Source organism: Paraburkholderia sp. GAS33, assembly GCF_050436645.1.
Lineage (GTDB): Bacteria > Pseudomonadota > Gammaproteobacteria > Burkholderiales > Burkholderiaceae > Paraburkholderia > Paraburkholderia phenazinium_B.
In genome coordinates this window covers 288,357-519,042 of sequence record NZ_JBNDMP010000004.1, presented here as the reverse complement: position 1 = coordinate 519,042, position 230,686 = coordinate 288,357, and the positions used below count along the sequence as shown (strand labels likewise).

Sequence of the window (230,686 nt, the reverse complement as noted above, 5' to 3'; positions counted from 1 at the left end):
CAGCGCCGACGCAGCCGGCGATGTGGCGAGCGGCAACTATGGCGGCACGCTGGTGAACAACATCGGCCAGACGCTCTACCAGTACCAGACGCAGGACATCGTTTCGACCTACGCATGGAACGAGAACATTTCGCGCGATGTCGGCACCGTGGTTGAGCCGTCGATAGTCCTGTCCCCGGTTGCCATTGGCGGAACGGGTGGCACGATCATCGCGAACAACTCGGTGCAGATCGACGCAACCGACATCAACAACACCAACGTGGCGGCGGCCAACTCGGCAACCGGCGCGACGGGCGGCACACTCGGGGCGAATGGAACCGTGGGCGGCATCACCGGCACAGGGGCGCAGACCGTCAACCTCGCCACCGGCCAGACGCAGACCATCAACGCGCCGCAGTCGATTGCCGGACCGGACGGCGCACTCAGTATCACGCTGCCGTCGAGTGGCCCGTACACGTTCAACGCGGCCCCGGGCGCGTCATATCTCGTCGTTACCGATCCGCGCCTGACGAGTTACGCGAGTTTCATTTCGAGCGACTACATGCTGGGAGCGCTCGGCCTCGATCCGTCGAAGCTCATCAAGCGGCTGGGCGATGGCGTCTACGAAGAGCAGATGGTGCGCAACCAGATCACGCAGCTCACAGGCCACGTCTACCTGCAGGGCTACACGAGCAACGAGGACGAGTACCGCGCGCTGATGAATAACGGCGTGAACGTCGCGAAGGAGTTCAACCTTGAACCGGGGCTGGCGCTAACCGCTGCGCAGATGGACGCGCTGACGAGCGATATCGTCTGGCTGGTCAGCCAGAGCGTCACGCTGCCGGATGGTACGACGCAAACGGTGCTGGCGCCGGTCGTCTATCTGGCGCACGCCCATGCGAACGACCTGCAGCCGACCGGCGCCCTGATCGCCGCCGATGACGTCGAGATTCACGCCACCGGTAGCGCGACCAACTCAGGCGTTATCAAGGGCGGTACGCAGACCGTCGTCGCCGCGACCAACATCCTGAACCGGGGCGGCTCTATCGGCAGCAGCACGGACAACGGCACGACCGTGGTGTCCGCGACGAACGATGTCGTCAACGCGTCAGGACGCATCACCGGCAACCGGGTTGCCGTGCTCGCCGGTCATGACATTGTGAACACGACGCTGGTGGATACGGTTGGCGTCAGCTCGACAGTGGGCAACAGCAAGGTCAGCCAGAGCCTGCTCGGCGCACAGGGCACGATTGCATCGACCGGGGACCTGCTGGTGGTGGCGGGCAATGACCTTTCGGTTCATGGCGCGAGCATCGCAGCAGGTGGTAATGCGCAGATCGCAGCGGGTCACGATATGACGGTGGATACCGTGCAGTCGGACACGTCGCAGTCGGTGACGAAGAATGCGGACCATCATTGGGAAGCCAGCAGCACGATCAACCAGACTGGCGCGATCACGGCAGGCGGCAGTCTCGCGATGCAGAGCGGCAACGATACGACGCTCAAGGGCGCGACGATCAGCGCGGGTGGCGATATGGCGGTGGTCGCGGGTGGCAACCTGACGGCGACGACCGTCACGAATACCGCGACCTACAACAACGTGGCAACGGACGACAAAACCCGCAAGCAGGCCGACCGCAGCTACGACGAGCAGGCGGTCGGGACGAGCCTGGCCGCGGGCGGCAGCGCGACGCTCGCGGCCCTGAGCGCCGATCCGGCGAAGGGCAATGTCACGCTCACCGGTTCGTCGCTGGCAGCGGGTAGCGGCGCGGCAACCATTGCGGCCACGGGTGACGTGACTATCAACGAAGGCCGCGAGGAACACGATTCTTACTCGGCGACCGAATCGAAGCGTGGCAGCAGTTTCCACGGCTCGACCACCGACACAATGCAGAATACGCAGGCGAACATCGGCGTGGGCAGCACCGTGTCCGGCGACACGGTCACGGTTAGCGCAGGCAAGGACCTGGGCGTCAAAGGCTCGACCATCGCAGGCACGAACGACGTGGACCTGGCGGCGGCGGGCAACGTGAACATCACGACCTCGCAGGACACGCAGAGTACATCGAGCTATTACCAGAAGCATGAGTCCGGCTTTGGCACGAGTGGCGGGATCGGTATTTCGGTGGGCAGCAGGACGCAGACCGACACGGCCAACACCACTCAGGTAACGAATACGGGCAGCACGGTCGGGTCACTGAATGGCAGTCTGAACATCACCGCAGGCAACGACCTGCACGTTACTGGCAGCGAGCTGGTTGCCGCGCAGAATGTCACCGGCACCGGCGCTAACGTCACGATTGACTCTGCCGTCGATACGATGCATCACGACGAGACGCACGAGGTCAAACAGAGCGGCTTTACGCTCGCGATCAAGGCCCCGGTGATTGACGCGGTGTCCAACACGGTTGACCAGGCACATGCGGCGAGCCACAGTCAGGATGACCGTGCTGCGGCATTGCACGGCATGGCGGCGGCGAGCGGTGCAATCGATTCGGTTGGTGCGGCTGGCGGTGCGCTGGGCCAACTTGCCAACGGACAGACGCCATCTGCGAAGGTCGAACTCAGTTATGGCAGCAGCCACAGCAAGAGCAGGTACACCGAGGACAGCACGACCAATCGCGGCTCAAGTGTCACGGCGGGCGGCACGGCCGCGTTCGTGGCGACCGGAGACGGCACACCTGGAAGTGGCAATGTGACGATTGCGGGTTCGAACGTGAACGCGAATGACGTGATCCTGGCGGCAAAGAATCAGGTCAATCTCGTGAACACGACCGATAGTGACTCGACGCGCAGCAGCAATGAGTCCAGCAGTGCGAGCGTGGGTATCTCCTATGGCACGCAGGGCTGGGGAGTCGATGCATCGATGTCGAAGGCGCACGGCAACGGCAACAGCGATGCCGCCATGCAGAACAACACGCATGTGACGGCGGCCAACACTGCAACGATCATTTCGGGGGGCGATACAAACATCATCGGATCGAACGTCAACGGTCGCCAGGTGAACGCTGATGTCGGCGGCAACCTGAACATCGCGAGCGTGCAGGACACGATGTCGAGCGCCGCGCATCAGGAGAGCACGGGCGGTGGCTTTGCGATCAGCCAGGGAGGCGGCAGCGCGAGCTTCAGCCATACCAACGCGAATGCGAACGGTAGTTACGCGGGCGTGAATGAACAGGCTGGCATCCAGACGGCTGACGGCGGGTTCAATATCAGCGTCAAGGGCAATACCGACCTCAAGGGCGCGGTGATTGCAAGTGATGCGGACGCGTCGAAGAACAATCTCTCGACGGGCACGTTGACCTTCAGCGATATCCAGAATCAGTCCAGCTACGACGCGCACTCGGGTGGCTTCAGTGCAGGCGTGACAACGGGTGACGGTGGCGCGAACTACAGCACCCACGGCCCGGGTTCAACGGCGAACGGGCCCAATGCAGGCGGCGGTGCGCCGATGTTGAGCCAGAACGACAGCGGCAGTGACAGCGCGACCACGCGTAGCGGCATCAGTGCGGGCACGATCGGCGTCACCGACGCAGCCAGCCAGACGCAGGACATCGCGAGCCTGAACCGTGACACGTCGAACATGAACGGCACGGTCGCCAAACTGCCGGACGTGAACAACCTGCTGGACCGTCAGGCGGACATGATGGCGGCGGCAAGCGCTGCGGGTGAAGCGGTGTCGCGGCGCATTGGTGACTACGCAGACGCACAGGCCAAGGCAACGGGCGATCCGGCATGGGCAGAAGGCGGTGCATATCGGGCAGAAATGCAGGCCGCAGGCGCGGCACTCGTGACCGGCCTTGCAGGTGGAAACGCGCTCGGTGGTGCGGCAGGAGCGGGTATCGCGTCGATTGCAGGGGGCGAGCTGAACAAACTAAGCGGCGCAATTGCAGGATTGAACCCGACCGGTAACGCCGACATCGACACCGCGCTCGGCAACATCGTGGCGAACGCCATTGCTACGGGCGCGGGTGCGGCAGTCGGCGGCAATGCAGGTGCATTCGAAGGCTATAACGTTGACCGGTTCAACCGGCAGTTGCATCCCGACGAGCGACAGTGGGCGAAAGATAACGCCAAACAGTTTGCCCAGTTCTACGAGGAGAAGACTGGCCAGTCGATCACGGCGGATCAGGCGCAGAACATGTTGCTGGCGAACGGTTACCGTCTGGTCGATGCAGCAGCAAGCAAGGGGCCTGGTGGCGATGCAACTGCGGTGGCGTTTATCAGTCAGAACGCAGGCGGCATGTTCACCGCTACTTCAGCCGAGTACAACAGTCCTTTCCTCTATGGAAACAAGGATGGTTCGTTGACGCCGGAGCAACGGGCTTTACCGGGAGCTGTAGCTAACCCTAAACTCGGCCTCGCAATTGCGGGAGCCTTGGCCGCACCAGCGGTCCTTCCTGCACTGGCAGCAATACCGGGTGCGCCGATCTTCGGGATTGACGGGGCATTGGGTTCGACTGCATGGACTTCGGCGGTGGGGACCGGCGCGATTAGCGCGGGGATCAATGCAGGCTCGCAGTATTACCAGAATGGGACGGTCAATCCCATTGACGTGGCCATTGCTGCGATATCGGGAGGCGTTGGCGCATCCGGCGGGCTGGGATGGAACGTGTTCGTGAATGGCGTGGGTGGTGCGACAGGCACGGCGATCAATAACGCCGTATATGGTAAGAGCGACAGCGTCATATTTGGCGGCGCAGTGAGCGGCGCTGGCGCGGCCTTCGGTTATGGTGTTGGCAAAGGCATGGAGACAGGGATCAACTCCATCCTGCGGCCAACGATCAACAGTTCGGGCTGGGCGGATGTCGGAAAATGGGCTGGGCCGTCGGGGTTGAACTTCCTTATACCGAACAATCTACCAACTATCGGCTCTTCTGTTGGCGGAGGCTTCGGGTCGGAGTTCGGCAATGCTGAAATCAACAGCATCAAAAATCACGTGGATGGCAAGAGATGATTCGGTTGCTAGTTCTCTTTGTTTATGCCTTCGCTATCTCGCTGCTTGGTGTGGCGGCCATGAAGGTCACGATTGCTTACATGGCGAAGTTGTTTTATGGTGGCAGTCACCTATGGGGCTGGCATGATGCTGAAGATGTGTTTGTTAAGGGTTTTTTATTAGGTTCAGTCTTCTGTGTGTTTGCAGTCGTGCAATATCTCAGGGTAAGAAATCGGCTGTAGCAGTACGGTTCAACTGGCAGTTGCATCCCGACGAGCGACAGTGGGCGAAAGATAACGCCAAACAGTTTGCCCAGTTCTACGAGGAGAAGACTGGCCAGTCGATCACGGCGGATCAGGCGCAGAACATGTTGCTGGCGAACGGTTACCGTCTGGTCGATGCAGCAGCAAGCAAGGGGCCTGGTGGCGACGCGACTGCGGTGGCGTTTATTAGCCAGAACAGCAACGGCCTGTTCACAGCGACGCCAGCGGAGTACAACAGTCCGTTCCTGTATGGCAACAAGAACGGTTCGCTGACACCGGAACAGAATGCATTGCCAGGCCACGACGCGCATCCACGGATCGGCGTGGCGGCAGGCGCGGGCGTTGGCTTGGTCGCACTTGGTGCTGTTGCTCCAGCGGTTGCTACGGCTTGGGGGCTGGGTACAACATACGACTTTGTGGGCGATGCGATCAGTCACGCGATGGGACTATCATCCGATACGCCGAACGTTACGAAGTCGTTCACGGTCGGCGGGATAACTGGGGCGATGACACCTCTTCTGTTGCCGCTCGATGTTCTAGGCACGGGTATGGCTAGCAAGGTTGTTGTTGGGGGATACAACGCTGCGGCAGGCGGGGCAGGAGCGTTCGGGGCAACAGCTATAACGAATTCCGGGAATGCGGATTTATCTGGTGGTATAGGAGCAGGTTCCGCTGTGCTTGGAACGGTAATGACGACGATGATGCCTGGCCCAATGGGCAACTTCTTAAACCAGATCAATCAAATCCTATCCGGACCGACGCAGAACGCAATCACCAAAACAGTTGATAAGAAGGGTGGCAAATGACGCAGGCGGAACAGCGGCGCAATATATATCGCCGAGCGGCTATAGCCTATGCTGCCGCTTGTGCATTACCATTCTTCATCCTGCTTGTGTCCTTGGTAAAAGGTGCCGGTTGGCGTCCGGTGCTCATAGGCTTGCCAGCATATGTGACATTCGTCGGTGCAGTTACCTATCAATTTACCAAGGAGCTTCGTGCGCTGAAGTATGAGGAGCGTGAGGCGGAAGAATCTCCGAGCATTGAAGATCATTAGCAACAAACCCGGCGCTGGCCGGGTTTGTTGTTTGTGAGTTGTTCATTTGCGTCTGCTGAGTCGTTGCCGCGTGGCTTCGGCTTCTGGCGCGCTCATATACCTGCCGGCGACCAGGTAGTCATAGTCGGGTGTGATGGTGATGTGCCGGTACCGGTAACCGATGCTGAACAGGACCTGGTTCCCTGGCAGGAAGCCAGCGTGTTCGAGCATGGTATGCGATGTAATTGAGATGGGTGCAATGCGTCCTCTGGCAAACTCGCGCCTTCTGGCCAGAACCCGTGTCGGGGCAAAAAATTGCGGATGGAAACGCGCATCATGGAAAACCGGTTTGCAAGTTCCTGTCGCGTCAGGAGAAAACCTGTATCGACAACGGCGGGCGTGTCGGGGTGTGGTGTTCGATTCAACCGGCAACTGCACCCCGAAGAAAAAACAGTCGCCAAGCACTCGCGGATAAGAGCGGCGGCAAATACACAGAGGCGCAGATTGAAGACCAGATGCGCATCATGGGTGCAACCTCGAACGGGACCAACGAGTCGGGCGCACCGACGACCTTAATTGGTCAGGCACCCACGGACTCTGGTGCACAGTGGATGTCGGCAGGAACAACCGCCGACGGCAAGCCGGTCCCGACACAGATAACGGCACTGGCGAATCCGGAGTTGCAGTCATATATTCTGTCGAACTATGCGACCGACGTGCCGGGCACAGTTTCATACAGCCCGTTGTCCGGCTCGAAGTCATCAACTATAACGGGACCGTTTACCAAGTTCGACAAGAGCGACGCGGACTTTATGCGTAACACTACGGCAGATGCGTCGGGGATGGTCTCGACTAACGCTGGACGTGTGTCGGCCCTTGCAGCAGCGGGTGCGGCATTAACGCCTTGCTCATTGGTTTGTGAAGGTGTCGCATACACTGGAACAGTCATAGGTATCGCTGCAGATGCGGTTGGGCAATTGGCTAGACCGAATACCGGGCAGTACCTTTTTAACGGATCAACGTCTATTGCATCGAACTACATATCAGCGGCATCGCCCGTGCTAACCCCTGCTGTGAATGAGTTGGTGAATCAAGTAAACGGAAGTGGCGCGGCTACGAACATGCAAGACAAGATAAATGCCATTTTTGGACCTCAAAGTTCCAAGGTGAAAAAATGAAGGTCAAATTCATCGACAACGGCAACTTGGCCGCATGGCTTCGTTTGACGCTAATCGTTATCGGAATAGGGCTTGCCGCGGTCGCGCTTGGATGTGAACTCCCGGTTTTTTGGGCGAGAGCTTTTTTGTTAGTTGGCTTTTTCTCAGTGCTCGTGGGCGGAATGACCAGTCGAGCTAAATTGCTTAATATCAAGCCCTTCGATAATAGCTACAAGAAAGCGCGCGATAGCTACAAGTCGAAAGATGACGGGAGCGGCAAATGAGCTGCTGAGACAGCAGCAGGCTAACGATGCCCGCTGTTGCGTGTCGTATCGAATCACGGAATGAAACACCGATGAAAATCCGAAAGAGGCTGGCGGTGCTGCCGCTCACAGCCCTGGTGTCGCTCGCGTCGAACGCGCAGCATGCGCCGACGCCGGCCGATGAAGCCGCCGCCGCCCGGGCCAACGCCGAGCAGAACCAGCAGGTCCAGCAACAGCTCGACGCACAGCAGCGTGACGCAACCGTGCAGGCACCTGCCGTGCGTTCGACCCTTCCCACATTCGAGGGCTATCCGCTGCTGCCGGTCGAGACACCATGCTTCCGCATAGGCAAATTCGCGCTCGATGTCCCGACAACGCTGCCCGCTGCCGTGCGCAGCAGGGGAGCGTCGGCCCTATCACTGGACCTGTTCGCCTTTGCGCGCGAATGGCTCGATCACTACAGGGGCCAATGCATCGGCAGGTCCGGCATTGACACACTGACGAAGGGGCTGCAGCAGGCCATCCTGAGCCGTGGCTATGTCACGACGCGCGTGCTTGTCCCGCAGCAGGACCTATCCAGCGGCACGCTGGCCCTTGCGCTCGTTCCTGGCGTCGTCCACCAGCTCCGTCTTGCGGACGCTGAGACACGGGGCACCCTTAAATCTGCATTCCCCGCCCGCGACGGCGACCTGTTGGACCTGCGCGACCTTGAGCAGGGCCTGGAGCAGATGAAGCGCGTCGCGTCGCAGGACGTGGACATGAAGATCGAGCCGACCAATACTCCCGGCGAAAGCGATGTCGTGGTGAGCGTGAAGCGCGCGAAACCGTGGAGCTTGGTCGCATCGGTTGATAACTCGGGTACGGATGCGACCGGCAAGTGGCAGGGCAACGTGAGCCTTGGCATCGACAATCCGCTGGGACTCAACGACATTTTCACGGTCGGCGCAAATCAGGACCTGTCGTTCGGCAACAAGGCGCTCGGCTCGCACGGCTTCAACGGTTCGTACTCGCTGCCGTGGGGATACTGGACGGCAACGCTGTCTGGCAACACGAACACCTACTACCAGAACATTGCGGGCGTGAACCAGACGTTCGTGTCCAGCGGTAACTCGCAGACAGCCGCACTGAGGCTCGCGCGCGTACTAAGCCGCAGCCAGAGCGATGTATTCGGCGTGGAGTTCCAGCTATCGAAGCGTTTCGGTGAGAGCTTCATTGATGACAAGGACATACCGCAGCAGCGGCGCAACAACACGTTCATCGAAGCGGGCCTGACCGACCGGCACTACTTTGGCGCGTCGCAGTTCGACGGCACGCTTGCGTACCGTCAGGGGATTGGCGGGCTGGGCGCGACGCCTGATCCGTACCCCGACGGTCCCACTTACCGTTACCACATGGCGGTGCTGGATGCGAACCTGTCAGTGCCGTTCGCGGTCGCGCAACACAGCTTGCGCTACGTGACGACCGTTCACGCGCAGTTCACCAACGACACGCTGTTCTATCTGGACGACCTGACCATCGGCAGCCGTTACACGGTGCGGGGCTTCGACGGCGAAACTATGCTGGCGGCAGAAAAAGGTTTCTATTGGCGCAATGAGTTGCAATGGCCCATTGGCCAGACGGGACAGGCGCTGTACGCGGGGATCGACTACGGTCGCGTGTTCGGGCCGAACACGGCGTTTCTGGCCGGAACACAACTGGCGGGTGCGGTGATCGGCATACGCGGTGGTCTGCCTTCGCGCTTTGTCGGTCTCTCCTACGACCTGTTCGCCGCGACGCCGGTCTACAAACCCAGCGGTTTCCCGACCTCGCGCGTGACGGTGGGAGTGCAGGCCATGGCTCAGTTCTGAGTGGGACCCAATTTTTAACTATGCTTTTTTGCGAGCCAACCATGCTAAGTAAATTTGCGATTGCAGCGTTGTGCGTCTCGTTGTCGGCGTGCGCGATTGACTATTCGAAATTTCCCATACTCGATACGAAAATGTCGGGAAATCTAGAGGAGATGCCAAGACTGTACGGTAACTACAAGGTGACGGATGCGAGCAATTTCCAGAACAGAATTGGCCGTGTAGAGATTTATGCGAGCGACAAGAACAAACCTCTTTTTAAGCTCTATGACAAGAGCGGAAAGCTGCTCGGTGGCTTCAGTCCACGATCGTGCACACTGGCATCCGACGAACTTTCTTGTGGAAAAAGTGCGCTCGTCTTGGGCGACTACCCTTACGTTTCGTTGAAGGAACTTCCCAATGGCGAAAATTATCCGCCTACGCCCACTGGCGTGTTCACACCGGTGCGGACGATGTCCGTCCTGCCAGACGGTTATCGGATGGCTTTTCGATGGGATTACCAGGATCGACTTGGCTATCTTGCCCTTCAGAAACTCGAATAGATCGCGGCTGCATTGCATGTTCCCGCGTCACAGCCGGAGTGTAGGCTACGGCGCAGTGCTGGCGTGCCGTGGGGGGAACGCGGGGGAATGGATGTTTGAGGGCGGGAGGGGAAAGAAGTTTGCCCCGCACGCCGACCGGAAAGGCTTATATAGCGGGGCTGTTTATCGCAGGGCGTGATTTATCCACATCCTTATGAACGGAATGTGTGGACAACTCGTACCCCGGCGTTCCTGCGCGCCTCATCCCCAAACCTGCGCCAATCAATATAAACGGTATATACTGTTTATATTGATTATGACATGGAGATGAAAATGAACGAACCTAGCCTGAAAAAACCGACCAAAAAGACCTTCCACTTTCCGAAGAGCGCTACGGAAGGCGTAACGGCCGATGCCAGTCAAACCGACGCAGTGGTGGAAGTAACCGCGAAACCCGAGAAGACGAAGGGAACTGCAGCACCGAAGGCATCGCGTCGCAAGTCCGTTGAAAAGGCCGCTGCCGCCTCGAAGACCGAGGCCGCAGTGAAAGAAAAAGCCGCTCCGAAGGCCGAAGCCGTAGCAAAAGAAAAAGCTGCACCGAAGTCCAAGGCCGCACCGAAGCAAAAATCCGCACCGAAAGAGAAGGCTGCCGACGCCGGGGTAGTTGCAGCTGAAAAGCCGAAGCAAGCCAAGAAGGAAACCGCGAAGAAAGCGGTCGCGAAGACGGACGTAGCGAAAAAAGAAGTGGCGAAGAAAGAAGTCGCCAAGAAAGAAAAAGTCGTCCGCGACAGCTTCACGATGCCCAAGTCCGACTATGCAAAGATCGCCGTCCTGAAACAAAAGTGCCTCGAAGTCGGCATTTCGGTGAAGAAAAGCGAAGTGCTGCGCGCCGGTCTGCTGCTGCTCGAAGGCGCAACCTCGCAACGCCTGCTGGCTGCGATTTCGGCGGTCGAAACTGTCAAAACCGGTCGCCCTGCAAAATCGTAATTTGAAGTCGTAACGCAGGGTCGTATCGGCAAATAGGCAAATGGGCACAGAGGAAAAGACGCAAAGAACTTCGCGCTCGTCCTGATCGTATCGTTCGCCGGCGGCAATCCCGTATACCGCTTCCGGGGTCACGCAAGTGACACTGCACTTCACTATCGTGAAGAGGCTCACTCCTATCGTGGAGTGAGCCGTTGCACATACCGGAGACTTCCATGAGCGATCAACACGAAGTTCATCACCATCACCACGAAGCAGCCAAGCATCTCGATTCAGCGGCCAAGCATCATCGCGAAGCAGCGAAGCATGCTGAGGCAGGCGATCACGAGGCAGCAAGCCACCATGCGCATCTCGCCCATGGTCACGGGCTGCACGCTGGCGAGCACGCCGAGCATGCGGCCAAGAAGGCGGCGCATCTGCATAGCGGCCATTAATCGATTTAGCCGCTGCTAAAAGACAAACGGCGCACCCTCGAACCGGGTGCGCCGTTCTGTTGTGCGGACCCTTATTTGATCGACTGGATCTGCGCCTGGCTCAGCTCCCACGTATGCGGCGGCAGCGGAATGAAATGCACGGTGTCGAGGTACGCCTCATTGGTTTCGGACGGCACGATCGACCACAGCAGGAAGCGGCGCACCGCCGCAGCCGTCGTCGGATCGGGCTGTTTTGTCGAGACCACCGCATACTCGTAGTTGACGAGCGGGTAGGACCCCGAGGCCGGCGCATACACCAGACTGAGCCGTTCGTCGGCCGGCGTGCGCGGACCCAGCGAAGCGGCGCCCGCCGTGATCGTCTCCTTGGTGGGCAGCACGAATTCCCCTGCGCCATTCTTGAGCGCAGCGGTGCCGAGTTGCGCGGCTGCCAGTTTGTCGCCAAAGCTGACACCCACGTAACCAATCGAAAAGGGCGTGCTCTGCAGTGTCTGCACCATCCCTGCATTGCCCGTCGCCGTCAGGCTGCCCGGTACGTTCGGCCACGAAATTGTCGTGCCGTAGCCGTTGGCGTTTTCCCAGCTATCCGTTGCGAACGACAGAAACTGGGTAAACACGAACGTATCCCCTGAACCTTCGGCCCGGCGGATCGGCACGATAGCGTGATTCGGCAACGTTACGCCCGGATTGAGCGCGGCGATCTGCGGCGCATCCCAGTTACGGATCGTCCCGCTGTAGATGCCAGCCAGCACCGGCCCATCCAGCTTCAGATGCGTTGCGTTGAGACCGGGCACGTTGTAGTTGACGGTCTGCGCAGCGATTGCCAGCGGCACGTTGATGATCTGCGGATGTTGCCGCATCTCGGCATCGGACATATACGCATCGGACGCTCCGATATGCACCTTGCCCGCCAGCACCTGCTGGATGCCGGCTTCGGAACCCGTGCCGGCAACGGTGATGTGAACGCCGGGATGCGTCTTCGTGTACGCGTCCACCCAGGTCGTGAAGAGCGGGTACAGCAGCGTCGAGCCGGTCTCGTTCAGCGTGAGGTCTTGTGCATTGGCCAACGCGCCCGTCATCACCGTGAGCGCCGCCACGCATAGCGGCGCGGCAGCGAAACGCTGCCAGCGCAGGCGTAGTGCAGGTTTTTTAACATCGTGATTCATGCATCTCTCCGTCGCATTGCTGGGAAGCCATCGTTTATGTGGAGCAACAAAGGCGGTACAAAGACGCGTCTATTGGCCAATCTCGTCCAGGCTCACACCATTCGTTTCGATGCGGAATAGCCAGGTCACCACGGCGCCGAGAATCGATGTGGCCACGAGGATGTAAAGCAGCGGCCCAGTGCCGATGCCCGTCAGCAGAATCGGGAACAGGAACGCAGTCGCCACTGCGCCGATCTTGCCGACCGCCGCTGCGAAGCCTGCGCCTGTGCCGCGAATCGCCGTCGGGAATACTTCGCCCGCCAGCAGATAGGTCTGCGCGTTCGGTCCCAGGTTGGTCATGAAGTTGAACAGCATGAAGCCGGCGAAGATGACCGCGGTCTTGGTCGAGCCTTCGAATCCATCGGAGAACGAAGCAAGCAGCAATCCGGCTGCGCAGCCGACGAACCCGACCACCTGCAACCAGATCCGGCCAACCTTGTCCGCCAGAATGACCGCGAAGATGATGCCGACGATCAGCAGCATCGTGATCAGCGCAGCGCCCTTGGCAGCGAGGATGTCGTTGAGGATCAGGTCGGTGATGCTGCGCACGTGGTCCTGCTTGGCGCCGAACGCGGCGCCCAGGATCGTCGGCGTGAAGATGCCGATCCCGTACGTGCCCAGATCCTGCAGGAACCACGGCACCGAGGCGAGAATCGTCGCGCGCAGATTGCGCTTGGCGAACAACGCCATAAAGCTGCCGTGACCGTGACCGGTGGCGGCATTATCGATTTCGCGCGACAGCGCGATACTGGTCGGATATTGCGGCGTGCGCACGAGCAGGCGTGTAGCAGCGGCTTCCGCACGGTCGACTGCGCCGCGGATATGCAGCCAGCCCGGGCTCTCGGTGATGTAAAAGCGGCCGATGGTCACTGCCAGCGCCGGGATGATCGCGGTGCCATACATCCAGCGCCATGCATCGAGGTTCGGGACAGTCGACAGCACGAGGAAGCCCACAGCGGTGCCGCCGAGTGCGCCCAGCGCCTGGAAGCCGAACGCGGCCAGCACCAGCTTGCCGCGACTGGTACTCGGGATGCTTTCGGAAATGATCATGTGCGCAGTCGGGTAATCGCAGCCGAGCGCAACACCGAGACCGAACAGGCAGATCACGAGCGAGAGGAAGTTGGTGCAGACGACCAGCAGCACGAGGAACGCTACGAAGATGATCATTTCGACGATGAACATCCGCTTGCGCCCGAAGTAATCGGACATACCGCCCAGACCCACGGCGCCCACCAGAATCCCCATCAGGCTCGCCGCGCTGATCAGACCGTTCTGCGCAGCACCGATGCCGAATTCGCGCGAGATCAGCGGCAACGCCACACCGGTCATGAAGACCACGAAGCCTTCGAAGAATTTGCCGGCTGCTGCGAGCGCCCAGATGCGCCATTGCATGCCGGTCATCGGGACGGAAGGAAGACGTGTGCCGTCTGGCCACATCGGACGCTCGTCGATGTACTGCTGAACCGACTTCACGGCGGCGCGCTGCACGCTGTCGGTGTCTGCCACATCATGCATATCACTCTCCTTGTGGTGTGTTGCTAATGCGCTCGCGTTGGAGTGCAGTTCGATGAGCGGAGCGCTACCCTCGCACGGAATTGCGATGCCAACGTGCATGGTGCCGCGCGCGGGTGTCGTGCGGATGACAGGCTCCACGGCAGGGCGCTCGCCAGGGGAAACCCCATCTCTGCGGGAGTGCTAAGGGATCAGCGCGGGATCGATGGAAGACGAATGCTGCGATGCAACGGGGTGCGTGTGTCCGCAACTAAACGGCGAACAGCACGCCGAGATTGGCGTCATTCAGGTTAACGACGCAAATGTAGGGATAACGTAATCGAAGCGCTCGACGTTTTCCGCCAGAGTTACGGGGCGAAAAACGCCAAAACGTTAAATGGCATTGTCAAACGTAGCGCGTTATCCGCGTCACCCGCGGCTGCCCCGCGAGATCTCTTCGCCCGCATGAGGCGGCAGACGCAGCGTCACCGGAATGGAAGCAAACGAGCAGAGTCCGACTACGAGAAATGCGGGCCAGAAATCCGTCCACGCAATATGCGAATGACCGTGCATCGCACGCGTGATCTGCAGGACGATCCCGCCGATCGTCACGCCGAGGCCGAGCGACATCTGCTGCACGACGCTGCCGAGGCTCGTCGCGCGGCCGACATCGCGGCTTGCGATTTCCGCGTAGGTCAGCGAGTTCAGGCTGGTGAACTGCAGCGCCGGAAAGAAACCGCCGAGCAGCACCACAAACCAGATGAGCCAGGTAGGTGTCCCCGGAAAGAACGCGCCGCAAATGGCGATCGCGATGCCGGAAAACGCAGCATTGACGACCAGCACTTGACGAAACCCGTAGCGCCGCAAGACCGTCGATGCCATGGTGCGCATGAACATGCCGCCGAAGGCCGAGGCACAGGTAATCAGGCCGGATTCGAATGCGCTCCTGCCGAGTCCCTCTTGCAACAGCAATGGCAACAGGAACGGCAAAGCGCCGAGCCCGATCCGGAATAGCGAACCGCCCGCGACGCTCGCCTGGAAGGTCGGGATGCGGAAGAACCGCAGATCGAGCAGCGGCAATTTAACCTTCAGCGCATAGGGTACGTAAATGGCAAGCAAAAATGCGCCGCACACGCACATGCCAACCGCATTGCTATTCGACGTCATTTCTCCGCCCAGCAGCGAAAGCCCCAGCAGAAACAGAGCCGCGCCGCCTGCCGAGAGCACGAAGCCGATCCAGTCGAGCGGCCCCGGATGCGGTTCACGCGTGTTGACGATATGACGGTTGGTCAGATAGATGCCGAGTATGCCGACCGGCACGTTGATGAAGAAAATCAGCCGCCAATGCAGATACGTGGTGATAAAGCCACCCAGCAGCGGTCCAGCCGCGGGCCCAAGCATGGCGGGCACGCTCAGATAGTTCATCGCGCGAATGAACTCGGATTTGGGCACCACGCGGAAGATGATGATGCGCCCGACCGGCACCATCATCGCGCCGCCTACGCCCTGGATAAAGCGGGCCACCGTGAAGGTGCCGAGCGAACTGGAGGCCGCGCAGAGCAGCGAGCCGCCCACGAAAATGCCGATGGCGGTGCGAAACACGGTGCGAGCGCCGAAGCGGTCGGCGAGCCAGCCGCACACGGGGATGAACACGCCGAGGCCGAGCACGTAACTCGTCACGGCGATCTTGAGGGTGACCGGATCGCGGCCGAAGTCGCGTGCCATCGAGGGTAGGGCGGTCACGATCACATTTGCATCGACGCTTTCCATGAACATCGCGCACGCGACGATGAGCGGGGCAAGAAGCGCTTTCTGGACAAGTGTCATGAGTGCGACGGTCTGCAGAGGGACTACGAAGTCGCGATTATGGCATTGGAACGCGCACAATTGCTCTGAAGTGTTCCCTACATGAACGCGCAATGCGGTTTTCGAACGCTTGTGCGGTGCAGGACGAGGGGGCGTGTGCGGACTAGGCGGAGGGCGCGGAAGATGCTCAACCGGAGTGCGGCACAAACCGTGCTGGCAGACTGATGTTGCCCACGCGGCTCGCCTTGGCGGGCCAAACCGGATCCGCGCATGCTGACGATTCTGCTGACCGCCTTTGTAACGCTCGTCGTGGTGCTGGTGATCGCCAACCTGTCGAGCGGCGAGAAAAAGATCGAGCACAACATCGAGCGGCTCTACGCCAGCGACGATCCGCAATTTTTGCGCTCGATGGGCCTGCTGCTCGGGCCGCCCGTCGTCGGAGGCAACCGCTTCGAGGTGCTAGTGAACGGCGATGCGATTTTTCCATCGATGCTCGCCGCAATCCGCACGGCGCAGAAATCCATTACGTTCGAGACGTTTATTTACTGGTCCGGCGAGATCGGCGAGCAGTTTGCGCAGGCGCTCGCCGAGAAAGCGCGCGAGGGCCTGGCGGTGCATGTGCTGCTGGACTGGATGGGCTCGTCGAAGATGGACCGGCGCTATCTGCAGATACTGAATGACAGCGGCGCCGAAGTGTTCCGCTATCACAAGCCACACTGGACCGGACTCGGTCGCATGAACGACCGGACCCACCGCAAGCTGCTGGTGATTGACGGGCACACCGGTTTCACCGGTGGCGTCGGCATTGCGCCCGAATGGACCGGCCATGCGCAGGATCCGCAGCACTGGCGCGATACGCACTTTCGCGTCGCCGGCCCGGTAGTCGGGCACATGCAGGCGGTCTTCATGGACAACTGGGTCAAGGCGAGCGGCAATGTGCTGCACGGGCCCGACTATTTTCCGGAGATCGCACCCTGCGGCGACGGTGTCGCGCATATGTTCAGCAGCTCGCCATCGGGCGGCAGCGACGACATGCAGTTGATGTATCTGATGGCGATCACGGCGGCGACCCACTCGATCCATCTGGCGAGCGCGTACTTCGTGCCGGACAAGCTGACCATCAACGCGCTCGTCGAAGCCGCGCGGCGCGGCGTCAGGGTGCAGGTGCTCACGCCGGGTCAGCGGATCGACACGCATACCGTGCGCGAGGCGTCGCGCGCGTGCTGGGGCGATCTGTTGAAGGCGGGTGTCGAGATGTACGAGTACCAGCCCACCATGTTTCACTGCAAGCTGCTGGTGGTGGACGAATATCTCGTATCGGTAGGCTCGACCAACTTCGATAGCCGCTCGTTCAAGCTGAACGACGAAGCGAACCTGAACATCTATGACCGCGATTTCGCGCAGCGTCAGGCAGCGATTTTTGCCGACGACCTGGCGAAGTCGGAGCGGGTGACGCTGGATGACTGGTTGCGCCGCCCGCTCAAGGAGAAGCTCGTCGAGCGGCTCGCGGCGCTGCTCGACGGCCAGCTCTGATCAAACCCTGACCGGCGGAATACTCGAGTGCTGGATGTACTGCGGCTCCTCGCGCCACTGCGTCGCCTGTTCGAACGCATAACCGAGCGCCAGCAGTCGCGCTTCGCTCCATGCCGGACCGACGAACGACAAACCGACCGGCAGGCCACGCACGAGCCCGGCCGGCACTGTCAGATGCGGATAGCCGGCTACTGCGGCCGGCGTGGAGAAACCGTCGCCGCTGCTGTCGCCGTTGATGAAATCGGTCAGCCACGCGGTGCCGCCGGTCGGGGCGACAATCGCATCCAGCTTGTGTTCGCGGATCGCGCGGTCGATGCCTTCGTCACGCGAGCCCTTGCGGCAGGCGGCCAGCGCTTTTATGTAGACCTCACTGTCGAGGTCGCCCAGCGCCTCAGCCTGGATCAGCAGCTCCTGGCCGAAGTACGGCATCTCGGTCTCGTGGTTCGCATTGTTGAAGGCGATCACATCGGCTAGCGTACGAATCTGCGCGTGCGGGGCGAAGCTCGCGAGCCACAACGGTAGATCGTGCTTGAATTCGTGCAGCAGCACGGACTGTTCTTCGGTGTCGTAGTTCACCTTCGGCAGGTTGATCGGGTCGATCACCTCGGCTCCCAGCATGGCTAGCCGCGCAATCGCATAGTCGATCCTTTCGTCGACTTCGTCGTGGCCGCTGAAGAACTCGCGGGCCACGCCGATGCGCGCGCCACGCAGCGCGTTTTTGTCGAGTGCGCCGAGATAGTCGGCAGGCGCGGGCGCGCCGAGCGTTGCAGGATCGCGCGGGTCGGGTCCGGCCAGCGCTGTCAGCAGCAACGCGGCATCGCTCACAGTGCGGGCGATCGGGCCAGGTGTGTCCTGTGTGTGTGAGATCGGGATGATGCCGTCGCGGCTGATACGTCCTACCGTGGGCTTGAGCCCGACCACACCCATGATCGACGACGGCGAGACGATCGAGCCGTCGGTCTCGGTGCCGATCGCCATGCGTGTGAGGTTCGCCGCAACGGCCGCCGCCGAGCCGGAACTGGAGCCGCTCGTGGAGCGGTCCAGGGCATACGGGTTGCGCGAGAGTCCACCGCGCCCGCTCCAGCCGCTGGTCGAGCGTCCTGAGCGGATGTTGGCCCATTCGCTCAGGTTGGTCTTGCCGAGGATCACACCGCCGGCCGCGCGCAAGCGCTCGACCAGATGCGCGTCGCGGGTGGCGTGCACGCCGTCGAGCGCCAGCGAACCCGCGGTCGTCGACATGCGGTCGCCCGTCGCGATGTTGTCCTTGATCACGACCGGCATGCCATGCAACGGGCCACGCAGCGTGCCGGCCGCGCGCTCGGCATCGAGCGCAGCGGCCATTTGCAGTGCGTCCGGATTGAGTTCGATGATGCTGCGCAATTCCGGGCCGCGCCGGTCGAGCCGGGCAATCCGGTCCAGATAGTGGCGGGCGGTCTGTGCGGCGCTGGACGGATCGGGGGCGTTTTCACCGTGCCCGTGTGCGAGGGCCGGGGGCAGGGCGGATGCATTCCTTGTGGTGATAGCGGAGGCCAGCAGACCGATTGAAGCGAAGAAACTGCGTCGTCTCATAGTGAGGTTCTTGTTGAAATGTGAACGCGGAAGCCGCCACGCCTTGCTGTGCTTCCGTGCCGTTGCCATAGCCCCTGCGCCGTCGAGGCGATTCGCAATCGCGCGAGATTACCTTAACAAAATTAGATGGCGGCGAAAGTCCTCGCTGCGGATGAGGCGAAACAGTTGCTGGGAGCAAATATTGCTTTGCGTGCAGGGCCGGGGCACGATACTGCGTGTCCATACAGACCATGGAGGCACTCGATGTCGATTACGCTAACTTGCCGTACTGTGCTGTGTTCCGTACTGGTTGTTGCCGCAACTACCGGGATCTCCGGGCCGGCGTGGAGCGCAGACCCGGCTGCGCCTGGCGCTGCTCCGACTGCTGTCAATGGCGTGCCCGGAGCACCTGGTGTCGAGACCGCGGCCCCTGTGCCCGCCGGTGACGATACCTTCCTGCTGACTATTTTTCTGCGGCACGACGAATCCAGGCCGTTGCCGAAAATCAACGACGAACTGCGTGCACAGGGTTTCTATAAGGCTTTTCCGCCGCCGGGGATCGAGGTGGTGTCGTGGTATGTGATGATGGGCATTGGCCAGGTCGTGACGTTGCGTGTACCGGCAAACCGTCTACGCGAAGTCAACCGGGCGATCGAGGAGACCGCATGGGGCGGCTACCGCACGGAGTTTTATCCGACCTATGATTACAAGGCAGTCGCGCAACATATGCGCGAGACGAATGGGAAGTAGTGGGTAGTTGAGGGAGTACGAGCTATGCAAACGCATCCGATGCGCTTGTCTCCGGGAGATGACCTGCGCGGCGCGCTTGAAGACGCGCTGCGCGGGTTCGGTGTGCAAGCGGCCTTTGTGCTGCAGGGCATCGGCAGTCTGAGCGTCGCGCAGTTGCGCTTCGCTGGCGTGGATCAGCCCACCGAGTTGCGAGGCGACATGGAGATTCTCACGCTGGCCGGATCGATCTCACCCGATGGTGCGCATCTGCACATGTCCGTTTCCGACGCGCATGGACAGGTGTTGGGCGGACATGTGACGCGCGGCTGCATCGTTCGAACTACGGCGGAAATATTGCTGGCGCTGCTGCCCGAGCATCGTTTTTCACGCGAGCACGATGCGGGTTCGGGCTTTGCGGAACTGGTTATCCGGCCGCAGTCGTAGTTGCGTGAGCCGTAAGTCGCGAGCCGGAGTCGTGACGCGGTGCATTGCATCTAACGCGCCGCCTGCATAAATGCGCGTACCTTGGCCTCATCAACCGGATTCCACCACACGCCCCCCACCTTCAACGAACTCGCGACAATCACCGCGTCCACGATAGAAAGAATCTCCGCGACATTGCCTTCAGTGCAGCCGCTCCCCACCAGCAGCGGCAGTTTCGTCGCCGCCCGGATTTGCCGCAGATAATCAGCGCTCGCGGCGTCTCCCGTGCGCTGCCCGGTGGCGATGATGGCATCCGCATCGAAGAATTCGACGTCGCGCACCAGTTCCTCCAGCGCGCGGTCCGCGACAATGGCGTGCGCACCGTGTTTGACATGCGCATCGGCGAACACGCTAATGCCGTCCGCGCGCAGGCGCGCCCGGTAACGCAAGGCGCTGGCGGCCGCGCCCTCGATAAAGCCTTCGTTCGCAATGTACGCATTGGCCCACTGATTGACGCGCACGAACGCCGCCTGGCTCGCGGCGGCAATAGCCAGCGCAGGAATCGCCGCATTCGCCAGAACGTTGATGCCGATGGGCAGGCCGGTTTCGCGCGCGATGCGATCGGCCGTCACCGCCATGAATGCCGAGGTTTCGTGCCCGATGTCTTCGGGCTTGGAGAACGGCACATCACCGTGATTCTCGATGATCAGACCATCGACGCCACCGTTGCGATACGCAAGCGCATCGGCAAGCGCTCCGTCGTATAGCGCCTGACTCGATGCCCCTTGATATCGCGGCGAGCCAGGGAAGGCCGGACAGTGGATCACGCCAATTACCACGCCACGGGCGCGTCCGAAGATCCGCTTGATGCAGTCGGTCTGCCCGCGTCCGACGCCAGAAGAAGTGTCCATATCGATTCAACTTACCTGAGTGGGAGAGGCCAAGGGTGGGACGGAAAGAAGCAGATCGCGCATCGTTGCGCGGTCGGGAAAGCTGGCTTGCGCACCGCGCCGTGTGACGACGACGGCGGCAACGGCCTGAGCCCAGCGCAACGCCAATGGCATCGCCAGGCCGTGGCCGAACGCAGCGAGTAGCGTGCCGCAAAAAGCATCGCCAGCGCCTACGGTATCGATCGCGGTCGTTGGCATGGCGGGCAGATGCTGCGTGCCGCGCTCGTTGCACCACAACACGCCTTGCGCGCCGAGCGTGACACAAACCTCGCGGGCACCTGCATGCAGCAGCGCCGCGGCAGCGCGCACCGGATCTTCGTGGGCGCTGAGCGTTGTCGCCTCGACGCGGTTGACTACCAGCACGTCGACATCGCCAAGCATCGGCACGCAATCGAAACACACCGGTCCGGGATTGAGCAGCGTGCGGCGCGCACCGAGCCGAGCGGCGCTCAGCATCTGCGCCGTGAAGTCCGCGCTCAGGTTGCCCTGCAAGGCGATCCAGTCGCCGGCGCGGGTCGCATCGACGATGCTGCTTGCCTCGGGACCGTAACGGGCGGCGGCTTCGTTACGCGTGACGATGGTGTTCTCGCCGCGCCCATCCACGGTGATGATGGACAGATCGGTCGGGTAGGGCGCACGCATCATGTGGCGGGTGTCGATACCTTCTGCACTCAACTGTGCAACGATGCGATCCCCTTCGGCATCCTGACCGACCGCTGCGAACAACTGTGTCGGTGTGCCTGCGCGTGCCGCGACCACGGCCTGATTGGCGCCCTTGCCACCCAGATCGTAGAGCGTTTCGACGGCGAGCGAAGTCTCGCCCGCCACCGGCAGGCGTTCGACGCGCAGGCTCAGATCGAGCGCCGCATTGCCGACTACGCAGACACGCGGCGCCGGGTTGAGTGCGTCGAACGTCGTGTGAGCCAACGGGATATCTGCGCGCATGACAGCGAGAGCCTAGTGCGCCGCTGTCGACGTAAGCCAGTCGAGGCAGTTCAGCCACAGCCGCGCATTGCCATCCCACGCGGAGAACTCCGGCGGTAGCCAGTGATGCGACATGTCGCTCGTCCATGCCAGCGAACGGCCCTGACCAAAGGTACCCGCAACCAGCAGTGGATGGCCAGTCTCCGGCACGGTGGCAATGACAGTCGCCCCAGGCTTGACCTGCACTTCGTTGTAACCGAGCAGATGCGGCCACGCAGTGCCGAGGCCTTCAACTAGCGGATGCGAAGCCACCACCTGCGGCGTAAATCCTTCGGGCACCTCGACCCGGTCGTCATAGGGCAGGCAAGTAACCGGCAGCACATCCTCAACGGGCGTCCCACGAAACCGCGCACTGCCGTTGATGCCCTGAAAGCTCAGATAACCGCCGATCATCATCAGCCCGCGGCCGGCCGCCACATACTCGCGCAGCAGTTTGAGGCGATTCGGCGTGCGCTGGCTCTTCGCCCACGTGTCCGGATGCAGCAGCAGCGTATTGGCGCCGATGTCGGACAGGATGATCGCGTCATACGCTAGCAGGCCTTCGAGCGTGGTCGGAAATTCTTCTTGTGCTTCATGGCTCGGCATATGCGTGATCGCATAGCGGCTGTCTTTCAATGCGTCGAGAAACAGCGTCGCGCCGTTGTGATACGTCACCGTCGGAAACTGATCGAATCCCTTGATGTGTGTCGACGTGCTGGTCCAGCTCTCTCCGGCCAGCAATACGGATCGGGTCATGCGAATCTCCTGTTGGGCGCGCGGGCGGCCGTGTCGGCGGCGGCATGCGCTGCGTAAAACCGGTTTACTGTTGAGCGGGCAGACACGCGTCGAAAGCGGTCTGCCTGTGCATCTGTCTATCTGCCTGCCTCGCGTTGCCGTGAAAAGACCTTGACCGGGTTGGCGATCATCAGCGTTTCGATTTGCGGGGCCGTCACACCGTGGCGTCGTAGCCGCGGCACGAAATGCCTGAGGATGTAGCCATAACCATGGCCGCCATAGCGCGTCAGCATGGTCTTGAGAAACACGTCCTGCGACATCAGCAAACGGTCGATGAAGCCCGCGTCGATCAGCGCCCTGATTGCCCGCGCATTCTCTTCGTCCGACGGCGACTGCGCGTCTTCCTCGGGATAGTAGTAGTCCATACCGATCATGTCGTATTCGAGCCACGCGCCGCGACGCGCGAGCGCGTGCTGGTATTCCGTATCCATGTGGCTCGGATTCATGTGGCACAGCACCGTGTGATTCAGGTCTGCGCCTTCCTGTTCGACGATATCGAGCACACGGTGGCCGTGCCGCACCCAACCGGGCAGGTGGATCGACAACGGCACGTGGGTCGCCGCGCTGGCGCGCGCGGCTGCCCGCAACGATTTCTCTTCGTGCGCGGTGAAAGCCGCGGACACGCCGATTTCGCCAATCAGGCCGGCCACCACTTCGGGCTTCTCGTCTGCACCGCCGACTTCGAAAATCAGTTGCGCGGCCAGATCGTCGATGGAGCGCTCGCTGACGTAGCGCGGATGCGTCGGCTCCAGGTAGAAACCGGTGGACATGACGATGTTCAGGCCCGTACGCCGCGCGATTTTCTGCAAGGCAGCCGGATCGCGGCCGATGCCGAGGTTGGTCGGATCCACCACCGTATTGCCGCCGAGTTCGCGAAAGCGCATCAGTTCATCGATCGCGGCTTCGACGTCGAACAACTGGCAGTTGTCGCGGTTCATCAGCGGGTTCATCCGCAACGCGCCGAGAATGCCGATATGCACCTTCTGCTCGCCGATCTCGCGCTCGCCGCAGCAGGTCGGCGGTACCCACTTGCCCGACGCATCCAGCAGAATGTGCTCGTGCATCAGCGTCACGCCCATCTGTGCGACTGGCAGCGGTCCGAGCACGGTCATTACGTGGCCGCTATCTACGCCGACCGGCAGCGGATCAACCGGGCGAAAGATCGACGTCATGACTCAACCCTTGCGGCCGCGTTGCGGCGTGAAAATGCGCGTGTTCATCCAGATAGCGAGCAGCATGATGGCGCCTTGGATGATCTGCGTGTAGAACGGCGACACGTGGATCAGGATCAGGCCGTTGCCCAATACGGCGATGGTCAGTGCACCGAGCAGGGTGCCGAGAATCGTGCCGCGTCCACCGAACAGGTTCGTACTGCCGAGCACGACGGCGGCGATGACCGCGAGTTCGAAACCGACGCCCTGATTTGATGAGCCGCTGCCCAGGCGCGCGGTGGTGATGAGACCAGCCAGCCCGGCGGCCGCGCCGCTCAGAATGTAGACCTTCAAAGTAACGACGCGTACGTTGACACCTGCACGCCGCACCCCTTCGGCGTTCGTGCCTATACCGACCACGTATCGCCCGAAACGCATGTGACGCAGTGCGAACCATCCGGCGAGCAGAATCACGATCGAGATTGCCGCAGGCATCGGCACGCCGAGCAGATGTCCACGCCCGAGTTGCACGAACCAGCCGTCGTTTTCGATCGGTACCGAATAGCCCTGCGTGATCAGCAGCGCGAGACCACGCACCACTGAGAGCGTCCCGAGCGTCACGATAAACGCCGGCATACCGGCCCATGCGATGAAATAGCCGTTGATAGCACCAATAAACGCACCGAGCAGGATGCCGCCAATCAGCACCACGCTGTCCGGTGCGCCCGCATGCAGCGCGATAGCGGCCAGCGCGCCGACCAGCGCGAGGGTCGAGCCGATCGACAGATCGATGCCGCCGGTGGTAATCACGAGCGTCATCGCGGTTGCCACGATCAGCAGCGGGGCGCTCTGGCGCAACACGTTCAGCAGATTGCCCGTGGTGAGAAAGGTATCGGTCGCGAAACTGAAGGCTACCGCGCAGCACAGGAAGAACACCGCGATGCTGGCAACCCCGGCATTACCGCCAAGCCGGTTTCTGAACGAGCGCCGCGACGCCTTCTGTTCCTGCTGATCCTTCTCCTTATGCATGGCGATTTCCATCATTCGTTCTCCGCAAGAGCCCGCGCCGAGCGTGCCTTGAATTTGCGTCCGACGATCAGGTCGACGATCTCTTCCAGATTGGTGTCGGCAATCTTGCGCTCCGCGATGTTCTGGCCTTCGTACATCACGCTGATCCGGTCGCAAACCAGAAACATGTCCTGCAGACGATGGCTGATGAGAATCACACTCACACCACGTTTGCTGATGGTCTGCACCAGTTCGAGCACGGCTTCGACTTCCGCTACGGCCAGTGCCGCGGTCGGTTCGTCCATGATCAGCACCTTCGGATCGAACGACGCCGCGCGTGAAATCGCAATGGCCTGCCGTTGACCACCCGAGAGATTCTCGACATCGAGGCGCGTGTCCGGAATGCGGATGCCCAGGCCGTTGAGCATCTCGCGCGCATTGTGGTGCATCTTGGCGTGATCGAGCATCGGCACGCCGAGCAGACGCCGCATCGGTTCGCGGCCCAGAAACAGGTTGCCGGCGACATCCACGGTGTCGCACAGCGACAGGTCCTGATAGACCATTTCGATGCGATGCGCGCGGGCGTCGCCGGGATCCGCAAAACGGACCGGCTTGCCGTCGATCTCGATCGTGCCGCTATCGGGAATCACCGCGCCGGACAGCACCTTGGAGACCGTCGACTTGCCCGCGCCGTTATCGCCGACGAGACCCAGCACCTCGCCGGGCGCCACTTCCAGATTCACACCGCGCAGCGACTGCACCGCGCCGTAGCTTTTGGTGATGTTCTCCATGCGTACGCGTGGAGGGATGGCGTCGCTGTTCATGTGCGTGTCCTCTGCCGGCTTACTTGAAAATCGCGCGGTACTTGTCGACGTTCGCCTTCGTGACGATCGTGACCGGCACCGAGATATTCTTTTCGACCGGCTGCTTGTTGATCAGTTTGAGCGCAGCGCCGACCGCCGCCTTGCCTTCGCCTTCCGGATCCTGCTGGACGACAGCGGCAACGAAGCCCGAGTCGATACCCTTGATGGCCTGCGCGCTCAGATCCCAGCCGACGATTTTCAGATGATCGGTCGCGTTTTGCGAAAGCGCCGCGGCCACCAGACCGATCAGGGCCGGCTCGCCGGTCGCATAGACGACCTGTAGAGTCGGATTGCCCGAAATCAGATTCTCTGCTGCAGTTTGCGCCTGATCCTGAACGTTCTGGCCGTCGACGGTGGCGACGATCTTCGCCCCAGGTGCGCTGGCGACGCCTTCCTTGAAGCCGTCGAGCCGGACGTTCTGGATGAACGAATTCAACGCCCCGACCACGCCGATCTGCGCCTTGCCGCCAAGCGACTTATTGATCAGGTTAGCCGTAAATTTGCCGATGTCCACGCCGACTTTCTTGTTGTCCACGCCGACCTGGACCGAGTTGTCGCCGTTCACGATGGCGTCGATGGTGACCACCGGAATACCGGCTTTTTTCGCTTCGGTGATGGCCGGTTTGATGCCGTTGACGTCGATTGCCACCACCAGGATGGCGTCCACTTTCTGCTGGATGTACGTCTCGATCGCGTTGTTCTGCGCGTTCGGGTCGTTGTTCGAGTTGTAGATCTCGAGGTTGACGCCGGCCGCCTTCGCCGCGTTCTGCGCGCCTTCATCCATCTGGGTGAAGAAGAGCGCTTCCTGGTTGATCTGCACGAGGGCGATCTTTTTGCCTGCGGCACAGGCGAGGCCGCTGGCGCCGAGCGTCGAGAGCGCGAGCACAGTGACGGCGAGACGGCGCAAAGCTATAGCTGCGTTCATCGAAATTCCTTTTCTGGGTGGTCGGGACAGCACGCGCAAAGCGACTGCCCCGGGGAGTGGAAAAGACTTTCAAGGACGCAACCGACATCGCGTCCGCCTTCTTGTAAACCGGTTTATCAAAAGTAAGTGGCGAGTATTTCGGTGTCAATGTTTTCAATAAAGACCAAGGGAAACTACTTAGGAGCGCCTTGGTTTGCATGGAGGACTCGCTTGACGGCCTATGCCTGGCGGTCTGCGGTGCGCGGCTACCGTTTGCGTGGAGGCGCCACCGAGGCGCGTTCGATCAGGCGCACCGGCAGACGGTGGACCGGTTTGCCGGGCGTGGCGTCGGGCGAAAGGGACGGGGCGTCGCTGTCGCCGGCCAGCATGGCGAGCAGGATGGCCACGCCGGCGCGGCCGAGTTCGCGTGCGGACTGCCGCAGGGTGGTAATCGGCGGCATCAGCAGACTGGCGAACTCCATGTCGTCGAAGCCGACGATCGACATGTCTCCCGGCACATCCAGACCTCTGTCGCGCAGCGTTTCGAGCATGCCGACCGCGAGGTAATCGCTGGAGGCGAATACGGCGGTTGGCGGGAATTCGCGCGAGGCCAGCTCAGCCGCGGCTGCCTCGCCGAAGCTGCGGTCATAGGCGCCGAACAGTACGAGGGAAGGGTCAAGCGGGATGCCGGCTTCGTCGAGCGCGCGACGATAGCCTTCGTAGCGCTCGCGCACGGTGAGGAGCGGCTCCGGCCCGGTGACGTGGGCAATCCGCGTATGGCCCGCGTCGATCAGATGCCTCGTGGCCAGATAGCCCCCCTCGCTGTTGTCGACGAATACCTTTGGCACATCGACACCCGGCACGTCTTCATCGATCAGCACGATGTTGCCGCGCTCGCCGATCAGTTGCCTGAGCGAGCCGTCGTCGGGACGGTTGGTTGCGAAGATCAGGCCGTCGAGATGGCGAGTGTCGAGCCAGCTCAGATAGAGCGCTTCGCGTTCGAGGCGATTGCGTGTGATGCACAACGAGAGGCCGAAGCCGCCTTCCGAGGCGGCTTCCTCGACGGCGTCGGCGAGCTCTGCGAAGAACGGATTGGCGACGTCGGGCATGGCGAGGCCGATCGTTTCGCTGCTGCCGAGGCTCAGGCGGCGCGCGAGACTGTTTTGCCGATAGTTGAGTGCGATAACGGCATCGTCGACGCGTTTCTTTGTTTCCGGCGGCAGCGAGAGCGTACCGTTCAGGTAGCGCGAGACAGTGGCCTTGGACACGTTGGCCAATTCGGCGACGTCGCGGATCGTTGAGACTTTTGCCAATTGAGCGGTTCCCGGAATGTTCGGCTTAGTGTACCGTGCCTCGCTTTTGCGCCTGGTTCATCTGGGCAGTCTGTGGAGCGCCTGAAAGCCGCGCCCGGGTCAGGCGCGCGGCAGAGCGGCATGCTGCTGTTACGGTTGCGCTGCATTGGGCGTTGCGTCCGGTTCTGCGGGACGAAAGCGCTCCTGCAACGCGACGAGCTGGTCGTCCGAGGTGGCCACCAGCCACTGGTGTGCGCCTTCCACCATCAGGCGGTTGTGGTCCTTCAATACGCCCATGGAGGCTGCTGTCTTCCACATCACCGGCGCCACTTTGCTGGTGCGGCCCGAGGGCGTTCCCACCAGCAGCGAGTAAGGTCCAAGCGGCAACGAGACGAGCGGTAGCGCGGGTTTGACGCGCACCCGCCAGTCGATGAAGGGCATGTCGCTAAAGAGCAGCGGTGCAGGCAAACCGAGCAGCACCGTGAAGTCGTAGAGTGCGAGATGCTCGCGCATGCCCGCGTACAGACGACGGATATCGCTCACCACCGCCGCGCGGATTTCGTCGTCGAACATCGCTTCCTCGGCGTAGCGCGCCTGGGCTTCGTGTGCCTCGCGTTGATAGGCGCTGAACACGGCCAGTTCCATGCAGTCTTGCGCTGCGCGCTGCACATCTGCCGGCGAGCCGGCTTCTTCCGGTTTGCCCAGCTGGGCGGCGCGCAGGAAGCGCGCGAGCGCTGCTTCCTGGATCGAGGGACCGTCGATCTGCGGGTCGTCGACGGCGTCTTTGCCGAGCGGCACGTAGATGTATTTTTCAGCGGCAAAGCGCGACTTCTTGCCGTCGTCGAACTTGATCTTGCCGTTGCTGCAGTCGAGATAGCGCGTGCCGATCTTGCCATGCTCCCACACGTAGTTCTTCAGCAAGGGGCGCAACGGATGCAGCGTCTCGCGATCGGTCATTGACAACTCCAGTGCCTCGATGGGGTTCAGCAGACGGCTGACGCCGCTGCGGGTTCATATCCCATCATGGCACGGGAGCCTCGCGTTCGCGAGCAGTTTAGCGCGCGACCCTGGCTTCGAGCAGATCGCCCATACCGATCCGTTTCGCGAAGTCGATCCGCACACGCTCCGATACTTCGAGCACTTCGCGTGCGCCATCGCCGACGAAGTCGATCACCGAGCGCATCGGCCGGGTGCCCTTCGGCAAGCCGACGATCCGCACGATTTCATCGGCGACCGCTTGCGGATCGGCGTCAGCCGGCGTGAGCGACGAGAGACGCGCGCCGATCTGATCCATCACGCCGTCATACCGGCTGTACGCTGCGGCGATACCGGTGTCAGCCGGTTTGCCTGCGCTCGGAAAGTGGTCAGTGCCTTGCGTGAAAGCGCCCGGCACGACGATCGAAGTCTCGATGCCAAAGCGTGCAATTTCGTACGCGAGGGTGACGGCGAGCGAATCCATCGCAGCCTTCGCTGCACCGTACGGGCCCATGAACGGCGGAAAGCCGCCCTTGGTCGTGGTGCTGCTGATCCACAGCATCAGCCCGGTCTCCTGCTGGCGCAGATAGGGCAGCACAGCGCGGTTCACGCGTTGCGCACCGAACAGGTTGGTGTCGAAGACCTTTGCCATCTCTTCGGGCGTGAAGGCTTCAGCGGGACCGACTACCAGATGCCCGGCGTTTTGCATCACCACGTCGATGCGTCCCTGCTCGCGCATGATCGTTGCGGCAGCTGCATCGGAGGAGTCTTGCGACAGCACGTCGAGTTCGAGCGGATGCAAGGCGATGCCGCGTTCTTTGGCGAGCGCGCGCAATTCGTCGGCGCGCGGCTTGTTGCGGCCTTCGACGTCGCGCATCGTCGCGTAGACGATATGACCAGCCTCGGCGAGTGCCTGGGCCGTGAGTTTGCCGATGCCTGTGCCGGCGCCCGTAACCAGAATGACGTTGTGCATGATTTTTCTCCGGAAGGTTTGTTGTTTGGTTATGAGGTTGGTAGCCGGTCGCGCTTAAGCGACTCCGCCGTTGGCGCGCAGGATCTGACCGTTGACCCAACCCGCGTCGGGACCAGCGAGGAACGACACGACCGACGCGATATCGTCCGGCTGACCGAGGCGTTGCAGCGGCGGCATCTTCGCGAAGGTCTGGATCTGCTCGTCGGTTTTACCGTCGAGGAACAGCGAGGTGGCGATCGGCCCTGGCGCCACGGCGTTCACCGTGATGTTGCGGCCGCGCAGTTCCTTGGCGAACACATGCGTGAATGCTTCGACGGCCGCTTTGGTTGCGTTGTAGACCGCGTAGCCGGGCATGTTCAGCGCGAGCGTCGTGCTCGAGAAGTTGACGATGCGGCCGCCGTCGCTCATGCGTGCCGCCGCTTCGCGCAGCGTGTTGAAGGTGCCGCGCAGGTTGATGTTGAGCGTCTGGTCGAACAGGGCGTCCGAGGTGTCGGCGAGCGGCACGGTCTTCAGCACGCCGGCGTTGTTCACGAGCACGTCCACCTTGCCGAGCTGCTGTTCGCTGATCTCGAACATGTGGCGTACCTCGTCGGCCTTGGCGACGTCGGCTTTCACGGCGATCGCTTGCGCGCCTGCGGCTTTCAGTTCGGCGACCAGCGCGTCGGCTTCGTTCGAGCTGGATGCGTAGTTGACGACTACGGAGAAACCATCGCTGGCGAGACGGCGGGCGACAGCTGCGCCGATGCCGCGCGAAGCGCCGGTGACGAGAGCGACTTTGGACGGGTTGTTTGCGGTGTTCATGATTCGTTTCCTCAGGGTGGGTGGTTCGGGGCGACCCGGTTGTCCTTGCTCGGTCTCTTGGGTGCGTCTCTTGAGCGCGGCGGGTCCGTGAGATGAATCATGGATCATTCCGTTTTGAAGATAATCTGGCGTAGCTTGGTATCATCGTTCCATTCACTTTAATAATCACCGGGAGCGCCGCCCATGGACCGCTTCGAGGAAATGCGGGTGTTCGTACGCATCGCCGAGCGCCAGAGCTTTACCCACGCGTCGGACGATCTGCAGATTCCGCGCGCCACCGTCACCAATCTGCTCAAGCGCATGGAGCAGCGGCTCGGCACGCGGCTGCTCGAGCGCACCACCCGGACGGTGCGTCTGACGCACGATGGCGAGGCCCATTACCGCCGTTGCGTGCGCCTGATTGCCGATCTGGAAGAGGCGGAGGAGTCGTTCAGGAACACCGCGCCCAAGGGTCTGTTACGGGCCAATCTGCAGGGCACGCTTGCGCGCACTTTTGTCGTGCCCGCGCTGCCGGCGTTTCTTGCGCAGTATCCGCAGATCGAACTGCACCTCGGCGAGGACGACCGGCTGGTCGACCTCGTGCGCGAGGGCGTCGATTGCGTGCTGCGGGTTGGGAGCCTGCAGGATTCGTCGATGGTGGGGCGGCGCGTCGCGCAGCTTTCGCAGGTCACCGTGGCGAGCCCCGCGTATCTGGCGAAGTATGGGGAGCCGGGCGATCCGGCGGCGTTGTCGGCGCATCGTGCGGTCAATTACGTCTCGAGTGCAACCGGAAAGGCGCTGCCGCTTGAATTTACGATCGACGGGCAGGTGAGCGCGGTGAATCTCGGCTCGGTGGTGTCGGTGGCGGGCGCGGATCTTTATACCGGTAGCGCCGTGGCAGGACTGGGGATCGTGCAGGTGCCGCGCTACCGCGTGGCGGAGGAGCTGAAGACGGGACGACTGAAGATCATTCTGCAGGACTTTCCGCCACCGCCGATGCCGGTTTCCGTGCTGTATCCGCAGAGCCGGCAGTTGTCGTCGCGGGTGCGAGTGTTTGCGCAGTGGCTGCGCGATATCTTCGAGGCGGCTAGTGTGTAGCCATGTTTTTTCTGTGCCTTTAGCTTAATGCTGCAGGCACACTGCGGCGCATCTTCAGCGCTTGCGGGACAGGTCTTTTTGCAGGCGCTCCGGCAACTGCGCGAGATCGCCGAGCAGTTCGTCAGCGGCCTGCTCAAAACGCGCGACCAGGAAGTCCAGCAGCGCACGCACGCGCGGCGCCATATAGCGGTTGCCGTGGAATAGCGCGTGGACGCCCGCCTCGTTGGTGCACCAGTCCGGCAGCAGGATGGTCAGCGTGCCGGCGCGCACGTCCGCCGCGATATCCCAGATCGACTTGTGGACGATGCCGTGACCTGCCAGCGCCCACGCTCGCGCAAGCGCGCCGTCGTTGGTTTCCCAGGACCGTTCGATGGGCACCGTGTAGGTCACGCACTCGTCGTCCTGTGCGAAGCGGAATTCGTTCAGCGGTCCGGCCGCTGTCACCAGCACGATGAAGCGGTGATTGGCGAGGTCAGCCGGTGTTTTCGGTTCGCCATGCCGCGCCACGTAGTCCGGCGACGCGCACAACACGCGCCGGTTCGGTGCGAGGCGGCGTGCCACCAGCGAGCTGTCGAGCGGCAGGCCGAAACGGATCGCCAGATCGATGTCTTCCTGCAGCAGGTTCGAGACCGAATCCGACAAGCTGAGTGCATAGCTCACCTCCGGGTGCAGCGAGCTGAATTCGTGGAGCCAGTGATACAGCAGATTGCGACCGAAATCGGAGGTGGCCGAAATCCGCAGCTTGCCGCGCACCTGGTTTTGTCCCGCCTGCAGCGCGGCTTCGGCATCTTCGATGGCTTGCAGCGCGATACGGCAGTGTTGCAGATAGAGCCGCCCTTCATCGGTCACGCGCAACTGGCGCGTGGTGCGCTCGAAAAGGCGCGCGTGCAATGCCGCCTCGAGCTTGAGAAGCCTCGCGCTGGCGGCAGCCGGCGAGAGGCCCAGTTTGCGGCCGGCCGCCGACAGGCTGCCGGCTGCTGCTGCTTCAACGAATAGCTGCATATCGCCGAGTCGATCGGTTGCCATTGCCTGCCTGGATTTGAAAGTTATTCAAATGCTACGCCAATTATCAAATGGGCGGCGTATCGCCAGAATGGTTTGATCGCGTCGTCGGCGCGCTCGGCCAGCGTTCTGCGGTAGATTGAGTACAGAGGGATTGCGCCGCGCTTTGGGCGCATGCGGCGCCTTTCCGCGGTTTCGACCGGCGGCTTTTCGATTTATGCGACCTACCCGACTTACCGAGAGAGGAAACAGAATGGATCTGCAACTGAAAGGCAAACTGGCGCTGGTGAGCGGCAGCACGGCTGGCATTGGTCTCGCCATTGCCAGCGCTTTGGCGCAGGAAGGCGCGCGCGTGATCGTCAACGGACGCAAGCAGGAAGCGGTGGATGCAGTGGTCGCGCAACTGAAATCGAGCACAGGCGGGGACGTGCTGGGTTTTGCCGGCGATCTCAGCAAGGCCGACGTGGCTAACGAACTCGCGCGGCGCTATCCGGATGTGGAGATTCTCGTCAACAATCTCGGCATTTTCGAGCCGAAGCCATTCGAAGAGATCCCGGACGAGGACTGGCAGCGCTTTTTCGATGTCAACGTGCTGAGCGGAGTGCGTCTTGCTCGGCTCTACCTGCCGTCGATGAAGCGGGCCAACTGGGGGCGCATCATTTTCATCTCGAGCGAGAGCGGACTGCAGATTCCCGTCGAAATGGTCCACTATGGTGTAACCAAGACGGCGCAGATTGCGGTGGCGCGCGGCATTGCGGAATCTGTCGCGGGCACCGGCATCACTGTCAATACCGTGCTGCCGGGTCCGACCAAATCGCGCGGTGTGGGCGACTTCGTCGACGGTCTTGCCAAGGCCGACGGCAAAACGTCCGGGCAGATCGAGAAGGAGTTCTTCGAACACGTGCGGCCGACTTCGCTGATCAAGCGCTTTGCTTCGACCGAGGAAGTTGCTTCGCTGGTGGCGTATGTTGCGAGTCCGCTGGCATCGGCGACGACCGGCGCTGCATTGCGCGTCGACGGCGGCGTGGTGAAGAGCGCGTTTTAACGCGGAGATCGGCTCCGCTCGTGGGATCATACGGCTCGCGCAAGGCGCTCACGCCTCGCGAGCCACAGGAAACAGGAGCGGATGAGATGATCGATGGACTGGTAGGCGGGCGGCTCTATGGAGAAGCCCAGATCCGCACTGGACAGAACGGCAAGCGTTTTGTGACGTGCAAGGTGCGTGCGACCACCGGTGACGGCGATACGCTGTTCGTCAACGTGATTGCGTTCGACGACGAGGTGCAGACCGGGTTGTTAGCGCTTAACGATGCGGATAGCGTGGCCTTGAGCGGTGCGCTGACGCCGAAGGTCTGGACTGACAAGAACGGGCTCGTGAAACCGGCACTCGACATGGTGGCGCATGGTCTGCTGAGCGCGTATCACGTGCGGCGCAAGCGGGCGGCGATGGGTTCAGAGGCGCCGCAAGAGGATGGCGCGCATCTCGACGATCCGCTTTGAGTGAGGTGGCGGTGGCGACCGCCTGGCGATGCCCGCCTGGTCATCCGCGTTAGTGACACACGACCGCACAGGTCACCGCCGTCACACCGGCCACTGCGCCGACCACGACCCCTGTAGCAAACGTCTCGACCGACGACGCACAACCCTGCAGATTGAGCACGCCCGCCAGTATTAGCACCTTGATTATGCGACTCATTTTTTGAATTCCCCGTGAGTACGCGCGCATCGTAGCAACTAGTTGTCTTTATGGGTCTTTCTGAAACTATCGGCGCCTTACGGAGTTTTTGTGGCATTGACCGCGGCCGGGCATAGCAGGCCCAACGCTTGCAACGAGACCCACACCGCATGGCCGCACCATCGATGGAAAACTGTATAAATATACAGTATAGTGTTCCCTTCAAATCCGCCCTGCGGCGATTGATCCATATGGTCGGGCGCGGTGAATCATTACGGTCGCAAAGCGGCCGTAAGATGTGGCCAACTCATTCAGACGGTCGGGCAAATTGTCATCTACAGGAAAAATCCGCATTCGCGGAGCGCGTCAGCACAACCTCAAGAACCTCGATCTCGACCTGCAGACAGGCGAGATGACGGTCGTAACGGGGCCTTCGGGGTCCGGCAAATCGAGCCTCGTGTTCGACACGCTGTACGCGGAAGGGCAGCGACGCTATGTCGAAACGTTCAGCGCGTATGCGCGGCAGTTCCTCGACCGCATGGACCGGCCGCAGGTAGACCGTGTCGACGGCGTGCCGCCGGCCATCGCGATCGACCAGACCAATCCCGTGCGCAGTTCGCGCTCCACAGTCGGCACGATGACCGAGCTCAACGATCATCTGAAGCTGCTGTATGCGCGCGCGGCCGAACTGTTCGATCGCAAGACGGCTCAGCCCGTGCGGCACGATTCGCCTGAGACGATCTATGGCGATCTGGCCGCGCGCACGGCGGCGGACGATCCGCGCCTTGTAGTGACGTTCCCGGTCGAATTGCCTGAGTCCGCTACCGAAGAAGAGGTCGCGCAATGGCTCTCCGCGAGCGGCTATACGCGCGTGCAGGCGCAGCGCGAGGTGCAGTCGCCCACTGGCCCGCGCAAGCTGCTCGACGTCGTGGCCGACCGCTTCCGTCTGAGCGCCGTCGAGAAGGGCCGTGCCGTCGAAGCCATTGAAGCGTCGCTGAAGCGCGGCGGCGGACGTGTGAACGTCTATGTGTTGCCGCAAGGGTCAGAAGAGTCCGCCGAAGCCGAGCCGCAGATCTGGCGTTTTTCCACCGGCTTGCACAACCCGGACAGCGACCTGCGCTACGCCGATCCGCAGCCCGCGCTGTTTTCGTTCAACTCCGCCTATGGTGCGTGCGAAACCTGCCGCGGCTTTGGCCGCGTGATCGGCGTCGATCTGGGCCTGGTGATTCCCGACGAGCGCAAGACCTTGCGCGGCGGCGCGATCAAGCCTATGCAAACGCCGGCCTGGAAGGAGTGTCAGGATGACCTCATGCGCTATGCGGCCAAGGCTGGCATCCCGCGTGACACGGCCTGGTCCGCTTTGACCCAGCCGCAGCGCGATTGGGTCATCAACGGCTCGCCCGACTGGAACGGCAAGTGGCAGAGTCACTGGTACGGTGTGAAGCGCTTCTTCGAATACCTCGAATCGAAAGCGTACAAGATGCACATCCGCGTGCTGCTGTCGAAGTACCGCAGCTACACGCCGTGCGAGGTCTGCGGCGGTGCGCGTCTGAAGACCGAATCACTGCTGTGGCGTCTCGGCACGAAGGTCAATGCGGACGCCGTGCTGGAACCGGTGCAGCGCTTCCTGCCACGTGGCGTGGACTGGAATCGCGCGCAACTCGAAGCGCTGCCAGGTCTGACGGTGCACGATCTGATGCTGCTGCCCATCGAGCGTATCCGGCGGTTCTTCGACAACCTCAACCTTCCGAGCGCGCTGCTCGACGATGCTCTAAAGCTGCTGCTCGCCGAAGTACGCACGCGCCTGAAGTATCTGTGCGATGTCGGGCTCGGCTACCTGACGCTGGATCGCCAGAGCCGCACGTTGTCGGGCGGCGAGGTGCAGCGTATCAACCTTACGACGGCGCTCGGCACGTCGCTCACCAAAACGCTGTTCGTGCTCGACGAGCCGAGCATCGGGCTGCATCCGCGCGATCTGAACCGCATCGTGGAAGCGATGCACCGTTTGCGTGATGCGGGCAACACGCTGGTGGTGGTCGAGCACGATCCGTCGGTGATGCTGGCGGCGGACCGGCTGATCGACATGGGCCCCGGTCCGGGTGAGCGCGGCGGCACGATTATTTTCGACGGCGTCCCAGAAGACATCCGCTCGTCGGGCACGCTAACGGGCGAATATCTCGGCGGACACCGCCACGTGGCCGACGTCTCGCACTGGTCGAGCCGGCCGGTCACGAAGGAGACGCCGCGCATCGTGCTGGAAGGCGCGAGCCAGCACAATCTGCAGGACGTAACCGTCGAAATTCCGTTGCAGCGCCTCGTGTGCGTTACCGGCGTTTCAGGCTCCGGCAAATCGACACTGATTCAGGACGTGCTGTATCCGGCGCTAGCGCGTCATCTCGGCGTCGCGACGGAATCGCCCGGGGCGTTCCGGCGTCTGCTCGGCGCCGATCAGGTGAACGAGGTCGTGTTCGTCGACCAGTCGCCGATCGGCAAGACGGCGCGCTCGAACCCGGCGAGTTATGTGGGCGCGTTCGACGAGATCCGCAAGCTGTTTGCCAAGGTGCCGCTCGCACAACAACGCGGCTACGGTCCGGGCATGTTCAGCTTCAACTCGGGCGACGGCCGCTGCCCGACTTGCGGCGGCTCGGGCTTCGAGCACATCGAGATGCAGTTCCTGAGCGACGTCTATCTGCGTTGCCCGGATTGCGATGGTCGCCGTTATCGCGCCGAACTGCTCGAAGTGAAGATCGAGCGCGGTACGCCGGCGCGTGCGTTGAGCATCGCCGACGTGCTTGAGTTGACCGTCAGCGAGGCAACCGCGTACTTCGCCGGGGATGCGGAAGTGCTGCGCGTGCTGAAGCCGATCGTCGACGTGGGTCTTGAATATGTGAAACTGGGCCAGCCGGTGCCTACCTTGTCGGGCGGCGAAGCGCAGCGGCTCAAGCTGGCCGGCTTCCTCGCCGAGGCGGCGCAGGCAAAGACCGCGCGCAGCGCGAAGCAGGCAACCGCAGTGCGGCTCTTCATGTTCGACGAGCCGACCACGGGGCTGCATTTCGACGACATCGCCAAGCTGATGCAGGCGTTCGGCAAACTGCTGGCGGGCGGCCATTCCTTGATCGTGATCGAGCATAACCTCGACGTGATCCGTGCGGCCGACTGGCTGATCGATCTCGGGCCGGAAGGCGGCGACGGCGGCGGCCGGGTGCTGTGCGCGGGCACGCCGGAACAGGTTAAGCGCTGCGCCGAGTCGTACACCGGCCAGGCGCTGCTTCAGTACGACGCGGCCATGGATGCAGCGGCAGATCCTGCCGCGCAAGGCATGCCGCTGCAAAAGGCATTGACCGCGGCGCGCGCGCGTCGTGCCGTGGAAGGCGAGGACGTGGTGCGCATCGTCAACGCGCGCGAGCACAACCTGAAATCGCTCGACGTCGATATCCCGCATGGCAAGTTCAACGTAATCACAGGCGTGTCCGGTTCGGGCAAGTCGACGCTCGCGTTCGACATCCTGTTCCATGAGGGGCAGCGCCGTTACCTGGAGTCGCTCAACGCCTATGCGCGTTCGATCGTGCAGCCGGCAGGGCGTCCCGAAGTCGACGCGGTGTATGGCATTCCGCCGACCGTGGCCATCGAGCAGCGCCTTTCGCGCGGCGGCCGCAAGAGTACTGTGGCGACCACCTCGGAAGTCTGGCATTTCTTGCGGCTGCTGTACGTCAAGCTCGGACTGCAACATTGCATCCACGACGGCACACCAGTCACGGCACAGAGCGTGGAATCGATCGCAGCGCAGTTGCTACGTGACCACAAGGGGCAACACGTTGGCTTCCTCGCACCGCTGGTGGTGAACCGCAAAGGCGTCTATACCGATCTCGCCAAATGGGCGAAGGCGCGTGGCAATTCCCATCTGCGAGTGGACGGCGAGTTCCTGCCGGTCGACCCGTGGCCCAAGCTCGACCGTTTCCGCGAGCACACGATTGAGTTGCCGGTGGCCGACGTCGTCGTGTCCGCTGACAACGAAGCGGAGTTGCGCCGCCTGCTCGACGAAACGCTCGAAATCGGCAAAGGCGTAATGCATTTGCTCGCGCCGCTCGACGGCCTGCAGAACGCGTTGAAGAGCGGCAGCGCCACCGCAAGGCTCGGGACGGTGAAGGTGCTGTCCACCAAGCGCGCCTGTCCGGTGTGCGGCACGAGCTATCCGGAACTGGACCCGCGGATGTTTTCGTACAACAGCAAGCATGGCTGGTGTACAACCTGCGTCGGCACAGGCCTCGCACTCACGCGCGAGCAACGCGCGGCCTACGACGATACGGTGGTCGCCGAAGACGGCCGCGGCCGGGAGCAGAGCTTGCCCTCGGAAGAGCAGGAACCGGAAGGCGTAGTCGACGAACCGTGTCCGGATTGCCACGGCACGCGCCTGAATCCGACCGCCCGGGCGGTGACCTTCGAGGCCCAGGCGATCGTCGACGTTGCGCAATGGACGGTGAGCGACACGCGCCGTTGGGTAGACGCGCTGGACCTGACGGGCCGCGACGCGGACATTGCCCGCGACGTCGTAAGCGAGATCGGCAGCCGGCTGCAGTTCCTCGAGGAAGTGGGGCTTGGCTATCTGAGCCTCGACCGCGCGGCACCGAGCCTGTCGGGCGGCGAGGCGCAACGCATCCGGCTGGCGGCGCAACTGGGCAGCAACCTGCAAGGGGTCTGCTACGTACTCGACGAACCGACCATCGGTCTCCATCCGCGCGACAACCAGATTCTGCTGAACGCGCTGCGCAAGCTCGGCGAGAAGGGTAATACGCTGGTCGTCGTCGAGCATGACGAGGACACTATCCGGCGTGCCGACCACATCATCGATATTGGCCCCGGTGCGGGCAAGCGCGGTGGCACGCTGGTCGCGCAGGGCAGCGTGGCCGATCTGTCGGCGCAATCAGACTCGTTGACGGGGCAATTCCTTGCAAACCCGATCGTGCATCCGTTGCAGCCGCGCCGCACGGTGAAGCCGAAGGTCAAAAGCGCAGCGGCGGTGCCGGAGCAGTGGCTGACGGTGCATGGCGGCAAGCTGTACAACCTGCGCAATGTAACCGTGGGGTTGCCGTTGGCGCGCCTCGTGGCGGTGACGGGGGTGAGCGGCTCGGGCAAGTCGACGCTCGCGCGCGACGTGCTGATGGCGAACCTGCTGGATGCCGTGGGGCGCTCCGTGCTGTCGTCGCCGGCTACCCGTCGTGCCCGCAAGGCGGCGCAAGACGAACCGGCCGCCAACCGGCGCTCGAGCGTGCTGGCCCGCAGCGCACCGCGGACGCAACTGAACGTCACGCATGCGTGGCAGGGTTGCGACGCGGTCACCGGGTGGGAGAGCATCGACCGCGTGCTAGAAGTCGACCAGACGCCAATCGGCAAAACGCCGCGCTCCTGTCCCGCTACTTATATAGGCGTATGGGATGCCATCCGTAAGCTGTTCGCCGGCACGCTGGAAGCCCGCGCTCGTGGCTATACGGCCTCGCGCTTCTCGTTCAATACAGGCGAAGGCCGCTGCCCGGCCTGTGAAGGCCAAGGCGTGCGCACCATTGGCATGAGCTTCCTGCCGGACGTGAAGGTGCCGTGCGACGTCTGTCATGGTCAGCGCTTCAATCCGGAGACGCTGGCGGTCACGTGGCGCGGCAAAAACATCGGTGACGTGCTGACCATGGAGATCGACGAGGCCGTCGAATTCTTCGCGCCCATCACGAATATCGCGCATCCGTTGCAGTTGATGAAGGATGTCGGCCTCGGCTATCTGACGCTAGGCCAGCCATCGCCGACGCTCTCGGGCGGCGAAGCGCAGCGCATCAAACTCGTCACCGAGTTGAGCAAGGTGCGCGACGACATCACACGGCGCGGCCAGAAGGCGCCGCACACACTCTATGTGCTGGACGAACCCACGGTTGGGCTGCATATGGCGGACGTGGCACGGCTGATTCGCGTGTTGCACCGGTTGGTGGACGGCGGTCATAGTGTCGTCGTCATCGAGCACGACCTGGACGTGATCGCCGAGGCCGACTGGATCATCGACCTCGGCCCGGAAGGGGGAGTCGGCGGCGGCTCGATTGTCGCGGCGACGGATCCGGAGGGGCTTGTGCGCGTTCGAGAAAGCCACACCGGGGCAGCGCTGCGTCCGGTGTTGGCGCGTGGCGTCAAACGCGAGGCGGCCGTACCGGTCGAGGCCGGCGAAGGCACCCACGGTTGAAGTAGCCAATCAGGAGGGGGCTTTCTCAAAGAGCCTCTCAACTGAGCCTGACGGGAGGCCCTTGTAGCGTATTTGCGACGAGGGTTTTCCCGGCTTGCGGCAGACGTCACTATCAATCCTAAAACAGCGTTTGCAACCCGTCTGGCGCCACAAGTTCACCCTGTAATTGGAGGAAAGACTCTAAACACTATCTGTTCCCATCAAAAAAAGTTTGACGGACGATTTTGTCTTGATATCGTCACTCTCCATCAGGCGCGTCAACGCGCTTGCGCCTGCCGGCCAGATTTTCGCCGGTTTCGCGCACAAGGTTTTCTATTCCAATTCAACGATTCCAGGCTGGGAAGGGAATGCGCTCGCACTTTAGTTGTGCATTCAACCATCTCATGGCACTGGATGAATTCGATCCTCGCCCAGGTGACCGGTTTCGTCCGGTTATCGCCCGGGGCGATCACTAACCCAATTTCTCAACTGACTTTGCGCCCGACATCGCTCACTCGATGTAACTTAATTTGCCTAGATCAAACAAATTTTGACTACTGGATTCTGTCTTGCTATGGTTCCGCCACTCGATAAGAAGGCCGCAGCCGCACTCGCAATGGGCAGCAAGATTCGCGCGTTGCGACAACGGCTTAAGCGCACGTTAGATGAAACGGCAAAAGCGGCTGGTATCTCGAAGCCGTTCCTGTCGCAAGTGGAACGAGGGCAGGCCACGCCGTCTCTCACGTCGCTAGTCGGCATTGCTCAGGCACTCGGCGTCACGGTGCAGTACTTCGTGGAAACGCCGACCGAAGCGAAGTCGGTGTGCCGCGGAGATGAACTGAAATTTTTTGGGTTTGCCGATTCGGCGAACCTGTTCGGCAGGCTGACGAACCTGTCGGTCGACCGGAAGCTGGAAGCGATTCTGGTGAAGATGCCAGCCGGCCAGCAACCGTCGGAAGTGACGACGCACGCAGGAGAAGAGTTTTTGTATGTGATGAGCGGACAGATTGCTCTGACGCTCGAAGGTACGACGTTCGTGTTGCAGGCCGGTGACACCGCGCACTACGAGTCAACAGTCCCGCACGCATGGGCTAACACCGCGGGCGAAGAGACGGTGCTCGTCTGGGTAGGCACACCAAGATTATTTTAGTAACGGTCAATTGTGTTTGTACTGGGGCGGTCTGAATACATCCCTAAGTAGTCCTACAGGTTAACCCGTAACGTGAATTTGCAGTGCCAATCGACTGGCGAACGGCTCGGTCATAAGCTGATGTTCGCCGAATGATTGAAATGAAAATGAAAGTTAATACAACTAAATTGTAATGTTTTTGTAGTTAGAAATTAATAAGTCGAAGTGCCCTTTCTATCTCGCTGCAATGGATTGGAAACCGGTCGTGTTTCTTCAAGTTATACGACCGCAGGGCAACTTTGACGGCGCGCGGCGAACGTCGCCGCAAACGAGTAGAGAGGTTCAAAAGACCTCTCTTCGCACAAACAGGTGTGTGGCCTTACTGACGAGTGAGAAGGGGAAAAATGAAACAACGGGCATTGGCGTTGGCCATCAGACGAATAATCTGGGCCGAACTGGCATTGACGACCGCAATCGCCGTTCCGGCGTTCGCGCAAAGTCAGCCGGCTACCACGGAGACGCCGGCACCTGCCGCGGCGGCTTCGGGCACAGCAGCGGCGGCCGCTCCGGCGGCAGCATCGGGCGCTACAGCGACGGGCGGCAAGAACGTCAAGCAACTGCAGACGTTCCAGGTGACGGGTTCGCTGATCCGCCAGTCGGACAAAGTGGGCTTCCAGCAGGTCCAGGTCGTTACCGCGAAGCAGATCCAGGATTCCGGTGCGAAGGACGTATCCGATTACATGCGCCAGATTTCGGCCAACTCGGCCAACAGCTGGGCTGAATCGACTTCCGACAGCTTTGCGGCCGGCGGTTCCGGTATCGCCCTGCGCGGCCTGAGCGAAAAGTACACGCTGGTGCTCGTCGACGGTCAACGTGTTGCACCGTACGCATTTGCTGTGAACAGCTCGGACCAGTTCTTCGACCTGAACACGATTCCGCTGGACGTGGTCGACCGCATCGAAGTCGTGAAGACGGGCGCGGTGTCGCAGTACGGTTCGGACGCAATTGGTGGTGTGGTCAACATCATCACCAAGCACAACTTCCAGGGCCTGCAGCTCGACGGTAGCTACGGCGGCGCCACACAAGGCGGCGGCGGCACGACCAAGTTCGGCATCCTCGGCGGCTTCGGCAATCTGACGGAAGACGGTTTCAACGTCACGGCGGCGGCCAGCTACTACAAGTCGAACGGCTACACGCTGGCCGATCGCGATACGACCCAGAACCAGGACTTCAGCAACCAGCCTTATGGCGGCTCCATTAAAGGCCCGTCGTATTACCTGAATCCGAACACGGGCGTCACCACAGGCTTTGGCTGTGCACCGGGTGCGCAAGTGCCGGTGGGCAGCAACATCATCGCGACGAATGCCGGCGCAGGCGCGATCACCGGCGGTACCGTTTGCGAGCGCAACACGGCTGAAGATTACTCGATCGAGCCGATGACCGAGCGTCTGAACGCCAAGGTTCACGCCGACTTCAAGATCAACGATACGACGACGGCGTACGCTGACCTGTGGGAAAGCAATAACACGACCACCGTCAACGATGGTTATGCAGGTTACGGCAACGGTCTTCAGTACAACCCGGCCACGCACTCGGTCAACCCGATTTCGTTTATTGCCGCAGCGAACAATCCGTACAACACGACCGGCGTCGCCCAGGAAATTTTTGGCGTCCTGCCGACCACGTACAGCTCGACCACGGACGCGAACTACTGGCGCGCAGCAATGGGCGTGAAGGGCAGCTACGAGTTGGGTAAGGAAGACTGGGACTGGAACGTGGGTTACACCCATTCCATGAGCACGGTCAGCAATACTTACGGCAGCATCGTCAACCCGGTCGCGCTGACCAACGAGCTGGCCAACGGCACGTTTAACTACGTGAATCCGTCGGCTACGCCGGGCGCACTGAGCAACATCCTGACGACGGCGAACAACCTCGGTATTTCCAAGCTCGACGCGCTCGACGCAACGGCTGGCACGCCGAACCTGTTCCATCTGCCGACCGGCGACGTCGGCCTCGGCCTCGGTGCCCAGTTCCTGCACGAAAGCGAACTGATCGAAGAAGGCGGCGCTTACCTGAGCCCCAACACGCTGAACCCGAACACGCAGGAAGTGGCCGGTGACCGCAACGTGGCGGCTGTGTATTACCAGGTCGATGTGCCGTTGATCGACAAGATGCTGACGTTCAGCCAGTCGGGTCGTTACGACCACTACAGCGACTTCGGCGGTGCGTTCTCGCCGCGTTTCGCCCTGCGCTTCCAGCCGATCCAGCAGTTCACGGCTTACGCTTCGTATAACCGTGGCTTCCGCGCACCGGAATTCCTCGAAAATACGAACTCGTCGAACCTGGGCATTCAGCCGATCGGTCCGAACGGTCAGGACGAAAACGTCGTGACGAAGGGCAACCCGGCGCTGCAACCGGAACGCACGAAGAACTACAACATCGGCTTCGAGCTGTCGCCGACGCGTAACACCGACATCGGCTTCGACTGGTACAAGATTCACGTCGACAAGGCGATCGGCACGCAGACCGATCCGGCGGCCACCGTCTTCAACGCGGATGGTTCGATTGCGTACATGGTGAACGAGTACGAGAACCTCGGCTCGTTCGACACGGACGGCTTCGAAACGACGTTCTCGCAGGCGCTGCCGACCCCGATCGGTACGTTCAAGCTGACGGCTGACTGGGCCTATGTGTGGCACTTCTACATGAACGGCGTGGGTGGCCTTGCCTCCCAGGTTGACGGCGCAGGTAACGACCTGACGCTCGCGCAGCCGTTCGGTGGTTCGTTCCCGCGCTGGAAGGGCAACACGGACCTGTCGTGGAACTTCCACCAGTGGAATGCCGATCTGGAATGGCAATACACGGGGCCGTACTCCGACGCGCTGGGTCTGAACTACACGACCGGTTCGTATAGCGTGTTCAACCTGAACGTGGCGTACACGGGCTTCAAGCACTGGACGATCTACGGCGGCATGAACAACATCTTCAATCGTGCGCCTCCGTACGATCCGCTGTGGGTCAATGCAACCGACCTGACCGGTTACGACCAGTCCCTGTACACGTACATGGGCCGTTACCTGCAAGTGGGTGCAACGTATAAGTTCTAACAAGTTGTAAGCCTGTTGACGATTGTCGCTCCGGCATTCTTTGTGCCGCCGGAGCGACTTTTTTTCGTAAGTAGCACACTGTGAGCTTCTCCGTACGTCGCCGTGACGGGCATGTCATGCCGGACCGGCCAGCGCGAGAGGAACGCAGGGATTGCGTAAGCGATGTGGTCTTGCTGTTCGGGACTTGTCGTGCGACGCTACCCGTAACCCAAGGCGCCATGCGACGCCTTAAGTGATCCGGGCGATGGCGGTTGGCATTGCCCAGGTCGATCCGACGAACCGCGTGTCGGCCACAAGCCAGCGCGCGACCTACGCATACTGATGATGAGACTTGTGAAGTTTCGGTTGCCGCGCGCCGCATGGACGATCTCTTGCGCTCTGGCGACCCGGCAAGCTGCCACGCGCGTTGCTCCGGCGCTGGTTGCCGCACTGCTTGGTGCAATGAGTCTGGCGGTGACGCCGGCCCATGCCGCCTCCGCGATCGCCCAATACGACCAGCCCAAATACCCCGCCAATTTCACGCATTTCGACTATGCGGACCCTGACGCGCCGAACACGGGCACGCTGAATTTCGAGAACTACAACGAACTGCAGAGCTACGATTCGCTCAATCCGTTTCTGGTTCGCGGCGCGCCCGCGCCGGACATCCAGAACCTGATGTTCGATACGCTGATGCAGCGCAGTTGGGATGAACTCGCTTCCGAATACGCCCTGATTGCGGACAATGTGGATGTGGCGCCGGACCTGACTTCCGCGACGTTCCACATCAATCCCGCCGCGCGCTTTTCGAATGGCGACCCGATCACGGCCGCCGACGTCAAATATTCCTTCGATACGCTGACGAGCCCGCAGGCCTCGCCACTGTTCAACGCGCAGTTCTCGATCATCAAAAGCGCGACGGTCGTCGACAGGATGACGATCCGCTTCGATTTCAAGCGAGCCGAGCGCGATGCGCCCCTGATTGCCGGTGACCTGCCGGTATTTTCGCCAAAGTGGGGTATGACGGCTGACGGCAAACGTCCGCCGTTCGACCAGATCGCAGTAACGCCGCCGATCGCAAGCGGCCCGTACCTGATCGCCCAGCGCAAGAACGACAAGGACATCGAATACGTCCGTAATCCGAACTATTGGGCGGCGAATCTGCCGACGCGGCGCGGCATGTTCCGCTTCGACCGCATCCGTTTCAAGCTGTATCTGGACCAGTACACGATGCTGGAGTCCTTCAAGGCCGGCGATTCGGACGTCCGGGTCGAATACAGCGCCACTCAATGGGCGCGCAAGTATGTCGGCAAGAACTTCAAGAACGGTCTGCTCAAGCAGGTCGATGTGCCGGACGGCCCGGCGCAAATGCAAGGTTTCCTGATCAATCTGCGCCGGCCGATGTTCAAGGACGTCCGCGTGCGCCACGCACTGGCGCTTGCGTTCGACTACGACTGGATGAACCGGATGATGTTCTACGGCCAGTACACGCGTCTGAACAGCTATTTCGACGCCAGCCCGTTTGGCGCGACGGGTATGCCGAGCCAGAAGGAACTCGCGTTGCTCGAGCCGTTCCGCGCGGACCTGCCGCCTGAAGTGTTCGGCCCGGCAGTGAAGCAGGCCAACACGTTGCCGCCGAACTCGCTGCGCGGCAACCTCGTCGAAGCTCGCGATCTGCTCGCGCAAGCCGGCTGGCACTACCGTGACGGCGCTCTGCGTGACGCCAACGGCAATCCGATGACGATCGAGGTCATGGACGACGAACCCGGCATGGACCGTTTGATCCTGCCGTACATGCAGGCTCTCAGTACGCTCGGGATTCAGGCACACATGCGCGAAATCGACAGCGCGCTATATCAGAAGCGTCTCGACAACTTCGAATACGACATGACCACCTTCATCTACCCGCCGGTCACGATTCCGGGCGCGGAGCTGGAGCGCCGGTTTGGCAGCGAGGCGGCGACGCAGGTGGGCTCGGAAAACTACCCGGGCATCCAGTCGAAAGCGGTGGACGCGCTGGTTCATGCAGCGCTCTCCGCGAACAACCTGGACGACCTGGAAGCGGCCACCCGCGCGCTCGACCGTGTGCTGATCAACGAGTACTACCTCGTGCCGCAGTACTACAACGCGAACTCCCGCATCGGCTACAAGACGACAATGGCGTATCCGAAGATCGTGCCGGTCACGTACCAGGCGGAAGACTGGATCATCGACTACTGGTACAAGAAACCGCAGGCGGCGCTTTCCGCGGCCACGCCGGTTTCTGCTCCATCCGCAGCAAACTGAGGTTCACCATGCTTGCTTACATTCTTAGACGTCTGTTGTTGATGGTGCCGACCTTGATCGGCGTCGTGACCCTAACCTTTGTCGTCACGCAGTTCGTGCCGGGTGGGCCGGTCGAACAGGTGATGACGCAACTCCGCCACGGCAAAGGCCGTGGCGGAGAGGCGGGGGCGGGTGGCGGCGGCTATCACGGCAGCCAGGGCGTCGATCCGCAGCAGATCGAGCAGATCAAGAAGCAGTTTGGCTTCGACAAGCCGCCGCTCACGCGTTACTTCCTGATGATGAAGAACTACGCGACCTTCAATCTCGGGCAGTCCTACTATCAGCACGACAGCGTGTGGGACGTGATCAAGTCCAAGCTGCCGGTGTCGATCACGCTCGGCTTATGGACGGTGATACTGACCTACCTGATATCGGTGCCGTTGGGCATCGCGAAAGCGGTGCGCAACGGCTCACGGTTCGACACGGTCACCAGCGTTATGGTGCTGGCAGGTTATGCAATCCCGGGCTTCGTGCTGGGCGTCCTCCTGCTGATGCTGTTCGGCGGCGGTACCTTCTGGCAGGTGTTTCCGATGCGCGGTCTCACCTCGGATAACTTCCAGGACCTGAGCCTGTTCGGCAAGCTGCTGGACTACCTGTGGCACATCGTGCTGCCTGTCACCGCATCGGTGGTCGGCAACTTCGCTATCGTCACGATCCTGACGAAGAACACCTTCCTTGAGGAGATTGGCCGGCAATACGTGCTGACCGCAAGAGCCAAAGGGGCGCCGGAGCGCGACGTGCTGTGGAAGCACGTGCTGCGCAACGCTGCGATTCCGCTGCTGACAGGTCTGCCCGCCGCTTTCGTGGGCGCCTTCCTGAACGGCAACCTGCTGATCGAAACCCTGTTCTCGCTCGACGGTATGGGCCAACTGTCCTACGACTCCGTGATCCGCCGCGATTACCCCGTCGTGCTCGGTTCGCTCTTCCTGTTCACGCTGATCGGTCTTGTAACCAAACTTATTGCTGACGTCTGCTATGTCCTCGTCGACCCCCGCATCCAATTCAACCGCCTGGGCCGCTGACCCGTCGGCAGTCACGCTCGTCGCCTCTGTGTCGCCGTGGCGGCGCACGTGGCAGCGTTTCAAGAGCCAGCGTCTCGGTTACTGGAGCCTGCTGATTTTCGGCGCGCTGTTCGTGATCAGCCTGTTCGGCGAAGTGCTGGCCAACGACCGTCCGCTCATCGTGCGTTACGACGGCCACTACTATTTTCCGATCGTGAAGGACTATCCGGAGGCGCTGTTCGGCGGCGACTTCCCGGCCAGGACCAATTACCTCGATCCGTATATCCGTTCGCGCATTCAGGGCAACGGCAACTTCGCTGTGTACCCGCCAAACCATTACCACTACGACACGATCGACTACTTCGCGGCGCATCCGTATCCGGCGCCGCCGTCGGCGAGCAATTGGCTCGGCACCGACCAGTTCGGCCGCGATGTGCTGTCGCGGCTGCTGTACGGCTTCCGTTTGTCGGTATTGATGGCGTTCGCGTTGACGATTTCGGGCGTGGTGATCGGCGTGCTCACGGGCGCCATTCAGGGCTTCTATGGCGGACGCACCGACCTGATCGGCCAGCGTCTGATCGAAATCTGGAGCTCGATGCCGGACCTGTACCTGCTGATCATCTTCGCTTCGATCTTCGAACCGACGCTATGGCTGCTCTTTATCCTGCTGTCGATGTTCGGCTGGCTGGTGCTGTCGGACTACGTGCGCGCCGAATTCCTGCGCAACCGCTCGCTCGATTACGTGAAGGCTGCCCGCACGATGGGCCTCTCGAACTGGCAGATCATGTGGAAACACGTGCTGCCTAACAGCCTGACGCCGGTGATCACGTTTCTGCCGTTCCGCATGAGCGCGGCCATCCTGTCGCTGACCAGTCTCGACTTCCTCGGCCTGGGTGTGCCGCCGCCGACGCCGAGCCTCGGCGAGTTGCTCGCCGAAGGCAAGAACAATCTGGATGCATGGTGGATTTCGATCTCTGCGTTCTCCGCGCTGGTGATCACGCTGCTGTTGCTGACCTTCATGGGCGACGCCTTGCGCAACGCGCTCGATACGCGCATGCGCGCTTCGGCGTTCGGGGGTGGCAAGTAATGAACAAACCTTTGAACAGGCCCTTGCTGGAAATCGACCGCTTCTCGGTGCGCTTCGGCGAAAAAGTCGCGGTGCAGGAACTGAGCCTGTCGATTGCTCGCGGCGAACGCGTCGCGCTGGTCGGCGAATCGGGCTCGGGCAAGAGCGTGACCGCCTTGTCGATCCTGCGGCTCGTGGACCAGGCGGATCTGAGCGGGCGCATGTTGCTCGACGGCGAAGATCTGCTGCAAAAGACCGAACAGCAGATGCGCGGAATTCGCGGCGCGGATGTCGCGATGGTGTTTCAGGAGCCGATGACGGCCTTGAATCCGCTTTACACGGTCGGCAAGCAGATTGCCGAAAGCCTGCGCCTGCACGAAGGCATGCGCCCGAATGCGGCGCGCGAGCGCGGCATCGAACTGCTGCGCCGTACCGGGATTCCCGAGCCGGAACGTCGCATCGACAGTTTCCCGCACCAGTTGTCGGGCGGCCAGCGTCAGCGCGCGATGATCGCCATGGCGCTCGCGTGCCGGCCGCGTCTGTTGCTGGCCGACGAACCGACCACCGCACTCGACGTCACCGTGCGACAGCAGATCGTCGATCTGCTGATCGAGTTGCAGGAACAGGAAGCCGCCGAGCGCGGCATGGCGGTGCTACTGATCACGCACGACCTGAATCTGGTGAAGCGCTTCGCGCAGCGCGTCGCGGTAATGGAAAAGGGCGTGCTGGTCGAAACCAACACTACCGAGGCCCTGTTTGCGAATCCTCAGCATCCCTATACAAAGCGCCTGCTCGATAGCGAACCGCAACGGAACATCGACGCGGTCGAAGCGGACGCGCGGCAGATTCTCGATGTAAAGGGTCTGGCCGTCGACTATCACGTATCGGCGAAAGGCTTGCGTTCGATCTTCGGCAAGTCGACCTTCCGCGCGGTGCACGACGTGGACCTGACGTTGCGCCGCGGCGAGACGCTCGGCATCGTCGGCGAATCGGGCTCGGGCAAGTCGACGCTCGCTGCGACCGTCCTCGGCCTGCAGCACCCGGCCGCCGGGACGATCGATATCGACGGGCTGGCGCTCTCGTCGCTGAAAAACGCCAAGGCGAAGCGGGCGCTGTACGCGCGCATGCAGGTGGTGTTTCAGGACCCGTTCGGCTCGCTGTCGCCACGTATGACGGTCGAGCAGATTATCGGCGAAGGCCTGGCTGTGCATCGGCCCGACATCGACGCAAGGGTGCGGCGCGATCGCGTCGGCGCGTTGCTCGAAGAAGTGGGTATGCCGGTTGAATCGATGCTGCGTTACCCGCACGAGTTTTCCGGCGGCCAACGTCAGCGCATTGCCATCGCGCGCGCGCTGGCCGTCGAACCCGAACTGCTGGTGCTCGATGAGCCGACCAGCGCACTCGACGTGTCGATCCAGAAGCAGGTCCTGAATCTGCTGACAAATCTGCAGAAAAAGTACAAGCTTAGCTACCTGTTCATCACGCACGATCTGGCGGTGATGAAAGCCATGGCGCATCGCGTGATCGTGATGAAGTCGGGCCGCATCGTCGAAGCGGGCGATACGATGCACGTGCTGCACGCGCCGTCGCACCCGTATACCCAGTCGTTGCTGGCGTCGTCGATGATCGCGCCCGTGTCCGATATCCAAGAGAAAATTGCATGATTGACGAAAGGTGGGCGCAAGCTGCCCGCACGCTGAAAAGCGACGCGGATTTCTGGTCGCTGCGCGTCGTCGACGAAACGATCGACGATCACGAAGTCCGCGACGATGTCGCCCAGCCGCTGCGCACCGTGCGTGACCGCGGCGCCATGCTGATCGCCTATGCCGGCGCCGGTGCCGGTTATGCGGCCACCGCCAATCTCTCGGCAGCTGGTTTGCAGGCTGCATTGGATATCGCAACCGCACGCGCGAGAGCGAGCAGCGAGCTGTCGCTGATCGATCATCGCGAGATCGCGCGTCCGGCCACGAGCGGCCACTACGTGTCGCCGAACACGGGGCACGCATTGCCGAGCCGGCGCGACTGGCTTGACCGGCTCTCGCGCGAGTGCGCGGCCGCCAATATCGACCCGCGCATCGTCGAGCGCGCGGCGAGCGTGCAGGTGACGCACACCGATCAGCTTTACATGACCGGCGACGGCGTGCGGATCGACCAGCATTTTCGTTTTGTGATGCCGCAGTTGAGTGTCGCCGCGCATGCCAATGGCGACACGCAAGTGCGCACGCTGGGCGGTAACTACGGCACGCTCGCGCAGGGCGGCCTCGAAGTGCTGGCGCGCTATGGTTTCGACGGCGCCGGCGCGCGCATCGCCCACGAGGCGCTGCAACTGCTCAACGCGCCGAATTGCCCGTCCGGCAAGCGCGATCTGCTGCTGATGCCCGATCAGATGATGCTGCAGATTCACGAGTCGATCGGCCATCCGCTCGAGCTCGACCGTATTCTCGGCGACGAGCGCAACTACGCCGGCTGGAGTTTCGTGAAGGCGGAGATGTTCGGCCACTATCAATATGGCTCCGAACTGCTGAACGTTACGTTCGATCCGGAACTGCGCGAAGAAGCGGCGGCCTACGCCTTCGACGACGACGGCAGCGCGGCGCACAAACACTATCTGATTCGCGGCGGTCTGCTCGAGCGGCCTCTGGGTGGCGCGCTATCGCAACAGCGTGCGCATCTGCCGGGTGTCGCGAATTCGCGCGCGTCGAACTGGAACCGGCCGCCGATCGACCGGATGGCGAATCTGAATATCGAGCCGGGTGACCAGTCGCTCGACGAGATGATCGCCAATATCGAACACGGAATTCTGATGCGCAGCAATACGTCGTGGTCGATCGACGACCATCGCAACAAGTTTCAGTTTGGCTGCGAGTTCGGTCAGTTGATCGAAAACGGCAAGCTCACCCAAGTCGTCAAGCAGCCCAACTATCGGGGCATCTCCGCGAATTTCTGGCGCAGCCTTTCCGCGGTCGGCAATGCGAGCACCCGCCAGCTGTTCGGCACGCCGATGTGCGGCAAAGGTGAGCCGGCCCAGGCGATCCGGGTCGGCCATGCGTCGCCTGCCTGCGTGTTCAGCAATATCGATGTCTTTGGAGGCGCATGATGAGCGGCTCCATGATGTTGCAAAATGCGTCGACGGTGGACTGGTATCGTCATTTCCTGCTGCTCGCCGATGCCGTCGAGCATGCGCAGCGGGGTGCCGAAATCACGCTGATTTCGTTCTCGGCTGAGCAATCCGATTTCATCCGCTTCAACGCGGCCAAGGTGCGGCAGATCGGCAGTGTCTCGCAAGGCAAGCTGACGCTGCGCCTGATCGACGGGGCACGTCAGGCGTATTCCACGCTGACTGTCTGCGGCGAAACCGAGAGCGACCTGCAGGACGTGAGCCGTGCGCTCGCCACGCTGCGCGACGGACTGCGCGATGCACCGGACGATCCTCATCTGCTGTTCGATACGTCGCAGTGGGAACGCTCGACGCGCCGCGACGGCAAGGTGCCGGAGCCGCAAGCGCTGGTACGTACCGTAGACGAATGCGCGAAGGGGCTCGATTTCGTGGGCTTTTATGCGGGTGGCACGATTGTGCGCGGTTTCGCATCGACCAAAGGCAGCCGTGGCTGGTACGAAGTCAGCAACTTCAACTTCAGCTGGTCGCTGTACGACCCGAGCGGCCGCGCTATCAAGACGAGCTACGCCGGCGACCACTGGAGCGACGCCACGTTCGCCCGCAAGGTCGAGCAGGCGGCAGCCCGCCTGCCGATCCTCGCGCTGACGCCGCGGGCGTTGGCGCCGGGGCGCTACCGGTCGTATCTTGCGCCCGCTGCGCTCGAAGAACTATTGGGCGTGACCTCGTGGAGTGGCTTCTCGGCCCGCGCGCAGGCTACGTCGCGCAGCTCGCTATACAAGCTGCATACCGGCGAAGCGGCGCTCGATCCACGCGTGACGTTGACTGAAGACCTGAGCATCGGCATCACACCGGGATTCAACGAAGACGGTTATCTGCGCGCCAGCGTGCCGCTGATTCAGGACGGTCGCAGCCTGGAGCGTCTGACCAATGCCCGCAGCGCCCGCGAATACGGCCTGCAGCCCAACGGCGCACTGGACTCCGAATCGCCTGTTGCGCTGTCGATGGAGGGCGGCGACCTCGCCGAGGACGACGTGCTGACGCAGCTCGACACCGGCCTCTACATCGGCAACCTCTGGTACGTGAATTTCTCGGACCGGATGAATTGCCGCCTGACCGGCATGACGCGCTTCGCGACGTTCTGGGTGGAGAACGGCAAGATCGTCGCGCCGGTCGACGCGATGCGCTTTGACGACAGCATGTACAGGCTGCTCGGCGATCAGCTGGAACGGCTGGGCGCGCAACCGGAACTGCTGTTGAACGATTCCACCTACGGAGAACGCGCGACCGGCGGGATGCACCTGCCTGGGGTGCTCACGCGTTCGTTCGAGTTGACGCTTTAAGTGGATGGATAAGAACGCGCCAGCAAAATCACTGCCTGAAGCGTTCACGCTGCGCGCCTTGCGCGTCGCGGATGCGGCGCAGTTCCATGCACTGGAGCTGCAGCCCGCCATGTTGCGCGGCCATCCGCATCCACCGTATCCGACCCTCGAAAAGACTCGTGAGGGCATCGAGAAAATTGCTTTACCCGAGGTAGCCATTGCCGCGATGGTCGGCGATATACTGGTCGGCTTCGGACGATTGGTCCCCGGCAAGCTGCGTCGGGCTCATGCGGGCATGATCGGCCTCGGCGTGCATGAAGCGTGGCATGGCCGCGGCGTCGGCAATGCGCTGGTCGCCGAAATGCTCGACCTGGCCGATAACTGGCTCGGTCTGCGGCGCGTCGAACTCTATGTGTTCACGGACAATGGTCCGGCCATCGCGCTCTACCGGAAATACGGTTTCGAAGTAGAAGCACTACACCGTGGAGCGTCTTTACGTGACGGTGTACTGATCGATTGCTACTTCATGGCGCGGTTGCGTGAGCCGATGCCATTCGCAACGGACCACAATAATGAACACGAGCAGCGTGAGGTTTGAGAGAGAAGCACAGGTGACACCGCGCCTGGTCGTGCGCGCGTGCGAAGCGTCCGACATGGAGGCGATCGCCGACGTCATGTGTCAACCGGGTGTCCGGCGTGGCACGCTGACGATCGGCTATCGCACCGCGGAAGGCTTGCGGGAGTGGCTCGCCAAACTGCCCGCCGGCAGCATCAATGTGTGCGCGGAGCTTGACGGCCGCGTGGTCGGACATGCCGGCCTGCTGGCGAAAACGCCGCGCCGTGCGCATATCGGCGCCATCGGCATCTCCGTGCACGACGCCTTCCAGGGGCGTGGTGTGGGTGCCGCGCTGCTCGCCGCGCTGGTCGAATGCGCGGATGGCTCACTCGGTTTGCGCCGCCTCGAACTGACCGTGTTTGCGGACAATGTGGCGGCCATTGCGCTCTATCGCCGCTTTGGTTTCGTCGAAGAGGGACGTTCGCGTGGCTATGCCATGCGCGACGGCCAGTTGGCCGATGTCTTGCACATGGCCCGTCTCGTCGACGCGCCGTCCTTCGTGCAGCACTGACAGGAACCTGAGTGCCCTCATTTTTTATCGACCGGCCGGTCTTCGCATGGATTGTCGCGCTTGCCATCATGGTGGCAGGCGCGATCGCCATTCCGCAGCTTCCCGTCGCCCAATATCCGCGTCTCTCGCCGCCGCGCATCGTGATCGTCGCGAGCTACCCGGGCGCAGCCACCGAGGTGGTGGACGGCGACGTGGGCAGCATCATCGAGGAGAGTCTCGATGGCGCCGATGGGATGCTGTACTACGAAACCAGCAGCGACGGTCAGGGCAATCTGGAAATCGACGCGACCTTCTCGCCCGCCACCAATCCCGACATCGCGATGGTCGATGTGCAGAACCGGCTCAAGCAGGTCGAGCCGCGTTTGCCGCAGCAGGTGGTGCAGAACGGCATCAGCGTCTTCAAGGCCTCGAATACGTTCCTGATGCTGGTCGCGCTGACGTCCACCGACGGCACGCGCGATTCGTCCGACCTTGGCAGTTACATGAACCGCTACGTGATACGCGAGCTGAAACGCGCGCCCGGAGTGGGTTCGGCGCAACTGTGGGACTCCGATCAGGCTCTGCGGATCTGGCTCGATCCGATGAAGCTGCGCGAATACGGACTTGCCGCCGGCGACGTCAACGCCGCGATCACGGCCCAGAACGCCACGGTGACGGCCGGCACGCTCGGCGACGCGCCCTCGGTGCCGGGGCAGGAGCTGGTGGCCTCGGTGGACGTCAAGGGGCAACTGGTATCGCCGGAGGAATTCGGCCAGATTGTGCTGAAGGCGAAGCCGGACGGATCGGCCGTGCGCCTGCGCGATGTGGCACGCGTCGAGCTCGGCCGCGACGATTACTCGTTCTGGTCGCGCCTGAACGGCCGCTCGTCCGCGACCGTCGGGATTCAGTTAGGACCGCGTGGTAATGCCCTGGAAACCTCGAACGCGATTCGAGCGCGCCTCGCCGAACTGTCGAAGAGCTTGCCGCCCGGCATACAGATGCAGATCCCTTTCGACAGTGCGCACTTTGTGCAGATCGCGATTCGGGAGGTGGTCTACACGCTGATCGAAGCTGTGGTGCTGGTGTTCTTCGTGATGTGGCTGTTCCTGCGTGACCTGCGTTATACGCTGGTGCCGACGGTGGTGATCCCGGTCACGCTGATGGGCGCGTTCCTCGCGATGTGGGCGTTCGGCCTGTCGATCAACGTGTTCACGATGTTCGGCCTCGTGCTGGCGATCGGGATTCTAGTCGACGATGCGATCGTGGTGGTCGAGAGCGTGCACCGCGTGATGGAAGAGGAGGGCTTGCCGCCGCGAGAGGCGACCCGCAAGGCGATGTCGCAGATTGGCAGTGCGATCGTGGGTGTGACCGCGGTACTGACGGCGGTGTTCGTGCCGATGGCGTTCTTTCCGGGCAGCGTCGGCGGCATCTACCGCCAGTTTTCGGTGGCGATGATCGCCTCGATGCTGGTGTCGTCGTTCATGGCGCTTTCGCTCACGCCGGCGCTTTGCGCCAACCTGCTGAAACCGACCGGCTCGACGCCGCACCAGCGCGAAGCGCGCCGCGGTCTGCGCGGCCTGTTCGCGCGCGCCGCCTCGAAGTTCGCCGAGGGTTTCGACGGGGCTTCGCATGGCTACCGCTGGCTTACCACGCGCACCTCGCAGCGTATCGGGCGCATGCTCGCCATCTATGCGGTGCTGGTCGGCGTCTGCGGCTTGCTCTACTGGAAGATGCCGGGCGGTTTTCTGCCGACGGAAGATCAGGGACAACTGCAGGTGATGGTTCAGTTGCCGGCCGGTTCGACCCAGGCGCGCACGCTGGGGGTGATCAAGCGGGTCGAGCAGATCCTGAATCGCCACGCCGAGATCGCGCACGTGACGAGCCTGATTGGCTGGAGCTTCCAGGGCAGTGGCCAGAACGTCGGCATGGCCTTCGTCGAACTGAAGGACTGGGACAAGCGCACAGTCAGCGCAATCCAGTTGCAGGACCAGTTGAATAGCGAATTCGCGAGCATTCTCGATGGCAGGGTAGACGCGCAGTTGCCGCCGTCGGTACCGGGGGTGGGGCGCTCGGACGGCTTTGTGTTCCGCATGGAGGATCGCGGCGGCGTCGGTCTGGACGCGCTTAAGGCGGCGCGCGAGGACCTGTTCGCGAAGGCCAAAGCCGATCCGGTTCTTGCCGATGTGCATTCCGAAGACCTGCCCGACGCGCCGCGTGTCGAGCTGACGATCGACCGGGCCAAGGCCTATGCGCTGGGTGTGTCGTTCGACAAGCTTTCCGACCTGCTGGGCAGCACCTTCGGTTCGACCTATGTCGACGACTTCCCGGCTTCGGGTCAGATGCGGCGCGTGGTGGTGGAGGGTGACGCGTCGACTCGCATGACCGACGACGATCTGATGGCGCTCTCCGTGATGAATTCGCAGGGGGCCATGGTACCGCTGTCGGCCATCGCGACGCGCAAGTGGACGGTCGGGCCGGTGGCATTGAGCCGCTACAACGGCTACCCGTCGCTCGACGTGAGTGGCCGTGCGGCGCGCGGCTACAGCTCGGGCGCGGCGATGAAGGAGATGGAGCGGCTCGCCTCAGCGTTGCCGGTAGGCGTGGCGTACGACTGGGTGGATGCCGCGCGCGAGGAAACGCTGGCGGAGAAGCAGACGCCGCTGCTGATCGGTTTGTCGCTGCTCGCCGTGTTCATGGCGCTCGCCGCGTTGTACGAAAGCTGGACGATTCCGTTCGCGGTGCTGATGGTGGTGCCGCTTGGCGTGATCGGCGCGGTGTCGGCGGTGTTGATGCGTGGCATGCCTAACGACGTGTACTTCAAGGTGGGGATGATCACCGTGATCGGGTTGTCGGCGAAGAACGCGATTCTGATCGTGCAGTTCGCCCGCGATCTGCACGCGCGCGGCCTGCCGTTGACGCGTGCGGTGATCGATGCCTCGGCCGCGCGCTTCAGGCCGATCGTGATGACTTCAGCGGCGTTCCTGCTGGGCGTGGCGCCGCTGGTGATATCGGGCGGGGCAGGGGCCGAGAGCCGTCAGTCGATCGGTACCGGCGTATTCGGCGGGGTGCTGGCGGCCACGCTCCTTGGCCTGGTGTTCGCGCCGGTGGCGTTCCACGCGGTTGCGTCGCTGACGCAGGGCAAGCGCCGGCGTCTGGCTGACGCGGGGCATGTCGCGGCGGACGAGCGTAGGCCGGATGGGCCGGTGAGCCCGGCGCGCTCGGACCGGGAGATGGAGTCGCAGTAGGTAAAGCGATGGCGTCGGCTCATGCCATGTGAGCCGACGGCGCGCCTTTCTTCGCTACTCGGTGACAGGGCGTCCTGCATCGACCCAACGCATCAACTCGCGTAGCGTCAGGCGGTAACGGGCGAAGTTGTGCTCGCCGAGCCGGACGATATCTCCTTTGACGATCTCGGCGAGCTTCTCAGCATCCTGCGCAGGGAGGTCAAATTCGGCGACGGCCGTCCCGAGCGGATGGCCTTCTCGCACAACGCGGCTCACCAGTTCGTTGATGGCATCGCGATGCGTCGCGCGAAACAGGTCGGGCAGGCCAGCCGCCTGAATCTGCACGGCATATTTCCCGATCGAGCGGCGGTAGGTCCACGCGAACAGATCCGCAGCGATGCTGACATCCAGCTTCTCATACACGCCGATCCTCGCGCGACTATAGTCGTCGTCCGTCACATCGAGAAAACTGAGCGGCGCGCAGTTGTACATCAGAAGCGGGATATTTGCGCTAAGCCGGCTGGTTCGCTTGTTACCGTCCTCGAACGGTTGGAGGTAGGCCAGGTTCACCCAGAGGAAGAAAGCGGCTTCTACGGGATTCTTGATATCACGTGCCTTCGCAACGATGATGCCGAGCATCTCCTCGAGCAGCGAAGGCATATGTGCCGGCACATACGCCGTGTTGCTGATGTTGACGACCTTCTGGCGAATCGCCCCGAGCGAATCTTCGTCGTGCAGCAGGCCCTGCATCAACAAGGTATGGATGTTCCGGATCACCATCACGGTGAGCCCATAGAGCGGCACCTCGTCGATCAGAAACTCGATCGCGCGCTTGTGGTTGAGCAGCATGATCGCGTCCTTGTCCTGCGGGTTGGCGTGCCCCGACCGGAACAGGACCTCGGTATCGAGCCGGGTGTAGCGGTTGCCTTCGAGCCGGGACGACGAAAAAGACAGGTCGATCAGCAGTGGCTCGATGACATTGCGCGCGTACGTGCCGGCGGGCTGTTGTCCTTGCATCCGTCCTTCTCGATAGAGATCGTTTGCGAGCGACTCAGGCAGCAGGAACGTCTGATTGGGTTCGTAATCGTCGACGAACTTGCGCTGATAAGTTACCGGCTGACGGGCGCCGAGAGGCACCTCGAGAGCAGCGAGGAGATCGCTTGAAGACGGAGACCACGACGGGGATCCCGTTGGAATTACTGCGCCGGGACGTGTGACGGAGGAAGGCGCGGGTGTTTGCGCCGCATCCTCGAAACTGGCAAGGCTGTAACGGGAGGCCGAGGTACTTCCCGACTGGACTACTTTTCCGTCCGCTTTGAGCCGGTTCAGGTAGCGGAGTACAGTCGCCGGCGGCTCACCCAGTGCCGCCGCGATGTCCGACCGGGACAACTCGTGGTGTCCCAGATCGCGCTGCCTGGCCAGAAACCTCAGAACGGTGTCGTACAGTCCGCGCTTCGCCATTTTCTCGCTAGAAACCTGCAAAATTGATTCAAGATTGATTCTTGAATCAATCTTAGCTCAAAACGGACGGAAAATGAACCAAGAATGAACCAAGATTGATCTAAGAATGATTCATGACCCATAAATTGATCTAAGAATGATCCAAGATTGATCTAAGCGGGCGTCAGCGGGGAGACGAAACGAGGGGAGGGGAGCAAAAAGAATCGCGCCGCAAACCGGGACTTCGAGAGTCCAGCTTGCGGCGCGAGGTACAGCGTGTACAGCGAAGGAGGAGCGCTTACTTCGACGCCACCAGAATCCACAACCGCGCCAGGTCAGCCGAGCCGTCGTCGCCCTTGACCGCCTTGAACGCCTGAATCGCCTTCTGTTTCTGCCCAGCGAAGTAATACGCTTCGCCCAGATGCAGCTGCGCCTGATCCGGATGCGGCAGACCACCCTTGGCAATCAGCCCTTCCATCGTCGCCAGACCTTGCGGCGCCTGGCCCGCGAAGACCTGGTTGAACGCCAGATCGAACGGCGGAATCGGCACACCGTTGCTGTCGACCGTGCTCGTCGCACGCTTGGTCGCCAGCGCCTGCAGACGCTTTTCGCGGTCCGCGCCGGCGTCCTTGCCGAGCACGCCTGACGAGAAGCCCTGATCGACCACCTGCTTGCCTTCAACCGGAGTGCCGGCAAGGATCGACAACTGCGTCATCTGCATATAGTCGTCAGCCGTCGTCAGCGAACCGGTAGCACGGCGCAAACGGTAGGTATCGATATCCAGATTCGACGCGTAACCCGGCTTGCTGCGGATCGCCGAGAACAGATCATCCCAGTACGACTGCTTCGGGTGGTACGCCACCAGCTTTTCGAGCGCACCGCGATAGGTGGCCGAGTCGTTGGAGCGCTGCGCGCACGTGCCCAGCAACTGCAGCTGCGATTCGTCCGGAGCATGACCGGCACGCGCCTGTGCATCCACCGTAGGCTTGAGCAGGCTCACCACGTTGCCGCAGTCGTTCGACAGGTAGTACGACTGGATCAGCAGGGTCCGCATGTCCGGATCCGTGCCGCCGGCCTTCATGTAACGCTGCGCGGTCTTGATCGCCAGAGGATAGTTCTTACCCTCGAAGTAGATGCCAGCGAGAGCAGCGGTGGTGCGTTGCTCGTCGGCGCCCGTCAGCTTGCCCGAAGCGAGCAGCGTTTCGTAGGCCTTCGCTGCGGTACCGGAGTCGCCGGCCGCAGCGGCAGCCGCGCCGCGCATCTCTTCGATCATGTAGTTTTCGTAGGGCGTCTTGTTCGGGACTGCGTCGGCCTGCGCGATCTTCGCCAGCGCGTCCTGATACTTGTGAGCCCGGTACGAATCCTGCGCCGCGTTCAGCGGCTTGGCCACTTCGGGACGCAGGGTGTCGGCAGCATGCGACACGGTCGGCAGCACGACGAGGGCAGACAACCCCCCGAAAGCGGCCGCGATCACGGCACGCTTGAACCGTTGATGGATCATTAGCACTCTCACATCCTTATTGCATGTACTGCTCGTTGCCGATCAACCCGATCTTGGTGGCGCCAATACGTTGTGCGGCAGCCAGCACGGCAGCGACATCCTTGTACGGCACCAGCTTGTTCGGCAGCAGATGAATCTCAGCCTGCACCGGCTCGGCAGCAACCTGAGACAGTTTCGAGTTGAGGGTGGCCTGGTCCGGAATAACCGTACCGTTCCACATCATCGTGCCGTCGAAGTCGATATCGATCTGCACCACTTCCGGCTGGACCGCCGGAGGAGGTGGGTTGCCGACTGGCAGGTTCATCTTGATGGCGTGCGTCTGGATCGGAATCGTGATGATCAGCATGATCAGCAACACCAGCATCACGTCGATCAGCGGCGTGGTGTTGATGTCGACCATCACATCCGGTTCGCCGCTTTTACCTGAAGAGACGTTCATTCCCATAATCGATTCCCTTCCTCAGCCCCCGCGCGGCGGCGGCTCAGTGATAAATGACACCTTGGCGATGCCAGCACGCTCGCAGGCGGTGATCACGCGGCCGATAAACTCATAACGCGTGTTCTGGTCGCCACGCACGTTGACCTCCGGCTGCGGTTGCATCACCGACACGGTCTTCAACTGCGTGAGCAGCGTCGCTGCATCCACGTGCTTCTCGTTCCAGAAGAAATCGCCATCGCGGTTGACCGCGATCACGATACTTTTGGGCGTGGTCTGCAGCGGCTGGACTGCCTCATTCGGCAACTTCACCGGCACCGTGTGCGTAACAACAGGAATCGTGATCAGGAAGATGATCAGCAAAACCAGCATCACATCGACTAGCGGCGTGGTGTTGATGGCGGAGATGACTTCGTCCTCATCCCCCTCTTGCCCGACGCTCATAGCCATGGCTTACCCCGCGTGTTCGACCAACGTAGCCTTCTGGGCTGCAGCCGGGCGCTTTGCGCGGCCGCTGCCGGCCAGCAGGACGGTGTGCAGTTGTGCGCCGAAGCCGCGGACGCGTTCCATCACCGACTTGTTGCGGCGAACCAGGAAGTTGTAGCCGAGCACCGCCGGAACTGCCACTGCCAGACCGATTGCCGTCATGATCAGCGCTTCACCGACCGGACCTGCCACCTTGTCGATCGAAGCCTGGCCGGCGATACCGATAGCCGTCAGTGCATGATAGATACCCCAGACCGTACCGAACAGGCCGACGAACGGGGCCGTGGAGCCGACCGTACCCAGGAAGGCGAGGCCGTCCTGCAGGCGGTTCGACACGTTGGTGATCGCGCGCTCGACCGACACGTCGATCCAGGTGTTGCGGTCGACGGCTTCGAGGAGCGCTTCGTCATGGTGTTCACCGGCATCGATCGCGGTTTCGGCGATGAAGCGGAACGGCGAACCTTCGTCCAGCATCTTCGCGCCTTCGGCGAGCGAAGGCGCGGTCCACAGCTGTTCGTCCGCGCTCTTGAAGCGGCGGTTCGCACGGAACTGTTCGAAGAACTTCGTGATCATGATGTACCAGCTGCCCATCGACATGATCACCAGCAGGATCAGCACGAAGCGGGCAACGAAGTCACCGTTTTTCCACAGGGCGCCAAGACCGTACGGGTTGTTGACGGTTTCGGAGGTGGCGGGTGCCGGCGGCGGCACAGCCTGGTCCGCCGGTGCTGCTGCGGGTGCGGCCGTCGGTGCGGCGTCGGTTGCCGATGCTGCTACGGTTGCGTCGCTAGCTTGCGCGTAGGCAATTTGCGGTGCGACAAAGGTCGTTGCCGTGGTTACGGTCAACACCATGCTTGCCGCCACTGCGGCGAGAGAACGCTTCTTCATGTCTGCTCCAGTTCATGCGTTGAACTTGTACAACGTGACTAATAAATCGCTACCGGTACCGCTCGGTTCGTGGGTTCAGTTCAGTTCAGGTTGAACGAGAACGGAACCTGGACACGGACAGGTTGGCCTTGGGAAACGCAACTAAACTTCTTTACCGCATTGAACGCCGCGCGATCGAGGGAAGAGTCATCCGACGATTTCGCGACATGCTCATCCGTAATATGGCCCTGCGGATCGACTACGAATTCGATGAGTACGTCACCCGTGACGTTGTTTTCCTGAGCTTCCTTCGGATACACCACGGTTGAGCGGATCTGGTCGGAGTTCGGGCACGCCACGTCGACCTGGGCGCTCACCGGCTTCGACGGGGCCGGCGGAGCGGGCGGGGCAGGCGGCGGTGCCGGCTGCGCCACGACCGGAGCGGCCTGGTGCGTAATGGTGGGCTGCGGCGGAGTCGGCACGTTGACTTCCGGCGGCGGCACGAACGGCGGCGGCGGCGGCGCAAACTTCGGCGGCGGCAACTGCACGGTCGGCAACGGCGGCGGAGGCGGCGGCTTCACCGGCTCGATGATCTTGGTTTCAATCGGATGTTGAATGACCTGCACCACCTTGGTGGCGAGGCCATTGAGCAGTGCATAGATCAGCACTATATGGAGGAGAAGAACGGCGGCAATACCGCCAAAGCGGCGCACGGGGTTCTGCTGCTTTTTCCCGAATTCGCGCGGGCGCCCAGTTCTGTGAACTGCGGTCGTGCCCGCCGGAAACTGCCCTTCAACTTTCATAACCACCTTCGTTCCTCCCGGCGTGAACCGCCCATTTCCGTGACTGCAGCGTTCTTGCTACGTCGAAACATTGTTTCCTTCAGCCCCAACGAGGGCGCGCAACATTCTTTTTGGACTCCAGATGGGCGGGCCGTAGCACTCGACTCGAGCCTAAAGGCTTGCGCCTTGGGTTCAGATCCCGGGTTGCAACGGCTATAGGCCGTCTGTGTGCAAGGCGCATGCCCGCGTCGGACAGATTCTGAGCGGTCCGCGGGGATGAGCGGAAACAGCCAGTAATCTATCTGCGTAGAAGTACTAATAGACGGTATTTGATACATCCCCTTCGCTTTGGCGCAGGCCGTGACGGACGAAAAGATGCTCGAACGTCACACGTATTTCACAGACCGTCATTAGCTGCGGCTGTAATTCCTGCGACGGAACGATATCAGTTCAAAATCTCGCGTCAAACTTTTTTTGATGGGGGCATACTGTGTTTAGAGGATGCGCTCTAATCATGTGGAGCGCATTTCGCCGGCCAGCTTACAAGAGTGAATGGTTTGGGCGAAAAAGTCGTTTAACTTCAACGTTATGCCAAATGCTTTTGTAAGGTTGTGAAGGCTGACGTTAATACTGATTTACGACCCGATAAAAAACAGCGTCAACGCCTTGCGCTACGCGACACGATTCTAAAGCAGGTCGCCGGTCGGCTGCACGCGAAAAAAACGTACCGCGGGGCGTGCGAAATGGATAGCCACGCGCATCGTGCAATGTCCGCGAAGTTCGCGCGTGACAAGGGCGGCGCCTGCAAATGATGAGAGCGGGATGAGGACTGCAAGCGCGAGAAGCGCGCTTGCAGGGTATTCGCCTAGACGCCTGGTTTCGACGGTCTGTGCGGCGGATTTCAGAGGCACGCGAGCGCTTGCCCGATGCACGGTCAGCTCGCCGGGTTGACTGCGCCGGTCGTTGCCGGTGCCGCGGTGTTATCGGGGTGCGCATCGGTCGCTGAAGCGGGCGGCATGCAGTCGGCGCGGTATTCGGCCTGCAGCTTCGCTTCGGCCGCCTCGAGGTCGGCAGGGTAGACGTTTTCGTCCGTGGCGGGGTTGTAGCCCATGGCCTCCAGTTCGCCGAGTTCGCGCATCAACTGCTTGTGCGTGACTTCGCCCTTGAGCTTCGTGAACGGATAACTGTTGCATTGCTTTGGCGTGAGACCGGGAGCGGCCATTGCAGAAGCGCTGCCGGCGAGCAACAGGGCCATCAAAACGGTGCGTGTCGCGAGTTTCATGTTTGCATCCCTTGGTGGAGTACTTCGTACAAAGGCAGCCAAGAAAAAGTGGCTACCGGATGCAAACAGGCTAGTGGAGGGCCCATACCGTTTCGCCCTCTTAACGATGAAAGATCGTTCATCTTTGCGCCGCCGCCGGGGAGGGCGTCAAAGCGTGCGCTGCGCGCGGATCCCCGTGAGTTCTGGGCGCCTTTTCCTTGCTTAAATATTTTTTAATGAAACCGATATGTGAGCGTTACGGCCTCGCGCGTAGCCTGTGGCCATCTGTTGTCCACGTTGCGGCGCCCGGCGCGCCGTCCGCTTCCGAACTCAAACCTGCAAGCCGAATATGGCATCATGTACTTCTACTGATAACCAGTCGCGCACGCCGCTCAGGTCGGCTGAGTTCGCTGTCGCGCGTGAAATCATCATGTCGCGAGTGCTGACGATCGAAGATGACGAGATCACCGCCAACGAAATAGTCGGCGAGCTGAAAAGCCGCGGCTTCACCGTGGACTGGGTGGCGAACGGCCGTGATGGCATGGCGCGCGCCGTCAGCGACGAATACGACGTCATCACGCTCGACCGCATGCTGCCGGGCGTCGACGGCCTGACCATCCTCACCACCATGCGCAGCATCGGTATCCAGACGCCGGTTCTGATGCTGAGCGCGCTCGGCGACGTGGACGAACGCGTGCGCGGCCTGCGCGCGGGTGGCGACGACTATCTGACCAAGCCGTTCGACCCCGAAGAAATGACTGCGCGCCTCGAAGTCCTGCTGCGTCGCAGTCAAACGCCGGCCACGCAGTTCGAAACTACGCTACGCGTCGGCCCGCTCGAACTCGATCTGATCTCGCGCAAGGTCCAGCGCGACGGCGAGGAGATCGTGCTGCTGCCGACCGAATACCGCGTGCTCGAATTCATGATGCGCCACGCCGGCCAGACCATTACCCGCACCATGCTGTTCGAAGCGGTGTGGGGTTACCACTTCGACCCGGGCACTAACCTGATCGACGTGCACATGGGACGTCTGCGCAAGAAGATCGATCCGCCCGGCGTGAAACAGATGATCCAGACCGTGCGGGGCTCGGGCTACATCCTCGCGTGAGCAGATAACCTTGACGGACAACTCTTTCCCCGCGCAATCCGCACTGGGGCGCCGTTGGCATTCCACGACGTTTCGTCTGATCGCGGTATACGCCGTGATCTTCTCCATTTCCGTCATGTCGCTGCTGGGCTTCATCGGCGCCGCGGTGACCGGCGACATGGAGCACGAGACCGACGTCGTGATGCAGTGGCAGCTCATCTACTTCGATTCGATGCCGCATAGCGCGCTGGCCGATGCGATCCATCGCCGGCTCGAGCACGAGCGCATGCATGCCAATTACTACGGTCTGTTTTCGCCTGACGGCCACTATGTCGCGGGTGACGTGCTTGCGCTGCCGCCGGGACTGGCACCTGACCGGGGCGGCGTGACACTCGCCCGCAACAGCCTGCAGACGTTGAGCGGGGAGCCATCGCCCGTGGTTCGCGCAATGGCCGAACGCCGCCGCGACGGCGAGACCCTCGTGTTGGCGCGCGACCTCACCCATATCCTGCGGATTCGCCAGACCATCATCAACGCGCTGATCGGCGGCGGGCTGTTGTGTCTCGTTGCCGGCGTGGTGGGCGGCCTTGCGCTGAGCGTGCGGCAAATGCGCCGCCTGAAGGCGATTCGCCGCGTCACGCTGCGCATCGCCCAGGGCGATCTCGGTCAGCGTTTGCCGATCGGCGGGCGCGATGAGATCGATATGCTTGGGCACCTCGTCAATCACATGCTCGAGGAAGTGGAGCGCCTCATGAACGAGGTCAAGGGCGCGTGCGACGGTATCGCCCATGATCTGCGCACGCCGCTCGCACACGTGCGGACGTTGCTCGGGCACATCGCGGAACGCTCCGATATCCTCGATGACGTTGCCGTGTCGGCGCTGGTCGCGCGTGCCCGTGACGAGACCGACGCGTTGCTCGACCGGTTCCGCGCCATGCTGCGCATTTCGGAGATCGGCACGCTGCAGCGGCGCGGCGGCTTTGCGACCGTGGAACTGCAGGCGCTCATCGAGGAAGTCGGCGAACTGTACGAACCGCTGGCGGAGCTTCGCTCGCTGCAGTTTGTTGTCGAATCCGAAGCCGTCGAGCCGATCCACGGCGATCGTGCGCTGCTGTTCGAAGCGTTCAGCAATCTGCTCGACAATGCCTTCAAGTTCACACCTGCCGGCGGCGTGGTGCGCATGTCGTTGCGCCAAACGCCCGCAGGGCCGCTGGTCGAGATCGTCGACAACGGGCCTGGCATTCCGCTCGATGAGCGCGACGCGGTGCTGCAACGCTTTTATCGCGGCGAGGGTACTCGCCATCTGGCGGGCTCGGGTCTGGGGCTTTCGATCGTCTCTGCCGTGATGCGTGTGCATGACTTTACGATCCGCATCGGTAATGCGGAGCCTGGCGCGCGGGTGAGCATCGAATGCTGGTCGAGGACGCTCGCGTGAGCCGTCCCGCTCTCTTTCCCTTCTGCACGGGAGGTTGAATGCGTATCCTGTTCGTCGCCGCGTCCCATCCCGAATCTGCCTGGCTCTATAAAGCGCTGCAGGAGAGCGCACACAGTCTGCAACGCGCCGAGGACGTGCGCGACGGCGCGTTTCTGACCACGCAGGAGCCGTTCGACGCGATTGTTGTGATGGCCCTCGACGCCTCGTCCTATGCAAGCCTGCTGGAGACGCTGCCGCAATTCGTCACGGCCGGTGCGGGCGCGGCGATCATCGCCGTGCTTGGCCACTCGAACGCCCAGGACCGCAGCCGGGTGCTGCGTGCGGGCGCCGACGCCTGTTTCGGGCAACCGTACTCCTTCATCGAACTGCACGAGCGTCTGCAGGCGTTGCGGCGCACGGCGGCCTCGCGCGCTGCACACGATTTGCCGCCGGCGATGGCGACCGCTCCCGGTGAGGCGAGCGCCACGCTCTCACTGGATCCGCTGACGCATGAACTGGTCGACGGCGAACGGCGGCTGGTGGTGACGCGGCGCGAGTATCTGCTGATCGAATGCCTGATGCGCCAGTTCAACGCGCCGGTCCCGCGCGAGCAACTGATTCGCTATGCGTGGCCCGAGAAGGACGATGTCGACCCGTCGAGCGTCAATCTGGTGGTCTCGCGTTTGCGGCGCAAGCTCGCACAATATTTGCCGGAAGTGCACATCGAGACCGTCAGCCGTTACGGCTACCAGATCAGTACTGGATCGCACTGAGGGACGCCGCGCACCCCTTTCCTCAGGGTGATACGCCTCAAATCTTAAGACGAAGCCGCAATGAAACGAACGCGCTAACCCGTTTGGGGAGCGCGCTCGTGTCGTTCATGCTGACGCTCATGAACCGAAATACGGTGTGCAGAAGCCGGGCGGTCCGACACAGCCGTTGGCGGCGTCGGGGCCAGGCGCCGCGCAGCCGGATAGCAGCAGTCCGGCGGTGGCGGCGGCGAGCGCGTAAATTACGGCGCGCTTGAGTACGGTACGGGCTTTCATGGCTTTGATCCGGCGTGAAGCGGTATGGACAGCGCGCGCAGCGGCGTCTATTCCGCTAGCCTTAGTGTTCGTAGATCGTCGAGTTGAGATACTGCATCTGGCCATCCTGTTCAGCATGCACCAGTTCCTGGTAGACCTGCGCACGTGTCTTGGGGGCCTGTTCCTCGCCATACGGCGGAACCCATTGGCCGGCCTGCTCGACGGTGGAGTTCGAGTTCTGTGCCAGTTGTGCCGAAGCGGCCGGTTGCTGCGTGGTCGATGCGCTGGTTTGCGCGAAAGCGGAAGCGGTAGCCGTGGCGCCCACAAAAGCGATAGCGATCATCAGGTATTTCATGTTGGTTGTCCTTACGAATTAGTGGTCGGTCTATATCGGGTTGCTTGACCGCGGCGCGAAGTTAAAAGCGAAGTAAAGAATTCGCTGCCCGGTTGATTAGAAGGATAGTCGCCGGGGGATAGCGGTTCGACGATCTAAACGTGAAAAGAAATTTATCCACGTGCAGCGGATAACGCCTTTGCCTGAACCGGCGTAGCCGGCGCGGCTGCCACCGCAGTCTGATCCGCCGACCATCCGCCGCCCAGCGCGTCGATCAGTCCCACCGAAGCCAGTAAGCGCCGCGTATTCACGTTCAACGCGAGGATCTGCGTATTCAGTTCAGTGGTCTGCGCGGTCACCACATCCAGATAGCTGACCGTTCCATCGCGATAGCGCGACATCGAGAGATTCAAGGTGCGTTGCGCGTCGGTGAGCGCTTCGTCTTGCTGCGTCGCCTCATCGCCAAGATGATGCAGCTGGGCCAGATTGTCTTCGACCTGCTGGAACGCGAGCAGCACCGCTGCCTTGTATTTCGCGCCGTTTTCCGCCAGCTTTGCACGCGCTTCCTGCGTCATGGCTTCGCGGCGGCCGCCGTCGAACAGGGTCATCACGAGACTCGGACCGATCGACCAGATTTCGTTGGGCGCCATGATCCACGGCGAAAGCGTGTCGCTCTGGAAGCCACCGTCGAGTCCCAGCGAAACGTCCGGGAAGAACGCCGCCTTGGCGATGCCGATCTTTGCGTTCGCCTCAGCCGCGCGCCGCTCGGCAGCGGCGATATCGGGACGCCGCTGCAGCAGCGCCGAGGGCAGGCCGGTTGGAATGGACGGCAGATAGGCGAGGCCGGTCGATGCTGTGAGCGAGAACGACGACGCCGGCACGCCGGTCAGCGATGCAATGGCGTGTTCGTACAGTGCGCGTTGAGCCTTGACGTCCTCGGCAGCGGCACGCGCCGAAGCGAGTTGCGTCTGCGCGCGCGATACATCGAGGTCCGAAGCAATGCCGCCGGCGTGACGGCTCATCGTGAGCTGCAAGGCGCGTTCATAGGTGGTAATCGTGTCCGCCAGCAGTTGTTGCTGCTCGTCGAGTCCGCGCAGATTGAAGTAGGCGTCCGCAAGGCTCGCCTGCAAGCTCAGACGCACGGAGGCGAGATCCGCGTCGCTTGCCTGGGCGGCCGCCTGGCCTGCGGCTACTTCGTTGCGCACCTTGCCCCACAGATCGAGGTCGTAGTTGATGCCGACGTCGACCGTGTTCGAGCCATACACCGAAGGTTCGCCGGAGCCGCGCAACGGCCGGTTCTCCGATTGCCGGTTGCTCGAGACATTGGCCTGCGCGCCGATGGTCGGGAACAGGCCCGAGCGTGCCTGCGCCAGATAGTCGACGGCTTCGTCATGGCGCGCCACTGCAGCAGCGACGTCCGGATTGGCCGCCGCCACCTGCACTTCGAGCTTGTCGAGCACCGGGTCGCGATATACCTGCCACCAGCCATCGCGCGGCACCTGATCGGCGGGTTTGGCCAGTTGCCAGGCACCGCTTTCCTTGAAGGCCGTCGGAATGGCCGTGGGCGGCACCTGATAGACCGGTGCGAACGAGCAGCCGCTAAACAGTGCGCTGACGGCCAGCGCTACGCACAGGCTGCGCTTTAACTTGAGCCTAGCCATGGGCGCGCTCCGCGTCGCCATGGTCGGCGAGCGACGTGGAAGATGGGTTGGCGGCATGCGCCGCCGCGATTCGCACCGCGTCACCTGTGGCGATCGAGTCGGGCGGGTTGTCGATCACGCGGTCGCTGGCGTCGAGGCCCGAGCCGATTTCGACCTGGGTGCCGAGATCCGTGGCGATGGTGACGGGCTTGAGTATCGCGTGATCGTCCTTGCCGACCACCGCCACCTGCAAGCCGCTTTGCCGGAAGATCAACGCGCTGGCTGGAACCAGCAGCGCATGAGGGTCGGTGGGCATTGCGAAGTGGACTTCGGTGTATTCGCCCGGAATCAGGAGGCCGTTCTGGTTATCCACCTCGAGTTGCACGAGCAGCGTGCCCGAAGACTGTGTGATCGAATCGTCGGTGTCGAGCAGCTTCGCTTCGAATGTCATCCCGGGACGCTCGGGCATGGTCAGCGTTGCCGTCATGCCCGGCTTGATGGCTGCAGCGTCGCTTTGCGGCACGCTGACATACACCCGCAACTGACGCGCGTCGGAGACCGTAAACAGTTCGTGACCGTCACCGCCGCCTGCGTTGATCAGGTCGCCGATATCGGTCTTGCGCGCGGTGACGACGCCATCGAACGGCGCGGTGATCCGCTTGAACGATTCAAGTGCTTCGAGACGGTTCACATTCGCCTGGGCGCTTGCCACGATCGCCTGCTTGGCAGCCAGGTCGCCGGTCTTCTCATCGGTGTCCTGCTGCGAGACGGAATCCTGCTTGAGCATTTCGGTCCAGCGTTTGGCGGTGGATGCCGCGAGCTTTTCGTTCGCCTGCGCGTCCTGCAAGTCGGCTTTGGCCTGCAGCAATTGCTGGTCGAGATCGGGCGTATCGATCAGGCCGAGCAGTTGCCCGGCCTTCACATGCGTGCCGATATCCGCGTACCACGCATGCAGATAGCCCGGCACCCGCGCATAGATGGGTGCGTCGACGAAGGCGGACAGATGACCTGGCAGAACCAGGGATTGCGTTGCGCCCTGTCGACCCGGCGTATGCGCGGCGACGGTCGGAATGGCCTGCGCGGCAGACCACGCGGTCATTTCCTGTTTGGCGTGCACGCGGGTAAAGATGCCGGTTGTCACGATCCCCGCAGCAGCGAGCAGCACGACGATGCCAACCAGCTTCAGATGACGTAGCCGCTTGGGCGAATTGATCTCGATCTCAGTGGACATGGAGGGCTCCGGTTTCGGAAGTAGGATGATTTTTGTCTTTGACAGGAGGGTGCTTCGCCGCATCGCGACGGTGCACCAGGCTGAACACAACCGGGACGAACAGCAACGTGGCGAAGGTCGCGCAGATCAGGCCGCCGATCACCGCGCGTCCAAGCGGCGCGTTCTGTTCGCCGCCGTCGCCAAGACCGAGCGCCATCGGCGCCATGCCGATGATCATCGCGAGCGCGGTCATCAGCACCGGGCGAAAGCGTGTGAAGCCGGCTTCCATTGCTGCGACCAGCGCGTTGCCCGTGACCGCGAGGCGTTCGCGTGCGAAGCTCACCACCAGAATGCTGTTGGCCGTGGCCACGCCCATGCAGAGAATGGCGCCGGTCAACGCCGGCACTGAGAGCGGCGTATGCGTGGTGAACAGCATCCAGACAATCCCGGCGAGCGCAGCAGGCAACGCGGTGACGATGACGAATGCATCGGACCACGAATGGAAGTTGACGACAATCAGCATGTAGATCAATGCGATCGCGCCGACGAGGCCAAGCGAAAGTCCGAGGAAGGCACTGTTCATCGTCTCGACCTGGCCGCGCAAGGTGACCGTCGAGCCCTTCGGCACGTCTTTCGCCGTGGCATGCAGGATGTGCTGGATGTCCGTTGCGACTGCGCCCAGATCGCGCCCCTGGGTGGTTGCAAATACGTCGTAGAGCGGCTCGATGTTGTAGTGCGAGACGACGGCATCGCCGACGCCGCGCTCGATCGTCGCAATGCCACCCAGAATCTGCGACTGGCCGTTCTTGCCAGTGATTGGCAAATTGTTCAGCGCCGAGAGCGACTCCATGCGGTATTGCGGCGTCTGTGCGACGATCGGATACGACACACCGTTATGCGGATTCAGCCAATAGGTGGGCGACACCTGGCTCGTGCCAGAGAGGCTCGCTACCACGGAATTGGTCACGTCCTGTTCGGTGATGCCCAGTTCGTCTGCGCGCGACCGGTCGACCGCCACGGTGAACTGCGGGTAAGTCGACGCCTGCTGGATGCGCGTATCGGCAATGCCCGGAATCAGGCGCATGCGACGCATCACTTCGTTGGCGTAACGATGGTTGGCATCCTGGTTCGGCCCGGCTACCTGTAGGTCGATCGGCGCCGGTGAGCCGAAATTCAGAATCTGGCTGACGATATCGGCCGGCAGAAACGAGAAGGTCGTGCCGGGGAATTCGCGCGGCAGGATCTTGCGCAGTGTTTTCACATAGCCGGCGGTAGGTGCATGATTTTCGTTCAGCGAAATCATGATGTCGCCGTCGTTCGGCCCCGTAGTGCCGCTATTGTTGTAGGTCAGGTTGATACCGCTGTTCGGCAGCCCGACGTTGTCGATGATGCTGCCGAGTTGATTGGGCGGCACTACACTGCGCACGGCGTTCTCGATGTGATCGAACTCGGCGGCGGTATCTTCGATGCGCGTGCCGACCGGCGCGCGGACATGAAGCGAGATTTCGCCCGAATCGATGTCGGGAAAGAAATTGCGCCCCAGCCATGGCGCAAGCAGGAACGACGCGCCGACCACGATCAGAAAGCCAACCACGAAGCGCTTGCGGTTGGTCAGCGCGAGGCCAAGCACGATGCGATACACCGCGCGCACGCGTTCGAAGCGATGCTCGAAGCCCCGCTGAAAGCGCACCAGCGGATTGCGCGATGCGGGTGGGTGGTGGTGGCCGCCATGCGGTTCCATCGCCGCCGCCAGTTCGCCGGAGGCGTGACCGCCCGACGCATGCGGCTTCAGCAGATACTGCGCGAGCATCGGCACGAAGGTGCGCGACAGCACAAACGACGCCACCATCGCAAAGATCACCGCTTCGGCCATCGGCACGAACAGGAAGCGGGCGATGCCGTTCAGCAGCAGCATCGGCACGAACACGATACAGATACACAGCAACGAGACGAACGCCGGCCCGACGATCTGCGCGGCGCCATCCATGATCGCGCTTCTGACATCCTTGCCTTGCTCGAGGTGCCAGTTAATGTTTTCGATCGTGACGGTGGCGTCGTCCACCAGAATCCCGACCGCAAGCGCAAGACCGCCTAGCGTCATCACGTTGAGCGTTTCGCCCATCGCCGAGAGGCCGGCAATCGCTGCCAGCACGGCGAGAGGAATCGACGCCGCGATGATCAGCGTCGAGCGCCAGCTGCCGAGGAACAGCAGAATCATCAGCGACGTCAGCGCCGCGGCGATGATGCCTTCGCGCGCCACACCGCTCACGGCGCCCTTCACGAAGGTGGATTGATCGCCCATCGTAACGAGCTTGAGCCCGGGTGGCAGCGTCTCCTCGATGCGCGGCAGTTGCGCCTTGACACCCGCGATGATGTCGAGCGTGGAGGCCGAGCCGTTCTTCAGGATACTCATCAGTACCGCGCGGTGTCCGTCCACGCGTACGATGTTGGTCTGCGGCGGATAGCCGTCCCGCACGTGGGCGACGTCGCGAATATAGATGGTTGCGCCGTCCACGGTCTTGATCGGCAGGTTGTTCAGTTCCTGCAGCGACAGCGGGCTGTTGTTCAGCTTGATGTTGTATTCGAAGCTACCGATCTTCTCGGTGCCCGCCGGGATGATCTGGTTCTGCTGGGCCAATGCGTCGGCGACATCCTGCGCGGAGAGTTTCTTCGCCTGCAGCGCTTGTGGGTCGAGGTCGATCTGCACTTCGCGGGTCTTGCCACCATAGGCGGTCGGAATCGCCACGCCGGGCACGCTCAGTAGTTGCGGACGGATGAAGTTGGTCGCGTAGTCGGCGAGCTTCTGTTCGTCGAGTGTGTTGCTGGTGAGCGCCAGTTGCAGAACCGGCACGGTCGAGGCGTTGTAGTTGAGGATCTGCGGCGGCGTCGTGCCAGGCGGCATCTGCTTCAGTACGGTCTGCGAAACCGAGGTGACCTGCGCCGTGGCCGTGCGAATATCGACGTTCGGCTGGAAGAATATCTTGACGATGCCGTAGCCGCGAAACGATTGCGATTCGATGTGCTGAACATCGTTGACCGTGGTGCCGAGCGTGCGCTCGTAATACGTGACGATGCGCCCGGCCATGTCGTCCGGTTGCAGGCCCGCGTAGTTCCACACCACGCTGATCACCGGAATACGGATGTCGGGGAAGATATCGGTTGGCGTGCGCAACGCGGACAGCGGGCCGATCAGGACGATCAGCAGCGCAAGCACGATGAACGTGTAAGGCCGCGTTAGCGCTAGCCGGACTATTTTTAACATCGAAAGCTGCTCCGTTCAGAATGGCGCGATGACTCGGCGGCGTCAGTCGGTTAGGGCAAATCCCACTGGTGGATTACCCGATGTCGGTATTCTGTAGAGCAGGCCCTAACACCCTGCGACTAAAAAAATGAAACAAGTTTTAGTTGCCAGGCATGACGAAATTCACGGTGCGGTGACGATGCGTTAGCCGTGCGGCAGCGCGATCATGTGCAAAGACACACAGCGCGCCGCATGGGGCACGCTGTGTTCGATGAGAGGGGAGAGGGAGGCGACGCGTTTGCGCGTCAACCGAACAGGTAGCCGGAGCCGCGAATGGTGCGGATCAGTGGACGCTCGCCCGGCACGTCCACCTTCTTGCGCAGACGCCCCACGTGTACGTCGATGAGGTTGGTGCCCGGATCGAAGCGGCAACCCCACACCGCTTCGAAAATCATCGTGCGCGTCAGCACCTGGCCTGCATGACGCATCATGAATTCGAGGACGCGGAATTCGGTCGGCTGCAGTTCGAGTTCGCGCCTGCCGTGGGTGACGCGTCGGCGCACCAGGTCGAGCTCAAGCGCACCGGTACGCAGCAAGGTCTCGGCCTTGGCATTACGCGGACGCCGCCGCAGCAGTACTTCCACGCGTGCAAACATCTCGTCGGCCGAGAACGGCTTGGTCAGATAGTCGTCGCCGCCGGCGCGCAGCCCCTGTATGCGATGATCGACATCGGACATCGCGCTCATCACCAGCACCGGCGTTTCCATGCCCACACCGCGCATGGTGGCGACGATCGTCAGACCGTCGAGATCCGGCAGCATACGGTCGAGCGTGACGACGTCGTATTCGCCTGCCATGACCTTGGCCATGCCTTCGCGGCCGGTGCGGGCCACGTCGACCGAGAAACCGCTCGATGTGAGCGTGCGCACGATATCGTCCGCGATCAGTTCATCGTCTTCGATCGTCAGTATCTTCGGCATGGTTCGCTAGCGTATTTCTTCAGGGCCATCAGGCGACGACCCGCAGCGCGACCTGCTTGTCGGGTGCGCGATACTGGCTCACAGCAAAGTCGATAAAGCTGCGCACCTTCATCGACAGATAGTTGCGGCCCGAGTACAGGATCGACACATGACGCGGACCGCCATTCACCTGGTACTCTTCGAGCACCGGCACGAGCGTGCCGTGAGCGAGGTCTTCGTCAACGAACGGCAGCGGCAGCAACGCGATGCCCATGTGGTTGAGAGCGGCCACCCGCACCATCGCGCTGCTGGTCGCCGTCAATGCGCTACCGGTGTTGACGCGGTAGACGCCGTCGGCATCCGCGAATTCCCAGGTCCGCGAGGTGCCGTCGGAGACCGTCAGCAAGCCATGACGATTCAGTGCGGCCGGGTCGCGCGGCGTGCCGTGGCGAGCCAGATACGACGGCGAAGCGACCGTGACTTCCTCGATGCTCGTGAGTGTGCGGCTCACCAGTGTGGAGCTGGCGAGGCGGCGGTCGTCGGAGAAGCATACGTCGTAGCCGCCTTCCACCATGTCGATATGCGTGTCGAAGGTGGTGATGTCGAAATCGACCCGCGGATGCAGCGTTCGATAGGAGGCGAGCAGGTTGCCGAGCCCTGAGGTCGCGAAGGTCATGGGTGTGGCGATGCGCAAGGTGCCGCGCGGGTCGCGGGTGGTCTGCACGAGGTTCGATTCCATTTCATCGAGCTTTTCGATGATCGTGCGGCAGCCGTCCAGATACTCCTTGCCCACTTCCGTGAGCGACAGGCTGCGCGTCGTGCGGTTGAGCAGGCGCATGTTCAGATGCGCCTCGAGCATACTGACACTGCGCGTGACGGCGGCAGCCGACATGCCCAGTTGTCTCGCGGCCAGGTTGAAGCTGGCGAGATCGACTACGCGTGTGAAGACACGCATCGCTTGTAGCTGGTTCATGTTCGTACACTAGGAAAGGACGATGCGTGCATCATGGGCGCCCGCAGATAACATGGCACTGCCAGCTTGATTAAGTCTTTTTTAATTTTGTGCAATGTTCATGAACTGCGTGGATACATTGCGCGCGTCGGAGGCGCGGTGCGCGGGTCGCCTTGCAAAAGCGACGGGCAAAAAAAAGCGCGGACAAGCCGCGCTGTAAGGAGATCTTGAAAAAGACCGCAGTGATGCGGAAAGGTCAGTATAGGGTGTCGCATGTGCGCAGTGGAGACGAACTTTGAAATACATTGCTGCACAAAGCGGAACAAATCGTTGCAACGCCCTAATTCATCAGCGCGTGCGCCTCTTCCACTTCCAGCTGCTTGAGATGCTTCGACAAGGCGTCGTTAAGTTTGGCGAGGCTTGCCGTGGGCAGCGCAAAGCCGGCCCAGCCGAGACCGGTGTGTCGCATGAACAGCACGGCGCCGTCATAGAGCGGATGTTTCTCCGTGTGCCAGCAAGGATCCATTTCGATTACATACTGGTGCGTGCGCGACGGCTCTTTCGGCACTTCAGGCCGCATCGCGGCGCGCAGCAGGCTCAGGCGCTCGATGACCGCGTCGACTTCGCTCGCCGCCAGCAGCACAGAATTGTCGTCGACGGCAACCCGTACTGCATTGTCACCGTACTCGTTGATCATCTCGATGCTCATCGGCATGTCCGGCTCCTCAATACGTATCACGTTGAGGAAATTATGGATCGGCGGCCGCGCGCGTTGGCTGAAACAGGGCAATCGTTTGATGAAACTTAATTTAAGTAACGCGTGACCGGGTATAGGCTGGCTTCGCCACCGGCGGCGGGAAACGGCGAACAGTTGGCAGGTAATTTCGACAGCTGCGGAATAGGCTCGGATTCACATAGCGGGAAACCGGAAACAACGACACGAAAGGGGAGTGAAGAAAATGCGCAACGTTCATAAAGCGGTTTTTCCCGTTGGCGGACTGGGAACGCGATTTCTGCCCGCCACCAAGGCCAGCCCCAAAGAGATGCTGCCGATCGTCGACAAGCCCTTGATCCAGTATGCGGTCGAAGAAGCGATCGCCGCCGGCATTACCGAAATGATCTTCGTCACGGGGCGCGGCAAGCGCGCAATCGAAGATCACTTCGACAAGTCATACGAGATCGAGGCCGAACTGATGGCCCGTGGCAAGCAGGATCTGCTTGCTCTGGTGCGCGGCATCAAGCCGAGCCACGTCGATTGCTTTTATGTGCGGCAGTCGGAGCCGCGCGGCCTCGGCCATGCGGTTCTGTGCGCTGAGAAGCTGATCGGCGACGAGCCGTTTGCCGTGATGCTGGCCGACGATCTGATCGACGGCCGCCCACCCGTGCTGACGCAGATGATCGGCGTCTTCGACCATTACCACTGTTCGGTGATCGGCGTGGAAGAGATCGAGCCGCAGGAAACGCGATCCTACGGCGTGATAGAGGGCAAGGCGTGGGACGACCGCGTGTTCCGCATGTCGGGCGTGGTGGAAAAACCCGAACCGGCGCGGGCGCCGTCGAATCTAGGTGTCGTGGGGCGTTATGTGCTGACGCCGGGGATTTTCGGGCATCTGCGCAAGACGCAGCCGGGCGCCGGCGGCGAGATCCAGTTGACCGATGCGATCCAGTCGCTGCTCGCCGACGAACAGGTGCTCGCCTACCGCTACCACGGCAAGCGTTTCGACTGCGGCAGCAAGCTCGGTTATCTGAAGGCGACGGTTGAGTTCGCGCTCAGGCATCCCGAGGTGAAAGCGGGCTTTGAAGCTTATCTGAATGCAAAACTCGCGGCAGATAGCCTGGAGATGGCCGAATGAGCCGGGTGTGACAATGCGCGGCTGAGAAACCTGCAGCCGCGCTTGTGTGCTTGTGTATTAAGCGCTTCTAAGTTTTCTTAGCGGAAATACGCCTTGGTGTTCTCATGCACGTCGCTGCAGGCCAGCAGTTCCGACGGCGTCATCCAGACGTAGTCGCTGTGCTGTTCGAAGCGACCGATACGCGCAGTTTCGCGCAGCACCAACATATAGCCGAGCACGATGTAGTGAGTTGAGATATCGGCCGCGCCGGCGAAGTTTTCGTCGTAGTGATGTTCGAATACGCCGCGAAAGCAGGCCGCATTCTGCGACTGATTCTCCAGCCCGAGTTCCTCGCGTGCGATCCGGCTGAATGCGCCGCTTAGCGATTCGTCCTTGTGGATCCTTCCGCCGGGCACGAACCACGCGCCCAGCGCGGGGCGGTTGACGCGCCGTCCGAGCAGCACCCGTCCCTGGTCGTCGACGACGATGAGGTCGATCGAGATGAGCGGCGTCAGGCGAACGACGTCGAGGAATTCGGGGCGGGCAAGCATGGTAGCGTCGATCTCCTCAGTCGTCTGCGCGAGCAGATCTCAGTCTAGCGTTTCGTGCCGGCGCATCCGCCAGCGGCATCCCTGCCAAATGCGCCGAACTCTCTGCGCATCAGGACAAGCTCACTGCGCGACGTAACCGGCCGGCGTCGTGACGTTGGCGCGAGCGACGCCTGCGTTGGTCGAAATCACGTAGATGGGCGCCTCAGACAGCGTGAGCGCAGCCACGCCGTTGCTGTAGGGCAGGCTCGACGGATTGCCCATCATGTCGAGCACCGTCACCTGGCCGGAGCTGCCCGGCGCGTCGACCTGCAGGCTGTAGGGCACCTGATAGGTTGCGCTGAAGCCCTTGCTCGCGTTCCAGTCTGCATTGTTATGGGTCCATAGGGCCGTGACCACCGCGCCGTTATTCAACTGCTGGAACGCATACGCATAGACACCGGCCGGCAGATTGTTGAGCGGGCCGAGCGTGTTGGTGCCGTCGATAAGGCGGGTCATCGCAGCGGTGACCATGGCCGCGGGCTTCGGACTGATGGCGGACGGCCCGTAGCCACCTTGCGGATCGGCGAGATCGAAGAACAGTCCATAACCAGCCTGGTCCGGAAAGTCGGTCGCATAGAACAGATAGGTCACATCGGCACCCTCGCCGAGCAGGATCAGATGCGTGCGCGCGACCAGCGCGCCCTGGGCGTACAGCACGTTCGGCGTCGGATAGTTCGGGCCATATTTCGAGCCGATGTCGTAGCTGATGCCGGTTTCGGTGACAAACAGACGCGCGCCGGGTTTGAGCGTCGAGGCAATCTGCTGGCGCAGCGCACGCATGGTCGCAGGCAGCGACTGGGCCGCCTTGGCGGGATCGCTGTCGCCCACGAGCCGCTCGGGTGGATGCGACGGCGTGGTGCCGACGTCGTAGTAGCCATGAATCGACACGCCGTCGAGGTACTTCGCGATGCCGAGCGGCTGGAGCCGCTGCAGCCATTCGGTATTGGTGGCGACCGAGGCGTTGGTGGTGCCCATGATCACGGCATTGGGGTCGCTTGCGTGAATGGCCTGCCAGGTGGCCTGATACAGCGCGACCAGATTGGCGTCCGTGTCCTTCCAGGGTAAGCCGCTGTTGTAATCGGGCTCCCACGTCACCTGATAGTAGTTGCGCGATTGCCGCGGAAAGTGCTGGGTGCGCACCTGGTTCGACTCCTGGCCGACCTTGGTCATGAAGGCCTGATACGCCGGCACCGAGACTGGCAGATAGCTGTGGGTGGCAACGTGCGTGGGGCTCGCCCATGCGGGAATCCCGTCCAGCTGGATCAGGCGCAGCAGATCGCCGCCCTTGAGGAACGGTGCGAGCGGATAGGACGCGGCGTTGAAGGTGTTCGGGCCGTTCGGCTCCATCATGTACCAGTTGCGGTTATCGTTGACCCACCGCAGTCCCAGATCGGGGTAGAGCGGCCGGTAGCCGTCGCCCGAGCAGCAGTGCTGGCCGGGCGTCACATAGGCCGAGCCCTGGCCGCCGAACCGGTGCAGGTCCTCACGCGCGTAGGTGGGGGGAGTGATGACGCCAGACAGATCGGGCAGAACGCCGAAGCTCGCCATGCCGACCGGCCGCGTGCCGCGAGCCGGCAGGTCTGCGCCGGCCGAACTCAGGCTCGCGGAGATGGCAAAGTAACCGGCGAGCGTCGATACGCAATTGAGCGTGACGACCTGCGGGCCGCTCGCGACCTGGAATTGCCCGGATGCGCGCACGTTGCTCCAGGTATCGAGAATCTGCCAGTCGAGTGTGTCGCGCTGCCTGGCGCGCGTGGTGAGTTCCACCGCGAAGGGGCGACCGTTGGCGAACATGCGCGTACCGTCGCCGCCGGGTGTATCCGCTTCGATGGCGGGGCCGTCGGCCGCCGCGTTGGCCGGTTCGGACGGTGCGCCACAGGTCAGCGCACTCTTGCCAGGCGTCGCGATGATCGATGTCGGCGTGGGTGCCGGCGCCACGCCGCTGTCGTACCAGCAGCGTTTTTGCGCGCCGGGCGCCGGATCGCCGAACACGGTGTTGTCGCACGCCGTGCCGCCGGTAAAGGTCAGGATGACATATTTTGAATCGCTGCCGTACTTGACGTCGTGCGTACCTGAGAAAGCACACGTGCCGCGCTCGCTGGCGCACGCGGTCCAGGTGATAGCGGCACGGTGGGGCGCGGCGGTGGCGGCCGGTGGCGGATCCTGAGAGCGGGCATCGGTTCCGTCTGCGACAAGCGTTGCGGCTGGGTTCGGTGGCGCCGCGGCGTTCGTCGCCGAGGTGCGCACGATCCAGCAACTCTTTTGCGAGCCCGGTGCCGGGTCGCCGAATACGCTGTTATTGCAAGGCTTGCCGCCGGTGAGCGTGAGCACGACGTAGCGGTTCGAGGTGCCGTAGCGAACCTGTTCGGTGCCGGAGAAGCGGCAAAACCCGCGCTCTGCTGCGCACAGCGTCGCCGGGCTGGCCGTCTGCGCCGATGACGCCTGTGGGGCTTGCGGGTCGTTTTCCGTGGCCGCGTTCACAGCGACATCGTGCTGGCTGCAGGCGGCGATGGTGAGCGCCACCATCAGACGAAGCGCGAGCGTCGTCAGTGAAAATCCGCCACGCCGAAAGAGGGACACAGATGGCGCAAGCTCGTGCTGCGAGGACGGTGTGTGTCTCATGGTGGTCCGAAGAACGACGCAGCGGCGCGCGAGTAGCGCCGTGAACATGGCGGAAGCAATACTCACATCATTCAGGCACACGATAAAACCCCGTCCAGTGCGCTACACCACGCAGCTCGCGTATTGTCTTCGGCCGTGCCACGCGCGGTGCAGCGATTCTTCAACGTGGTGCAGCGTTAGCACCCTCATCGCCGACGTACGCCCGCTTGTGGTGTCAAATCTCAGCATAGGGGACGCGTACCTGGTACGCCACGACAAACTCCAGGTCATCGGAGCAATAAACGTCGCGCGTTGTGCAATCCGCGCGAGCTTACAGACAAAATATGCAATGCTGTGATCGCGCCGGTTTTTTAATCAGTAATAGATGCTTGCGCTCGTCGGAATAAATCGTCTGACGAGCGAAATAGTTACCCGGATGAAACGCTCTCGTCATAACTGGCCGCTTATGCGGCGCCGATTCGAAATCCGGTCGGACGAATAGATCAGACTTATTGAATTTGCATGGCGTTTCAATATTGAAACATTTTCGACACCTCCGAACTCTGTACGGTTTTGAAACAAATCCGGTTGTGGGCTGTAAATAGGGTATTGCCGGCGATTTCATAAAATAATAAAGACCTCACTTCTTCGTTCCAATTGCTTAAAGCCGATCTGGCTCCTTCAATCAATTTCACCTTTGAAACGTTTTTCGCCGTCCGGGACAGCACGGCGAGGTGCTGCTCCCCGCAATCCCCCGCCACATCAGGCTGGTACGCGACGTGCTTGGTGCGATGCATCATAAAGTTCAAAACAGGCCATCGTACGAGGATTCCTCCGCGGACTCCTTTCACATGCAGAGCAACATTGCCGTTTCACCGGCAATTTCGCCTGCCGTACCGGCTTGCGCTCGTCCAGTAGACCGTTTTGATTCATCTGATGTTTTATACGTTCCGCTAAAATGCGGCACAAGGATATCAATGAGTCAAATGTCGCGATTAGCCAAGCTGTTGTACGTTCGCATCGATTTCTATTTTGCGAATTTATATATAGCGACGCAATCCGCCAACATCGCGCGCATTTCGGTCACTGTCATCAACGGCGATTTTCGGCGTGGATATGATGCAGTGCAATGTTATTAAAAAGTTAGAAAATCAGAAGATTCGGCCCGCAACGCATGACATGGTAGGGGAAGATCATGCCGCATATGTCCGTTGATACCGCGAGGATTACCTGGCTGCATACGCCTAACGTGAATGTGCGATGTGCAGCGCGCCGCGTAGGCATCCTGTTGTTCGAACGATTCGGCTTGCTGGGCGCGGGCATCGTGGCCGAGATGTTCCATACGGCCAACGAAATCGCCACCGCGCATGGCGGCGACGACCCACCTTACGAAGTGCAATTTCTCTCGATGGAAGGCGGCAGCATTGCCAGCTCGTCGTCCGCGCGGATGTGGACGGATGGCGTCGATGCACGCTACAACACCGGCTTCGATGTGCTGTTCGTAGCAGGCGGCTATGGCGCCAACCTGGCGGCTCGCGACGAACGCCTGCTCGGCTGGCTGCGCTCGGTGCGCTCGCGCACCCGCACCATCGAACCAATCGCCGAGGGCCGTCTGATCCTGGCCGCTGCGGGTCTCGCCGAACACGACGACATCAGACATACGAGTCCATATCTGACGCACGTCGCGAACGACAGCACGCTCAGCGAAGCGAACGACCATCATGACTCGAGCAAGAGCGCGCTGATGTCCATCAAGCGCGATCTGGGTCTCGACGTGGCCCGCAATGTCGCCGATCGCGTCATGCCCGGCATGGGCGCTGCCTTGATGCCGCGGCTCGCCGAGGGCGGCACGATGAGCGTCGGCGAAAAGATCCGCGCGGCGGCACGCTGGATGGAGGCTAACTGCGATCGACCGGTGTCGGTAGCCGATGCCGCGCATGTGGCGGCCATGAGCGAGCGTAATTTCCTGCGCCGCTTCAAGCATGAGATGCACGTTACGCCGTCCGATTACCTGTTGCAGGTTCGCTTGCGCATCGCATGCAACTTCCTTACGGAAACGGAGTTGCCCGTGGACAAGATTGCACGGCGCAGCGGCACCGGCAATGGCGACCGGCTGGCGAAAATCTTCCGCAAACGCATGGCGCTCTCACCGACGGAATACCGCGCTCGCAGCCGTACTGTTACGCAGGACTAAACACGACGGATCCGGGAATGGCGAGCGGCATCGCCGCCTGAGATCTGGGGGTGCGAACGGGGCAGGCCGCCCGTGAGCGTGGGTTGGATGCGCGTGTTCGCGCACCTCGGCCTGTCAACGAAAAGAACGCCCTATTTAGGTGTAGGAGTACTAAAAATGGAAAATGCGTACCGGGATAACGCCGACCAGGACGGCAGCACCGGCGATGGCGCGGGCAAGCTGACATTTACCGAACAGCCGTCGAGCGGTTTGAGCATTGCCCCGGTGATTCTTGCTGGCGGCTCGGGAACCCGCCTTTGGCCGCTGTCGCGCGAGAACCACCCCAAACAGTTGATCGACGTAATCGGCACGCAATCGCTGCTGCAGGACACCGTCTCGCGCATGCAAGGCTTTTCCGCGCAATGGACGGTCAGGTCTGCGCCGATCATCATCTGCGGCGAAGAGCATCGCTTCGTGACGGCCGAGCAGTTGCGCGAGAACGGCGTCGAGGCACAGCTCATCGTCGAGCCGGCGCGCCGCGACACGGCGCCGGCGTTGACGCTCGCTGCCGCACTGGCGATAGCCGACGGCGAAGACGTGATTCTGGTCGCGATGCCGGCCGATCACGCCGTGCTCGACACCGCGTCGTTCCAGCAGGCCCTCGCACGCGCCGCCGAGCATGCGCAGCGCGGCGCAATCGCCACGCTCGGCGTGCCGCCGACGCGGCCCGACACGGCATTCGGCTATATCCGCCTCGGCGCCGAGATCGAACCGGACACCTTCCGCATCGACCGTTTCGTCGAAAAACCCGCGCTCGAACTGGCCACGCAATACGTCGCCTCGGGTGCGTACTGGTGGAACAGCGGCATCTTCGTCGTGCGCGCTTCGGTATGGCTCGAACTGGTCGAACGCCTGCAACCTGCCATGGCCGAGGCTTGCCTCGCCGCGGTTGCCGGCGGCAAGACGGATGGCACGTTCTTCCGCCCGCAGGCGGAGGCGTTTGCCAAGGCGCCGTCGGATTCGATCGATTACGCCGTGATGGAGCGGCTCAATACAGCAGGACCCGAAGGCCAGCCCTTCGAGGGTGTCGTCGTGCCGCTGGTGGCGGGCTGGTCCGATCTGGGATCGTGGGACGCGGTATGGGATGCGCTCGACAAGGATGACGCCGGCAACGTCGGCCGTGGCCGCGTGGTATTCGAAGGCAGCTCCTCGTCGTACGCGCATTCGGAAGGGCGTCTGGTGGCCTGCGTAGGCATCAGCAATATCGTCGTGGTCGAAACGGCGGACGCCGTGCTGGTCGCCGACCGTTCGCACGTGCAGGAGGTCAAGGGGCTGGTCGCACGCATCAAGGCCGACCGTTCACCCGAAGCCGACGCACACCGCAAGGTGCGGCGCCCGTGGGGCTTTTACGATTCCATCGACCAGGGCGACCGCTTCCAGGTGAAGCGCATTGTGGTCGAGCCGGGCTCGCGGCTCTCGCTGCAACTGCATCACCATCGCGCGGAACACTGGGTCGTCGTGCGCGGCACGGCGATGGTCACGCGCGGCGAGGAGCGCTTTCTACTGAGCGAAAACGAGTCGACCTACATTCCGCTCGGCGTACGTCACAGGCTTGAAAACCCCGGCAAGGTGCCGCTCGAAATCATCGAAGTCCAATCAGGATCGTATCTCGGCGAAGACGATATCGTGCGGTTCGACGATACGTACGGCCGCTGCAATTGAGTCTGCGTAGTTGGCGAAACCGTTTCAATGCAGGTGGTGGGGAGAGAAAAATGATCAAGCCTGTAGCGTTGGCCGCGCGCGTGCTGGATGTCGTGCTGGTCGTTTCGGGCGCCTATTTCGCGTCCCAGATACGCTTTGATGACATTGGGCAGCGCAGCTTCTATTACGCCTTCGTCGCGTTCGCGGCTGCGTTCGCCCTCGCGCTTTTCCCCGCCTTCGGCGTCTACGAGTCATGGCGCGGCCGCTCGAAGATGGGGCTGGCCGGGCAGGTGTCGCTCGCTTGGCTGACCGTACAAACCTGCGCGCTCGTGTTGATGTTCACCCTGCACCGTAGCGACTTCGTCTCACGTCTGTGGTTTGCTTACTGGACCGCCATGACCGGCGCCCTGATGATCGCCTCGCGAATCGTCGTGCACCGCGTGCTGGCGCGTATGCGCGTGGCCGGCCTGAATCTGCGCAAGGTGGCGGTGGTGGGGCGCGGCTCGCATGCGGCGGAACTGGTGCGCAAGATCGACGGCTGCACGGCAGCGGGCTTTCGTACCGCGGCGGTGCTCGACGTGTTGCACGATGGCCCGGCGCTCAGCAACGTGATTCCGACGGTGCCCGCCTTCGACGATCTGCACACCTTCACCGACTATATCCGCGCGCAGGACGTCCATGAGTTGTGGCTGGCCTTGCCGCTATCCGAAGAACACACGATCTACGAGTGTGTGAAGGAGCTGCGTGAAGACCTCGTCAACATCCGCTTCATGCCCGATCTGCGCAGCGTCGCGATGTTCGAGAGTTCGATGATCGATCTGCTCGGCGTGCCGGCCATCAACCTGGTCGCCTCGCCGCTCTCGCAGACCTCCGAACTGCAAAAGGAGATGTTCGATCGCGTGTTCGCCGCCGTCGCGCTGATTTCGCTCGCGCCGCTGCTGCTTGGCATTGCGATCGCGGTCAAGCTGTCCTCGCGTGGCCCCGTTCTGTTCAGGCAGAAACGCAAGGGCGCCGACGGCCGCGTCTTCACGATCTACAAGTTCCGCTCCATGCGGCTGCACACGGAAAAGCCCGGAGCGCTGCGTCAGGCGACCCGTCACGACGAGCGCATCACCCGGGTGGGCGCGTTCCTGCGCCGCACCAGTCTCGACGAGCTGCCGCAATTCTTCAACGTGCTACGCGGCGATATGTCGGTCGTCGGACCGCGCCCGCACGCCCTTGAGCATGACGATCTGTATCAGAAGGTGGTGGCCGGCTACATCCAGCGTTACCGGATCAAGCCGGGCATCACGGGATGGGCGCAGATCAATGGCTATCGCGGCGAGACCGATCGGATCGAAAAAATGGAGCGGCGTGTGGAGCATGACCTGTACTACCTCGGTAACTGGTCCTTTGGGTTGGACATGCGCATCATCGCGGCAACGATCGTCAAAGGCCTGGTACATAACAATGCATATTGACGCGGTGAGGGAGACTGAAATGAGTCAAATAAAAAGCGCGACGTATAGGGTTGGTGTCAGGCACACGGCAATTGAGCGTGCGCGTCTGTTCGGCATCATGGCGGCCGTTGCGATGCTGGCAGCGTGCTCGGTTGTACCCGGCCAGCGCATGGTGCAGCCACCAAGCCTGCCGGTTAGCAATACTGACGATGGCAAAGCCACTGGTTCACAAGAGATTCCGATCACCGATATCACGCTCGCAACCATCCAGCAGGAGCATCAGGCTATGGTGAGCGGCGACGGCAATGATCTGACGCCGCTGTTAGGTACCGTCGGACCCTACAAGATCGGCCCCGGCGACGTGTTGCAGATTACCGTCTGGGATCACCCGGAACTGGCGGCCGCGCTCGGTCAGCCGGTCGCACCCTCGCGTCCCTCGGATGCCGCGCTGGGCTTTCTGGTCGATCACGAAGGCAACCTGCAGTTTCCGTATGTCGGCACGCTGCATGTAGCCGGCCAAAGCGCGGAGCAGGTGCAACGCAGGATTACTACCGACCTTGGCAAGGTAATGGTCAAGCCTCAGGTCACGGTGCGCATTGCATCGTTCCGCGCGTCGCAGGTCTACATCGACGGCGAGGTGCGCGCGCCCGGCTCGCAAACCATCAACGACATTCCGATGACGTTGACCGAAGCGATCAGCCGCGCGGGCGGCTTTGCGCCGACCGCCGACCAGGGCCATGTGGTGATCGTGCGCGATGACAAGACCTACTACATCAATGTCTCGCAGATGCTGCACAACAACCAGAACCCCTCGAAGATCGTGCTGCAGAACGGCGATCTGCTGCGGGTCGAGGCGCGTGAAGACTACGGCGTCTACGTGATGGGCGAAGTCAACAAGCCCGCAACGGTGTTGCCGATGAAGAACGGCAAGCTCTCGCTCGGCGAGGCGATCTCGCAGGCAGGCAGCCTGAATTCCACCACCGCGGCCGCGAAGGAACTCTACGTGATTCGCGGCGGCCCCGGAATCAAGCCGCAGGTCTGGCATCTCGACGCTACTTCGCCGGTCTCGATGCTGCTCGCGAACCAGTTCGATCTGGAGCCGAAAGACGTAGTGTATGTGGACGCGGGCGGGCTGGTGCGCTTTAACCGTGTGCTGAACCTGTTGTTGCCGTTGGTCAACGCAGGACTGACCGCGGCAATCGTGACGAAGTAAGCCGTAGCCGGGCACGTTGGGGCAAGAACGTACCCGGCGCGGCACGCCGATTCAACGTAATTGTTGTGCGGGATTGATGACACTATGGCTACCAATTTTGAAAACCGATATGTCGATGTCCAGACCGCCGACGAGCTGCGTCTGTCTGACTATCTGACCGTCATTTCGCAGCACTGGCGGATGATCCTCGTGGTGACGCTATCGGCGCTGCTGATCGGCACCACGGTGGCGTTCGTGCAGACGCCGGTGTACCGCGCGGACGCAATGATCCAGGTGGACACCGCGAACGACGGCAACGGCGGCAATGCCAACGGCAACAAGGACGCATTGCAGACCATGGCGTCGATCTTCGACACCAAGGCGGTGACCTCGGCACAGATCGAGTTGCTCCGCTCGCGGCTCGTGATCGACGAGACGGTGCGCAAGCTCCATCTCGACATCACCGCGGCGCCGCATCATTTCCCCGTGATCGGCAAGATGTTGGCGCGCTGGCGCAGCAGCGACGGCCTTGCTCCGCCGCTGTTCGGCATGCCGCAGTACGGATGGGGCGGCGAGCAGATCACGGTCTCGTTGTTCGACACGCCTAAGGACATGTACGACAAGCCGTTTGCGCTGACCGTACTGCCGGACGACTCGTATGTGGTGACCGACGAAAGCGGCGCCGAAGTGTTGCGTGCGCGGACCGGACAGCTCGCGGTCGGCACCACTTCGCGCGGCCCTGTGCGGCTGCAGATCGACCAGTTGATCGCACGTCCCGGCACGCAATTCAGTCTGAGCCGCGCGTCGACGCTCGATACGGTCAACAAACTGCAGAAAGAGCTCAACGTCATAGAGACGACCGTGCAGTCGGGCATCATCGCGGTGACGCTCGAAGGCGCCGATAGCGAACTGACGGCGGCGATCGTCAATAACATCGCTCGCCAGTACGTGCAGCAGGACATCGACCGCAAGTCGGCCGAGGCCGAGCATACGCTGGCGTTTCTCGACCAGCAGTTGCCGCAGTTGCGCACCGAACTCGATCAGGCCGAACAGCGCTACAACACCTTCCGCAACAAGGAGGGTACGGTCGATCTGAGCGAGGAAAGCCGGCTGCTGCTGCAACAGATCGTCGAGAACAAGACCAAGCTCGTGGACCTGCAGCAACAGCGCGCCGAACTGGCCACGCGCTTTACCGCAGCGCACCCCGCGGTGGCCGCGCTCGACGCGCAGATCGCCCAGTTGCAAAGCGTGCAGGGCGGCTTGACGCATAACGTGTCGACGCTGCCGGACACAGAGCAAACCGCGCTGCGGATGTTGCGCGACGTCCGCGTCGACACCGAGCTGTACACCAACCTGCTTAACAGCGCGCAGCAGTTGCGTATCGTCAAGGCAGGCCAGGTGGGCAACGTGCGCGTAGTCGACTATGCGGAGCCTGCTGACGATCCAGTGCGCCCGCAACGCGCCTTGCTGATCCTGATCAGCACCGGCCTGGGCCTCGTCCTCGGCATCCTCGCGGCATTCACGCGCAAGACGCTGTATGGCGGCGTGCAGAACACCACGGAAATCGAATCGCTGCTCGGCGTGCCGGTGTGCGCGGTAGTGCCGCGCAGCAACCTGCAGATTCGCGTGCAGCGCAATGTCGGCTTGCGTCGCGCCGGTGTGCACGTGCTCGCCGCCCAGGCGCCGGACGACGTCGCCGTGGAAGGCGTGCGCAGCCTGCGCACCACGTTGCAGTACGCGCTAACCTCGGCACGCAATAACGTCGTCATGCTGACCGGCTCGCGGCCGGATGCCGGCAAATCGTTCATGTCGGTCAACCTGTCTGCGCTGGTGGCTTCGGCACACAAGCGGGTGCTGCTGATCGACGGCGATATGCGGCGGGGCGATATCCACAAGCATTTTGGCTTGCCGCATACCCCGGGTCTCGCGGACGTACTGAATGGCGCAGATATTCAGGAGTGCGTGCTGCGCGACGTGCTGCCCGGCCTTGACGTCCTCACCAAGGGCGGTTTGCCGGGCAATCCATCCGAGCTGCTGATGAGCGACCGCTTCCGGACTCTGCTCGAACATTTCGGGCGGGTCTACGACCTGGTGATCGTCGATACGCCGCCGGTGCTGGCCGTGACCGACGCCGCGCTGATCGGCAAGCACGCGGGCACGACGCTGATGGTGGTGCGCCACGGCCGCCATCCGCCGACGGAAATCTCCGAAGCGCTTAAACGCCTTGTCAATGCAGGCGTCAACCTGCACGGCGTGCTGTTGACCGATGTGCCGCCGCCGAAGCTCAACCTGGGTGGCTACACCGGCTATTACGGATACGAAAGCCGCGCGGATTGACGCTGCGCGGGCGTCACAGATCGTGCGGTCAGGCTAGACGATTTCTACGCGCGCGCGGTGGGCCGCCGCACGTGCAGCACTGTAGTCAAACGTTTCGACGAGGGGAACACAATGGATCGTAAGGTCGCTTTGATAACCGGCGTAACAGGCCAGGACGGCTCGTATCTTGCCGATCTGCTGCTCGCCAAAGGCTACGATGTGCACGGTATCAAGCGGCGCACGTCGCTGTTCAATACCGATCGGATCGATCACCTGATGTGCGATCCGCACGTGGCCGACCGGCATTTCTTTTTGCATCACGGCGATCTGACCGATTCGTCGAGTATGGTCCGCATCATCCAGCGTGTGCAGCCCGACGAAATCTACAACCTCGCCGCGCAGAGCCACGTTGCGGTGTCGTTCGAGGAACCGGAGTACACCGCCAATGCGGACGGCCTCGGCACGTTGCGGATTCTGGAGGCGATGCGCATTCTCGGACTCGAGAAAAAGACCCGCTTCTATCAGGCGTCTACCTCGGAACTGTACGGGCTCGTGCGGGAAACGCCGCAGAAAGAGACCACGCCGTTCTATCCACGCAGCCCGTACGCCGTGGCAAAGCTGTACGCGTACTGGATCACCGTCAACTATCGCGAAGCGTATGGCATGTATGCCTGCAACGGCATCCTGTTCAACCACGAGTCACCGGTGCGCGGCGAAACCTTCGTGACGCGCAAGATCACTCGTGCGCTCGCACGGGTCGCGGTGGGCCTGCAGGACGACATGTACCTCGGCAACCTGTCCGCCATGCGCGACTGGGGCCATGCGCGCGACTACGTCGAGATGCAATGGCTGATGCTGCAGCAGGAGGAACCCGAAGACTTCGTGATCGCCACCGGCCAGCAGTACAGCGTGCGCGAGTTCGTCCAGGCCGCAGCCGCCGAGTTGGGCGTGATGGTGCGCTTCGAAGGCCAGGGCGTGGATGAAGTCGGCATCGTGGACAGAGTGGAGGGCAAAGAAACACGCCTTTCGCCAGGTCACGTGCTGGTGCGGGTCGATCCGCGCTACTTCCGTCCGACCGAAGTGCAGACGCTGCTCGGCGATCCGTCGAAGGCGCACGCCAAAATGGGTTGGAGACCGACCACGCCCTTCCTGACACTCGTCAAGGAAATGGTGCGATCGGACTTCCAGATTGCGCGTCGCGACGCGCTGGTGACGCTGGCCGGTTTCAAGGCCCTCGAACATCACGAATAACATCGAGAGTGACGGTTATGGACAAGAGCGCACGCATCTTCGTGGCCGGCCATCGGGGTATGGTCGGCTCGGCACTGGTACGCCGTCTGCAGGAAGACGGCTACACGGACATTTTGACGAGAACGCACACCGAGCTGGATCTGCTCGATCAGAAGGCGGTGCAGCGCTTTTTCGCCGCTGAACACGTGGATGTCGTCCTGCTGGCGGCAGCGCGCGTGGGCGGCATTCTTGCGAACGCCACGCAGCCGGCTGACTTCATCTATCAGAATCTCGCCATCGAAACCAACGTGATTCACGCCGCCTATCAGGCAGGCGTGACGCGGCTCGTATTCTTCGGTTCGTCTTGCATCTATCCGAAGAACTGCCCGCAACCGATCGAAGAAGAATATCTGCTGAGCTCACCGCTCGAAGCGACCAATGAGCCTTATGCGATTGCCAAGATCGCCGGCCTCAAGCTGTGCGAGGCGTACAACCGCCAGTACGGCACGAAGTTCGTCGCGCTGATGCCGACCAATCTGTACGGCCCGAACGACAACTACGACCTGCGCAGCAGTCACGTTCTGCCGGCTCTGATCCGTAAGGCACACGAAGCAAAACTGCACGGCGACAGCGTGCTGACCGTGTGGGGTACCGGGACGCCCCGTCGCGAGTTTCTGCATGTCGACGACCTGGCGGCAGCCACCGAGTTCGTGCTCGATCGCGAAGTGGCCGACGGATTGTTGAACGTCGGCATGGGCGATGACCTGTCGATCCGCGAGGTGGCGCAGCAGGTGGCCGAGACGGTCGGCTTCGACGGCGAGATTGTTTTCGACACCTCGAAACCCGACGGCACGCCGCGCAAACTGCTCGATGTGTCACGTCTTGCACGTATGGGCTGGCGGGCGAGCATTGGCTTGCATGAAGGAATCGAGGCGACCTATCGGGACTTCGTTACGCGCTTCGGCGCGGCCACGCTTTCCGAAGGGACGGTGTGACATGGCAACGGGTTCGGTCACGATCTTTCATAACGTGGTCTGGTCGCGCCACAAGGCTGTCGTTTTCTCGGCACTGCATACGATCTCGGCGGCAAGCCCGATCAAGTATTCGATCGTTCAGATTTCCGAGACCGAACACTTCCGGCTCGGCTTTTCCGAGGTCGATTATTCATACCACCGCTATCCGATGCGCACGCTGTTCAACGGCTGCTACGAGGACGTGCCGACGTGGCGCATGATGTACCGTCTCACGATGGAAGTCCTGCGCACGCCGGCCGATCTCGTGGTGCTGCCCGGCTACCATCGGCCCGAGTACTGGGCGATGCTGCTCGCCTGCATTGCGACCGGCAAGCGCCGCGCCGTGTTCTGCGACTCCACCGGGCGAGATCGGCCGCGCCGCCTGCTGACGTCGATCCCGAAGCGAGTGTTTTTCTCCTTGTGCGACGGCTATTTCGGTTTTGGCGAGCGCAGCCGCGAATATCTGATGTCACTCGGCGCGAAACGTGAACGTATCTTCGTGCCGTGTCAGGCGGCGGCGTTACCGTGGTCCTTCGTGCCCGAGCGCGCGCTCGACGAGCGTCTGCATGCGCGCCGCAATCAGGACCCGGTGTTCCTGTTCGTTGGCCGGCTTTCGCAGGAGAAGGGCGTCGACGCATTGCTCGATGCGTTTGCCGCGATTCGCCAGCGCATTCCGCAAGCAAAGTTACGCATCGTCGGCACCGGCCCGCAGGGCGAGCAGTTGCAGAATCGGGTGAACGAAAGCGGACTCGGCGAGGCCGTGTGCTTCGTCGGTAGTCTGCAGGACGAAGGGTTGTCGCGCGAATATTTCGGCGCATCGTGCCTGGTGCTGCCGAGCTTCAGCGAGCCGTGGGGTCTTGTCGTGAATGAAGCGCTCAGTCATGGCTGTCCGGTGGTGGTCAGCGACAACTGCGGCTGCGTGCCCGAACTCGTGATCGACGCCGTGACGGGGTACGCGTTCCGCTCCGGCGACGGCGCGTCGCTGCATCGCACGATGCTGAAGGCCCTCGAGGCGTTTGCGGATACGGAGAAAACCGCGCGCGCCTGCATGGACGTCATCCAGCGCTTCGATCCACCGAATGCGGCATCGAACATTGCACGAGGCTGCGCGGTGATGCTCGCAAGCTAGCTTGACGAGGCCGTGGTTGAAAAAATTGACACGCAGGCGCCGGCGCGCGCCGCGTGATGTGCCGAATGGGGATGGGTATGAAAATACTGATTGTTGGGCTCAACTACGCGCCAGAGCTCACCGGAGTCGGCAAATATACCGCCGAGATGGCGGAAGCGCTGGTCTCCGAAGGTCATGAGGTGCGGGTCGTCTGCGGGCCGCCGTACTACCCGCAGTGGCGCGTCGCCGAAAGCTTCAGCGCCTGGCGCTATCGCCGCGAAATGCGCAACGGGGTGCGGGTGCAGCGGGTACCGCTGTGGGTGCCGGCAAGGCCCACCGGCGTTGCGCGTCTCCTGCATCTGGCAAGCTATTCGCTGACGTCGCTGCCGGTGCTAGCGGCGCAGCTCGTGTGGCGTCCCGAGGTTGTGATGAGCATTGCGCCGAGTCTCATGAGCGCGCCTGCCGCCTGGCTCGTGGCACGTTTGAGCGGCGCGCGCGCGTGGCTTCACATTCAGGACTACGAGGTAGACGCGGCGTTCGATCTCGGACTCATTCAGGGCTCGCGTGCCCGGCGTGTCGCGCTTGCAATCGAGCGCTGGCTGTTGACGCGCTTCGACGTCGTGTCGAGTCTCTCCACCAGGATGGTTGAGCGCGCCGTCCTCAAGGGAGTCGATCCGCTCAACGCGTACTGTTTGCCGAACTGGGTCGATACCCGCGCCATCGTTCCCCTCGTGCACGCCCGCTATTACCGCGAGCTGCTCGGACTCGAGAAGCGCAGTTTGCCGCAGACGGTGATTCTGTATGCCGGCAACATGGGATCGAAGCAAGGGCTTGAAGTGCTGGCCGAAGCTGCGGTTCAACTTGCGGAGCGCACGGACATCAGTTTCGTGTTTTGCGGCAACGGGCCGGCGCGAGCGATGCTCGAAGCGCGTTGCACGGACCTGCCGAACTGCAGTTTTATGGCTTTGCAGCCTGCGCGTCAGTTGAACCAGTTGCTCAATCTCGCCGACATTCACGTGCTGCCGCAACGCGGCGGCGCTGCGGATCTGGTGATGCCATCGAAGCTCAACGGCATGCTGGCGAGCGGCCGCGCGATTGTCGCGATGGCATGCCCAGGTACCGAGCTCCATGACGTCGTGGCGCCGCGCGGAGTGGTTGTGCCGCCCGAGAACGTCGGCGCGCTGGTTGAAGCAATCGTGACGCTGGCCGCCGATCCGGCACGTCGTGCAGCGCTCGGTGCAGCGGGACGCGAATATGCCGAACGCGCATTGTCGAGCACAAGCGTGTTCGGTGCGTTGAACAGGAAACTACTGGAGTTGTGTGGACGGGATAGCGCGGTGGCAGGCGGCGCTGAGGGCGCTGGTCCTGGCGGTGTCGTGCGAGGCCCGAACACGGGCAACGGTCTGGTACAGGAGAAGTTGGCGGCTGCACCGCTGGAGCCGACCCAGGTCGACTGAGCGTGATCGCCGCGCTGGACGCGCGGCTTTTACCAGGGCGACTTGTAGATTTCGCGTTGACCGGCACCGGCTGCTGCACGGCCGCCATAGAGCTGTTGTGTCGCCTTGCTGCTGCCGTAGAGCTGCTGTGCGGCGATATTCGGATCCTCGCTCAACACGCCTGTGGCGACGCCACGGCCCGCAGTGGCAGCATTGCCGCCAGCCTTGAGTCCTGGGTTGCCGGCGTTTGCGGTGCGCAGGGCAACACCGCCGGGCTGAGGCGTGCCGGGGGTGGCGAGCATATGTTCGACCGGCGTGACGCCACGGCCTTGCGGATTGGCCGCCGTAGCAGGAACGTTTTGCTGCTGGTCGTCGTCAAGCGTCTGGGCGCGGTAGACCTCGCCATACGCAGTCGGGCCGCCCAGCAGCGAGGCATCGTTAGTGCCAGGTGCAAACGCGGCCCGGTCGCCAGCGCGATTCGCAGCGGCAGCTGCGCCTGCTGCTTCGGCAGCAGGGGCGTTGCCGTAGGTTGCAAGCGACTGGCCATAGCTCGCAACGCAGGTTGCAGTGCTGGCCAGTGCGAGGGAGAAGGAGAGCGTGATGCGCAGGGCACGAGGTTTCATGGCAAGGCGTCCGGGGTACTACAGGTTGGCGGCACGCGCTATCGCGCTGCGTCATGCTAATGGTAGTGTCAACCGCGCAACGTCCCTAATAAGATGCCAGTCCAAAGCCGACAAAGCCTGTGCGCATCAAGCCAATCGTCGCTAGCAAGAACGAAACCTTGCGAGGACTGTGCCAATTTATTACGTAATGCTACAAGGCGAAATAGTGTCTGGCAGCGACGATGGACGAAGGTCCACATCGAGGTAGCAGCATGCAAGTGGAGCGCAATACTCAGATGAAACGCGACGAACTCAACGAACTCGATGCAGCGAGGGAATGGCAGGCGGATGCCGCAAAGGCGACGCCGGCGCTTTGCCCGGTCATCGATCTCAGCCTCGCGGGCAAGGGCAATTATGTGCGGCAGGTGAGCCGCCTGACCGAAGCGTTGTGGTTCGTGGTGGAAGCGTGCGTCATCAACAACAAGCTGGTGCCGTTCTCGGCGTTGCGCGTCACACTGTTGCGCTGGTTCGGCGCGAAGATCGGCCCCAACTGCCGCTTCGTGCATCCACTACGCATCAAGGCGCCTTGGAATCTCGAGGTCGGTGCGAACTCGTGGTTCGGCGTCGATGCGTGGATCTATAACCAGGCACTGATCCGCATCGGCTCGAACGTGTGCATCTCGCAGGGCGTTTTTCTCACCGCCGGTTCACACGATTACGCCACCAACATGGATCTGCGCGTGGCGCCGATCGTGATTGAAGACGGCGCGTGGATAGCGTCTAAATGCGTCGTGCAGATGGGCGTGACGATCGGCCGTTCTGCGCTCGTGACGCCGCTTTCGGTGGTGCATCGATCGCTGGCGGCCAACGGTGTCTATGGAGGCAATCCGGCGCGATTTATCAAGCAGCGGTTTGCGCCACAACGCGTGCAGTAATGCGTGATAGCGCACACCGTTGTTCGCAATCCGCATGAAAGATAGATGGCAGTACTTGGCGTATTCGGGACCGTTCATCCCGGGCGACAGCAGACCGTATCGAGCGGCATGTCGACAGCAGTGCAGAGGTGCCTGAACACGTACCACTGAATGTCGCCGCGGGCCAGGTGGCGGCATGGCAAGTGCGTGTACCGCAAAGGTCCTCGGCAGTGCTCAGGAACATTGGGTGGCACGGCGTGGAGTGCCGGTACGGCGGCTGCACAAGAATCACGGGAGCGGGGATGTTCATCGACAGCCGGGGTGTGGAAGAGCGGTCGGTCATTAGGACCACCGTTTGCATAATCGGAGCAGGCGTAGCCGGTATTACGTTCGCGCTCGAAATGAGCAAGCTCGGCATCGACACATGCCTGCTCGAGAGCGGCGGTTACAAGGCCGACGACGAAACACGCGACCTGTATCGCGGCGAGAACGTCGGCATTCCCTATACGTTCGCGGATGGCAGCCGCAGCCGCTTTCTCGGCGGCAGCAGCAATTGCTGGGGTGGCTGGTGCCGCCCGCTCGATCCCTGGGACTTCGAAAAGCGTGATTGGGTCAAAGACAGCGGCTGGCCGTTCGGGCTCGAGGAACTGAAACCCTATTACGCGGCGACGCATGGCTTGCTCAAGCTCGGGCCGCAGAATTTCGATCCGGCGTTTTGGGAGAGCTCGATCAACCGTTCCGATGTGCGCCGGCATCCGCTGCCGAGCGGCAACGTACGCGACACGATCTCGCAATTCAGCCCGCCGGTGCGCTTCGGCAAACTGTACCGCGGCGAATTGCAGAAGTCGCACCATGTGCGCGTCTTCCTTAACGCCAACGTGCTCGACATCGACACGGATACCCAGGCGCAGAACGTTTCGCGCGTGCAGGTCGTCACGCTGAGCGGGCGCCACTTCGTGGTGACTGCAAAGATCTTCATTCTGGCTACGGGCGGCATCGAGAATGCGCGCCTGCTGCTGGCGGCCAACAAGGTGCAGGCGGCGGGCCTCGGCAACGGTCACGATCTGGTGGGCCGCTATTTCATGGACCATCCGCGTATCATGTCGGGCAGCATTCGCTTCAATCCGGCGTGGGCGCGCAACAAGCTCTACGACATCAAGTATCACTACCAGAACGACGCGGTGAAGGCTCACGGCCAGCATATCTCGTCGCAGTTCGCGCTGACCCAGGAGGTGCTCGAACGCGAGAAGCTGCTCAACGCGCGCGTGTGGTTCTATTCGATGTTCTATGGTGAGAACACCGATGGTGCTGAAGCGCTGATCCGCTGCAAGCAGGCCTTGCTGAAAAAGGACCAGCCGGGCTGGAGCCTGCGCCGCGATATCGCCACGATGGCGTTGCATCCGGTCGAGGCTGGCTGCTTTGGCGCGGCGCGCCTGTTTCAGCCGCGCGCGCTGATCACCGACGTGAAGTTCCAGACCATCGTGGAGGCAGAACCGAATCGCGATAGCCGCGTGACCTTGTCGACGCAGCGCGATCGTCTCGGCATGCAGCGTGTGAAAGTGGACTGGCAGTTGACGGAACTGGTGAAGCGCACCTTCGACCGCACCAACGCATTGCTCGCACAGGAGATGCAACTGGGCGGGGTGGCGAGCGTCTCGCTCGATGCGCCGCTCGAAGGGCGGCCATGGCCGGAACAGATTGAAGGCACATGGCACCACATGGGGACCACCCGTATGCACGATTCGCCGCGCCAGGGTGTAGTGGATCGCGATTGCAAGGTGCATGGCATTGCCAATCTGTACGTAGCCGGCAGTTCGGTGTTTCCGACCGTGGGCGCAAATTTCCCGACCATCACGATTGTGGCCCTGACGTTGCGGCTCGCCGAACACGTGGCGCACGCGCTCAAGGGCCGCGAGCCCGGGCTGCAGGCGAACCTCGCTACGCTGACGCAAGCGCCGGCAGCAGGTGGGGAACTGGTGGGTGAGAAATTGCCGTTCGCAGCCGAGGTGCGGCCGTTGGGCGAGGACCTGCTGTTTCTGGCGAAGAAGTGAGAAAAAGCGCGGGCGCCCGGAGTTGGGGCGCGCGTGGGGCTCTGGGCTTTGGCGACTATGCTTCGGTAACCTGAGTAAACCTAACCTTGCCCCAGCGCCAGCGGCGAACGCTCCGCTGCGCCTTGCTTGCGGCGGCCCTGCTGCAGCACGCGCAGCAGATCGGCCGACATTGCATCCACCGTGAAGTGCTGCTCGAAGCAGTGCAAGGCCTGCTTGCGCATCTTCTGCGCATCGATTGCGTCGAGTTGCAGCCAGCGGGTGAGGTTGGCGAGTGTGCCTGCAACGGTATCAGGCGCCACGAAGCCCGCACCATCTGCTTCGACTTCGCGCCAGATATTCACCTTGTCGGAGATCAGCGCAGGCAGGCCGCAGGCGAGCGCTTCCGCCACAGCGATGCCGAAGTTCTCCTGGTGTGACGGCAGGACGAACGCATCAGCGGCGTAGAACGCCCCCCACTTTCGATCGTCCTGCAGCATGCCAGTCCATGTGACGCGGCTGTCGATCGCGAGTTTGGCACTCAACGTCCTCAACGTCGCGTTCCACTGGCCGCCGTCCGGGCCGGCCATCACGAGATGTGCCGCTGGATCGAGATCGCGCGCCGCGGCAAACGCCTGCAACAGCAGGTCACAACCCTTCTTTGGATGGATACGGCCGAGGAACAGGATCAACCGTTTGCCGCGCAGGGCTGGATAGGTCGCGTAAAACGCTTCGCGCAAACTTCCCGCGTCGGCGGGCGGCCGGTTGGTGCCGAACGCGACGACCTCTTCATTGACCCGGTAGAGGCGGAACGATTCGCGCGCGAGGCGACATTCTTCCTGGGCGGTAAACATCACACGCGTCGCATCGCGCAAGACCCGGTACTCGGCCCACGGCCAATACAGGGACTTCTTGAGATGCTTGAGCGGGTAGGTGCGCTTGAACCATGGATCCAGCATGCCGTGCGGAAACACGTAATACGGCACGTCGAGATGCCGCAGTGCTTTCCAGGCGGCGTAGCCGTGGTACTGCCATAGACCGTTGACGATCACGGCATCGAATGAGGCAGCGTGCGCCTTGAGCCACGGCACCAGCTTCGGCGTGAGGCCGTACGAGCCTCTGGCGGGGCCGAGTGCATGAACGGGGAGTGGGAACGATTCGAGCCATGGCGCAGACGGGTCGTCGACAGTCGCGACTTCAATCCGATGGCCGAGCGCTGTCATGTTCACGCCGCTTTGCCGCACGCCTTCCGTGGGACCACCTGCGCGCGGGTCGAGCGTCGACAGCAAATGCAGAATCTTCATGGCACCGTATTCCCCCAATTATGGTTTCGAATATAGCAGTGCACATTCGCGTAACCGCCTCGCGAGGCGCAAGGCGGCTAGCCTTCGGCGTGAATCGACTGCTGCCTTGGTACGTCTTCGCACACGGGTGTTGGAGTTCGCCAACAGTACACACAATGGCCGTGAAAGCCGTGATGTTGGCGGATCAAACCGTATCCGTCACAAGAAGATAAGAGGACGGATCGCGGAAACACGTTTTGAACACGTCAATTCCGTGTCAGGGGGAAAAATCATGCGCTGGTTTGGGACAGAAAATAGCAAAGGGCCCCAACGCTCGATCGAGCTCGATTTCATTCGGGGCATTGCGATCATTGCGGTGATGGGTTTTCATTTCCACAGCGTACAAACGGGCAGTGCGATTATCGCGTCCATCGAGTATCCGCTGAAGAGTTTCGGCCGTGAAGGGGTCAACCTGTTCTTCACGCTGAGCGGCTTCCTCGTGGGTGGGCTGCTGCTCAAGCAGTATGCCAAGGTGGGCCACATCGATGCGCGACGCTTCATCATCCGGCGGATCTTCAAGATCTGGCCCGCCTACTATGTGCTGATCCTGTTCCACGTGCTCTCGGGACGCCATCCGACCAGCACTTTCCTGGTTCAGAACCTCACGCATATGCAGAACTATCTGGGCTCCTCGATTAGTCAGACGTGGAGTCTGGCGGTCGAAGAGCACTTCTATCTGTTTCTGCCAGCACTCCTGATGATCGTCGCGGCGCTCAGACTGCGGGCGAATGCGGTCATCGCCACGCTGCTGACCATCTGTGTGATCGTGCTGGCGGCGCGCTGCGCGGTGGTCGCGAACGGCAATCTGGATGCCGCGTTCTTCTACACGCAATACCGCATCGACAGCCTGCTGTTCGGCGTGATTCTGGCGGCGGTGTACTGGATGAAGCCGGAGCTTTATCGCCGCCTGGCCGCGCACAAGAAAACCCTGATAGCACTGGTGCTGGCGCTTGTTGCATGGCTCGTGCTCGCCACGAAGAACATTCCGCTCGACGAGAGCATCGGTTACACGATCCAGGCGCTCGGCTTTTGCGCGTTGATCGTGCTGACCATCGAGTACTCGCAGAAGCTGCGCGAAGCATGGCTGTTCCGCGCGGTGGCGTGGATCGGCGTCTACTCGTACGGTATCTACCTGTGGCACTCGCTGGCGCTTGCACCCGGCGACATGTTGATCCGCAAGTTCGCGGCATTGCATGTGCCGGCCATCGCCGCATGGGCGCCGGTGCTGATCGCGCAGTTTGCGATTGCGATCGTGATCGGCTATGTGACGACGCGCGCCATCGAGTTCCCGTTCCTGCGTATCCGCGATGCGATTTTCCCGGCTCGCCGCAAGGGCGCGAAGGGCGAGGGCATGCCGGAGGAACTGGAAGTGCCGGCGGTCGGCGGACAGGTCTCGTAACAGAGGGACCCCGATGGCAGGCATTGCTTAGGGGTTCTTCGCTCAAATCCCTGCTCAGGGAACTGCTCAAGGAGCCACTTATGGGCGTGGCACTGCCGCTTGAGTTGGCAGTGTGGCCGCGCCGCGAGTCTGGCGCGCCGACGACACCTGAATCGCGGACTGCAGCGTCTGCTTGAAGTGAGCCAGGGTATTGCGCTCGAGCAGATGGCCGTTCGATGCGCCCGGCCTCACCCAGATGGAATCCAGCAGGGTGTCGAGAGCCTGATTGATCGAGTCTGGCGTGAGATCGTCGATCACCGGGCCCAGTTCGCCGTCCCGGCAAAACCAGCCAATCAGTCCGTCCGCTGTGGCGATGACCGGCCGCCCTGCGCGATACGCCTGCACCAGCACGCCGCTCATGCCGTAGTGTCCTTTATAGCCGAGCCAGATGATGTCGCAGGCCGAGAAGAGATCCTGTTCGGCGTCGCTGTCGATGAAGCGGTCAAGTACCACGGGCTCGGGGCTCAGTTGCGCGAGCGCGTCGCGCAGAGGCGCTCGTGCGTCCTTCTCCTGGGCGCCGGCGATCACCAGCGTCGGTGCGTCCTCTCGCGCAGCCAGCGCCTCGATGAGCTCGAAGATGCCCTTGCGTTCGCCGATCGAGCCGTACACCAGCACATACTGCCCATAGCCTGGCAGACCGAGCCGCTCGCGGGCGAGCCAAGGGTCGCCTGGCACGGCATCAGGGGAGGGGTCGGCGAGATACTGCACCGGCGCAGCGCCGGGTTCAGGATGGCTCGCGCACCAGTCGGAGAGCGTCGGGTCGATGGTCAGCAAGGTTTTCAGGCCGCTTGTCCGCACTGCGCGGCGAAATAGCTGCTCCTTGATGGCATTGACCAGCGGACGGCGCGGTGCGCGCACGCCAGCCTCGTGATGATGGAAGGCCGCACGCATCGTGATGCCGATCCACGGTGTGTTGCCGAACGGTGAGCCGAGAAATGGCAACGCATAAAAGAAGTAGTCCACATACGGTACGACTGCCAGCACCACGCGGTACTCGCGGCTGACGGTGCGATAGATGTGCTGGAAATGGCGGAAGTAGCGCACGTAGCTCACTGAGCTGAGGCTCGCGCGGCTCGCTTCGGCAGGCGGGTCGACGAAGGTGATCTGCAGGTCCGCGTTGCTGCCGGTGCCGTTGTCGTTGCGGTTACCGGCGGCAAGGCGTTGCGCAAGCGGATGCGTCGCGTTCGCCGAGGCGGTCACGATGACGCACTGGTAGCCGGCTTCGACACACGCTTGTCCGGCCCACTCGGCATAGCGCCAACGGTGTCCGGAGAAGTCGGGTTCGATCACGAGGATAGTGTCTTTTGTCATACCCCGAAGGTAGCGAAAAACATTGTCACAGGCCTGCGCGGGGCCGATATCGGCTAGGAGATGGCGGTCCCCGCATAAACAGCCGCGTTACCGTGTCAGGCATGCTGTAGCAAATACTAAAGGGGAGGTCCGCTGTGAGATCGATCAGGGTTCCGCTTGTCTCGATGAGGCCTGCTTTCAATAGCAGTGCGGCGACCTGGGTCCTGATCCAGCAGATTGTCGTACGTGGCCTCGTGGCGATCAAATTTCTCGCGATTGGACGTCTGCTCGGACCGTCTGCAATCGGTAGCGTCAGTGTCGCGTTGCTCGCGGTGGCGATTGCCGAGTCCCTGAGCGATACCGGCCTCGCCCAGGCCGTGGTGCAGGCGAAGAGCACGCCCACTCGCACGGAACTCGGTGCGGTGTGGACGACGCTGACCACACGTGGCGCCATGATTGCGCTGCTGTTGATCGCGCTTGCACCGCTCATGAATTCGCAATTCCATCTGGGCGGTTCGCTGTTGCTGTTGCAACTGGCCGCGGCGTTGCCGCTGATCCGTGGCCTCGCCTCGCCAGCATATTTCATGCTTCAGCGCGAGCGGAGTTTTCAGCAGCTGGCTGGCGTCGAAACCTCAGCGGCGTTTACCGATTGCGCGCTCGGACTCGCGTGTGCCTGGGCGGGTACAGGTGCTTACGCCATGCTGATCGGCATGATCGCCGGCGAGACGCTGAAGACGACGCTGACGTGGACCACGATGTCGCCCCGGCCGCCGGTTCGTCTGTCGTGGCACGGCATTGGTCATTACGTGAACTTCAGCCGCTGGATCTGGGCGGGCAGTATCGTCAATCTGCTGCTCAACCAGTTCGACAAGGTGCTGGTCGGCAAACTGCTTGGGCCGGCGGCGCTCGGCGCTTATCAGATGTCGTCGAAGTTTGCGCAGATGTTGCTCGCGGACGCGGCCATCGCCATGCAGCAGTACCTGTTTCCGACCTTTTCCGCCCATCATCGGCGCGAGGACGGCTCGGCGCAAAAGCTGTTTGTGCGCTACTTTGCCATCGCTACGGTTGGGTTGGTGCTTCTGGTGCTCGTGTTGCGCGCCGTCGCCGGGCCGCTGTTCATGTTCGTGCTCGGACCGGCCTGGATGTCTGCGGTACCGCTCTTCAGGATCTTTGTCATCAACATGGCGATCGGCTCGCTCATCGCCGTGCTGGTTGCCTACGTGCGTGCAATCGGGTTGCCGAAGGTAGCGACCCAGGCTGCGGTTCTGCAGATCATCACGCTCGTCATCACCGTGCCGCCGGCGACGCACTTCTGGGGCGTCACGGGTGTGGCGTGGTCCATGACAGTGGGTCTTGTCGGCAGCGCCGGCTGGATGTTTTACCGGAGTGTGAAGAGGACGTGATGCAGGTTTTTGAGTGCCCACGTGTCGTCGACGGGGCGCAGGATCTCTGGCGAAGCGGTACCTGGCGATCGCCCGCGGGATCGAAGGAGTGATCGCATGAGCGCACATTTTTCACATGCTGCGAAGCAGGGCGTCACGCGCAGTGTGTGCAGCGGTTACGAACGGTTAGCCAGTCGACGCGCCGGTCCTCATGGCGGGACGGCAGCACCTCTTCACGGGAAGAGCGGCATGAGCATCAAGGTGACACGAACGGCGCTTCCGGAAGTCAAGATCGTCGAAACAGACCTGTTCTGCGACGAGGCGGGCAGCTCGTTCGAAACATTCAACGCCGACGAATTCGCCGAGTCGGTGGCCGGTGGCGTCGAATTCGTACAGGACGATCATTCACGCTCGAAGTGCGGCGTGTTGCGTGGTCTGCATTATCAGATTCACCGCCCGCAGGGCAAGCTCATGCGTGTAGTAGTGGGAGACGTCTTCGATGTGGCTGTGGATGTCCGCCTTAGTTCGCATACCTTCGGAAAATGGATCGGCGTGCATCTGAGCGCTGCCAACCGTCGGCAAATGTGGGTGCCGCCCGGATTCGCGCATGGCTTCGTGGTGATGTCGGATATGGCCGAGTGCCTGTGCAGGGCAACCGACTACTGGTATCCCGAACACGAGCGCAGCATCCTGTGGAGCGACCCGGATATTGGCATCGACTGGCCGATCGAGTTTGCGCCCATCCTCGCGCCCAAGGACGAAGCCGGCAAGCGGCTGTACGAGAGCGAGTTCTACGCGTAGGCAGGCATTACGCGTAGTCGCTTCTGCTTCTGTCTCGTCGCCAGACTGCGCTATTGCATGCCCGGCATTCCGGACGAGCCCGGCACACGAGTCACCCCGGGCACACCAGGCAGGTGCGGCATGCCCTTCACACCCGTGACGCCGGCGTTCAGCCTGGCGCGCGCAACGTTGATCGGCATCGCGCGGCGAGTCCGTGCTACGTGCATCCGATGCAGGTGCGCGTGCATCGAAATCATCAGGCCCAGGGCGACACCGAACACCAGCCCCGCAAAGCGTGGGCCGAGCGGATTGCCACCTATCGACGTCGCCGGCAAGGCCGCCACCATCAGAATGGCGCGTCCCATTACCGGCAGGTACAGTGAATTGGGTGCGACTGCCCGCCACTTTCTGTAAGCGATGCAGCAGCGGTAGAGCGAGTAGAGCAGCGCTAACGGTAGCGCAAGACCGAATACGATGCCGCCTGCGAACAGCTGGTAGACCCAGAAGTTGTGCCCCGCGAACCACTCGTGGATTGCGTAGAAGTCCTTGGCACTGATCTGTCCGGCCAGATCCGGTAAATACGACGGAGAGTAGCGGTAATAGTGTCCATAGCCCTTGCCGAACAGCAGCGAATCGGGCGAAGACGTGATCTGGTCATACTGATCCTTCATTTCAGCCAGACGCGTTATCGTGGTGGGGTCTCTGCCCGACTCGGTCGCCTTCGATGCGGACATGCGGATAGTCCAGTGTTCGGCGACGGTCGGGAAGAATGAGGCGCCGCCTGCGATCACCGCACCGCAGATGACGGCGACGAGCGCCGCGCGCAGCACTGCGCGCATCAGACGATGGATCGACGGCGCACCCAGCCAGGTCGCCAGCATGAGCAGGAGCAGCGTGCCCAGCATCAGGCTTCGCGTAACGCTTAGCAGTTCGATCACCACGGTGATCATGAAGATGAAGATAGAGAACTTGGTAAAGCGCTTCGCAATGACGAATTCGTGGAGCAGGGCAGCCTGAAGGACCAGGAAGGTGGGGGAAACGATGCGGTAGCGGACGTCGTCGAGACCGGTGGCCGTGGTTTTCATGCCGTACACCAGCGTGAACAGCAGACACAGGACATTTGCCCAGAACAGGGCCTTCTCGATCTGCCCGATGCGTTGTTCGTGCCAGGGATGGCACATCACCCGGTAGCCAAGCAGGAACAGCAGAAATGGCAGCAGAACGCGCAGGTAGTTGCCGAAATCGTTACCTTCCAGCAGTTGCGGCACGATGCTGCCGAGGACAGTCACCATCACCGCAACGCTGACGATCGAACGAAGCTTGGCCTTGCGTGCAAAGCGTGGTGCAATCAGTTCGAGGACGAAGCCGGCGCCTAGCACCGGTATGACGAGCAGGATCTGCGCGAGATGGCTGCGCGCGTCGTCGGCCGCCTTGTAGTCCAGCGCGAGCGGCAACAGGAAGATCCATAGCCAGAACGAAGTGAAGAAATTACGCATCACGGGCTCTCTCTTGTTCCACATGGATCGCCCCGGCAGATGGTATTTGCCATGACCGTATCCCCCTTTTTTTCTGAATATAACAGTGGGTACCCCGCCATTCGGACGCGCGGCGTCAAACGACTAATTTTCGGCGGCGCCGCACGGATCGGTGGCGCACACTCGTCAGGTTGATCGTCTACGGCCTGTCTGCGAACGCCGCTATGTTGGCGGGCGAGCGCGTATAGCTCAGTGGACCATTAATTCATCGCACGTTTATCGATTGCGCGGAGGCCAGGTGAAATCAGTTTTGGTATGCGGGCCAGGAGCCAATGTGGGTGGGCCGGGGAGCATGGCACGCTTTCTGACGCACATGACCGGGGCGCTCAGGTCGCACGGTTGCGAAGTCATCGTGCTGGGGGCGAAGGAGCTGGAAGACGCGCAGCGGAATCATGCCGTATTGAGAATCCTCGGCAGGTTGCACGTTCCCTGGCTCGTGATTTATTGGGCTTTCGTGTTCGATGCGTGGCGCTCGGCGGGTTATCCGTTGATTGTCGTGACATCCCAGGAATACGTGGTTCCGTTCGCATTTTCAAAGCAGATTCCGATCTATCACGACATCATCCAGTACTTCTATCCGCGCAACAGAAAGTCGCTTCTGTTTTATCGCTACTACCTGCCATGGGCTTCCAGAAAAATGGGCTTTATTTACAGCGTGACCCATGCGACTGGACGCATGATCAATCAGGTCTACGGAAAGTTGCCATACCACATCTGCGGCGTTCCGATAGACAGGCAGTTTCTGTCCTCCGCTGGCGAGGCGCCTGCCGGTGAACGCTACGAAGCGGTGTGGGTGGGGACGTTGGCTGAGCACAAGAACTATCAGCGTGTGCTGGGTTACGTCAAGGAAGACGTCGAGGGCACGGGGACTGTCGCAATGGTCGTGCCGCGCGAGGCGGTGCCGGTTCTGACGCAAGAGGTCGAGGCGCTAGGGCTCGCCAAGAGAATCAAGGTATTCACGGGCCTGAGCGATGACGAACTCTCGAGTATTTATCGTCGTTCCGGTACGGTCATTTCGACCTCGGACCTCGAGGGCTTTTGCATGCCGGTTCTCGAAGCGGCGCTGTGTGGCTGCCGTCCGGTCGTTCCTGACCGCGCAACCTTCAGGGAGAATTTCGGGCACTTCGGCGTGCTGGTGCCGCAAGGTGCCGCTTACGGCGACTATATAAAGCATGCAGAAGCTCACTTCGAACGAAGCGAAATCATGGAGGGGGCGCAAGCTCACGACAAGGTCGTGCGTGACAGGTGGAGCGCGAGCATGGATGAAATCGCGGCCGCGGCGATCGTCGGCAGCACGGGCGAAATTGTCCGCGAGTGTGGTCACTTCGTTTGATACACGCCCGCTTTCCTGCTGCAAGCCTTGGCGGCGGCCACCCGGTCGCCCGGCGATGTATGCAGTTTTTACGACATTTTTTCTTGCGGGTGCTCACAGGCCAAATCTACACTTCAATCACCTGATGATGAATGTGGATGGTCAAGGTGAGTATGAATCAGCGCGCAGCCCTGCAGCAGCCCCAGCGGATCGAGTATGTCCGGCGCGGCCTTGGCCGTATCGAACTGCGGCGCTTCGATCCGGCGCGCGATTCGTTCGATGCGCTCACAACCATGCTGCATCGCGCGTTTGAGCGGCTCGGCACGATGGGCCTGAACTGTAGCTGCGTCGATCAGAGCGTCGCGGTGACGCGTTCGCGGGCTTCACGCGGCGATTGCTACGTGGCTGTATGCGATGGCCGCATCGTGGGCACCATGACCTTGTATGCGCCCGATCGCGAGTCGCCTTGCGAACTGTACCGCCGCGACGATATCGCGAGCCTGCGCCAGTTCGGCGTCGAACCGGCCTGGCAGGCGCGCGGCATCGGTACGCTGCTGCTGGCCTTCGCCGATCACTGGGCGGCCACCCGCGGCTATGCGGAACTCGCTCTGGATACCCCGCAGCCCGCTGCACATCTGGTTGCGTTTTATCGCGGCCACGGCTTTCGCATCGTCGACTTCATGCGCTTTGACGGCAAACGCTACGACAGCGCGATTCTCAGCAAACCCGCAGTGGCGGCGCGAACCCTCGCCACGTGGTCGCAGCGGCTCGAACTGCCGCGCCGCCAGATTGCCCGCGCGGCATAGGCTGCCATGCGAGACCCCCTAAACAAACCAGCAGAAGGACCGAAGAAAGAGATGGTGCGCCCAAGACCGGGGATGATGTTCCGGGGCATGCTCAAGGTCGTGTTGATCGCGATTGCGGCAAGCCAGATCCTGACTACTGCGTTCACGGTGCTTGCACGGCAGATCGACGCGGGCATCTCGCCGCAGATTGTTTCCGTGTTCGGTTTCGTGACCTGCGGACTCGTTTCGATGTGGCTGCAGGCCGACGCGCGCCGCGCGTTCAGCTTTGCCAAAGAGAAGGGTTTTGTCGCCGCCGCGCGCGACGGTCAACCGGGGCCGCGCATCGCGGCCGATTGTCCGCGGCGCTGGCTGGTTGTGCTGCATATCGAGCTTAATCCTGCGGCTGCGGCGCTCTGATCTCATCAAGGGGCAGTCGCAAACCGGGCCGCAACTATTGCAATCTGGAGGCGCAACAATTGCAATGCGCGACGGCCCAGTCCGGTGTTCCTTTGGCCCTCGCTAGCCGTCAGCGTCGCACCACGCCCATCAGCAAGGTCACGAGGAAGATCACGATAAAGATAAAGAACAGGACCTTGGCGATCTCAGCGGCGCCGGCGGCGATGCCACCGAAACCGAACACTGCAGCGATGATGGCAATGATGAAGAAAATTGCAGCGTAGCGAAGCATGGGCGTCTCCTCGTTGGATGACTGGAATGGTCGAAGCGGCGGACGTCGGTCTGCGCTGCGCCTCAACGGCTCAGCACGCGCGCGCCACTGAGCGTCTGGCAGCAACTCCTGTGCCCGTCACAGCGAACGGGCCTGAATCGAGGCAAGGCCGAGCGGCGTTGCTTGCCAGGCCGTGACGCGGTTGCGGCCGGCTTCCTTGGCGCGATACAACGCGGCGTCGGCCTGGGCAAGAAGCTCGGCGGCCGGTATGGCCGCCTCGGGCTGCGAAGTCGCGACACCCACCGAGACGCTCACGCAGCCCGCGTCGGTGAACGGGGCCGCGACGGCGAGGCGCGCGACTGCCGCGTGCACGTTTTCGGCAAGCTTCGTGGCCATCTCGTGGTCGCAGTCCGGCAGCACGACGACGAACTCTTCGCCACCGAAGCGCGCTACAAAATCGCCGCTGCGCCGCAGACTGGCCTGCAGCGCACCGGCAACGGCGACCAGGCATTCATCGCCGCGCAGATGCCCGAGCGTGTCGTTAAAGCGCTTGAAATGATCGATGTCAACCATCAGGATCGACAATGCACGTCGCGCCGTTTGGGCATGGCCCAACGCCATGGGGTAGCGCTCGTCGAAGTAGCGGCGATTGAAGATGCCGGTCAGGCCGTCGCGCGACGCGAATTCGCTCAGCCTTGCATTGGCCGCGTGCAACTCGCGATACAGGTGACTGATTTCCCAGATCAGCACGCCGAGCACCATGCTCGAAGCCAGCACCGATTCCAGCCGGGCCACGTACCAGCCGATGCTATAGCGCGAGTTCGCCGCAATCGTCACCAGCACGTCGCCAAGTCCGGCAAAGAGGGCCACGCCCAGCCAGAGTTCGAGCAAGGTCTGCAGGCGGGTGCTGTAGACCAGGTAGAGAAATGTCCCGGCGGTGAAGATGGCGATGTTTACGCCCGAGGGGCTGTTCGGCAGCCGTTGGTACGACCGGGGGTCGACCAGTTGGGGCAACCAGGCATCCCCGCGGATCGCGATGAGGCAAAGCAGCAGCGACAAACAAACCGGGACACCTAACGAAAGCAGGCCGACAAGACGCGTCTTCGCATGCGGCACTGGAGCCTGGAAGCGGCGGCGCACGAACAGCGCGGCGAGGATCAGCAGTGGCGAGCCGCTATGCCAGAAAGCCCAGATCCATAGCGCGCTCTGTGGCCCGGCGCCGAGCAGCCCTTGCGGCGAGAACACGCCGGGGAAGACCATCAACTGGATCGCGACCGTGACGGACGTGTACGCGTAGGCGCCGCTCAATGCAGCGAGAAACGGCCCACGTGTGATCATGAACTGCGTCCACAACAGATAGGCGGTGAGGCCCTCGGTAACGAACACGGCCATCGCGAACAGCGGCAGGAAGGCCGTGACATTCGGCTCGCGGACATTTGCCACCGGCAGCACGGCCAGAACCACGCTCAGAATAAGGCCCGCTACGGCATACGCCGCAAGGCGATGACGCCGGCTGGCCGGCAGGCTCATGATGCTGCTCTTCATGCGACGCTAGAGTGAAGTGATGAGTTGGACTGCGAAAGAATATTGAAAGACGTATGAAAGCAGGGCGTGGCTTGTGTCCCACGGGCATTCTATCGACTGGTGTGGCGTTTGGGCGACGCTTGTACCCGTAAGGAAGGATGGGATGGCCGAATATTTGGGAATTGACGCGCGCCCAGGATCGCCACGACACTGAGGTCGAATGACGATTGAGAATGGGGTCCGGAATGACATCAGAAAGAGCACAATTCGCGCACCGCTTATTCCGGCATAGAAAATAAGTCAGCGCTTTGCGAATGCGGACGATAACGTTTGCGGCCTATTCGTATCATCAATTAAATAGTGCGACCGTTCGCTGGCGTACGTTGCCATTCAATAGTCAACGATCGTTAAATTTTAACAACGGAGATTGGGTGGTTATTAACCTTGGCGGAAACGTTTGCGGGCGCCTATTGGCGGGGGCTTCATCTCATAATTGCCGGCCAACCTGTTGATCTAATTGGCATTGGCGTTATCACTTGTCTCAAAAATAATACTTACTTTATTCGGCGAACGCGCTAAAATGCGCGCCGAATCATCGTATCAAACGATGCCTTTTGCGCGTCGATCGATCCTGTCTGTAGCAGCATGAATCCGGTTACCTGTTTTGTCCCGGGGAGGGGATGCCGCGGGGTAGTGTGGTCAGCATTATGAAGTCGAATCGGTAGATTTGGCCTGAATAGCTGGGCCGTGTATCGCCGGTCGCCAATAAAACATTCAAAGCGATCATAAGAAATCAGATGCGAACGAGGATTGCGCCGAGATTCGGCGCGCAAGTGGGGGCCCCGGGGGTGGTGGCGCTCATCAAACGACTACAGCTGAGTACGCTGGCGACGAGAGCGGTGCGTTGCTGCGCCGCTACACTCATCGTTCTGGCAACTAGCCTCGCGCCGAACCAGGCTGCGTACGCGCAGGCAGCGTCGCCGGCCCATGCCGGCGAGGCGCTTGCCGGCGTCTCCGGCCATCCGGCACAGCCGAACCTGGCGCTTTTCTTCGGTTCGAACGTCCCGGTCGATCTGCTGCAGGCATTCGACGCCGTGGTGGTCGATCCCACGCGTGGTTTTGATCCCGCAGCGCACCCGCTGGCGCATACCGTGTGGATTGCCCGCACGCACCCGTCGGATCCGGGCGTCACACCCAACGCTTTTGCACAATCCCTCGCGCCGCTGTGGCAGCGGGGCTATCGCGGCTTCCTGCTCGACACGCCAGCGGCGATCGCGGCCGCCGAGGCTATTCGTACCACCCATCCGGATGCACGCCTCGTCGTCGCCGGCCCGGACGCGCTGCAAGCGGCGCAAACGCATGCCAAAGCCTTGTACGCGGTGATTGGCGATTCGCTGGTGCGTGGGCTGGGCAACGGCGGTGCACAGCTGCTCGACGTGCCGGACGCCACGCGCGCGAGCCGTGTCGCCGCTGACCGCGCCTTCACGCAGCAGACCGGCGTGCCGGTCATTTCGCTCGAATATTGCCCGCCTGCCGACCGCGTGTGCGCCCGCGCGACGGCGGCCACGGTGCTGGCGACGGGCGTGGCGCCGTATGTGACGGACGCTGCCGCCGATGTGGTCGGTGTGGGAGCGATCGAAGTGCTGCCGCGCAAGATCCTGGTGGTGCAAGATCCGGCTGCGGGTCTGCCGCTGGACGAAACTCCGGGCGTGCGCGATCTCGCGACGCCGCTCAACTATCTCGGCTATGACGTCGAATACGCCGACGCCAATGGCCAGTTGCCCAGCGACATCACCCCGGACCGGTACGCGGGTGTCGTCGCGTGGTTCCAGGGTGACGATCTGCGTGACACCAGTGCATGGCGCACGTGGGTAGAGGCGCGCATGGCGGCGCACGTCCCGGTCGCATTTCTTGGCCAGTTCGGTTTTGACGCCGAGCAGGACGACGGCGCGGCGCTCGATCTGCTGGCCGTTGCCGGTCCCTTCAATGATCCGCTGGAAATCGTTTCGCGAGATCCGATGATCGGCTTCGAGATCGACCCGAAACCGGGGCCGCGCGACCTCGTCGGTATTCAGGTAGGCGCCGCGAGCCATTCGCTGCTGCGCGTGCGCTCGGGCAACGCCACGCTCGACGAAGTCGCGGTCACGCCGTGGGGCGGCTACGCGATGAACCCGTACACGATCGTATCGCTCAACGGTATCGGTCAGGAACGCTGGGCGATCCAGCCCATTTCGTTTCTCACCGCAGCGTTGCGCCTGCGGCAGATGCCGGCGCCCAACGTGACGACGGAAAACGGCCGGCGGCTCTTCATGACGCACGTGGACGGCGACGGCTTCGCGTCACGCGTCGAATTCCCCGGGGCCGATTACTCAGGCGAAGCGCTCTATGAACAGGTATTCAGCCGCTACAAGATCCCGATGACCCTGTCGGTCATCGAAGGCGAAGTGGGGCCGAAGGGCCTGTATCCGCAGATCTCGCCGCGTCTCGAAGAGATCGCTCGCAAAATGTTCGCACTGCCGTACGTCGAGATTGGTACGCACACCTATTCTCACCCGTTCGAGTGGGAGGACGTCGATGCGACGACGGGTGAGCGGATCGATCGCGGCGGTGGCGATACGGCGTTCTCGCTGAACATCCCGAACTACAAGTTCAATATCGATCGCGAGATTACTGGCTCGATCGACTACATCAATACGCGCCTCGCGCCGCCGGGCAAGAAGACGGTCATCCTGCAGTGGCCCGGCAACTGCGAGCCGCCCGCGATCGTCGTGCGCAAAACCTACGCGGCGGGCGTCCAGAACATCAATGGCGGGGACACGGTCATCACGAAGAGTGCGAACAGCTGGACCAATATCGCGCCGATCGGTGTCGACAAAGGGCCGGGCGCGTATCAGGTGTACGCACCGAATCAGGATGAGAACGTTTACACCAATGACTGGCTCGGCCCGTTCTACGGTTTTACGCGGGTACTCGAGACCTTCGACCTGACCGACAAACCGCTGCGCTTCAAGCCGATCGACATTTACTACCACATGTATAGCGGTACCAAGGTCGCATCGCTGCGCGCGCTCGACCAGATTTTCTCGACGGTGCTCAAAGAGCCGGTGCTGCCGGTCAGGATCACGGATTACACGCACAAGGTGCTCGACTGGCATAACTTCGCGGTTGCGCGTGCGATTGCGCCGGCGGGCGCCGCACGCAGCCCTGATTCGAACTGGATCGTGCGTGGCGACGGCGAAGTGCGCGAACTGCGTGCGCCTCCAGGCAGCGTGCCGGATCTGCGCGCGTCGGCCGGAGTCACCGGTTACGACGTGGGCGCCGACGGCACATACATTCACTTCGCGGATGGCGCCGCGTCATTTGCGATCACCCAGGCCGATGCGGCGCAGACGGCGAATGCACAACTGCCCTACATCGCCGTCGCCAACGGTTACGTCCGTCAGTTCAAACGTACGGCGCGCGGGATGGCATTCGAGTTTGGTGGCTATTACCAGCCGTTCGTACAACTGGCCAATGCTGGCACCTGCAGTGTCGAGGTTGCCGGCCGGTCCGTGGCTGTACAACGCAACGGCTCGTCCCTGCGTTTCGACACGTCCGCGAGCGCGGATCTGCAGATGAACTATCAACCGGTCGAGGTCAACTGTGCGCGCTGAGCGTCCGCGTATCGCTCCGACCAAGCTCGTCCTGCTGCTTGCTGCAGTGGTGCCGCTGACGATGATCGCGTCGTCGCCGCGCGGTGGCCTGCAGCAACGGCTGGCATCAGTAGGCGCGCCGAGCGATCTGAGTGCTGCCTACCTCGAAGCCTGGTCGAAGGTCCAGCCGAACAACGAGGAATTCCTCTCGCTGCTGGGTGCGCAGTACACGTCGCTCGGGCGGATGGACGACGCCGCCCGGGTAGCCCGGCGGATGGAGGCGCTCGGTTCGACTCACATGCGGCTTGCCGCGATGATGCTGCGGCTGTCGATCGCCGAACAGCGTACGTTCGCGATTCCCGAGGACGACCCCCGCCGCGAAGCCGCGCTTGCGAATCTGCGCGCGCAGTTGACGCAGGCCGCGCGCTTGCCGTGGGCGCCGAAGGATCTCGAATGGCTGGCGCAGCGTTGCGCCGCGGTTGGTTTGCCCGATCTGGCGTTGCAACTCTACACGCGCCTTTCGGCGGGTGACCCGGGTGGCCGCAACGGCTGGGATACGCAGATCACGCGCTACGCCATTCAGACGGGCGACTACCGCGCCGGGGCCGACGCCTGGTTCCGCCAGCAGGCCGCGGCGAAGACGCGCGAAGAACAGCGGCGCTGTTTCATTGCGGCGATCCGCACGCTGCAGTCAGGTAATCTGTTGAACGAGGCGCTGACGGCTGCCGATCAACATCTCGGCGCGCTCGATACCGATCCGGCGACCCTCGTGGTGTTGCTCAATCTCGCGCGCGCCGCCAACCGGCCCGATCGCGTCGATTACTACGCGAAGATGCTCGCGCGCTACGCGCAGGCGCAGCCATCTGGGCCTGGCACGGCTCTGGCACAGGATGGTACGGCTGCAATCGCATCGGACGCTCCGCAGGGTGGGGAGCGAGACGTGTCGCAAGACACGCCGCAGTCGGCGTATGCCTATATGGATGGCCCGCTGCCGACGCACCATGGTTTCGCCTCGGTGAGCATGCGCAAGGCGACGGAGTGGTGGGGCGTGATCCGGGTTGCCGCGAGCACGGGTGCAAACCCGGTGCCCACGCCGGCGCCGGGCACGAAGCCCGTTGCGGCGCCGAGCCCAGCGCCCGCCGTTACGGCTACGCTGGCAGCCGCCGCGACACCCAGCCCGGCACCCGCCGCGCCGGCCAGTCCCAAGCCCGTTGCGCCAGCCGACCCGGCACCCGCCGCGGCGCCCGCACCGGCCTCCGACGGCACCGCGCCGGGCGGCGGCAAGGATCCGAAGGTAGCCGACCTCGTATTCCAGTCGTTCGTCGAATCGGGTGACCTCGCAAATGCCGAGAAAATCGCCCAGCAGCAGGTCCAGCGGGATCCGCGCTCGGTCCTGTGGACGAAGCGTCTCGCGCAGACCGCCGAGTGGGACCGCAATCCGTCGCTCGCGCTGAATGCCTGGCTCGACTATGCAAGACTGTCGAACGACCCTGTAGGTTGGCAAAACGTCCTGCGCATCGCACCGATGCTCGACGACGACAACGCGTATCTTGCGGCCCTCGTTCACGCGTCCCAGGCGTCGCCCGACGATCTGAAGCTGGTCGACAACGTGATCGCGACTTACGAGCGGCTCGGCCGGCCGGACGACGGCCTCGCGTTTTTGCGAGGCTTGCCGCGCGGACACAACGCCGATGCAATCGATCAGCGCATCGGCGCGCTCGCCGAACGCGCGGGCCACGACGATCAGGCGCTCGTGGCGTACCGCGCCGTGCAGTCGCGCGATCCCGGCAACGCGGGCGCGGCGCTGCGTACGGCGAGCGTGCTGTATCGCGAGGGTAATTACGAGGCCTCGTTCGCAGCACTGCAAAGCGCACGCGGCAACGCGAAAGACAGCGATACCGACTACTGGCGCAACTACGCCGAACTCGCGCGCCTGTTGCAGCGTGACGCCGAGGCAAGCGAAGCGTACCGTCATCTGCTCGCGGGCGGTGACAGCACGCCGGAAGACCTTGGTGACATGACGTACTTCTTCGATCCGTATCCGATCGATGCAGCACGGGTTGCCGAGTTGCAGTACCGCCGCGATCATTCGCCGCGTGCGCTGCAAAACGCGATCTATTACTACACCGACGCACAGGCGCTCGACCGTGTGGCCGCGCTGCTGGCGAGCCTCACGGAGCAGGAGCGCAACGAAGCGCTGCAGTCGCCCGGCGTACTCGGCGTGCGCGCCGAATACTATCGCCTGACCGACCAGCCCGAGAAGGCGCTCGACGATCTGAAGCACGCGGTCAATCTGCCGGGTGCGACTTCGGACCTGCGCGCGGCCTATTTGTGGACCCTGGTCGACTATGGCACCGACGCGCAGCTGGATGCGACCTTGAAACGCTGGCGTGGCACGGAAGACAGGAGTGCTGCGTTATGGGAACCGTACGCGGCCGCCGAGATGCGCCTGAACCGTCCGGTGCGCGCGCTCGACTATCTGCGGCGCGAATCCGCTTCGTTGTCGCGGGATCCGCTGTGGCTGATGACGTATGCCGACGCCCAGGAAATGGCAGGCCGCCCCGATCTCGCCTGGTCGATCCGTCATAAGGTCTGGCAGCAACTGCAGCAGGATGAAGCGGCATTGGCCAAACTGCACGGCGCGGCACGTGCCGCGCAGCGGGGCCGTTCCGGCCAGGACGCTGAAACGCTCGCGGACATTCGTGGCCGGCGCGTGACGCTCTCAACGGATTTCCAGACCGGCGACGACTCGGCCGCCATGCTGAACGATCTGCTCTCCGGCACCCAGTCGACCGAGAGCGTGAAGCTTGCGCGCCGTTCGCTGCTCGGTACTGCCAAGGGTTTGCCCGGCGCGGCGCCCGAAGCCGGTATCGATACCGCGCAGAATAACCGCCTGCGCGATGCAGTCGCCAAGGACGTAGCGATCGCCTGGGGTGTGTCGCACGAGAGCAATCCGCTCGCGAAGCGCTGGCTGGCCCAGCAATACGCGGCGCGCCTTGCTCAGCCAGCCGATGCGCGTCTCACGATCGCACTCGCGGAAAACGATACCGGCGCGATGGAACAACTGCTCGCGCAGGAGCGCTCGCGCCTGCCGCTGGACGATCGCATCGACGCCGAGGTGGCAACCGACCGGCAGGGCCGGGCAGAGCAGCTCGCGTTCGACGGACTCGACGGCGCTCCCGACAACAACGACGTGCATACACGCCTGACCGAAACAGCGCTCGACTGGCCGCAGTCGATCGACGCGAGCGTCGTGAACTATGTCGAGCATCCGCTCGACTACGTCGCGCAGACGCTCGCCGGCAGCAAGAAAATCGCCGACCACTACCTGATCGGCGCGACGGAAGTGCAGAACTTCCAGCGCTCGACGGACATTACCCAGCTCGTCAATGTTCCGTCCGTCGATCGCTCGCTCAGCTTTTTCCTGCAGCGGCAGACGGTGGATTCAACGGCGAGCGTGACGATCGGCCGCCGCGAGGCGCTCGACAGTTTCTACACGGTGCAACTCGCAGCGGAAACGGGCCGCAACTCGGATCTGCAGTTCGGCGTGCACGCTGGCCGCAATCAGCTCGCAGACGAGGACCAGTTCCTCCAGATTGGCGGCATGAAGGACAACCTGGTCGGCGACTTCACGTGGCGCGCAACCCAGCAAATCACGATGACCGGTAGCGTCGAAGGCGACCGCTTCTACAGCCAGGCGCGCGATTACATCGGCAGCGGGCTGCTAGAAACCGGTGAAATCAGCTACCGGATCCGCACGGGCTACCCCGATTACACGTTCCGTCTGGTTGGCGAACACGGCGGTTACGGTGCGAGTGGTTCGGCCGACAGCCTGATTTCGCAGCTCGAGCCGGCGGCCTTGCAGCCGGCGCTCGCCAGCGACTTCATACCGCAGAGCTATACGCAGTATGGCCTGTACTTCGGCTTCGGCAACGACCTGCTCAATCAGTACACGCATGCATGGCGGCCGTTTCTCGACGTGGGCATCGTGCACAACTCGATCCAGGGGTGGGGGCCTGACGTCAGCGTTGGACTCGCGGGTTCGGTGTTCGGCGGCGATCACCTCGCGCTGTATTTCGAGCATCAGTCCGTGTCGCGGCTGGGTACGCCGCAGACGGTGGTGGGTATGCGCTACAACTGGTTTTATTGATCCGGGCGAGGTCGGGGGCGGGCGGCGGGGTTGCCGCAACGCTTATGTAACGTAGATAACGTAGACACAAGCTACGAATTCGGCAAGAAAGACGACATAAACTGAGGAGTGGTTCGATGAGCAAGACTAAAGGATGGTCCCGTATGGCCGGCTGGTCCGCCGCGCTGGCGACATGCGCGCTGTTGCTCGGCGCATGCAGCTCGATCCGGCAGACCGGCATGCCGGCTTTGACGTCGCAGGATTCGGTTGCGGTGGTGTCGATGGCTAACTTCACCGAAACGCCGGCCGCCGGTGGCAGCGCAGCTGCGATCGCTGCGAACGTGCTGCGCGCGAACGGTTTCGCGGACGTGCGCCTTGCACCGGTCGACGGCGCGAATACCGCCATGTTCGACACCGCGCAGCGCGACACGGGCGAGAAGCAACTCGGCTGGGCGCGCGATCAGCACATCAAGTACGTGCTGACCGGTGCGGTCGAAGAGTGGCGCTACAAGGTCGGTGTCGACGGCGAACCGGTGGCTGGTCTTACGTTCCAGCTGATCGACGTGACGTCGGGCCAGGTTGTCTGGAGTGCTACGGGCACGCGCAGTGGCTGGAGCCGCTCGAGTCTCTCGAGTGTCGCCACGACGCTGATCGGTGGCCTGCTTGCACCGCTGCACGCGCATTCGTGAGTGACGGCACGCCGTCATCCGCAATTCGCTCCGTCATGAGGAACACGCCGTGAATACAGCTACCGCTACCGCGCAAACCGGCGCCGCCGCGTCGAAACCGCGCCACTCGAATCCGTTCGGCAACCTTGGCGCCGTGCGTCGGCTGGTCGCGCCCGCTGTTACACGGCCCTTCGCCATTGTCGAAACGATCATCTTCATGCTCGTGGTGTTCGGGCTGTGCTGGGCGTTCGACCGTACGGATCCGCTTTTGCTAAATTCGGGTTTCCCGTGGTTGTGGTTTGCGCCGTTCGTGATCGCGCTGCGCTACGGCACGTTGCTCGGACTGCTGGCGAGCGCGATGACGGTGGGCGCATGGTATCTGCTGGGCGGCAGCCACGGCCAGCCGTGGCCCCTGATGTTCTTCACCGGCGGGCTGCTGCAGACCATCGTCGCGGGTCACTTCGGCGATACGTGGGGCCATCGCGCCGCGCGTGCTTCGACCATCAATGATTACCTGAACGACCGTCTCGTGGCGATCACCAACAGCCACTATCTGATGCGCCTGTCGCACGAGCGGCTCGAAAAAGATCTGCTGTCCCGGCCCACCACGCTGCGCGATTCGATTACCGAGTTGCGACGCCTGTCGGTGCAGGGAGAGAGCGGTGCTCAGGACACCGTCACACCTCCTGCTTCGTTGCGCGCGTTGCCGGGCGCGCATGGTCTGCTCGAATTTGTCGCCCAGGTATGCCAGATCGAAGTCGCGGCGCTGTTCCCGGTGCGCAACGGCCAGGTCGGCCGCGAGGCTGCTGCCCGCGTGGGCGATGACTTCGCGCTCGCGCCGGACGACGAGCTTGTCACGCACGCTATCAGCACGATGAGCGTCGCGCATCTGAAAAGCGAGGATATCCCCGTCGCCCAGTCGCAATACCTGGTGTGCGCGCCGCTGGTCAGCGCCGACGGCCAGTTGCTGGCGGTGCTGGTGATCAAGCGCATGCCGTTCCTGTCGCTGAACTTCGATAACCTGCAACTGCTGCTGGTGCTGCTCGGCTACTACGCGGACGGTGTGGAGCACTCGGGCCTCGTGCAGGGCATCCTTGCCGCTGTGCCTGGCTGTCCGTACGATTTCGCGCTCGACCTTGGACGCCTGACGCGTCTGCAGCGCGACGCCGGAATCGCTTCGTCGATGGTCGCGTTGGCGTTCCCGCGCGACGAAGCGGGCGACTCGCTGTTCGAACACGTGATTCGCCGCCGTCGTGCGCTCGACCTGATGTGGCCGGTGCAAACGGCGTCGCAGTCGGTGCTGGTCAACCTCATGCCTGCAACGGACACGACCGGCATCGACGGTTATCTCGCCCGTATCGAAGGCAGCCTCTCGGCCCAGTTCAACCTGAATCTGGAGAGCGCCCGCGTCGGCGTGCATACGCTGCATCTGGGCACCATGGATCCCGGTCCGGCGCTGCAGCGCCTTCTCAAGCGTAGCGGCCTCGATGTCTAAGCTCATTTCCGCCCTCGTCAACGTGCTGTCGTTCGCCGGCTATGTGCTGGTGGAATACTTCGCGTACCTGAGCTTCCTGCGCGCACCTGCGGGCGTCGATCCGCTGCTGGCCGGCTTTGTCGCGCAGGCGCTGGTTGCGCTCGTGCAGGCGCTGCTGCTGCGCGTGATGCTGCCGTCGCGCTACCGCGAGCCGCGCTTCTGGACGCTCCTGCTGCTGTGGGTGCTGTGCACGTTCGTGCCGCTCGGCGCCGGCTTCGTCCTGCTGGCGAGCTGTATCTGGGCTGCGTGGTTCCCCGGCACGAGAGACAGCGATCAACTGACCGATGTGCCGCGCCCCGAATTCGTCAGCTACCTCGTCTCGCGCGTTTCGCACGGTGGCGGAGCCCGGCTGCAGGCGCGCCTGATCAACACGCAGGTCTCTTCGACCGACCGGCTTACCGCACTCGTCGCAATCCAGAGCATGCCCACCCGCACCACGGGCACACTGTTGCGCGATCTGCTGGCCGATCCGATCGAGGACGTGCGTCTGATTGCTTACGGCACGCTGGACCAGGCCGAGAACGAGATCATGCAGAAGATCTTCACGACCGCTAAAGCCCTGGAACAGGCGAAGGACGACAGCGAGCGCCATGCGATCAACCGGCGCCTCGCCGAACTGTATTTCGAGCTGGTCTATCAGAACCTCGTGCAGGGCGCGGTGTATCGCCATACGCTCGAGCAGGCCGACCGCTACGCACGCGACGCGCTCGCTACCGACGACAAGGACGCGGCGCTGTGGCTGATTCGCGGCCGCCTCGCGCTTGCCGAGGGCCGCCCCGATGAAGCGGGACAGTACATGGAACGCGCCCTCGAACTGGGCTTTCCGCGTGAACGCCTGACGCCCTGGCTCGCCGAAGTGGCGTTCCTGCGCGGCGACTACGCTCAAACCAGTCAATGGCTCGCGACGCTCGGCAATGCCGCAGCGCTGCCGACGCTCAAACCTGCTGTGACTTACTGGTCATCATGAAAGAGTCCTTGATGCGGCGTGCCGCCGATGCCGATGTCTGCCTGCTGCTGGAAGGCACCTTCCCGTTTGTGCGGGGCGGGGTGTCGAGCTGGGTCAACGAAATGCTGCGCGCGTACCCGCAGACGCGCTTTGCGATTGTCTTTATCGGCAGCCGCGAGCAGGACTATCACGGTGCGGCCTACAAGTTGCCCGACAACGTCGTGCACTTCGAGACCCATTACCTGTATGAGACGGCTTCCGTAGACGCCAGCCGGCCGCGCGAGATTGAAGGCGACGCCGCGGCGTTTGCGAAGTCGGCCGAGCTGCACGCGGCATTGCGCGACGTGCGCGGTGCGGATGTGGGCAAGCTGATGGCCGAGATGGTGCCGACGCTCGGCGAACACGGCGCGCTCAACGAAGCGCAGTTTCTGGCGAGCCGCCAGTCGTGGGAGTTCATCGTCGAGCAGTACGAAAAGCACTGCACCGACCCGTCGTTTACCGACTACTTCTGGACCGTGCGGATCATGCACAAGCCGTTGTGGTTACTCGCGAACGTCGCTGAGAAGCTGATACCGGCGAAGGTCTATCACACGATTTCGACGGGATACGCAGGCTTTCTCGGTGCGCTGCTGCACTACCGCACGGGGCGGCCGCTGCTGATTTCCGAGCACGGTATCTACACGAAAGAGCGCAAGATCGATCTGTTGCAGAGTCAGTGGATTCGCGACAATCGCGGCGCATTCGAGCGTGACATCTCGCGTATCAGCTATTTCCGCGAACTCTGGGTGCGCTTTTTCGAGGCGATCGGCAAGCTCGCGTACGACGCCGCCGACGACATCGTCGCCCTGTACGAAACGAACCGCTTGCGCCAGGTCGCAGACGGCGCGGTTGCCGAGCGCACCCGCAGCATTCCGAATGGCGTGGACGTCGACGGCCTTGCACCGCTTGTCGAGCAGCGCAAGGCAGGGCCGCACAAGGTGGTCGCGCTGATCGGCCGGGTGGTGCCGATCAAGGACATCAAGACGTTTATTCGCGCCATGTTCGTGGCTTCGCGCAGCATGCCCGAGATCGAAGGCTGGATCATCGGGCCGGAAGAAGAAGATCCGGCTTACGCGCTCGAATGCCGTGCGCTGGTGGAGAGTCTGGGGCTGGCCGCAAACGTGAAGTTCCTCGGCTTTCAGCGCATCGACGATGTGCTGCCGAAAATCGACGTCATCGCCCTCACGTCGATCAGCGAAGCGTTGCCACTGGTCGTGCTGGAAGGGTTTGCAGCCGGTATTCCGTCCATCACGACCGATGTCGGCGCATGCCGCCAGATGATCGAAGGACTCGATGCGGAAGACCGCGCGCTCGGCAGTGCGGGCGCGGTGGTGCAGATCGCCAATCCGGCCGCCTTCGCGCAGGCCGTGGTGGCGCTGCTGAACGACGACGCCCGCTGGCACGCCGCGCAGCAGGCTGGCCTCGCACGGGTGCGCCGCTATTACACGAAGGCGCAGATGACCGACAGCTACCGGACCCTGTACGAGAAGCTCGCAGCGGCCCCGGATGTTCCGCGCGGCTCGCGCAACGCAGCCGCGGGCGGCTGCCCGGTGCACCATGGCGCGCAGACGAGCCCGCGCACCGCTCAAGCCGGGGAGACACGCTAATGGCCGGGATTGGTTTCGAACTGCGCAAGATCCTCAAGCACGACACGCTGTTCGGTGTCGCGCGGGCTTACGCCTACGCGGGCCTGATCAGCTCGGGGCCGTTGATTCTGTCGATCTTCGGTATCCTGATCATCGGGGTGATGAGCCTCGCGTTCGTGATACCGAAATACGCGATCGTGCAGTTTCAGATATCGGTGACGTATCTGATTGCGCTGAGCCTGATTTTGACGGGTCCGCTGCAACTGTCGTTTACGCGTTTCATCTCCGACCGCCTGTTCGAAAAGCGCGACGATCTGGTGCTGTCGAACTACAACGGCGTCGTGCTGGTGAGCACGATCGCTTCCGGGCTGGTGGGCGTGGTGGCAATGCTGGTGGGGTTCAAGAGCGAGCCGCTGGCCTATCGCGTGCTGATGGTGGCGGGTTTCGTGGTGATCAGCAACATCTGGATCGCCGTGATTTTTCTCTCCAGCGTCAAGCAGTACCGGCAGATCCTGTTTGTGTTTCTGATCGGCTACGGCTGCACCGTCGCGTTCGCGCTGATGCTCAACCGGCACGGCCTGTCGGGGCTGCTCGGCGGCTTTGTCGCGGGCCACCTGGTGTTGCTGGGCGGTCTGTCCGGATTGATCTACCGTAACTACCGCAGCGGCCGGCTGATTTCCTTCGAGGTGTTCGACAAGCGCTTCGCTTATCCGACGCTCGCGCTGGTGGGGCTGTTCTTCAATCTCGGCGTGTGGCTCGACAAGTTCATGTTCTGGTATTCGCCAGGCACGGGCGCGCCGGTCATCGGGCCGCTGCATGCTTCGGTGATCTACGATATCCCGGTGTTCATCGCCTATGTGTGCGTGATGCCTGGCATGGCGACCTTCCTGGTGCGTATCGAGGCGGACTTCGTCGAGTATTACGACGCGTTTTACGATGCCGTGCGCAGCGGCGCGACGCTGCGCCACATCAACGATATGCGCGACATGATGGTGGGCAGCGTGCGTGCAGGTCTGTATGAGATCATCAAGATTCAGGTTGTCGTGCTGCTGCTGATTTTCGCTTTCGGGTCGAACGTGCTCGCGGCGCTGAATATTTCGCCGCTGTACATGCCGCTTCTCACCGTCGACGTGATTGCGGCCAGTCTGCAGGTGGTGCTGTTGGGTCTCCTGAACGTGTTCTTCTATCTGGATGCACGACGTACGGTGTTGAAGCTGTGTGTGGCTTTTGTGGTGCTCAACGGCGCGCTGACGTGGATCACGTTGCAGATGAGTCCCAATACGTATGGGTATGGTTTTGCTTTGGCGCTGCTGATTCTGGTAGTCGGCGCGGTGCTGACGCTGGATCGCAAGTTCGCCAAACTCGAATACGAAACCTACATGCTGCATAACTGATAGTGCGGGATGCGAATGTTTATGGTGCGCGCGCTGTGCCGCTTCGCTGCCTGGGTGGCCTGCTTCGGCACGGCCGCCGGACTGGGACCTCTCGCGCAAGCCCAGAGCGCCGCCAGCGCGGGGAGTCACTCCGCCACGGCGGCGAATGCTTCCATGCAGCCCTCAGTGGCGTTCTTTTACGGCGACAAGGTACCTGTCGAGGCACTGTCCGGATTCGATGTGGTGGTGGTCGAGCCGGATAGCAACCTCGATCCTGCAATCCAGCATAATCGCCATATCGCCTGGTTCGCGTACGTCAGCGTCGGCGAAGTCACGCCGCAACGCGACTACTACGCGGCGATGCCGCAGGACTGGCTGGCTGGCAATAACCCCGCGTGGGCGTCGAAGGTCGTCGATCAGGACGCACCCGGCTGGCCAGCGTTCTATGTGAAGCAGGTGATTGCGCCGCTCTGGCGTAAAGGCTATCGCGGCTTCTTTCTGGATACGCTCGATTCGTATCAACTGATCGCCAAAACCGATGCGGACCGCGCCCGCCAGCAAGCAGGACTGGTGGAGGTGATCCGCGCGATCAAGAAGCGCTATCCACGAGCCAGATTGATGTTTAACCGCGGCTTCGAGATCCTGCCGCAGGTGCACGATCTCGTGTACGCGGTGGCCTTCGAATCGCTCTACAGCGGCTGGGATCAGCCGAACCAGCGTTATACGACGGTGTCACAGGCAGACCGCGACTGGCTGCTGGGGCAGGCGAGGGTCGTGAGCGAAAAATATGAGTTGCCGGTGATCGCAATCGACTACTGTGCTCCCGGCGACGAACAATGCACGCGCGACACCGTGCTGAAAATCTGCAAGGACGGTTTGGTGCCGTATGTGGCAGACGGCGCGCTGCAGACCGTTGGAGTCGGACGTGCGGGAATCTGCCCTGACGAGATACCGGGCGCGCAGCCCTGACGAGCGGAACGCCGCCGTTCAGGCCGCGGAAGGACGCTGCTCACCCGCATCCGGAGCCGGATGCAGATCGAGCCGCCGGCCGGCCTTGAGCAACTGGCTCGGCACGTCGTGGCCGATCAACCCGGGCAAATGTGCAGCAGCCTGCAACACCTGGCCCAGATCGACACCGGTATCGTAGCCGTTCAGTTCCAGCATATGCACGAGTTCCTCGGTGCACACGTTCCCCGTCGCGCCCGGTGCGTAGGGACAACCGCCCAGGCCGCCCAGCGAGGCGTCGAAGCGGTCGATGCCCGCGTCCAATGCAGCCAGCGTGTTGGCGAGCGCCATCCCCCGCGTGTTGTGAAAGTGCAGCGTGGTTTCCAGTCCGGCGAATTCATCGCGCGTGCGTTGTGCCAGTTGTCGGACCTGGTTGGGATACGCCATGCCGGTCGTGTCGCACAGCGTGACCCCGTGCACGCCGAGCGTGGCGAAGCGCGCAACCCAGCTCAGCACTTCGTCTTCCGCAACGTCGCCCTCCATGGGGCAGCCAAACGCGGTCGACAGCGACACGTTGATCGCTACTCGCGTGCGGCTCACTACTTCGATCACATCGCGCAGTTGTGCGAACGATTCTTCCCGGCTCATGCGCAGATTTGCCCGATTGTGGCTTTCGCTGACCGACATCACCAGATTGACTTCGTCGACATCGCATGACAACGCGCGTTCGGCACCTCGCACGTTCGGCACCAGTACGGTATAGACCACACCGGCGCGGCGCTCGATACGATGCATTACCGCTTCGGCATCGCGCAGCGCCGGAATGGCGCGCGGCGAGGTGAACGAAGTCACTTCGATTTTGGCGAAACCGCAGGCACTCAGTCGATCGATCAAGGCAACCTTGTCGTCGGTTTCAATGAAGCGGGCTTCGTTCTGGAAGCCGTCGCGGGTGGCGACTTCCTGGATGTACAGGCGAGGGCGGGTGGCGCTCATCGAAGGTCTCCTGAATGCTTGTTCAGATGATGCCGCGTTCGCGCAGCGCGGCGCGTTTGGCGTCGTCCAGGCCGAGGGTGGCGAGCACCTCATCGGTATGCTGGCCGAGTTCGGGCGCGAGTGTGCGGATCGTGCCCGGAGTGGCGTTCAGTTTCGGCAAAACGCCGGGGACTTGCACCGGTGTGCCGTCGGCAAGCGTGCTATCCACGATCATTTCGCGGGCGCGGTAGTGCGGATCGGCAGCAATGTCGGCGACATCGTAGATCTTGCCGGCCGGAATGCGCGCTTCGTTCAGATGCGCCAGCACTTCGCCGAGCGAACGCTGTTCCGTCCAGTCGCTTATGGCTGCATCGATCCGTTCGACGTTCGCGACCCGGCCATCGTTTTGCGCGAGCGCCGGATCGTCACCGAGGTCGGGGCGCTCGATCACTTCCATCAGACGCCGGAAGATGCTGTCACCGTTGCCGGCAATCAGCGCGAATTTGCCGTCGCGGCAGCGGTAGGCATTGCTCGGCGCAATGCCTGGCAGGCTGCTGCCCGCCGCCTGGCGGACCGCGCCGAACACCGAGTATTCGGGCAGCAGGCTCTCCATCATGTTGAAGACCGATTCGTACAGGGCGACGTCGACCATCTGGCCTTCGCCGCCGTTCTGGTCCCGATGACGCAACGCCAGCAGGATGCCGATCACGCCATGCAGGGCGGCGAGCGAATCGCCGATCGACACGCCGACGCGCACCGGCGTGCGGCCCGGTTCGCCGCTCAGGTGACGCAGGCCGCCCATTGCTTCGCCGATCACGCCGAAGCCAGGCAGGTCGCGATACGGGCCAGTCTGGCCGTAGCCGGAGACGCGCAGCATCACGAGCCTGGGGTTCAGTGCATGCAGTGTGTCCCAGCCGAGGCCCCAGCCTTCGAGTGCGCCGGGGCGGAAGTTTTCGATGACGACGTCGGCCTCGGCGGCGAGGCGTCGTGCAATGTCCTGGCCTTCAGGGTCTCTCAGGTTCAGCGTCACCGAACGTTTATTGCGCGATTGCGCTGCCCACCATACGGAGGTGCCTTCATGCAGCATGCGCCATTTGCGCAGCGGGTCGCCCGTCACGGGCGTTTCGATCTTGATGACGTCGGCGCCGAATTCGGCGAGCATCCGGCTCGCGAACGGGCCTGCAATCAGTTGTCCGAGTTCAAGGATGCGGATCCCGTCGAGCGGTCCAGCCATGCTGCGTCTCCATCGTGTGTGTTCCGTTGAACAGGATAGTGACGCAGCGCGGCGGCGCTGGGAATGTCGGATTCTTCACGGACCCTTTCCCGGGTGGAAAGGGCGCAGCGGCGCCTGCCGGCCAGGCTCCGCTCAGCCTGCCGCCGCCGGCATGGCCGCCATGAAATCGAACAGCCTGGCTGCCTCCGGTGTGAGCGCCTTGGCGTCCTTCGCACCGATCCACAGCGTGCGTTCGGACCAGGTGTCGGTCAATTGCACGGCGCGCAGGCCCGCTGCGAGGATTTCCGGGCGCACTGCCGCGGCGGGCAGCATGCCGATGCCGAGGCCGGCTTCAATCATCCGGCAGATGCCGTCGAAACTGCGCATCTGGATGCGCAGCCGCAGCGGCTTTTCGGCGGCGAGCGCGGCGTCCATCATGCGCAGCAGCAACGAGCTGCCGGCGTTCAGGGCGACGTAGTCGTACTCGAGCGTGTCGGCAAAGGAGATCTCTTTGGCGCCCGCCAGCGCGTGGTCCGCGGGGACCAGTATGATCAACCGATCGCGCCGGTAGACGCGCTTGTCCACCATCGGCGCGGGGACGTTGTCCGCGAATACGCCCAGATCGGTGCGGCCCGCGCCGAGCGCTTCGATCACCTCGCCGCTCAGGCGTTCTTCGAGCGTGACCTTGACGCTCGGGTTGTCGGCGAGAAAGCGCTGCAGATCGGTGGGAAGGAACTGCACGATGGCCGATGTGTTGGCCCAGATCCGTACATGACCGCGTACGCCGACGGCAAAGTCGCTCATTTCGCTCGCCATGCGGTTGACCTGGTCGAGCACCTGAAGCGCGTGATTCAGCAGCCCGTGGCCCGCCGGCGTGAGTTCGACACCGCGCGGATGGCGCACGAGGAGGGCGCAGTCGGTGGCCCGTTCGAGATCGGCCATGCGCTTGCTGATAGCGGAGAGCGTCATGTGGCTGCGTTCGGCCGCGCGGGTCAGGCTGCCGGTTTCGGCGACCGTCAGAAACACGCGCAGGGAATGCAGATCGAAGTGCGTCGGATTGACCATGAGGGCGGCGAACAGGCAAAAAAGCGGGACAGGAAGCACGATTCTACGGCTTCCTGTCCCGCTGATTGTCCTTTGTTTGCCCTGTAGAGGTCCTCGTGTTTGCCGAGTGCTTCGCTCTGCCTGGCGTTGGCCTAGCGAAGTTGCGTGACGGCAAGCAGCAGAACCATGCTGCCGATTGCGCCGTCGAGTACGCGCCAGGCCGTCGCACGGCGAAACAGGGGAGCGAGTGCTCGCGCGCCGTAGCCGAGGCCGACGAACCACACGCCGCTGACCGCCATCGCACCGAGCGCGAAGGCCACCCGGCCGGTTTGTGCTTCGCGGGCGCCGGCGGTGCCGATCAGCAGGAAGGTGTCGAGATACACATGCGGGTTGAGCCACGTGAAAGCGAGCGTCATCAGGATGATCGGCATGGCGCGTTGTGCGGATGTCGCTGTGGTTGCCGGCGCGTTGGCCGGGTCACCGGACGCGCTGACGTCGAGCACGGCATGGCCGGGACGCAACGCGCGACGCAACGCGTTGATGCCGAACCAGGCAAGGTAGGCGAGCCCGACGTACAGCATGGCATGGACGAACACCGGATAGCGCTCGACCAGCGCCGATGCGCCGCCCACCCCCGCACCGATCAGGATGAAGTCCGATACCGCGCACAGCAGCACGATCTTGCCGACGTGCGAGCGCATGATGCCCTGGCGCAGCACGAAGGCGTTCTGGGCGCCGATGGTGACGATCAGCGACGCGCACAGCGCCGCTCCGTGGGAGAAAGCAAGCCAATCCATGAGAGATCCAGTAGACGGATGAGACGAATTGGCGCTAGTCTGCGGTTTTCCAGTTCGTAAGAGAAGCTAATTCAGTTAATGCCGATTAAGGAACGCTAATGCTCGACTATGCTTTGCTGGATGCGCTGGCTGCTGTGGTGCGCCATGGATCGTTCGACCGCGCGGCGAGCGAGCTGAACGTGACGCCGTCGGCGGTGTCGCAGCGTGTGAAATTGCTGGAGGAGCGGGTGGGCAGCGTGCTCGTCAAACGCGGCCAGCCGTGTGTGGCGACGACTTCGGGCGCGCTGCTGTGCCGCCATACGGAGCGGGTGCAGTTGCTCGAATCGGAACTGACGGGGCGATTACCTGCGCTGCCTGGAGCGTTAGTCGAGTCCTGGCCGACCTTGCGCGTGGCGGTCAACGATGACAGCGTCGGCACGTGGTTTATCGATGCGGTGGCGGGGTTCTGTGTGGAGCGGGAGATGCTGCTCGATCTCGTCATCGACGATCAGGATCATACGGCGCAGCGGATTCGCGACGGCAGCGTGCAGGGCGCGGTGACCACGCAGGCCGAACCGGTGCAGGGTTGCCGGTCAGTCCGGCTTGGACGGATGCGTTATCTGGCCGTGTGTGCGCCGGATTTCTTCGAGCGCTACTTCGCCGATGGGGTCACGCGCGATTCGCTGCGGCGCACGCCTTGCATCGACTTCAATCCGAAAGATCAGCTGCAGAAGCGCTTTATGCGCCGGATTACCCGCGCGGAGGTCGATCCGCCGTTGCACTGGATTCCTCACGTTGCGGGCTTTCTCAGAGCGTGCGCCACGGGAATGGGGTGGGGCCTGTGTCCGGAGCGGATGATCGCCTCGCATCTCGAGAGCGGCGAACTCGTGGATATGGCGCCCGGTAAGCCCGTCGATGTGGATCTGTACTGGCAGAGCTGGCGGCTGTCGATCGGATGGCTGGACGATTTCGGCACGGAGTTGCGCAAGCGGGCAGCGGAGTTACTGGATTGAACCGGCTGGTTGATGCAAACAAAAAAGGCCGGTATCGCTCGCGCGACACTGGCCTTTCTGCGCAACAGCCCCACTGTAATTACCGCGCCTCCGGCACCCCTTCCGCCTCCGGCACAGTCTCGCTCTCACGCGTCTCCGGCATGGCCGCCCACACGAGCAGCACCGCCAGCGCCCCAGCCGCGGCGAGCCCAAAGAAGCTGACCGTATTGCTGAACCGGTCCGCAATGAAACCCGCCGCTGCCGTGCTCAACGTCGCGCCGATCCCGGCCGCCAGACCGAACAGCCCGATACACAGGTTATAGCGACCCTTGCCGCCGGCGACGTCTGCAGCGATCAGCGGCAGCATCACCCCGAAGACGGCGGCACTCAAACCATCGAGCATCTGCACCGGCACCAGCAGATAAGGGCTGCTGATTCCGGCAAACAGCAGCGCGCGAACCGGCAGCGCAGCGAAGCCGAACAGCAGGATCGGCCTGCGACCCCAGCGTTGTGCCGAACGTCCTACCCACGGCGACATCATCGCCACAATCGCCTGCGGCACGATGATGCAGGCCGCAATCACGAGCTGCACGTTGTCGCCCATGCCGGCAGTCACTTCACCGGCCGCGAGGTTGAGCATCGCCGCATTCGACAGGTGGAACAGCACGATGCAGGCCGCGAAGATCAGCATGCGCTTGTCGCGCAGCAGTTCGCGCAGGCTCTCGCGCTTTTCATCCGCGTCCGGAACTGGCTTGGCCTGGGGCATGGCGTCGACGGTGCCGGTGTTCTGCACCATGCTCAGCGCAATCAGCGCGGGCATGGCGAGCGCAGCGGTCAACCAGAACACCGCGCGCGACGAGAAGTACTCGCCGAATAACCCCATCAACCCGGCCGCAATCGCACTGCCGATAGACGCCCAGCGCGCATTGCGCCCGAGCCGGTCGCCAAGGTTCTGGCGTCCGACCAAAGCGAACGAGATCGCGGCCATGGCCGGCACCAGCATGCAGCTCGCGAAGCCGTGGAAGACTTCTGCGGCGATCACGGGCAGCACGGTTGGACTGCTGGCGAGCAGCACCGCGGAGAAGATAATCGCGAAGATCGCCCAGGCGGCAGCGCCTTTCTTGTTCTTCATTGCGTCGACAGCGGCGCCTGCCGGCACCTGGCTCACCATCGCGCTGATCGTACCCACCGACAGCGCCATGCCGATCTCGCCCTGGGTCCACTTGTGCGAGGCGAGGTAGGACGCGATGAACGGACCAAAGCCGGTCTGCACGTTCGCGACGAAGAAATTCATCCAGTCGAGCGCGCGCAGGCTGCGTGTTGTCACCATAAGCCGGCCTGTCATCGGGCCGCCCGTGCGGTAGATGCAGTCGCGGTAGATGATGCAGCGGCGGCGGGCGCAGGCGCGGGCGTGGCCGGCGGCGCGGGTGGGGCAGGCGAAACGGCGCGGATCGGTTGATCCGACGCATACGGCGGCGACGCGGCGATCGCTGCATCGCTCAGGTCCATCAGCGGATAGAGCGTCTTGTCTTTTACCGCAAATCGCAGCGCCGACCAGTTCGCCGCAATCGTGCGGCGGTCGGCGCTCACCATGCCGCTCACATCGAGCACGACTGCTTGCGGCTGGGCATTGGCGTCGATCAGCACGTCGATCACGCGGCCGACTTTCGCGCCGTTAGGGCGCTCAACCGTGGCGTCGAGCAACGGCAAACGTGTGGCGGTTGCGGTGCCGGCCGCTGCCGCGGCGGCCTTTGCGCGGTCGGCCGGCGGCGCCTGACCCGGAGCGAGATTCAGCGTGATGGGCGCGGTCTTCGCGCCCGGCGTGAAGCGGAATACGTTCCATGGGAAATTGACCTTGCGGTCGCCGACCCCGAGGAAGCCCTGCAGATTGACGATCATCTCGATCGGCTTGCCGCTCGGGTCGGTGACGAGATCGACGGCGCGTCCCACGACCTTGCCGTCGGGCTTCTGCACTTCGCTGTCGAGCAGTCCGTGCGCCTGGTTGCGATCGATCACCCGCGTCACGATCAGCGGCGCAGGCGCGGGCGGCGGCGGGGCGGGCGTGGCGACCGGCGGCGGAGGCGGTTCCTCCTTCTTCGGCGGCGGCGCAGGCGGCCGCTTGGGTTTGGCCGGCGTTTCGGGCTTGCTGGTTTCCGTCTGCACCGTCGTCTCAGGCGGTCCGGCTACGAGGGTGGAACTGGCGGGTTCGACGAGATCCGGGACGGCCTCGGTGATCGGCGCCTGCTGCGGTCCGCGCAGCAGACTGCAACCCGACAGGGCGACAGCCGCGAGGACGAGAAGGATCGGGTAACGGAAAGCTGGACGTCGAAAACCGCCACTCATCAAGAAAGACTCCATGGGCGCGAGCGAAGGGTGCGATTGGCTTGCCGCACTCTCCACCGCTGCAATTGAAACGGCGAATGGCTCAGAGTTTAACCCGCTGCACGCTGCGTTCCGGCACAAGGCCACTGCAAAGCAGCCGGCCGGCGACGTCGACGGGACATCTCCCGGTCTGCGGTCCGCGCAAAGCGGGACCACAGGCATACGACACGTGCGTTACAGACCGTAGGTGTAAACACGCGGACCGAGGCCGCGTGCCGCCGTGCCTTAAACGATATAAGCATCGCGACATGACCGGCATGCCATTCATGCGATGGGAGACATATTGGTATTCGCCTACATTTCGGGACAGCAAATGACGAACGGTGCTAACGCGGGTTTGACTTTGCCGGTTTAACGCGATGAGCAGATGGCCGATTGTAAGGGATGTCGGGAATCTTCGGATCAAAGCGGGCCGGCCTGAAACACAGACTATCCGCCGCGACGAACGTTCAAAACCTTGCCCACCACATTACATAAACGCAACGAGACGAACCTGATGACAGCCGGTGCCCCGGCTGTTTCAGCATGCTGATAAAGGAGGCACTCATCATGATGGAACCCCACGCCCAGCCGATTTCCGATGTCGGCGTCGAAAGCTTCGACTCCAAGGGCTTTCTCGACCGGTACTTTGAAATCTCCTCGCGCGGCAGTTCGCAGCGCCAGGAAATCATTGCCGGCGTCACCACTTTTCTGGCGATGGTCTATTCGGTGTTCGTCGTGCCGGGCATGTTCGGCAAGGCGGGCTTCGACACCAGCGCGGTATTCGTGGCCGTGTGCTTGACGACGGCATTCGGCTCGCTGCTGATGGGCATCTGGGCCAGGCTGCCGATCGCCATTGGCTGCGCGATCTCGCTGACCGCCTTCACCGCCTTCGGTCTCGTGCTCGGCAAGGGCCTGCATCCGACCGTGGCGCTCGGCGCCGTGTTCCTGATGGGGATCGTCTTCACCGGCATTTCGGTGACGGGCGTGCGTTCGTGGATCCTGCGCAACCTGCCCTCGGGCGTGGCGCACGGCACGGGCATCGGCATCGGGTTGTTTCTGCTGCTGATTGCGGCCAACGACGTTGGGCTCGTGGTCAAGAACCCGGGTGCGGGGCTGCCGGTTTCGCTCGGCAATATCACCGCGCTGCCGGCGCTGATGTCGGTGGCGGGGTTGGCTGCGATCTTCGGGCTGGTGCGCCGTCGCGTGCCGGGCTCGATCCTGATCGTGATCGTCGCGATCTCCGCGCTTGGTCTGCTGATCGATCCGGCGGTGACGTATCACGGCGTGTTTGCGCTGCCGTCGCTGAGCGCGCCGGGTCATGCTTCGCTGATCGGTGCGATGGACATCAAGGGTGCCTTATCGTTGGCAGTACTGCCTAGTGTGCTGGCGCTGGTGATGACAGCCGTGTTCGATGCGACCGGCACGATCCGCGCTGTCGCAGGGCAGGCCGGGCAACTCGATGCCAACGGCCGCATCATCAACGGTGGCCGTGCGCTGACGGCGGACTCACTCAGCTCGATCTTCTCGGGCTTCCTCGGCGGCGCGCCGGCTGCGGCCTACATTGAATCGACCGTCGGCGTCGCAGCGGGCGCGAAGACGGGGATGGCCGCGGCTATCGTCGGTCTGCTGTTCCTCGTCGTGATGTTCTTCTCGCCGCTCGCCGGTCTGGTGCCTTCGTATGCGACGGCTCCTGCGCTGATGTACGTCGGTCTGCTGATGCTGTCGAGCGTGAGCAAGCTGAATATGGACGACATGGTCGATTCCATGTCGGGTCTGGTGTGCGCGGTTTTCATCGTGCTGACCGCCAACATCGTGACCGGCATCATGCTCGGCTTCAGCACGCTGGTGATCGGCCGTGTCGTGAGCGGCGAGTATCGCAAGCTTAACGTCGGCACGGTAGCGATCGCAGTTGTTCTGGCCGCGTTCTATCTTGGTGGCTGGGCGATCTGATCGCGGCTCTTGCCGCGGTCCCTGGTAGTCCTTGTTTTGACTCGCGAGCAGGGTGGTCTGGGCAGCCCTGCTTGCGTGAGTAGTCGCTTTAATCTCCACCCTTGACGCGGCGTGTTGCAATCTATTGGGCTGTAATGCGCCGCGTGTCTTTTTTCCTCCACGCTACCCTCACGGGTCCGCGCGCATCTCCCGCATCTTTTCCCGCACCTCAGGCACTGTCTCCTTGACATCCACAATCGCGCGACTACACTTAACCTCATGGTTAAGTTTTCAGAAGATCTTCTCGACCGCACGTTTGCCGCGCTTTCCGACCCCACGCGGCGGGCGTTGCTCGCGCGCCTTTCCACCCATCACGACCTGTCGGTAAGCGAACTCGCGCAGCCGTTCGAGATGTCGTTGCCGGCGGTGATGAAGCATCTCGACGTACTGTCCGAGGCCGGCCTCGTCACGCGCACGAAAACCGGCCGCACGGTGGCGTGCCGGTTGTCCGCGGGGCCCATGGAGCAGGCCATGCTGTGGTTGAACCGCTATGAACGCTTCTGGAGCGAGCAGCTCGATCGTCTCGCCGCTTTTGTCGAACAGGAGGAGGCATGTCCACCCGTCCCAGTCTCACGCTCCGGCGCCGTCTCAACGCGTCGCCCGGCAAAGTCTTCCGGGCCTGGACGCAGCCGGCGCAAATCCTGAAGTGGATGCACCCGAGCGGCAACGAGATGATTCACGCTGAAGTCGATGCGCGGGAGGGCGGCAGTTTCCGGCTCGTGATGCGCGGCACGGACGGCGCGGAACACGAAGCCAGTGGCCGCTATCTGGAAGTCGTGGCGGACGCGAAGCTGGTTTTCACGTGGAGCTGGCGCTCGGCGCCGGAGAGCGAGTCGCTCGTGACGGTGGCGTTGCGCCCCGACGGTGACGGCACGCTGCTTACCTTGACGCATGCCCAGTTCCTTGACGAACAGACGCGCGACCAGCACGCAGAGGGCTGGACGTCCACGCTGGATGGACTCGAGCGTTACCTTGCCTGACCACTGAGGAAGGAGATGCAGATGGAACCGCATAGCACTGTCTCAAGAGAAGAATGGCTGGCTGCGCGCCGCGCGCTGCTGGCTGAAGAAAAGGCATTCACACGCGCACGCGACGAGCTCAACCGCAAGCGTCTGGCGCTCCCATGGGTCAAGGTCGACAAGACCTATACCTTCGATACGCCGCAGGGTCGCAAGACGCTCGCGGAGCTGTTCGACGGGCGCAGCCAGCTGATCGTCTATCACTTCATGCTGGGCCCGGAATGGAAAGAGGGCTGCCCCGGGTGCTCGTTCCTCTCGGACAGTGTCGATGGCGTGTTGCCGCATCTCGAGCATCACGACGTTTCGTACATGGCCGTTTCGCGCGCACCGCTCGAGAAGATCGAAGCGTTCAAAAAGCGCATGGGCTGGCGCTTTCGCTGGGTCTCGTCGCATGAGAGCGATTTCAACTTCGACTATCACGTGTCGTTTACGCCAGAGCAGGTCGCAAGCGGCAAAGGCTTCTACAACTTCGAAGAGCAGGAGATTTCCGGTGACGAGGCACCCGGCCACAGCGTTTTCTACAAGGACGAGGCCGGCAATATTTTCCACACTTATTCAAGCTACGCGCGCGGTGGCGAGCCGTTTATCGGCACGTACACGCATCTGGATATCGCGCCGAAGGGGCGTAACGAAGTCAGGAATCTCGGCGAGTGGGTCAAGCACCATGATCGCTACGAGGACGCGCCGCGCGGTTGTCCGGCATGCGGTTCGTGATGAGGGGATAGGGCGGTGGAGCGGGCAGCGTGCGGTTGAGCGGACAGCATCCGCGCCGCTCGCTATAAGGACATTTCGAAAGCAGGCCTGAGGAACAGTTCGATGGCCATGACCACCAGTCCCATCGCCGCCGCGGCCAGGGTGAGCGTGCCGTATTCGTCGTAGCGCGCGTCATAGAGGCAAGCCACGATGAAGAGAATCGCGAGAAGGTTGGTCAGCCAATCGAAATTTAGCGCGATGCTCATCGAAGAATCCGGGCTCAGGGGGCCACTCGCTTTGTCGAATCGGCCCATCAATTGGGCGGCATTCTAACGAGTTGATCTTACGGATTCGCAACAGCTTCGCTTACAGAGATTACTTGCTCTCCAGGGCGCCCTTCGGTGGACGCCCTGGAGTAACCTTTGACGCTACATCATCTCCCGCTCAATCCACTCGATCACCGACGTGCGCTGCGGCTGCCAACCCAGCAGTTTGCGAGCGCGTTCGCCACGTACCCGGCTGTTCGAACCAAGCCCGTAGTTCGCCATTTCATAACCCCATTCCTGTTCGGCGTCCTTGAGCGGCCAGTCTTGCGCAGGACCTAGTTTCATCGCGCGGGCGATGGCAGCGGTCATGTCGCGAAACGACGCCTCGCCGCTTTCGACGAAGTAGAAAGTGCCGGCTGGCGTCTTCTCCAGCGCGAGGCGATATAACTCGACCACGTCGTCGATATGCACGTTGGACCAGGTGTTGCCGCCACTCCCCACGTGCCGGACCACACCGCTTTTCTGCGCCTGGCGCACGAGGCGCGGCAACTGCACGCTGGCGCTGCCGGCAACGGCGCCATGACCGTAGATCAGCGTGTTGCATAGCACTGCTGAGCGGATATTTTTCTGCGCTGCTTCGAGCACCAGACGGTCGATTGCGACACGCGCCGCTTTATCCGCAGTCGGTTCGGGCAGCGCGTCTTCGCTATAAATTCTGGCCGCGCCGGCTTCGCCGCCCGACGCATCGCCGACGATGCTCGAGCCGCTCGTATGCAGAAACGGCTTGCCGGAGCCGGCGAGCCCTTCGATCAGTGCTTCGACTGCCGTGCGGTGATCGCTGCTGGCGGCGTTGATGACGGCGTCGGCAGCCTGCGCTTGCGCGACAAGCAACGCGCGGTCGTCGAGTGTGCCGATCACCGGTTCGATGCCGAGGCGCTCGAGTTCGGCGGCGTGTTCAGGATTGCGGATCAGGCCGCGCACGCGATGTCCGGCGCGCACGAGTCCCGCGGCGATCGAGCCGCCGATAAAACCGCTGGCACCGGTAACGAAAATCTTCAAGATGTTCTCCTTGCTTGCTGGAACAACTGCATTGATTGGCATCGGCCGATCATCGGATCGGCGATGGCATACCGTGAGTATCCGCCGTCTTGATTCTGGCAAAAAGCGTGTTAGTCTCAAATCAATCTTGATTTGAAATCAACAATGAAGACATCCACCGACGAACTGCTGGTATTCGTAACCGTGATCGACAGCGGCTCGATTACGGCCGCCGCCGAAAAGCTGCAGCAGACCGTCTCCGGCGTGAGCCGTGCGTTGACGCGGCTGGAGAAAAAGCTGGATACAGCGTTGATTCGCCGGACGACGCGGCGCTTGCAGCTCACGGAAGAGGGCGTGCTGTACCTCGACCGGGCGCGGGCGATTCTGGATGCGATGGAGGAGGCCGAGCAATCGGTGGCGCGCCGGCGCGAGCGCCCAAGCGGACGTTTGCGGGTCGACGCGGCGTCGCCGTTCATGCTCCATTGCATCGCCCCGCACATGAAAGCGTTTTCGGCGCTGTATCCGGAGATCCGGCTCGAGTTGACGAGCAACGAGCGGATCGTCGATCTGCTCGAGCAGAAAGTGGACATCGCGATTCGAATTGGCGCATTGCAGGATTCGACGCTGCATGCGCGTTCGCTCGGCAGCAGCAAGCTGCGTATCGTGGCGAGCCCTGGCTATCTTGGCGAGTGCGGCGAACCGGATTCTGTCGAGGCGTTACGCACGCATCGCCTGATCGGTTTTACCGCGCCGGAGCATCTGAACCGCTGGCCGTTGCGGGACGGCGCGCGTGCATGGTTGAAGATCGCGCCGGTCATGACGGCGTCGAGCGGCGAGACGATCCGGCAGCTCTCGTTGGCGGATAGCGGCATCGCCTGCCTTGCGGATTTCATGACGCTCGCCGATGTGCGCAGCGGGCGGCTGGTGCCGATTCTCGCCGACGCGCTTGTCGACGAACGGCAGCCGGTTAGCGCGGTGTTTTATCAGAGCGCGGCGCTCGCGGGGAGGGTGCAGGCGTTTCTGGATTTTATCGGGACGCGCTTGCAGCTTTAGGCGCGTCCCGACGCCATTCAGTTTGCCTTCCTGCCTCGCGTCGCCCCGCTGCCCGCGAGACCACATCTCATTTTGTCCACTTGCCACTCAACCCGTCCAACGTGTATATACAAGTCATTGCGAAGTGACAGCGCTGGCCCGTGCCCGCATCTGACGCAGGAACCCGCACCGCGCTTGTGAATGCCTGCGAAAACCATGCCAGTCATGATTCGGGATTTAATGGAAATCCCTGACATCAGATCATTAAAAACAAGTTGTATATACAAGCCGTCGACGCTAGACTTCTCTCAAATTGTATAGACAGGACTCTTCCATGATGATTCTCAAGCCCGGTCACCTGACTCTCCAGCAACTGCGCCAGATCGCCCGCGAACAGGTCACGCTGCAGCTCGATCCCGCCAGCTTCGCTGCGATCGACGCCTGCGCCCAGGCCGTGGCCGATATCGCCGCGAAGGGTGAGCCCGCTTACGGCATCAACACCGGTTTTGGCCGCCTCGCCAGCACCCATATCCCGCACGACCAGCTCGAACTGTTGCAACGCAATCTGGTGCTCTCGCACGCGGTTGGCGTGGGCGAGCCGATGTCGCGTCCGGTCGTGCGTCTGTTGATGGCGCTCAAGCTGTCGAGCCTCGGCCGCGGTCATTCCGGCATCCGCCGCGAAGTGATGGACGCGCTGATCACGCTGTTCAATGCCGACGTGCTGCCGGTGATTCCCGTCAAGGGTTCGGTTGGCGCCTCGGGCGATCTCGCGCCGCTCGCGCATATGTCGGCGGCGCTGCTGGGCGTCGGCGACGTGCTCGCCAAGGGCGAGCGCATGGCCGCAACCGAAGGCTTGCGCCTCGCCGGCCTCAAGCCGCTCACGCTGCAGGCGAAGGAAGGTCTGGCGCTGTTGAACGGCACCCAGGCATCGACCGCGCTCGCGCTCTACAACATGTTCGCGATCGAAGACCTGTACCGCACCGCGCTGGTGGCGGGCGCGTTGTCGGTGGACGCGGCGGCTGGTTCGGTGGCGCCGTTCGACCATCGCATTCATGAGCTGCGCGGCCACCAGGGGCAGATCGACGCCGCAGCGGCTTACCGTGCGCTCCTCGAAGGCTCGGGCATCAATCTGTCGCACCGCGATTGCGGCAAGGTACAGGATCCGTACAGTTTGCGCTGCCAGCCGCAGGTAATGGGCGCGTGTCTGGACCAGATGCGCCACGCTGCAGACGTGCTGCTGATCGAAGCGAACGCTGTCTCGGACAATCCGCTGATTTTCCCGGACACGGGCGAAGTGCTCTCGGGCGGCAATTTCCACGCGGAGCCGGTCGCCTTTGCGGCCGACAATCTGGCGTTGGCCGCAGCCGAAATCGGTGCGCTTGCCGAACGTCGCATCGCACTGCTGATCGATTCGACGCTCTCGGGTCTGCCGCCGTTCCTCGTCCGCGATGGCGGTGTGAACTCCGGCTTCATGATCGCCCACGTCACAGCCGCCGCGCTCGCTTCGGAGAACAAGACGCTCGCGCATCCGGCCTCGGTCGATTCGCTGCCTACCTCGGCGAACCAGGAAGACCATGTGTCGATGGCGACCTTCGCGGCGCGCAAGCTCGGCGATATCGCCGAGAACACCGCCAATATTCTTTCGATCGAACTGCTGGCCGCCGCGCAAGGTGTCGATCTGCGCGCACCGCATAAAACCAGCCCGAAATTGCAGCACGTGATGAACACGGTACGCCATGAAGTCGCACACTACGAACTCGATCACTACTTCGCGCCGGACATCGAGGCGGTCACGCATCTCGTGCAGAACGGCACGATCGCTGCACACAGCCCGCTGACGTTTCCGTCCGAGCAGTAAGCACGTGACACCATTAACGGCAAACCCGGCATGAACGCACCGGCCTATCAGGGAATCAAGGACTTCATCCTCTCCCGCATTCACGCGGGCGAATGGGGTGAGGGCGACCAGGTTCCCTCGGAAAACGAGCTTGCCCGCGAGTTCAACGTGGCGCGCATGACGGTCAACCGTGCGCTGCGCGAACTTACCTCCGAGCAGGTGCTCACACGCGTGCAGGGCTCCGGCACGTTCGTTGCGCGGCCGAAATACGAATCGACCCTGGTGGCGATCCGCAGTATCTCCGACGAGATCGTGGCGCGCGGTCATCGCTATCAGGCGAAGGTGTTGCACATCGGCGCGGCGATTGCCGACGAAGCGCTTGCCGACGAGATGCAGGTGAGTGCCGGCAGTCCGGTGTTTCATTCGCGCGTGCTGCATTTCGAAAACGACGAGCCGGTGCAACTCGAAGAACGCTGGGTCAACCCGGCGGTCGCCCCCGATTATGCGTTGCAGGACTTCACCAGCACCACGCCGAACCAGTATCTGGTGCGCGTCGCGCCGCTGCAGCGCGTCGAGTACCGCATCGAGGCGGCTTTGGCGGATGCCGATACGCGTCGATTGCTGACGATGGACGAACTCGAGCCCTGCCTCGTGCTGCATCGACGCACGTGGTCGCAGAGTCTGGTCGCATCGGTAGCGAATCTGTGGCATCCCGGCAGTCGTTACCGCTTCACCGGACACTTTTGATCTTGCTTCCTGAGCTGCGCTTTTAACCTGCGCATTTGACGTGATTTTTTGAGTACTTTTCCGCCTCCGAGGGCCACCATGAACAACCCCAAGCACATCGATCCGCGTCTCGACCCGACCCGTACGATTCGCGCCCCGCGTGGCGCCGAAAAGACCTGCAAGAGCTGGCTCACGGAAGCCGCCTATCGCATGATCCAGAACAACCTGGACGCGGAAGTCGCCGAGCATCCGCATGCGCTCGTGGTGTACGGCGGCATCGGCCGCGCTGCGCGCAACTGGGATTGCTTCGACCAGATTCTCGCCACGCTGAAAGATCTCAACGACGACGAGACGCTGCTGATCCAGTCGGGCAAGCCGGTTGGCGTGTTCAGGACGCATGCCGATGCGCCGCGCGTGCTGCTGGCGAACTCGAACCTCGTACCGCACTGGGCAACGTGGGAACACTTCCACGAACTCGACCGCAAGGGCCTGATGATGTACGGCCAGATGACGGCGGGGAGCTGGATTTACATCGGCAGTCAGGGGATTGTTCAGGGCACCTACGAGACTTTCTTCTCGGTGGCGAACCAGCATTTCAACGGCGACCCGAAGGGCCGCTGGATTCTCACAGGTGGTCTCGGCGGCATGGGCGGCGCGCAGCCGCTCGCTGCCACCATGGCCGGCTTCTCGATGATCGCTGTCGAGTGCGATGAGACGCGTATCGACTTCCGTCTGAAGACCCGTTACGTCGATCGCAAAGCGAAGACGCTCGACGAAGCGCTTGCGATTGTCGAAGAGGCAAAGAAGACGGGCAAGCCCGTGTCGGTCGGTCTGCTCGGCAATGCGGCCGACGTGTTTGCCGAATGCGTCGAGCGCGGCATCACGCCGGACTGCGTGACAGATCAAACGAGCGCCCACGATCCGATTCATGGCTACCTGCCGCAAGGCTGGAGCGTCGAAGACTGGCGCGAACGCCAGAAGACGGCGCCGGACAGCATCACCAGGCCCGCCAAGCAGTCGATGGCCAAGCAGGTGCAGGCCATGCTGACGCTGCAGGAACGTGGCGCCGCGACGCTCGACTACGGCAACAACATCCGCCAGATGGCGCTGGAAATGGGCGTCGAAAACGCGTTCGATTTCCCGGGCTTCGTGCCGGCGTATATCCGTCCGCTGTTCTGCGAAGGCAAGGGCCCGTTCCGTTGGGTTGCGCTGTCGGGCGATCCTGAGGATATCTACAAGACCGATGCGAAGGTCAAGGAGCTGATTCCCGACGACGCACACCTGCACAACTGGCTCGACATGGCGCGCGAACGGATTGCGTTCCAGGGTCTGCCGGCGCGGATCTGCTGGGTGGGTGTGAAGGATCGGTATCGCCTCGGCCAGGCGTTCAACGAGATGGTCAGGAATGGCGAATTGAAGGCGCCGGTCGTGATTGGGCGCGATCACCTCGATACGGGTTCGGTGGCGAGCCCGAACCGCGAAACCGAATCGATGAAGGATGGCTCTGACGCCGTCAGCGACTGGCCGTTGCTCAACGCGCTGCTTAACACAGCGGGCGGCGCGACGTGGGTATCGCTGCATCACGGCGGCGGGGTGGGCATGGGCTTTAGCCAGCACTCCGGCGTGGTGATTGTCGCGGACGGTACGGATGCCGCCCGCGAGCGTCTCGGCCGCGTGCTGTTCAACGATCCGGCCACGGGCGTGATGCGTCACGCGGACGCCGGCTATGAACTCGCGCAGGAAGCGGCCCGTGAGGTGGGGCTTAATCTGCCGATGCTGGGCCGTTGATCGTGACGCCGGATAGCGGCACGACATTGATCCGCGGTGCCGATCTCGTGGCGACGCCGTGGAAGAACGGCGGCGGCGTCACGCGCGAGGTGGCGGCTTTTCCTCAAGGCGCGAAGCTCGATGGTTTCGTGTGGCGTGTGAGCATTGCAGACGTCGCGCAGCCGGGGCCGTTCTCGCGCTTTGACGGGATCGACCGGACGCTGGTGTTGCTGTCGGGCGCGGGTATGCTGCTTGATGAAGCGAACGGTCCGACACATGCTCTCAAGCAACCGCTAGAGATGGCGCGCTTCGCAGGTGAGACCGCGATCGACGCGCGGCTAGTCGATGGCGCGACGCGCGATTTCAACCTGATGGTGCGGCGGGGTGCGGCGACGGGCGAGGCCGAGGTATGGCAAGTCCAGACCGAGGGCGCCGCGGGTGCTATGGGTTCTGCGTCAATACGTCATTTGTCGGCCGATGCCGTACTGCTGTTTTGCGCGGCCGGTTCGATTGACGTGACACTCGGCGATGCCACTCCAGTGACCCTCGCAATAGACGACACGCTGCATATCCAGTCGCCCGATGGCCTGGCGTGCAAGGTGAGCGGCGAAGGCGCACTGCTCGCCATCCGCTTGCATTACGCGTGAGCTGAAACCGATCGGCCCTCGCATCCACAGACCGCAACAAGCTGCAACGAGCACGCGATGAAGCAAACCGTCTGGCATCACCTGAAGCTTTGCCCGCAGGGCGATCCGCGCAACACGCTGGACGATGCCGCGATCGCCGTGCGCGACGGCTACATCGTCTGGCTCGGTGCAGCCAGCGAACTGCCGCCCGACTATGCCGCATGGCCGCGCGAAGACCTCGGTGGTGCATGGGTCACACCTGGCCTCGTCGATTGTCATACTCATCTCGTGTACGGCGGCCAGCGCGCCGACGAGTTTGCCCAGCGCCTCGCCGGTGTCAGTTACGAAGAGATTGCGCGCCAGGGCGGCGGCATTGTCTCGACGGTACGCGCGACCCGCGCCGCCGACGAAGAGAGCTTGTTGCGCCAGTCGGCTGCTCGCCTCGAACCGCTGCTTGCCGAAGGCGTGACTGCCATCGAAATCAAATCCGGTTATGGGCTCGACCTCGCCAGCGAGCGCAAGATGCTGCGCGTCGCGCGCCGTCTCGGCGAACAGTATCCGGTGTCGGTTTATACGACGTTTCTCGGTGCGCACGCGTTGCCGCCTGAGTTTGCCGGTCGTGCCGACGACTACATCAGCGAAGTCTGCGAGCGCATGCTGCCCACGCTGGCCGACGAAGGTCTCGTGGATGCAGTCGATGTTTTCTGCGAGCGCATCGGCTTTTCGCTCGCACAAAGCGAGCGCGTCTTCGCCGCGGCCGAGCGCTACAAGCTGCCGGTGAAGATGCATGCCGAGCAGTTGTCCAACTGCGGCGGTACGGCGCTTGCCGCGCGTCATCATGCGTTGTCCGCGGATCATCTCGAGTTTCTCGACGAAGCCGGCGTGGCCGCCATGAAGGAGAGCGGCACGGTCGCCGTGCTGCTGCCCGGTGCGTACTACTTCATCCGCGAGACGCAGTTGCCGCCGCTCGATCTGCTGCGCCGCTACGAAGTGCCCATCGCCATTTCCACCGACAGCAACCCCGGCACGTCGCCCACCACCTCGCTCCTGTTGATGATGAACATGGCGACCACGCTGTTTCGCATGACCGTCCCCGAGGTGCTGCAAGGCGTCACGCAGCATGCGGCGCGCGCGCTGGGTCAGGTGGGTCGTCATGGTTCGCTGGCAGTGGGCCGCGCGGCGGATTTCGCGGTCTGGCAGGTCGAGACGCTGGCCGAACTGGCTTACTGGATCGGTCGTCCGCTCTGCGCGCGCGTGGTACGCGCGGGCGAGACGGTCTATACGCGGCGCGACTCCGCCAGTTGATTGAATCCATCAAGGTCCGAAGATGACTGAACCCACTCGAACGTCGCCCCACGCATTGTTTGCAGACCACGCGTATCTGCCCGATGGCTGGCGCCGCAACGTGCTGCTGACGTGGGATGCCACTGGCACGCTGACGCACGTGAGCCCGGATACGTCCGCGCCGCCGGTGGGCGTGAGCCGCGCAGCGGGCCCCATCCTGCCCGGCATGCCGAACCTGCATTCGCACGCCTTCCAGCGCGCGATGGCGGGTCTGACCGAATATCGTGCGAACGCCACGGACAACTTCTGGAGCTGGCGCGACCTGATGTACCGCTTTGCCGCGAAGATCACGCCGCAAGGACTCGCCGCTGTCGCGCAGTGGCTCTACATCGAGATGCTGAAGGCGGGCTATACGTCGGTGTGCGAGTTTCACTACGTGCATCACACGCCGGACGGCAGCCGTTACGTCAACACGGCCGAACTGGCCGAACGCGTCGTGGATGCGGCCCAGACGAGCGGCATCGGCATGACGATGCTGCCGGTGCTCTACCAGTACGGCGGCTTCGGCGCGCGCGCGCCGCGGGCCGATCAGCAGCGCTTCATCAATACGCCTGAAAGCCTGCTCGATCTGCTCGGCAAACTGCGTGACGCACGCCCCGAAAGCTCGGCCCTGCGCTACGGTGTGGCGCCGCATTCGTTACGTGCGGTCTCGGAACAATCGCTGCGCACGCTGCTCGACGGGCTCGATACGGACCTGCCGGGTGCACCGGTGCACATTCATATCGCCGAACAGACCGCGGAAGTCGATGCCTGTCTCGAGACCGAAGGCGCCCGCCCGGTGCAGTGGTTGCTCGAGCGATTCCATGTCGATTCGCGCTGGTGTCTCGTGCATGCGACCCACGTCGATGCCAACGAAACGCTCGCGCTTGCCAGGAGCGGCGCGGTGGCGGGGCTGTGCCTGACGACCGAAGCCAACCTCGGCGACGGTATTTTTCCGGCGCACACCTATCTCGACGCGCAGGGACGTTTTGGTATCGGATCGGATAGCCATATCGGCGTCGACTGGCGTGCCGAACTGCGGCTGCTGGAGTACGGTCAGCGCCTCTCGCGCCGTCAGCGCAACGTGCTCGCCTCGACTGACGCGCCGTTTGTCGCCGACCGCCTGTTCGCCGCCGCGCTCGACGGCGGTGCGCACGCCACCGGTCGTGCCGTGGGCGCGTTGAGGGTAGGGCAGCGGGCCGACTGGCTGGTGCTCGACGCTGATCATTCCGGCATTGCCGAACACACGTCGCAAGCATGGCTCTCGGGCGTGGTTTTCTGCGAGCATGGCGAGACGCCGATTCGCGATGTCTATACCGGCGGCGAAAAGGTTGTCGAGAATCGCAGACATCGCGATGAAGAACGTGCGTACGCGCAATATCGGATCGCGCTCGCCGAGCTGCTCAGGTGATGCCGGTTTGAAACAACGTCAACGGGCGACTCGGGTAAGCTGTCAGATGACGCCCCGATCCCACTGATTCTGGACTGACATGACTGCTTCGAACACTCCACCGGTTTTTTCGCTGCACGAGGGAAGTGCGCCCCTGCTGATTTCGATTCCCCACGTGGGCACGAACATTCCCGCCGACATTGCCGCGACGATGACACCCATCGCCCAGCGCACCGAAGATTGCGACTGGCATCTCGACCGCCTGTACGCGTTTGCGCGCGAACTCGGCGCCTCGTTTCTGATGCCGAGCAACGCGCGCTACGTGATCGACCTGAACCGTCCGCCCGACGGTGCGAATCTCTATCCGGGTCAGGACACGACAGGCCTTCTGCCTGTCGACACGTTCGACAAGGAGCCCCTGTATCTCGACGGACATTTGCCCGACGATGCCGAGGTCGCACGCCGCCGCGAACTCTACTGGAAGCCGTATCACGAGGCGCTGTCAGCGCATCTGGCGGCGTTGAAGGCAAAGCACGGCAAGGTACTGCTATGGGAGGCGCACTCGATCCGCTCGCACGTACCGCGTTTCTTCCCGGGGCGGCTGACGGACTTCAACTTCGGCACCTCAAACGGCGCGAGCGCCGTGGCGGGACTGGCTGAAGCGCTGGTGGAGGTGGTCGAACGCCACGGCGGCTACTCGGCAGTTGCGAATGGCCGCTTCAAGGGTGGCTATATCACACGCCAGTACGGTCAGCCGTCCGAGGGCATTCATGCGGTGCAGCTCGAACTCACGCAGATTACGTACATGGAAGAGCAGATGCCGTACGCGTATGACGAAACGCTCGCCGCGCAGGTCGAACCGCTTCTGAAGACGCTGGTGCAAACGGCGCTCGAGCGCGTCGCCGCCGCGTAAGAACGGCGCGTCGATCGGTACAAACTGCTTTTCCGGTCGTACGTGCCAGACGCCGAAACGCTTGAAACACCGCTGAATGCAACGGTCCCCGCCTGTCTGTCACGACGGGCGGGGACCGTTTTGCCTTGTAGCGGGGCTAGCCGCCGGCATCAATGGCAGTGTCTCTCCCAGTGTCCATGGACGTGGACCTTATGACACACGCGATGGTGGTCGTCGGCGTGCGCGGGCGCAATGGCGCCGAGAGTAACGAGTGCTGTGCTCAAGGCAAGTATGATCTTCTTCATCGAATTACCCTTCTCAGGTGGGGGAACGGAAACCTGATATCAGCACAATACGTGCCGCATACGTCTGACCAATCCCGCGCGAGATGCTATCCCGTCTGCGGAACGCACCCGCTCAGGGCATGTCAACAGAAAGGACGTATGCGCGAGGGCGTATCCACGCCCCCCCTGTTCCGGTCGTCAGATACGCCACGCCGCACCCTTACGGGACATACCGGTTGCGTGCCGCACGGCGAAGCGACTACCCTTTGACAAAAACGGCGCGCGCGGGCTGAAGCCCGCCGGCGCGTCGTACACTAATCGGGCGAGAAAAGATGGAAGACCCAGCAATGGAAGATTCCGACGAGTTCCTGCTTTCGATCTGGCGAGCAAATCTGGTGGTGCTGACCCAGGAGGTCGGCGCGGCAACCCGCCTCGCGCGGATGATGACGTTCTCCGCAAGCTATCTGAAACTGATGTTGTCCGGCCAACGCGAATTCAGCGAGGAGTTCGTGCGCGGTGTCGAGGCGGTGACGGGCTTGCCCGCCGGCTGGATGAACACGCCGCATGAGGCGGGCGAGATTCCCGCGAACGCCCGCGAAGCGATCGACAACGAGATGCCGCTGGCGCGCTTTCGCGGCACGGCGCATCCGGTGCGCAAGAAAACGGTGCTGCGTCCGCCCGAGCCGATCTTCGGTCAACCGGCGCCCGCGCGGCGCGCGGAGGAGGAGATGTTCGACGCCGAGGCGCACCGGCGTCACGTGCTGTTTCGCAAGGTGCGCGATCTGGCGGTGCAGGACGTGCGCCGCTTCGAGCGGCATCTGGCGAGTCCGCCTGTCGAACTGGCCGCGTTGCGCGCCAAGGTGGAGGACGTGATCGCCGCCACCGAACTGGAGGACACCGATCACGCCGATCTGACGGGCCGGCTCGAGCAGATCGAAAAGCATCGCAATCTGCTGATGCGGCATGTGGAGAAACTTCAGGCGCTGCTTGTCAGGCTAGGTGAAAGCGAGTGAGGCGGGCGCGTAGCTGACGGGCTCGCCTGAACCGCTCACTTGCGCGTGCGATGCCGTTCAATCGCCAGCCGGCAGATTCTGTCGCAGAGTTCGCCGAACGCGATGCCGCGTGCCTGCGCCGATTGGGGCAGCAGGCTGGTCGCCGTCATGCCGGGCAGCGTGTTGACTTCGAGGCACCACAGCACGCCGTGGCTATCGAGCCGGAAGTCGGAGCGGCTGTAGCCGTCCAGCTTCAACGTACGATGCGCGAGCAGCGCCAGGGCGCGAGCGTTTTCGGCGATATCTTCCGGCAAGTCGGCCGGAAAGATTTCGCGCACGGCGCCGGGCTGGTATTTGGCCTTGTAATCGAACACCGCATCTGGGTCGATGACGATTTCTCCGACCGTCAACGCTTCGTCGCCGAGTATGCCCACCGTGATTTCGCGGCCCGCGACGAACTGCTCCAGCATGACTTCGCTGTCGTACGCAGCGGCCAGCGCGATGGCCGGCTCGAATTGTTCCGCGGAGCGCACGACCGACAGACCGACGGTCGATCCTTGGCTGTTCGGCTTCACGACGAGCGGGTAACCCAGTTCCGCGCCGGCGGTGGCGGCGTCGACCGGCGCCATCAGCCAGCGAGGGGTGGGAATGCCCGCGCTCACGAAGAGCCGCTTGGCCATGTCCTTGTCCATTGCGAGCGCGCTGCCCAGATGCCCGCTGCCGGTGTACGGCAACTCCGCGAGATCGAGCATGGCCTGCATGGTGCCGTCCTCGCCGCTGCCGCCGTGCAAGGCGACGAACACCACGTCGACGCCGGCGAGCGTCGCCGCCTGCAGCGCGCTCGTTTGCCCGGCGCGCATCAGCGCCAGTTCCTCGCAGGCGGGCGGTGCTTCGTTGACGCGTGAGTTGAGAAAACGCACTTCGTCTTCGCCGGTCAGCAGGCCGCGCGACGTGTCGATGGCCAGTACCTCGTGTCCCGATTCGCGCAACGCGCGCACGATCTGTGCGCCGCTGGCGATCGACACTTCTCGTTCCTCGCTGGTGCCGCCGAACAGCACGGCAATCTTGAGCGGGTTGGTTTGCATAGCGACGGGCCTTCAGTTCGTGGGTGTTTTGCGCGGTGCGCGAGAGGGGATTCTGTTGCGCCATAATCGGTAAGCGCACGGCGCAACATTTTACAGAGGTCCGGGCCGCCGATGCACCTGCTTACAGCCTGAGTTCAGTCAGAATCTGTTCAGCGAGGAAGTCACATGGAGGACGGTTGGAGCGGGCGCTGCGTGCCAGCACGATTTCCAGTTCTGGCAGAGCAGGCAGGCCGTGTGGGCGCCCGAGTTGCACGAAGTGGCCAGGCACCGCGCAGCGCGCAAGCGGCGCGATTGCGAGCCCCGCTTCGACCATGCTGAAGAGACCCATCAGACTCGGGCTCTCATACGAGGTGCGATAGGCGATCTTTGCACGCTCGAGCGCGTGGATCGCGTTCGCCCGCGCGACACTGCCCGCACCGAACAGCGCAACCGGCAATGGCCGCTCTTTCCAGATCTCGCGTCCGCTGGTTGACGCGCCTGCCCACGTCATCGGTTCGAAGCGGATGAACTCGCCGTTCAGATTCTTCAGGCGCGTCACGCAGGCGAGGTCGACCTTGTTGTCCTTGACGAGTGGCGCGAGCGCATGACTCGGCAGACCGATCACCTGAATCTCGACCTTCGGGTAGCTCGCCGAAAACTTGCGCAGCACCGCAGGCAGCAACGATGCCGCGTAGTCGTCCGGCACGCCGATCGCGACACGGCCCTTTACCTCCGGATGCACCATCGACGCCCACGCTTCGTCACGCAGGGCCAGCATCCGGCGGGCGTAGGCGAGCAGCACCTGACCGTCGGCAGTCGGCGTGACGCTGCGCGCTCCACGTACGAACAACGGCTTGCCGAGCGCGTTCTCCAGCGTGCGAATCTGCATGCTGAGCGCGGACTGCGAGCGATGCACGAGCGCGGCGCCGCGCACGAAGCTGCCGGCATCGGCGATGGCGACTACCATCGCGAGCACGTCGAGATCCAGGGCTTTCATAGGTATCAGAAAAGCTGATCGAAAGGTTCAATATAACGCGTTTGTCTGAACACAGGGTGACCGGCATACTGCGGCTGGTCACGGGCGACGGGCGAGGTTCGCTTGCTCCTGCGACCTTTCTGAAGCTATGCAACACTGCACTGAAACCGGAGACCACCACGATGCCGATGACCTACGATGACTTCAAGCAACTGGGCATGCGCCTCGACATGTCGCGCGGCAAGCCCGCGCCCGAGCAGCTCGAGCTTTCGCGTGCCTTGCTGGAGGAGGCGGGCACGACGGGCTTTCTGTCGCGCGACGGCATCGACTGCCGCAACTACGGACATCTGCTCGGCCTGCCGGAAGCCCGCGAGTTGGGGGCGGCGTTGCTCGAGGTGCCGGCGGCGCAGGTGGTGGCGGGCGGCAATTCGAGCCTCGAGTTGATGCACGATGTGCTGGCGTTTGCGATGCTGTTCGGTGTGCCGGGCGGCGAGCCCTGGCGCAAGCAAGGCGATATTGCCGTGCTATGTCCGGTGCCCGGTTATGACCGGCACTTTGCGATCTGCGAGGCGCTCGGCATCCGCATGATCAACGTGCCGATGAACGACGACGGCCCGGATATGGATTTCGTCGAAGCCCAGGTGGCGAGCGACGCATCCATCAAGGCCATCTGGTGCGTGCCGCTCTATAGCAACCCGAGCGGCGCGATCTACTCGGACAATGTGGTGCGGCGTCTCGCAGCCATGCCGGCTGCCGCGCCGGATTTCCGCTTGTTGTGGGACGACGCTTACCGCTTCCATCATCTGACTGATCGGAAGCACAGCACCCTCAACGTGCTCGACGCCTGCGCGGCAGCCGGACACGAGGATCGCGCGCTGATATTCGCGTCGCTTTCGAAAGTGACGTTCGGCGGCGGGGCGATGGCGTTTTTTGCCGCATCGAAGCGCAATGTGGACTGGTGGCAGCAGCGCGTATCGGTACGAACGATCGGCCCGGACAAGCTGAACCAGTTGCGCCATGTGCGTTTCCTGCGCGACCGCGCTGGTCTCGAGCGGCTGATGGAGCGTCACCGCGCGCTGGTGGAGCCGAAATTCGCGGCGATCGCGGCGGCGTTCGACGAGCATCTCGGCGGCCTGGAGAATGTGAGGTGGAATGCGCCGGCGGGCGGCTACTTCATCAGCCTCTACACGCCGCCCGGGTTCGCGAAGCGCACCGTGGCGCTTGCCGCGGAGGCCGGCCTCGTGTTGACGCCGGCGGGCGCCGCTTATCCGTATGGACGGGATCCGGACGACCGGCATCTGCGGATCGCGCCCACCTTCCCGTCACTCGATGAAGTACGGCTGGCGGCGGTGGGGATTGCGCTGTCGCTGCGGCGGGCGCTGGAAGAGCGCTGACGGCGGGGCGTTCGGCCCACGCTTTTTGCGGCCGTCACGCTTTTGTTGTAAAAGGGAGCGCATGACTGATCGCTCCCGACTGATTCCCCTTATCGTCGCCTGTCCGCTGTTCCTGCAAAACCTCGACACGTCGATCATGGCGACGGCGTTGCCGTCGATCGCCCGCTCGCTGCAGGTTCAGACGCTGCATCTGAACCTCGCGATCACCTCCTATCTGCTAAGCCTTGCGGTGTTTCTACCGGCGAGCGGCTGGCTCGCGGACCGCTTCGGCGCGCGCCGCGTGTTCTGCTCCGCCATCGCGCTGTTCTCGCTCGGCTCGGCCTTATGCGGGCTGGCGCAATCGATGCCGCAACTGGTTCTGTTCCGCGTCCTGCAGGGCATGGGCGGGGCGATGATGGTGCCGGTCGGGCGGCTGATCCTGTTACGCAGCATCCCTCCCGCGCGGATGGTCGCGGCCATGGTGTGGTTCACCGTGCCCGGCGCGATCGGGCGGCTCGCCGGACCGCTGCTCGGCGGCCTGGTGGTCACGATTACCTCATGGCGCTGGATCTTTCTGCTCAACATCCCGTTCGGCGTGCTGGGCGTGCTGATGGCGATGAGCTTCATCGACGATACCCACGAACCCGTTTTTCAGCGCTTCGATCTCGCCGGTTTCATTCTGCTTTCGAGCGGGCTGGTCGGCCTGGTCGGCGGTCTCGATACGGCCGGCCGTGGACTGGTGCCGCAGGAAGTCACCTTTGCGCTCGCAGGGCTCGGTGCGCTGTCGATCCTCGCGTACTGGGCCTATAGCCGCCGCCACGATGACGCGATCATCGATCCCAACCTGCTGCGTTATAAGGCGTACCGGACCGCGGTGGTCGGTGGTATGCCGTTGCGTGTCGCGATCGGCGCCTCGCCGTTTCTGATGCCGTTGATGTTGCAGCTCGGCTTCGGCTTGTCGCCGCTGCAGTCCGGCTCGCTTAGCGTGGCGACGGCGGTCGGTTCGCTCAGCGTGCGCGCGGTGATGCAGCAGGCTATCCGGCGGATCGGCTTTCGCACGCTGCTGATCGGCGCGACTTCGCTCACTGGATGCTTCTATGCCTGCTATGGACTGTTCCGGCCGAGCACGCCGCATCTGCTGATCTTTGTCGTGCTGCTGTTCGGCGGCTTGTTCAACTCGCTCGGCATGGTGACGCTCAACACGCTCGGCTACTCGGATATGCCCAAGCCGATGATGAGCCGGGCAACGGCTCTCTCGAGCATGGCGCAACAACTTTCGATCAGTATCGGGGTGGCGTTTGCGGCCTCGCTGCTGGCGTTGACGGCGCATCTGCACGGCGGCAGTGCCGCGCATCTGATGGCGCGCGACTTTTCGCCCGCGTTCGTGGTGATCGGCGTGTTGACGTTGAGTTCGTTGTTCTTCTTTACCAGGCTCTCCCACGACGAAGGGGCGGAGCTACGGTAGCGCCAAGTGAACCTCCGATGTGCTACAAACACACTACCGATCGGGACGAGGTGCCATCTTGGGGCAAATTGCCGTAACGCTGCGACTGTCGCTTGTATCAGTGAGGGCGTGTAAAGCATGACGCGCCCTACACGGCGCGGGTGCGCCGCCATGGCATGCCTGCTGACAGGCACCGCACTCAGCGCGTCCGCCGCGTGGGCCGACGGTCGCGCGGCGAGCGACGACCTCGCGCCCTTCACCGTCGAGAGCGACGTCCATTACTTTGTGATCCAGAAAGACGGCTCGGTCGAAGAGCGCGACGACACGATCATGCGCGCCAATACAACGAGCGGCGTCGACGACATCGCGCAACGCTATGTCTGGTTCAACAAGGATATCGAGCAGGTGCAACTGCTCGCCGCCGAGACCATCGACCCGGACGGCACCGTACGCAAGGTCGGACCGGATGGCATCCGCGATGTGCAGGAGCCGCGCTCCGCCGGCGCGCCGACCTTCGAGGACGGCGTATTGCGTACCGTGATTTTTCCTGGCGTGGAGCCGGGCTCGCGTGTGCACCTGGCGTTTCGCAAGACACGCAGCAAGGCGCTGCAAGCCGGCACGTTCGCCTACCTCGTCGAACCGACGCGCGATCCGGTCGAGCAGCAGCGCCTCATCTTCGACCTGCCCGCCGACGTGCCGCTATACGCGGACACGCGCGGTTACGTGGAAGTGCCTCCGGTTACGCAGAACGGCCGCACGCGCTACGAGTTCGACTACAAACATGGGCCGTATGCCCCCATCGAATCCGGCGCGGTCGGTTACGAAACGTGGGGTGACCGGCTGATGGTATCGACGGTGCCCGACTATGCCACCTTCGCGGCACGCTACAGGGCGCCGGCCGTCGACGCCACCATGAGCGATCCGGCGATTGTCCAGCTCGCGCAATCGCTGACGGCGGCAAGCGCCGATCCACGTGAAAAGGCGCGCATCCTGTACGACTGGGTGCGCATGAACGTGCGCTACGTGGCGCTCTTTCTCGGCGAGACTGCCGCGGTGCCGCACAAGGCGATCGATATCCTGCGCAATCGCTATGGCGACTGCAAGGATCACGTCGCGCTGTACAGCGCCTTGCTGGCGGCGGTCGGCATTCGCAGCGAAGCCGTGCTGCTCAACCTCGGCCCGTACTACACGTTGCCGGATGTACCCGGCTATGGAGACAGCGCGATCAATCATGCGATCGTCTGGATTCCACAACTCGGCCTCTATGCCGATACAACCGCTGGCGGCATCGCCTTCGGCTATCTGCCGCTGGTCGTGATGGACCGGCCGGCCCTGCTGGTCGACGATGGCGTGATGTCGCGCACGCCACCCGTGCAGCCGCGGGGCCGTGCCGTGCGCTTGCAGATCGATGTGAACGAGAGTGGGGCGGCGTCGTACGCGTACCGCGTGGAAGACTCGGGCGCGACGGCCGAGCTCGAACGCAACATGTTCCGGCGCGCCACTCATCAGCGGGCGCAGCAGATTGCCGCGGGCCGGCTGTTGCAGACAAACCTGCACGGTACGGCAAAGCTCAGCACGAGCGACGTCGCGACGACCGAGGGACCATTCACGACCACCATGCAAGGCACGCTCGAGCACTTCACCTGGACTGATGGCACGACCGCGCTGCCTGCGCTGTCGAGTCTTTCGGGCGGCATTGCCAGCCAGGTGCAGTCGTGGCTCGCCGAGCCGCAACGCACGCAGCCGTGGGTCTGTGTTGGGGGCGACTTCGACGAGACCGCGCAGATCACGTTGCCCGCAACGGTTCGCGTAACCGATCTGCCGGTGGATGCTAACGTGCAGGACAGTTACTTCGATTACACGTCGCACTACGTCTTCGATCCAGGCACGCGGGTGCTGCAGATCACCCGCCACCTGCATACGAAGTTCGTGCATCAGGTGTGCTCGGCCGATGCCTTCAACGAAGCGCAGGCCTCGCTCGTCAGGATCGAGCGCGATGCGTCGTCGCAAGTGGTTGTGCGTGCAACGCCACCGGATTATCGTTTCGCGCAGCCCGGCCGTATCGATGGCGCAAACGCCAATCGGTACAGCCGCACGCCTGCGCCGAACAACGTGTCAAACACGCGTCCTTCGTAGCGTGCGGCGCCGGTGGCGCGAGCGCCTGGCCGCTCAACCCCTCAACCCCTCAACCCCTCAACCCCTCAACCCCTCAACCCCTCAACCCCTCAACCCCTCAACCCCTCAACCCCTCAACCCCTCAATCGCCGCTCAGCTCAATTGCCGCCGCCCTTGGTGACGATCGGCACCCATGCGCCGTTCTTGACCTGATACAGCGTCGAGCCGGCGTTCTTCAGCGAGCCGTTGGCTTCGAAGGCAATCGGACCGGTCACACCGTCGAAGCTGATCGCCTTCAGCACTGGGCGATACACCGCCGGCGAGCTCGATTTGGCCTGCTGCATGGCCTTGATTGCCGCCCATGCCGCGTCGTAACCGAACGGCGCATACGACAGGATGTCGACGCTAAAGCGCTTCTTGAACTTGGCCGAGAAGTCCTTGCCGCCTGGCAACTGTGAGAGCGGCCGGCCATATTCCCACGCCATCGCGCCTTCGGCCGCGTCGCCTGCGAGCTTGATGAAATCCTCATCCATCACGCCGCCGCCGCCAACCAGTTGCGCGGTGAGGCCGAGCTGCTTCATCCGTTTGGCGACGCCTGCCGCCTGCGTATCGAGACCGCCGAAGAAGATCAGGTCCGCATTGGTGGCTTTGATCGCAGTGAGCTGCGTGCTGAAGTCGACCGCCTGGTTGTTGGTGTATTCGTGCGCGACGATATTGCCGCCGTGTGCCTTCACGGCCTTCTCGAACTCATCCGCCTCACCCTGGCCGAACGCGGTGCGATCGTCGAGGATCGCGATGCGCTTGGCCTTGGTCACCTCGACTGCATAGACGCCCGCGTTGCCCGCGTTCTGCGCATCCGTGGAGATCACCATGAAGGCGTTAGCAAAGCCGCGGCCAGTGATGATCGGGTTGGTGGCCGCCGGGTCGATGACCGGAATGCCGGCCGTTTCATAGAGCTGCGAGGCGGGAATCGTCGTTCCGGAGTTGAAGTGGCCCACCACCACCGACACGCCTGCGTCCACCAGCTTCTGCGCCGCCTGCACGCCGACGCGCGGGTCGGCCTGATCGTCCTCGGAGACGAGCTGGAAGTCGGCGACCTGGTTGCCGATCTTGATCTTCTGGGCGTTGGCTTCCTCGATGGCGAGCCGCACGCCGTTTTCGAGGTCTTTGCCGTAGCCGGCATTCACGCCCGTCAGCGGGGCTGCGAAGCCGATCTTGACCGGCAGGTCGTCCGCGAAGCCGGACAGCGGCGCGACTGCGAGGAGCGCGCCCAGCATCACAACGAGGGGTTTCAGCGTTTTGCGAAGACTCATGGTCTCTCCTTCCATCGACAGGTTCACGGTATGAAAATCGGGCAAGGTGCAGCCGGCCAGAAACGGCCGGGTATGGCTGTCACGCTGAAGCAATGCGCCGCGCGCAGCAAACTTGCGGACGCGGGCGGTCAAACGGTGCGATGAAACTCGCGTGGTTCGATGCGTGCGGCGTGGTCTCCTTCAAGGGGTCCGAAGTATTTCAGGGTAGGGATGATCCTACGCCAGAAACAATGATGGAAAACACGGTGACACCGGCATTGCGGGCAAGCCCTGGTGAGCGTCCCGGAAGGCAGCGTGACTACGCGCGACCGACCCCGAACGCTTGCAGCCGGACGTGCATCGTGTCTCCATCAGCTTGGCGCGAATATAGAAAGCCAATTTGCAGTCGTCTTGGCAGTTCGCAGCGCCTGGAATGAGCATTTCAGCACAGGCCCCGGACGGGGCGGGCGGCGGGCAGGTCTTAAGCGTTTGATGCGTGCGGATGCCGGCACACGTGAGGCGGGCGGCGCGGCTGCGCCGGCCCGGTGGGAAGGGGCTTGTTGTTACTGCTCGCCCTGCAGGCGCAGCACTTCTTCGCGCAGGCGCATCAACGGTTCTTTGGTGTCGTCGTCGGCCCAGGTTTCGAGATCGTCGATGGCGCGCTGGCAGCCGTCGAGGATCAGATCGAGGTCGATCGGCACGCCGTTGTTGAGCGCGAACTGGATCGTCTCCGCAAACTGCTGGCACTCGTCTTCGCCGTACGAGATATCGAGGTTGTCGGCGATCACTTCGGCGATGTTGCTGCGCGCCTTGTCGTCGGGCGCGACCAGATCGATGATGCCGCGTGCCACCGCCGGCGAATAGTAGAGCGCGATATCGAGCCACTGCGTCGGATCGAAATCGGCCTCGTCGAACTGCTTCTCGAAGTACTCGATCGCTTCCTGTTCGTGCGCTTCGTCGGCGTCGACGCTAATGCACAATTCCTCGAAATATTCTTCCCGCTCGCTGCGGATATGACCGTCCATCTGTGCCTCGCTTGCCTGTAGCGGGTGCTTGAAAAGAGTTGCGTGCACCACGCGGCACGCATTATAGGACGAGCGGCTGACAATGCCGGGTCAGCAGTCGTTGCGCGAAACCTTGAGGCACGGCGGGTTCGTCGCGCGGGTTACACCGTTTCGACCGTCCAGGCATCGAACCACTCGTGTGGTTGCGCGATTTCATTTTGCGCGGCGACCAGTTCCAGTTCGTAGCGGCCTGCCTGCCAGGTGGCCTTGACGACCGCATTCACGGCGGCGAGCGTATGTTCGAAGGCCACCCGCAGCGGGTCGCCGAGCAGCGTGCGGGCGACGAACACCGCGCTCGTCAGGTCGCCCACACCGACAGGCTGACGGGCAAACGGGTAGAGCGGCCGCTGCCCCATCCATGCCTCAGTGGGCGTGACCACCAGCATGTTGAAACGGTCGGCGGGGCTGTTGCGGTCGAGCAGGTGCTTGACCAGCACGAGCTTCGGGCCACGCTGGATGATCTCGCGGCACGCCTCGACTGCCTCTTCCATGGTCTCAATCTCCCGCCCCACGAGACGCTGCAATTCGCTGTGGTTCGGCGCCATGGCGTCGGCCACCTCGGGCATGGAGCGCACGAGGAATTCCTGAATCCCAGGCTCGACCTTGCAGCCGGTCGTGTTGCCCATCACCGGATCGCAGAAATACCAGGCGCGCGGATTGGCCGCCTTCACGGCCTTGACGATTTCGATCACCGCCTGGGCCTGATCGGGGGCGCCGAGAAAGCCGGATAGCACCGCGTCGCAGCGCGGTAGCACGCCAATCGCGCCGATGCCGTCGAGCAGATCCTGCATCTGCGAGCCGTCGATCGCGCTGCCGGTCCAGTGACCGTATTGCGTGTGATTCGAGAACTGCACGGTGTTGAGCGGCCAGACATTCACGCCGAGGCGGCGCATGGGAAATACCGCCGCGCTGTTGCCGGCGTGCCCAAAAACGACATGCGACTGGATGCTCAGGACGTTTTTCATGATGTGTCGAGTGGCGCACCGTGCGCCGATCAATCAACAATACATGAGTTTTCGCAGGGCCGGCATGATCCGTCCCCGTGGTGTTGCGTCAAGCCATCATTGGACGGGCGGGGAGCGGGTCAGGGCACCGCCAGTTCGCGGTACAGCGCCAGGTAGCGTTGCGCCGAGGCGCCCCAACCGAAGTCCTGGCGCATGGCGCGCCGCTGGGTCGCCCTCCACTCCGTGGAGCGCGCGTGCAGCGCAAAGGCGCGGCGGATCGCGGCGCCAAGCGCGTCCGGCTCGAAGCGTTCGAAGACGAAGCCGGTGGCGAGATCGTCGGCGAGATTTTCCAGCGATGCGTCGACCACCGTGTCGGCGAGGCCACCGACGCGATGCACGAGCGGCAGTGAGCCATAAGCGAGCGCATAGAGCTGCGTGAGGCCGCACGGCTCGAAGCGCGACGGCACGGCTACCACGTCGCTGCCGGCGATGATCGCGTGCGCGAGCGACTCGTCGAAGCCGAGTTCGACCGCCACCGAATCCGGATGGGAATGGGCCACGCGCTGCAGGCCTTTCTCGAGTGCGGCATCGCCGGTGCCGAATACGACCAGTTGTCCGCCTCGCCTGACGATCTCCGGCAGCGCGGCGAGCAGCAGATCGAGGCCCTTCTGTTCAGTCAGACGGCTCACCACGCCGAACAGCAGCGCTTCGCTTTTGCCGGCCAGACCGAAACGCTTTTGCAGCGCGGCCTTGCAGGCGTGCTTGCCCGACAGCAACGTCGAGGTGTAGTGCTCGGGGAGCAGGGTATCGGTCGCCGGGTTCCATACCGTGTAGTCGACGCCGTTGAGGATCCCGGACAGATCGTGCGAACGGTTGCGCAGCAGCCCGTCGAGACCGCCGCCCTGGGCGAGCGTCTGGATTTCGCGCGCGTAGGTGGGGCTCACGGTGGTGATGCGGTTGCTATAGAACAGGCCTGCTTTAAGAAACGACATCTGCCCGTAGAACTCGATGCCTTGCATATGGAAGAAGTCGGCCGGCAACCCCAGCTGGCCGAACAGATGAGCCGGAAATACGCCCTGATAGGCGAGGTTATGCACCGTGAATACGCTGCGTGCGAAAGCCCGGCCGTGTTGACGCTCGGCCGCTCGCAGGTAAGCGGGGGCGAGGCCCGCATGCCAGTCGTGTGCGTGGACGATCTGTGGCGCCCACTCCGGATCGAGATGCTGCGCCAGTTGCGCGGCGACCCAGCCGAGCAGTGCGAAGCGCTGGGCGTTGTCGCCGTACGGCACGTGTTCCGCGTCGAGATAGGGGTTGCCCGGACGGTTGTAGAGTGAGTCGGCGCGGATCACGTAGACCACGAGGCCGTTGGCCGGCAGCGTGCCCTGTTCCAGCGTCACGTTCGGCGAGTCGAACCGGCGGCCCAGTTGGGCCACCGGGCGCAGATCGGTGAGGCCCGCCACCACCGATGGAAAGCCCGGCAACAGCACCCTCGCATCGGCACCGAGCTCGATCAGCGCCGAGGGAAGGGCGCCCGCCACATCGGCAAGACCGCCTGTCTTCAGGAGGGGATACAGCTCGCTTGCGACGTGCAGGGCGCGAATCGTCATGGGCAGGTTTCCGGTTGTGGCGCGTGTTGGTTCGGGTTTGCAGGTTACCGGCCCGGCTGCGCGGTTCGACGACTGGGTCGCCCTCCGCGCAATCCTACTGCGCCGGCTTCTGGCCGCGTAGCGCATCCGGCGTCACGAGCACGATACCGGTTTCGGTGCGGTAGAAGCGCTCGGCGTCCTGCACCGGATCTTCACCGATCACCGTGCCGTCCGGAATCGTACAGCCGCGGTCGATCACCACGCGGCGCAACCGGCAACTGTTGCCAATCGTGACCTGCGGCAACAAGACTGCCTCATTGATGTTACAGAAAGAATTCACAACCACATTCGACGACAGCACCGAGCGCGAAATCTGCGAACCGGAGATGACGCAGCCGCCGCACACGACCAGGTTGGTGGCCGAGCCCTGCAGCCCGTTCATGTCGCGCACGAACTTGGCCGGCGGCAACTGCTGCTGTTGCGTCCAGATGGGCCAGTCGGGATCGTACAGGTCGAGCGTCGGGATCGTCGAGGCGAGGTCGAGATTGGCGGACCAATAAGCGTCGACCGTGCCGACATCGCGCCAGTACGGCTCGACGTTCGGATCCGAGGAGACGCACGACATGCTGAATGGATGGGCGATCGCATGCCCTTGCGTCACGACGCGCGGCAGGATGTCCTTGCCGAAGTCGTGGTCGGTGTCTTCGGTGGTGATGTTCTCGTCGAGCAGCGTGTACAGGTAGTCCGCGTTGAACACGTAGATGCCCATGCTGGCCAGTGCCATGTCGGGGCGCCCCGGCATCGCGGGAGGATCGGCAGGCTTTTCGACGAAGCCGGTCACGCGGCGGTTCTCATCCACGTGCATCACGCCGAAGGCCACCGCGTCCATGCGCGGCACCTCGATACAGCCCACCGTGCAGTCCGCGCCGCTCTCGACGTGGTCGCGGATCATGCGCGTGTAGTCCATCTTGTAGATGTGATCGCCGGCCAGCACGACGACGTATTTCGGCCGGATCGAACGGATGATGTCGAGGTTCTGGAACACGGCGTCCGCCGTGCCGCGGTACCAGTGACCACCTTCGACGCGTTGCTGCGCGGGCCACAGGTCGATGAACTCGTTGAACTCGCCGCGCAGGAAGCCCCAGCCGCGCTGCACATGCCGGATCAGCGAGTGCGCCTTGTACTGCGTGACGACCGCGATGCGGCGAATGCCCGAATTCAGGCAATTGGACAGCGCGAAGTCGATGATCCGGTACTTGCCGCCGAAGTGCACGGCCGGTTTGACGCGTTTGTTGGTGAGCGGCCCGAGCCGCGTGCCGCGTCCGCCTGCGAGGACGATGGCCAGGGTGGCGCGTTGCAGATCGTTGAGGCTTGCCGGAGTTTCCATTTTTTGTCTCCATGTTTCGGGCGGCGTTCGCGCTTTTGCGCTGACACCTGTCCCATGCAACGTGGTTGCTGATGTTGTACCCCGGTTGGATCTGCTGGTTTGTTTTTCTATTGATTCTGGTCCAGATATGCGCTGCTGTCGCCCTCCGATTGACAATTGTTTGCTATTTCTAGCACTGATCTACCGCCGGCGAATAGTCTGGATTATGTGGATGCCAAACTTATCGGTGTCCTGCGCAAGATCGCAGTCGAGGCTCGCGGCGTCCGTGCGGAACGGCGCATAGCGGTACGAATGGTGCGGCGCAATATGGGCGGCGCCGGGTTTCGGATGGCCGATGCAGGCGCCGGAGCAGGATTCGGATGGGGAACGTAGAATCGGCAACTCGATTGCAGGCCGCCAGGGGTTGAGCTGTGGGGGCGTTCGCGTCGAAGCTGATTTCGCTTAACCATTCTGCCGGAACCCATTGCGTATGAAAGTTAGTCGAACCTCTGTGCTCGCCCTGTTCAGCGCCTGTGTGCTGACGGTATGCGCCGCGTCCCACGTAGCGTGGGCCGAGGGCGATAGCGCCGCCAGCGGGCCTGCCACAGCAAGCGCTGCCGCGGGCAACGACGGTCCCGCCTACGGCCCCGAACTGCAGGGCTTCGACTATCCGGCGCCAGTCGAGCAATACGATTTCACTTCGCAAGGCGTTGCCTTGCATATGGCTTATATGGACATCAAGCCAGTGCATCCCAACGGCCGTACGGCGGTGTTGCTCCATGGCAAGAACTTTTGCGCGGCCACCTGGGAGCCGACCATCCAGCGTCTGAGCGATGCCGGCTACCGGGTGATTGCGCCGGACCAGATCGGCTTCTGCAAGTCCAGCAAGCCCGAGCACTATCAGTACAGTTTCCAGCAACTGGCGCGCAATACGCATGCGCTGCTCGACGCGCTCGGCGTGAGCCGCGTCACGATGATCGGCCATTCGACCGGCGGCATGCTCGCGATCCGCTATGCGCTGATGTATCCGCAAGAGACGCAGCAACTGGTGCTCGTCAATCCAATCGGCCTCGAGGACTGGAAAGCGAAAGGGGTGCCTTCGCTCTCCGTCGATCAATGGTACGAGCGTGAGCTGAAGACGACGGCCGACGGCATTCGCCGCTACGAACAGTCCACCTATTACGCCGGCCATTGGCGCGCCGACTACGAGCCGTGGGTGCAGATGCTGGCGGGCATGTACCGCGGGCCGGGCAAGCAGATCGTCGCGTGGAATTCAGCGCTGCTGTACGACATGATCTATACGCAGCCGGTGGTATATGAACTGGGCGAACTGCGGATGCCGACGTTGCTGATGATCGGCCAGAAGGACACGACGGCCATTGGCAAGGACGCTGCGTCGCCGGAGGTGCGGGCGCAGATCGGTCATTATCCGGAACTGGGCCGACTCGCGGCGCGGACGATTCCGCATGCCACGCTCGTCGAGTTCGCGGACCTGGGGCACGCGCCGCAGATGCAGGACCCGCAGGCGTTTCATAAGGCGCTGCTCGACGGGCTGGCGGCGGTACCGGCGAATCAGTAAGGGGGTGAGCCGACCGCGCGGCCTCTCTTTACTTACTGACCGCCGGCAATCTCATCGCGCACCTGCGCGGCGATCTCGAACGAGTGCAACCGCGCGGCGTGATCGTAAATCTGCGCGGTCAGGATCAACTCATCCGCGCCGGTTTGCTCGATCACCGACAGCAGGCCTTCGCGAACGGTATCCGGATCGCCGATCACCGAGCATGCGAGCGATTGCGCGACACTGTTCAGTTCCATCTCCGCCGCTTCGATCCGGTCCACCGGCGGTTGCAACTGCCCAGGCGTGCCGCGGCGCAGATTTACAAACTGCTGCTGCAGCGACGTGAACAGGCGATAGGCCGCTTCGTCGGTGTCGGCCGCGAACAGGTTCACGCCAACCATCGCATAGGGTTTGTCGAGCGCCGCCGAGGGACGGAACTGCGCGCGATACAAGCGCAGCGCGGTCAGCATATGGTCCGGCGCGAAGTGCGACGCGAACGCAAACGGCAGACCGAGCGCCGCGGCCAGTTGCGCGCTAAAAAGCGACGAACCGAGCAGCCACAGCGGCACATGCAGCCCCGCGCCTGGTACTGCTCGCACGCGCTGACCGGGCACCGGATCCGCGAAGTAGCGCTGCAGTTCGACCACATCGTCCGGGAACGTGTCGGCGCTACCGTGCAACTCGCGACGCAAGGCCCGCGAGGTGGTCTGATCGGTACCGGGCGCGCGGCCCAGACCCAGATCGATCCGCCCCGGGTAGAGCGATGCGAGTGTGCCGAACTGTTCGGCGATTACCAGCGGCGCATGGTTGGGCAGCATCACGCCGCCCGAGCCGACGCGTATCGTTTTGGTCCCACCAGCCACATGGCCGATCACTACCGACGTCGCGGCGCTGGCGATGCCGGTCATATTGTGATGCTCGGCGAGCCAGAAGCGCCGGTATCCCCATTGTTCCGTGTGCTGGGCGAGATCGAGCGTGTTGGCGAAGGCCTGCGCCGCGCTCGCGCCGGCGTTGATAGGAGAGAGGTCGAGGACCGAGAAAGGGATCATGGCAAGTTCGTCCGAAGCCGTGCGTCGCGCGGCTCGCGCGGAGCGATGTGCTCGCACGCCTGTAAGTCCGTCGACAGCAAAGGCAAAGATCGATTGTGCCAAAGCGCTTCGATTCCCGCTGACGCGGTGAACAAGTCCACACCGCCGACAGGGTGAGGGTGTCGTTGTGGTGAATCGTGCGGTGTCTGCGTGTGACGTCGCACAGATCGCAGGTCCGGCTGGGGCTAGCGTGAGATGGCTGCTGCACAGCAGATGCACGGCGCACCGTCGGTGCGCCGGACCACGCATCCGTGCTGCGCTGCGGCAGGCGGCGATCGTGATGCCAGCCGGTTCGTTGCGTCACGCGTAGGTCGGCTACGCAAAGTACCTCCGGACGCAGCGGACCGGCCGGGTCATCGGACCCTGGCCTGCCGTCGGTCGCATGCGCCACGCACCATTTGTTCAGACCAGTCGAATGAGGCAAGCCAGTGCAATTCGCCTCATTGAACAGATCAATATGTGAAAGGTCCACGCGTGTCCTCAGAATGCCGCGATTATTGTCAGTCAAATAACACAGCTTTATAAAACTGTAAAAGATCCCTGCTAGCCCAGTTAAAGGCGGTTTAGAGCGAACGGCGGTAATGAAGCAAGTTTTCACGGGGACTGCTACAATTTTTCCGACCATGAACGTGCAGGCGATTGCCTTTCAAAGGCCGGACACCGGGCTGTCAGCCTTGCTGGTCATGGTTTTGTACGCCCGTAGGTTTGATCTCTGCGGTCGCTGACAGAAGCGCAACCAGAGCGGTCGGTCATTATTGACCGATAGATCTCTGTCTATTCGCTTTCGATTATCTGTCATAAAGCCGATCAAGTATTACGGGAAATTACAGTAAAGCAATCGCACACGTTGCTTCGACAATGCGGCTCATTCCGATGCCAATTGTTCCGACGCAGGCAGAAGGAGTTCCGATCTTGCGAGCGAGCGTATCCATGCATCTTTTGTCGATTTGTCCTGCTATCGCCGGGTTGCGTGCCACCGGCAGCGGGAGAGGTGGCCAATGACGGTGCATTCGCTATCTGGTCTGGAGTGGCTGCTGGTTCTGACGTGCTGTGCCGCCACTGTGTATGCCGGTGTTGCCGCTGTCGCGATGCCGTTTTTTAGCAAGCGTGCTGCTGTGCGTCATGTAGGCTGGAGTTCCGTCAGCGTGCTCAAACCGCTGTGCGGGACCGAGCCGCGTCTGTACGAAAACCTGGTGACGTTTTGCGAGCAGGCGCATCCTTGCTTTCAGTTACTATGCGGGGTTTCGTCGCCGGTCGACCCGGCCATCGGCGTAGTGCGGCGGCTGCAGGCGGCGTATCCGCATTGCGACATCGAACTCGTGATCGATTCGCGCGTGCACGGCAGCAACCTGAAGGTCAGCAACCTCATCAACATGGCGCAGCGTGCGAGCCATGACATCATTGTGCTTGCCGATAGCGACATCGCCGTTGAACCGGACTACCTCGACACCGTCACCGCGCCGCTCGCCGACCCCGACACGGGCGTCGTCACCTGCCTGTACCGGGCGCAGAGCGTGGGTGGCTTCTGGCCGAGGGTGGGGGCGCTGTTCATCAACGAATGGTTTGCGCCGTCGGTGCGGGTCGCGCATGCGGGCGGCTCGCGCCGTTTCGGCTTCGGTGCGACGCTGGCGTTGCGACGCACGACGCTCGAGGACATCGGCGGCTTCGAGACCCTCAAGGATTGCCTGGCCGACGATTACTGGCTCGCCGAACATGCACGCGCGCTTGGGTTGAATACGGTGCTTTCGTCGGTGATGGTCGCCACTGACGTGATCGAGCCCACTTTCACCACCTTGTGGCTGCGCGAATTACGCTGGTTGCGCACGATCCGCTCGGTGAATCGCTCGGGGTTCGCCTCGCTGATCATTACGTTTACGACGCCGTGGCTGCTGGTCAGCGCGCTGCTGGCGGTCGGGCTGGGTAATGGATTGATCGATGGAACCACCGGCGGAGCGGGCGCTCATCCATTGATGGCGCTGACGCTGTCGATCAGTGCGGCAACCGGCCTGTTCGCGCGCGTGCTGTTGCATGCGCGCAGCGCCCGCATTTCGCGCACCTTCTGGCGCGATCTGCCGCTCGTGCCGCTGCGCGACACGCTGCTCGCCTTGCAATGGCTCGGCGCGGTGTTCGGCTCGCATGTCGTCTGGCGCGGCGCGCGGATGTCGGTCGTCAATCGCGTGGCGCAGACGCGTGCGTCGATTGTGGAACTCTCCGATCGTGGATGAAAACGTCTGCGGATTGGGCACTTGGTGCGGCGTCACGTCGGGGTATTGTGGCGCTGCGGCGGTAGAACAGTATCATCGGTTTTAACGACTTTTCAGAAATCAGAATCAAGGCAGATAGCGGAGCACATATGAAAACGCTGTTTTTGCAGGCCCCGTCGTATGACGGTTTCGATGGCGGCGCGGGGTCGCGCTATCAGGCGAAGCGTGAGATCCGTTCGTTCTGGTATCCGACATGGCTCGCGCAGCCCGCGGCGCTGGTGCCGGATAGCCGCGTGCTCGATGCGCCGGCGGATGGTCTCTCGGTGGAGGCTTCGCTCGATATCGCGCAGCAGTATGACCTCGTCATCATTCACACGAGCACGCCGTCGTTTCCTACTGACGCGCTGTTCGCCGAGGATCTGAAGAAGCGCAAAGCGTCGGTGATGATCGGCATGGTGGGCGCAAAGGTCGCCGTCGATCCGCACAATTCGCTGACCGCGAGCGAAGCGATCGATTTCGTCTGCCGTGAAGAATTCGATTTCACCTGCCAGGAAGTGGCGGCGGGCAAACCGCTCGCGCAGATCCAGGGTTTGAGCTATCGCGCTGCGGACGGCTCGATCGAGCACAACGAGGCGCGCCCGATCCTCGAGAACATGGATGAGCTGCCGTTTGTAGCACCTGTCTACAAGCGCGACCTGAAAATCGAAAATTACTTCATCGGTTATCTGAAGCATCCATACGTGTCGATTTACACGGGTCGCGGCTGCCGCTCGAAGTGCACGTTCTGTCTGTGGCCGCAGACGGTGGGCGGTCACCGCTACCGCACGCGCTCGGTAGAGAACGTGCTCGAAGAAGTGAAGTGGATCCGCGACAACATGCCCGAAGTCAAGGAGATCATGTTCGACGACGACACCTTCACGGACTTCAAGCCGCGCGTCGAAGAGATCGCACGCGGGCTGGGCAAGCTCGGCGTGACATGGTCCTGCAATGCAAAGGCCAACGTGCCGTATGCGACGCTGAAGATCATGAAGGAAAACGGTCTGCGTCTGCTGCTGGTGGGCTATGAATCGGGCGATGACCAGATCCTGCTGAACATCAAGAAGGGTTTGCGCACCGACATCGCACGACGCTTCAGCGAAGACTGCCGCAAGCTGGACATCAAGATCCACGGCACCTTCATCCTTGGGCTGCCGGGCGAAACGCAGGAGACGATCGAAAAGACGATCGAGTACGCAAAGGAAATCAACCCGCACACGATCCAGGTGTCGCTCGCGGCGCCTTATCCGGGCACGACGCTCTACAACCAGGCGGTAGAAAACGGCTGGCTGCAGGAGAACAAGGTGATCAACCTGGTGAGCAAGGAAGGGGTGCAACTCGCGGCGATCGGTTATCCGCATCTGTCGCGCGAAGAGATCTATCACCACGTCGAGAGCTTCTACAAGCGTTTCTATTTCCGGCCCTCGAAGATCTGGGAGATCGTGCGCGAGATGCTGCTGAGCTGGGACATGATGAAGCGGCGTCTGCGCGAAGGCGTGGAGTTTTTCCGCTTCCTGCGCGCTCACGAAGCGTGATGGCGTACGAGGCTCGGCTTTCGCAGCGCACGCTGATCTTCACGGCAGACGATTTCGGTTTGCACGAGCGGGTCAACGAGGCAGTCGAGCGCGCGCATCTGTACGGTGTGCTGACGGCAGCGAGCCTGATGGTCGCCGCGCCGGCCGCGCGCGATGCGCTCGCGCGCGTGCGGCGGCTGCCGGAATTGCGGGTCGGCCTGCATCTGGTGCTGGCCGATGGCGCGGCGCTCCTGCCGCGCGAGGCGATTCCGGCGCTGGTCGGTCCGGAGGGCCGTTTCGGCGACGATATGGTGCGCGACGGCTTTCGATTTTTCTGTCTACCGTACGTGCGCAAGCAGCTCGCACTGGAAATCCGTGCGCAGTTCGAAGCATTCGCGAAGACCGGGCTGCCGCTCGATCACGTCAATACCCATAAGCACTTCCATCTGCATCCGACGGTGCTCGGGCTGATCCTCGAAATTGGCCGGGACTACGGCATGCGTGCGATGCGTCTGCCGTGCGAATCCAACGAACCGCTGTGGCTTAAACCGTGGATTGGCCTGGTGCGGGACCGCCTCGATCATGCCGGTATTGCGCACAACGACTATGTGGTCGGCATCTCCAGGACGGGGCAGATGACTGAGGGCGTCCTGCTCGATGCGTTGGCGCGCTTGCCGGACGGCGTGGGCGAGATCTATTGCCATCCGGCCACGGCCGGTGAGGGCGCGTTGAGCGCCGGCATGCGCGACTACCGGCATGCGGACGAACTGGCCGCGTTGCTGTCGCCGCGCGTGGCGGCGGCTATCGAGGCGGCCGGGGCGACGCGCGGCGGCTTTGCCGACGTGTTCGGCGAGTGGCATCGCCGTGGTGCGCAAGCGTCATGAAGCGCCTGCAATGGGCCGGTTTGCCGATCGGGATCGCGATCCTGATTGGGCTCGTGCTGCACGAGGGTGTCGGCGGTCTGATTCAGATCATTGGGCAAGCCGGGTTTGCGTTGCTGTGGCTTGTGCCGTTTCATGCACTGCCGTTGTTGCTCGATGCGTATGCGTGGCACCTGTTGCTGGGTAAGCGGGCATCGCTGATATTTCTTTGGTGGGTGGCGACGGTTCGTGAAGCCGTGAGCCGCTTGCTGCCCGCAGCGGGGATTGGCGGGGAGATTGTCGGGATTCGGCTTGCCGCCTGGCGTGTGGACGATCTGAGCGGAGTCAGTGCCTCAGTTGTCGTCGAGGTCATGGTGACCTTGGCCGTGCAGTATGTTTATTCGGCGCTCGGGTTGGTGTTGATCGTGGCGGCTACGCATCAGGCTGGGGTCGTGCGCACGATTGGAATGGCTTTGCTTTTGTCGTTGCCTTTGCCTGTTATCGCTGTGGTCCTCATTAGGCGGGGCGGGGTTTTTTATGCCATCGAGCGGTGGGCTGGGAGGTTGTTGGGCTCCACGGGTTCGCTTCTGTCGGCGGTCGATGGGCGGCAGCTTGACGCAGATATCGATGCGCTTTTGTCTCGCAGCGGGCTTTTACTGAGGGCGTTTCTCTGGCAACTGAGTGGGTATCTGCTTGGCGCGCTTGAGACTTATTGGGCTTTGGCGTTACTGGGGCATCCTGTTTCTTTGAGCGGGGCTTTGGCTATTGAAGGCCTCACTCAGGCTGTCAGGCATGCTGCGTTTTTTGTTCCCGCTGGGGTGGGGGTGCAGGACGCGGCGGTTGTACTGCTTGCGCAATTGTTTGGGGTCGATCGGGAAGTTGCGCTTTCTTTAGCTCTCGTTAAGCGCATGCGCGAGGTTTTGTTTGGGTGTGCTGCGCTTCTCTCATGGCAGGGGGGTGAGGTTCTCCGCCGTTTGGGCGGGCCTTCTTCCGTTATCAAGGGCAGGGTTTGAAGGTCGTCTGGGTTGCCGGTTTATTTCGTTTGCGGCGCGGCTTTCGTTGGTGTTCCTGAGGTTCACTGACGTCATGCCAGCGCGGCGACGACCTCGGCGATCTTGCGGCAGCCCTCAGCGATGATTTCAATGTTGGCTGCGATCGACATCCGGAAGTATGGCGATAAACCGTAGGCGGACCCGGAGACGACAGCCACGCCCGCGTCTTCAAGCAGATACAGCACAACCTCCGTATCTTCGTTGAGAACTCTTCCCCGCGGTGTGGTACGGCCGATCAGGCCACTGCAGTTGACGTACAGACAAAACGAACCGTCTGGCGCAAGGCAACTGATACCGGGAATGGCGTTGAGCGCTTTGACTGCATACTCGCGTCGCTCGCGATAAACACGCCCTGAATCCGTCACGAACGTCTGGTCGCCGGTGAGCGCGGCCAGCGCAGCGGCCTGACTGACCGAACTGGCATTGCTGGTCGATTGCGACTGCAACGTGTCCATTGCTTCGATGATGTCCAACGGGCCTGCCGCATAACCGATTCGCCAGCCGGTCATCGCGTAGGTCTTTGAGACGCCGTTGACTACCAGCGTGCGTGAGCGGAGTTTGGGTTCGATGTTCAGCAGATGAACGTTATCGGCATCGTCGAAGCGAATATGCTCGTAAATATCGTCCATCAGCACCATCACGGACGGATGGCGTAACAACACGTCGGCAAGCGCCCGCAATTCCGCCGTACTGTAAGTGGCGCCGGTGGGATTGTTCGGTGAGTTGAGGATGAGCCAGCGCGAACGCGATGTGATCGCCGCTTCGAGTGTGGCGGCCGTAAGTTTGAAGCCATCGGACTCGGAGCAGGCAAGCGCCACCGGGATTCCGTCGCAAGCCAGCGTCATGTCCGGGTACGACACCCAGTAGGGGGCGGGTATCAGCACCTCGTCACCGGCTTCGACGGTGACGGCCAGAGCATTGAAGATCGCGTGTTTGGCCCCGCAGGTCACGATGATCTGACGAGCATCGTAGGCAAGCCGGTTTTCGCGCTGAAGTTTAGACGCAATCGCCGTACGCAGTGCCAGTGTGCCTGCGGTTTGCGTGTAACGCGTTTCGCCGCGCTCCATGGCCTCGTAGGCGGCGCGCCGAATGTGTTCCGGAGTATCGAAATCGGGCTCGCCGACCACCAGGTTGATGATGGTCTTACCCTGCCTGCGCAACTCAGCGGCGCGATCTGCAGCGGCGCTGCTTGGGGAGGGCTTGATGCGCTGTACACGAGCCGCGATTCGCGATGAACTCACTCCAGACTCCTGAAGGGTTTTAGTATGAACAAAGCTTAAGCGGGCAGAATCCGTCACGCAAAGACCGATTTCCTCTGGAGAAATAGCATCGTCTTATGGCACCTTCGCCGCGGCAGATGCTCACAAAATATTGCACGGAGTCGCGTCGGCTAAAGATGCCGCCGTGCCTGCCGTTATTGAATGTGCGCCTGAGGCGCTCTAGCCCCCTCTTTGATTGGGCGCCTTCGGGCGCCCGTTTATCGTAAGGAAGTCGAAATGCCGTCTTCCCGCTTGTCCATAAACAGCCGTCTCGGTCTTTCGATGGCGTTTCTTGGTCTTCTGCTGATTGCCATCGGTTTGGCCGGCCTCGCCGGAATGAGTGAAAGTAACGGCGCGAATCGCACAATGTATTTGGAGCAACTGCCGAAATCGATCGCCATTGGCGAGATGACGATCATGGTCGGCAGGCAACGCACCACGCTGGATCGTGCCGCGGTGAATCCCGGCTCGGATGACGCCAGGCAGATGTACGTCACGTTAAAGGACGTCCGGCACGCCGCCGATCAGGCCTGGAACCAGTACATAGCATTGCCGCGCGATGCCGGCGAGGACCGTCTCGCCATGCAGGTCGCAAGCGAGCGCGCGGCGACCGAGCGCGAACTGGACAAACTCCAGGACGCCGCCATGCGCAGCGACCGCGAAGCGATCCCCAAGGTAATGATCAATGTCGGGACGATCTACACGCGCATGCAACTTGCGGCCACTGCATTGAAGGCCTATCAGTTCAACCAGGCCAGGAGCGAATACGAAAGGGCGGGGCATACGTACATGCTGTTTCGTATCGGCAGCATCGTGGCAATCCTGGTTGGCGTGCTGGCTGCCTTCGGCAACTGGTACATGTTGCGCCGTGCCATTCTCGGGCCAGTGAACGAAGCGGTCGTGCATTTTGAGCGGATCGCTCAAGGCGATCTTAGCCACGACATCGAGGTGCGCTCCAGAGACGAGATGGGGAACATGCTCCAGTGCCTCGTGAATATGCAGCAAGGTCTGACCGACGTGGTGAAGTCGCTGCGCGAAGGAAGTAACGCGATCGCCACTGCGACGCGAGAAATTGCTGCCGGAAACGCCGATCTGTCGGCACGGACCGAGGCGCAGGCGGCATCGCTCCAGGAAACCGCATCGAGTACCGAGCAATTGTCCAGCACGGTGAGCCTGAACGCCGAAAATGCGCAACGTGCGACTGATCTGTCCGCGTCGGCTTCCGAGGTTGCGCGAAAGGGGCATCAGGTCATGTCCAGAGCGGTAAGCACGATGCAGGAGATCAGCCAAAGCTCGTCCGCGATCTCCGAAATTACAACCATGATCGAGAGCATCGCTTTTCAGACCAATATTCTCGCGCTGAACGCGGCGGTCGAAGCCGCACGCGCCGGCGAGCAGGGGCGTGGCTTCGCCGTCGTGGCCAGCGAAGTGCGTACGCTGGCTCAACGCTCGTCAGCTGCAGCCAAGGAGATCAAGGGACTCCTTACCAATTCGACAGCACGCATCGATGCCGGCTCGACTCTGGTGAACGAAGCTGGTGACACCATGAACGAAATCATCGGAGCCGTGGCCCGCGTGCATGCGATCATGGCGGAAATTCTGGCGGCGTCGCAGGAGCAGAGCCACGGTTTGAGTCAGGTCAGCACAGCGGTCAACGCGATGGATCATGCGACCCAGCAGAATGCCGCGCTCGTCGAGGAATCTTCCGCCGCGGCCCGTTCGCTGCAGGATCAGGCGCAAGCGCTGGCGAAATCCGCTGCGTCGTTCAAGTTGCCCGGTTGACAAGATACGCCCGACCCGAGCCCATTGGCGCAATCAGACAGGGCTCAGCGAGGCCGCGGCACGAACATGCTCAAAAATCTCTAACCGATGCCTTGCGCCGTGATCGCTCGCACATCCACCTTCGTCGGCAGGATCTGTTGCTCGAACGCGCGGTCGGCGACCTTTTGCAGCGCTGCGATGTCCGCGTCGCTGACGGGCCGTTGCTGCAAGGCGGCGCGAGCGGTGATGACTCTCGCCGTCCCGATCGGCAGGCGCGTCACCGTCGCATACACCTGCGCGTACGCTTCAGGATGTCCGACAGCCCACGCGCCGGCGCGCTGAAAGCGTTGCAGCGCATCGCTCAACGCCGGGCGCTTCGCCTGGTCCGCGGCCGCTGCGCCCGAAGCGGTGATGAAGGCAAGTCCGGTGTTGATGCCGGAGCCGTCGCGTAATACGCGGCCTCCGCGCTGCACAGCGGTGCCGAAATACGGATCGAAGGTCGCCCATACTTCAAGCTGGCGCGCCTCGAACGCCGCAAAGGCGTCGACGGGCAGCACGAAGCGCACGTTCACGTCGTCACGCGTGAGTCCGGCTTCGGCCAGCGCGCCATACAACTGGTATTGCGAAATGCTGCCGCGCGCCGACGACACCACCACAGTCTTGCCTTTCAGATCGGCTACGTGCCGTAGTGGCGAATCGGCCTGAACGACGATCCCGAGCGAGGTCGGCGTTCCGACGCGGGTCGCGACAATCTTCAGCGACGGATCGCCGATTGCCGCCGCAAGCACGGGCAGATCGCCCGCGGGCGCGAGATCGACCGCGTTCGCGCGCTGCGCCTCGAAGAGCGGCGCAGCGCCCTGGAAGTTGGCCCAGCGAAACGCATAGGGCGTGCCGTCCAGCACATGGGCCGCTTCGGCTAGCGCGCGCAGTCCGCCGGCCTGATCGCCAAATACCAGGGTGGGCTCTGCAGCCAGCGCATCCGTCGCAGCGAGCCACGCCGCAGCGGGAGCGAGACCACAGGCGGCAAAGGTGTGCAGAATCCGGCGGCGGTCGGAGCGAAAAGCGGTCATCGGTGTAGTTCCACGAAGAGGAAAACGCAAACAGGAAGCGGAAGGAAGCCGCGGAAAAAGCGGCAAGCATGAATTGGCCGGGACAGTTCGCGGAACGGCCGGAACATGCTGTCGCGGAGCGAGGTTAGCAACCGCTTCGAGCCGTCACAAACATGCAATTGCGATATCTTTATCGGCTATCAATATTTAACGAACGCATGTTGCGGTGCTACCTTTGAGGCTTGCCTGACATCCCGTCCGGGGTGTTGCCGCCGGCCCGCGTTCAGCGCGTCCGGCGTTCTGTCGATCATCGGGGAGACGCATCGTGGCAGTCGAATTCATCGGCATGATCCAGACTCGCAAGGTCTCGGAAACGCACGCGCCGCAAGGCCCGTCAATAGATACCGCTTACGTGGAGCAGTTCGCACGGGCCCACGAGAACGCCGGCTTCGACCGCATCCTCGTTCCGCATCACTCGACCAGCCCCGACGCGCTGCTGACCGTCGCGCAGGCCGCGAGCGTGACAAGTCGCGTGCATTTCATGCTCGCTCACCGGCCCGGTTTTGTGGCGCCGACGCTAGCCGCGCGTCAGCTCGCGACGCTCGATCATTACTCGGGCGGCCGCCTTGCCGTGCACATCATCTCCGGCGGCGACGACGCCGAGCAACGCCGCGACGGCGATTACCTGTCGCACGACGAGCGCTACGCACGCACCGACGAGTACGTGTCGATCCTGCGCCGCATCTGGACCTCGGATACGCCGTTCGATCACGAGGGCAAGTACTACCGCTTCGAGCGCGGTTTCTCCGAAGTGAAGCCGGTGCAGCAACCGCATATTCCGGTGTATTTCGGCGGGGCCTCGGCACCCGCGCTTGAAATCGCCGGCCGGCATGCCGACGTCTACGCGCTGTGGGGCGAATCGAAGGCGCAGGTGCGCGAGCAGGTCACGCGGGTGCGCGCGGAAGCCGCGAAGCATGGCCGCACGGTGCGCTTCTCGGTGTCGTTCCGGCCGATTCTCGCGGATACCGAAGCCGCGGCATGGGAACGCGCTGAGCATATTCTCGAAGAGACCAAGCGGTTGCGTGCCGCCCAGGGCCTGGGCGTAGGCGGCCCCGCGCAGAGCGAAGGTGCCCGCCGCTTGCTGGCGGCTTCAGGCGAGGCGGATCGAGTCGACGAGCGCTTGTGGACCGCGATCGCCAAGGAAATCGGCGGCCGTTCGAATTCGACGGCTCTGGTCGGCACACCGGAGCAGGTGGCCGACACGTTCGCGGAGTACTATGCGTTGGGTGTGACCACCTTCCTGATCCGCGGCTTCGACCCGCTTGAAGATGCGATCGACTATGGCCGCGCGCTGATTCCCGCCACGCGCGAGCGCATTGCTCGCAGCGAACGCGTGGCAGCCTGAACGGAGGAACAATGACCGATCTATCTCTGCCTGCTGTTCCCGCTACAGAAACGTCGACGTTGCAACGTCATGCGCCGCTGCGCAAATTCTGGTTCGATGAAGTGCCGCCGCGCGCGAGCGTCGCTGAGGAGCGCCGCTATCGGCAAGAGCGGCTCGCCGTCGCATTTCGCATTTTCGCGCGCTACGGTTTCGATCAAGGCCTTGCGGGTCACATCACGGCGCGCGATCCGGAATGGCCCGATCACTTCTGGGTCAATCCGTTCGGCAAGCATTTCAGCCGGATTCGCGTTTCCGACCTGCTGCTGGTGAATTCGCAAGGCGAGATCGTGGTGGGCGAGGGGCCCGTCAATCAGGCGGCTTTCGCGATTCATGCTGCGATTCATGAAGCACGGCCCGATGTAGTGGCCGCTGCGCACACGCACTCGCTGTATGGCAAGGCGTGGTCGACGCTCGGACGCACGCTCGATCCGCTCACGCAAGACTCGTGCTCGTTCTACCAGGACCACGCCCTGTTTGACGATTTTCGTGGGGTCGTGCTCGATACGGAAGAAGGGGCGCGCATTGCAACGGCGCTCGGCACGAATCGCGCGGTAATTCTGAAGAACCACGGCATCCTGACCGCGGGACCGACCGTCGAGGCAGCGGCGTGGTGGTACATCGCACTCGACAATGCGTGTCACGCGCAATTGCTCGCCGAGGCGGCCGGCAAGCCGCAACCCATCCCACACGACATTGCCACATTGACGCACGAACAGGTGGGGCGAGCGGGTGGCGCATTGTTTGCGTTCCAGAGCCTGCTGGAGGGTGTGGTCGCCAATGAGCCGGACGTGTTCGACTGAGGACAATCCGCTCAAGATGACAATGCCGTCTGCGCCGCCGGTATCGCTGCGGCGCAGCGGCCCCATCCCGCTGCGGATGTGCGTACACTAGACCAGGTCGTCGTCAACCCGATCTCGAACCAGAACAGAGCGTCGCGCGGACTCTGAAGGCCGCCAGCGCCGCCGCACCTTTTCTCGACCCTCATTTTTTCCATTACCTCATGAGCCAGATCTTGCGGCTTGACCGCTTGCGCACATTTGTCGAGCGGATCGCATCGTTACTCGACGATGCTCTCCCCGAAGCCAGTCTGCTGGAAGCGGGCGGCGCCGCGCTGCGTGAACTGGTTGCGCACGACGACTGGTTGCCCGACGCGTACGCGCGTCCAAACCCCGAGCGCTATCAGCAATTCCTTCTGCACGCGGATGCTCGTCAGCGCTTCTCTGTGGTGAGTTTTGTCTGGGGGCCAGGACAGGCCACGCCGGTTCACGACCACACCGTTTGGGGCCTGATTGGTGTCTTGCGTGGTGCGGAAATCGCGCAGCCATATTGTCGCGACGAAAGCGGCACGGTGATTGCTTCTGATGGGGCAAGGTGGCTCGAAACTGGTGCCGTCGATGCGGTCTCGCCGCGCATTGGCGACATTCATCGGGTTAGCAATGCATACGACGACCGCGTGTCGGTCAGCATTCACGTTTATGGTGCAAATATCGGGGCGGTGTCGCGCTCGGTTTACCCCGGGGAGGGTGGCCGCAAGACATTTATCTCCGGTTATTCCAACGACGTGTTGCCGAATATCTGGAATGTATCGAAGGAGATCGCAATCTCATGACCATTGAGACTGAATTCCGTAGCCGTTCATTCGAAGACGTGCGCCGCGCATTACTCGAGCGCCGCGAAATCGCATTGCTCGACGTACGCGAGGAAGATCCGCATGCACGCAGCCATCCGCTGTTCGCCGCCAATCTTCCGCTATCGAAACTTGAACTGGACGCGCCGTTGCGGTTGCCACGCCGCAGCGTGCCAATCGTGGTGTTCGACGATGGCGAAGGGCTCGCGGTGCGCGCGGCGCGCCGTTTCGTTGAACTGGGTTACACCGATGTCACATTGCTGGCCGGCGGTTTGCGCGGTTGGGCCGACGCAGGTGGCGAACTGTTCCAGGACGTCAACTCGGCGAGCAAGGCCTTTGGCGAACTGGTGGAAAGCGAACGGCATACCCCGTCGCTCGAAGCGCCGCAATTGCAGGAACTGCTCGACAGCGACGCCGACGTGGTCGTGCTCGACGCGCGCCGCTTCGACGAGTATCAGACCATGAACATTCCCGGCAGCATCAGCGTGCCGGGTGCCGAACTGGTGCTGCGCGCGCGGCAACTCGCGCCGAACCCGTCGACGCAGATCGTTGTCAACTGCGCGGGACGCACGCGCAGCATCATTGGTGCGCAATCGCTGATCAATGCGGGCGTGCCCAATCCCATTGCGGCGTTACGTAACGGCACGATCGGCTGGACGCTCGCCGGGCAAACGCTGGCACACGGCAGCACGAAGCGCTTCGATCCGGTCACCGTCGATTCGGTGCGGGTCGCTGCAGCGGCCTCGGCGCGCGCAGTGGCCGATCGCGCTGAAGTGGGCCGCACTTCGCGCGACGAAGCGCGTCGCTGGGCAGAGGAAGCCGTGCGCACGATCTATCGTTTCGACGTGCGTTCGCCGCAGGAGTACCAGGCGAGCCATGTGCCCGGATTTCGCAGCGCGCCTGGCGGGCAGCTTGTGCAGGAGACCGATATGTTCGCGCCGGTGCGCGGTGCCCGCGTGATTCTCGCGGACAGCGACGGCGTGCGCGCAAACATGACGGCCTCGTGGCTCGCGCAGATGAATGTCGAGGTGTACGTGGTCGATGGTCTGACGCCGGCCGATTTCACGGAAGAGGGCGCAGCGCCGGTCGCGCGCAACGCGGTGACGCCACCTGTTGCCGACGAGATTTCGCCGACGGACCTTGCGATACTGCTGCGTGCGCCCGGCACCGTCGTGCTGGATTTCACGGCGAGCGCGAACTATGTGGCGCGGCATATTCCCGGCGCGTGGTTTGCGTTGCGCGGACAACTGGCGGATGCGCTGCCCAACTTGCCGGAAGCGCAACGCTATGTGGCGACCTGCGGGACCAGTGCGCTCGCACGCTTCGCTGCGCCGGAACTGGCCGAATTGACGGGCAAGCCGGTGCAGGTGCTGACGGGTGGGACGACGGCGTGGATCGCGGCGGGTCTGCCGCTCGAGAGCGGCGAGACGCATCTCGCGTCACCGCGCATCGATCGTTATCGTCGTCCTTACGAGGGCACGGATAACGCGCACGAAGCGATGCAGGCCTATCTGGACTGGGAGTACGGACTGGTCGCGCAACTGGCGCGCGATGGCACACATGGGTTTCACGTGATCTGAGCGGTAGCCCTTGCTGTTTTGAGGGTCGCGCAAGCCGGTCCAACGCGCACTGCATGCCGAAGCAGGCATGCGCGCGCGTTGGTTTGTCTTGTCCTCAGGCTGCCTGAGATTGCAGCCGTGCCGCCTTGAATTGCCGCTCGACGGCGGCGCCGAAACGCTCCACGGGCTGCTGCAGCTTGCCGAGCACGCGCGGATGCACGAGCCAGATATCGATCAGCGGCTTGAAGTCGCTCACGGTCACCACGTCCAGAGCGGCTGCGTAACGGCTCGTCTGTAGCAAGGGCAGCGGCACGAGCCCCAAGCCGTTGCCGTCGGCGACGAGCTGCAATTGCAGTTCGGTGCCGAGCGTCTCCATGTTCAGCTTCAGCGTGAGACCGAGACCGGTTAAGGCACGCTGCAGACCTTCGCGAAACCCACAGCCATCCGGATTCAGCACCCAGCCGATCGCCTGACATTCCGCCAGCGTATGCGCGCGTTTTTTCAGCGTGCCATGCGGCGCCACGACGGCGAGTTTGACGCGTCCCAGCGAGCGCGCGGCGAGCGACTCGGCGAACGTCTTGTTGGCCGGGAGCAACATTGCCGCGGCATCGAGTTCGCCGGCTTCCACCCGTTGCAGCAACTGACTCCCCCAGCCGCTCGAGGCACGCGCCTGTAACTCGGGGTAGGCCGTGCGTAGTTCGCGCATGGCATCGGGCAACGCGATATCGGCGATCGTCTGCGCGACACCCAGGCGCAGTGCGCCGACCGGCGGCGAATCGTTCGCGACCAACCCGCGCAACACGTCCAGTTCGCGCTGGATGACGCGGCATTGTTCGTAGACGACGCGTCCGGTTGCAGTGGCCTTCAGCGGACGCGTATTGCGATCGAGCAGTTCGATGCCCAACGCTTCCTCGAAGTTTTGCAGCCGGCGCGTGATGGCGGGTTGCGTGAGGCCGAGTGTCTGCGCGGCCTGCTGCAGCGACTGGGCGCGGATGACGGCGACATAGGCGTCGATATCGTCGATCTTCATGTTGAGCGATGAGGTAAGAGAGCAAGCAAATCGTGCGTTCGATGATACCTGCAATGAGGCCGGTTCACGCTGCCGCGCGTAGCAAGATCCGCATATTTGCTTAGAAGAATAATGCGTTTGTCTTATACAAGTACGTGCCGTATCTTCGTTGCTGACTAGTCCGTAGCGAACGATATGACGACAACACGTTTTCTCTCCCGTGGGTTTTTCACGCCTCTTGCGTTTGTTGCGGAGATGGCCTCGCCGCGTCTTCGTGACGCGGTGGCAACAGCATTTGCAAAAGCGTTTGTACTGGCAGCGTTGGCATTGACCTCAGCGGGTCTGACCACATGGCCTGACATGGCGTGTGCCGCCGATCTGCCCGTGCTGAAAGTCGGCGACCAGTCGCTGCAAACACGCGGCATTCTCGAAGCGTCGGGACAACTGAAGGATCTGCCGTACCAGATCGAATGGTTCAACTTTCCTGCTGCACAGCCACTCGGTGAGGCACTGAACGCGGGTGCCGTGGATGTGGGCGGCCTCGGCGACGCGCCGCTGGTGTTCGCGCTTGCAGCGGGCGCCCAGGTGCGCGCGGTGGCCGCGACGCGCTCGCATCCAGTCGATCTCGCGATCGTCGTCGGCGCGCATTCGCCGCTCACCGATGTGACGAGCCTGAAGGGCAAGCGTATCGCCACGACGCGCGGCTCGATCGGTCACTTCCTCGTGCTCGCGGCCCTGAAAAAGGCCAATATTCCGCTTTCCGATGTCACGCTGGTCTTCCTCGCGCCAGCTGATGCAAAGGCGGCGCTTGCATCGGGCAGCGTGGATGCCTGGTCCGTGTGGGATCCATACACGGCGCTGAGCGAGTCCCGCGATCACGACCGTATTCTGGTCAATGGCGTCGGCCTGTCGGAAGGGCTGAGTTACCAGGTTGCGACCGAACGCGCCATCGCCGATAAACGTGCGGTGCTAGCGGACTTCTTGCGGCGCGTGGCGCTTGGCCAGCAGTGGGCGCTGTCGCATCCCGAGGAGGTCGCAGCGATGCAGTCGCGCGTGACTGGCTTGCCGCCCGACGTGCTGAAAACCGTCTATCAACGCGGTCAGGTGCATCCGGTCGCGATTGACGACGGTGTGATCGCGGCGCAGCAGCGTACCGCCGACACCTACACAGCCGCCAGCGTCATTCCCGCGCGCCTCGATGTCAAAGCGAGCTTCGACCGCAGTTTTCCTGTGCCTTAAACTTGTGAACTGCCGCCCCCGAGTCCTTAAGTATCCTTAAGTGTCCTTGAGCCGTCAGCAGGCCTGAACATAACCACGGCCGCCACAGCGCGGCCGCGCCGGAGTTGCGATGAACGCCCCCGAGTTCGAACCCACCGCCGCGCACGCCGCGGCGCGACGCCATCCGCCGCTTGATAGCGACGTGTTCGATGCCTTGCTTGAGCAATTGACCGGCGAGTTCGCGGCAAGCGCCGCAGACTACGACCGTAGCGGCGATTTTCCCCATGCCAATCTGGCGCGCCTGCATCAGCACGATCTGCTGTCGCTGACGGTGCCGGCCGATCTCGGTGGTGCGGGCGCCAGCCTGCCGCAAGCACTGAAGGTAGTGCGTGCGGTGGCGCGTGGCGAGCCATCCACGGCGCTCGTGCTGGTCATGCAGTATCTGTTTCATCATCGCTTGCAGGGCAACCAGAACTGGCCGCGTGAGTTGCGTCAGCAGGTCGCCCGCGAAGCCGTTCGCGACGGCGCGCTGATCAATTCATTGCGGGTCGAGCCCGAACTCGGCACGCCGGCTCGCGGCGGTCTGCCCGGCACGCTCGCTGCGCGTAGCGGCGAGGGCTGGATTATCAACGGCAGCAAGATCTATTCGACCGGCAGCCCCGGCCTGACGTGGCTGGCGGTGTGGGCGCGCAGCGACGAAACACCGCCGCGTGTCGGCGTGTGGCTCGTGCGACGCGACACGCCGGGCGTGCGGGTCGGTGCGCTGTGGAATCATCTCGGCATGCGCGCGACGGGTAGCCATGAAATCGTCTTCGACAACGTCTTCGTGCCGGCGGAGCATGCCGTCGACGTCCAGTTGCCCGGCGCGCCGGGTGCCGGACTGGACGCGCTTGGCATGGCGTGGATGAGCGTGTTGCTGTCGGCGGTGTACGACGGGGTGGCGCGTGCTGCGCGCGACTGGTTCGTGCATTGGGCGACGACTCGCGCGCCCGCCAATCTCGGCGCGCCGCTCGCGAGTCTCGCGTCGTTTCAGCAAACGCTTGGCCGCATCGATGCGCTGCTGTTCAGCAACCGCGTGCTGCTCGATGCGACGGCGCACATCGAGCGGGTGGCGCTCGACGAGGCACCGCTCGTCAAATACACGGTGACGAATCAGGCGATCGAAGCGGTGCAACTGGCCGTGGAGGCGAGCGGCAATCCGGGCTTGAGCCGTGATAATCCGCTCGAACGTCACTACCGCGATGTGCTGTGCGCACGCATCCACACGCCGCAAAATGACTCGGTGTTGCAGGGTGTCGGACGGGCAGGATTTGCGGTGGGCTAGTCAGCGTCTATTCATCAGAAGATTCAGTGTAAACGCTGGCTCGCACAATCAATTTAATGCGTCTAAATTATCGCCACCTGGGCAAAATAGTCGAGGGACCAGACGGCCGTGTGCAGCGGTCTGTCACGGGCGAAAGCGTAGGGTCAGCGGCCATCTGCGGCTGATTGCTTCGTTCAGCCGGACCGCTGCGTGTCGTCTTGGGTCTCTCTTCATCCCATCTGTAGCCCGGTCATCCCGCGGCGAGTCTCCCTCCGTTTGTGCATGCCTTCGTGGCGCGTGGATAAGCTCCGCCGCGTGGCACTTTCAGTGGTCCATCCATTCCCCGTCCCTTGTTCCGTTGAGTCTCGCCGGTAGCAGGCGCGACGCGCTGCGCTGCATCGTCACCGCGCTGCTGTCCTGCCGGTGAGGCTGCCCGCTCGCCCGCCTCGCTGCGTCCGCGGGTGAGCTTTTGCTATCCTGTCGTTAAACCTTCACATAACGGACCGTATCCCCACTTCCCAGATGGCATCGAACTACCGATTGCTCACCGTCGCCGTGCTGGCCGCTTCGCTCGCGCTGGCGGGTTGCGACGACCAACAGGGCCAACGTGCTGTGCAAAAACTCAAGGAACTGTTCAACGCCATCAAGCCGGACGCGCTGTTGCTCAAGGGCCTCACGCCCGGCGTGACGACTGAGGCGGAAATTCGCAACCAGATGGGCAAGCCGGAAACCGAACGCACGTTTACCGACGGTTCGAAGCGCCTCGAATATCCGCGCGGCCCGCAGGGGCTCAACACCTATATGGTCGACATCGACCGTGACGGCAAGCTGCAAGCCATTACCCAGGTGCTGACCGCGGCCAACTTCGCGAAGATCCAGCCCGGCATGACCGAGGACGAAGTACGCCGTCTGCTCGGCAAACCGGGCCAGGTGGCGGTGTTTCCGCTCAAGCCCGAGACCGTCTGGAGCTGGAAGTGGCGCGAGGGCGGCGTGACGGAAGAGGGTTTCTTCAACGTGCACTTCGATGCGTTTCACAAGGTCTATACGACATCGCGTTCCGACGTGATACGTGGACGATAGGACGACAAGGAGAAAACATGCTGCGGCGACGTGCTCACTCGCGCATTGGTCTCGTGCTCGGCGGTGGCGCTGCGCGGGGCTGGGCGCATATCGGCGCCATCCGCGCGCTGCATGACGCGGGCATCAAGCCGGACGTCGTGTGCGGCACCTCGATCGGCGCGCTGGTCGCGGCGGTTTATGCGAACGGCGATCTCGACTGGCTGGAGGATTGGGTGTCGCGTCTGACCTGGCAGACGGTGCTGCGCCTGCTCGACCTGCGCATTTCCGGTGGCCTGCTGGGTGGACGCAAGGTGATCCAGGTGTTCGCCAACCGGTTCAACGGACGTGAGATCAGCCAGTTGCAGATGCCTTTTGCCGCGGTGGCGACTGAACTCGACTCGGGCCGCGAAACATGGTTGCAGGACGGCAGTGTGGTGGATGCAGTGCGAGCGTCGATCGCAATTCCGGGTATTTTCACGCCGGTGTGGCATAACGGCGTGTGGCTCGTGGATGGCGGACTGAGCAATCCCGTGCCGGTGTCGGTGGCGCGGGGCATGCGTGCCGATTGCGTGATCGCGGTGGATCTGAACAACGACATTCTCAATGGCCGCGACTTCGGCGGCCTCACGGCTGCAGCCTCACCGGTGATCGATCCGACCGCGCCGCCGCCCGGTTCGTTGCGCAAGAATGGCAAGCCGTGGCCGCGCTGGCTCGCGCCTTCGGAGGACGAGGTGGCAGCCGACGTGCGCGTCGCGCCCGAGCCGAGCGCCCGGGTGCCGTCGATGCTGAGTTCGGTCGCGCAGAGCATCGACATCATGCAGGTGCGGATCACGCGCAGCCGTCTGGCGGGAGAGCCCGCCGACATCCTGATTCAGCCGCGCCTGGGCGGCATGGGCATTTTCGATTTTCACCGCGCGGCGCCGGCAATTGCCGAAGGGCGCGCGGCGGTCGAGCATATGCTGCCGGCGATTCGCGCCCGGCTGGGGATTGAGTGATCAGACGCCGCCGAGATTCTTCGAGGCAATGACCCGGCAGATCCGCTTGCCCGAGCTTTCGCTCGTCACGTCTTCGAATAGCAGAATCGCGCAGTCGATGAGCGCGTCCACGACCACTTTGGGCTCGAAGGCGGCGTACAGCCGCCCGTCGGGCTGACGTGTGTCCTCGCCTTCGGTGACGCGCCATGACAGATACAGCACACCGTTCGGTCGCAAGAGGCGCCTGAGATTATCCACGGCGAGAGGAATCGATTCGGCCGGCAAATGCATGATCACCGTCTCGCAGACGATATTGTCGAAACGTTCCTCGATCTCCTCGAGCGCCGGCAGGGTGGCCTCGCGAAACTCGATCTCCGGATGCAGACGGCGCGCTTCGGCAAGCAGGCCTGGCGATGCGTCGAAGCCAGTGACCTCGTAGCCGTGCTCGGCCAGCCATCCCGCATCGCGGCCGTTGCCGCAGCCGATCTCGGCGGTCGTGCCTTGCGGCACCAGATGCGTTTCCAGCAATGCGTAGAGGTCGTTCGGAGGCGGCTGGTCCAGCCATTCCTGGCTGTAACGGGCGGCGTCCTTCGTGTAGGCATCGAGCGTCGTGGAGTCGAAACGGGCAGTCATGCTCGAAGTCCTCGGGGGAGTTGTGCGGGCGGGGATATACACCCCAGGCAACCGCAGTGTAGCGGGGTTTGCCCTGATCGTGACTGCAAGTCGCGCCCAGGCCTGCGCCGCGCCGTCTATCGAAAAAGCGACCCGAAACTTGCTAAATCGCCACGCGTGCACCCGTGGTCCAACGTGCTTGCCAACACCTATCGCCCGCTAAAACAGGCGTTTTGCGCCGTCACCACGCTGAATCGTCCAATGTTGCGTCGCAACACGGCAGCGGCGGCCTGTTTGAGCAAATCTTTTTCGCTTGCGAGTATCCGCGCCATGCCTGAATCCTGAACCCCCGACATCTGGATGGAGACAAACGTGTTCCTTTACGGCTTTGGTCCGGTGCTCCTCGCCGGTACGATCCAGACGATCGAACTGTCGGTCCTGTCGCTCGCGGCGGCGGTCCTGCTCGGGCTGGCCGGTGCGGCGGCGAAACTCTCGTTCAACCGGCCGCTGCGTGCGCTCGGCACGGCTTATACGACGCTGATCCGTTCGGTGCCCGATCTCGTGCTGATGTTGCTGCTGTTCTACAGCATCCAGATCGCGGTCAACGACCTGACCGACGCATTGAATCTGCCGCAGTTCGACATCAACCCGTTCGTGGCGGGCGTCATCACGCTGGGCTTCATCTACGGCGCGTACTTCACCGAAACCTTCCGCGGCGCGTTCCTCGCAGTCCCGCGCGGCCAGCTCGAAGCGGGCGCGGCCTACGGCATGAGCGGGGCGCGCGTGTTCACGCGCATTCTGTTTCCGCAGATGATGCGTTTCGCGCTGCCAGGCATTGGCAACAACTGGCAGGTGCTGGTGAAGGCGACCGCGCTGGTATCGATCATCGGTCTCGCGGACGTCGTCAAGGCCGCCCAGGACGCCGGCAAGAGCACCTTCAACATGTTCTTCTTCATTCTGATCGCCGCGCTGATCTACCTTGCCATCACCACGGTGTCGAATCTCGTGCTGATCTGGCTGGAGAAGCGTTATTCGATTGGCGTGCGGCACGCCGAGCTCTGAGAGAAAAGACACGATGATCGAAATCCTTTCCCAATTCGGCCGCGCTTTTCTTTACTGGGACGGTCAGCGTCTCTCCGGCCTTGCGGTGACCTTGTGGCTGCTGGTGGCGTCGATCGGTATTGGGTTTGTGTGCTCAATCCCGCTGGCGGTGGCGCGCGTGTCGAAAAAGCGCTGGCTGTCTACGCCGGTGCGCGTCTACACCTATGTGTTTCGCGGCACGCCCTTGTATGTGCAGTTGCTGCTGATCTACACGGGCATGTACAGCCTCGAGTTCGTGCGCTCGCATCAACTGCTCGACGCGTTCTTCCGCAGCGGTTTCCATTGCGCTATTCTCGCGTTCGCGTTGAACACCTGTGCCTATACGACGGAGATTTTCGCCGGCGCGATCCGTTCGACCTCGCACGGCGAAGTGGAAGCGGCCCGCGCCTACGGCATGAGCTGGTTCACCATGTACCGCCGCATCATCGTGCCGTCCGCGCTGCGCCGTGCGTTGCCGTTGTACAGTAACGAAGTGATCCTGATGCTGCATGCCACGACCGTGGCCTTCACCGCGACCGTGCCGGACATCCTCAAGGTGGCTCGCGACGCCAATTCGGCCACCTACGATTCGTTCAGCGCGTTCGGTATCGCGGCGCTGATCTATCTTGCGGTATCGTTCGCGCTGGTGGCGCTGTTCCGGCGCGCCGAGCGGCATTGGCTGGCGTATCTGGCGGTGCGGCCGCATTGAGCGGCATGATTTTGCCGCGGGTCACCGCGTCACCCCTGTTATATGTGTTCCATGACAGGTTCGAATTCACCTTGGGAGAGCGACTTGCTCCACACGACTCAGACTGAAGCCTGCAAGCTTGCCGTGCAGGACATCCACAAGCGCTACGGCGATAACGAAGTGCTCAAGGGCGTGTCGCTGAACGCCAACAAGGGCGACGTGATCAGCATCATCGGTGCGAGCGGGTCGGGCAAGAGCACGTTCCTGCGCTGCATCAACTTTCTGGAGCGGCCGAACGCCGGGCAAATCGTCGTGGATGGCGAGACGGTGCGTACCAGGGCCGATCGCGGTGGCAATCTGGAAGTGGCCGACCACAAGCAGTTGCAACGCATCCGCACGAAGCTCGCGATGGTGTTCCAGCACTTCAACTTGTGGGCGCACATGAACGTGATCGAGAACATCATCGAAGCGCCGGTTCACGTGCTTGGGCTGTCGCGTCGCGAAGCCGAGGAGCGCGCTCGCGAGTATCTGGAGAAAGTGGGTCTCGCGCCGCGGCTGGAAAAGCAGTATCCGTCGCATCTGTCCGGTGGCCAGCAGCAGCGAGTGGCGATTGCCCGCGCGCTGGCGATGAATCCCGATGTGATGCTGTTCGACGAACCGACGTCCGCGCTCGATCCGGAACTGGTCGGCGAGGTGCTAAAGGTCATGCAGAAGCTGGCCGAAGAAGGTCGCACGATGATCGTGGTCACGCACGAAATGGGTTTTGCGCGCAACGTGTCGAATCACGTGATGTTTCTGCACCAGGGACGCACGGAGGAAGAGGGCGTGCCCGCCGAGGTGCTCAGCGCGCCACGCAGCGAACGCCTGAAGCAGTTCCTCTCCGGCAGTCTCAAGTAACTTTCACCGCGCGTCATACATCACTTTGCCGATGGCTCGACCGTCCAGTCCGACCCGCACCACGCAAGTGGCAATCGTTGCATTGCCACCGGTGTCGATGTCGGGCGTCGGGCCGATTGTCGATGCTCTCAATCTCGCCAATGAGATCGATGGCCGCGCGTTATACCGCTGGCAGGTGTGTTCGTGGGACGGCCGTCCTGTGCCGCTCGCGGGCGGCGCGCAATGGCCGGCGGATGCAGCCTTTGGCGATGCCATCTCCTGCGACTGGCTGATCCTCGTCAGCGAGCGGTTTCAGCAGTTTGCCGATTACCGTCTGTTCCTCGCCAGTCTCTCGCGCGTCGGGCAACGCACGCCGCTCGTCACGGGCATCCATCATGGCGTGTGGTGGCTTGCCATGGCGGGGCAGTTGTCCGGTTATCGCGTGAGCGTCAACTGGGAAACCTATCAGCAGTTCTCCGAGCAGTTCGAACGCTCGATCGTCACCCAGCAGATCTTCGAAATCGACCGCGACCGCGCCACCTGTGCGGGCGGCCAGGCAACCGTGGATTTCATGCTGGCGATGATCGCGCGTGACCACGGTCCCGAACTCGCTGACCGCATTGCCGATACGCTCGGCGTCGGCGTGTTGCGCGCCGGTGAAGAGCGGCAACGCATTCCCTACGTGACGGCACCGGGCGAACGCCATCCGCGTCTGAACGATGCCCTGCTGCTGATGGAAGCGAATATCGAAGATCCGTTGACTAGCGATGAAATCGCGGGCCTCGTCGGCGTGTCGCGCAGGCAACTGGAGCGGCTGTTTCGCCAATACCTCGGCTCGATGCCGTCCAAATACTACCTGGGGCTGCGTCTGTCGAAGGCGCGTACGCAATTGCAGCGCACCAGCAAATCCGTCGTGCAGATCAGTCTCGCGTGCGGGTTTTCGTCGGCGGCGCACTTTTCGAACGCGTATCGCGAGCGTTTCGGCGTGACACCGCGCGAGGACCGTCGCAACTGGATCGAAAAGCAGACAAGTGCGACCGGCACGGCAACGAGCGAACCGCGGCCAGCCGCGTTGATCGAACGTCCTGATGATACGGCGCGTTAGTCATGGGCCATGCCGCCAACCCATGTAGCATGCGACGGCAACAAGCCCGACAGAACACGTCGCGTATGAGCAAGACGTTTCACACGCGGTTATCTACACTGAAGCTATTACCCGCTACCTGTAACGAGGATTTGCCATGAACGACCAGACTGTGACACGCCAGACTTTCGACGAAGTGATGGTGCCGGTGTTCTCTCCCGCCGCCTTCGTGCCGGACCGCGGTCTCGGGTCGCGCGTCTGGGATACGCAGGGCCGCGACTATATCGACTTCGCGGGCGGCATCGCCGTCACCGCGCTTGGCCACGCGCATCCGGAACTGCTGAAGGTGCTGAGCGAGCAGGGCAGCAAGCTTTGGCACATTGGTAACGGTTACACGAACGAACCGGTGCTACGCCTCGCCAAACGTCTCGAAGCGCTGACGTTCGCCGACCGCGCGTTCTTCGCCAATTCCGGCGCCGAAGCGAACGAAGCGGCGCTGAAGCTGGCGCGTCGCGTCGCTTTCGACCGTCACGGTATCGAGAAGGACGAAATCATTTCGTTCACGCAGTCATTCCATGGCCGCACGTTCTTTACGGTGAGCGTCGGCGGTCAGCCGAAGTATTCGGAAGGCTTTGGTCCCGTGCCGCAAGGTATCCGTCATCTGCCGTACAACGATATCGAAGCCGCACGCGAGGCGATCGGCGCAAAAACCTGTGCGGTGATCGTCGAGCCGATCCAGGGCGAAGGCGGCGTGATTCCGGCGGATCCGGCGTTTCTGAAAGCGTTGCGCGAGGCGTGCGATCAGTATGGCGCACTGCTGATTTTTGACGAGGTACAAACGGGTGTGGGCCGCAGCGGCACTTTCTACGCGTACGAGGACACCGGCGTGACGCCGGACATCCTGACCACGGCGAAGTCGCTCGGCAATGGCTTCCCGATTGGCGCGATGCTGACGACCAACGAACTCGCCGCACATTTCAAGGTGGGTGTGCATGGCACGACGTACGGCGGCAATCCACTCGGTGCGGCGATTGCGGACAAGGTGGTCGAACTGATCAGCGAGCCGAAGCTGCTCGACGGCGTGCGTTCGCGCAGCGAGACGCTCAAGGGGCATCTGGTGAAGCTCGACGAACGCTTCGGCATTTTCAAGGAAGTGCGCGGCAAGGGACTGTTGATCGGCGCGGAACTGAACGATGCCTTCAAGGGCCGCGCCAAAGACTTCGTGACGGCAGCGGGCCAGCATGGCGTGATCATGCTGATGGCGGGTCCCGATGTACTGCGTTTCGCGCCGTCGCTGATCGTGCCGCTCGACGACATGAGCGAAGGTTTTGCGCGTCTGGCAAAGGCAATAGAAGCAGTGATCGGCGCGACAGCTGAAGCGCCGGCCCGTTAATCTGGCGTCACACTCAACCAACGGAACGACGATGCTCTTCGTACGCCCCGGCCGCCTCGCCGATCTCGATGCGCTCGAACATATGGCGCGCACGGCTCAACCCGTGCTGCACTCGCTGCCGCATGACCGCCGTGCGCTCGAAGCACGCGTCGCGCTGTCCGAAGACTCGTTCCGTGCGGAAGTCGATTTTCCGGGCGAGGAGTTTTACCTGTTCGTGCTCGAAGATAGCGAGACCGGCAAGCTGCTGGGCACGGCGAGCATCGTTGCCGCCGCCGGTTACTCGGAGCCGTTCTACGCGTTTCGCAACGACGCGTTGATTCATGCGTCGCGTGAACTGCATGTGAATCGCAAGATTCACGCGCTGACGATGTCGCATGAGCTCACCGGCAAGAGCCGGCTGGCGGGCTTCTATATCGACCCGTCGCTGCGCGGCGACGCCGCCGCGCATCTGATGTCGCGCTCGCGGATGATGTATATCGCCGCCAATCGCAAGCGCTTCACCTCCGAGGTGTTTTCGCTGCTGCTGGGCGTGACGGATGACGACGGCGTGTCGCCATTCTGGGAAGCGGTGGGGCGCAAATTTTTCGGCCGTAACTTCGCGGACATCGAAATCGAATCCGGTGGCCGTAGCCGTACCTTTATCGCCGAAGTGATGCCGAGCTATCCGGTGTATGTGCCGCTGTTGCCGGAATCGGCGCAGCGTGTGCTCGGCGAGCCGGACGAAAAGGCGCTGCTCGCGTATGAGATTCACCTCGAGGAAGGCTTCGAAACGGATCGCTTCGTGGATATCTTCGATGCGGGTCCGGTGTTGACGGCTCAGATCGATCGCAGCGCCTGTGTCAGGCGCAATGAAATGAGGACAGTACGCGGAGCGGCAGCCGGCGAGCGTGGCACCACGTGGCTGATCGCCAGCAACCGCGCGGACGACTTCCGCTGCGTGCTGGCCGCTTTACCTGACGAGAAGGCAATGGGCGCGCCGCTGCCGCTAGCGGTGCGCGACGCGCTTGGCGTGCAGAACGGCGACCCGGTGCGCTGTGTAGCGCTGCATCAGCCGGCCGAAGAGCATCCCTACGAACTTTCGGGAGAAGCAGAATGATCGTCGTTCGCGTCGTGCAGACGGGCGATGTGGACGCGCTCGTCGCGCTCGCTCAGGAGACTGGCCCTGGTCTCACCACGTTCAAGCCTGACCGCGATGCACTCGAAGCGCGGGTGGCGCGTTCGCGCCGCACGATGGAAGACAAGGCCGCGCCGCATGAAGCCGGCTACTTCTTCGTGATGGAAGACACCGCCACCGGCGACGTGGCTGGCGTATGCGGCATCGAAAGTTCGGTCGGCCTGGAACAGCCGTTTTACAACTATCGTGTGAGCACGGTGGTGCATGCGAGCCAGGATCTGGGTATCTGGACGCGCATGCATGCGCTCAACATTTCGCACGACCTGACCGGCTACGCGGAAGTCTGCTCGTTGTTCCTGAGCCCACGTTACCGCACGAGCGGCGTGGGTGGCTTGCTGTCGCGCTCGCGCTTCATGTTTCTCGCGCAGTTCCGTGAGCGCTTTCCACAGCGTCTGTGCGCTGAATTGCGCGGCCATTTCGATGCGAACGGCACCTCGCCATTCTGGCGCGCGGTGGGCTCGCATTTCTACCAGATCGATTTCAACGCCGCGGACTATCTGAGCTCGCATGGCCGCAAGGCATTTCTCGCCGAGCTGATGCCGCGCTATCCGGTGTACGTCGAGCTGTTGCCGCAGGAGGCGCAGGACTGCGTCGGTCTCACGCATAACGACACGATTCCCGCGCGCCGGATGCTCGAATCCGAAGGGCTGCGTTACGAGAATCACGTCGATATTTTCGACGCGGGTCCGGTGCTCGAATGCCATATCGCCGACTTGCGAACGGTCCGCGAGAGTGTGGTGGTGCCGGTCGAAATCTTCGCGCTGGGGGCAACGCCCGCGCCGCAGGATGGGCCGAGGTCGCTGGTGTCGAATACTTCGCTCGGCGATTTCCGCGTCGGCGTTGCGGCAGGCGTGCCGAAGGACGGCGTGTTCCGTCTTGCCGCCGACGAAGCCGCGGCGCTCGACGTGAAGGCCGGCGACCCGGTACGGGTGCTGCCGCTGAAACATAAACAGGGATGATCATGACTGAGCTTTTCATCGACGGCGAATGGGCCGCCGGCAGAGGACACGTATTCACCTCGCGCAACCCCGGCACGGGTGCGACGGTGTGGGAAGGCCACAGCGCATCTGCTGAAGACGTGGACCTTGCAGTGCGCAGCGCGCGCGATGCGTTTGCAACGTGGTCGACGTTGAGTCTTGAAGATCGCTGCGGCATTGTGCGCCGTTTCGCTGCGCTGCTGACCGAGCGCAAGGAAGCGCTGGCCGAAGCGATTGGGCGTGAGACTGGCAAGCCGTTGTGGGAAGCACGTACCGAGGTGGCGTCGATGGCGGCCAAGGTCGAGATTTCGATTCAGGCGTACAACGAACGTACCGGCGAAAAGCGCACAGCGATGGCAGACGGCACTGCTGTGCTGCGGCATCGTCCGCATGGTGTGGTGGCAGTGTTCGGGCCGTATAACTTCCCGGGGCACTTGCCGAATGGGCATATCGTACCTGCGCTGATCGCTGGTAACGCGGTGGTGTTCAAGCCGTCCGAACTCGCGCCGGGTGTCGCCCGCGCGACTGTGGAAGTGTGGCGCGACGCCGGCTTGCCCGCGGGCGTGCTGAACCTCGTGCAGGGCGAGAAAGATACCGGTATCGCGCTGGCGAATCACCGGCAGATCGACGGGCTGTTCTTCACCGGCAGTTCGGACACGGGCACGCTGCTGCACAAGCAGTTTGGCGGCCGTCCGGAAATCGTGCTGGCGCTGGAGATGGGCGGCAACAATCCGCTCGTGATTGGACCGGTTGAGGATATCGACGCAGCAGTGCATCACACGATTCAGTCCGCTTTCCTGTCGGCCGGGCAGCGCTGCACTTGCGCACGTCGTATCCTCGTGCCGAATGACAGCTTCGGCGACCGCTTTATCGAGCGTCTTGCCGATGTGACTTCACGTATCACAGTGGGCGAATACAACGCCGAGCCGCAGCCGTTCATGGGCGCGGTAATCTCGGCGCGGGCGGCCGCACGCCTCGTCGGCGCGCAGGCGCATCTGCTCGAAGCCGGTGCCCGGTCCCTGTTGACGATGGAGCAACGCGACCCGCAACTCGGCTTCGTCACACCGGCCATTCTCGATGTGACGAACGTGCACGACCTGCCCGACGAAGAGCACTTCGGCCCGCTTGCGCAAATCATTCGCTATGCGAATTTCAATGACGCGATCGAGCGCGCCAACGATACGGCCTTCGGCTTGTCCGCAGGCCTTCTTGCCGACGACGAAACCCTGTGGACGCACTTCCAGCGCACGATCCGCGCCGGTATCGTCAACTGGAACCGGCCGACCAATGGTGCGTCGTCCGCGGCGCCGTTCGGTGGCACGGGACGCTCGGGCAACAACCGTCCGAGCGCGTATTACGCTGCCGACTACTGCGCCTATCCGATGGCCTCCGTCGAAAGCGCGCAACTGCAAATGCCCGCGAGTGTGTCGCCGGGCCTTCATTTCTGAGGATCGACGATGCAAGCCACTGAAGCCAATTTCGACGGCCTCGTCGGCCCGACGCACAACTACGCCGGGTTGTCGTTCGGCAATGTCGCGTCGCAGAACAACGAGAAGTCCGTCGCCAATCCGAAGGCCGCTGCAAAGCAGGGCCTGCGCAAGATGAAGCAGCTTGCTGAACTCGGTTTCCATCAAGGCGTGCTGCCGCCGCAAGAGCGGCCGTCGATGCGCCTGTTGCGCGAACTCGGCTTTTCCGGCGACGACGCGACAGTGATTGCACGTGTCGCGAAAGATGCGCCCGAGTTGCTGGCCGCAGCCAGTTCGGCATCGGCGATGTGGACAGCCAATGCTGCCACGGTGAGCCCATCGGCGGATACCGAAGACGGCCGCGTCCATTTCACGCCGGCCAATCTGTGTAGCAAACTGCATCGTGCAATCGAACACGAGTCGACGCGCCGCACGCTGCGCGCGATCTTCGCGGAGCGCGACCGGTTCGAAGTGCATGAAGCGCTGCCTGGCACGCCGGCACTCGGCGATGAAGGCGCGGCGAATCACACGCGCTTTTGTGCGGAATATGGCACACGTGGTGTCGAATTCTTCGTCTACGGCCGGAGCGAATATCGGCGTGGACCGGAGCCGAAGCGCTATCCGGCGCGTCAAACCTTCGAGGCGAGCCGCGCGGTTGCGCAGCGTCATGGGCTTGCGGAAGCGGCGACTGTCTATGCGCAGCAGAATCCCGACGTGATCGATGCTGGCGTGTTTCACAACGACGTGATTGCGGTCGGCAATCGCAACACGCTGTTCTGTCACGAACTGGCGTTTGTCGAGCAGCAAGCGGTGTACGACGAGCTGCGAGCGAAGCTTGGCAAGCTCAATGCGAAGTTCGACGTGATAGAGGTCCCGGACGCGCGGGTGGGTGTGAGCGATGCCGTGACGTCGTATCTGTTCAACAGCCAGTTGCTCACGCGCCCCGACGGCAAGCAGGTGCTGGTCGTGCCGCAGGAATGCCGCGAAAACCCACGGGTGGCCGAGTATCTGGATGGCTTGACCTCGCATGGTGGCCCGATCGACGATGTGCTGGTGTTCGACCTGCGCGAGAGTATGAAGAACGGCGGCGGCCCGGCTTGCCTGCGTTTGCGGGTGGTGTTGAGCGAGGCTGAACGCGCGGCGGTTACGCCCGGCGTGTGGATCACCGACACGCTGTTTGGCCGGCTCGATGCGTGGATCGAAAAGCACTATCGCGACCGCCTCGCGCCGACCGATCTGACCGATCCGAGCCTGCTGCTCGAATCGCGCACGGCGCTGGATGAGTTGACGCAGATTCTCGGGCTGGGTTCGTTGTATGACTTCCAGCGCTGAGCACGGCATGACACACGACCCGCGCAATGCGCTATTGAGTGATTTTCTTGCCTACACGTTAGCGGGCACGCAGCCGTCAGCGGGCGAAGCCAAGGGCGTGTGCGCAAATAGCGTGCGCTGGACGTGGCTTGACGAAGGCATCCTGCAATTCGAACCTGCTGAGGCTTCGGGCAAGCGAAGCGTGCTGGCCTCGGCCGGTGTGCACGGCGACGAGACTGCACCGATCGAACTGCTGTCGGGGGTGGTGCGCGATATCGCCGAAGGGCGGACCGCGCTGACGTGCCGTCTGCTGGTGATACTGGGCAACGTCGCCGCGATGCGCGCCGGCTGCCGTTACGTTGACGACGACCTGAATCGGCTCTTCAGCGGTCGGCATGCTCAGGTGCCGAATAGTCGCGAGGCGCCGCGTGCGATTGCACTGGAACGCGCAGCGACACAATTCTTCGCAGATGCCTCCGATGCACCAGGCGCCCGCTGGCACGTCGACATGCATACGGCGATTCGCGCGTCGGTCTTCGAGCAGTTTGCGCTGCTGCCGCACACCGGTGCGCCGCTCTCGCGGGCGATGTTCGAATGGTTGCGCGATGCATCCATTTCGGCGGTGCTGCTCCACACGACGAAGGGCAACACGTACTCGCATTTCACTGCGCAAGTGTGTGGTGCCGAAGCTTGCACGCTGGAACTCGGCAAGGTGCGGCCGTTCGGCCAGAACGACCTCGCGCGGTTCGCCGGCGCGGATAGGGCACTGCGTGATCTGCTGGCTGGCGTTGAAGACAACGCAAGCGAACCTTTGCCGCGCGTGTTCACGGTGATCGATCAGATCACGAAGCAAAGCGATGCGTTCGAATTGCTCGTCGCAGCGGATGTGCCGAACTTCACGCCATTCGAGCAGGGCACGCTGCTCGCGCGCGATGGCGATTATCGTTATGTGGTGCGTCATGCCGAAGAGCGCATCGTGTTTCCGAATCCCTCCGTGAAGCCGGGTTTGCGCGCCGGATTGCTGGTGATCGAGACGACCGGGGAGACGCTCGCGGCGCTTGCCTGAACAATCCGCCGTACTCCACGTAGCGGCGATGGACCCATCGCCGCATTCCCCACACCTTGTACAATCCCGCCCTCGCGGCCGGTCCGCCCTCGCGACCGGTTGCGATGCAAAATCACAACGGCCGCATTCGCGGCCGTTGCCTCTGACGCACCACCATCCGCCATCCGGCGACTTCGCCTACTTCAGATAGTCGAACGCCACTTCGCCGAGACCGAGTGTCAGATCCGCCAGCAAATGGCGCGCTTCGACAATCTCCAGCACCGGCAATTCCGCAACCGGCGCGAGCGCGTGCGGCGACAGCTGCAGCGCAGCCGGCCCGGTCCATGCGCCCTTGAGGTCGATATCCTGCAGGTAATAACGGACCAGTTCGCAGATACGCGGCGTACCGTCGACGTGCGGCATGACCTTCAGCAGGAAGTTCGGCGCTTCGAGGCGCTTCTTCTGCTGCACGAGATCGAGCTGGCGATGCTTATAACCCATCGTGCCGGTGGCGATGCGCACAGGGCCGTAGTCAAGCGTGCCCACGAGCGTGTCGGTATGCACTTCGAGTACCGGCTTGGCGAGCTTCTTCGGGAAGCCCCACAGTTCGCGGCCACCTGCGATCGGCGGATGGTCGTCGAGATACATCGCCAGCGTGTAGCTGCCGGCAACGCCGTTATAGGACACCGGAATCACCTGTCCGCTTTCCGTGTAGTCGCCGAAGCCGGTCGAGTCCGGCATGCGGATGAACTCGTAGTGCACCAGCGGCTCGCCGATTTCCAGCGGCTCGGGCACGACGGCGCGCAGCTTGGCCGGGTCGGTGCGGTACGTGATGATCAGGAATTCCCGGTTAATGAACCGGTAGGGGCCGATCGGGAACGCTGGGCTCGTAATCGGCATGGCGAAGGCATTGTCTAGCACGCTTTTGACGTCCATGGTTTTCCTTGGTGGTTAATCGCGGGTTGGAACGCTTCTGCACTGCACAAGAGTATCGTCGATTCGCGACTTGCTCGCATTCTCGTTGCGGGAATTGAATATTTTTTGAAAATCGCGCATAGCCGTGCCTGAGGCGAGCGGCCTGCGCTAAAATCGAAGAACGTCGCAAAGCGGCGTCATGCGGCGCTCTCAGCCCGATTTCGGGTCCGATCGCACGCCATGTGAGAAGCAAAAAACAGCAGGAAGCGCCAGGGCGCTTATCGGGGGAATGGAATGTCCAGCATCGAAGTCGACGATCCGAGTCGGGCCGGCGGTGAGCCCGGTCGGGCTGACGGCGCATCAGTCAAGCCTTGTTTCGCCCGCCAGCCGATCCTCGATCGCGACGGCATGCTATGCGGCTACGAACTCAAGCTTCATTGTGTGAGCGAAGCGCCGGCAGGCGACGCCGCAGCCAGTACTGGCGCCACCGGGCATACCGTGCCCGATGACGCAACCACGGCCGCCGCTGCCGAAGGCGAACCGCGCGCTGTCGTGCAGCCTACCTTCACGCAGTCCGTCGTCACCGCGCTGATGCAATCGGGCGTGCGCGGCGCGTTGGCCGGCCACCTTGCCCATCTGGACGTCAGCCGCGAAATGCTGTTCGACGAGGCGCTCGAACTCCTGCCGGCCGAGCGTTTCCTGTTCGAGCTCCAGCCGGATATCGAAGTGGACGACGAGCTGATTGCGCGCATCGTTGTGCTGCATGCGCGGCGCTACCGCTTCGTGCTTGATGCCGTGGTGGTTCCGAGCGACACGTTTGCGCGCCTGCTGCCCTATGCCGAGCGCGTGAAAATCGATCTTCCGCACATCTCCCGCGCGCTGTTGCCAAAGCTTTCCACCGTGCTGAAATCGGCGGGCAAATTGTTGATTGCCCAAGGCATCGAAGCACAGGAGGATTTCGAAACCGCCCTCAATCTCGGCTTCGACAAATTTCAGGGCTATTACTTCGCGCGCGCGCAGACCGCGACGTTGCGCAAGGTGAGTGCGCCGCGCCACGCATTGCTGAACCTGCTGCAGTTGCTAGCCGGCGACCCGACGGTCGCGCAGCTCGAAGCCGAACTGAAGCTCAATCCGGTGCTGGTGATGCATCTGATGAAGCTGGCGAATTCGAGCGGCCTTGCGGTCGGCCACAAGGTGACCACGCTGCGCGAAGCGATCAATGCGACCGGCACCAACCGGATTGCCCGCTGGACCCAGTTACTGTTGTATGCGGACGGCCGCAAGGTCGCGCTGGAAGACGACCCGCTGCTGCAACTCGCCGCCACCCGCGCACGTTTCATGGAACTGGCGGTGCTGCGTCTGCCGAAGGCCGGCCGCGACGAGGCCGATGCAGCGTTTTTGACGGGCGTGTTTTCGTTCGTGGATGCGGTGTTCGGCGGCTCGATCGAGAACACGCTCAATGTGCTGACGCTCTCGAAGCCGATTCAGGCGGCGATCCTGCGTCGCGAAGGCGTGCTGGGTCTGCTGCTGTCGGTGGTCGATGCGCTCGAGCGCGGTGAATGGAAAGAAATTGAAAGCGTGTGCGCGGAGCTGGCACCGTTGACGGTGCGCGAAGTCGCCGAACTGGGGCTCGTCGCGGCGGCGTGGGCAGGCGTTGCGGATCGCAGCGCCGAGGCAAAAGGTCTGGAGCGGATCGAGGACTAAACCCGATCGGGGAGTGCGCTGCCGGGTCCGGACTTCGGTCCGCGGCGCTGCAGCCTGGCAATGAGCCGGGCCGCTCACTCCTTCACAGCATCTCCAGTTCCTGCATCGGCGCATGGGAAAAAAAACGCCCTAACTCCCGCGCCAGTTCATTCAACGCTGCCATCTCGCCCTGCGAGATCCGCCGTGCCTCGTCGGCCTGGCACCAGTCGCCGTACAGAAGCGCGACCGTCGTCTGATTCTCGCCCATCACCGGCAGCAGCACGAACGAGCGGGTATCCGCGAAACTGCGCCGGAACCATTCGGGCAGCCGCGCCACCATCTTCGGGTCGCGCGCATTTTCTATGAAGATGCCCACCGAGTTCGCAATCGCGAGATGGAACACGTCGGGCTCGAACGCGGTATTGAACGTCAGACCGGGCAGGGCAGCCTCGATCTTTGGCCCGAATCCCATACGCGCCTTGAACGTACCGCTGCTGTGGCGCACGAACATGACGGTACGCGCGAAACCGAGACCGGCGTGCACCGTTTCGGTGGCCATGGCCAGCGCCGGGCCGAGTGCGCTACCTGCTTTTAGCGCCCGCAGATCTTCGACGCCCGCGGCGATGCGTGCCTCGGGATCGAGCGCTTCGCGGGCAATCGCGTCGGCGTTGGCGCGCAGCTCCACGATCTCGCGCATCACGCCTTCGCCGTCTTCTTCGCGGGCGAGCGCCACGCTCATTTCCAGCAGCACTTCGGGGTCGGTGTTCAGCGCGCGGCCGTAACGGTGTGCGAGCTCGGCGATGCGTGCCTCGCGCTGCCAGTCCGACATGTTCGGCGTGGTCAGCACGGCGGCGACTTCGGTGGAGTAGTTGGTGATGGCGCGCAGCCATTGCACCTGGCGGGACTCTTCGGTGTCGTGCGGATCGAACTCGCCCATGCCGGAGCGGATCATGTCGGGCAGGCGCCAGCGCACCGCGGCTTCCTCGCCGATCTCGTCGAACGTGACGCCCAGCACGGTGATGCAGGCTTCGCTTTCCTCGATATTGGTGTCGACCAGGCGGCGGATCTGGTCCCACTCGGCGTCGAGATAGAACACCACGAGCAGCTTGCCGATCTGGCGCATCAGCGTGCAGACGACGGCTTCTTCGCCGGCGCGCAGGTCGCCGCGCTCGGTTAGCTTACGGGCGACGCAGCCCGACAGCAGGGTGCGGTTCAGTTCGAGTTTCGCGTCGATGCGGCGCGGCACGCTGTGATGAAAGTGATCGACGATCTTCAGGCCGACCACGAGGTGGCCGACCGCGTCCATCCCGAGCACCATCAAGGCGCGCGACACGGTGGTGATATTTCCGCCGAAGGCCATGTACATCGCCGAGTTGGCGAGGCGCAGCACCTTCTGGGTCAACGCAAAATCGGACAACACGACCTGCACGAGACCTGTGAAGTCGAGGTCGTCGTTGTTCATTGCAGCCATGGTTGTGCGCAGCGATTGCGACAGCATGGGGAAATCGCCGCGCTCGCTCATTCGAGACCAGAGCCTGTCGAGCACCGCTGCCTTTACCATGTGATTCCCGCTAAAGCCATACGTATTCCATTGAGTCGCAGACCGGCGTCATGCCGGTGTTCGATGCAGGTGCGCCAGTTCTTCCGGGTCCGCCGGGCCCGCATGAGAAGACGCATGCAGGTGCAACGTGTGTGCTTCGAAACGCTGCGCCAGTTCCTCGGACGGCAACGCCTTGCAGACGAGCCAGCCCTGAATATGATCACATCCCATTTCAGTCAGCAGGGTGCGTTGTTCCTCGGTTTCCACGCCTTCTGCGACCAGCTCCAGGTCTAGCGTTTGCGCAAGTCCCACGACCGCGCTAACGATGGCCTGATCATTACGGGAGGTTAGCAGATTCTCGACGAAACTCCGGTCGATCTTAAGTTTCGCTAAGGGAAAGCGTTGCAGGTACGCAAGACTCGAGTAGCCGGTGCCGAAGTCGTCGACCGCGAAGCGGATGCCCATCGCGGTAAGCTCTTCCAGCAGGCCCTTCGCGTGCGCCGGGTCGTGCATCAGCAGGCTTTCGGTGATCTCGAACACGAGACGGCGCGGGTCGATCCCGGTGAGTTCGATGGCCTCGCGCACGCTGTCCTTGAAACGCGGGTCGCGGAACTGCTGCGGCGACACATTGACCGCGACGTACTGCATCCTGATGCCACGCATGTCCCACTGGATCAACTGCATGCAGGCGATCTTGAGGACCCAGTTGCCAAGGTAATTGATGAGCCCGACCGATTCGGCGAGCGGAATGAACATCGACGGCGGTACGAGGCCATGCACCGGATGTAGCCACCGGATCAACGCTTCCACGCCCACCACGCCATGGCTCTGGCTGCTGGTGATCGGCTGGAAGTGCAACGAGAATTCGCCGTTGCGCACGGCGTCGTACAGATCGGCTTCGAGCTTCAGGCGTTCGGCGTCGGCGGGGTCGTCGTCCGGCACATAGAACGCCAGGGTGTTGCCGCCCGCTGCCTTGGCCTGCAGCAGCGCGTGGTCGGCCCAACGCAGCAGGTTGTTGTCGCGGCCCGCGGTGTCGTTGACATGGCGCACGTCCGGATAGAGCGCAATGCCGATGCTCGCCGACAGATGCACCTGCTGGCCGTTGAACACGTATGGCTGCTGGATGGCGGTCAGAAGACGCCGCGCCAGCGCTTCAGCGGCCGCCACGGCATAGGTACGGCTGGCTGCGACCGGCATGAGGATGGCGAATTCGTCGCTCGCCACCCGGGCGATCTGGTCGCTCACGGAGGTGGTGTTCGAGATGCGTCGGGCGGTTTCGCGCAGCATGTCGTCGCCGGCGTCGTAGCCGAGCGCACGGTTCACGCGCTGGTAATCGTCGATGTCGAGCAGCAGCAGGGCGGCCGGCGTACCGTGCGCGTCGGCTTGCTGCTGGGCGTCGAGCAGCGCCGGCACCAGCGCGGACTGATTGGCGAGGCCCGTCAGGCGATCGTGGTGCAAGGCATGCGTGAGGCGCTCTTCGGTGGCGCGCCAGGCCGACACGTCGAAGCCGGCAATCGCAAAGCCCTCGACACCGTCGTGGCTGTTGCGCACGACGCGCAATTCAACCGTGACCGGATAGGTCAGCGACTTGATCAGGCTGAGCGTCGCTTTCTCGATGCTGCCGGTGGCCGAGGCGCGGGCCAGCAGCGCGTCGAGGCGCTCGGCGTCGGCGGGCGCGACGATGTCGTGCAGTGTAATGGTCTGTAAGTATTCCCGGTGGTAGCCTATGAATCTCAGGCTTGCCTCGGACACGTAGAGGAAGCGCAGCTCCCGGTCGACGTGAGCAAGCAGGTCGACCGCACCGACGGCCTGCTCGAGGGGGGAGCGGCTTGCGCTCGGTTGGGGTAAGCCTTCCGGGCGGCGCCCTAACGCACGGACCCGCTCGATGACCGTACGCAAGGAGCCCCGGCGGGGCGCGGTGATCCTGTTCGCTTCCATGTTTCTCGCTGGCAACCCGTTTTCGTCTGCGGGCGGCCCGGCTCGGTCCCGCCGGTTCAGCGCGGGTGGTCGAGAGGCATGAAGCCGCCCATCAGAACGAGATAACGACCCCCACGCGAAAATCTTTAGCGGTTGCTGTAAATATTGATGATGGCGACCGGTGCGTCGCTCGAGACAAGCGATGGTAATGCTGCAACGCCGATTCACCGCCGGCCGCCTTGGCGGCCCGGTGCGGATTCAGTTAAAGTGAAGCGGCTTACCGTCCGTTATCTAGAGTTACGCCCCATGCTCGCAGCGGACGCGGGAGTGGCCCCACTGCGCAGCGTTTTCGAACCCATGCACCGATGAGCCATGTCTGAACCGTTTCCTGCCGGGGCCAAGCCCGGGCAAGTCGAGGTGCCTGCACAGTCCGCCCAGGGGGCCGAGGCAGCGGTCGACGCGCCCTTTGTCTATCTGGGCCGCCAGCCGATTCTCGATCGCGATGGCGCGCTGTACGCGTACGAGCTGCTGTTCCGGGCCGGGGCACACAATTATGCCGAAGTCAGCGACGACGCGCAGGCGACCGCGCAGGTGGTGGCGCGCACGATTGGCGGAATCGGGGTATCGGCGGTGCTCGGACATCATCGCGGCTTCGTCAACATCGGCCGCGACCTGTTATTCGACGACATCGTCCACCTGATGTCGCCAGAGCGTTTCGTGCTCGAAATTCTCGAGACCGTCGCCATCGACGCCCAGCTGGTGCGCCGCCTTGCCGAACTGCGCAACGCCGGCTTTCAGGTGGCGCTCGACGACGTGAGCGAGCTGTCGGAAGGCTTGCTCGCCGTGCTTCCGTATACCGACATCGTCAAGATCGACTTTCTGCTCACGCCCCGGGCGGCGCTGCCCAAACTGGCCAGGGCCGTGCTGGCGCAGGGCAAGACGCTGCTTGCCGAGAAGGTCGAAACGCGTGAAGACTTCGCGCTTGCCCGCGACCTCGGCTTCCATCTGTTCCAGGGATATTTCTTCGCCCGCCCGCAGGTGCTGACCGCGCCGCGCAACCGGTCGTCGCGTCCGGCGCTGTTGCGCCTGCTGGCGTTGCTTGCACGCGACGCCGGCATTATCGAGCTCGAGGCCGAACTCAAGCGCAACCCGAACGTCGTGGTGCAGTTGCTGCGCCTCGTCAATTCGAGCGCGTTTGGGCTTGGACGCAATATCGCTTCGTTGCGCGAGGCGATCATCGCGACCGGCACGCGGCAGATTGCCCGCTGGGCGCAACTGCTGCTGTACGCCGACGGCGGCGATCTGCCGTGGCGCTCCGATCCGCTGGTGCAACTGGCCGGCACGCGTTCGCGCTTCATGGAACTGGCGGCGCGCTGGCTGCGCCCGTCGGACGAGGAATTCGCAGACGCCGCGTTTATGACGGGAATTTTTTCGCTGGTGCACGTGGTGCTCGGCACGACGCCTGCCGAGACGCTCGACAAACTTGGCCTGGCGCCGCTGATCCGCGATGCGATCGTCGAGCATAGCGGGGCGCTCGGTGCACTTCTGGGCATCGCCGAGGCCGCTGACCAGGGCGCAGACCTGAGCGCCGACGGCGCATTGACCGCCGCCGGACCCGACGTGCCCGAGGCGTTTGCGGCGTTGACGCCGGAGGTACTGGCGGAATTGAACCTGTCCGCGGCGGCGTGGTTCGGCGCGCATGCGGGCCTGGAGTAGAGGGGCGGCCGGCGCCTTGCGGGGTCTTTCAGCGTGGTTTCCCGGGACGTGATCCAATAGCGGCTGAGTCATGGCTTGACGCGCCCGACGGCGCGACGCAGGACGTGGCTTCATTCATCGCACGGACCACGTGCGTCAACGCCTGGAGGGGCTCGAGATGAAACGAAAGTTCATGCCGGTATTACTGGCAACGGTATTGTCGGCAACGTTTGGGCTGTATTCGCTGACTGCGTCGGCGACGCTCAAGCCGGGCGAGGCCGCGCCGGATTTCACGACCCAGGCGTCGTTGGGCGGCAAGACTTACACCTACAACCTGGCTGACGAGTTGAAGAAGGGGCCGGTGGTGCTGTACTTTTACCCGGCGGCTTTCACGAAGGGTTGCACGATCGAGGCGCACGAGTTTGCAGATGCTGTTGACGAGTACAAGAAATATGGCGCGACGGTGATTGGCGTTTCGCACGACAACATCGACACGTTGACGAAATTTTCGGTCAGCGAATGCCGCAGCAAATTCCCGGTGGCGGCCGATGCGGACGCGAAGGTGATTGGCGCGTACGACGCGGGGCTGCCGATGCACAACTCGATGGCGAACCGGGTGTCGTACGTGATTGCGCCGGACGGCAAGATCATTTACGAATACACGAGCCTGTCGCCGGACAAGCATGTCGAGAACACGCTGGAGGCAGTGAAGCAGTGGGCGGCGACGCATAAGTCGCAGTGAGTGACGGCTGATGATCCCGCGGACAATGCCGTGCTACGCTGATAGCCGGTCTGGTTAGCGGGGTGATCCGAGATGCCTATTGTTGTGGGTCTGGCGGTACTGGCCGCGCTGATTTATGGCGCGGTGTGGTCGTTCGATGCGGTGCTGGCGCATTGTGGGCTGGCCGTGGCGGTTGGGGTTGCTGCGGTGGTTGTTGCTCTGGTGGCTGCGGCGGTGGTTTATTGGCTGCGGCGCCGGCGCGAGGTCGCCCCGAATATTCATGACGGCGATTGGACGCATGAATTGAAGGCTGAATGGGGTGGGGTCCGGCTCGCGGCCGGAAAGCGGTTGTGCAGGGTGGATTTGCATGGCGCTCAGGGGGATTATATTTTTGCCGATCTTCTGGGGGCTGATGTTGAGGCTGCTGGGCAGGGATTTCAGCTTGCGCTTAAGGTTCGGGATGCTAAGTGTCCTGTCTGGACGTTGCCCATGCGGGATGAGCGGCAGGCTAAGCAGTGGAAGAGGGTTTTTGGATTGGCTGTTGAGCAGAGGCTTTGAGGTTTTGCCTGCGGCGCCTTGGCTCGGTGGTGTTCCTGCGGTGTTGGCCTTTCCTTGCTTTGTTAGTGGTTTATTAGCTTCGCCCCTGTGCGGGGCGGCACTTACTTTCTTTGCCGCCGCAAAGAAAGTAAGCAAAGAAAGCGGGCTTCCAACCGCTAGCTCGTAGGTGTCCACCACTTGTGTGAACACGGAGTGGTCCGCGCACGCGAGGTGCCGTCGCACCTTGCGCAGTAGTGACAAGGCAGTCATCCGTTCCAGCGTCGCGCTTCGCGCTCCGCCGTCGGGCATAACGCCTTCTGCACGTTATGTAGGAATTCGAACGTTTTTGGAGGCACTCCTTTGCTGGAGTCGTGTCTATCGTTCTTGCCCCGTGTAACAGACGCAGGCTTTCGCGAAATGGAATCGCACCAGCGCGGTCAGCAGATCTGAGGTGCTTCTCTGTGTCGCTAAGCAGTCGCGACTGCCCGGACCCCTAGCAGGTGTTTTTTCGCCGGCAGACCCATCCGCCGCGCACGCAGTGCGCGGGCGGGATGAATGAGTCCTTTGTCACTAACTGGTGTGGTGCGAGGGCAGATTTCGTGCGCGGACCACTCCGTTATCAAGATGAGTGGTGGACACCTACCGGCTAGCGGTTGGAAGCCCGCTTTCTTTGCTTACTTTCTTTGCGGCGGCAAAGAAAGTAAGTGCCGCCCCGCACAGGGGCATCGCTAATAGACCGATAACAAAGCAAGGAAAGGCCAACACCGCAGGAACACCACCGAACCAAGGCGCCGCAGGCAAAAACAGACCACCGGGACATCAAGGAAAGGCCAACGCCATAAGAACCCGGACAAGCGCCGCGCAGGCAAAAACCCCAAACCTATACCTGTGCCGCCGGCCGCCCACGCCGGCCCCGCCGCCCCCTCCCTTCCCACCTAACCCGAATCCGATCCATATAGAGATAAACAACCGGAGTGGTATAAAGCGTAAGCACCTGACTAACAATCAACCCGCCAACAATGGCAATGCCAAGAGGCGCCCGAAGCTCAGCCCCATCCCCATTCCCAAACGCCAACGGCAACGCCCCAAGCAGCGCAGCACAAGTCGTCATCATGATCGGCCGAAACCTCAACAGACACGCCTGGTGAATCGCGTCATAAGACGACAACCCCTGCCGCGAGGCCTCAATCGCAAAATCGATCATCATGATCGCGTTCTTCTTCACGATCCCGATCAGCAGAATCACCCCGATCAACGCAATGATGCTGAACTCCGTCTGAAACAGCATCAACGCCAGCAATGCCCCCACGCCCGCCGAAGGCAACGTCGACAGAATCGTCAACGGATGGATATAGCTCTCGTACAAAATCCCCAGCACGATATACACCGCTGCCAGCGCAGCCAGAATCAGCAACGGCATATCGGATAACGATTGCTGAAACGCCTGCGCCGTCCCCTGGAAGCTGCCGTGGATCGTCCCCGGCATGCCAATCTCGCCCATCGTGTCGTAAATCGCTTTCGTTGCATCCGACAAGGACTTGCCTGGCGGCAAGTTAAACGAGATCGTCGAGGCCACGAACTGGCTCTGGTGATTCACCGATAGCGGCGTGTTCCCCGGTCCGAAGCTCGCAATCGCCGACAACGGAATCATCGTCTCCTTCGACGTCGATACCGCCGACCCCGATGACGCACTCGACTTGCCGCTCGCCGCCAGCGAATTGATCGCCAGGTTGCGCGCCGAGTCCGATGCAATCGCCGCCGCGCTTGAGGAGGTCGTGCCACCCGTGCCGCCGCTCGAGGCGCTGGTGCTGCTCGTGCTGCTGGTGTTTGCCACCGTCGCCGTTACCGTGCCCACCGTCGCGTTGGTGCTCTGCGTGCCGCTCGCGCTGCCCCCCGACGTGCTGATGTAAATCTGGTTCAGCATGTCCGGGCTTTGCCAGTATTTCGGCGCGACTTCCATCACCACGTGGTACTGGTTCAACGGGTTGTAAATCGTCGACACCTGGCGCTGCCCGAATGCGTCGTACAGCGTGTTGTCGATTTGCGCCGGCTCGATGTTCAGGCGCGCGGCACTCGCGCGGTCGATCGTCACCATCGATTCCAGGCCGCCTTGCTGCTGGTCGGAATTCACGTCCGCCAGTTCGGGCCGTGCCTGCAGCGCTTCTGTCAGTTTCGGGCCCCACGTATAGAGGTCGGTCGTGGAATCGGCCAGTAACGTGAACTGGTATTGCGCGTTCGATTGCCGGCCGCCCACGCGGATGTCCTGCACGGCCTGCAGGAAGGTGCGCACGCCCGCTACGTTGGAGAGCGGCCCGCGCAGTTGTGCGATCACCTGGTCTGCAGAGAGGTGGCGTCCTGGCTTCTCCTTCAACTGCACGTACATGAAGCCGGAATTGGTCTGGCGTCCGCCGGTGAAGCCGACTACCCCGTCCACCGCAGGGTTTTGACCGACGATCTTCATCATCTCGGAAAACTTGCCTTTCATCGCCTGGAAGGACGTCGACTGGTCGGCCTGGATGCCGCCGACGAGGCGGCCCGTGTCCTGCTGCGGAAAAAAGCCTTTCGGGATGATCACGTAGAGCCAGATGTTGATCCCGATCGTCGCGATCAGCACCAGCAGGATCAGCAGCGGATGCCGCAGCGACCAGCCGAGCGTGCGCTCGTAACCACGCTGCATCGCCGCGAAGCCGCGTTCGAGCCAGCGCGCGAAGCGTCCTTCTTCTTCTCGTTCGTGCGGCTCGTTGAGCAGGCGGGAGCACATCATCGGCGTGAGCGTCAGCGAGACCAGCAGCGAGACGCCGATCGCCAGTGACAGCGTCAGCGCAAATTCGCGGAACAGCCGCCCAACAATGCCGCCCATCAGCAGGATCGGCAGGAACACGGCGACCAGCGAGATGCTGATCGACACCACCGTGAAGCCGACTTCGCGTGCGCCCAGGAACGCGGCCTTCATGCGCGGCACGCCGTCCTCGATATGCCTTGAGATGTTTTCGAGCACCACGATTGCGTCGTCGACCACGAAGCCGGTCGCGATGGTCAACGCCATCAGCGACAGGTTGTCGATCGAAAAACCCATCAGGTACATCGCGGCGAACGTGCCAATGATCGAGATCGGCACCGCGACGCTCGGAATCAGCGTTGCGCGCCAGTTGCGCAGGAACAGGAACACCACCATCACGACCAGCGCCACCGCAATCATCAAGGTGTGTTCGGTATCCTTCAGCGAGGCGCGGATCGTAGTGGAGCGGTCGACCGTCGGGAATACGTCGACATCGGCGGGGAGCGACGCCTTCAGTTGCGGCAGCATTTCCTTGACGCGGTCCACGGTGTCGATGATGTTCGCGCCCGGTTGGCGATACAACAGCACCAGCACCGAGCGCTTGCCGTTGTACAGGCCCAGGTTGCGCAGGTCCTCCACTGAGTCCACCACCTCCGAGACATCCGAGAGGTGCACGGCCGAACCGTTGCGATAGGCAATGATCAGGTCCTTGTACTGCGTGGCTTTGCTCGCCTGGTCGTTGGTGTAGAGCTGGACGTGGGTCGCGCCGAACTCGATCGAACCTTTGGGGCTGTTCGCATTCGCCGCGGCAAGTGCCGCGCGCACGTCTTCGAGGCCGATGCCGTAGTGGAACAGCATCTGCGGTTCCAGTTCGACGCGCACCGCCGGATTGGCCGATCCGCTCACATCCACTTCGCCGATCCCATCCACCTGCGAGAGCGATTGCTGCAGCACCGTGGCGGCGGAGTCGTATAGCTGACCGGCTGTCAGCGTATTGGACGTCAGCGCGAGAATCAGGATCGGCGCGTCTGACGGGTTGACCTTGTGGTACGTCGGATTGCTGCGCAGGCTCGCTGGCAAATCGGCGCGCGCGGCGTTGATGGCGGCCTGCACGTCGCGCGCGGCGCCGTCGATGTCGCGGTTCAGGCCGAACTGCAGCGTAATCCGCGACGAGCCCACCGAGCTCTGCGAAGTCATCTCGGTGACGTCGGCAATCGAGCCCAGATGCCGCTCGAGCGGGCTCGCCACACTGGTCGCCACCGTTTCGGGACTCGCGCCCGGCAGTGAGGCCTGCACCGAGATGGTCGGGAAGTCCACTTGCGGCAGGGGCGCGACTGGCAGCTTCGTAAAGGCGAATGCCCCGGCGAGCGCGATGCCGACCGCCAGCAGCGTCGTGGCGACGGGTCGGGCAATGAACGGACGCGACAGATTCATCGCTCAGTTCCCCGCATCCGTGGCGGGCGGCGGTGCGTTGTGGCCGGGATCGTCATGGTGGAAACGGGCCCGCACGCGTCGCGCCAGCGAGTCGAATCCGAGGTAGATCACCGGTGTCGTGAACAGCGTCAGCAACTGGCTCACGATCAGGCCGCCGGCAATCGCAATCCCGAGCGGACGACGCAGTTCCGAACCCGCGCCGGTGCCGAGCATCAGCGGCAGGGCACCGAGCAGTGCCGCCATGGTCGTCATCAGGATCGGGCGAAAACGTAGCAGACAGGCCTGGTAGATCGCCTCGCGCGGCGGCTTGCCCTGTTCGCGTTCCGCTTCGAGCGCGAAGTCGATCATCATGATGGCGTTCTTCTTCACGATACCGATCAGCAGCACGATGCCGATGATGCCGATGATGTCGAGGTCATGTCCGGTGATCAACAGCGCCAGCAACGCACCGACGCCGGCCGACGGCAGCGTCGAAAGAATCGTGATCGGATGGATGAAGCTCTCGTACAGCACGCCCAGCACGATATACATCGTGACGATTGCCGCGAGGATCAGGAACAGCTCGTTCGCGAGCGACGCCTGAAACGCCAGCGCCGCGCCCTGGAAGCGGGTCTGGAACGAGGCCGGCAGGCCCACGTCCTTCTCTGCCTGATTGATCGCCTTGACGGCCGCACCCAGCGACGCACCCGGCGCGAGGTTGAACGACACGGTGGTGGCCGGGAATTGGCTCAGGTGGGTGACGAGCAACGGCGCGGGCTGCTCGATGAACTTCGCGATTGACGATAACTGCACCTGGCCGGTCGTCGACGTGGAGGAGGGCAGGTAGATCGCGTTCAGCGAATCGGCGTAGTGCTGGACCTTAGGCTCCGCCTCGAGAATCACGCGGTACTGGTTCGACTGCGTGAAGATCGTCGAGACGATGCGCTGGCCGAACGCGTCGTATAACGCGTTGTCGACGGTGGCCGGTGTAATGCCGTAGCGCGAGGCAGTGGCGCGGTCGATCTGCACAAAGACCGATTCACCGTTCGCCTGCAGGTCAGTGGCGACGTCCGCGAGTTCCGGCGCCTGCTTCAGACGCTCGACCAGCTTGGGCACCCAGCTCGTAAACTCGTTGATGTTCGGATCGGTCAGCATGAACTGATACTGCGTGGGGCTGACCGTCGCATCGATCGTCAGGTCCTGCACCGGCTGCATGAACAGCGACGCGCCGGGAATGTGCGCGACGTCCCTTTGCAGTTGCCGGATCACGTCGCTCGCGGTGTGACTGCGGTCGTCGCGCGGCTTCAGGTTGATCAGCATGCGGCCGCTGTTCAGCGTGATGTTGTTGCCGTCCACGCCGATGAACGAGGTCAGGCTCTCCACATCCGGATTCTTCAGGATCTGCGCGGCCAGCTCCTGCTGGCGCTGCGCCATCGATTCGTATGAGACCGACTGCGGCGCCTGGGTAATCGCCTGGATCACGCCGGTGTCCTGAACCGGGAAGAAGCCTTTCGGGATAAAGACGTACAGCACGGCCGTCAGCACCAGCGTGAGCACGGCGACAAACAGCGTGGCGCCCTCGCGGTTCAGCACCCACGTCAGCGCGACGGCATAGCGCGCGATGACGTAATCGATAAAGGCGTGCGCTTTGGTTTCGAAGCGGTGCGCTTCCTTCGGCGGCGTGTGACGCAGCAGCTTCGCGCACATCATCGGCACGAGCGTGAGCGATACGACCGCCGAGATCACGATGGTCACGGCCAGCGTGATGGCGAACTCGTGGAACAGACGTCCCACCACGTCCCCCATGAACAGCAGCGGAATCAGCACGGCGATCAGCGACACCGTCAGCGAAATGATCGTGAAGCCGATCTGCTTCGAGCCCTTGAGCGCTGCTTCGAGCGCCGTCTCGCCTTCTTCGACGTAGCGCGCAATGTTCTCGATCATCACGATGGCGTCGTCGACCACGAAGCCGGTCGCGATGGTGAGCGCCATCAGCGAGAGGTTGTCGAGCGAGAAACCGCACAGATACATCACCGCCAGTGTGCCGATCAGCGAGAGCGGCACGGACAGGCTCGGGATGATGGTCGCGTAGACATTGGCGAGGAACAGATACATCACCAGCACCACCAGCACCACCGACATCAGCAGTTCGAACTGCACGTCGCGCACCGAGGCGCGGATCGTGGTGGTCCGGTCAGTGACGATCCGCACGTTGAGTGCAGCCGGCAACGACTCCTGCAACTGAGGCAGCAGCGCCTTGATACTGTCGACCACCTGGATCACGTTCGCGCCCGGCTGGCGCTGCACGTTCAGGATGATGGCCGGCGTCGAGTCCACCCACGCGCCGAGCTTGGTGTTTTCCGCGCCCTGCACGATGCTGGCGACATCCGTCAGCATCACCGGCCGGCCGTTCTTGTAGGCGATCACCGCGCTCTTGTAGGCGTCGGCATCAGTCAGCTGGTCGTTAGCGTTGATCGTGTAGGCGCGCGTCGGACCGTCGAAATTGCCCTTCGGCGTATTGACGTTCAGGTTCGAAATGGTGGTGCGCAGATCGTCCAGATTCAGGCCATACGCAGCCAGCGCGCGCGGATTGGCCTGAATCCGTACAGCAGGGCGCTGGCCGCCGGACAGGCTTACGAGACCTACGCCCGCCACCTGCGAGATCTTCTGTGCAAGACGCGTGTCGGCCAGGTCCTGCACCTGCGTCAAGGGCATGGTGGGCGAAGTGAGCGCGAGCGTGATGATCGGCGCGTCGGCCGGGTTGACCTTGGCGTAGATCGGCGGCGCGGGCAGGTCGGACGGCAGCAGGTTGCCCGCTGCGTTGATGGCGGCCTGAACCTCCTGCTCGGCGATATCGAGCGGCAGGTCGAGGCTGAACTGCAGCGTGATGATCGACGAACCCGCCGAGCTTTGCGACGACATCTGATTCAACGACGGCATCTGTCCGAACTGCCGCTCGAGCGGCGCCGTGACCGAGGATGTCATCACATCCGGACTCGCGCCCGGATAGAAGGTCTGCACCTGGATGGTCGGATAGTCGACTTCCGGCAACGCCGAGAGCGGCAGGAAGTGCAGCGCGACGAGCCCGACCAGCATGATCGCCGCCATCAGAAGGGCGGTGCCGACCGGGCGCAGAATAAAGGCGCGGGATGGATTCATGCGGGTTCAGTCAGCCTTTATTCCGAAGCTTGCGCCGCGTGTCTGTGATGATGCTGGTGCGCGCCAGAAGCACCCCATGGGGCCGACGCACCGTGCGCGCCCGAGGCGCCGCGTCCACCGGAGGCGCCGAGCGGACGGTCGGCCGGAATGGTGATCTTCGCGCCTTCCTTGAGGCGGTCGGAGCCGTCGATCACGATGCGTTCGCCCGCTTGCAGGCCGGAGGCGATGCTGGTGCGTTCACCGTCGACCGGGCCGGTCTTGACCTGGCGCACCGTCACCGTATTGTCGGGCTGCACGACATAGACGAACTGGCCCATCGAACCGTTCAGCACAGCCGAAGTCGGCACGATCACGGCGTCGTGAATCGTATTCACCAGCAGGCGTGCGTTGACGAACTGGTTGGGGAACAGCAGGTTGTCCGGGTTGTTGAACATGGCGCGCAGTTTGAGCGTGCCGGTGGTGGTGTCGATCTGGTTGTCGAGCGTCTCCAGCGCGCCGGTTGCGAGCGATGTGGTGTTGCTGCGGTCGTAGGCTGTCACCGACAGCTTGGCGCCCGCTTGCACCTGCTTCATGATCTGCGGCAAGCTGTCTTCGGAGACGGTGAAGATCACGCTGATCGGCTGCAGTTGCGTGATCACGACAAGGCCGTTGGTCAGGTTGGGCGTGACGTAGTTGCCCGGGTCGACCTGGCGCAGACCCACTCGACCCGACACGGGCGCCGTGATGCGCGCGTAGATCAGGTCGAGCTTGTAGGTGTCAATGTTGGCCTGATCCGACTTGACGGTGCCGATGTATTGCTGCACCAGCGACGCCTGCGTGTCGACCTGCTGGCTTGCGATCGAATCCTGCGCAAGCAGTGTCTGATAGCGTTTCAGGTCGAGGCGCGCGGTCTGCAGCAGCGCCTGGTCGCGCGCCAGCGCGCCCTGGGCGTTTTCAAGCGAGATCTGATAGGGACGCGGGTCGATCTGCGCGAGCAGGTCGTCCTTCTTGACCATCTGGCCTTCCTGGAACGCCACCGTTTGCAACGTACCGCTCAACTGGGTCTGTACGGTCACGGTAGCGAGCGGCGTGACCGTGCCGAGCGCGGTCAGCACCACAGGCATGTCGCCTTGCGTCGCCGTTGCCACGTGCACCGGTTGCGGCTGGTTGGCGAACGCGCCAGTACCACCACGGCCGTGACGGCCGCCCCCTTCGCTTTGCGCGCTCGCACCGCCGGCCGGGGCGCCGCCCCACGGATGCCAGCGCCACACCACGATGCCCACGACGACGAGCGCGGCGACGATCAGGCCGATCGTGCGTCCCCGATGCCGTTTGCCACGGCTTCCCGACTGGCTGGTCGCGCCAGACGGCTGCTGAGCCGGGGCGGATGTGCGTGAAGTTTCCGGATGCTTTTGTTGTTCGTCCATCGATTCGATCAGGTGGCTGGCGTGGAGTTAGGCAGGCGTGCGAAATACAACGCAGAGGTTCTGCGCGGGACGACGCGAAACGCGGGAAAAGGATCTTGATGCAAAGCCGTTACGTGACCGTGATTGGGACCGTTGCGAGATCGACACGTGACTGATATGCGATCGTCAGGCGGGCGGTGAAACCTGCCGTATTGAACTCGTTGCTCCTTGTCTGGATGCCGCGGGTCGCACGCAGCAAGCTTCGCGAAAGCATGATCCTACGTCCCTGGCTTCGCTACCGTCTAGTGGTGTATTTTTCGATTGGTTACGTGCGTTACACCCCTCGGGTCGCTGCATGTGATACGGGTCTGCAGCGCGCCGGTGGGGCGTCAGGACGATGGTCCCGGGAGCGCGTCAGGTATCGAGGCGTCGTCCTGGCGTGCCGCCAATCTCGAGGGCGATTCTGGCAATGCATTCGAGTAGCAGCGGGGCGGCGCGCGTCATCAGCCAGTCGCGCGGACACTGGTGGGCAGAGCCACCGCAATTGACCGCGTAACGCTCGCCCGATGGGCCGATGAAGCCGGCTGCGATGGCATTCAATCCGTCGTGCCATTCACCGGTTGCAATCGCGAAACCGTGAGCCGCCGTTTCCTGCAGCGCCTGCTGGAGGCGATTGCTAATATGCCCCCAGTCGTCGCCCTCGGCAGCCTGCAGTCCCAGCAGCAGTTTCTCGCGCTCGGGTTCCGTCAGCACGGCGAGATAGGCGCGGCCCACGGCGGTGCGGCTCAGGTTCATCCGCGAGCCGACCTCGAGGCGCGACACCAGCACCGCGGAACGCGGTTTGATGGCGTCGATGACGACCATGTCGAGCCGGTCGCGCACCGCCAGATGCACGGACAACGACGTGCGCTCGGCGAGTTCGATCAGGAACGGCCGCGAGCGGGCGCGAATATCGAAGTTGCGCAGAAAGCCGTTGCTTAGCTCCAGCACGGAAGAGGTGAGGACGAAGCGTTCGCTGTCCTGCAGGCGAAACAGAAAACCCGCGCTGACAAGCGTCGCAGTGATGCGCGAAACGGTTGGCTTGGGAATACCGGTGAGTTCGGTCAGTTCACGGTTGCTGAGCGGCGCGTCCGCGGCCGCGATGCAACGCAGCACGGTGAGGCCGCGGGCAAGCGCGGTAACTTCGTCTCCTGAGCCATCTTTCTCTTTAGCGGTCTCGGTACCGCGTGGGGGCTTGGATTCGTGCGTCATCTCATTTTTATGAAACATCATTTCAATTTGCGAACTTGTACTGCCTTGCCGAACCATGGGCGGCAGCACCGAACGCGCACCATAACGATGCACGCTGACCCCATTTCATCCGATAATTCATTGTAATAGAAGGACACACTTGACAGATTGCCGATCAGTAAGATTTTGCTTGACTTAGTCAGCATAACCGTAAAAAATGGAATCTCATTTCGAAAGGAAGGCGCGCGCATGGCTTGCGCACGACGGTTGGGCCACGCTGGTGTGACAGCAACGCCCGCGCCCGCAAGGGGTTCCGGCATGGAACACCTGCCTGGCGTCAGCCGGCGGCACTTTCGAGTCCCCTCTCTCAGGTTCTAGCACGGCCCTCGGAATGGCTAGAACTTTTTAAGGCGCCACGGCAACGTGGCGCCTTTTTTTTCATCCACGCAGTAAGGATTGGCGTGTGCCCAGACGCGGCCGTAGACGTCCCTTAGGGACGCGGCTCTGCAGTATGCAAGAGGTGTTATGCGCAACGCATTCCACCGCGCGATTGCGGTGAGGAGGCTTGGCCGTGCTTGCGTTGACCCAGTGCGGCCTAGCGTGACACGAGCGATACCGTCGCGATTCCGAGAATCGTCATTAGCAGAGAGGCTGCGACGTGGATGGCGATCTCGCTGGCGGCCCAGCCGAAGCGTCCCTCCTGCATGCGCTGCACCACCTCGGCGGAGAAGGTGGAGAAGGTGGACAGGCCGCCCATCAATCCGGTGATCACGAACAGGCGCCACTCGGGCGCCAGCCCCGGCCAGCGGCCGAAGAAGGCCACGGCCACGCCGATCACGTATCCGGCAATCACATTAGCGGCAAGGGTGCCGAGAGGGAGAAGGGGAAATACCGCGTTCAGACGAATACCGAGGAACCAGCGGAACAACGAACCCAATGCACCGCCGATACCCACAGCCAAAATGGACCAATACATGGAAGACGCCTGGCAAAGTCGGAATGTCGACAAAACCGGAATGAGCGCAGACGCGGCTGCGTCCGCAGACATCCGGGCAAACAGGCATCATCAGCCCCACGTGGGCGGTTAAGGGAGAATGCCATCTCCAGCGCGCAATTTTATCATTGCCGCGCTCATGTGGGGACAGGTGGGGGCGTCGGGTTCCGCCTGGCCGTTCATGCCACTTGCATGGATTTGTCACGCCCCGCGCGTCTTTCGGGTCTCCCCACGCTGCCTGGTGGCTCGTCGTATTGACGGCCTTTGTCAACTACGCAAAACGCCGACATAATGTACCGTCCCCAGCGCGGCCTGCCGGGCTCTCGAACTACTGCGCGTACGCATGAGACTGACAACCAAAGGGCTGTTGCTGATCGCGATTCCGGCCGTGTTCGAGCTTGCGCTGCTCTCGGCGCTGGTGAAGGCACAGGTGGACACCACCCAGGAAGAGCGCTGGGCAGCCCATAGCGAGGACGTCCTGCGCCAGACCTCGGCGATTCTGGAGCCGGTGTTGCTTGAGTCGGTGCGGCTGCGCGGGGCTGTTCTCAGCAACAGCGTCGACGTTACGACGCCCGTGGCGCTGTGGATGGATATCGACAGGCGCATCGACCAGTTGAACGATCTGGTCGCCGACAATCCGGCCCAGGTCGAGCGCACGGAGCAAATCCGCCAATCGGTGCAGGCTTACCGGCAGTGGTCGGACCGGGTTCAGGACCTGTTGCGCTCGGGGCGCCGGCGTGACGTCGTCGAGCGTTTCAGCGAGCTGGCGAGTACCGACGTGCTCGATCGCTTCCGCGCCCAGGTCGCGGCATTCCAGAACGAAGAGCGTCTCCTCGATGTGCAGCGTTCTACGGAGGCCGAAGCGACGCGTGAACGGCAACAGGTGCTGGTACTGGTTGCCGTGCTCGGTTCGCTGCTGTTTGTCGCGCTAGCTGTGTGGCTCTTTACGCGCGGCGTGCGCGGGCGCCTCGCGCTGCTGTCGGACAACGCGGGCCGGCTGGCCAGCAACGAGCCGCTGGCGCCGGTCGACTCCGGCTCCGACGAGGTCGCCCGTCTCGATCAGACGTTGCATGAAGCCAGCCGACGCCTGCTCGAGGCGGAGCGCATCCAGGCGCGCTTCCAGTCCGACCTCGCGCGCCGCGCCAATGAACTGGCGGCCATCAACGAGACGCTGCGTCAGCAGACCCAGGAAAACGAGATGTTCATCTACAGCGTGTCGCACGATCTGCGCGCGCCGCTCGTCAACCTCCAGGGCTTTTCGAAAGAACTGATTCATGCGTGCGACGATCTGCGCGCTGCGGTGCGGCAGTCGTCGCTCACGCCTGAGCGGCGGCAGCATATCGAACGGCTGGTGGACGAAGACATCGGTGAGGCTTTGCATTACCTGCAAACCGCGGTGCTGCGGGCCTCGCATATCATCGACGCGCTGTTGCGGCTCTCGCGCGTTGGACGGGTGGAGTACCGCCGTCAGCAGGTGCGGGTGCGCGATATCGTGCAGCGGGTGATCGACGCGATGCAGGTGTCGATCAGGTCGAAGCGCGCGCGCGTGTTGGTTCATGATCTGCCGTCGGTGTGGGGCGATCCGACCGCGCTTGAGCAGGTCTTCGCGAATCTGGTGGGTAACGCGATCAACTACCTCGATCCGGCGCGCGAAGGACGTGTCGAAATCGGTACGACGCCATCGCCGCCCGGCGTGCATTCGTTGCGCATTTTCTATGTGAGAGACAACGGACTTGGCATTCCGGCCGTCGCGATACCGCGCCTGTTCAACGCTTTTCAGCGCTTGCACGGCAACGTCGCGACCGGCGAGGGGATTGGGCTGGCGCTAGTGCGCCGGGTGGTCGAGCGGCATGGGGGCCGCGTATGGGCGGAGTCGACCGAAGGGGTCGGCACGACTTTCTATCTTTCGTTGCCGGAAGCGGAGTTGCGTGCGCCGCGCGAAGAGCCTGAGTTGCTGACGGCCGTCGCGTCGGGACTCAGTATGTGGTGAAGATGCGGCGCGGCTTCAGTAGCTTGCTGCCGCGAATCGACCAGTAACAGCCAAACGCGATCAGCACGAGCGCGCCCACGATAATCGTGTGGGGTGCCGGGCGCATGCCCAGCAGGCCATCCAGTGCGAACAGGCCGCGCACCAGAATCAGCACCGCAGCCCACAATGACAGCGCGGCTTGCACGAGCAGGCGTGTCGCGGTGAAGCGGCGTGCCCGGTTCTCGAGCGACCAGCGCGCGGGTGCGCGGCGGCAGTAGAAGGCAATCGCAAAGAGGGCGACTGCGAGAATGACGATCCAGTCGGTCAGTTCCATCGAAAGGGGCTCCAAAGTCAACCGTCGACTATAGGAAAGCCATTCGTTGCGAACTATCGGACTAGTCTCAAACGCATTGGCGTATCCAATACGAGAGTCTGGTGCTGTGGGAAGTATCTGAATGCTTTGGCAGGGATGCTGGAGGCGGAGGACGGATACGTCGAGGCGGCGCGATTGTCCCCCCGACGTGTAAAGCGGTCTTATAGCTCGATGCGTGTGCCGAGCACCACGAGGAATTGTCTCAGCCATTCGGGATGCGCCGGCCATGCGGGCGCGGTGACGAAGTTGCCGTCGGTGATCGCCGCGTCGACTGGAATGTCGGCGTAGTCGCCGCCGGCAAGCTTCACTTCGGGCGCGCAGGCCGGATAGGCGGAAATCCGCTTGCCGCGAATGACGTCGGCGGCGGCCAGCAGCTGGGCCGCGTGGCAGATCGCGGCGATCGGCTTACGCTGTTCTGCGAACTGACGCACGATGTCGATCACCTTCTGGTTCAGGCGCAGATATTCCGGCGCACGGCCACCCGCGATCGCCAGTGCATCGTATTGGCCGGGATCGACATCGTCGAAGGTCGCGTTCAACGTGAACTGATGGCCAGGCTTTTCGGTGTAGGTCTGGTCGCCTTCGAAGTCGTGAATCGCCGTCTTGATGCGATCGCCTGCCGACTTGCCGGGGCATACCGCGTCGACCACGTGGCCTACGGCCTGCAATGCCTGAAACGGCACCATTGTTTCGTAATCCTCGGCGAAATCGCCTGTCAGGAACAGAATCTTCTTTGCTGCCATCGTATGCCTCCAGTTGAACTGCGGAACACATCGAACGTTTAGCGAGTCTACTCCAACGTGTTTGACAGTACAGCGACGGGCGGTGCAACGCGCGCCTGCGCGTACGCTTGCCGCGCGCGCCGCTTCGCGCGTATTGGCTTTCAGGTGCCCGACGTGCGGGGCAATCCGCGCGAGGGCGTATCATGGGCCCGTTTCCGTATGCAGAAGCCGCTCACCGCGGTTCAAATCTCACAATGACACTCTTCACTCGCCGATCTCTTGTGCGCCGCACTGCCGCCGCCTTGCTCCTGCTGGGCGCGCTGGCTGCGTGCCAGAAAAATAACGCTTCGGCAGGGCAGCTTGCCGGCAAGATGGATGACGCCACGCAGCAAGCCGGCCAGGCGATTAACCAGGCTGCGAGCTACGTCGGTCAGCAGGTCGATACGGCGAAGCAGAACATCGAGTCCGCCTCGGCACCGACTATCACCGTCGATCCGTCGGCTCTTGCCTCGGGCGCGCAGGCCAATCTGCAGGGCGCGGCCAGTTCGGCGAGCGCCGAGCTCAACCAGGCGGCATCGTTGACGGGCGCCGGCCTGCAAAGCGCGGGACGCAAGCTGCAGCAGTGGTCGGATCAGACGACGGCGGCTTCGTCGGCCTCCGCTGCATCGAGCGACACCGACAGCAGCGACGCGCAAAAGCAAATGGACAAATGACGCGGAGCGTCGTGGCAATTGGCGCGCTTCATCCGCAAGATCGCCACGGCGGCGTATTGAGCGCAGCGCAAGCGTTCTAACATTCCGTTACGCATGCAAATCCGTTCCCGCGGCAACTAGGGCTACACTTGGCGTCTCCCGTTTTGTCACGGATTGCCATGAAGTCATGCCAACAGTGGTGTGAGTCCGGGGCTGCGCCGTCTACCGGCGGGCAACGGGCATTTCGCACTGCCTCTTATTTTTTCCGTCGTCTGGATTCCGACCCTTTCCCCCGCGGTGCCGTGCGGACAGCGCGCGCGTGGCTGGCCGCGTGGCCGGTAGGCCTGTGGGTCAGCGTGCTGGCGTGCTTTGCGTGTTTCGCGTGGACCCCTGCTGCCGCGCAGGCCGCTGCGGGGCCGGTGATCCCGGCTTTGCAGAGTCTGATCAATAGCGCGACCGCCAATCCGGCTTCGGCGGCATCTGCCGCTGAAGCCGCATCTGCACCGTCGCCTGCGAGCCAGGCCGAACTGGCCCATTCGCTCGACAGCGTGATCTCGACGCTCGACAACGATCGTCAGCGCACCGCACTCGTCACCCAGTTGAAGAAGCTGCGCGACGTCACTCGCAATGTCGCACCGGCCGCGCCCGCTCAACCGAGTCCGGGTTTGCTGGGTGCGATCGCCTCGGGGATCGCTTCGTTCGAATCCGGCGTGCATCAGGGCCGTACACCGTTGCGCTATTGGGCTGGGCGCTTTAACGCGGCCGGTAACGAGCTCTACACAATCGTCTCGAGCCAGGGGCCGCAGAGTCTCGGCAAGATCCTTTTGGACATGGTGGCGATGCTGGCGGGATGGGGTGCCTGCGCCTGGGTCCTGATCTATCTGCAGCGTCGCTTGCATACGCGCTATGGCGTGGATGCCACGCTCAAGCCGAATCCGTCCGCGGGCGAACTGCTGGTTTTCGCGCTGCGGCGGGTCGGTCCGTGGATCGTGGCCTTCCTTGCCGCGCTTGTGTTTGCGCGCGCCATGCCCGATGCACTCGGCCGCACGCTGGGGATGGTGGTGGCCTACGGCATCGTCGCAGGCGCGATATTTTCTGCGATCTGCCTCATCATGTTTTCGCTGTTCGGCTCGGGCCACCGGCGTGTCGCCGTGCGCGTGCTGATCGAGCATGCGCGCCGTCTGCTATTTGTGATCGGGGTGTGCGGCGCACTGGGCGATGCCGCGGTGAACTACGACGTGTCCCATCAACTCGGATCGAATCTGTCCGAGCTGGTATCGACCGTGGCGAACATGACGGCCGCCGTGCTGACCGGGTATTTCGCGCTGGCGTTTCGCCGGCCGGTGGCGCACCTGATCCGCAATCGCGCTTACGAGCCGCGGCACGATCACAAGGCCGCGACCGACGCGTTCGACGTGCTCGCCTCGCTCTGGCATGTGCCTGTGCTGGTGCTGGCAAGTGCGTCGGTGGTTGCGACGATCGGTGGCTCGGGTTCGAACGAGAACGTACTGCAGATCTCGGTGGTGACGGCGCTGTTTCTGGTGCTGGCGTTCTTCATGTCCGCCATCGTGTTGCGCGCAACGCGGCCGCGCAATATTCGCAGGCATCGCCGCTCGCCTTATCTGAGGAGACTGCTGCGCTTCGCGGGCACGCTGGTGACGCTGTTCATCTGGCTGGCATTTCTGGAGCTGGCGGCGCGACTGTGGGGCGTCTCGCTCGCCAGTGTGATCGAGGAAAACGTCGCGGCGCGCGGTATCGCGCACGCCGTCATGGCGATTTTCGCCACGCTGTTTATTGCTTGGCTGCTGTGGATTCTGATCGATACGGCGATTACCGAAGCGCTCAGTCCGAGCGGTCCGCGCAACAAATCGCGCAACGCGAGCACGCGTGCCCGCACCATGCTGCCGCTGGTGCGCAATGCGCTGTTCGTGACCATCGTCACGATCGCCGGCATTGTCACCGCAGCGAATCTCGGCATCAACGTGACGCCGCTGCTTGCCGGCGCGGGCGTGATCGGTCTGGCAATCGGCTTCGGCGCGCAGTCGCTCGTGACCGACCTGATCACGGGCCTCTTCATCATCATAGAGGACACCATCTCGGTCGGCGACTGGATCGATGTCGACGGCGGCCATGCGGGTACGGTCGAGCATCTGTCGATTCGCACCGTGCGGTTGCGCGACGGGCAGGGCGCAATCCATGCCATTCCATTCTCGCAGATCAAGATCGTGAAGAACCTCTCACGCGATTTTGCCTACGCGGTGTTCGAAGTGCGGATGGGTTTTTCGGCCGACGTCGATCAGGTCACCCAACTGATTCGCGAAGTGGGTGCCGACCTGATGTCCGATTTTCGTTACCGGCGTGAGATGCTCGGCCCGATCGAGGTGTGGGGGCTCGACCGGTTCGACCCGAACTGGATGGTCGTGAAAGGGCAGATCAAGACGCGACCGCTGCAGCAATGGAGTGTGGCACGCGCTTTTAACCTGCGGTTGAAGCGCAAGATGGATGAAGCCGGTATCGAGATTCCAGTGCCGCAGATGCGGATTTTCACGTCGTCGAAGGATAGCGAAGGGCAGCCGTTGCCGGAGGATGAAGCACCCGTGCATGTTCAAACTACGGAGCATGCTCATGCGGTGCACGGCGGGCAGGGCGGACGTCCAGCGGAGCTGGCGGTGGCAGGGGCGAGGGACGTCTCTCACGAACCACGGCCGGCGCCGCCGTCAACCGGCACTGCGCCGGTTGCACCGCAGATTCCCACCGCGGGTGATGCAGGGAAAAGTTAGACGTGCGTTTGGCGTCTTAGGGAGGGCGGAGTGCTCTGAGGGGCTTAGGGTCGTCTCAGGCGACCGCGGGTTCCACCACGGGTAGTGCGGGATCGCCGGCCTCGAACAGATCGTTCACGTGGGTGCCGATCTGCGATCCTTCGACCCCGTAGATATGCAGCGAGACGGCCGGGGCGTCGCTTGCATTGCCCAGCCGATGGATGCCACTGTATCCGGCCCGCACAAACGACACGGCACCGCGCGCGCGCGGAAGTGAGCGGGTTTCGCTGGCTCGCTGCTGTGACTCGTTCCACTCGTACACCGTCTCCGACAAGGCGCCGTCGAGCACGGCATAACCGCACCACGTCCGATGGGCATGAACGGGGCTTGCCTGCCCGGGCATCCAGACCAGTGCGGCGATGGCATAACGGCCGTGCGGATCCGCCGCCAGCAGATGACGCCGGTACGACTCGGCAGATCCCTCACGCTGAGCCGGCTCGAGCAGCGTCGGATCTGCCGCGGCCTCGGCGAGCGCCGTGCGGATGCTACGTGCAAACGCCGCGCGTTGCGACGGGTCGGCAGCATCGGCGGACTGCGCGAAGGCGGCGTCGAGCGCGTTGCACAGGCGTTCGAGCGTTCGCGGGGAGTGGTCGGCGGGCGACAGGTAGGTCTCGTGGCTCATAAAGGGCTGTTCAGGCGCTTGAATTCGGTTATCGGATCGGGATATTTATACCGGTTTGCGCGGAGAAAGAGTTTTCATATAATTCCCCTTGAAATCGAAAAAGTAGAATAATTTTCTAGATGGGGGTGTGTATGGGAATGGATATCATCGATCGCAAGCTGCTCGAGTTGCTCCAGGTCGACGCGACCATGCCGATCGCCGAACTGGCGCAGCGCGTGAACCTGTCGCAGACGCCGTGCTGGAAGCGGCTTCAGCGGCTCAAGGAAGCGGGTGTGATCCGTGCCCAGGTCGCGCTATGCGACGCGCGCAAGCTAGGGGTGGGCACGACGGTGTTCGTCGCGGTGCGGACCAACCAGCACACGGAAGAATGGGCCGCCACATTTACGCGCGCCGTGCAGGCGATTCCCGAGGTGGTCGAGGTGTACCGGATGAGCGGCGAGACCGACTATCTGCTGCGGGTAGTGGTGTCGGATATCGACGATTACGACCGGGTATACAAGCTGTTGATTGGCGCTGTGCCGTTGTATGACGTGAGCTCGAGCTTTGCGATGGAGCAGATCAAGTATTCGACGGCGCTGCCGGTGAGGTATACGGGGTAGCGGTCGGTTTATGGTCACGCTGCCTACGGCGTTGCCGCACCGGTCCAGCCGGTTCTTTAGTTGATACGCATGAGGGCAAGTGCCGGGTCAATCTCCTTGTCCGTCAGACCGTATTTCGCCATACGGGTCCGATGATCGGCGGAGCCCAAGTATGAGCGAAGTTGTTCGTTGACCGCGTCGCGCAGCCGATCATTGCCCTTGTTGAAGGAAAACGCGCCGACCGGAGAGCGTTGTCCGTCGCCATCAGCGGGGACGTGTGCCACGGCCTCGAATTCCCCGCCGCCAATGCGGGCCGACAAAATGCGGTTCCCTAACGCGGTACTCGCGTACGCATCGATTGCACCCGAGCGCAGCGCGTCGATCGCCTCAGGCTGCTCCTCGAAGATAACGAATTGATCTTCTCGCACGCCGGACGTTCTCGCCGACTCGTGCTGCACCTGTCCGGCGATGATCCCAAGGCGCGCATCATCCATTGCCGCCACAGAGGCATAGCTATCGAGGGATTTCGGATTGCCCGCCCGGACCAGAAATCCGTCGCCGATGCCCCAGACCGGCAAGCTGAATGCGACGTGCGCGGCACGCTCAGGTGTAACGAAGAGCGGGACATTCATATCCCAGCGACCCGCCTCGACGCCGGGTAGCAGTTCGTTGAAGGTCGTGAGGTGGTAGTCGATATGCGTGGCACCGATCGCCGTGAGAACCGCTTCCGCGAGTTCAATGTCCGCGCCGCTCGCAGCTTGCGCCGAATCGGTCCAGCCGAACGGAGGTTCTTCTATGTACGCGATCGTGACGTTCATTGTGTTCTCGCAGAAGGAAGCAGATGGGTCGAAGTCCGGCGACCGATAATTCTACTTCCTTTGCGAAACAGATGATTTTGTTCGGTTACCTAACTGATAAAGGTCGCTTGCGCTCAGGTTATCGATTCGACGTTCGGCCCAATGAAGCACGAAATAGGTCGCTTCATTCTCGTTCTGAAACAGTACATGGCGAGGCGCGTAACTGATCGAGGACGGGTTTCTGACGTCTCCCCGATCAATGGAAACCGCCGCCAGATAACCGCCGAACTTTCCTCGAGTGATTGCGCAATAAATCACGTAGCCGCGGTAGTAACACTTTGTCGTGGCCTGGTACATGGAGGGACTCTGAATGTCGTCTGTGACAACGTAGCACAGCGAATGAATTCACACACCTGACGGTTTGATCATCTAACTTTCCCGAGGTTACACGTCGGCAACAAGCCAATAACGCGCGAACGGAGAACGCCGTGGCGCCTGGTCAGGGCAGTCCCGCACCGTTCGCAACAGGCAACTCGGACTGCGCGTTGTCGTCATCGTTTTCAGCGGCGACGCGGCTCCCGTTTGCAAGCGCGCCAACACTGTTTGGTGCATCCGATGCATCGCATATCTGGACAAGCACACCGACGTCGAGTTTGGTGAAATCCGGAGCTGAGTCAGTGGGAAAAGCGCGTGCGTCTCGGGACGCATCATCTGTGCGGAAAACGGACGACTGGGTTCGACCGTCTGGCGTGATCAGCAGGCGAAAGACGGCAAGCGGCTGAGAGTCGGGCACGTTCCGCCAGCGATGAATCAGCGCGGGCCAGCGCGGGCGAACAGGGTGGCGTGCACGCCGCGGTCGCTGGCGCAGGATGGCCGAAGATGCGGCCGCGCCGGGAGACAGATAATGTTTCAACGGGTACCTCTTCTCAATCACCTTGAAAAGGCGACTCTCTCCGCGCTGTGGCGGTTCTCGAGCACGTCGTCAATCAAGTCTTCTGCCCACCTGAGCATGTAGTAGATCGCCTGACGGCTCTCCAGAAACAGGACGTTGTAGGGTGAGTGCTCGACAATGAGCGGGGAGTCGCAGTGAAAGCGACCGATCTCCGTGATCGCGCGAAAGGCGCCTGAGTCTTTTCGAACAGCGGCGCAGCACACGACATATCCACGATAGGAGTAGAAGAAGTTGGTCCTGTCCACATGTCCTCCGTTTCGATCAGCCGACTCGCACAAGCGAATCGATTTAACTCAACTGCTAAGGCCCGGCGGTCCAAACGATCTATGGGTCGAATGAAGCCGGTTACGTATGAATAAAGAAGCTGTTTAAATGGCCTGCACACGAATAGAAGTGCGATTTACGATTCGGAGTGCTTTTTATAATTTTTTAATCAGCCATTTTTGCCAAAGTTAGCACGACATCGTTCGAGAGGTTCCTGATAAATCTGTCAGGAAATGACTACGCCAGTGCTACAGTCTTCGCGGCTTTGTGCCGTTACAAAAAAAGAGGCCCGCTGGGAGCGGGCCTTAACACATATGTTGAGAAAAACCGCGCCGCTACGAGGGAGTGAAGCAGCGCAATAGCATTCTACCGAGCGACAGAAGCGATAGCGGTTCTGGTAATCCGCCGTAAGTAAAGTCGCGAAATTCTGCGCGCGGCGGGAAGCGAAGTTTTAGTTAGCTAACCTTGGAAAAAGAGATGTTGAAGAGGACGACATATGGGATACGCCATTGATCTGGATCGTTATAGTTGTCCGCCGCCACGCACGATACGAAATCGAGCCCGGGAAACAAAAGGGATGCATCGCTCGTCCCGGCAAACCGTTAGTTTCGTACGACACGCCGGGTGAGTTACTTCCTGCCTTTTTTCGGAATCAGAAGGTGTGCCAGTTCCTGCAGGAACCGGACAGGTCCCTCTGCGTGCAGCGCCTGTCCGCTGCTGAGTGCGCCGTCAATGATCGTGCCCAGCCGTAAAGCGAAAGTCTCCGGCTCGTCGACGCGTAAGGCGTGCGCCAGCTCCCCGAGCCGCCGGCGCAATTCTCGCTTGTGCGCCACCGCGACCTTGCGTGCCGGATGGTTCTCGTCGGCATATTCCGCGGCAATGTTGATCTGCGGGCAGCCGCGATAGCCCGGACGCGCAATGCGTTCGCCGATCCATTGGAGCTGTGCGTCCAGTTCCTCGCGCGGCGCCCCTTTGTGCTGCGCCGCAACCGCGTCCCAATGCTGCCAGAAGTCTTCGTCCTCGAGCAGAAGAAAGGCCTCGATCAGGTCGTCCTTCGTTCCGAAGTGACGATACAGGCTCGTCTTGGCGACGCCGGCACGCTCCACGATAAGGTCGACGCCCACTGCGCGCGTCCCCTCGCGATAGAAAAGCTCGCTGGCGGTTCGCAGAATGCGCTCGCGCGTGTCAGGTGCGAGCGTGCGCGCTTGTTCTCGCTTGTTCATTCAGGCTCAACCTCGAAGAGTTTCTTTGCTGCAACATGGTTTGATCATAGCAGCCGGTAGTGGCTGGCGCTACAGATCTGTATTGACGACGCTACCGACCTGTATTATAAAACAGACAGGTCTGTATCGTTATCAAATCCGACGAGGAGTGAAGTCCATCATGAATAATCGAATGACTGTTGCGGTTTACGGGGCCACAGGCCACACGGGGAGCTTTGTTGTTGCGGAATTAATGCGGCGTGGCTTTGGCGTGGTGCGGATAGGGCGTAACGCGGCGCGCTTGACGCAAAGCAGCGTGCGGGACTCGACTCCATTCCGAGTGGCAGCAGTCGATGACCCTGAACAACTCGACTCGGCGCTTCGCGGCACGGACGCCGTCATCAACTGCGCGGGTCCTTTTCTCGATACGGCGTTGCCGGTCGTCGATGCTGCGTTGCGCGCCGGGATCCCTTATCTCGACGTGACGGCGGAACAGGCCGCGCTCCAGGCGTTGGTCGAGCATCGCGACACGCGGGCACGCGCTGCTGGCGTGACGCTTATCCCTGCAGCGGCGTTTTACGGCGGGCTCGCCGATCTGCTCGTTACGGCAACCGCAGACAAAGACAAGCGGCTCGACAGGGTGGATATCGCCATCGGTCTGGACAGTTGGCATCCGACGCCTGGAACACGCCTCACGGGCGCACGCAATCGCGCGACACGGCTTATCCAGGGGCAGGGAACACTGGCGCCTGTGCCGCAGCCTGTACCCGAAGGCGTGTGGTCATTTCCATCGCCGTTCGGCAACATGGAGGTCATGATGCTTCCCTTTACGGAGGTGCTCACGGTCTCGCGTCATCTGGATGTTGACACCGTCGAGTCCTGGCTCGCTGTTTCGGCCCTGCGTGACATTCGCGATCCGAATACACCCGCACCTCGCGCGCATGATGAGCAGGGGCGGTCGGCTCAACAATTCGTTGTGGACATCGTGATCGCGCAGGGTGGAGTGACGCGCCGTGTCACCGCGACGGGGCGTGACATCTATGCGGTGAGCGCACCGATTGTCGTCGAGGCGACTGAGCATTTGCTGAGCGGCAAGGGCGTGTTGCGGGGTGGCGTCGCAAGCCTTGGAGAACTGTTCGATGCGAGGGATTTTCTTGCGGCGCTCGACACGGTGACGGTGTCCCATGAAGCGGTGCTGAGCCCGATATTCGAGAGGGGAACTGGTGTGCGCGAACGGCAATGATAGGGGCCACGGTCTCTAACGAGCCGGCGCGCAGAAACTGCGACTCATCTAGAGAAGGGCGTATTCCGCAAGCCCCGCGCAAGCCGGGTGGGCGTAGAATGCCAGGCTTCCTGGTCATTCATTTACACGAGAGTCGAGCTGCCTCATGAACGAACCGCGCAAGAAGAACCCGACCTTTGGCATCGCCGTGTTTATCGTGATCGCAGTCCTGGTTGTGATTGCCACGCTGTTGTACAACGCGATCAGTGGAAAGCGCGAATTCGACCGGGAAAACGCCGTGGCGCCCAGCGTCGCCTCGGCCGCGGCGGCGGCTGCCGGTGCGAGCGGCGCATCGCAGTGAAGCGCTGCGCGGCACCATCGCGCTTTCGTTGGCGCCTGCGTTTCGGTTTCGCTGTGTGAGAGCACGACCGGCGTGTCACCTTGGTCGCTGGCGGATGCGGCCTATCGACCTATGCGTCCGGCAGACGAATCACGCTGGCATCCCTACGGATCAGATTCGCGGCCGTGAGCATCTGCTTGCATTGATGCGACAGCAGTTTCAGCTCATGCACGGCCTCCGCCGGATAGTCTGCCGATTTCTCAGCCTCGATCACCATCTCATCGAGATCGCGCGCAAGCTGTTTGGTCAAGTCGGCCTGATTCGCGGGCGGTGCGGTGCCTGCCTCGGCTTCCGTAAGATTGTCCCGGACGACACTCAGTACGCGTTGTAGCGGCTGCAGGGAGACGCTTTCCGGCTGCTGCGCCGAGGTGCGCAACAACGGCGCCGCTGCTGTGATCTGCGAGGCCAGCACGTGACTGCGCACTAGCAGGTCATTCAGTTCAGGGACGAACTTTTGCGCTGTCTTGGGCTCGAGCATCATGCGCTGGAACGCCTGTCCCAGATTGGCGAACGCGACGTGCACGTTCTTGCGGGCGAGACGGTAGCGGTAGTCGCGTTCGAGCGCGACGGCTGCGGCTGAAGCGGCGGACGTGGCGGCTGGAGCCGCGGCAGCCGCCGCAGCCGCAGTGCTGGTTGCGCCGTTGCCGTTCGCCCCAACCGCAGCAAGCTGCGCTGTGCCAAAGTTGGCGCCGCCGAATCCCGCTGTACCAAAGCTGGCAGCCACGGGACTCGCCGACGGATCGGCCATCGCCGCAGCGGGCGCCCGCGCACCGGCTTCCGTCACCACCTCGGTGGCGACGGTCGTGGGCTTGCCGCTCCACCACCAGCTCGCTTCGAGATATTGCCGGGTGGCGGCAATCATGCTGTTGACGAGCTTGCCCATCAGCCGGTATTCCCAGTAAGGGAACAGATGACTGGCGGCAATCGCGATGGCACAGCCGATCACGGTATCGATAGCTCGTTCGCCGATGATCCGCATGCTGCCCGGCGCGAGCAGGTGGAACATCAGCAGCACATACGCCGAGGTGAACACGACGCTCGCGGCGTAGTTGAACAGCAGGAGGCTGTAGCTCATCACCATCGAGGCGAACATCACGACGAGCAGAATGTGCGGACTCTTGACGAACACCATCAGCGCGATACTCGCCGCACAGCCGATCAGCGTGCCAATAATCCGCTGTCCGTTGCGCTGCTTGGTCAGCGAATAGCCTGGCTTCAGGATGATGACGGTGGTCATCACGATCCAGTACGCATTGGTGAGCGGCAACAGCCGCCCGAGCCAGAAACCGATAGCCACCGCAATCGTCACGCGCAGCGCGTGACGAAAGCTCGGCGAAGCCATGGTCAGGTTCGAGAAGATCTGCCCGAATGGCACGCGCCGGCTCGATACGAAGCGCGACAGCGCCTGGTCCAGACGAAGTTCGGTTTCCGTGGTGCGCGCCTCGCTGGAGAGGCTCTGGCGCATCTTGTCGATCAGCCGTGTCGCGCTCCACAGACGCCTG

Annotated in this window: 185 protein-coding genes and 1 riboswitch (2 of these 186 only partly in view); of the genes, 109 read left to right on the top strand and 76 right to left on the bottom strand. The window is 62.6% G+C overall.

From position 1 onward, the window contains the following. The 10 genes from P3T24_RS15840 to P3T24_RS15795 all read left to right on the top strand — a co-directional run. A protein-coding gene (locus P3T24_RS15840; RefSeq protein ID WP_429435901.1) for a hemagglutinin repeat-containing protein crosses the window boundary here: on the top strand, positions 1-4,936 show its 3' portion. 4,370 nt of this gene lie to the left of the window's left edge; only the last 4,936 of its 9,306 coding nucleotides appear in the window; its start codon lies beyond the left edge, outside the window; it ends in the stop codon at positions 4,934-4,936. Beyond that, the gene (locus P3T24_RS15835; protein WP_429435898.1) at positions 4,933-5,157 is read left to right on the top strand and encodes a hypothetical protein; all 225 of its coding nucleotides are present in this window, start codon (positions 4,933-4,935) and stop codon (positions 5,155-5,157) included. The genes P3T24_RS15840 and P3T24_RS15835 overlap by 4 nt, the downstream gene beginning before the upstream one ends. 20 nt (positions 5,158-5,177) lie before the next feature. After that, complete coding sequence (locus P3T24_RS15830) at positions 5,178-5,984, top strand: hemolysin (RefSeq protein WP_429435896.1); 807 nt, start codon at positions 5,178-5,180, stop codon at positions 5,982-5,984. Continuing rightward, entirely contained in the window at positions 5,981-6,232 is a 252-nt protein-coding gene (locus tag P3T24_RS15825) for a hypothetical protein (RefSeq protein WP_429435893.1), read from the top strand. Before P3T24_RS15830 ends, P3T24_RS15825 begins: the two co-directional genes overlap by 4 nt. A 278-nt stretch (positions 6,233-6,510) precedes the next feature. Continuing rightward, positions 6,511-7,389, top strand: coding sequence for a hypothetical protein (locus P3T24_RS15820; protein ID WP_429435890.1), 879 nt, complete (start codon positions 6,511-6,513; stop codon positions 7,387-7,389). After that, a complete protein-coding gene (locus P3T24_RS15815) occupies positions 7,386-7,652 on the top strand; it encodes a hypothetical protein (RefSeq protein ID WP_429407718.1) in 267 nt (88 codons plus the stop codon). The genes P3T24_RS15820 and P3T24_RS15815 overlap by 4 nt, the downstream gene beginning before the upstream one ends. A gap of 71 nt (positions 7,653-7,723) precedes the next feature. Beyond that, on the top strand, positions 7,724-9,478 hold the full coding sequence (locus P3T24_RS15810; protein ID WP_429435888.1) for a ShlB/FhaC/HecB family hemolysin secretion/activation protein: 1,755 nt from the start codon (positions 7,724-7,726) through the stop codon (positions 9,476-9,478). Between the two features lie 41 nt (positions 9,479-9,519). After that, entirely contained in the window at positions 9,520-10,017 is a 498-nt protein-coding gene (locus P3T24_RS15805) for a hypothetical protein (protein ID WP_429407714.1), read from the top strand. 312 nt (positions 10,018-10,329) lie between these two features. Next, positions 10,330-10,983: a hypothetical protein gene (locus P3T24_RS15800; RefSeq protein WP_429435885.1), complete on the top strand. Its 654-nt coding sequence runs from the start codon at positions 10,330-10,332 to the stop codon at positions 10,981-10,983. Positions 10,984-11,195: 212 nt separating this feature from the next. Next, positions 11,196-11,414: a hypothetical protein gene (locus tag P3T24_RS15795; protein WP_429287507.1), complete on the top strand. Its 219-nt coding sequence runs from the start codon at positions 11,196-11,198 to the stop codon at positions 11,412-11,414. A gap of 71 nt (positions 11,415-11,485) precedes the next feature. On the opposite strand, the gene pstS is transcribed toward P3T24_RS15795, so the two are convergent. The 3 genes from pstS to P3T24_RS15780 all read right to left on the bottom strand — a co-directional run bounded on the left by pstS (position 11,486) and on the right by P3T24_RS15780 (position 15,934). Next, entirely contained in the window at positions 11,486-12,577 is a 1,092-nt protein-coding gene (pstS, locus tag P3T24_RS15790) for a phosphate ABC transporter substrate-binding protein PstS (protein ID WP_429407710.1), read from the bottom strand. A gap of 69 nt (positions 12,578-12,646) precedes the next feature. Then, positions 12,647-14,131, bottom strand: coding sequence for an MFS transporter (locus P3T24_RS15785; protein ID WP_074265147.1), 1,485 nt, complete (start codon positions 14,129-14,131; stop codon positions 12,647-12,649). Between the two features lie 405 nt (positions 14,132-14,536). After that, positions 14,537-15,934 (bottom strand): MFS transporter, encoded by a 1,398-nt coding sequence (locus tag P3T24_RS15780; RefSeq protein ID WP_429287509.1) that lies wholly within the window; start codon positions 15,932-15,934, stop codon positions 14,537-14,539. Positions 15,935-16,183: 249 nt separating this feature from the next. Between P3T24_RS15780 and cls the strand changes: the two genes are divergently transcribed. Further along, a complete protein-coding gene (cls, locus tag P3T24_RS15775) occupies positions 16,184-17,446 on the top strand; it encodes a cardiolipin synthase (protein WP_429435883.1) in 1,263 nt (420 codons plus the stop codon). Here the strand turns inward: cls and P3T24_RS15770 are convergent, their stop codons facing one another. Then, a complete protein-coding gene (locus tag P3T24_RS15770; RefSeq protein WP_074266126.1) occupies positions 17,447-19,015 on the bottom strand; it encodes an amidase in 1,569 nt (522 codons plus the stop codon). Between the two features lie 243 nt (positions 19,016-19,258). Between P3T24_RS15770 and P3T24_RS15765 the strand changes: the two genes are divergently transcribed. Together P3T24_RS15765 and P3T24_RS15760 are read left to right on the top strand one after the other, a co-directional pair. Then, positions 19,259-19,744, top strand: coding sequence for a hypothetical protein (locus tag P3T24_RS15765; RefSeq protein WP_429435881.1), 486 nt, complete (start codon positions 19,259-19,261; stop codon positions 19,742-19,744). A 24-nt stretch (positions 19,745-19,768) separates the two neighbouring features. Then, positions 19,769-20,167, top strand: a complete 399-nt coding sequence (locus tag P3T24_RS15760) for a PPC domain-containing DNA-binding protein (protein ID WP_429435879.1) — start codon at positions 19,769-19,771, stop codon at positions 20,165-20,167. 50 nt (positions 20,168-20,217) lie between these two features. Here P3T24_RS15760 and P3T24_RS15755 read toward each other — a convergent pair whose 3' ends face one another. From P3T24_RS15755 to P3T24_RS15705, 11 genes are all read right to left on the bottom strand, one after another. Then, entirely contained in the window at positions 20,218-21,057 is an 840-nt protein-coding gene (locus P3T24_RS15755) for a BtpA/SgcQ family protein (protein ID WP_429435876.1), read from the bottom strand. Between the two features lie 6 nt (positions 21,058-21,063). Next, a complete protein-coding gene (locus tag P3T24_RS15750; RefSeq protein ID WP_429435874.1) occupies positions 21,064-22,041 on the bottom strand; it encodes a ribokinase in 978 nt (325 codons plus the stop codon). A 12-nt stretch (positions 22,042-22,053) separates the two neighbouring features. Further along, positions 22,054-22,815, bottom strand: a complete 762-nt coding sequence (locus P3T24_RS15745) for a glutamine amidotransferase (protein WP_074265141.1) — start codon at positions 22,813-22,815, stop codon at positions 22,054-22,056. 116 nt (positions 22,816-22,931) lie between these two features. After that, positions 22,932-24,026: a phosphotriesterase family protein gene (locus P3T24_RS15740; RefSeq protein WP_429435872.1), complete on the bottom strand. Its 1,095-nt coding sequence runs from the start codon at positions 24,024-24,026 to the stop codon at positions 22,932-22,934. 3 nt (positions 24,027-24,029) lie between these two features. Continuing rightward, positions 24,030-25,049 (bottom strand): ABC transporter permease, encoded by a 1,020-nt coding sequence (locus P3T24_RS15735; RefSeq protein ID WP_429435869.1) that lies wholly within the window; start codon positions 25,047-25,049, stop codon positions 24,030-24,032. Then, entirely contained in the window at positions 25,046-25,837 is a 792-nt protein-coding gene (locus P3T24_RS15730; protein WP_429435866.1) for an ATP-binding cassette domain-containing protein, read from the bottom strand. Before P3T24_RS15730 ends, P3T24_RS15735 begins: the two co-directional genes overlap by 4 nt. A gap of 19 nt (positions 25,838-25,856) precedes the next feature. Beyond that, positions 25,857-26,801: a substrate-binding domain-containing protein gene (locus P3T24_RS15725; RefSeq protein WP_074265138.1), complete on the bottom strand. Its 945-nt coding sequence runs from the start codon at positions 26,799-26,801 to the stop codon at positions 25,857-25,859. A 245-nt stretch (positions 26,802-27,046) separates the two neighbouring features. Next, the gene (locus P3T24_RS15720; RefSeq protein WP_429435863.1) at positions 27,047-28,093 is read right to left on the bottom strand and encodes a LacI family DNA-binding transcriptional regulator; all 1,047 of its coding nucleotides are present in this window, start codon (positions 28,091-28,093) and stop codon (positions 27,047-27,049) included. Between the two features lie 129 nt (positions 28,094-28,222). Further along, positions 28,223-29,029 carry a hypothetical protein gene (locus P3T24_RS15715; RefSeq protein ID WP_429435860.1) on the bottom strand — a complete coding sequence of 269 codons (807 nt, stop codon included), beginning with the start codon at positions 29,027-29,029 and terminating at the stop codon, positions 28,223-28,225. Positions 29,030-29,126: 97 nt separating this feature from the next. Then, positions 29,127-30,020: an SDR family oxidoreductase gene (locus P3T24_RS15710; RefSeq protein WP_429435857.1), complete on the bottom strand. Its 894-nt coding sequence runs from the start codon at positions 30,018-30,020 to the stop codon at positions 29,127-29,129. A 54-nt stretch (positions 30,021-30,074) separates the two neighbouring features. Next, complete coding sequence (locus P3T24_RS15705; protein WP_074265134.1) at positions 30,075-30,821, bottom strand: SDR family oxidoreductase; 747 nt, start codon at positions 30,819-30,821, stop codon at positions 30,075-30,077. Positions 30,822-31,004: 183 nt separating this feature from the next. Between P3T24_RS15705 and P3T24_RS15700 the strand changes: the two genes are divergently transcribed. Then, a complete protein-coding gene (locus P3T24_RS15700; protein ID WP_429435854.1) occupies positions 31,005-31,898 on the top strand; it encodes a LysR family transcriptional regulator in 894 nt (297 codons plus the stop codon). Positions 31,899-31,952: 54 nt separating this feature from the next. Here the strand turns inward: P3T24_RS15700 and P3T24_RS15695 are convergent, their stop codons facing one another. Continuing rightward, positions 31,953-32,924, bottom strand: a complete 972-nt coding sequence (locus P3T24_RS15695; RefSeq protein ID WP_429435851.1) for a LysR substrate-binding domain-containing protein — start codon at positions 32,922-32,924, stop codon at positions 31,953-31,955. 229 nt (positions 32,925-33,153) lie between these two features. Between P3T24_RS15695 and P3T24_RS15690 the strand changes: the two genes are divergently transcribed. Further along, entirely contained in the window at positions 33,154-33,945 is a 792-nt protein-coding gene (locus tag P3T24_RS15690; RefSeq protein WP_429435848.1) for an SDR family NAD(P)-dependent oxidoreductase, read from the top strand. An 86-nt stretch (positions 33,946-34,031) separates the two neighbouring features. Continuing rightward, complete coding sequence (locus P3T24_RS15685; RefSeq protein WP_429407683.1) at positions 34,032-34,400, top strand: single-stranded DNA-binding protein; 369 nt, start codon at positions 34,032-34,034, stop codon at positions 34,398-34,400. Positions 34,401-34,449: 49 nt separating this feature from the next. Here the strand turns inward: P3T24_RS15685 and P3T24_RS15680 are convergent, their stop codons facing one another. Then, positions 34,450-34,596 (bottom strand): hypothetical protein, encoded by a 147-nt coding sequence (locus tag P3T24_RS15680; protein ID WP_167379392.1) that lies wholly within the window; start codon positions 34,594-34,596, stop codon positions 34,450-34,452. Positions 34,597-34,903: 307 nt separating this feature from the next. Here P3T24_RS15680 and uvrA point away from each other — a divergent pair, with 307 nt between their 5' ends. The 12 genes from uvrA (at position 34,904) to P3T24_RS15620 (ending at position 58,169) form a co-directional block, all read left to right on the top strand. Further along, the gene (uvrA, locus tag P3T24_RS15675; RefSeq protein WP_429435844.1) at positions 34,904-40,792 is read left to right on the top strand and encodes an excinuclease ABC subunit UvrA; all 5,889 of its coding nucleotides are present in this window, start codon (positions 34,904-34,906) and stop codon (positions 40,790-40,792) included. A 553-nt stretch (positions 40,793-41,345) separates the two neighbouring features. Further along, positions 41,346-41,921, top strand: coding sequence for a helix-turn-helix domain-containing protein (locus P3T24_RS15670; protein ID WP_074265128.1), 576 nt, complete (start codon positions 41,346-41,348; stop codon positions 41,919-41,921). 383 nt (positions 41,922-42,304) lie between these two features. Then, positions 42,305-45,010: a TonB-dependent receptor gene (locus P3T24_RS15665; RefSeq protein WP_074265127.1), complete on the top strand. Its 2,706-nt coding sequence runs from the start codon at positions 42,305-42,307 to the stop codon at positions 45,008-45,010. A gap of 324 nt (positions 45,011-45,334) precedes the next feature. Then, positions 45,335-47,275, top strand: coding sequence for an extracellular solute-binding protein (locus P3T24_RS15660; RefSeq protein WP_429436169.1), 1,941 nt, complete (start codon positions 45,335-45,337; stop codon positions 47,273-47,275). Positions 47,276-47,283: 8 nt separating this feature from the next. Further along, positions 47,284-48,336 (top strand): microcin C ABC transporter permease YejB, encoded by a 1,053-nt coding sequence (locus P3T24_RS15655; RefSeq protein WP_074265126.1) that lies wholly within the window; start codon positions 47,284-47,286, stop codon positions 48,334-48,336. Then, positions 48,290-49,402, top strand: coding sequence for an ABC transporter permease (locus P3T24_RS15650; RefSeq protein WP_429435841.1), 1,113 nt, complete (start codon positions 48,290-48,292; stop codon positions 49,400-49,402). Before P3T24_RS15655 ends, P3T24_RS15650 begins: the two co-directional genes overlap by 47 nt. Then, on the top strand, positions 49,402-51,045 hold the full coding sequence (locus P3T24_RS15645; protein ID WP_074265124.1) for an ABC transporter ATP-binding protein: 1,644 nt from the start codon (positions 49,402-49,404) through the stop codon (positions 51,043-51,045). Before P3T24_RS15650 ends, P3T24_RS15645 begins: the two co-directional genes overlap by 1 nt. Further along, positions 51,042-52,478, top strand: a complete 1,437-nt coding sequence (locus tag P3T24_RS15640) for a TldD/PmbA family protein (RefSeq protein ID WP_429435838.1) — start codon at positions 51,042-51,044, stop codon at positions 52,476-52,478. Before P3T24_RS15645 ends, P3T24_RS15640 begins: the two co-directional genes overlap by 4 nt. A gap of 11 nt (positions 52,479-52,489) precedes the next feature. After that, positions 52,490-53,839: a TldD/PmbA family protein gene (locus P3T24_RS15635; RefSeq protein WP_429435836.1), complete on the top strand. Its 1,350-nt coding sequence runs from the start codon at positions 52,490-52,492 to the stop codon at positions 53,837-53,839. Between the two features lie 4 nt (positions 53,840-53,843). Further along, on the top strand, positions 53,844-54,416 hold the full coding sequence (locus tag P3T24_RS15630) for a GNAT family N-acetyltransferase (protein WP_074265122.1): 573 nt from the start codon (positions 53,844-53,846) through the stop codon (positions 54,414-54,416). After that, the gene (locus tag P3T24_RS15625) at positions 54,391-54,945 is read left to right on the top strand and encodes a GNAT family N-acetyltransferase (RefSeq protein ID WP_429435834.1); all 555 of its coding nucleotides are present in this window, start codon (positions 54,391-54,393) and stop codon (positions 54,943-54,945) included. Before P3T24_RS15630 ends, P3T24_RS15625 begins: the two co-directional genes overlap by 26 nt. An 11-nt stretch (positions 54,946-54,956) precedes the next feature. Next, entirely contained in the window at positions 54,957-58,169 is a 3,213-nt protein-coding gene (locus P3T24_RS15620) for a multidrug efflux RND transporter permease subunit (RefSeq protein ID WP_074265120.1), read from the top strand. Positions 58,170-58,223: 54 nt separating this feature from the next. Here P3T24_RS15620 and P3T24_RS15615 read toward each other — a convergent pair whose 3' ends face one another. From P3T24_RS15615 to P3T24_RS15585, 7 genes are all read right to left on the bottom strand, one after another. Further along, positions 58,224-59,609, bottom strand: coding sequence for a Fic family protein (locus P3T24_RS15615; RefSeq protein WP_429435831.1), 1,386 nt, complete (start codon positions 59,607-59,609; stop codon positions 58,224-58,226). A gap of 277 nt (positions 59,610-59,886) precedes the next feature. Beyond that, positions 59,887-61,089 carry a tetratricopeptide repeat protein gene (locus tag P3T24_RS15610; RefSeq protein WP_074265118.1) on the bottom strand — a complete coding sequence of 401 codons (1,203 nt, stop codon included), beginning with the start codon at positions 61,087-61,089 and terminating at the stop codon, positions 59,887-59,889. A 16-nt stretch (positions 61,090-61,105) separates the two neighbouring features. Next, entirely contained in the window at positions 61,106-61,534 is a 429-nt protein-coding gene (locus tag P3T24_RS15605) for an ExbD/TolR family protein (protein ID WP_074265117.1), read from the bottom strand. Between the two features lie 15 nt (positions 61,535-61,549). Then, complete coding sequence (locus tag P3T24_RS15600) at positions 61,550-61,975, bottom strand: ExbD/TolR family protein (protein WP_074265116.1); 426 nt, start codon at positions 61,973-61,975, stop codon at positions 61,550-61,552. Positions 61,976-61,978: 3 nt separating this feature from the next. After that, entirely contained in the window at positions 61,979-62,899 is a 921-nt protein-coding gene (locus P3T24_RS15595; protein WP_074265115.1) for a MotA/TolQ/ExbB proton channel family protein, read from the bottom strand. 80 nt (positions 62,900-62,979) lie between these two features. After that, positions 62,980-63,681 (bottom strand): energy transducer TonB, encoded by a 702-nt coding sequence (locus tag P3T24_RS15590; RefSeq protein ID WP_074265114.1) that lies wholly within the window; start codon positions 63,679-63,681, stop codon positions 62,980-62,982. 913 nt (positions 63,682-64,594) lie between these two features. Next, positions 64,595-64,942 (bottom strand): DUF4148 domain-containing protein, encoded by a 348-nt coding sequence (locus P3T24_RS15585; protein ID WP_074265113.1) that lies wholly within the window; start codon positions 64,940-64,942, stop codon positions 64,595-64,597. A 409-nt stretch (positions 64,943-65,351) separates the two neighbouring features. On the opposite strand from P3T24_RS15585, the gene P3T24_RS15580 reads away from it, so the two are divergent. From P3T24_RS15580 to P3T24_RS15570, 3 genes are read left to right on the top strand one after another with little or no spacing between them, the layout of a single operon-like run. Continuing rightward, positions 65,352-66,029 (top strand): response regulator transcription factor, encoded by a 678-nt coding sequence (locus P3T24_RS15580; protein ID WP_074265112.1) that lies wholly within the window; start codon positions 65,352-65,354, stop codon positions 66,027-66,029. A gap of 10 nt (positions 66,030-66,039) precedes the next feature. Beyond that, positions 66,040-67,443: an ATP-binding protein gene (locus P3T24_RS15575; protein ID WP_429435828.1), complete on the top strand. Its 1,404-nt coding sequence runs from the start codon at positions 66,040-66,042 to the stop codon at positions 67,441-67,443. A 38-nt stretch (positions 67,444-67,481) separates the two neighbouring features. Beyond that, on the top strand, positions 67,482-68,195 hold the full coding sequence (locus P3T24_RS15570) for a winged helix-turn-helix transcriptional regulator (protein ID WP_074265110.1): 714 nt from the start codon (positions 67,482-67,484) through the stop codon (positions 68,193-68,195). A gap of 117 nt (positions 68,196-68,312) precedes the next feature. On the opposite strand, the gene P3T24_RS15565 is transcribed toward P3T24_RS15570, so the two are convergent. From P3T24_RS15565 to P3T24_RS15530, 8 genes are all read right to left on the bottom strand, one after another. Beyond that, positions 68,313-68,468 carry a hypothetical protein gene (locus tag P3T24_RS15565; protein WP_429435825.1) on the bottom strand — a complete coding sequence of 52 codons (156 nt, stop codon included), beginning with the start codon at positions 68,466-68,468 and terminating at the stop codon, positions 68,313-68,315. Between the two features lie 61 nt (positions 68,469-68,529). Next, entirely contained in the window at positions 68,530-68,802 is a 273-nt protein-coding gene (locus P3T24_RS15560) for a DUF4148 domain-containing protein (protein WP_074265109.1), read from the bottom strand. Between the two features lie 152 nt (positions 68,803-68,954). Then, positions 68,955-70,442: an efflux transporter outer membrane subunit gene (locus tag P3T24_RS15555; protein ID WP_429435822.1), complete on the bottom strand. Its 1,488-nt coding sequence runs from the start codon at positions 70,440-70,442 to the stop codon at positions 68,955-68,957. Beyond that, positions 70,435-71,652 carry an efflux RND transporter periplasmic adaptor subunit gene (locus P3T24_RS15550; RefSeq protein WP_429435819.1) on the bottom strand — a complete coding sequence of 406 codons (1,218 nt, stop codon included), beginning with the start codon at positions 71,650-71,652 and terminating at the stop codon, positions 70,435-70,437. Before P3T24_RS15550 ends, P3T24_RS15555 begins: the two co-directional genes overlap by 8 nt. Then, complete coding sequence (locus P3T24_RS15545; protein ID WP_429407655.1) at positions 71,642-74,893, bottom strand: efflux RND transporter permease subunit; 3,252 nt, start codon at positions 74,891-74,893, stop codon at positions 71,642-71,644. The genes P3T24_RS15550 and P3T24_RS15545 overlap by 11 nt, the downstream gene beginning before the upstream one ends. A gap of 284 nt (positions 74,894-75,177) precedes the next feature. Continuing rightward, positions 75,178-75,852, bottom strand: coding sequence for a response regulator transcription factor (locus P3T24_RS15540; RefSeq protein ID WP_429435816.1), 675 nt, complete (start codon positions 75,850-75,852; stop codon positions 75,178-75,180). A 28-nt stretch (positions 75,853-75,880) separates the two neighbouring features. Further along, positions 75,881-76,804 carry a LysR family transcriptional regulator gene (locus tag P3T24_RS15535; protein ID WP_074265104.1) on the bottom strand — a complete coding sequence of 308 codons (924 nt, stop codon included), beginning with the start codon at positions 76,802-76,804 and terminating at the stop codon, positions 75,881-75,883. Positions 76,805-77,123: 319 nt separating this feature from the next. Then, complete coding sequence (locus P3T24_RS15530; RefSeq protein ID WP_174567531.1) at positions 77,124-77,492, bottom strand: hypothetical protein; 369 nt, start codon at positions 77,490-77,492, stop codon at positions 77,124-77,126. A gap of 250 nt (positions 77,493-77,742) precedes the next feature. Here P3T24_RS15530 and galU point away from each other — a divergent pair, with 250 nt between their 5' ends. Beyond that, positions 77,743-78,636, top strand: coding sequence for a UTP--glucose-1-phosphate uridylyltransferase GalU (gene galU, locus P3T24_RS15525; RefSeq protein ID WP_074265102.1), 894 nt, complete (start codon positions 77,743-77,745; stop codon positions 78,634-78,636). A 77-nt stretch (positions 78,637-78,713) separates the two neighbouring features. On the opposite strand, the gene P3T24_RS15520 is transcribed toward galU, so the two are convergent. After that, positions 78,714-79,166 (bottom strand): GDP-mannose mannosyl hydrolase, encoded by a 453-nt coding sequence (locus P3T24_RS15520; protein ID WP_074265101.1) that lies wholly within the window; start codon positions 79,164-79,166, stop codon positions 78,714-78,716. 120 nt (positions 79,167-79,286) lie between these two features. Beyond that, positions 79,287-81,827 (bottom strand): hypothetical protein, encoded by a 2,541-nt coding sequence (locus P3T24_RS15515; protein ID WP_429435813.1) that lies wholly within the window; start codon positions 81,825-81,827, stop codon positions 79,287-79,289. An 830-nt stretch (positions 81,828-82,657) separates the two neighbouring features. Between P3T24_RS15515 and P3T24_RS15510 the strand changes: the two genes are divergently transcribed. The 10 genes from P3T24_RS15510 (at position 82,658) to P3T24_RS15465 (ending at position 95,435) form a co-directional block, all read left to right on the top strand. After that, a complete protein-coding gene (locus P3T24_RS15510; RefSeq protein WP_429435811.1) occupies positions 82,658-82,945 on the top strand; it encodes a hypothetical protein in 288 nt (95 codons plus the stop codon). Positions 82,946-83,001: 56 nt separating this feature from the next. Next, positions 83,002-84,000: a GlxA family transcriptional regulator gene (locus P3T24_RS15505; RefSeq protein WP_074265098.1), complete on the top strand. Its 999-nt coding sequence runs from the start codon at positions 83,002-83,004 to the stop codon at positions 83,998-84,000. A 156-nt stretch (positions 84,001-84,156) separates the two neighbouring features. Next, entirely contained in the window at positions 84,157-85,701 is a 1,545-nt protein-coding gene (locus P3T24_RS15500) for a mannose-1-phosphate guanylyltransferase/mannose-6-phosphate isomerase (protein WP_429435808.1), read from the top strand. A gap of 50 nt (positions 85,702-85,751) precedes the next feature. Then, positions 85,752-87,140 (top strand): undecaprenyl-phosphate glucose phosphotransferase, encoded by a 1,389-nt coding sequence (locus P3T24_RS15495; RefSeq protein WP_074265097.1) that lies wholly within the window; start codon positions 85,752-85,754, stop codon positions 87,138-87,140. A gap of 19 nt (positions 87,141-87,159) precedes the next feature. Further along, the gene (locus P3T24_RS15490; RefSeq protein ID WP_429435804.1) at positions 87,160-88,332 is read left to right on the top strand and encodes a polysaccharide biosynthesis/export family protein; all 1,173 of its coding nucleotides are present in this window, start codon (positions 87,160-87,162) and stop codon (positions 88,330-88,332) included. Positions 88,333-88,416: 84 nt separating this feature from the next. Beyond that, a complete protein-coding gene (locus P3T24_RS15485) occupies positions 88,417-90,648 on the top strand; it encodes a polysaccharide biosynthesis tyrosine autokinase (RefSeq protein ID WP_429407643.1) in 2,232 nt (743 codons plus the stop codon). A gap of 111 nt (positions 90,649-90,759) precedes the next feature. Beyond that, positions 90,760-91,878, top strand: a complete 1,119-nt coding sequence (gmd, locus tag P3T24_RS15480; protein WP_074265095.1) for a GDP-mannose 4,6-dehydratase — start codon at positions 90,760-90,762, stop codon at positions 91,876-91,878. 17 nt (positions 91,879-91,895) lie between these two features. Next, positions 91,896-92,852 carry a GDP-L-fucose synthase family protein gene (locus P3T24_RS15475; protein WP_429435801.1) on the top strand — a complete coding sequence of 319 codons (957 nt, stop codon included), beginning with the start codon at positions 91,896-91,898 and terminating at the stop codon, positions 92,850-92,852. Position 92,853: 1 nt separating this feature from the next. Further along, a complete protein-coding gene (locus tag P3T24_RS15470) occupies positions 92,854-93,999 on the top strand; it encodes a glycosyltransferase family 4 protein (protein ID WP_074265093.1) in 1,146 nt (381 codons plus the stop codon). A 77-nt stretch (positions 94,000-94,076) separates the two neighbouring features. Beyond that, positions 94,077-95,435: a glycosyltransferase WbuB gene (locus tag P3T24_RS15465; protein ID WP_429435798.1), complete on the top strand. Its 1,359-nt coding sequence runs from the start codon at positions 94,077-94,079 to the stop codon at positions 95,433-95,435. A 29-nt stretch (positions 95,436-95,464) separates the two neighbouring features. Here the strand turns inward: P3T24_RS15465 and P3T24_RS15460 are convergent, their stop codons facing one another. Further along, complete coding sequence (locus tag P3T24_RS15460; RefSeq protein ID WP_429435795.1) at positions 95,465-96,037, bottom strand: hypothetical protein; 573 nt, start codon at positions 96,035-96,037, stop codon at positions 95,465-95,467. Between the two features lie 275 nt (positions 96,038-96,312). Between P3T24_RS15460 and P3T24_RS15455 the strand changes: the two genes are divergently transcribed. Beyond that, positions 96,313-96,951 (top strand): putative colanic acid biosynthesis acetyltransferase, encoded by a 639-nt coding sequence (locus P3T24_RS15455; protein WP_074266118.1) that lies wholly within the window; start codon positions 96,313-96,315, stop codon positions 96,949-96,951. 281 nt (positions 96,952-97,232) lie between these two features. Next, entirely contained in the window at positions 97,233-98,981 is a 1,749-nt protein-coding gene (locus P3T24_RS15450; protein WP_429435792.1) for an FAD-dependent oxidoreductase, read from the top strand. Between the two features lie 80 nt (positions 98,982-99,061). Here P3T24_RS15450 and P3T24_RS15445 read toward each other — a convergent pair whose 3' ends face one another. Further along, the gene (locus P3T24_RS15445) at positions 99,062-100,261 is read right to left on the bottom strand and encodes a glycosyltransferase (RefSeq protein ID WP_429435789.1); all 1,200 of its coding nucleotides are present in this window, start codon (positions 100,259-100,261) and stop codon (positions 99,062-99,064) included. A gap of 271 nt (positions 100,262-100,532) precedes the next feature. Here P3T24_RS15445 and P3T24_RS15440 point away from each other — a divergent pair, with 271 nt between their 5' ends. Beyond that, on the top strand, positions 100,533-101,699 hold the full coding sequence (locus P3T24_RS15440) for an acyltransferase family protein (protein WP_429435786.1): 1,167 nt from the start codon (positions 100,533-100,535) through the stop codon (positions 101,697-101,699). 78 nt (positions 101,700-101,777) lie between these two features. Here P3T24_RS15440 and P3T24_RS15435 read toward each other — a convergent pair whose 3' ends face one another. Continuing rightward, a complete protein-coding gene (locus P3T24_RS15435; RefSeq protein ID WP_429435784.1) occupies positions 101,778-103,049 on the bottom strand; it encodes a glycosyltransferase family 4 protein in 1,272 nt (423 codons plus the stop codon). 134 nt (positions 103,050-103,183) lie between these two features. On the opposite strand from P3T24_RS15435, the gene P3T24_RS15430 reads away from it, so the two are divergent. Continuing rightward, positions 103,184-104,431 carry an oligosaccharide flippase family protein gene (locus P3T24_RS15430; protein ID WP_429407631.1) on the top strand — a complete coding sequence of 416 codons (1,248 nt, stop codon included), beginning with the start codon at positions 103,184-103,186 and terminating at the stop codon, positions 104,429-104,431. 228 nt (positions 104,432-104,659) lie between these two features. After that, positions 104,660-105,211 carry a dTDP-4-dehydrorhamnose 3,5-epimerase gene (gene rfbC, locus P3T24_RS15425; RefSeq protein WP_074265086.1) on the top strand — a complete coding sequence of 184 codons (552 nt, stop codon included), beginning with the start codon at positions 104,660-104,662 and terminating at the stop codon, positions 105,209-105,211. A 50-nt stretch (positions 105,212-105,261) separates the two neighbouring features. Here the strand turns inward: rfbC and P3T24_RS15420 are convergent, their stop codons facing one another. Further along, positions 105,262-106,686: a hypothetical protein gene (locus P3T24_RS15420; protein ID WP_074265085.1), complete on the bottom strand. Its 1,425-nt coding sequence runs from the start codon at positions 106,684-106,686 to the stop codon at positions 105,262-105,264. A gap of 331 nt (positions 106,687-107,017) precedes the next feature. On the opposite strand from P3T24_RS15420, the gene P3T24_RS15415 reads away from it, so the two are divergent. From P3T24_RS15415 to P3T24_RS15405, 3 genes are all read left to right on the top strand, one after another. After that, positions 107,018-108,058 carry a glycosyltransferase gene (locus P3T24_RS15415; RefSeq protein ID WP_429435782.1) on the top strand — a complete coding sequence of 347 codons (1,041 nt, stop codon included), beginning with the start codon at positions 107,018-107,020 and terminating at the stop codon, positions 108,056-108,058. Positions 108,059-108,210: 152 nt separating this feature from the next. Then, entirely contained in the window at positions 108,211-108,843 is a 633-nt protein-coding gene (locus P3T24_RS15410; RefSeq protein ID WP_429435779.1) for a GNAT family N-acetyltransferase, read from the top strand. A 51-nt stretch (positions 108,844-108,894) separates the two neighbouring features. After that, a complete protein-coding gene (locus tag P3T24_RS15405) occupies positions 108,895-109,239 on the top strand; it encodes a hypothetical protein (protein WP_429407625.1) in 345 nt (114 codons plus the stop codon). Between the two features lie 109 nt (positions 109,240-109,348). Here P3T24_RS15405 and P3T24_RS15400 read toward each other — a convergent pair whose 3' ends face one another. Together P3T24_RS15400 and P3T24_RS15395 are read right to left on the bottom strand one after the other, a co-directional pair. Then, positions 109,349-109,510, bottom strand: a complete 162-nt coding sequence (locus tag P3T24_RS15400; protein WP_074265082.1) for a DUF1328 family protein — start codon at positions 109,508-109,510, stop codon at positions 109,349-109,351. Between the two features lie 117 nt (positions 109,511-109,627). After that, entirely contained in the window at positions 109,628-111,034 is a 1,407-nt protein-coding gene (locus P3T24_RS15395; protein ID WP_429435776.1) for a sensor domain-containing diguanylate cyclase, read from the bottom strand. A 776-nt stretch (positions 111,035-111,810) separates the two neighbouring features. Here P3T24_RS15395 and P3T24_RS15390 point away from each other — a divergent pair. The 8 genes from P3T24_RS15390 to P3T24_RS15355 all read left to right on the top strand — a co-directional run bounded on the left by P3T24_RS15390 (position 111,811) and on the right by P3T24_RS15355 (position 125,889). After that, entirely contained in the window at positions 111,811-114,666 is a 2,856-nt protein-coding gene (locus P3T24_RS15390; RefSeq protein WP_429435772.1) for a sugar ABC transporter, read from the top strand. Next, positions 114,656-118,795: a tetratricopeptide repeat protein gene (locus P3T24_RS15385; protein WP_429435769.1), complete on the top strand. Its 4,140-nt coding sequence runs from the start codon at positions 114,656-114,658 to the stop codon at positions 118,793-118,795. Before P3T24_RS15390 ends, P3T24_RS15385 begins: the two co-directional genes overlap by 11 nt. Positions 118,796-118,911: 116 nt before the next feature. Then, a complete protein-coding gene (locus P3T24_RS15380; RefSeq protein WP_074265079.1) occupies positions 118,912-119,463 on the top strand; it encodes a penicillin-binding protein activator LpoB in 552 nt (183 codons plus the stop codon). Positions 119,464-119,512: 49 nt separating this feature from the next. Next, positions 119,513-120,937, top strand: coding sequence for a PelD GGDEF domain-containing protein (locus tag P3T24_RS15375; protein WP_074265078.1), 1,425 nt, complete (start codon positions 119,513-119,515; stop codon positions 120,935-120,937). After that, complete coding sequence (locus P3T24_RS15370; RefSeq protein ID WP_429407616.1) at positions 120,930-121,943, top strand: tetratricopeptide repeat protein; 1,014 nt, start codon at positions 120,930-120,932, stop codon at positions 121,941-121,943. Before P3T24_RS15375 ends, P3T24_RS15370 begins: the two co-directional genes overlap by 8 nt. Next, positions 121,940-123,568: a GT4 family glycosyltransferase PelF gene (gene pelF / locus P3T24_RS15365; protein ID WP_429435766.1), complete on the top strand. Its 1,629-nt coding sequence runs from the start codon at positions 121,940-121,942 to the stop codon at positions 123,566-123,568. Before P3T24_RS15370 ends, pelF begins: the two co-directional genes overlap by 4 nt. Then, the gene (gene pelG, locus P3T24_RS15360; RefSeq protein WP_074265075.1) at positions 123,568-124,941 is read left to right on the top strand and encodes an exopolysaccharide Pel transporter PelG; all 1,374 of its coding nucleotides are present in this window, start codon (positions 123,568-123,570) and stop codon (positions 124,939-124,941) included. Before pelF ends, pelG begins: the two co-directional genes overlap by 1 nt. A gap of 9 nt (positions 124,942-124,950) precedes the next feature. Then, positions 124,951-125,889 carry an endo alpha-1,4 polygalactosaminidase gene (locus P3T24_RS15355; RefSeq protein ID WP_429435763.1) on the top strand — a complete coding sequence of 313 codons (939 nt, stop codon included), beginning with the start codon at positions 124,951-124,953 and terminating at the stop codon, positions 125,887-125,889. An 18-nt stretch (positions 125,890-125,907) separates the two neighbouring features. Here P3T24_RS15355 and P3T24_RS15350 read toward each other — a convergent pair whose 3' ends face one another. The 4 genes from P3T24_RS15350 to P3T24_RS15335 form a co-directional block, all read right to left on the bottom strand. Continuing rightward, the gene (locus P3T24_RS15350) at positions 125,908-126,858 is read right to left on the bottom strand and encodes a hydroxymethylglutaryl-CoA lyase (protein ID WP_429435760.1); all 951 of its coding nucleotides are present in this window, start codon (positions 126,856-126,858) and stop codon (positions 125,908-125,910) included. A 22-nt stretch (positions 126,859-126,880) separates the two neighbouring features. After that, a complete protein-coding gene (locus P3T24_RS15345) occupies positions 126,881-128,071 on the bottom strand; it encodes a CaiB/BaiF CoA transferase family protein (protein ID WP_429435757.1) in 1,191 nt (396 codons plus the stop codon). 132 nt (positions 128,072-128,203) lie between these two features. Further along, complete coding sequence (locus P3T24_RS15340) at positions 128,204-129,115, bottom strand: LysR family transcriptional regulator (protein ID WP_429436166.1); 912 nt, start codon at positions 129,113-129,115, stop codon at positions 128,204-128,206. Positions 129,116-129,246: 131 nt separating this feature from the next. Next, positions 129,247-129,891, bottom strand: coding sequence for a LysE/ArgO family amino acid transporter (locus tag P3T24_RS15335; protein WP_429407606.1), 645 nt, complete (start codon positions 129,889-129,891; stop codon positions 129,247-129,249). Between the two features lie 98 nt (positions 129,892-129,989). On the opposite strand from P3T24_RS15335, the gene P3T24_RS15330 reads away from it, so the two are divergent. Further along, positions 129,990-130,883 (top strand): LysR family transcriptional regulator ArgP, encoded by an 894-nt coding sequence (locus tag P3T24_RS15330; RefSeq protein WP_074265069.1) that lies wholly within the window; start codon positions 129,990-129,992, stop codon positions 130,881-130,883. Positions 130,884-130,962: 79 nt separating this feature from the next. Here P3T24_RS15330 and P3T24_RS15325 read toward each other — a convergent pair whose 3' ends face one another. Then, positions 130,963-132,207, bottom strand: coding sequence for an MFS transporter (locus tag P3T24_RS15325; protein WP_074265068.1), 1,245 nt, complete (start codon positions 132,205-132,207; stop codon positions 130,963-130,965). After that, entirely contained in the window at positions 132,204-133,205 is a 1,002-nt protein-coding gene (locus P3T24_RS15320) for a PRC-barrel domain-containing protein (protein WP_429435754.1), read from the bottom strand. Before P3T24_RS15320 ends, P3T24_RS15325 begins: the two co-directional genes overlap by 4 nt. Positions 133,206-133,793: 588 nt before the next feature. On the opposite strand from P3T24_RS15320, the gene P3T24_RS15315 reads away from it, so the two are divergent. The 4 genes from P3T24_RS15315 (at position 133,794) to P3T24_RS15300 (ending at position 136,948) form a co-directional block, all read left to right on the top strand. Further along, positions 133,794-135,176 carry an NCS2 family permease gene (locus P3T24_RS15315; RefSeq protein WP_429435751.1) on the top strand — a complete coding sequence of 461 codons (1,383 nt, stop codon included), beginning with the start codon at positions 133,794-133,796 and terminating at the stop codon, positions 135,174-135,176. Between the two features lie 258 nt (positions 135,177-135,434). Then, the gene (locus P3T24_RS15310) at positions 135,435-135,860 is read left to right on the top strand and encodes an ArsR/SmtB family transcription factor (RefSeq protein WP_429435748.1); all 426 of its coding nucleotides are present in this window, start codon (positions 135,435-135,437) and stop codon (positions 135,858-135,860) included. Further along, the gene (locus tag P3T24_RS15305) at positions 135,767-136,195 is read left to right on the top strand and encodes an SRPBCC family protein (protein WP_429435745.1); all 429 of its coding nucleotides are present in this window, start codon (positions 135,767-135,769) and stop codon (positions 136,193-136,195) included. The genes P3T24_RS15310 and P3T24_RS15305 overlap by 94 nt, the downstream gene beginning before the upstream one ends. A gap of 21 nt (positions 136,196-136,216) precedes the next feature. Beyond that, the gene (locus tag P3T24_RS15300; RefSeq protein ID WP_429435742.1) at positions 136,217-136,948 is read left to right on the top strand and encodes a DUF899 domain-containing protein; all 732 of its coding nucleotides are present in this window, start codon (positions 136,217-136,219) and stop codon (positions 136,946-136,948) included. A gap of 62 nt (positions 136,949-137,010) precedes the next feature. Here P3T24_RS15300 and P3T24_RS15295 read toward each other — a convergent pair whose 3' ends face one another. Next, entirely contained in the window at positions 137,011-137,193 is a 183-nt protein-coding gene (locus tag P3T24_RS15295) for a hypothetical protein (protein ID WP_074265062.1), read from the bottom strand. Positions 137,194-137,355: 162 nt separating this feature from the next. Continuing rightward, positions 137,356-138,252 carry an NAD-dependent epimerase/dehydratase family protein gene (locus P3T24_RS15290; RefSeq protein ID WP_429435740.1) on the bottom strand — a complete coding sequence of 299 codons (897 nt, stop codon included), beginning with the start codon at positions 138,250-138,252 and terminating at the stop codon, positions 137,356-137,358. A gap of 144 nt (positions 138,253-138,396) precedes the next feature. Between P3T24_RS15290 and P3T24_RS15285 the strand changes: the two genes are divergently transcribed. The 9 genes from P3T24_RS15285 to P3T24_RS15245 all read left to right on the top strand — a co-directional run bounded on the left by P3T24_RS15285 (position 138,397) and on the right by P3T24_RS15245 (position 149,121). Beyond that, positions 138,397-139,284 (top strand): LysR substrate-binding domain-containing protein, encoded by an 888-nt coding sequence (locus P3T24_RS15285; protein WP_074265061.1) that lies wholly within the window; start codon positions 138,397-138,399, stop codon positions 139,282-139,284. Positions 139,285-139,597: 313 nt separating this feature from the next. Then, positions 139,598-141,121 carry a histidine ammonia-lyase gene (gene hutH, locus P3T24_RS15280; protein ID WP_429435737.1) on the top strand — a complete coding sequence of 508 codons (1,524 nt, stop codon included), beginning with the start codon at positions 139,598-139,600 and terminating at the stop codon, positions 141,119-141,121. Positions 141,122-141,151: 30 nt separating this feature from the next. Further along, positions 141,152-141,847: a histidine utilization repressor gene (hutC, locus tag P3T24_RS15275; RefSeq protein ID WP_429435734.1), complete on the top strand. Its 696-nt coding sequence runs from the start codon at positions 141,152-141,154 to the stop codon at positions 141,845-141,847. 78 nt (positions 141,848-141,925) lie between these two features. Continuing rightward, positions 141,926-143,614 carry a urocanate hydratase gene (gene hutU, locus P3T24_RS15270; RefSeq protein ID WP_429435732.1) on the top strand — a complete coding sequence of 563 codons (1,689 nt, stop codon included), beginning with the start codon at positions 141,926-141,928 and terminating at the stop codon, positions 143,612-143,614. Then, on the top strand, positions 143,611-144,240 hold the full coding sequence (locus tag P3T24_RS15265; protein ID WP_429435729.1) for a HutD/Ves family protein: 630 nt from the start codon (positions 143,611-143,613) through the stop codon (positions 144,238-144,240). Before hutU ends, P3T24_RS15265 begins: the two co-directional genes overlap by 4 nt. A gap of 57 nt (positions 144,241-144,297) precedes the next feature. Next, positions 144,298-145,524, top strand: coding sequence for an imidazolonepropionase (gene hutI / locus P3T24_RS15260; protein WP_429435726.1), 1,227 nt, complete (start codon positions 144,298-144,300; stop codon positions 145,522-145,524). 22 nt (positions 145,525-145,546) lie between these two features. Then, on the top strand, positions 145,547-146,953 hold the full coding sequence (locus tag P3T24_RS15255) for a formimidoylglutamate deiminase (protein ID WP_429435724.1): 1,407 nt from the start codon (positions 145,547-145,549) through the stop codon (positions 146,951-146,953). 79 nt (positions 146,954-147,032) lie between these two features. Continuing rightward, entirely contained in the window at positions 147,033-147,845 is an 813-nt protein-coding gene (gene hutG, locus P3T24_RS15250; RefSeq protein ID WP_429435721.1) for an N-formylglutamate deformylase, read from the top strand. A 610-nt stretch (positions 147,846-148,455) separates the two neighbouring features. Further along, positions 148,456-149,121 (top strand): hypothetical protein, encoded by a 666-nt coding sequence (locus P3T24_RS15245; protein ID WP_074265055.1) that lies wholly within the window; start codon positions 148,456-148,458, stop codon positions 149,119-149,121. 35 nt (positions 149,122-149,156) lie between these two features. Here the strand turns inward: P3T24_RS15245 and P3T24_RS15240 are convergent, their stop codons facing one another. Beyond that, positions 149,157-150,185, bottom strand: coding sequence for a D-alanine--D-alanine ligase (locus P3T24_RS15240; protein WP_429435718.1), 1,029 nt, complete (start codon positions 150,183-150,185; stop codon positions 149,157-149,159). 121 nt (positions 150,186-150,306) lie between these two features. Beyond that, a complete protein-coding gene (locus tag P3T24_RS15235) occupies positions 150,307-151,161 on the bottom strand; it encodes a LysR substrate-binding domain-containing protein (RefSeq protein ID WP_074265053.1) in 855 nt (284 codons plus the stop codon). Between the two features lie 140 nt (positions 151,162-151,301). On the opposite strand from P3T24_RS15235, the gene P3T24_RS15230 reads away from it, so the two are divergent. From P3T24_RS15230 to P3T24_RS15220, 3 genes are all read left to right on the top strand, one after another. After that, complete coding sequence (locus P3T24_RS15230) at positions 151,302-152,534, top strand: aminotransferase class I/II-fold pyridoxal phosphate-dependent enzyme (protein WP_429436163.1); 1,233 nt, start codon at positions 151,302-151,304, stop codon at positions 152,532-152,534. Between the two features lie 61 nt (positions 152,535-152,595). Continuing rightward, on the top strand, positions 152,596-153,978 hold the full coding sequence (locus P3T24_RS15225; protein ID WP_429407580.1) for a DHA2 family efflux MFS transporter permease subunit: 1,383 nt from the start codon (positions 152,596-152,598) through the stop codon (positions 153,976-153,978). A gap of 117 nt (positions 153,979-154,095) precedes the next feature. Beyond that, entirely contained in the window at positions 154,096-156,093 is a 1,998-nt protein-coding gene (locus P3T24_RS15220; protein WP_429435716.1) for a DUF3857 domain-containing transglutaminase family protein, read from the top strand. A gap of 137 nt (positions 156,094-156,230) precedes the next feature. Here P3T24_RS15220 and P3T24_RS15215 read toward each other — a convergent pair whose 3' ends face one another. The 5 genes from P3T24_RS15215 to glgC form a co-directional block, all read right to left on the bottom strand. Next, positions 156,231-157,385 carry a branched-chain amino acid ABC transporter substrate-binding protein gene (locus tag P3T24_RS15215; RefSeq protein ID WP_429435713.1) on the bottom strand — a complete coding sequence of 385 codons (1,155 nt, stop codon included), beginning with the start codon at positions 157,383-157,385 and terminating at the stop codon, positions 156,231-156,233. 542 nt (positions 157,386-157,927) lie between these two features. Beyond that, complete coding sequence (locus P3T24_RS15210; RefSeq protein ID WP_074265051.1) at positions 157,928-158,389, bottom strand: hypothetical protein; 462 nt, start codon at positions 158,387-158,389, stop codon at positions 157,928-157,930. A gap of 140 nt (positions 158,390-158,529) precedes the next feature. Next, positions 158,530-159,393 carry a pyridoxal kinase PdxY gene (pdxY, locus tag P3T24_RS15205; RefSeq protein WP_074265050.1) on the bottom strand — a complete coding sequence of 288 codons (864 nt, stop codon included), beginning with the start codon at positions 159,391-159,393 and terminating at the stop codon, positions 158,530-158,532. Positions 159,394-159,512: 119 nt separating this feature from the next. Next, entirely contained in the window at positions 159,513-160,979 is a 1,467-nt protein-coding gene (gene glgA / locus P3T24_RS15200; RefSeq protein WP_429435710.1) for a glycogen synthase GlgA, read from the bottom strand. Positions 160,980-161,073: 94 nt separating this feature from the next. Beyond that, positions 161,074-162,345 carry a glucose-1-phosphate adenylyltransferase gene (gene glgC / locus P3T24_RS15195; RefSeq protein WP_074265048.1) on the bottom strand — a complete coding sequence of 424 codons (1,272 nt, stop codon included), beginning with the start codon at positions 162,343-162,345 and terminating at the stop codon, positions 161,074-161,076. Between the two features lie 469 nt (positions 162,346-162,814). Between glgC and P3T24_RS15190 the strand changes: the two genes are divergently transcribed. Next, entirely contained in the window at positions 162,815-163,903 is a 1,089-nt protein-coding gene (locus P3T24_RS15190) for an alpha/beta fold hydrolase (protein WP_429435707.1), read from the top strand. A gap of 32 nt (positions 163,904-163,935) precedes the next feature. On the opposite strand, the gene P3T24_RS15185 is transcribed toward P3T24_RS15190, so the two are convergent. Further along, on the bottom strand, positions 163,936-164,931 hold the full coding sequence (locus tag P3T24_RS15185; protein WP_429435704.1) for an LLM class flavin-dependent oxidoreductase: 996 nt from the start codon (positions 164,929-164,931) through the stop codon (positions 163,936-163,938). A gap of 1,037 nt (positions 164,932-165,968) precedes the next feature. On the opposite strand from P3T24_RS15185, the gene hpnI reads away from it, so the two are divergent. The 4 genes from hpnI to P3T24_RS15165 all read left to right on the top strand — a co-directional run bounded on the left by hpnI (position 165,969) and on the right by P3T24_RS15165 (position 170,597). Continuing rightward, entirely contained in the window at positions 165,969-167,195 is a 1,227-nt protein-coding gene (gene hpnI, locus P3T24_RS15180) for a bacteriohopanetetrol glucosamine biosynthesis glycosyltransferase HpnI (protein ID WP_429435702.1), read from the top strand. 128 nt (positions 167,196-167,323) lie between these two features. Next, complete coding sequence (hpnJ, locus tag P3T24_RS15175; protein ID WP_429435699.1) at positions 167,324-168,745, top strand: hopanoid biosynthesis associated radical SAM protein HpnJ; 1,422 nt, start codon at positions 167,324-167,326, stop codon at positions 168,743-168,745. Beyond that, the gene (hpnK, locus tag P3T24_RS15170) at positions 168,745-169,608 is read left to right on the top strand and encodes a hopanoid biosynthesis-associated protein HpnK (RefSeq protein WP_429435696.1); all 864 of its coding nucleotides are present in this window, start codon (positions 168,745-168,747) and stop codon (positions 169,606-169,608) included. The genes hpnJ and hpnK overlap by 1 nt, the downstream gene beginning before the upstream one ends. Continuing rightward, entirely contained in the window at positions 169,605-170,597 is a 993-nt protein-coding gene (locus P3T24_RS15165) for a lysylphosphatidylglycerol synthase domain-containing protein (protein ID WP_429435693.1), read from the top strand. Before hpnK ends, P3T24_RS15165 begins: the two co-directional genes overlap by 4 nt. Before the next feature lie 71 nt (positions 170,598-170,668). On the opposite strand, the gene P3T24_RS15160 is transcribed toward P3T24_RS15165, so the two are convergent. After that, a complete protein-coding gene (locus P3T24_RS15160; RefSeq protein WP_429435690.1) occupies positions 170,669-171,877 on the bottom strand; it encodes an aspartate transaminase in 1,209 nt (402 codons plus the stop codon). A gap of 255 nt (positions 171,878-172,132) precedes the next feature. Between P3T24_RS15160 and P3T24_RS15155 the strand changes: the two genes are divergently transcribed. Then, positions 172,133-173,677 (top strand): methyl-accepting chemotaxis protein, encoded by a 1,545-nt coding sequence (locus P3T24_RS15155; RefSeq protein WP_429407563.1) that lies wholly within the window; start codon positions 172,133-172,135, stop codon positions 173,675-173,677. Between the two features lie 80 nt (positions 173,678-173,757). Here P3T24_RS15155 and P3T24_RS15150 read toward each other — a convergent pair whose 3' ends face one another. Beyond that, positions 173,758-174,726 carry an ABC transporter substrate-binding protein gene (locus P3T24_RS15150; protein ID WP_429435687.1) on the bottom strand — a complete coding sequence of 323 codons (969 nt, stop codon included), beginning with the start codon at positions 174,724-174,726 and terminating at the stop codon, positions 173,758-173,760. Positions 174,727-175,030: 304 nt separating this feature from the next. Here P3T24_RS15150 and P3T24_RS15145 point away from each other — a divergent pair, with 304 nt between their 5' ends. The 4 genes from P3T24_RS15145 (at position 175,031) to P3T24_RS15130 (ending at position 179,356) form a co-directional block, all read left to right on the top strand. Continuing rightward, positions 175,031-176,110 (top strand): LLM class flavin-dependent oxidoreductase, encoded by a 1,080-nt coding sequence (locus P3T24_RS15145; RefSeq protein WP_429407559.1) that lies wholly within the window; start codon positions 175,031-175,033, stop codon positions 176,108-176,110. An 11-nt stretch (positions 176,111-176,121) separates the two neighbouring features. Next, the gene (locus tag P3T24_RS15140) at positions 176,122-176,949 is read left to right on the top strand and encodes a class II aldolase/adducin family protein (protein ID WP_429407557.1); all 828 of its coding nucleotides are present in this window, start codon (positions 176,122-176,124) and stop codon (positions 176,947-176,949) included. A 200-nt stretch (positions 176,950-177,149) separates the two neighbouring features. Continuing rightward, positions 177,150-177,758 (top strand): cysteine dioxygenase, encoded by a 609-nt coding sequence (locus P3T24_RS15135; RefSeq protein ID WP_429435684.1) that lies wholly within the window; start codon positions 177,150-177,152, stop codon positions 177,756-177,758. Beyond that, positions 177,755-179,356, top strand: a complete 1,602-nt coding sequence (locus P3T24_RS15130; protein WP_429435682.1) for a rhodanese-related sulfurtransferase — start codon at positions 177,755-177,757, stop codon at positions 179,354-179,356. The genes P3T24_RS15135 and P3T24_RS15130 overlap by 4 nt, the downstream gene beginning before the upstream one ends. A gap of 94 nt (positions 179,357-179,450) precedes the next feature. On the opposite strand, the gene P3T24_RS15125 is transcribed toward P3T24_RS15130, so the two are convergent. Then, positions 179,451-180,365: a LysR family transcriptional regulator gene (locus P3T24_RS15125; protein WP_429407554.1), complete on the bottom strand. Its 915-nt coding sequence runs from the start codon at positions 180,363-180,365 to the stop codon at positions 179,451-179,453. Positions 180,366-180,704: 339 nt separating this feature from the next. Here P3T24_RS15125 and P3T24_RS15120 point away from each other — a divergent pair, with 339 nt between their 5' ends. The 4 genes from P3T24_RS15120 (at position 180,705) to P3T24_RS15105 (ending at position 184,919) form a co-directional block, all read left to right on the top strand. Continuing rightward, entirely contained in the window at positions 180,705-181,583 is an 879-nt protein-coding gene (locus P3T24_RS15120; RefSeq protein WP_429436160.1) for an ABC transporter substrate-binding protein, read from the top strand. Between the two features lie 109 nt (positions 181,584-181,692). Then, positions 181,693-182,886, top strand: coding sequence for an acyl-CoA dehydrogenase family protein (locus tag P3T24_RS15115; RefSeq protein ID WP_429435679.1), 1,194 nt, complete (start codon positions 181,693-181,695; stop codon positions 182,884-182,886). 501 nt (positions 182,887-183,387) lie between these two features. Beyond that, on the top strand, positions 183,388-183,945 hold the full coding sequence (gene bamE, locus P3T24_RS15110; RefSeq protein ID WP_074265035.1) for an outer membrane protein assembly factor BamE domain-containing protein: 558 nt from the start codon (positions 183,388-183,390) through the stop codon (positions 183,943-183,945). Positions 183,946-183,962: 17 nt separating this feature from the next. Next, positions 183,963-184,919 (top strand): patatin-like phospholipase family protein, encoded by a 957-nt coding sequence (locus tag P3T24_RS15105; RefSeq protein ID WP_074265034.1) that lies wholly within the window; start codon positions 183,963-183,965, stop codon positions 184,917-184,919. Here the strand turns inward: P3T24_RS15105 and P3T24_RS15100 are convergent, their stop codons facing one another. Further along, complete coding sequence (locus P3T24_RS15100; protein WP_429435677.1) at positions 184,920-185,531, bottom strand: class I SAM-dependent methyltransferase; 612 nt, start codon at positions 185,529-185,531, stop codon at positions 184,920-184,922. A 351-nt stretch (positions 185,532-185,882) separates the two neighbouring features. On the opposite strand from P3T24_RS15100, the gene P3T24_RS15095 reads away from it, so the two are divergent. From P3T24_RS15095 to astE, 10 genes are all read left to right on the top strand, one after another. Then, on the top strand, positions 185,883-186,572 hold the full coding sequence (locus P3T24_RS15095) for an ABC transporter permease (protein WP_429407898.1): 690 nt from the start codon (positions 185,883-185,885) through the stop codon (positions 186,570-186,572). A gap of 13 nt (positions 186,573-186,585) precedes the next feature. Then, complete coding sequence (locus P3T24_RS15090; protein WP_429435674.1) at positions 186,586-187,299, top strand: ABC transporter permease; 714 nt, start codon at positions 186,586-186,588, stop codon at positions 187,297-187,299. Between the two features lie 51 nt (positions 187,300-187,350). Continuing rightward, positions 187,351-188,175 carry an ABC transporter ATP-binding protein gene (locus P3T24_RS15085; protein ID WP_429435671.1) on the top strand — a complete coding sequence of 275 codons (825 nt, stop codon included), beginning with the start codon at positions 187,351-187,353 and terminating at the stop codon, positions 188,173-188,175. 31 nt (positions 188,176-188,206) lie between these two features. Continuing rightward, positions 188,207-189,259, top strand: a complete 1,053-nt coding sequence (locus tag P3T24_RS15080; RefSeq protein WP_074265029.1) for a GlxA family transcriptional regulator — start codon at positions 188,207-188,209, stop codon at positions 189,257-189,259. 136 nt (positions 189,260-189,395) lie between these two features. Beyond that, the gene (locus tag P3T24_RS15075) at positions 189,396-190,631 is read left to right on the top strand and encodes an aspartate aminotransferase family protein (RefSeq protein ID WP_429435668.1); all 1,236 of its coding nucleotides are present in this window, start codon (positions 189,396-189,398) and stop codon (positions 190,629-190,631) included. Between the two features lie 31 nt (positions 190,632-190,662). Further along, positions 190,663-191,727, top strand: a complete 1,065-nt coding sequence (gene aruF, locus P3T24_RS15070) for an arginine/ornithine succinyltransferase subunit alpha (RefSeq protein ID WP_429435666.1) — start codon at positions 190,663-190,665, stop codon at positions 191,725-191,727. Continuing rightward, positions 191,724-192,764: an arginine N-succinyltransferase gene (gene astA, locus P3T24_RS15065; protein ID WP_429407547.1), complete on the top strand. Its 1,041-nt coding sequence runs from the start codon at positions 191,724-191,726 to the stop codon at positions 192,762-192,764. Before aruF ends, astA begins: the two co-directional genes overlap by 4 nt. A 2-nt stretch (positions 192,765-192,766) precedes the next feature. Then, on the top strand, positions 192,767-194,230 hold the full coding sequence (astD, locus tag P3T24_RS15060) for a succinylglutamate-semialdehyde dehydrogenase (protein ID WP_429435663.1): 1,464 nt from the start codon (positions 192,767-192,769) through the stop codon (positions 194,228-194,230). Between the two features lie 9 nt (positions 194,231-194,239). Further along, positions 194,240-195,580 carry an N-succinylarginine dihydrolase gene (gene astB, locus P3T24_RS15055; protein ID WP_429435661.1) on the top strand — a complete coding sequence of 447 codons (1,341 nt, stop codon included), beginning with the start codon at positions 194,240-194,242 and terminating at the stop codon, positions 195,578-195,580. Then, the gene (astE, locus tag P3T24_RS15050; RefSeq protein ID WP_429435659.1) at positions 195,564-196,625 is read left to right on the top strand and encodes a succinylglutamate desuccinylase; all 1,062 of its coding nucleotides are present in this window, start codon (positions 195,564-195,566) and stop codon (positions 196,623-196,625) included. The genes astB and astE overlap by 17 nt, the downstream gene beginning before the upstream one ends. 177 nt (positions 196,626-196,802) lie before the next feature. Here the strand turns inward: astE and P3T24_RS15045 are convergent, their stop codons facing one another. Next, the gene (locus P3T24_RS15045; RefSeq protein WP_074265023.1) at positions 196,803-197,540 is read right to left on the bottom strand and encodes an acetoacetate decarboxylase; all 738 of its coding nucleotides are present in this window, start codon (positions 197,538-197,540) and stop codon (positions 196,803-196,805) included. 273 nt (positions 197,541-197,813) lie between these two features. Here P3T24_RS15045 and P3T24_RS15040 point away from each other — a divergent pair, with 273 nt between their 5' ends. After that, a complete protein-coding gene (locus P3T24_RS15040; protein ID WP_429435656.1) occupies positions 197,814-199,223 on the top strand; it encodes an EAL and HDOD domain-containing protein in 1,410 nt (469 codons plus the stop codon). A gap of 82 nt (positions 199,224-199,305) precedes the next feature. Here P3T24_RS15040 and P3T24_RS15035 read toward each other — a convergent pair whose 3' ends face one another. Continuing rightward, positions 199,306-200,763 (bottom strand): HDOD domain-containing protein, encoded by a 1,458-nt coding sequence (locus P3T24_RS15035; protein WP_074265021.1) that lies wholly within the window; start codon positions 200,761-200,763, stop codon positions 199,306-199,308. Positions 200,764-200,811: 48 nt separating this feature from the next. Further along, on the bottom strand, positions 200,812-202,680 hold the full coding sequence (locus P3T24_RS15030) for a putative bifunctional diguanylate cyclase/phosphodiesterase (protein ID WP_074265020.1): 1,869 nt from the start codon (positions 202,678-202,680) through the stop codon (positions 200,812-200,814). Positions 202,681-203,031: 351 nt separating this feature from the next. On the opposite strand from P3T24_RS15030, the gene P3T24_RS15025 reads away from it, so the two are divergent. The 3 genes from P3T24_RS15025 (at position 203,032) to P3T24_RS15015 (ending at position 205,633) form a co-directional block, all read left to right on the top strand. Then, positions 203,032-204,375, top strand: coding sequence for an EAL and HDOD domain-containing protein (locus tag P3T24_RS15025; RefSeq protein ID WP_429435653.1), 1,344 nt, complete (start codon positions 203,032-203,034; stop codon positions 204,373-204,375). Between the two features lie 157 nt (positions 204,376-204,532). Next, entirely contained in the window at positions 204,533-205,096 is a 564-nt protein-coding gene (locus P3T24_RS15020) for a peroxiredoxin (protein ID WP_074265018.1), read from the top strand. A 72-nt stretch (positions 205,097-205,168) separates the two neighbouring features. After that, entirely contained in the window at positions 205,169-205,633 is a 465-nt protein-coding gene (locus tag P3T24_RS15015) for a hypothetical protein (RefSeq protein ID WP_074265017.1), read from the top strand. 859 nt (positions 205,634-206,492) lie between these two features. Here the strand turns inward: P3T24_RS15015 and P3T24_RS15010 are convergent. The 6 genes from P3T24_RS15010 to crcB all read right to left on the bottom strand — a co-directional run bounded on the left by P3T24_RS15010 (position 206,493) and on the right by crcB (position 216,554). Further along, positions 206,493-209,825, bottom strand: coding sequence for an efflux RND transporter permease subunit (locus tag P3T24_RS15010; RefSeq protein ID WP_429435651.1), 3,333 nt, complete (start codon positions 209,823-209,825; stop codon positions 206,493-206,495). A gap of 3 nt (positions 209,826-209,828) precedes the next feature. Then, positions 209,829-212,963: an MdtB/MuxB family multidrug efflux RND transporter permease subunit gene (locus P3T24_RS15005; RefSeq protein WP_429435648.1), complete on the bottom strand. Its 3,135-nt coding sequence runs from the start codon at positions 212,961-212,963 to the stop codon at positions 209,829-209,831. A gap of 17 nt (positions 212,964-212,980) precedes the next feature. Next, a complete protein-coding gene (locus P3T24_RS15000) occupies positions 212,981-214,369 on the bottom strand; it encodes an MdtA/MuxA family multidrug efflux RND transporter periplasmic adaptor subunit (protein ID WP_429435645.1) in 1,389 nt (462 codons plus the stop codon). Between the two features lie 109 nt (positions 214,370-214,478). Then, positions 214,479-214,622, bottom strand: coding sequence for a hypothetical protein (locus P3T24_RS14995; protein WP_429435643.1), 144 nt, complete (start codon positions 214,620-214,622; stop codon positions 214,479-214,481). A gap of 140 nt (positions 214,623-214,762) precedes the next feature. Further along, positions 214,763-215,599, bottom strand: coding sequence for an IclR family transcriptional regulator (locus tag P3T24_RS14990; RefSeq protein WP_429287524.1), 837 nt, complete (start codon positions 215,597-215,599; stop codon positions 214,763-214,765). 574 nt (positions 215,600-216,173) lie between these two features. Beyond that, positions 216,174-216,554, bottom strand: coding sequence for a fluoride efflux transporter CrcB (gene crcB, locus P3T24_RS14985; RefSeq protein ID WP_074265013.1), 381 nt, complete (start codon positions 216,552-216,554; stop codon positions 216,174-216,176). A 74-nt stretch (positions 216,555-216,628) separates the two neighbouring features. Then, positions 216,629-216,692: riboswitch (Fluoride riboswitch) on the bottom strand. 223 nt (positions 216,693-216,915) lie between these two features. On the opposite strand from crcB, the gene P3T24_RS14980 reads away from it, so the two are divergent. After that, positions 216,916-218,562 carry a sensor histidine kinase gene (locus tag P3T24_RS14980; RefSeq protein ID WP_429435640.1) on the top strand — a complete coding sequence of 549 codons (1,647 nt, stop codon included), beginning with the start codon at positions 216,916-216,918 and terminating at the stop codon, positions 218,560-218,562. On the opposite strand, the gene P3T24_RS14975 is transcribed toward P3T24_RS14980, so the two are convergent. Further along, complete coding sequence (locus P3T24_RS14975) at positions 218,549-218,875, bottom strand: hypothetical protein (protein ID WP_429435637.1); 327 nt, start codon at positions 218,873-218,875, stop codon at positions 218,549-218,551. The two genes, P3T24_RS14980 and P3T24_RS14975, sit on opposite strands and share 14 nt — an antisense overlap. A gap of 200 nt (positions 218,876-219,075) precedes the next feature. Further along, positions 219,076-219,657 carry a DJ-1/PfpI family protein gene (locus P3T24_RS14970; protein ID WP_429287526.1) on the bottom strand — a complete coding sequence of 194 codons (582 nt, stop codon included), beginning with the start codon at positions 219,655-219,657 and terminating at the stop codon, positions 219,076-219,078. Positions 219,658-219,890: 233 nt separating this feature from the next. Between P3T24_RS14970 and P3T24_RS14965 the strand changes: the two genes are divergently transcribed. Both P3T24_RS14965 and P3T24_RS14960 read left to right on the top strand, forming a co-directional pair. Beyond that, positions 219,891-220,349 carry a hypothetical protein gene (locus P3T24_RS14965; RefSeq protein ID WP_429435635.1) on the top strand — a complete coding sequence of 153 codons (459 nt, stop codon included), beginning with the start codon at positions 219,891-219,893 and terminating at the stop codon, positions 220,347-220,349. Between the two features lie 158 nt (positions 220,350-220,507). After that, positions 220,508-223,108, top strand: a complete 2,601-nt coding sequence (locus P3T24_RS14960; protein ID WP_429435633.1) for a mechanosensitive ion channel family protein — start codon at positions 220,508-220,510, stop codon at positions 223,106-223,108. 55 nt (positions 223,109-223,163) lie between these two features. On the opposite strand, the gene P3T24_RS14955 is transcribed toward P3T24_RS14960, so the two are convergent. Beyond that, on the bottom strand, positions 223,164-223,769 hold the full coding sequence (locus tag P3T24_RS14955; RefSeq protein WP_429435630.1) for a cysteine dioxygenase: 606 nt from the start codon (positions 223,767-223,769) through the stop codon (positions 223,164-223,166). Positions 223,770-223,900: 131 nt separating this feature from the next. On the opposite strand from P3T24_RS14955, the gene P3T24_RS14950 reads away from it, so the two are divergent. Beyond that, the gene (locus tag P3T24_RS14950) at positions 223,901-224,368 is read left to right on the top strand and encodes an Lrp/AsnC family transcriptional regulator (RefSeq protein WP_074265007.1); all 468 of its coding nucleotides are present in this window, start codon (positions 223,901-223,903) and stop codon (positions 224,366-224,368) included. Between the two features lie 56 nt (positions 224,369-224,424). On the opposite strand, the gene P3T24_RS14945 is transcribed toward P3T24_RS14950, so the two are convergent. From P3T24_RS14945 to P3T24_RS14935, 3 genes are all read right to left on the bottom strand, one after another. Beyond that, positions 224,425-225,165 (bottom strand): transporter substrate-binding domain-containing protein, encoded by a 741-nt coding sequence (locus P3T24_RS14945; RefSeq protein ID WP_429435627.1) that lies wholly within the window; start codon positions 225,163-225,165, stop codon positions 224,425-224,427. Between the two features lie 909 nt (positions 225,166-226,074). Beyond that, positions 226,075-226,341, bottom strand: coding sequence for a hypothetical protein (locus P3T24_RS14940; RefSeq protein ID WP_074265004.1), 267 nt, complete (start codon positions 226,339-226,341; stop codon positions 226,075-226,077). Positions 226,342-226,989: 648 nt separating this feature from the next. Further along, complete coding sequence (locus tag P3T24_RS14935) at positions 226,990-227,583, bottom strand: TetR/AcrR family transcriptional regulator (RefSeq protein WP_429287532.1); 594 nt, start codon at positions 227,581-227,583, stop codon at positions 226,990-226,992. Between the two features lie 82 nt (positions 227,584-227,665). On the opposite strand from P3T24_RS14935, the gene P3T24_RS14930 reads away from it, so the two are divergent. Together P3T24_RS14930 and P3T24_RS14925 are read left to right on the top strand one after the other, a co-directional pair. Then, positions 227,666-228,805, top strand: coding sequence for a saccharopine dehydrogenase family protein (locus P3T24_RS14930; RefSeq protein WP_429435624.1), 1,140 nt, complete (start codon positions 227,666-227,668; stop codon positions 228,803-228,805). 145 nt (positions 228,806-228,950) lie between these two features. Beyond that, the gene (locus P3T24_RS14925) at positions 228,951-229,145 is read left to right on the top strand and encodes a hypothetical protein (protein WP_074265001.1); all 195 of its coding nucleotides are present in this window, start codon (positions 228,951-228,953) and stop codon (positions 229,143-229,145) included. A 109-nt stretch (positions 229,146-229,254) separates the two neighbouring features. Here the strand turns inward: P3T24_RS14925 and P3T24_RS14920 are convergent, their stop codons facing one another. Further along, a protein-coding gene (locus P3T24_RS14920; protein ID WP_074265000.1) for an FUSC family protein crosses the window boundary here: on the bottom strand, positions 229,255-230,686 show its 3' portion. The gene runs 1,022 nt beyond the window's last position; only the last 1,432 of its 2,454 coding nucleotides appear in the window; the start codon falls outside the window, past its right edge; its stop codon occupies positions 229,255-229,257.

What these genes read in the sequence shown, in the direction of transcription:
- P3T24_RS15650 (WP_429435841.1), top strand. Translation starts at nt 48,290, where the DNA reads ATGTCCTCGTCGACCCCCGCATCCAATTCAACCGCCTGGGCCGCTGAC.
- glgC (WP_074265048.1), bottom strand. Translation starts at nt 162,345, where the DNA reads ATGGAAACTCCGGCAAGCCTCAACGATCTGCAACGCGCCACCCTGGCC.
- pdxY (WP_074265050.1), bottom strand. Translation starts at nt 159,393, where the DNA reads ATGAAAAACGTCCTGAGCATCCAGTCGCATGTCGTTTTTGGGCACGCC.
- P3T24_RS14950 (WP_074265007.1), top strand. Translation starts at nt 223,901, where the DNA reads ATGGGAATGGATATCATCGATCGCAAGCTGCTCGAGTTGCTCCAGGTC.
- P3T24_RS15350 (WP_429435760.1), bottom strand. Translation starts at nt 126,858, where the DNA reads ATGAGCGCCACCCGCCCTCGCCTGTACATCCAGGAAGTCGCCACCCGC.
- P3T24_RS15695 (WP_429435851.1), bottom strand. Translation starts at nt 32,924, where the DNA reads ATGGCAACCGATCGACTCGGCGATATGCAGCTATTCGTTGAAGCAGCA.
- P3T24_RS15165 (WP_429435693.1), top strand. Translation starts at nt 169,605, where the DNA reads ATGAAGCGCCTGCAATGGGCCGGTTTGCCGATCGGGATCGCGATCCTG.
- P3T24_RS15800 (WP_429435885.1), top strand. Translation starts at nt 10,330, where the DNA reads ATGAACGAACCTAGCCTGAAAAAACCGACCAAAAAGACCTTCCACTTT.
- P3T24_RS15465 (WP_429435798.1), top strand. Translation starts at nt 94,077, where the DNA reads ATGAAAATACTGATTGTTGGGCTCAACTACGCGCCAGAGCTCACCGGA.
- P3T24_RS15115 (WP_429435679.1), top strand. Translation starts at nt 181,693, where the DNA reads ATGAACGCCCCCGAGTTCGAACCCACCGCCGCGCACGCCGCGGCGCGA.
- P3T24_RS15245 (WP_074265055.1), top strand. Translation starts at nt 148,456, where the DNA reads ATGGAAGATTCCGACGAGTTCCTGCTTTCGATCTGGCGAGCAAATCTG.
- P3T24_RS15020 (WP_074265018.1), top strand. Translation starts at nt 204,533, where the DNA reads ATGAAACGAAAGTTCATGCCGGTATTACTGGCAACGGTATTGTCGGCA.
- P3T24_RS14955 (WP_429435630.1), bottom strand. Translation starts at nt 223,769, where the DNA reads ATGAGCCACGAGACCTACCTGTCGCCCGCCGACCACTCCCCGCGAACG.
- P3T24_RS15285 (WP_074265061.1), top strand. Translation starts at nt 138,397, where the DNA reads ATGAAGACATCCACCGACGAACTGCTGGTATTCGTAACCGTGATCGAC.
- P3T24_RS15355 (WP_429435763.1), top strand. Translation starts at nt 124,951, where the DNA reads ATGCGAATGTTTATGGTGCGCGCGCTGTGCCGCTTCGCTGCCTGGGTG.
- cls (WP_429435883.1), top strand. Translation starts at nt 16,184, where the DNA reads ATGCTGACGATTCTGCTGACCGCCTTTGTAACGCTCGTCGTGGTGCTG.
- hutH (WP_429435737.1), top strand. Translation starts at nt 139,598, where the DNA reads ATGATGATTCTCAAGCCCGGTCACCTGACTCTCCAGCAACTGCGCCAG.
- P3T24_RS15760 (WP_429435879.1), top strand. Translation starts at nt 19,769, where the DNA reads ATGCAAACGCATCCGATGCGCTTGTCTCCGGGAGATGACCTGCGCGGC.
- P3T24_RS15615 (WP_429435831.1), bottom strand. Translation starts at nt 59,609, where the DNA reads ATGGCGAAGCGCGGACTGTACGACACCGTTCTGAGGTTTCTGGCCAGG.
- P3T24_RS15105 (WP_074265034.1), top strand. Translation starts at nt 183,963, where the DNA reads ATGCTGCGGCGACGTGCTCACTCGCGCATTGGTCTCGTGCTCGGCGGT.
- P3T24_RS15450 (WP_429435792.1), top strand. Translation starts at nt 97,233, where the DNA reads ATGTTCATCGACAGCCGGGGTGTGGAAGAGCGGTCGGTCATTAGGACC.
- hpnJ (WP_429435699.1), top strand. Translation starts at nt 167,324, where the DNA reads ATGAAAACGCTGTTTTTGCAGGCCCCGTCGTATGACGGTTTCGATGGC.
- P3T24_RS15405 (WP_429407625.1), top strand. Translation starts at nt 108,895, where the DNA reads ATGGTGCGCCCAAGACCGGGGATGATGTTCCGGGGCATGCTCAAGGTC.
- P3T24_RS14965 (WP_429435635.1), top strand. Translation starts at nt 219,891, where the DNA reads ATGACACTCTTCACTCGCCGATCTCTTGTGCGCCGCACTGCCGCCGCC.
- P3T24_RS15435 (WP_429435784.1), bottom strand. Translation starts at nt 103,049, where the DNA reads ATGACAAAAGACACTATCCTCGTGATCGAACCCGACTTCTCCGGACAC.
- P3T24_RS15325 (WP_074265068.1), bottom strand. Translation starts at nt 132,207, where the DNA reads ATGACAGGCCGGCTTATGGTGACAACACGCAGCCTGCGCGCGCTCGAC.
- P3T24_RS15030 (WP_074265020.1), bottom strand. Translation starts at nt 202,680, where the DNA reads ATGGAAGCGAACAGGATCACCGCGCCCCGCCGGGGCTCCTTGCGTACG.
- P3T24_RS15690 (WP_429435848.1), top strand. Translation starts at nt 33,154, where the DNA reads ATGGATCTGCAACTGAAAGGCAAACTGGCGCTGGTGAGCGGCAGCACG.
- P3T24_RS15660 (WP_429436169.1), top strand. Translation starts at nt 45,335, where the DNA reads ATGAGACTTGTGAAGTTTCGGTTGCCGCGCGCCGCATGGACGATCTCT.
- aruF (WP_429435666.1), top strand. Translation starts at nt 190,663, where the DNA reads ATGCTCTTCGTACGCCCCGGCCGCCTCGCCGATCTCGATGCGCTCGAA.
- P3T24_RS14935 (WP_429287532.1), bottom strand. Translation starts at nt 227,583, where the DNA reads ATGAACAAGCGAGAACAAGCGCGCACGCTCGCACCTGACACGCGCGAG.
- P3T24_RS15125 (WP_429407554.1), bottom strand. Translation starts at nt 180,365, where the DNA reads ATGAAGATCGACGATATCGACGCCTATGTCGCCGTCATCCGCGCCCAG.
- P3T24_RS15785 (WP_074265147.1), bottom strand. Translation starts at nt 14,131, where the DNA reads ATGCATGATGTGGCAGACACCGACAGCGTGCAGCGCGCCGCCGTGAAG.
- P3T24_RS15500 (WP_429435808.1), top strand. Translation starts at nt 84,157, where the DNA reads ATGGAAAATGCGTACCGGGATAACGCCGACCAGGACGGCAGCACCGGC.
- P3T24_RS15750 (WP_429435874.1), bottom strand. Translation starts at nt 22,041, where the DNA reads ATGCGCGCAGATATCCCGTTGGCTCACACGACGTTCGACGCACTCAAC.
- P3T24_RS15335 (WP_429407606.1), bottom strand. Translation starts at nt 129,891, where the DNA reads ATGGATTGGCTTGCTTTCTCCCACGGAGCGGCGCTGTGCGCGTCGCTG.
- P3T24_RS15795 (WP_429287507.1), top strand. Translation starts at nt 11,196, where the DNA reads ATGAGCGATCAACACGAAGTTCATCACCATCACCACGAAGCAGCCAAG.
- P3T24_RS15735 (WP_429435869.1), bottom strand. Translation starts at nt 25,049, where the DNA reads ATGATGGAAATCGCCATGCATAAGGAGAAGGATCAGCAGGAACAGAAG.
- P3T24_RS15155 (WP_429407563.1), top strand. Translation starts at nt 172,133, where the DNA reads ATGCCGTCTTCCCGCTTGTCCATAAACAGCCGTCTCGGTCTTTCGATG.
- P3T24_RS15150 (WP_429435687.1), bottom strand. Translation starts at nt 174,726, where the DNA reads ATGACCGCTTTTCGCTCCGACCGCCGCCGGATTCTGCACACCTTTGCC.
- P3T24_RS15215 (WP_429435713.1), bottom strand. Translation starts at nt 157,385, where the DNA reads ATGAGTCTTCGCAAAACGCTGAAACCCCTCGTTGTGATGCTGGGCGCG.
- P3T24_RS15605 (WP_074265117.1), bottom strand. Translation starts at nt 61,534, where the DNA reads ATGGGAATGAACGTCTCTTCAGGTAAAAGCGGCGAACCGGATGTGATG.
- hutU (WP_429435732.1), top strand. Translation starts at nt 141,926, where the DNA reads ATGAACAACCCCAAGCACATCGATCCGCGTCTCGACCCGACCCGTACG.
- P3T24_RS15670 (WP_074265128.1), top strand. Translation starts at nt 41,346, where the DNA reads ATGGTTCCGCCACTCGATAAGAAGGCCGCAGCCGCACTCGCAATGGGC.
- P3T24_RS15410 (WP_429435779.1), top strand. Translation starts at nt 108,211, where the DNA reads ATGAATCAGCGCGCAGCCCTGCAGCAGCCCCAGCGGATCGAGTATGTC.
- astE (WP_429435659.1), top strand. Translation starts at nt 195,564, where the DNA reads ATGACTTCCAGCGCTGAGCACGGCATGACACACGACCCGCGCAATGCG.
- P3T24_RS15585 (WP_074265113.1), bottom strand. Translation starts at nt 64,942, where the DNA reads ATGAAACTCGCGACACGCACCGTTTTGATGGCCCTGTTGCTCGCCGGC.
- hpnI (WP_429435702.1), top strand. Translation starts at nt 165,969, where the DNA reads ATGACGGTGCATTCGCTATCTGGTCTGGAGTGGCTGCTGGTTCTGACG.
- P3T24_RS15330 (WP_074265069.1), top strand. Translation starts at nt 129,990, where the DNA reads ATGCTCGACTATGCTTTGCTGGATGCGCTGGCTGCTGTGGTGCGCCAT.
- P3T24_RS15415 (WP_429435782.1), top strand. Translation starts at nt 107,018, where the DNA reads ATGGCACGCTTTCTGACGCACATGACCGGGGCGCTCAGGTCGCACGGT.
- galU (WP_074265102.1), top strand. Translation starts at nt 77,743, where the DNA reads ATGCGCAACGTTCATAAAGCGGTTTTTCCCGTTGGCGGACTGGGAACG.
- P3T24_RS15835 (WP_429435898.1), top strand. Translation starts at nt 4,933, where the DNA reads ATGATTCGGTTGCTAGTTCTCTTTGTTTATGCCTTCGCTATCTCGCTG.
- hutC (WP_429435734.1), top strand. Translation starts at nt 141,152, where the DNA reads ATGAACGCACCGGCCTATCAGGGAATCAAGGACTTCATCCTCTCCCGC.
- P3T24_RS15395 (WP_429435776.1), bottom strand. Translation starts at nt 111,034, where the DNA reads ATGAAGAGCAGCATCATGAGCCTGCCGGCCAGCCGGCGTCATCGCCTT.
- P3T24_RS15645 (WP_074265124.1), top strand. Translation starts at nt 49,402, where the DNA reads ATGAACAAACCTTTGAACAGGCCCTTGCTGGAAATCGACCGCTTCTCG.
- P3T24_RS15460 (WP_429435795.1), bottom strand. Translation starts at nt 96,037, where the DNA reads ATGAAACCTCGTGCCCTGCGCATCACGCTCTCCTTCTCCCTCGCACTG.
- P3T24_RS15220 (WP_429435716.1), top strand. Translation starts at nt 154,096, where the DNA reads ATGACGCGCCCTACACGGCGCGGGTGCGCCGCCATGGCATGCCTGCTG.
- pelG (WP_074265075.1), top strand. Translation starts at nt 123,568, where the DNA reads ATGGCCGGGATTGGTTTCGAACTGCGCAAGATCCTCAAGCACGACACG.
- P3T24_RS15495 (WP_074265097.1), top strand. Translation starts at nt 85,752, where the DNA reads ATGATCAAGCCTGTAGCGTTGGCCGCGCGCGTGCTGGATGTCGTGCTG.
- P3T24_RS15470 (WP_074265093.1), top strand. Translation starts at nt 92,854, where the DNA reads ATGGCAACGGGTTCGGTCACGATCTTTCATAACGTGGTCTGGTCGCGC.
- P3T24_RS15080 (WP_074265029.1), top strand. Translation starts at nt 188,207, where the DNA reads ATGGCTCGACCGTCCAGTCCGACCCGCACCACGCAAGTGGCAATCGTT.
- P3T24_RS15295 (WP_074265062.1), bottom strand. Translation starts at nt 137,193, where the DNA reads ATGAGCATCGCGCTAAATTTCGATTGGCTGACCAACCTTCTCGCGATT.
- P3T24_RS15390 (WP_429435772.1), top strand. Translation starts at nt 111,811, where the DNA reads ATGCGAACGAGGATTGCGCCGAGATTCGGCGCGCAAGTGGGGGCCCCG.
- P3T24_RS14945 (WP_429435627.1), bottom strand. Translation starts at nt 225,165, where the DNA reads ATGAACGTCACGATCGCGTACATAGAAGAACCTCCGTTCGGCTGGACC.
- P3T24_RS15190 (WP_429435707.1), top strand. Translation starts at nt 162,815, where the DNA reads ATGAAAGTTAGTCGAACCTCTGTGCTCGCCCTGTTCAGCGCCTGTGTG.
- P3T24_RS14925 (WP_074265001.1), top strand. Translation starts at nt 228,951, where the DNA reads ATGAACGAACCGCGCAAGAAGAACCCGACCTTTGGCATCGCCGTGTTT.
- P3T24_RS15705 (WP_074265134.1), bottom strand. Translation starts at nt 30,821, where the DNA reads ATGAACACCGCAAACAACCCGTCCAAAGTCGCTCTCGTCACCGGCGCT.
- P3T24_RS15315 (WP_429435751.1), top strand. Translation starts at nt 133,794, where the DNA reads ATGATGGAACCCCACGCCCAGCCGATTTCCGATGTCGGCGTCGAAAGC.
- astA (WP_429407547.1), top strand. Translation starts at nt 191,724, where the DNA reads ATGATCGTCGTTCGCGTCGTGCAGACGGGCGATGTGGACGCGCTCGTC.
- P3T24_RS15045 (WP_074265023.1), bottom strand. Translation starts at nt 197,540, where the DNA reads ATGGACGTCAAAAGCGTGCTAGACAATGCCTTCGCCATGCCGATTACG.
- pelF (WP_429435766.1), top strand. Translation starts at nt 121,940, where the DNA reads ATGAAAGAGTCCTTGATGCGGCGTGCCGCCGATGCCGATGTCTGCCTG.
- P3T24_RS15570 (WP_074265110.1), top strand. Translation starts at nt 67,482, where the DNA reads ATGCGTATCCTGTTCGTCGCCGCGTCCCATCCCGAATCTGCCTGGCTC.
- P3T24_RS15700 (WP_429435854.1), top strand. Translation starts at nt 31,005, where the DNA reads ATGGACCGCTTCGAGGAAATGCGGGTGTTCGTACGCATCGCCGAGCGC.
- P3T24_RS15725 (WP_074265138.1), bottom strand. Translation starts at nt 26,801, where the DNA reads ATGAACGCAGCTATAGCTTTGCGCCGTCTCGCCGTCACTGTGCTCGCG.
- P3T24_RS15535 (WP_074265104.1), bottom strand. Translation starts at nt 76,804, where the DNA reads ATGAACCAGCTACAAGCGATGCGTGTCTTCACACGCGTAGTCGATCTC.
- rfbC (WP_074265086.1), top strand. Translation starts at nt 104,660, where the DNA reads ATGAGCATCAAGGTGACACGAACGGCGCTTCCGGAAGTCAAGATCGTC.
- P3T24_RS14975 (WP_429435637.1), bottom strand. Translation starts at nt 218,875, where the DNA reads ATGGAACTGACCGACTGGATCGTCATTCTCGCAGTCGCCCTCTTTGCG.
- P3T24_RS15475 (WP_429435801.1), top strand. Translation starts at nt 91,896, where the DNA reads ATGGACAAGAGCGCACGCATCTTCGTGGCCGGCCATCGGGGTATGGTC.
- P3T24_RS15130 (WP_429435682.1), top strand. Translation starts at nt 177,755, where the DNA reads ATGACCATTGAGACTGAATTCCGTAGCCGTTCATTCGAAGACGTGCGC.
- P3T24_RS15340 (WP_429436166.1), bottom strand. Translation starts at nt 129,115, where the DNA reads ATGGTCAATCCGACGCACTTCGATCTGCATTCCCTGCGCGTGTTTCTG.
- P3T24_RS15515 (WP_429435813.1), bottom strand. Translation starts at nt 81,827, where the DNA reads ATGAGACACACACCGTCCTCGCAGCACGAGCTTGCGCCATCTGTGTCC.
- P3T24_RS14980 (WP_429435640.1), top strand. Translation starts at nt 216,916, where the DNA reads ATGAGACTGACAACCAAAGGGCTGTTGCTGATCGCGATTCCGGCCGTG.
- P3T24_RS14970 (WP_429287526.1), bottom strand. Translation starts at nt 219,657, where the DNA reads ATGGCAGCAAAGAAGATTCTGTTCCTGACAGGCGATTTCGCCGAGGAT.
- P3T24_RS15000 (WP_429435645.1), bottom strand. Translation starts at nt 214,369, where the DNA reads ATGGACGAACAACAAAAGCATCCGGAAACTTCACGCACATCCGCCCCG.
- P3T24_RS15560 (WP_074265109.1), bottom strand. Translation starts at nt 68,802, where the DNA reads ATGAAATACCTGATGATCGCTATCGCTTTTGTGGGCGCCACGGCTACC.
- P3T24_RS15420 (WP_074265085.1), bottom strand. Translation starts at nt 106,686, where the DNA reads ATGCGTAATTTCTTCACTTCGTTCTGGCTATGGATCTTCCTGTTGCCG.
- gmd (WP_074265095.1), top strand. Translation starts at nt 90,760, where the DNA reads ATGGATCGTAAGGTCGCTTTGATAACCGGCGTAACAGGCCAGGACGGC.
- P3T24_RS14990 (WP_429287524.1), bottom strand. Translation starts at nt 215,599, where the DNA reads ATGACGCACGAATCCAAGCCCCCACGCGGTACCGAGACCGCTAAAGAG.
- P3T24_RS15565 (WP_429435825.1), bottom strand. Translation starts at nt 68,468, where the DNA reads ATGAAAGCCCGTACCGTACTCAAGCGCGCCGTAATTTACGCGCTCGCC.
- P3T24_RS15780 (WP_429287509.1), bottom strand. Translation starts at nt 15,934, where the DNA reads ATGACACTTGTCCAGAAAGCGCTTCTTGCCCCGCTCATCGTCGCGTGC.
- P3T24_RS15010 (WP_429435651.1), bottom strand. Translation starts at nt 209,825, where the DNA reads ATGAATCTGTCGCGTCCGTTCATTGCCCGACCCGTCGCCACGACGCTG.
- P3T24_RS15035 (WP_074265021.1), bottom strand. Translation starts at nt 200,763, where the DNA reads ATGGTAAAGGCAGCGGTGCTCGACAGGCTCTGGTCTCGAATGAGCGAG.
- P3T24_RS15320 (WP_429435754.1), bottom strand. Translation starts at nt 133,205, where the DNA reads ATGAGTGGCGGTTTTCGACGTCCAGCTTTCCGTTACCCGATCCTTCTC.
- P3T24_RS15600 (WP_074265116.1), bottom strand. Translation starts at nt 61,975, where the DNA reads ATGGCTATGAGCGTCGGGCAAGAGGGGGATGAGGACGAAGTCATCTCC.
- P3T24_RS15680 (WP_167379392.1), bottom strand. Translation starts at nt 34,596, where the DNA reads ATGAGTCGCATAATCAAGGTGCTAATACTGGCGGGCGTGCTCAATCTG.
- P3T24_RS15685 (WP_429407683.1), top strand. Translation starts at nt 34,032, where the DNA reads ATGATCGATGGACTGGTAGGCGGGCGGCTCTATGGAGAAGCCCAGATC.
- P3T24_RS15635 (WP_429435836.1), top strand. Translation starts at nt 52,490, where the DNA reads ATGATGTTGCAAAATGCGTCGACGGTGGACTGGTATCGTCATTTCCTG.
- P3T24_RS15485 (WP_429407643.1), top strand. Translation starts at nt 88,417, where the DNA reads ATGGCTACCAATTTTGAAAACCGATATGTCGATGTCCAGACCGCCGAC.
- P3T24_RS15550 (WP_429435819.1), bottom strand. Translation starts at nt 71,652, where the DNA reads ATGTCCACTGAGATCGAGATCAATTCGCCCAAGCGGCTACGTCATCTG.
- P3T24_RS15400 (WP_074265082.1), bottom strand. Translation starts at nt 109,510, where the DNA reads ATGCTTCGCTACGCTGCAATTTTCTTCATCATTGCCATCATCGCTGCA.
- P3T24_RS15090 (WP_429435674.1), top strand. Translation starts at nt 186,586, where the DNA reads ATGATCGAAATCCTTTCCCAATTCGGCCGCGCTTTTCTTTACTGGGAC.
- P3T24_RS15040 (WP_429435656.1), top strand. Translation starts at nt 197,814, where the DNA reads ATGTCCAGCATCGAAGTCGACGATCCGAGTCGGGCCGGCGGTGAGCCC.
- P3T24_RS15455 (WP_074266118.1), top strand. Translation starts at nt 96,313, where the DNA reads ATGAAACGCGACGAACTCAACGAACTCGATGCAGCGAGGGAATGGCAG.
- P3T24_RS15240 (WP_429435718.1), bottom strand. Translation starts at nt 150,185, where the DNA reads ATGCAAACCAACCCGCTCAAGATTGCCGTGCTGTTCGGCGGCACCAGC.
- P3T24_RS15225 (WP_429407580.1), top strand. Translation starts at nt 152,596, where the DNA reads ATGACTGATCGCTCCCGACTGATTCCCCTTATCGTCGCCTGTCCGCTG.
- P3T24_RS15715 (WP_429435860.1), bottom strand. Translation starts at nt 29,029, where the DNA reads ATGACCGATCGCGAGACGCTGCATCCGTTGCGCCCCTTGCTGAAGAAC.
- glgA (WP_429435710.1), bottom strand. Translation starts at nt 160,979, where the DNA reads ATGACGATTCGCGCCCTGCACGTCGCAAGCGAGCTGTATCCCCTCCTG.
- P3T24_RS15085 (WP_429435671.1), top strand. Translation starts at nt 187,351, where the DNA reads ATGACAGGTTCGAATTCACCTTGGGAGAGCGACTTGCTCCACACGACT.
- hpnK (WP_429435696.1), top strand. Translation starts at nt 168,745, where the DNA reads ATGGCGTACGAGGCTCGGCTTTCGCAGCGCACGCTGATCTTCACGGCA.
- P3T24_RS15710 (WP_429435857.1), bottom strand. Translation starts at nt 30,020, where the DNA reads ATGCACAACGTCATTCTGGTTACGGGCGCCGGCACAGGCATCGGCAAA.
- P3T24_RS15120 (WP_429436160.1), top strand. Translation starts at nt 180,705, where the DNA reads ATGGCGTGTGCCGCCGATCTGCCCGTGCTGAAAGTCGGCGACCAGTCG.
- P3T24_RS15595 (WP_074265115.1), bottom strand. Translation starts at nt 62,899, where the DNA reads ATGAAGAAGCGTTCTCTCGCCGCAGTGGCGGCAAGCATGGTGTTGACC.
- P3T24_RS15610 (WP_074265118.1), bottom strand. Translation starts at nt 61,089, where the DNA reads ATGATCCATCAACGGTTCAAGCGTGCCGTGATCGCGGCCGCTTTCGGG.
- P3T24_RS15770 (WP_074266126.1), bottom strand. Translation starts at nt 19,015, where the DNA reads ATGAGACGACGCAGTTTCTTCGCTTCAATCGGTCTGCTGGCCTCCGCT.
- P3T24_RS15730 (WP_429435866.1), bottom strand. Translation starts at nt 25,837, where the DNA reads ATGAACAGCGACGCCATCCCTCCACGCGTACGCATGGAGAACATCACC.
- P3T24_RS15810 (WP_429435888.1), top strand. Translation starts at nt 7,724, where the DNA reads ATGAAAATCCGAAAGAGGCTGGCGGTGCTGCCGCTCACAGCCCTGGTG.
- P3T24_RS15210 (WP_074265051.1), bottom strand. Translation starts at nt 158,389, where the DNA reads ATGGACGGTCATATCCGCAGCGAGCGGGAAGAATATTTCGAGGAATTG.
- P3T24_RS15100 (WP_429435677.1), bottom strand. Translation starts at nt 185,531, where the DNA reads ATGACTGCCCGTTTCGACTCCACGACGCTCGATGCCTACACGAAGGAC.
- P3T24_RS14995 (WP_429435643.1), bottom strand. Translation starts at nt 214,622, where the DNA reads ATGCTTTCGCGAAGCTTGCTGCGTGCGACCCGCGGCATCCAGACAAGG.
- P3T24_RS15445 (WP_429435789.1), bottom strand. Translation starts at nt 100,261, where the DNA reads ATGAAGATTCTGCATTTGCTGTCGACGCTCGACCCGCGCGCAGGTGGT.
- P3T24_RS15490 (WP_429435804.1), top strand. Translation starts at nt 87,160, where the DNA reads ATGAGTCAAATAAAAAGCGCGACGTATAGGGTTGGTGTCAGGCACACG.
- P3T24_RS14960 (WP_429435633.1), top strand. Translation starts at nt 220,508, where the DNA reads ATGAAGTCATGCCAACAGTGGTGTGAGTCCGGGGCTGCGCCGTCTACC.
- P3T24_RS15300 (WP_429435742.1), top strand. Translation starts at nt 136,217, where the DNA reads ATGGAACCGCATAGCACTGTCTCAAGAGAAGAATGGCTGGCTGCGCGC.
- P3T24_RS15305 (WP_429435745.1), top strand. Translation starts at nt 135,767, where the DNA reads ATGTCCACCCGTCCCAGTCTCACGCTCCGGCGCCGTCTCAACGCGTCG.
- P3T24_RS15075 (WP_429435668.1), top strand. Translation starts at nt 189,396, where the DNA reads ATGAACGACCAGACTGTGACACGCCAGACTTTCGACGAAGTGATGGTG.
- bamE (WP_074265035.1), top strand. Translation starts at nt 183,388, where the DNA reads ATGGCATCGAACTACCGATTGCTCACCGTCGCCGTGCTGGCCGCTTCG.
- P3T24_RS15380 (WP_074265079.1), top strand. Translation starts at nt 118,912, where the DNA reads ATGAGCAAGACTAAAGGATGGTCCCGTATGGCCGGCTGGTCCGCCGCG.
- P3T24_RS15015 (WP_074265017.1), top strand. Translation starts at nt 205,169, where the DNA reads ATGCCTATTGTTGTGGGTCTGGCGGTACTGGCCGCGCTGATTTATGGC.
- P3T24_RS15765 (WP_429435881.1), top strand. Translation starts at nt 19,259, where the DNA reads ATGTCGATTACGCTAACTTGCCGTACTGTGCTGTGTTCCGTACTGGTT.
- astD (WP_429435663.1), top strand. Translation starts at nt 192,767, where the DNA reads ATGACTGAGCTTTTCATCGACGGCGAATGGGCCGCCGGCAGAGGACAC.
- P3T24_RS15740 (WP_429435872.1), bottom strand. Translation starts at nt 24,026, where the DNA reads ATGACGTCGATCTTTCGCCCGGTTGATCCGCTGCCGGTCGGCGTAGAT.
- P3T24_RS15630 (WP_074265122.1), top strand. Translation starts at nt 53,844, where the DNA reads ATGGATAAGAACGCGCCAGCAAAATCACTGCCTGAAGCGTTCACGCTG.
- P3T24_RS15590 (WP_074265114.1), bottom strand. Translation starts at nt 63,681, where the DNA reads ATGAAAGTTGAAGGGCAGTTTCCGGCGGGCACGACCGCAGTTCACAGA.
- P3T24_RS15370 (WP_429407616.1), top strand. Translation starts at nt 120,930, where the DNA reads ATGTCTAAGCTCATTTCCGCCCTCGTCAACGTGCTGTCGTTCGCCGGC.
- P3T24_RS15005 (WP_429435648.1), bottom strand. Translation starts at nt 212,963, where the DNA reads ATGAATCCATCCCGCGCCTTTATTCTGCGCCCGGTCGGCACCGCCCTT.
- P3T24_RS15140 (WP_429407557.1), top strand. Translation starts at nt 176,122, where the DNA reads ATGACCGATCTATCTCTGCCTGCTGTTCCCGCTACAGAAACGTCGACG.
- P3T24_RS15310 (WP_429435748.1), top strand. Translation starts at nt 135,435, where the DNA reads ATGGTTAAGTTTTCAGAAGATCTTCTCGACCGCACGTTTGCCGCGCTT.
- P3T24_RS15255 (WP_429435724.1), top strand. Translation starts at nt 145,547, where the DNA reads ATGACTGAACCCACTCGAACGTCGCCCCACGCATTGTTTGCAGACCAC.
- P3T24_RS15520 (WP_074265101.1), bottom strand. Translation starts at nt 79,166, where the DNA reads ATGCTTGCCCGCCCCGAATTCCTCGACGTCGTTCGCCTGACGCCGCTC.
- P3T24_RS15665 (WP_074265127.1), top strand. Translation starts at nt 42,305, where the DNA reads ATGAAACAACGGGCATTGGCGTTGGCCATCAGACGAATAATCTGGGCC.
- P3T24_RS15545 (WP_429407655.1), bottom strand. Translation starts at nt 74,893, where the DNA reads ATGTTAAAAATAGTCCGGCTAGCGCTAACGCGGCCTTACACGTTCATC.
- P3T24_RS15745 (WP_074265141.1), bottom strand. Translation starts at nt 22,815, where the DNA reads ATGACCCGATCCGTATTGCTGGCCGGAGAGAGCTGGACCAGCACGTCG.
- pstS (WP_429407710.1), bottom strand. Translation starts at nt 12,577, where the DNA reads ATGAATCACGATGTTAAAAAACCTGCACTACGCCTGCGCTGGCAGCGT.
- P3T24_RS15135 (WP_429435684.1), top strand. Translation starts at nt 177,150, where the DNA reads ATGAGCCAGATCTTGCGGCTTGACCGCTTGCGCACATTTGTCGAGCGG.
- P3T24_RS15185 (WP_429435704.1), bottom strand. Translation starts at nt 164,931, where the DNA reads ATGATCCCTTTCTCGGTCCTCGACCTCTCTCCTATCAACGCCGGCGCG.
- P3T24_RS15540 (WP_429435816.1), bottom strand. Translation starts at nt 75,852, where the DNA reads ATGCCGAAGATACTGACGATCGAAGACGATGAACTGATCGCGGACGAT.
- P3T24_RS15755 (WP_429435876.1), bottom strand. Translation starts at nt 21,057, where the DNA reads ATGGACACTTCTTCTGGCGTCGGACGCGGGCAGACCGACTGCATCAAG.
- hutG (WP_429435721.1), top strand. Translation starts at nt 147,033, where the DNA reads ATGACTGCTTCGAACACTCCACCGGTTTTTTCGCTGCACGAGGGAAGT.
- P3T24_RS15805 (WP_429407714.1), top strand. Translation starts at nt 9,520, where the DNA reads ATGCTAAGTAAATTTGCGATTGCAGCGTTGTGCGTCTCGTTGTCGGCG.
- P3T24_RS15580 (WP_074265112.1), top strand. Translation starts at nt 65,352, where the DNA reads ATGTCGCGAGTGCTGACGATCGAAGATGACGAGATCACCGCCAACGAA.
- hutI (WP_429435726.1), top strand. Translation starts at nt 144,298, where the DNA reads ATGAAGCAAACCGTCTGGCATCACCTGAAGCTTTGCCCGCAGGGCGAT.
- P3T24_RS15235 (WP_074265053.1), bottom strand. Translation starts at nt 151,161, where the DNA reads ATGAAAGCCCTGGATCTCGACGTGCTCGCGATGGTAGTCGCCATCGCC.
- P3T24_RS15640 (WP_429435838.1), top strand. Translation starts at nt 51,042, where the DNA reads ATGATTGACGAAAGGTGGGCGCAAGCTGCCCGCACGCTGAAAAGCGAC.
- P3T24_RS15530 (WP_174567531.1), bottom strand. Translation starts at nt 77,492, where the DNA reads ATGAGCATCGAGATGATCAACGAGTACGGTGACAATGCAGTACGGGTT.
- P3T24_RS15555 (WP_429435822.1), bottom strand. Translation starts at nt 70,442, where the DNA reads ATGGCTAGGCTCAAGTTAAAGCGCAGCCTGTGCGTAGCGCTGGCCGTC.
- P3T24_RS15345 (WP_429435757.1), bottom strand. Translation starts at nt 128,071, where the DNA reads ATGGCTGGACCGCTCGACGGGATCCGCATCCTTGAACTCGGACAACTG.
- P3T24_RS15440 (WP_429435786.1), top strand. Translation starts at nt 100,533, where the DNA reads ATGCGCTGGTTTGGGACAGAAAATAGCAAAGGGCCCCAACGCTCGATC.
- P3T24_RS15655 (WP_074265126.1), top strand. Translation starts at nt 47,284, where the DNA reads ATGCTTGCTTACATTCTTAGACGTCTGTTGTTGATGGTGCCGACCTTG.
- P3T24_RS15625 (WP_429435834.1), top strand. Translation starts at nt 54,391, where the DNA reads ATGAACACGAGCAGCGTGAGGTTTGAGAGAGAAGCACAGGTGACACCG.
- P3T24_RS15815 (WP_429407718.1), top strand. Translation starts at nt 7,386, where the DNA reads ATGAAGGTCAAATTCATCGACAACGGCAACTTGGCCGCATGGCTTCGT.
- P3T24_RS15510 (WP_429435811.1), top strand. Translation starts at nt 82,658, where the DNA reads ATGCAGAGCAACATTGCCGTTTCACCGGCAATTTCGCCTGCCGTACCG.
- astB (WP_429435661.1), top strand. Translation starts at nt 194,240, where the DNA reads ATGCAAGCCACTGAAGCCAATTTCGACGGCCTCGTCGGCCCGACGCAC.
- P3T24_RS15825 (WP_429435893.1), top strand. Translation starts at nt 5,981, where the DNA reads ATGACGCAGGCGGAACAGCGGCGCAATATATATCGCCGAGCGGCTATA.
- crcB (WP_074265013.1), bottom strand. Translation starts at nt 216,554, where the DNA reads ATGTATTGGTCCATTTTGGCTGTGGGTATCGGCGGTGCATTGGGTTCG.
- P3T24_RS15025 (WP_429435653.1), top strand. Translation starts at nt 203,032, where the DNA reads ATGTCTGAACCGTTTCCTGCCGGGGCCAAGCCCGGGCAAGTCGAGGTG.
- P3T24_RS15505 (WP_074265098.1), top strand. Translation starts at nt 83,002, where the DNA reads ATGCCGCATATGTCCGTTGATACCGCGAGGATTACCTGGCTGCATACG.